The sequence below is a fragment of the Streptomyces sp. R-74717 genome (genome assembly GCF_047305335.1).
GTDB lineage: Bacteria > Actinomycetota > Actinomycetes > Streptomycetales > Streptomycetaceae > Streptomyces > Streptomyces atratus.
In genome coordinates this window covers 4,185,688-4,413,618 of record NZ_CP102361.1, presented here as the reverse complement: position 1 = coordinate 4,413,618, position 227,931 = coordinate 4,185,688, and the positions used below count along the sequence as shown (strand labels likewise).

At 70.0% G+C, this 227,931-nt stretch carries 206 protein-coding genes, 4 tRNA genes and 5 pseudogenes (2 of these 215 cut by a window edge); 126 read left to right on the top strand and 89 right to left on the bottom strand.

Annotation, left to right across the window (positions count from 1 at the left end; all coding sequences use genetic code 11):
• Positions 1–1,816, top strand: partial view of an FAD-binding and (Fe-S)-binding domain-containing protein gene (locus tag NRF20_RS19970; protein ID WP_413752995.1) — the 3' portion only. 1,064 nt of this gene lie to the left of the window's left edge; only the last 1,816 of its 2,880 coding nucleotides appear in the window; its start codon lies off the left edge, out of view; it ends in the stop codon at positions 1,814–1,816.
• Positions 1,817–2,063: 247 nt separating this feature from the next.
• Here NRF20_RS19970 and NRF20_RS19965 read toward each other — a convergent pair whose 3' ends face one another.
• Entirely contained in the window at positions 2,064–2,990 is a 927-nt protein-coding gene (locus tag NRF20_RS19965; RefSeq protein WP_398630213.1) for a LysR family transcriptional regulator, read from the bottom strand.
• Between the two features lie 150 nt (positions 2,991–3,140).
• On the opposite strand from NRF20_RS19965, the gene NRF20_RS19960 reads away from it, so the two are divergent.
• On the top strand, positions 3,141–4,118 hold the full coding sequence (locus NRF20_RS19960; protein ID WP_398630214.1) for an EamA family transporter: 978 nt from the start codon (positions 3,141–3,143) through the stop codon (positions 4,116–4,118).
• Between the two features lie 163 nt (positions 4,119–4,281).
• Here the strand turns inward: NRF20_RS19960 and NRF20_RS19955 are convergent, their stop codons facing one another.
• From NRF20_RS19955 to NRF20_RS19940, 4 genes are all read right to left on the bottom strand, one after another.
• On the bottom strand, positions 4,282–5,073 hold the full coding sequence (locus NRF20_RS19955) for an ABC transporter permease (protein WP_398630215.1): 792 nt from the start codon (positions 5,071–5,073) through the stop codon (positions 4,282–4,284).
• Positions 5,070–6,080 carry an ATP-binding cassette domain-containing protein gene (locus tag NRF20_RS19950; RefSeq protein ID WP_413752994.1) on the bottom strand — a complete coding sequence of 337 codons (1,011 nt, stop codon included), beginning with the start codon at positions 6,078–6,080 and terminating at the stop codon, positions 5,070–5,072. The genes NRF20_RS19955 and NRF20_RS19950 overlap by 4 nt, the downstream gene beginning before the upstream one ends.
• 59 nt (positions 6,081–6,139) lie before the next feature.
• Positions 6,140–6,985: a DUF4097 family beta strand repeat-containing protein gene (locus NRF20_RS19945; protein WP_398630217.1), complete on the bottom strand. Its 846-nt coding sequence runs from the start codon at positions 6,983–6,985 to the stop codon at positions 6,140–6,142.
• 88 nt (positions 6,986–7,073) lie between these two features.
• A complete protein-coding gene (locus tag NRF20_RS19940) occupies positions 7,074–7,592 on the bottom strand; it encodes a hypothetical protein (protein WP_398630218.1) in 519 nt (172 codons plus the stop codon).
• 390 nt (positions 7,593–7,982) lie between these two features.
• Here NRF20_RS19940 and NRF20_RS19935 point away from each other — a divergent pair, with 390 nt between their 5' ends.
• The 7 genes from NRF20_RS19935 to NRF20_RS19905 all read left to right on the top strand — a co-directional run bounded on the left by NRF20_RS19935 (position 7,983) and on the right by NRF20_RS19905 (position 16,737).
• Positions 7,983–8,777, top strand: coding sequence for a TIGR03084 family metal-binding protein (locus NRF20_RS19935; protein ID WP_398630219.1), 795 nt, complete (start codon positions 7,983–7,985; stop codon positions 8,775–8,777).
• Positions 8,774–10,489, top strand: coding sequence for an acyclic terpene utilization AtuA family protein (locus NRF20_RS19930; protein ID WP_413752993.1), 1,716 nt, complete (start codon positions 8,774–8,776; stop codon positions 10,487–10,489). Before NRF20_RS19935 ends, NRF20_RS19930 begins: the two co-directional genes overlap by 4 nt.
• Entirely contained in the window at positions 10,486–12,084 is a 1,599-nt protein-coding gene (locus NRF20_RS19925; RefSeq protein WP_413752992.1) for an acyl-CoA carboxylase subunit beta, read from the top strand. Before NRF20_RS19930 ends, NRF20_RS19925 begins: the two co-directional genes overlap by 4 nt.
• A gap of 7 nt (positions 12,085–12,091) precedes the next feature.
• Positions 12,092–14,035, top strand: a complete 1,944-nt coding sequence (locus tag NRF20_RS19920; RefSeq protein ID WP_413752991.1) for a biotin carboxylase N-terminal domain-containing protein — start codon at positions 12,092–12,094, stop codon at positions 14,033–14,035.
• Positions 14,032–15,228, top strand: a complete 1,197-nt coding sequence (locus NRF20_RS19915; protein ID WP_398630223.1) for an acyl-CoA dehydrogenase family protein — start codon at positions 14,032–14,034, stop codon at positions 15,226–15,228. The genes NRF20_RS19920 and NRF20_RS19915 overlap by 4 nt, the downstream gene beginning before the upstream one ends.
• A 187-nt stretch (positions 15,229–15,415) precedes the next feature.
• Complete coding sequence (locus NRF20_RS19910) at positions 15,416–16,156, top strand: enoyl-CoA hydratase family protein (RefSeq protein ID WP_398630224.1); 741 nt, start codon at positions 15,416–15,418, stop codon at positions 16,154–16,156.
• Positions 16,144–16,737: a TetR/AcrR family transcriptional regulator gene (locus tag NRF20_RS19905; protein ID WP_398630225.1), complete on the top strand. Its 594-nt coding sequence runs from the start codon at positions 16,144–16,146 to the stop codon at positions 16,735–16,737. The genes NRF20_RS19910 and NRF20_RS19905 overlap by 13 nt, the downstream gene beginning before the upstream one ends.
• Positions 16,738–16,783: 46 nt before the next feature.
• On the opposite strand, the gene NRF20_RS19900 is transcribed toward NRF20_RS19905, so the two are convergent.
• Positions 16,784–17,893 carry a citrate synthase 2 gene (locus tag NRF20_RS19900; RefSeq protein ID WP_398630226.1) on the bottom strand — a complete coding sequence of 370 codons (1,110 nt, stop codon included), beginning with the start codon at positions 17,891–17,893 and terminating at the stop codon, positions 16,784–16,786.
• Between the two features lie 221 nt (positions 17,894–18,114).
• Between NRF20_RS19900 and pdxH the strand changes: the two genes are divergently transcribed.
• Both pdxH and NRF20_RS19890 read left to right on the top strand, forming a co-directional pair.
• Positions 18,115–18,741, top strand: a complete 627-nt coding sequence (gene pdxH, locus NRF20_RS19895; RefSeq protein WP_398630240.1) for a pyridoxamine 5'-phosphate oxidase — start codon at positions 18,115–18,117, stop codon at positions 18,739–18,741.
• A gap of 360 nt (positions 18,742–19,101) precedes the next feature.
• Complete coding sequence (locus NRF20_RS19890) at positions 19,102–20,457, top strand: PAS domain-containing protein (protein WP_398630227.1); 1,356 nt, start codon at positions 19,102–19,104, stop codon at positions 20,455–20,457.
• Between the two features lie 73 nt (positions 20,458–20,530).
• On the opposite strand, the gene NRF20_RS19885 is transcribed toward NRF20_RS19890, so the two are convergent.
• From NRF20_RS19885 to NRF20_RS19870, 4 genes are read right to left on the bottom strand one after another with little or no spacing between them, the layout of a single operon-like run.
• A complete protein-coding gene (locus NRF20_RS19885) occupies positions 20,531–21,766 on the bottom strand; it encodes an ABC transporter permease (RefSeq protein ID WP_398630228.1) in 1,236 nt (411 codons plus the stop codon).
• Positions 21,763–22,566 carry an ABC transporter ATP-binding protein gene (locus NRF20_RS19880; protein WP_398630229.1) on the bottom strand — a complete coding sequence of 268 codons (804 nt, stop codon included), beginning with the start codon at positions 22,564–22,566 and terminating at the stop codon, positions 21,763–21,765. Before NRF20_RS19880 ends, NRF20_RS19885 begins: the two co-directional genes overlap by 4 nt.
• The gene (locus tag NRF20_RS19875) at positions 22,563–23,603 is read right to left on the bottom strand and encodes a peptidoglycan-binding protein (RefSeq protein WP_413752990.1); all 1,041 of its coding nucleotides are present in this window, start codon (positions 23,601–23,603) and stop codon (positions 22,563–22,565) included. Before NRF20_RS19875 ends, NRF20_RS19880 begins: the two co-directional genes overlap by 4 nt.
• Before the next feature lie 14 nt (positions 23,604–23,617).
• Complete coding sequence (locus tag NRF20_RS19870) at positions 23,618–24,151, bottom strand: hypothetical protein (protein ID WP_413752989.1); 534 nt, start codon at positions 24,149–24,151, stop codon at positions 23,618–23,620.
• Positions 24,152–24,278: 127 nt separating this feature from the next.
• Between NRF20_RS19870 and NRF20_RS19865 the strand changes: the two genes are divergently transcribed.
• The gene (locus NRF20_RS19865) at positions 24,279–25,067 is read left to right on the top strand and encodes a response regulator transcription factor (RefSeq protein WP_398630231.1); all 789 of its coding nucleotides are present in this window, start codon (positions 24,279–24,281) and stop codon (positions 25,065–25,067) included.
• Complete coding sequence (locus NRF20_RS19860; RefSeq protein ID WP_413752988.1) at positions 25,064–26,248, top strand: sensor histidine kinase; 1,185 nt, start codon at positions 25,064–25,066, stop codon at positions 26,246–26,248. The genes NRF20_RS19865 and NRF20_RS19860 overlap by 4 nt, the downstream gene beginning before the upstream one ends.
• Before the next feature lie 25 nt (positions 26,249–26,273).
• Here NRF20_RS19860 and NRF20_RS19855 read toward each other — a convergent pair whose 3' ends face one another.
• The gene (locus tag NRF20_RS19855) at positions 26,274–27,029 is read right to left on the bottom strand and encodes an SIS domain-containing protein (RefSeq protein ID WP_266358969.1); all 756 of its coding nucleotides are present in this window, start codon (positions 27,027–27,029) and stop codon (positions 26,274–26,276) included.
• 219 nt (positions 27,030–27,248) lie between these two features.
• Between NRF20_RS19855 and NRF20_RS19850 the strand changes: the two genes are divergently transcribed.
• Together NRF20_RS19850 and NRF20_RS19845 are read left to right on the top strand one after the other, a co-directional pair.
• The gene (locus tag NRF20_RS19850) at positions 27,249–27,941 is read left to right on the top strand and encodes a metal-dependent transcriptional regulator (protein WP_093899867.1); all 693 of its coding nucleotides are present in this window, start codon (positions 27,249–27,251) and stop codon (positions 27,939–27,941) included.
• Between the two features lie 727 nt (positions 27,942–28,668).
• Positions 28,669–29,562 (top strand): alpha/beta fold hydrolase, encoded by an 894-nt coding sequence (locus NRF20_RS19845; RefSeq protein ID WP_398633384.1) that lies wholly within the window; start codon positions 28,669–28,671, stop codon positions 29,560–29,562.
• Between the two features lie 237 nt (positions 29,563–29,799).
• Here NRF20_RS19845 and NRF20_RS19840 read toward each other — a convergent pair whose 3' ends face one another.
• Genes NRF20_RS19840 through NRF20_RS19830 form a run of 3 tightly spaced genes read right to left on the bottom strand, consistent with a single transcriptional unit; the run spans position 29,800 to position 32,998 of the window.
• A complete protein-coding gene (locus tag NRF20_RS19840) occupies positions 29,800–31,452 on the bottom strand; it encodes a transporter (protein ID WP_398633327.1) in 1,653 nt (550 codons plus the stop codon).
• Positions 31,449–32,288 carry an ABC transporter ATP-binding protein gene (locus NRF20_RS19835; RefSeq protein WP_398633328.1) on the bottom strand — a complete coding sequence of 280 codons (840 nt, stop codon included), beginning with the start codon at positions 32,286–32,288 and terminating at the stop codon, positions 31,449–31,451. The genes NRF20_RS19840 and NRF20_RS19835 overlap by 4 nt, the downstream gene beginning before the upstream one ends.
• Before the next feature lie 53 nt (positions 32,289–32,341).
• Positions 32,342–32,998 carry a bifunctional DNA primase/polymerase gene (locus NRF20_RS19830; RefSeq protein WP_266358964.1) on the bottom strand — a complete coding sequence of 219 codons (657 nt, stop codon included), beginning with the start codon at positions 32,996–32,998 and terminating at the stop codon, positions 32,342–32,344.
• A 331-nt stretch (positions 32,999–33,329) separates the two neighbouring features.
• On the opposite strand from NRF20_RS19830, the gene NRF20_RS19825 reads away from it, so the two are divergent.
• Complete coding sequence (locus NRF20_RS19825; protein WP_398633329.1) at positions 33,330–34,712, top strand: transcriptional regulator; 1,383 nt, start codon at positions 33,330–33,332, stop codon at positions 34,710–34,712.
• Between the two features lie 171 nt (positions 34,713–34,883).
• Positions 34,884–36,323, top strand: a complete 1,440-nt coding sequence (locus NRF20_RS19820) for a hypothetical protein (protein ID WP_398633330.1) — start codon at positions 34,884–34,886, stop codon at positions 36,321–36,323.
• A gap of 81 nt (positions 36,324–36,404) precedes the next feature.
• Here NRF20_RS19820 and NRF20_RS19815 read toward each other — a convergent pair whose 3' ends face one another.
• Positions 36,405–37,688, bottom strand: a complete 1,284-nt coding sequence (locus NRF20_RS19815) for an ABC transporter substrate-binding protein (protein WP_398633331.1) — start codon at positions 37,686–37,688, stop codon at positions 36,405–36,407.
• A 174-nt stretch (positions 37,689–37,862) separates the two neighbouring features.
• Here NRF20_RS19815 and NRF20_RS19810 point away from each other — a divergent pair, with 174 nt between their 5' ends.
• Positions 37,863–38,309 carry an SCO4402 family protein gene (locus tag NRF20_RS19810; RefSeq protein WP_398633385.1) on the top strand — a complete coding sequence of 149 codons (447 nt, stop codon included), beginning with the start codon at positions 37,863–37,865 and terminating at the stop codon, positions 38,307–38,309.
• Positions 38,310–38,337: 28 nt separating this feature from the next.
• Positions 38,338–39,216 (top strand): formyltetrahydrofolate deformylase, encoded by an 879-nt coding sequence (gene purU / locus NRF20_RS19805; protein WP_266358957.1) that lies wholly within the window; start codon positions 38,338–38,340, stop codon positions 39,214–39,216.
• 84 nt (positions 39,217–39,300) lie between these two features.
• Here the strand turns inward: purU and NRF20_RS19800 are convergent, their stop codons facing one another.
• The gene (locus NRF20_RS19800; protein ID WP_398633386.1) at positions 39,301–40,614 is read right to left on the bottom strand and encodes a zf-HC2 domain-containing protein; all 1,314 of its coding nucleotides are present in this window, start codon (positions 40,612–40,614) and stop codon (positions 39,301–39,303) included.
• A gap of 50 nt (positions 40,615–40,664) precedes the next feature.
• Positions 40,665–41,255, bottom strand: a complete 591-nt coding sequence (locus NRF20_RS19795; RefSeq protein WP_266358955.1) for an RNA polymerase sigma factor — start codon at positions 41,253–41,255, stop codon at positions 40,665–40,667.
• Positions 41,256–41,589: 334 nt separating this feature from the next.
• Here NRF20_RS19795 and NRF20_RS19790 point away from each other — a divergent pair, with 334 nt between their 5' ends.
• On the top strand, positions 41,590–41,958 hold the full coding sequence (locus tag NRF20_RS19790) for an STAS domain-containing protein (RefSeq protein WP_383070702.1): 369 nt from the start codon (positions 41,590–41,592) through the stop codon (positions 41,956–41,958).
• 80 nt (positions 41,959–42,038) lie between these two features.
• The gene (locus tag NRF20_RS19785) at positions 42,039–42,560 is read left to right on the top strand and encodes an EF-hand domain-containing protein (RefSeq protein WP_398633332.1); all 522 of its coding nucleotides are present in this window, start codon (positions 42,039–42,041) and stop codon (positions 42,558–42,560) included.
• 26 nt (positions 42,561–42,586) lie between these two features.
• On the opposite strand, the gene NRF20_RS19780 is transcribed toward NRF20_RS19785, so the two are convergent.
• Complete coding sequence (locus NRF20_RS19780) at positions 42,587–44,152, bottom strand: class I adenylate-forming enzyme family protein (protein ID WP_413752987.1); 1,566 nt, start codon at positions 44,150–44,152, stop codon at positions 42,587–42,589.
• 157 nt (positions 44,153–44,309) lie between these two features.
• Between NRF20_RS19780 and NRF20_RS19775 the strand changes: the two genes are divergently transcribed.
• The 4 genes from NRF20_RS19775 to NRF20_RS19760 all read left to right on the top strand — a co-directional run bounded on the left by NRF20_RS19775 (position 44,310) and on the right by NRF20_RS19760 (position 48,701).
• Positions 44,310–45,503 (top strand): amidohydrolase family protein, encoded by a 1,194-nt coding sequence (locus NRF20_RS19775; RefSeq protein WP_398633334.1) that lies wholly within the window; start codon positions 44,310–44,312, stop codon positions 45,501–45,503.
• Between the two features lie 7 nt (positions 45,504–45,510).
• Positions 45,511–46,665 carry an acyl-CoA dehydrogenase gene (locus NRF20_RS19770; RefSeq protein ID WP_413752986.1) on the top strand — a complete coding sequence of 385 codons (1,155 nt, stop codon included), beginning with the start codon at positions 45,511–45,513 and terminating at the stop codon, positions 46,663–46,665.
• A gap of 7 nt (positions 46,666–46,672) precedes the next feature.
• Positions 46,673–47,656: an acyl-CoA dehydrogenase family protein gene (locus NRF20_RS19765; RefSeq protein WP_398633336.1), complete on the top strand. Its 984-nt coding sequence runs from the start codon at positions 46,673–46,675 to the stop codon at positions 47,654–47,656.
• 517 nt (positions 47,657–48,173) lie between these two features.
• Positions 48,174–48,701, top strand: a complete 528-nt coding sequence (locus NRF20_RS19760; RefSeq protein ID WP_398633337.1) for an ATP-binding protein — start codon at positions 48,174–48,176, stop codon at positions 48,699–48,701.
• Between the two features lie 50 nt (positions 48,702–48,751).
• On the opposite strand, the gene NRF20_RS19755 is transcribed toward NRF20_RS19760, so the two are convergent.
• Positions 48,752–49,678: a cyclase family protein gene (locus NRF20_RS19755; RefSeq protein ID WP_266358942.1), complete on the bottom strand. Its 927-nt coding sequence runs from the start codon at positions 49,676–49,678 to the stop codon at positions 48,752–48,754.
• Between the two features lie 83 nt (positions 49,679–49,761).
• Here NRF20_RS19755 and NRF20_RS19750 point away from each other — a divergent pair, with 83 nt between their 5' ends.
• The 3 genes from NRF20_RS19750 (at position 49,762) to NRF20_RS19740 (ending at position 52,958) form a co-directional block, all read left to right on the top strand.
• Complete coding sequence (locus NRF20_RS19750; protein ID WP_398633338.1) at positions 49,762–50,676, top strand: SDR family oxidoreductase; 915 nt, start codon at positions 49,762–49,764, stop codon at positions 50,674–50,676.
• An 81-nt stretch (positions 50,677–50,757) separates the two neighbouring features.
• Complete coding sequence (locus NRF20_RS19745) at positions 50,758–51,912, top strand: acyl-CoA dehydrogenase family protein (protein ID WP_398633339.1); 1,155 nt, start codon at positions 50,758–50,760, stop codon at positions 51,910–51,912.
• Positions 51,909–52,958, top strand: a complete 1,050-nt coding sequence (locus NRF20_RS19740) for a Zn-dependent alcohol dehydrogenase (RefSeq protein ID WP_266358937.1) — start codon at positions 51,909–51,911, stop codon at positions 52,956–52,958. The genes NRF20_RS19745 and NRF20_RS19740 overlap by 4 nt, the downstream gene beginning before the upstream one ends.
• Positions 52,959–53,072: 114 nt before the next feature.
• Here the strand turns inward: NRF20_RS19740 and NRF20_RS19735 are convergent, their stop codons facing one another.
• The 3 genes from NRF20_RS19735 to NRF20_RS19725 all read right to left on the bottom strand — a co-directional run bounded on the left by NRF20_RS19735 (position 53,073) and on the right by NRF20_RS19725 (position 54,812).
• Complete coding sequence (locus NRF20_RS19735) at positions 53,073–53,318, bottom strand: hypothetical protein (RefSeq protein ID WP_266358935.1); 246 nt, start codon at positions 53,316–53,318, stop codon at positions 53,073–53,075.
• On the bottom strand, positions 53,302–53,553 hold the full coding sequence (locus NRF20_RS19730; protein ID WP_398633340.1) for a DUF6400 family protein: 252 nt from the start codon (positions 53,551–53,553) through the stop codon (positions 53,302–53,304). The genes NRF20_RS19735 and NRF20_RS19730 overlap by 17 nt, the downstream gene beginning before the upstream one ends.
• A 275-nt stretch (positions 53,554–53,828) precedes the next feature.
• Positions 53,829–54,812, bottom strand: coding sequence for a GlxA family transcriptional regulator (locus tag NRF20_RS19725; RefSeq protein ID WP_413752985.1), 984 nt, complete (start codon positions 54,810–54,812; stop codon positions 53,829–53,831).
• A 142-nt stretch (positions 54,813–54,954) separates the two neighbouring features.
• Between NRF20_RS19725 and NRF20_RS19720 the strand changes: the two genes are divergently transcribed.
• Both NRF20_RS19720 and NRF20_RS19715 read left to right on the top strand, forming a co-directional pair.
• The gene (locus tag NRF20_RS19720) at positions 54,955–56,196 is read left to right on the top strand and encodes an MFS transporter (protein WP_413754583.1); all 1,242 of its coding nucleotides are present in this window, start codon (positions 54,955–54,957) and stop codon (positions 56,194–56,196) included.
• Between the two features lie 94 nt (positions 56,197–56,290).
• Positions 56,291–56,701 carry a DUF2809 domain-containing protein gene (locus NRF20_RS19715; RefSeq protein ID WP_398633343.1) on the top strand — a complete coding sequence of 137 codons (411 nt, stop codon included), beginning with the start codon at positions 56,291–56,293 and terminating at the stop codon, positions 56,699–56,701.
• Here the strand turns inward: NRF20_RS19715 and NRF20_RS19710 are convergent.
• Entirely contained in the window at positions 56,649–56,987 is a 339-nt protein-coding gene (locus NRF20_RS19710) for a hypothetical protein (protein WP_398633344.1), read from the bottom strand. The genes NRF20_RS19715 and NRF20_RS19710 overlap by 53 nt on opposite strands.
• A 172-nt stretch (positions 56,988–57,159) precedes the next feature.
• Here NRF20_RS19710 and NRF20_RS19705 point away from each other — a divergent pair, with 172 nt between their 5' ends.
• Positions 57,160–58,503 (top strand): MFS transporter, encoded by a 1,344-nt coding sequence (locus NRF20_RS19705; RefSeq protein ID WP_398633345.1) that lies wholly within the window; start codon positions 57,160–57,162, stop codon positions 58,501–58,503.
• Positions 58,504–58,560: 57 nt separating this feature from the next.
• Here NRF20_RS19705 and NRF20_RS19700 read toward each other — a convergent pair whose 3' ends face one another.
• Both NRF20_RS19700 and NRF20_RS19695 read right to left on the bottom strand, forming a co-directional pair.
• A complete protein-coding gene (locus tag NRF20_RS19700; protein WP_413752984.1) occupies positions 58,561–59,289 on the bottom strand; it encodes a DUF6585 family protein in 729 nt (242 codons plus the stop codon).
• A 44-nt stretch (positions 59,290–59,333) separates the two neighbouring features.
• The gene (locus NRF20_RS19695; protein ID WP_398633387.1) at positions 59,334–60,428 is read right to left on the bottom strand and encodes a M20 family metallopeptidase; all 1,095 of its coding nucleotides are present in this window, start codon (positions 60,426–60,428) and stop codon (positions 59,334–59,336) included.
• Positions 60,429–60,634: 206 nt separating this feature from the next.
• On the opposite strand from NRF20_RS19695, the gene NRF20_RS19690 reads away from it, so the two are divergent.
• Positions 60,635–61,534, top strand: coding sequence for a LysR family transcriptional regulator (locus NRF20_RS19690; RefSeq protein WP_398633347.1), 900 nt, complete (start codon positions 60,635–60,637; stop codon positions 61,532–61,534).
• Between the two features lie 76 nt (positions 61,535–61,610).
• Here the strand turns inward: NRF20_RS19690 and NRF20_RS19685 are convergent, their stop codons facing one another.
• The 3 genes from NRF20_RS19685 to NRF20_RS19675 form a co-directional block, all read right to left on the bottom strand.
• Positions 61,611–62,225, bottom strand: a complete 615-nt coding sequence (locus tag NRF20_RS19685; RefSeq protein ID WP_398633388.1) for a flavin reductase family protein — start codon at positions 62,223–62,225, stop codon at positions 61,611–61,613.
• Between the two features lie 285 nt (positions 62,226–62,510).
• A complete protein-coding gene (locus NRF20_RS19680) occupies positions 62,511–62,720 on the bottom strand; it encodes a DUF397 domain-containing protein (RefSeq protein ID WP_398633348.1) in 210 nt (69 codons plus the stop codon).
• Entirely contained in the window at positions 62,717–63,595 is an 879-nt protein-coding gene (locus NRF20_RS19675) for a helix-turn-helix domain-containing protein (RefSeq protein ID WP_398633349.1), read from the bottom strand. Before NRF20_RS19675 ends, NRF20_RS19680 begins: the two co-directional genes overlap by 4 nt.
• Before the next feature lie 155 nt (positions 63,596–63,750).
• On the opposite strand from NRF20_RS19675, the gene NRF20_RS19670 reads away from it, so the two are divergent.
• The 4 genes from NRF20_RS19670 (at position 63,751) to NRF20_RS19655 (ending at position 66,600) form a co-directional block, all read left to right on the top strand.
• Positions 63,751–64,191 carry an ATP-binding protein gene (locus NRF20_RS19670; protein ID WP_413752983.1) on the top strand — a complete coding sequence of 147 codons (441 nt, stop codon included), beginning with the start codon at positions 63,751–63,753 and terminating at the stop codon, positions 64,189–64,191.
• Between the two features lie 277 nt (positions 64,192–64,468).
• Complete coding sequence (locus tag NRF20_RS19665; protein ID WP_413754582.1) at positions 64,469–65,386, top strand: helix-turn-helix domain-containing protein; 918 nt, start codon at positions 64,469–64,471, stop codon at positions 65,384–65,386.
• A gap of 9 nt (positions 65,387–65,395) precedes the next feature.
• Positions 65,396–66,292, top strand: a complete 897-nt coding sequence (locus NRF20_RS19660; protein WP_413752982.1) for a hypothetical protein — start codon at positions 65,396–65,398, stop codon at positions 66,290–66,292.
• Positions 66,293–66,360: 68 nt separating this feature from the next.
• Positions 66,361–66,600, top strand: coding sequence for a hypothetical protein (locus NRF20_RS19655; RefSeq protein ID WP_413752981.1), 240 nt, complete (start codon positions 66,361–66,363; stop codon positions 66,598–66,600).
• A gap of 283 nt (positions 66,601–66,883) precedes the next feature.
• Here NRF20_RS19655 and NRF20_RS19650 read toward each other — a convergent pair whose 3' ends face one another.
• The 5 genes from NRF20_RS19650 to NRF20_RS19630 form a co-directional block, all read right to left on the bottom strand.
• Positions 66,884–68,020, bottom strand: a complete 1,137-nt coding sequence (locus NRF20_RS19650; protein ID WP_413752980.1) for an FAD-dependent oxidoreductase — start codon at positions 68,018–68,020, stop codon at positions 66,884–66,886.
• A 372-nt stretch (positions 68,021–68,392) separates the two neighbouring features.
• Entirely contained in the window at positions 68,393–69,397 is a 1,005-nt protein-coding gene (locus NRF20_RS19645; protein ID WP_398633354.1) for a HEAT repeat domain-containing protein, read from the bottom strand.
• A 6-nt stretch (positions 69,398–69,403) separates the two neighbouring features.
• The gene (locus NRF20_RS19640; protein ID WP_398633355.1) at positions 69,404–70,072 is read right to left on the bottom strand and encodes a HEAT repeat domain-containing protein; all 669 of its coding nucleotides are present in this window, start codon (positions 70,070–70,072) and stop codon (positions 69,404–69,406) included.
• A gap of 162 nt (positions 70,073–70,234) precedes the next feature.
• Positions 70,235–71,089, bottom strand: coding sequence for an enoyl-CoA hydratase/isomerase family protein (locus tag NRF20_RS19635; RefSeq protein WP_413752979.1), 855 nt, complete (start codon positions 71,087–71,089; stop codon positions 70,235–70,237).
• Positions 71,090–71,144: 55 nt separating this feature from the next.
• Positions 71,145–73,373, bottom strand: coding sequence for an acetate--CoA ligase family protein (locus NRF20_RS19630; RefSeq protein WP_398633357.1), 2,229 nt, complete (start codon positions 73,371–73,373; stop codon positions 71,145–71,147).
• Between the two features lie 194 nt (positions 73,374–73,567).
• Here NRF20_RS19630 and NRF20_RS19625 point away from each other — a divergent pair, with 194 nt between their 5' ends.
• Positions 73,568–74,440, top strand: coding sequence for an NAD(P)H-binding protein (locus tag NRF20_RS19625; RefSeq protein WP_413752978.1), 873 nt, complete (start codon positions 73,568–73,570; stop codon positions 74,438–74,440).
• A gap of 17 nt (positions 74,441–74,457) precedes the next feature.
• Here the strand turns inward: NRF20_RS19625 and NRF20_RS19620 are convergent, their stop codons facing one another.
• Positions 74,458–75,447, bottom strand: a complete 990-nt coding sequence (locus NRF20_RS19620; RefSeq protein WP_413752977.1) for an AraC family transcriptional regulator — start codon at positions 75,445–75,447, stop codon at positions 74,458–74,460.
• 611 nt (positions 75,448–76,058) lie between these two features.
• On the opposite strand from NRF20_RS19620, the gene NRF20_RS19615 reads away from it, so the two are divergent.
• Complete coding sequence (locus NRF20_RS19615) at positions 76,059–77,126, top strand: pentapeptide repeat-containing protein (RefSeq protein WP_413752976.1); 1,068 nt, start codon at positions 76,059–76,061, stop codon at positions 77,124–77,126.
• Between the two features lie 34 nt (positions 77,127–77,160).
• On the opposite strand, the pseudogene NRF20_RS19610 reads toward NRF20_RS19615, so the two are convergent.
• Positions 77,161–77,478, bottom strand: a pseudogene (locus NRF20_RS19610) (transposase); the annotation flags it as partial.
• A gap of 446 nt (positions 77,479–77,924) precedes the next feature.
• On the opposite strand from NRF20_RS19610, the gene NRF20_RS19605 reads away from it, so the two are divergent.
• Both NRF20_RS19605 and NRF20_RS19600 read left to right on the top strand, forming a co-directional pair.
• Positions 77,925–78,848, top strand: a complete 924-nt coding sequence (locus tag NRF20_RS19605) for a helix-turn-helix domain-containing protein (RefSeq protein WP_413752975.1) — start codon at positions 77,925–77,927, stop codon at positions 78,846–78,848.
• A 49-nt stretch (positions 78,849–78,897) separates the two neighbouring features.
• Complete coding sequence (locus NRF20_RS19600) at positions 78,898–79,485, top strand: Uma2 family endonuclease (protein ID WP_398633362.1); 588 nt, start codon at positions 78,898–78,900, stop codon at positions 79,483–79,485.
• A gap of 35 nt (positions 79,486–79,520) precedes the next feature.
• On the opposite strand, the gene NRF20_RS19595 is transcribed toward NRF20_RS19600, so the two are convergent.
• A complete protein-coding gene (locus tag NRF20_RS19595; RefSeq protein WP_413752974.1) occupies positions 79,521–80,708 on the bottom strand; it encodes a flavin-containing monooxygenase in 1,188 nt (395 codons plus the stop codon).
• Positions 80,709–80,888: 180 nt separating this feature from the next.
• Here NRF20_RS19595 and NRF20_RS19590 point away from each other — a divergent pair, with 180 nt between their 5' ends.
• Both NRF20_RS19590 and NRF20_RS19585 read left to right on the top strand, forming a co-directional pair.
• The gene (locus NRF20_RS19590; protein WP_398633364.1) at positions 80,889–81,341 is read left to right on the top strand and encodes a DoxX family protein; all 453 of its coding nucleotides are present in this window, start codon (positions 80,889–80,891) and stop codon (positions 81,339–81,341) included.
• Complete coding sequence (locus tag NRF20_RS19585) at positions 81,338–81,757, top strand: Zn-ribbon domain-containing OB-fold protein (RefSeq protein ID WP_398633365.1); 420 nt, start codon at positions 81,338–81,340, stop codon at positions 81,755–81,757. The genes NRF20_RS19590 and NRF20_RS19585 overlap by 4 nt, the downstream gene beginning before the upstream one ends.
• A gap of 61 nt (positions 81,758–81,818) precedes the next feature.
• On the opposite strand, the gene NRF20_RS19580 is transcribed toward NRF20_RS19585, so the two are convergent.
• The 5 genes from NRF20_RS19580 to NRF20_RS19560 all read right to left on the bottom strand — a co-directional run bounded on the left by NRF20_RS19580 (position 81,819) and on the right by NRF20_RS19560 (position 86,093).
• Positions 81,819–82,406, bottom strand: coding sequence for a DUF1707 domain-containing protein (locus NRF20_RS19580; protein WP_398633366.1), 588 nt, complete (start codon positions 82,404–82,406; stop codon positions 81,819–81,821).
• A gap of 57 nt (positions 82,407–82,463) precedes the next feature.
• A complete protein-coding gene (gene pspAB, locus NRF20_RS19575) occupies positions 82,464–83,048 on the bottom strand; it encodes a PspA-associated protein PspAB (protein ID WP_398633367.1) in 585 nt (194 codons plus the stop codon).
• Between the two features lie 9 nt (positions 83,049–83,057).
• On the bottom strand, positions 83,058–83,969 hold the full coding sequence (gene htpX, locus NRF20_RS19570; protein ID WP_398633368.1) for a zinc metalloprotease HtpX: 912 nt from the start codon (positions 83,967–83,969) through the stop codon (positions 83,058–83,060).
• Between the two features lie 114 nt (positions 83,970–84,083).
• The gene (locus tag NRF20_RS19565) at positions 84,084–84,764 is read right to left on the bottom strand and encodes a pyridoxal 5'-phosphate synthase (protein WP_398633369.1); all 681 of its coding nucleotides are present in this window, start codon (positions 84,762–84,764) and stop codon (positions 84,084–84,086) included.
• 159 nt (positions 84,765–84,923) lie between these two features.
• Entirely contained in the window at positions 84,924–86,093 is a 1,170-nt protein-coding gene (locus NRF20_RS19560) for a thiolase C-terminal domain-containing protein (RefSeq protein ID WP_413752973.1), read from the bottom strand.
• 163 nt (positions 86,094–86,256) lie between these two features.
• On the opposite strand from NRF20_RS19560, the gene NRF20_RS19555 reads away from it, so the two are divergent.
• Positions 86,257–87,495 (top strand): acyl-CoA dehydrogenase family protein, encoded by a 1,239-nt coding sequence (locus NRF20_RS19555; protein WP_398633371.1) that lies wholly within the window; start codon positions 86,257–86,259, stop codon positions 87,493–87,495.
• Complete coding sequence (locus NRF20_RS19550; protein WP_398633372.1) at positions 87,495–87,989, top strand: nitroreductase family deazaflavin-dependent oxidoreductase; 495 nt, start codon at positions 87,495–87,497, stop codon at positions 87,987–87,989. The genes NRF20_RS19555 and NRF20_RS19550 overlap by 1 nt, the downstream gene beginning before the upstream one ends.
• A 208-nt stretch (positions 87,990–88,197) precedes the next feature.
• On the opposite strand, the gene NRF20_RS19545 is transcribed toward NRF20_RS19550, so the two are convergent.
• Positions 88,198–88,845 carry a TetR family transcriptional regulator gene (locus tag NRF20_RS19545; RefSeq protein WP_398633373.1) on the bottom strand — a complete coding sequence of 216 codons (648 nt, stop codon included), beginning with the start codon at positions 88,843–88,845 and terminating at the stop codon, positions 88,198–88,200.
• Positions 88,846–89,215: 370 nt separating this feature from the next.
• Between NRF20_RS19545 and NRF20_RS19540 the strand changes: the two genes are divergently transcribed.
• Both NRF20_RS19540 and NRF20_RS19535 read left to right on the top strand, forming a co-directional pair.
• The gene (locus NRF20_RS19540) at positions 89,216–90,031 is read left to right on the top strand and encodes a VOC family protein (protein ID WP_398633374.1); all 816 of its coding nucleotides are present in this window, start codon (positions 89,216–89,218) and stop codon (positions 90,029–90,031) included.
• 163 nt (positions 90,032–90,194) lie between these two features.
• Positions 90,195–92,585 carry a serine/threonine-protein kinase gene (locus tag NRF20_RS19535; protein ID WP_413754581.1) on the top strand — a complete coding sequence of 797 codons (2,391 nt, stop codon included), beginning with the start codon at positions 90,195–90,197 and terminating at the stop codon, positions 92,583–92,585.
• Between the two features lie 99 nt (positions 92,586–92,684).
• Here the strand turns inward: NRF20_RS19535 and NRF20_RS19530 are convergent, their stop codons facing one another.
• Positions 92,685–93,362 (bottom strand): hypothetical protein, encoded by a 678-nt coding sequence (locus NRF20_RS19530; protein ID WP_398633375.1) that lies wholly within the window; start codon positions 93,360–93,362, stop codon positions 92,685–92,687.
• Between the two features lie 191 nt (positions 93,363–93,553).
• Between NRF20_RS19530 and NRF20_RS19525 the strand changes: the two genes are divergently transcribed.
• A complete protein-coding gene (locus NRF20_RS19525) occupies positions 93,554–94,123 on the top strand; it encodes a hypothetical protein (protein WP_413752972.1) in 570 nt (189 codons plus the stop codon).
• A gap of 2 nt (positions 94,124–94,125) precedes the next feature.
• Here the strand turns inward: NRF20_RS19525 and NRF20_RS19520 are convergent, their stop codons facing one another.
• Genes NRF20_RS19520 through NRF20_RS19510 form a run of 3 tightly spaced genes read right to left on the bottom strand, consistent with a single transcriptional unit; the run spans position 94,126 to position 96,500 of the window.
• Positions 94,126–94,899 carry an enoyl-CoA hydratase/isomerase family protein gene (locus tag NRF20_RS19520; RefSeq protein WP_398633377.1) on the bottom strand — a complete coding sequence of 258 codons (774 nt, stop codon included), beginning with the start codon at positions 94,897–94,899 and terminating at the stop codon, positions 94,126–94,128.
• Positions 94,900–94,905: 6 nt separating this feature from the next.
• Positions 94,906–95,346: a Zn-ribbon domain-containing OB-fold protein gene (locus NRF20_RS19515; RefSeq protein WP_398633378.1), complete on the bottom strand. Its 441-nt coding sequence runs from the start codon at positions 95,344–95,346 to the stop codon at positions 94,906–94,908.
• A gap of 5 nt (positions 95,347–95,351) precedes the next feature.
• A complete protein-coding gene (locus NRF20_RS19510; RefSeq protein ID WP_398633391.1) occupies positions 95,352–96,500 on the bottom strand; it encodes a lipid-transfer protein in 1,149 nt (382 codons plus the stop codon).
• 91 nt (positions 96,501–96,591) lie between these two features.
• Between NRF20_RS19510 and NRF20_RS19505 the strand changes: the two genes are divergently transcribed.
• A complete protein-coding gene (locus NRF20_RS19505; RefSeq protein WP_413752971.1) occupies positions 96,592–98,148 on the top strand; it encodes a FadD3 family acyl-CoA ligase in 1,557 nt (518 codons plus the stop codon).
• 457 nt (positions 98,149–98,605) lie between these two features.
• Here the strand turns inward: NRF20_RS19505 and NRF20_RS19500 are convergent, their stop codons facing one another.
• Positions 98,606–98,818 carry a hypothetical protein gene (locus NRF20_RS19500; protein WP_266358861.1) on the bottom strand — a complete coding sequence of 71 codons (213 nt, stop codon included), beginning with the start codon at positions 98,816–98,818 and terminating at the stop codon, positions 98,606–98,608.
• A gap of 212 nt (positions 98,819–99,030) precedes the next feature.
• The gene (locus tag NRF20_RS19495) at positions 99,031–101,988 is read right to left on the bottom strand and encodes a BTAD domain-containing putative transcriptional regulator (RefSeq protein ID WP_413752970.1); all 2,958 of its coding nucleotides are present in this window, start codon (positions 101,986–101,988) and stop codon (positions 99,031–99,033) included.
• Between the two features lie 263 nt (positions 101,989–102,251).
• On the opposite strand from NRF20_RS19495, the gene NRF20_RS19490 reads away from it, so the two are divergent.
• The gene (locus NRF20_RS19490) at positions 102,252–103,481 is read left to right on the top strand and encodes an amidohydrolase family protein (RefSeq protein WP_398633381.1); all 1,230 of its coding nucleotides are present in this window, start codon (positions 102,252–102,254) and stop codon (positions 103,479–103,481) included.
• Positions 103,482–103,554: 73 nt separating this feature from the next.
• Here NRF20_RS19490 and NRF20_RS19485 read toward each other — a convergent pair whose 3' ends face one another.
• Positions 103,555–104,382, bottom strand: coding sequence for a MerR family transcriptional regulator (locus NRF20_RS19485; RefSeq protein WP_398633382.1), 828 nt, complete (start codon positions 104,380–104,382; stop codon positions 103,555–103,557).
• A 173-nt stretch (positions 104,383–104,555) separates the two neighbouring features.
• Complete coding sequence (locus tag NRF20_RS19480; RefSeq protein WP_003967102.1) at positions 104,556–104,759, bottom strand: cold-shock protein; 204 nt, start codon at positions 104,757–104,759, stop codon at positions 104,556–104,558.
• A 376-nt stretch (positions 104,760–105,135) separates the two neighbouring features.
• Here NRF20_RS19480 and NRF20_RS19475 point away from each other — a divergent pair, with 376 nt between their 5' ends.
• From NRF20_RS19475 to NRF20_RS19460, 4 genes are all read left to right on the top strand, one after another.
• Positions 105,136–106,014 carry a menaquinone biosynthetic enzyme MqnA/MqnD family protein gene (locus tag NRF20_RS19475; RefSeq protein WP_413752969.1) on the top strand — a complete coding sequence of 293 codons (879 nt, stop codon included), beginning with the start codon at positions 105,136–105,138 and terminating at the stop codon, positions 106,012–106,014.
• A 370-nt stretch (positions 106,015–106,384) separates the two neighbouring features.
• The gene (locus tag NRF20_RS19470) at positions 106,385–108,172 is read left to right on the top strand and encodes a protein kinase domain-containing protein (protein ID WP_413752968.1); all 1,788 of its coding nucleotides are present in this window, start codon (positions 106,385–106,387) and stop codon (positions 108,170–108,172) included.
• Between the two features lie 72 nt (positions 108,173–108,244).
• The gene (gene mqnC, locus NRF20_RS19465; protein WP_413752967.1) at positions 108,245–109,444 is read left to right on the top strand and encodes a cyclic dehypoxanthinyl futalosine synthase; all 1,200 of its coding nucleotides are present in this window, start codon (positions 108,245–108,247) and stop codon (positions 109,442–109,444) included.
• Between the two features lie 7 nt (positions 109,445–109,451).
• Positions 109,452–110,105, top strand: a complete 654-nt coding sequence (locus NRF20_RS19460) for an imidazolonepropionase-like domain-containing protein (protein WP_398632730.1) — start codon at positions 109,452–109,454, stop codon at positions 110,103–110,105.
• Positions 110,106–110,234: 129 nt separating this feature from the next.
• Here the strand turns inward: NRF20_RS19460 and NRF20_RS19455 are convergent, their stop codons facing one another.
• Both NRF20_RS19455 and NRF20_RS19450 read right to left on the bottom strand, forming a co-directional pair.
• Positions 110,235–111,902, bottom strand: coding sequence for an IS200/IS605 family accessory protein TnpB-related protein (locus tag NRF20_RS19455; RefSeq protein ID WP_398632743.1), 1,668 nt, complete (start codon positions 111,900–111,902; stop codon positions 110,235–110,237).
• 174 nt (positions 111,903–112,076) lie between these two features.
• Positions 112,077–112,343: pseudogene (locus tag NRF20_RS19450) on the bottom strand (DUF3152 domain-containing protein); the annotation flags it as partial.
• Between the two features lie 414 nt (positions 112,344–112,757).
• Between NRF20_RS19450 and NRF20_RS19445 the strand changes: the two are divergent.
• The 3 genes from NRF20_RS19445 to NRF20_RS19435 all read left to right on the top strand — a co-directional run bounded on the left by NRF20_RS19445 (position 112,758) and on the right by NRF20_RS19435 (position 114,112).
• On the top strand, positions 112,758–113,081 hold the full coding sequence (locus NRF20_RS19445) for a hypothetical protein (protein ID WP_398632729.1): 324 nt from the start codon (positions 112,758–112,760) through the stop codon (positions 113,079–113,081).
• A gap of 75 nt (positions 113,082–113,156) precedes the next feature.
• Entirely contained in the window at positions 113,157–113,771 is a 615-nt protein-coding gene (locus NRF20_RS19440; protein ID WP_398632728.1) for an RNA polymerase sigma factor, read from the top strand.
• A complete protein-coding gene (locus tag NRF20_RS19435; protein ID WP_398632727.1) occupies positions 113,768–114,112 on the top strand; it encodes a hypothetical protein in 345 nt (114 codons plus the stop codon). The genes NRF20_RS19440 and NRF20_RS19435 overlap by 4 nt, the downstream gene beginning before the upstream one ends.
• Before the next feature lie 376 nt (positions 114,113–114,488).
• On the opposite strand, the pseudogene NRF20_RS19430 reads toward NRF20_RS19435, so the two are convergent.
• Positions 114,489–115,228, bottom strand: a pseudogene (locus NRF20_RS19430) (DUF3152 domain-containing protein).
• Between the two features lie 71 nt (positions 115,229–115,299).
• On the opposite strand from NRF20_RS19430, the gene NRF20_RS19425 reads away from it, so the two are divergent.
• Positions 115,300–116,007: a demethylmenaquinone methyltransferase gene (locus NRF20_RS19425; RefSeq protein ID WP_398632726.1), complete on the top strand. Its 708-nt coding sequence runs from the start codon at positions 115,300–115,302 to the stop codon at positions 116,005–116,007.
• Positions 116,008–116,199: 192 nt separating this feature from the next.
• On the opposite strand, the gene NRF20_RS19420 is transcribed toward NRF20_RS19425, so the two are convergent.
• Positions 116,200–116,724: a GNAT family N-acetyltransferase gene (locus tag NRF20_RS19420; protein WP_398632725.1), complete on the bottom strand. Its 525-nt coding sequence runs from the start codon at positions 116,722–116,724 to the stop codon at positions 116,200–116,202.
• A 98-nt stretch (positions 116,725–116,822) separates the two neighbouring features.
• On the opposite strand from NRF20_RS19420, the gene NRF20_RS19415 reads away from it, so the two are divergent.
• On the top strand, positions 116,823–118,106 hold the full coding sequence (locus NRF20_RS19415; protein ID WP_413752966.1) for a geranylgeranyl reductase family protein: 1,284 nt from the start codon (positions 116,823–116,825) through the stop codon (positions 118,104–118,106).
• A 212-nt stretch (positions 118,107–118,318) separates the two neighbouring features.
• On the opposite strand, the gene NRF20_RS19410 is transcribed toward NRF20_RS19415, so the two are convergent.
• Complete coding sequence (locus tag NRF20_RS19410; RefSeq protein WP_398632723.1) at positions 118,319–119,551, bottom strand: MraY family glycosyltransferase; 1,233 nt, start codon at positions 119,549–119,551, stop codon at positions 118,319–118,321.
• 289 nt (positions 119,552–119,840) lie between these two features.
• Between NRF20_RS19410 and NRF20_RS19405 the strand changes: the two genes are divergently transcribed.
• Positions 119,841–120,050: a hypothetical protein gene (locus tag NRF20_RS19405; RefSeq protein WP_413752965.1), complete on the top strand. Its 210-nt coding sequence runs from the start codon at positions 119,841–119,843 to the stop codon at positions 120,048–120,050.
• 33 nt (positions 120,051–120,083) lie between these two features.
• Here the strand turns inward: NRF20_RS19405 and NRF20_RS19400 are convergent, their stop codons facing one another.
• The 3 genes from NRF20_RS19400 to NRF20_RS19390 all read right to left on the bottom strand — a co-directional run bounded on the left by NRF20_RS19400 (position 120,084) and on the right by NRF20_RS19390 (position 124,205).
• A complete protein-coding gene (locus NRF20_RS19400) occupies positions 120,084–121,445 on the bottom strand; it encodes an acyltransferase family protein (protein WP_413752964.1) in 1,362 nt (453 codons plus the stop codon).
• Between the two features lie 432 nt (positions 121,446–121,877).
• A complete protein-coding gene (locus tag NRF20_RS19395) occupies positions 121,878–123,101 on the bottom strand; it encodes an MFS transporter (RefSeq protein ID WP_413752963.1) in 1,224 nt (407 codons plus the stop codon).
• A gap of 279 nt (positions 123,102–123,380) precedes the next feature.
• Positions 123,381–124,205 carry a C40 family peptidase gene (locus tag NRF20_RS19390; RefSeq protein WP_266358839.1) on the bottom strand — a complete coding sequence of 275 codons (825 nt, stop codon included), beginning with the start codon at positions 124,203–124,205 and terminating at the stop codon, positions 123,381–123,383.
• 761 nt (positions 124,206–124,966) lie between these two features.
• Between NRF20_RS19390 and NRF20_RS19385 the strand changes: the two genes are divergently transcribed.
• The 15 genes from NRF20_RS19385 to recQ all read left to right on the top strand — a co-directional run bounded on the left by NRF20_RS19385 (position 124,967) and on the right by recQ (position 143,181).
• On the top strand, positions 124,967–125,326 hold the full coding sequence (locus tag NRF20_RS19385) for an NADH-quinone oxidoreductase subunit A (protein WP_003992243.1): 360 nt from the start codon (positions 124,967–124,969) through the stop codon (positions 125,324–125,326).
• A gap of 18 nt (positions 125,327–125,344) precedes the next feature.
• Positions 125,345–125,899 (top strand): NuoB/complex I 20 kDa subunit family protein, encoded by a 555-nt coding sequence (locus tag NRF20_RS19380; RefSeq protein ID WP_030975705.1) that lies wholly within the window; start codon positions 125,345–125,347, stop codon positions 125,897–125,899.
• The gene (locus NRF20_RS19375) at positions 125,896–126,621 is read left to right on the top strand and encodes an NADH-quinone oxidoreductase subunit C (protein ID WP_266358837.1); all 726 of its coding nucleotides are present in this window, start codon (positions 125,896–125,898) and stop codon (positions 126,619–126,621) included. Before NRF20_RS19380 ends, NRF20_RS19375 begins: the two co-directional genes overlap by 4 nt.
• Positions 126,621–127,943, top strand: coding sequence for an NADH-quinone oxidoreductase subunit D (locus NRF20_RS19370; protein ID WP_114246031.1), 1,323 nt, complete (start codon positions 126,621–126,623; stop codon positions 127,941–127,943). The genes NRF20_RS19375 and NRF20_RS19370 overlap by 1 nt, the downstream gene beginning before the upstream one ends.
• A gap of 29 nt (positions 127,944–127,972) precedes the next feature.
• The gene (gene nuoE, locus NRF20_RS19365; RefSeq protein WP_398632742.1) at positions 127,973–128,734 is read left to right on the top strand and encodes an NADH-quinone oxidoreductase subunit NuoE; all 762 of its coding nucleotides are present in this window, start codon (positions 127,973–127,975) and stop codon (positions 128,732–128,734) included.
• The gene (gene nuoF, locus NRF20_RS19360; protein WP_398632719.1) at positions 128,731–130,104 is read left to right on the top strand and encodes an NADH-quinone oxidoreductase subunit NuoF; all 1,374 of its coding nucleotides are present in this window, start codon (positions 128,731–128,733) and stop codon (positions 130,102–130,104) included. Before nuoE ends, nuoF begins: the two co-directional genes overlap by 4 nt.
• On the top strand, positions 130,101–132,632 hold the full coding sequence (locus NRF20_RS19355) for an NADH-quinone oxidoreductase subunit G (RefSeq protein WP_413752962.1): 2,532 nt from the start codon (positions 130,101–130,103) through the stop codon (positions 132,630–132,632). Before nuoF ends, NRF20_RS19355 begins: the two co-directional genes overlap by 4 nt.
• On the top strand, positions 132,629–134,029 hold the full coding sequence (gene nuoH, locus NRF20_RS19350) for an NADH-quinone oxidoreductase subunit NuoH (RefSeq protein WP_266358831.1): 1,401 nt from the start codon (positions 132,629–132,631) through the stop codon (positions 134,027–134,029). Before NRF20_RS19355 ends, nuoH begins: the two co-directional genes overlap by 4 nt.
• A complete protein-coding gene (gene nuoI, locus NRF20_RS19345; RefSeq protein WP_382943348.1) occupies positions 134,022–134,648 on the top strand; it encodes an NADH-quinone oxidoreductase subunit NuoI in 627 nt (208 codons plus the stop codon). The genes nuoH and nuoI overlap by 8 nt, the downstream gene beginning before the upstream one ends.
• Entirely contained in the window at positions 134,645–135,472 is an 828-nt protein-coding gene (locus tag NRF20_RS19340; protein ID WP_398632717.1) for an NADH-quinone oxidoreductase subunit J, read from the top strand. The genes nuoI and NRF20_RS19340 overlap by 4 nt, the downstream gene beginning before the upstream one ends.
• On the top strand, positions 135,469–135,768 hold the full coding sequence (gene nuoK, locus NRF20_RS19335) for an NADH-quinone oxidoreductase subunit NuoK (protein ID WP_093543641.1): 300 nt from the start codon (positions 135,469–135,471) through the stop codon (positions 135,766–135,768). Before NRF20_RS19340 ends, nuoK (NRF20_RS19335) begins: the two co-directional genes overlap by 4 nt.
• Positions 135,769–135,782: 14 nt before the next feature.
• Positions 135,783–137,678 (top strand): NADH-quinone oxidoreductase subunit L, encoded by a 1,896-nt coding sequence (nuoL, locus tag NRF20_RS19330; RefSeq protein WP_398632716.1) that lies wholly within the window; start codon positions 135,783–135,785, stop codon positions 137,676–137,678.
• Positions 137,679–137,682: 4 nt separating this feature from the next.
• Complete coding sequence (locus tag NRF20_RS19325) at positions 137,683–139,254, top strand: NADH-quinone oxidoreductase subunit M (RefSeq protein ID WP_398632715.1); 1,572 nt, start codon at positions 137,683–137,685, stop codon at positions 139,252–139,254.
• Positions 139,251–140,915 carry an NADH-quinone oxidoreductase subunit NuoN gene (nuoN, locus tag NRF20_RS19320; RefSeq protein ID WP_189274927.1) on the top strand — a complete coding sequence of 555 codons (1,665 nt, stop codon included), beginning with the start codon at positions 139,251–139,253 and terminating at the stop codon, positions 140,913–140,915. The genes NRF20_RS19325 and nuoN overlap by 4 nt, the downstream gene beginning before the upstream one ends.
• Positions 140,916–141,048: 133 nt before the next feature.
• Complete coding sequence (recQ, locus tag NRF20_RS19315; protein WP_413752961.1) at positions 141,049–143,181, top strand: DNA helicase RecQ; 2,133 nt, start codon at positions 141,049–141,051, stop codon at positions 143,179–143,181.
• Between the two features lie 27 nt (positions 143,182–143,208).
• On the opposite strand, the gene NRF20_RS19310 is transcribed toward recQ, so the two are convergent.
• The 4 genes from NRF20_RS19310 to NRF20_RS19295 form a co-directional block, all read right to left on the bottom strand.
• Positions 143,209–143,817: a Uma2 family endonuclease gene (locus NRF20_RS19310; RefSeq protein ID WP_398632741.1), complete on the bottom strand. Its 609-nt coding sequence runs from the start codon at positions 143,815–143,817 to the stop codon at positions 143,209–143,211.
• A 140-nt stretch (positions 143,818–143,957) separates the two neighbouring features.
• A complete protein-coding gene (gene fahA, locus NRF20_RS19305) occupies positions 143,958–145,187 on the bottom strand; it encodes a fumarylacetoacetase (RefSeq protein ID WP_413752960.1) in 1,230 nt (409 codons plus the stop codon).
• Positions 145,188–145,323: 136 nt separating this feature from the next.
• Positions 145,324–147,318, bottom strand: a complete 1,995-nt coding sequence (locus NRF20_RS19300) for a CocE/NonD family hydrolase (RefSeq protein ID WP_413752959.1) — start codon at positions 147,316–147,318, stop codon at positions 145,324–145,326.
• 9 nt (positions 147,319–147,327) lie between these two features.
• Positions 147,328–148,827: a peptide MFS transporter gene (locus tag NRF20_RS19295; RefSeq protein ID WP_398632711.1), complete on the bottom strand. Its 1,500-nt coding sequence runs from the start codon at positions 148,825–148,827 to the stop codon at positions 147,328–147,330.
• A 156-nt stretch (positions 148,828–148,983) separates the two neighbouring features.
• On the opposite strand from NRF20_RS19295, the gene NRF20_RS19290 reads away from it, so the two are divergent.
• The 5 genes from NRF20_RS19290 (at position 148,984) to NRF20_RS19270 (ending at position 154,264) form a co-directional block, all read left to right on the top strand.
• Complete coding sequence (locus NRF20_RS19290; RefSeq protein ID WP_398632710.1) at positions 148,984–149,994, top strand: polyprenyl synthetase family protein; 1,011 nt, start codon at positions 148,984–148,986, stop codon at positions 149,992–149,994.
• Positions 149,995–150,211: 217 nt separating this feature from the next.
• Positions 150,212–151,462 (top strand): LolA family protein, encoded by a 1,251-nt coding sequence (locus NRF20_RS19285; protein WP_413752958.1) that lies wholly within the window; start codon positions 150,212–150,214, stop codon positions 151,460–151,462.
• Positions 151,463–151,596: 134 nt separating this feature from the next.
• The gene (locus tag NRF20_RS19280; RefSeq protein ID WP_398632708.1) at positions 151,597–152,580 is read left to right on the top strand and encodes an ATP-binding cassette domain-containing protein; all 984 of its coding nucleotides are present in this window, start codon (positions 151,597–151,599) and stop codon (positions 152,578–152,580) included.
• Positions 152,567–153,454, top strand: coding sequence for an ABC transporter permease (locus tag NRF20_RS19275; RefSeq protein WP_266358811.1), 888 nt, complete (start codon positions 152,567–152,569; stop codon positions 153,452–153,454). Before NRF20_RS19280 ends, NRF20_RS19275 begins: the two co-directional genes overlap by 14 nt.
• 195 nt (positions 153,455–153,649) lie before the next feature.
• The gene (locus NRF20_RS19270; RefSeq protein WP_398632707.1) at positions 153,650–154,264 is read left to right on the top strand and encodes a TetR/AcrR family transcriptional regulator; all 615 of its coding nucleotides are present in this window, start codon (positions 153,650–153,652) and stop codon (positions 154,262–154,264) included.
• 18 nt (positions 154,265–154,282) lie between these two features.
• Here NRF20_RS19270 and NRF20_RS19265 read toward each other — a convergent pair whose 3' ends face one another.
• On the bottom strand, positions 154,283–155,095 hold the full coding sequence (locus NRF20_RS19265; RefSeq protein WP_398632706.1) for an HAD family hydrolase: 813 nt from the start codon (positions 155,093–155,095) through the stop codon (positions 154,283–154,285).
• 400 nt (positions 155,096–155,495) lie between these two features.
• Here NRF20_RS19265 and NRF20_RS19260 point away from each other — a divergent pair, with 400 nt between their 5' ends.
• Positions 155,496–156,449 (top strand): nitroreductase/quinone reductase family protein, encoded by a 954-nt coding sequence (locus NRF20_RS19260; RefSeq protein ID WP_398632705.1) that lies wholly within the window; start codon positions 155,496–155,498, stop codon positions 156,447–156,449.
• Positions 156,450–156,540: 91 nt separating this feature from the next.
• On the opposite strand, the gene NRF20_RS19255 is transcribed toward NRF20_RS19260, so the two are convergent.
• Complete coding sequence (locus NRF20_RS19255; protein WP_398632704.1) at positions 156,541–156,990, bottom strand: VOC family protein; 450 nt, start codon at positions 156,988–156,990, stop codon at positions 156,541–156,543.
• 22 nt (positions 156,991–157,012) lie between these two features.
• On the opposite strand from NRF20_RS19255, the gene NRF20_RS19250 reads away from it, so the two are divergent.
• Positions 157,013–157,624 (top strand): CGNR zinc finger domain-containing protein, encoded by a 612-nt coding sequence (locus tag NRF20_RS19250; RefSeq protein ID WP_413752957.1) that lies wholly within the window; start codon positions 157,013–157,015, stop codon positions 157,622–157,624.
• Complete coding sequence (locus tag NRF20_RS19245; RefSeq protein ID WP_398632702.1) at positions 157,621–157,746, top strand: hypothetical protein; 126 nt, start codon at positions 157,621–157,623, stop codon at positions 157,744–157,746. The genes NRF20_RS19250 and NRF20_RS19245 overlap by 4 nt, the downstream gene beginning before the upstream one ends.
• A 28-nt stretch (positions 157,747–157,774) precedes the next feature.
• Here NRF20_RS19245 and NRF20_RS19240 read toward each other — a convergent pair whose 3' ends face one another.
• The gene (locus NRF20_RS19240; RefSeq protein ID WP_398632701.1) at positions 157,775–158,023 is read right to left on the bottom strand and encodes a DUF397 domain-containing protein; all 249 of its coding nucleotides are present in this window, start codon (positions 158,021–158,023) and stop codon (positions 157,775–157,777) included.
• Between NRF20_RS19240 and NRF20_RS19235 the strand changes: the two genes are divergently transcribed.
• Positions 158,013–158,231, top strand: coding sequence for a hypothetical protein (locus NRF20_RS19235; RefSeq protein WP_398632700.1), 219 nt, complete (start codon positions 158,013–158,015; stop codon positions 158,229–158,231). The two genes, NRF20_RS19240 and NRF20_RS19235, sit on opposite strands and share 11 nt — an antisense overlap.
• Here the strand turns inward: NRF20_RS19235 and NRF20_RS19230 are convergent.
• Entirely contained in the window at positions 158,226–159,719 is a 1,494-nt protein-coding gene (locus tag NRF20_RS19230; RefSeq protein ID WP_413752956.1) for an MFS transporter, read from the bottom strand. The genes NRF20_RS19235 and NRF20_RS19230 overlap by 6 nt on opposite strands.
• A gap of 256 nt (positions 159,720–159,975) precedes the next feature.
• Here NRF20_RS19230 and NRF20_RS19225 point away from each other — a divergent pair, with 256 nt between their 5' ends.
• Complete coding sequence (locus NRF20_RS19225) at positions 159,976–160,347, top strand: YciI family protein (RefSeq protein ID WP_398632698.1); 372 nt, start codon at positions 159,976–159,978, stop codon at positions 160,345–160,347.
• Positions 160,344–161,555: an RNA polymerase sigma factor gene (locus NRF20_RS19220; protein WP_413752955.1), complete on the top strand. Its 1,212-nt coding sequence runs from the start codon at positions 160,344–160,346 to the stop codon at positions 161,553–161,555. The genes NRF20_RS19225 and NRF20_RS19220 overlap by 4 nt, the downstream gene beginning before the upstream one ends.
• 73 nt (positions 161,556–161,628) lie before the next feature.
• On the opposite strand, the gene NRF20_RS19215 is transcribed toward NRF20_RS19220, so the two are convergent.
• Together NRF20_RS19215 and NRF20_RS19210 are read right to left on the bottom strand one after the other, a co-directional pair.
• Entirely contained in the window at positions 161,629–161,856 is a 228-nt protein-coding gene (locus NRF20_RS19215; protein ID WP_398632696.1) for a hypothetical protein, read from the bottom strand.
• A gap of 93 nt (positions 161,857–161,949) precedes the next feature.
• Positions 161,950–163,515, bottom strand: a complete 1,566-nt coding sequence (locus tag NRF20_RS19210; protein WP_398632695.1) for an FAD-dependent monooxygenase — start codon at positions 163,513–163,515, stop codon at positions 161,950–161,952.
• Positions 163,516–163,637: 122 nt separating this feature from the next.
• Here NRF20_RS19210 and NRF20_RS19205 point away from each other — a divergent pair.
• Positions 163,638–164,174, top strand: a pseudogene (locus NRF20_RS19205) (MFS transporter); the annotation flags it as partial.
• A 187-nt stretch (positions 164,175–164,361) separates the two neighbouring features.
• On the opposite strand, the gene rarD reads toward NRF20_RS19205, so the two are convergent.
• Together rarD and NRF20_RS19195 are read right to left on the bottom strand one after the other, a co-directional pair.
• Positions 164,362–165,348: an EamA family transporter RarD gene (rarD, locus tag NRF20_RS19200; protein WP_398632694.1), complete on the bottom strand. Its 987-nt coding sequence runs from the start codon at positions 165,346–165,348 to the stop codon at positions 164,362–164,364.
• A gap of 129 nt (positions 165,349–165,477) precedes the next feature.
• The gene (locus NRF20_RS19195; RefSeq protein WP_398632693.1) at positions 165,478–166,338 is read right to left on the bottom strand and encodes an SDR family oxidoreductase; all 861 of its coding nucleotides are present in this window, start codon (positions 166,336–166,338) and stop codon (positions 165,478–165,480) included.
• A gap of 108 nt (positions 166,339–166,446) precedes the next feature.
• On the opposite strand from NRF20_RS19195, the gene NRF20_RS19190 reads away from it, so the two are divergent.
• On the top strand, positions 166,447–166,845 hold the full coding sequence (locus NRF20_RS19190) for a winged helix-turn-helix transcriptional regulator (protein WP_266358786.1): 399 nt from the start codon (positions 166,447–166,449) through the stop codon (positions 166,843–166,845).
• Here NRF20_RS19190 and NRF20_RS19185 read toward each other — a convergent pair.
• The 6 genes from NRF20_RS19185 to NRF20_RS19160 all read right to left on the bottom strand — a co-directional run bounded on the left by NRF20_RS19185 (position 166,833) and on the right by NRF20_RS19160 (position 175,890).
• Complete coding sequence (locus NRF20_RS19185; RefSeq protein WP_266358785.1) at positions 166,833–168,788, bottom strand: APC family permease; 1,956 nt, start codon at positions 168,786–168,788, stop codon at positions 166,833–166,835. The genes NRF20_RS19190 and NRF20_RS19185 overlap by 13 nt on opposite strands.
• Before the next feature lie 131 nt (positions 168,789–168,919).
• A complete protein-coding gene (locus tag NRF20_RS19180) occupies positions 168,920–169,978 on the bottom strand; it encodes a 2-oxoacid:ferredoxin oxidoreductase subunit beta (RefSeq protein WP_398632692.1) in 1,059 nt (352 codons plus the stop codon).
• Positions 169,971–171,929, bottom strand: coding sequence for a 2-oxoacid:acceptor oxidoreductase subunit alpha (locus NRF20_RS19175; RefSeq protein WP_398632691.1), 1,959 nt, complete (start codon positions 171,927–171,929; stop codon positions 169,971–169,973). Before NRF20_RS19175 ends, NRF20_RS19180 begins: the two co-directional genes overlap by 8 nt.
• 305 nt (positions 171,930–172,234) lie before the next feature.
• Entirely contained in the window at positions 172,235–172,909 is a 675-nt protein-coding gene (locus NRF20_RS19170; RefSeq protein WP_308427387.1) for a response regulator transcription factor, read from the bottom strand.
• Between the two features lie 185 nt (positions 172,910–173,094).
• On the bottom strand, positions 173,095–174,450 hold the full coding sequence (locus tag NRF20_RS19165; protein WP_398632690.1) for a sensor histidine kinase: 1,356 nt from the start codon (positions 174,448–174,450) through the stop codon (positions 173,095–173,097).
• Positions 174,451–174,684: 234 nt separating this feature from the next.
• On the bottom strand, positions 174,685–175,890 hold the full coding sequence (locus NRF20_RS19160; protein ID WP_413752954.1) for a sensor histidine kinase: 1,206 nt from the start codon (positions 175,888–175,890) through the stop codon (positions 174,685–174,687).
• A 169-nt stretch (positions 175,891–176,059) separates the two neighbouring features.
• Here NRF20_RS19160 and NRF20_RS19155 point away from each other — a divergent pair, with 169 nt between their 5' ends.
• The 12 genes from NRF20_RS19155 (at position 176,060) to htpX (NRF20_RS19100) (ending at position 187,655) form a co-directional block, all read left to right on the top strand.
• Positions 176,060–176,461 (top strand): NADH-quinone oxidoreductase subunit A, encoded by a 402-nt coding sequence (locus NRF20_RS19155; protein ID WP_037689408.1) that lies wholly within the window; start codon positions 176,060–176,062, stop codon positions 176,459–176,461.
• Positions 176,452–177,156: an NADH-quinone oxidoreductase subunit NuoB gene (gene nuoB / locus NRF20_RS19150; protein WP_398632688.1), complete on the top strand. Its 705-nt coding sequence runs from the start codon at positions 176,452–176,454 to the stop codon at positions 177,154–177,156. The genes NRF20_RS19155 and nuoB overlap by 10 nt, the downstream gene beginning before the upstream one ends.
• Positions 177,153–178,286 carry an NADH-quinone oxidoreductase subunit C gene (locus NRF20_RS19145; RefSeq protein ID WP_413752953.1) on the top strand — a complete coding sequence of 378 codons (1,134 nt, stop codon included), beginning with the start codon at positions 177,153–177,155 and terminating at the stop codon, positions 178,284–178,286. The genes nuoB and NRF20_RS19145 overlap by 4 nt, the downstream gene beginning before the upstream one ends.
• On the top strand, positions 178,283–179,251 hold the full coding sequence (locus NRF20_RS19140) for an NADH-quinone oxidoreductase subunit H (protein ID WP_398632686.1): 969 nt from the start codon (positions 178,283–178,285) through the stop codon (positions 179,249–179,251). Before NRF20_RS19145 ends, NRF20_RS19140 begins: the two co-directional genes overlap by 4 nt.
• The gene (locus NRF20_RS19135) at positions 179,251–179,910 is read left to right on the top strand and encodes a NuoI/complex I 23 kDa subunit family protein (RefSeq protein ID WP_413752952.1); all 660 of its coding nucleotides are present in this window, start codon (positions 179,251–179,253) and stop codon (positions 179,908–179,910) included. The genes NRF20_RS19140 and NRF20_RS19135 overlap by 1 nt, the downstream gene beginning before the upstream one ends.
• Complete coding sequence (locus tag NRF20_RS19130; RefSeq protein ID WP_266358770.1) at positions 179,907–180,470, top strand: NADH-quinone oxidoreductase subunit J; 564 nt, start codon at positions 179,907–179,909, stop codon at positions 180,468–180,470. The genes NRF20_RS19135 and NRF20_RS19130 overlap by 4 nt, the downstream gene beginning before the upstream one ends.
• Positions 180,470–180,874 (top strand): NADH-quinone oxidoreductase subunit NuoK, encoded by a 405-nt coding sequence (nuoK, locus tag NRF20_RS19125; protein ID WP_266358769.1) that lies wholly within the window; start codon positions 180,470–180,472, stop codon positions 180,872–180,874. The genes NRF20_RS19130 and nuoK (NRF20_RS19125) overlap by 1 nt, the downstream gene beginning before the upstream one ends.
• The gene (locus NRF20_RS19120; protein ID WP_413752951.1) at positions 180,871–182,871 is read left to right on the top strand and encodes an NADH-quinone oxidoreductase subunit L; all 2,001 of its coding nucleotides are present in this window, start codon (positions 180,871–180,873) and stop codon (positions 182,869–182,871) included. Before nuoK (NRF20_RS19125) ends, NRF20_RS19120 begins: the two co-directional genes overlap by 4 nt.
• Positions 182,872–182,898: 27 nt before the next feature.
• Positions 182,899–184,449, top strand: coding sequence for a NuoM family protein (locus tag NRF20_RS19115; RefSeq protein WP_398632683.1), 1,551 nt, complete (start codon positions 182,899–182,901; stop codon positions 184,447–184,449).
• Positions 184,446–186,020 (top strand): NADH-quinone oxidoreductase subunit N, encoded by a 1,575-nt coding sequence (locus NRF20_RS19110; protein WP_413752950.1) that lies wholly within the window; start codon positions 184,446–184,448, stop codon positions 186,018–186,020. The genes NRF20_RS19115 and NRF20_RS19110 overlap by 4 nt, the downstream gene beginning before the upstream one ends.
• Before the next feature lie 97 nt (positions 186,021–186,117).
• Complete coding sequence (gene mscL, locus NRF20_RS19105) at positions 186,118–186,576, top strand: large conductance mechanosensitive channel protein MscL (protein ID WP_327273543.1); 459 nt, start codon at positions 186,118–186,120, stop codon at positions 186,574–186,576.
• A 215-nt stretch (positions 186,577–186,791) separates the two neighbouring features.
• Positions 186,792–187,655, top strand: a complete 864-nt coding sequence (htpX, locus tag NRF20_RS19100) for a zinc metalloprotease HtpX (RefSeq protein WP_398632681.1) — start codon at positions 186,792–186,794, stop codon at positions 187,653–187,655.
• Positions 187,656–187,856: 201 nt separating this feature from the next.
• Here htpX (NRF20_RS19100) and NRF20_RS19095 read toward each other — a convergent pair whose 3' ends face one another.
• Positions 187,857–188,258, bottom strand: a complete 402-nt coding sequence (locus NRF20_RS19095; protein ID WP_266365332.1) for a YccF domain-containing protein — start codon at positions 188,256–188,258, stop codon at positions 187,857–187,859.
• 111 nt (positions 188,259–188,369) lie between these two features.
• Between NRF20_RS19095 and NRF20_RS19090 the strand changes: the two genes are divergently transcribed.
• Both NRF20_RS19090 and NRF20_RS19085 read left to right on the top strand, forming a co-directional pair.
• Positions 188,370–188,927 (top strand): SMI1/KNR4 family protein, encoded by a 558-nt coding sequence (locus NRF20_RS19090; RefSeq protein WP_398632680.1) that lies wholly within the window; start codon positions 188,370–188,372, stop codon positions 188,925–188,927.
• Between the two features lie 106 nt (positions 188,928–189,033).
• Positions 189,034–189,306, top strand: coding sequence for a GlsB/YeaQ/YmgE family stress response membrane protein (locus NRF20_RS19085; protein ID WP_398632679.1), 273 nt, complete (start codon positions 189,034–189,036; stop codon positions 189,304–189,306).
• On the opposite strand, the gene NRF20_RS19080 is transcribed toward NRF20_RS19085, so the two are convergent.
• The 3 genes from NRF20_RS19080 to NRF20_RS19070 form a co-directional block, all read right to left on the bottom strand.
• Positions 189,267–189,980: an alpha-ketoglutarate-dependent dioxygenase AlkB family protein gene (locus NRF20_RS19080; RefSeq protein ID WP_266358760.1), complete on the bottom strand. Its 714-nt coding sequence runs from the start codon at positions 189,978–189,980 to the stop codon at positions 189,267–189,269. The genes NRF20_RS19085 and NRF20_RS19080 overlap by 40 nt on opposite strands.
• Position 189,981: 1 nt before the next feature.
• Complete coding sequence (locus NRF20_RS19075) at positions 189,982–190,491, bottom strand: methylated-DNA--[protein]-cysteine S-methyltransferase (protein ID WP_398632678.1); 510 nt, start codon at positions 190,489–190,491, stop codon at positions 189,982–189,984.
• Positions 190,492–190,677: 186 nt separating this feature from the next.
• Positions 190,678–191,166, bottom strand: coding sequence for a YajQ family cyclic di-GMP-binding protein (locus NRF20_RS19070; RefSeq protein WP_030926258.1), 489 nt, complete (start codon positions 191,164–191,166; stop codon positions 190,678–190,680).
• A gap of 214 nt (positions 191,167–191,380) precedes the next feature.
• Here NRF20_RS19070 and NRF20_RS19065 point away from each other — a divergent pair.
• Positions 191,381–191,462: transfer RNA gene (locus NRF20_RS19065), tRNA-Tyr, on the top strand.
• A gap of 75 nt (positions 191,463–191,537) precedes the next feature.
• Positions 191,538–191,987 carry a DUF523 domain-containing protein gene (locus NRF20_RS19060; protein ID WP_398632740.1) on the top strand — a complete coding sequence of 150 codons (450 nt, stop codon included), beginning with the start codon at positions 191,538–191,540 and terminating at the stop codon, positions 191,985–191,987.
• Between the two features lie 63 nt (positions 191,988–192,050).
• On the opposite strand, the gene NRF20_RS19055 is transcribed toward NRF20_RS19060, so the two are convergent.
• Entirely contained in the window at positions 192,051–192,707 is a 657-nt protein-coding gene (locus NRF20_RS19055) for an SDR family oxidoreductase (protein ID WP_413752949.1), read from the bottom strand.
• Positions 192,708–192,741: 34 nt separating this feature from the next.
• Positions 192,742–194,037, bottom strand: a complete 1,296-nt coding sequence (locus tag NRF20_RS19050) for an amidohydrolase family protein (RefSeq protein WP_398632676.1) — start codon at positions 194,035–194,037, stop codon at positions 192,742–192,744.
• Between the two features lie 302 nt (positions 194,038–194,339).
• On the opposite strand from NRF20_RS19050, the gene NRF20_RS19045 reads away from it, so the two are divergent.
• The 8 genes from NRF20_RS19045 to NRF20_RS19010 all read left to right on the top strand — a co-directional run bounded on the left by NRF20_RS19045 (position 194,340) and on the right by NRF20_RS19010 (position 199,116).
• Positions 194,340–194,412, top strand: a tRNA-Thr gene (locus NRF20_RS19045).
• Positions 194,413–194,457: 45 nt separating this feature from the next.
• Positions 194,458–194,530 (top strand) — tRNA-Met (locus tag NRF20_RS19040).
• A gap of 89 nt (positions 194,531–194,619) precedes the next feature.
• Positions 194,620–194,784, top strand: a complete 165-nt coding sequence (gene rpmG / locus NRF20_RS19035) for a 50S ribosomal protein L33 (protein WP_003956487.1) — start codon at positions 194,620–194,622, stop codon at positions 194,782–194,784.
• A 103-nt stretch (positions 194,785–194,887) separates the two neighbouring features.
• Entirely contained in the window at positions 194,888–195,340 is a 453-nt protein-coding gene (locus tag NRF20_RS19030; RefSeq protein ID WP_093897220.1) for a MaoC family dehydratase N-terminal domain-containing protein, read from the top strand.
• Positions 195,340–195,768, top strand: coding sequence for a MaoC family dehydratase (locus tag NRF20_RS19025; RefSeq protein WP_266358756.1), 429 nt, complete (start codon positions 195,340–195,342; stop codon positions 195,766–195,768). Before NRF20_RS19030 ends, NRF20_RS19025 begins: the two co-directional genes overlap by 1 nt.
• 167 nt (positions 195,769–195,935) lie before the next feature.
• Entirely contained in the window at positions 195,936–196,484 is a 549-nt protein-coding gene (locus NRF20_RS19020; protein ID WP_398632675.1) for a TetR/AcrR family transcriptional regulator, read from the top strand.
• Positions 196,485–196,559: 75 nt separating this feature from the next.
• The gene (locus tag NRF20_RS19015) at positions 196,560–197,990 is read left to right on the top strand and encodes an MFS transporter (RefSeq protein ID WP_398632674.1); all 1,431 of its coding nucleotides are present in this window, start codon (positions 196,560–196,562) and stop codon (positions 197,988–197,990) included.
• Between the two features lie 70 nt (positions 197,991–198,060).
• Positions 198,061–199,116 (top strand): UDP-N-acetylmuramate dehydrogenase, encoded by a 1,056-nt coding sequence (locus NRF20_RS19010; RefSeq protein ID WP_398632673.1) that lies wholly within the window; start codon positions 198,061–198,063, stop codon positions 199,114–199,116.
• Positions 199,117–199,128: 12 nt separating this feature from the next.
• On the opposite strand, the gene NRF20_RS19005 is transcribed toward NRF20_RS19010, so the two are convergent.
• Positions 199,129–199,764, bottom strand: coding sequence for an NAD(P)-dependent oxidoreductase (locus NRF20_RS19005; protein ID WP_398632672.1), 636 nt, complete (start codon positions 199,762–199,764; stop codon positions 199,129–199,131).
• An 87-nt stretch (positions 199,765–199,851) separates the two neighbouring features.
• Here NRF20_RS19005 and NRF20_RS19000 point away from each other — a divergent pair, with 87 nt between their 5' ends.
• Positions 199,852–200,457 (top strand): TetR/AcrR family transcriptional regulator, encoded by a 606-nt coding sequence (locus NRF20_RS19000; protein ID WP_413752948.1) that lies wholly within the window; start codon positions 199,852–199,854, stop codon positions 200,455–200,457.
• Between the two features lie 62 nt (positions 200,458–200,519).
• Here the strand turns inward: NRF20_RS19000 and NRF20_RS18995 are convergent.
• A pseudogene (locus tag NRF20_RS18995) lies at positions 200,520–201,527 on the bottom strand (adenosine deaminase); the annotation flags it as partial.
• Between the two features lie 120 nt (positions 201,528–201,647).
• Entirely contained in the window at positions 201,648–202,874 is a 1,227-nt protein-coding gene (locus NRF20_RS18990) for a pyridoxal phosphate-dependent aminotransferase (RefSeq protein ID WP_398632670.1), read from the bottom strand.
• A 225-nt stretch (positions 202,875–203,099) separates the two neighbouring features.
• Here NRF20_RS18990 and NRF20_RS18985 point away from each other — a divergent pair.
• From NRF20_RS18985 to tuf, 14 genes are all read left to right on the top strand, one after another.
• Positions 203,100–203,172: transfer RNA gene (locus tag NRF20_RS18985), tRNA-Trp, on the top strand.
• Between the two features lie 106 nt (positions 203,173–203,278).
• On the top strand, positions 203,279–203,566 hold the full coding sequence (gene secE / locus NRF20_RS18980; RefSeq protein WP_073732696.1) for a preprotein translocase subunit SecE: 288 nt from the start codon (positions 203,279–203,281) through the stop codon (positions 203,564–203,566).
• Between the two features lie 73 nt (positions 203,567–203,639).
• Positions 203,640–204,533: a transcription termination/antitermination protein NusG gene (gene nusG, locus NRF20_RS18975; protein WP_413752947.1), complete on the top strand. Its 894-nt coding sequence runs from the start codon at positions 203,640–203,642 to the stop codon at positions 204,531–204,533.
• Between the two features lie 176 nt (positions 204,534–204,709).
• On the top strand, positions 204,710–205,144 hold the full coding sequence (gene rplK, locus NRF20_RS18970; RefSeq protein WP_006126872.1) for a 50S ribosomal protein L11: 435 nt from the start codon (positions 204,710–204,712) through the stop codon (positions 205,142–205,144).
• A gap of 81 nt (positions 205,145–205,225) precedes the next feature.
• Positions 205,226–205,948, top strand: a complete 723-nt coding sequence (rplA, locus tag NRF20_RS18965) for a 50S ribosomal protein L1 (protein WP_266358741.1) — start codon at positions 205,226–205,228, stop codon at positions 205,946–205,948.
• 162 nt (positions 205,949–206,110) lie between these two features.
• Positions 206,111–207,010: a hypothetical protein gene (locus NRF20_RS18960; RefSeq protein WP_398632668.1), complete on the top strand. Its 900-nt coding sequence runs from the start codon at positions 206,111–206,113 to the stop codon at positions 207,008–207,010.
• A 275-nt stretch (positions 207,011–207,285) separates the two neighbouring features.
• Entirely contained in the window at positions 207,286–207,816 is a 531-nt protein-coding gene (gene rplJ, locus NRF20_RS18955; protein WP_266358738.1) for a 50S ribosomal protein L10, read from the top strand.
• A gap of 111 nt (positions 207,817–207,927) precedes the next feature.
• The gene (rplL, locus tag NRF20_RS18950; protein ID WP_093897231.1) at positions 207,928–208,311 is read left to right on the top strand and encodes a 50S ribosomal protein L7/L12; all 384 of its coding nucleotides are present in this window, start codon (positions 207,928–207,930) and stop codon (positions 208,309–208,311) included.
• A 598-nt stretch (positions 208,312–208,909) separates the two neighbouring features.
• On the top strand, positions 208,910–212,395 hold the full coding sequence (gene rpoB / locus NRF20_RS18945) for a DNA-directed RNA polymerase subunit beta (protein WP_266358737.1): 3,486 nt from the start codon (positions 208,910–208,912) through the stop codon (positions 212,393–212,395).
• 129 nt (positions 212,396–212,524) lie between these two features.
• On the top strand, positions 212,525–216,424 hold the full coding sequence (locus NRF20_RS18940) for a DNA-directed RNA polymerase subunit beta' (RefSeq protein WP_398632667.1): 3,900 nt from the start codon (positions 212,525–212,527) through the stop codon (positions 216,422–216,424).
• A 457-nt stretch (positions 216,425–216,881) separates the two neighbouring features.
• Complete coding sequence (gene rpsL / locus NRF20_RS18935; RefSeq protein ID WP_003948652.1) at positions 216,882–217,253, top strand: 30S ribosomal protein S12; 372 nt, start codon at positions 216,882–216,884, stop codon at positions 217,251–217,253.
• Between the two features lie 2 nt (positions 217,254–217,255).
• Positions 217,256–217,726, top strand: coding sequence for a 30S ribosomal protein S7 (gene rpsG / locus NRF20_RS18930; RefSeq protein ID WP_093897234.1), 471 nt, complete (start codon positions 217,256–217,258; stop codon positions 217,724–217,726).
• 38 nt (positions 217,727–217,764) lie between these two features.
• Complete coding sequence (gene fusA, locus NRF20_RS18925; RefSeq protein ID WP_398632666.1) at positions 217,765–219,894, top strand: elongation factor G; 2,130 nt, start codon at positions 217,765–217,767, stop codon at positions 219,892–219,894.
• Positions 219,895–220,054: 160 nt separating this feature from the next.
• Complete coding sequence (gene tuf / locus NRF20_RS18920; protein ID WP_266358734.1) at positions 220,055–221,248, top strand: elongation factor Tu; 1,194 nt, start codon at positions 220,055–220,057, stop codon at positions 221,246–221,248.
• Positions 221,249–221,351: 103 nt separating this feature from the next.
• On the opposite strand, the gene NRF20_RS18915 is transcribed toward tuf, so the two are convergent.
• The 4 genes from NRF20_RS18915 to NRF20_RS18900 form a co-directional block, all read right to left on the bottom strand.
• Complete coding sequence (locus NRF20_RS18915; RefSeq protein WP_398632739.1) at positions 221,352–223,400, bottom strand: PIG-L family deacetylase; 2,049 nt, start codon at positions 223,398–223,400, stop codon at positions 221,352–221,354.
• Between the two features lie 229 nt (positions 223,401–223,629).
• A complete protein-coding gene (locus NRF20_RS18910) occupies positions 223,630–224,088 on the bottom strand; it encodes a GNAT family N-acetyltransferase (RefSeq protein WP_398632665.1) in 459 nt (152 codons plus the stop codon).
• A 37-nt stretch (positions 224,089–224,125) separates the two neighbouring features.
• The gene (locus NRF20_RS18905) at positions 224,126–226,339 is read right to left on the bottom strand and encodes a poly(A) polymerase (RefSeq protein WP_413752946.1); all 2,214 of its coding nucleotides are present in this window, start codon (positions 226,337–226,339) and stop codon (positions 224,126–224,128) included.
• Positions 226,340–227,931, bottom strand: the 3' portion of a protein-coding gene (locus NRF20_RS18900) for an RNA ligase family protein (RefSeq protein WP_398632663.1). 79 nt of this gene lie beyond the right edge of the window; the window shows 1,592 of its 1,671 coding nt (coding positions 80–1,671); the start codon falls outside the window, past its right edge — the gene reads right to left on this strand; it ends in the stop codon at positions 226,340–226,342. It lies immediately after the preceding gene.

Here is a 227,931-nt window from a genome sequence, read left to right as displayed (position 1 = left end):
ACAACGGGCCCTGTGGCGCATCCGCGAGGACGCCGCCGGCACCGCCACACGGATGCCGGACGGCACGGAGGCCTGGCCCGGCTGGGAGGACTGCGCCGTACCGCCCGCCCGCCTCGGCCCGTACCTCCGCGACTTCCGTGCCCTGCTCGTCGCCCACGGGCTGCGCGGCACCCCGTACGGGCACTTCGGCGACGGCTGCATCCACGTGCGGATCGACTTCGACCTGCTGGACCCCGAGGGAGTGGTCCGCTTCCGCCGCTTCTCCGAGGAGCTGGCGGACCTGGTCGTCGCGCACGGCGGATCACTGAGCGGGGAACACGGCGACGGCCAGGCGCGGGCCGAACTGCTCCCACGGATGTACGGAGACGAACTGGTCGCCCTCTTCTCCCGGTTCAAGAACATCTGGGACCCGTACGGCGGCATGAACCCCGGCATCCTCACCCACCCCGCCCGGCTCGACGAGAACCTCCGCTTCGAGGTGCTGCCGAAGCGCCCGGTGGACGTCACGTTCGGCTACCCGCACGACGGCGGCGACTTCTCCGCGGCGGTACGCAGATGCGTGGGCGTCGCCAAATGCCGCACGGCGCAGCCGGCGGGCGCGGGTGTGATGTGCCCGTCGTTCCGGGCGACCGGCGAGGAGGCCCACTCCACCCGCGGCCGGGCCCGCCTGCTGCACGAGATGCTCGCGGGCGAGGTGATCACGGACGGCTGGCGGTCGACGGAGGTGCGCGACGCGCTCGATCTCTGCCTGTCCTGCAAGGGCTGCCGCAGCGACTGTCCGGTGGGTGTCGACATGGCCACGTACAAGGCGGAGTTCCTGCACCACCACTACCGGGGGCGGCTGCGCCCGGCCGCCCACTACTCGATGGGACGGCTGCCGGCCTGGCTGCGTGCGGCGGCCCCGTTCGCACCTGCCCTGAACGCCCTGGCCCGGGTCCGACCGCTGGCGGCCCTGGCCAAACGGCTGGCGGGCATCGCTCCGGAGCGGACGCTCCCGGTACTGGCGCGGGAGACGTTCACCCGGTGGGTCCGCAAGGGCTGGAACGGGAAGACGCGGATCCTGCCGGACGGCCGGTGGAGGGCCCGGACGGTGACCGTCTGGCCGGACACCTTCACGACGTACCTGTCCCCGGAGGTCGGAAAAGCGGCGGTCCGGGTCCTTGAGGCGGCGGGCCGCACAGCCGTGTACCCCGGCCGGGGTGTGTGCTGCGGCCTCACGTACGTGTCCACGGGCCAGCTCGACAAGGCCCGCAAGGTCATGCGCCGGACCCTGGACCGGATGGGCGTCTGCCTCGGCGACCCGCTCGTCGTCCTCGAACCGAGCTGCGCCGCGACTCTCCGCACGGACCTGCCCGAACTCCTCCCCGACGACCCCCGCGCGGCCGAACTCGCGGGTTCGGTCCGGACGTTGGCGCAGTACCTGGAGGAGTACGCCCCCGACTGGCAACCGCCCCGCCTCGACCGCCCGGCCACCGGCCAGACCCACTGCCACCAGCACGCGGTCCTGGGCGACGCGGCGGACCGCCGCCTGCGTGAACGGGCCGGACTGACCGGTGAGCTGAGCGGCGGCTGCTGCGGACTGGCCGGGAACTTCGGCTTCGAGCGGGGCCACTGGGCGGTATCGGCGGCGTGCGCGGAGGAGGCCCTGCTGCCATCGGTACGGGCCGCGGAGCCCGGCACGGAGTTCCTGGCGGACGGCTTCTCCTGCCGTACGCAGCTGGAGCAACTGGGCGGTGTGAGGGCGAGACATTTGGCGGAGGTGCTGGCGCAGGGCCTGAACGACGAGATCCCGTCCGCGGGACCTCCCGGCCCCTAGGCTCCTCACCCCCTTTGCCCCCTCATCTTTCTGCTCCCCCAGCCCCTCCGGCGTTTGAGGACCGGGGTCCGGGGCGGAGCCCCGGTTCCGGGAAGGGGCGGGTAGGGGGACAGGCCCGCCGCAGGCGCACCCCGCACCCGCACCACACGTGCACCCGCCCCACCGTCACTGCGCCCTTGCCCCCGGCCGCGAACTCGGGCCAGTAGGAGGCGACCGTACGGTCCAGGCCGAGCACCCGTCCTGCACCTCATTCCGCAGCGTCTCGCCCCACGATCTCGCGGACGAGCGCGGCGAGCTTCGGCAGCGCGGGATGGCCGGGGGCGTCGCGCCGGGCGAGCAGGACCGGGACGGACGGGGCGTCGACGAGCGGGCGGTAGGCGACCCCTGAGTGCGGGTGCATTTCGGCGGTGGACGCGGCGGAGACCCCGACGCCGCGCCCCGCCGCGATGGCGGTCAGCCAGTCGTCGGTGTTGGCGACGGTGAGGGTCGCGGCGGGCCTGGCCTCCGGCGGCCACAGATCGACGGTGGTGGTGCCGGAGACGGTGTTGAGGACGACGGTGCCGCCCGCCAGATCGGCGAGACGGAGCGTGGCGCGGGCGGCGAGCGGCCCGTCCGCGGCCACCGCCGCCACCCGGTCCTCCTCGAACAGCACCTCGGTGACGAGCCCCGGCGCCTCGACGGGGCCCCGCAGCAACGCCGCATCGACCTCGCCGCGGGTGAGCCCGGCGGTGCGGTCGTCGATCCGCAGCAGTTCGAGCGGGGTCTGCGGATACTGCTCCTGCCAGCGCCGGAGCAGGGGTGTGGTGTACGGGCCGAACGCGGACCAGGCGTGCCCGAGCCGCAGCGGCCAGTGGCGCAGACCGCCGGAGTCGAGCGCCTCGTCGAACGCGGCGACCGCGGCGGCGGCCTTGTCCCGGAAGACGACGCCTTCGGGGGTGAGGACGAGATGGTGGGTGGACCGGTCGACGAGCCGGATGCCGAGGTGCTGCTCCAGGGCGGCGAGGGTGCGGGAGACCGCGGGCTGGGTGAGGCGGAGGCGGGCGGCGGCGCGGGTGACGTTGCCCTCGTCGGCGATCGCGAGGAAGGCGCGCAGATGGCGGACCTCGACACCGCGGCCGGAACTCCGGCCCGCACGGCTCCCGGTACGGCCGTCACCGTTGCGTCCAAAGCTCATGCGTGTGGAGCATAACGGGAGCCCAACAGGCATTTCACGTGCCACGCGGAGGTACCTACCGTAAGAGGAGGTATCGCACAGCGAGAGTGCAGTATCTTCAATCGGGCAGTGCACTGAAATGCACTGTCGGACTCGGGAGGAACACCGCAGGTGAACGACCAGCGCAGTGCAGCAGGGGCAGCGGCCGCGGAGCAGGCCGCAGCCGTCGCCATACCGGAGGCGATATCCGCCCTGGGTGGGGCGGCAGGTCCTGTACGTCCCAAGGGCCGAAGGGCGGCACTCGCCCCGGTCGCGCTGGTGGTCGCGGGCGGCCTCTCCGTCCAGTTCGGCGCCGCCGTCGCGGTCCTGCTGATGCCGCGGGCCGGCGCGCTCGGGGTCGTCACCCTGCGCCTGGCCGTCGCCGCGCTCGTCCTGCTGATCGTCTGCCGCCCGAAGCTGCGCGGCTACTCGCGCGCCGACTGGGGCACGGTCCTCGCGTTCGGGGTGGCCATGTGCGGCATGAACATGCTCTTCTACCAGGCCGCCGACCGCATCCCGCTGGGCGCGGCGGTCACCCTGGAGGTGCTGGGCCCGCTGGCCCTCTCGGTGGTCGCCTCCCGCCGCCTGGTCAACGTGGTGTGGGCGGGCCTCGCGCTGGGCGGCGTCGTGCTGCTGAGCGGGGGTGGCTTCGACCGCCTCGATCCGGTGGGCGCCGCGTACGCACTGGGCGCGGGTGCCATGTGGGCCACGTACATCGTCTTCAGTGCCCGCACCGGCCGCCGCTTCCCCCAGGCGGACGGCCTGGCCCTGGCCCTGGTGGTCGCCGCGCTCCTCTCTCTGCCCCTCGGCATCCTGGAGTCGGGCTCGAAACTGCTGGTCCCGTCCACTCTGGGACTGGGTGCGGCGGTGGCGCTGCTGAGCACGGTCCTTCCGTACACCCTTGAACTCATGGCGCTGCGCCGCCTGCCCGCGCCGACCTTCGCGATCCTGATGAGCCTCGAACCCGCGATCGCGGCCGCGGCCGGCTTCCTCATCCTCGACCAGGCCCTCTCCATGACGGACGCCCTGGCCATAGCCATGGTCATCGGGGCGAGCATGGGCGCGGTACAGAGCCAGGTGCGGGGTGTGCAGAGCCACAACCACACCTGACGCCCCGCCCTGCGGAGGAGGTGCGCGAACACGGGGCACGACCCGGATGCTGCTGCGCCACCTCTCCGGCGCTCCGTCAGGGCGGCGTACGCCGACGCGTTGTCGGAGTGCGCCGCCCTGGGGCGGGAGGAGTTGCGGGAGGCGGCCCGCGCTGTCATGGCGGTTACTTCGGGTCGCGGTTGAACTTCGAGGTCGACCAGAAGTAGCCGAGCACGGTCAGGCCCAGGCACCAGGCGATGGCGAGCCACCCGTTGTTGCCGATCTCGCTGCCGAGGAGAAGGCCGCGCAGGGTTTCGATGGCGGGTGTGAAGGGCTGGTATTCGGCGATCGGCTGGAACCAGCCCGGCATCGTGTCGACCGGGATGAAGGCGCTGGACAGGAGCGGCAGCAGGATCATCGGCAGTGCGTTGTTGCTGGCGGCCTCGGCGTTCGGGCTGATCAGGCCCATGCCGACCGCGATCCAGGTGAGCGCCGTGGCGAAGAGCACGAGCAGCCCGAACGCCGCCAGCCACTCCAGGGCGGTGGCGTCGGCGGACCGGAAGCCGATGGCCACGGCGACGGCGCCCACGAGGACCACGCTCATGATCGACTGCAGCACGCTGCCGACGACGTGCCCGACGAGCACCGAGCCGCGGTGGATCGCCATCGTGCGGAAGCGGGCGATGACGCCCTCGGTCATGTCGTTGGAGACGGACACCGCGGTCCCGACCACGGTGCCGCCGATGGTCATCAGCAGGATGCCCGGGACGATGTAGGCGATGTATGCGGAGCGGTCCGGACCGCCGCCGCCGATGCCCGCGCTCATCGCGTCGCCGAAGATGTAGACGAAGAGCAGCAGCAGCATGACCGGGGTGAGCAGCAGGTTCAGGGTGAGGGACGGGTAGCGCCGGGCGTGCAGGAGGTTGCGGCGCAGCATGGTGGACGAGTCGCGTGCGGCGAGGGCGAGGGAGCTCATCGGACGGTCTCCTTGGGCTGGTTGGGGACGTTGGTATCGCTGCCGGTCAGGGCGAAGAACACGTCGTCGAGGTCGGGCGTGTGGACGGTCAGTTCGTCGGCCTCGATGCCGGCCGAGTCCAGCCAGTCGAGGATGGAGCGCAGTTCGCGCTGGCTGCCGTCGCTGGGGATCTGCAGCGACAGCGCCTCGTCGTCCCGGGTGACCTCGCGCAGGGCGAGGGCGGCGGACTGGTACGCGGCCGGGTCGGTGAAGCGGAGCCGGACGTGTCCGCCGGGGATGAGCCGCTTCAGCTCCTCGGCGGTGCCCTCGGCGGCGATCTTGCCGTCGTTGAGCACTGCGATGCGGTCGGCGAGTTCGTCGGCCTCGTCCAGGTACTGGGTGGTGAGGAAGACGGTGACGCCGTCGGAGACCAGCTCGCGGATGATGCCCCACATGTTGTGGCGGGAGCGCGGATCGAGGCCGGTGGTCGGCTCGTCGAGGAAGATGATCCGCGGATTGCCGACCAGGGTCATCGCGATGTCGAGGCGGCGCTTCATGCCGCCGGAGTAGGTGGAGGCGGGCTTCTTCGCGGCCTCGACCAGGTCGAACCGCTCCAGCAGCTCGGCGGCGACCCGACGCCCCTCGCGCTTGGACAGGTGGTGCAGGTCCGCCATGAGGAGCATGTTCTCCTCGCCGGTGATCAGCCCGTCGACGGCGGAGAACTGCCCGGTGACCCCGATCGCGGCGCGCACGGCCTGTGGGTCGGCGGCGAGGTCGTGGCCGCCGACGCGGATCTCACCGGAGGCGGGGTCGGCGGAGATGAGGGTGGAGAGGATCTTCACGGCGGTGGTCTTGCCGGCGCCGTTGGGCCCGAGCAGCGCGAACACGGACCCGGCCGGGATGCGCAGGTCGATCCCGTCGAGCACGGTCTTGTCGCCGTACGACTTGCGCAGGCCGACGGCGGAGACGGCGGCGGGCGGCTCCTGGCCGTTGCCGCTTCTGGGCGTGGGCATGACAGATGAAGGCATGGGGCCCTCCCGATCGAAGACTGGAGTGGAGTGACTGGAATGGAGTGGAAGGTGGACGCTCAGGCGCGGGCGCGGCGGACGTCGATGTTGCCCCAGCGGGTCCGGGCGCGGACCTCGACGGTGTCCTCGGTCTTCTCCGGGGTCTCGGAGGCGTCGAGCGTGTTGCGCACCTGCCCGCGGCCGGAGCTGACGTCGAGCCAGGCGGCGGTGCCCTCGCGGATGCCGACCTCGATGGCGCCGTAGGAGGTCTCCAACTGAACGGTTCCGCAGGCGACTTCGCCCACGCGCAGGGTGCCGTGGGCGGTGGTGGCGGCGACCGAGCTCTCGGCGCGCTCGATGCTGATGTCGCCGTTGGCGCCGCTCACCCGCAGGTCGCCGGTCGCGGCGCCGACGGTCGTGGTGCCGTGCGAGTTCTTCAGGACGGCGGTGCCGTCGACGGTGCCGACACGCAGGCTGCCGGAGCTGGTGGTGATCTCGGCGGGGCCCTCGATCCGGTCGACGGTGATCGAGCCGTGGGAGGCGGTCAGCTGGAGCGGCCCGGTCGTGTCGAGGCGGACGTCGCCGGACGAGGTCTTCACGTGGACCTCGCCGAGCCGGCCCTCGCCGAGCACCTGGGCCCAGGCGCCGGTCATGTCGACACGCGAGCCCGTGGGCAGTTCGACCGTCACGTCGACGGTTCCGGTGGGCCCGACGAGATAGCGCTGCTTGGGCGTCCTGATGTGCAGTTTGCCGCCCGAGTAGGTGACTTCGGTCTGCTCCGCGGCCCGCACGTCCTGGCCCTTGTTCGGGTTGCGGGGGGCTACGTCCACGACGGTGTCGGCGCGGTCGGCCGCGGCGAACTGGATGGATCCCGCGTCCACGTGGGCGTTGACCGAGATCGGCTGGGGAGTGTCGAAAGAAGGCATGGCTGTCCCGTCCTCTTGGGTCCTCTTGGGTGTTCGTGGCGTCCCCGCTGGTGGGACGTGGTGCGGGCGAAGTCGTTCCGGGGGCTGGTCAATGCACCCAGCCCGTGAAGCTCTGGCCGATGGTCCTGGCCTTCTGGGGGGTACGGGCCGTGGCGGCGCCGCCCGTGTCGACCGCGGCCGACACGGCCCGCACCAGCCACGCGTTGACCGACAGGCCCTCGCGGCTCGCGGCCTCCTCGGCGCGCGCCTTGAGGTGGGCCGGCAGACGCAGATTGACGCGGGCGGTGCCGCCCTCGTCGCCGTCGGCGGGGACCGGGGCCGGTGCGGGCGCCGGTGCGTCGAGCGGTTCGGTCCGGTCCTCGTGCTGCGGCAGCACCACCACGAAGTCGGGGTCGAGGCCACGCAGTCGTACGTCGACCGAGCCGGGGGCGAGTTCACGGGTGATCTCGTCCGTGGCGGCGGACAGCGCATTGAGCAGGGTCAGTCGGGTCGCCGACTCCAGCGGCGCGGTCAGTCGCTCGGCGAGCTCGCGGGCTTCGTCACCCCCGGCTTCGGCGGCCACCGCCAGTTCCCTGCGGAGTGTTTCGATGTACGGCGTGAGATCCATGACGCCATAGTGGCATCACTGTGGCGTCATCGGCAAGCCCAAAGTGGTGATGTGTGGCGCAGGGCGGGGTTCCGGGGTGACGGATTTGCTCGTTGTTGCAGGTCAGAGGCTGGCGACGGGTGGGCGGGCTTGCGGCGCCAAGTTGTCGCAGGGCGGTGTCAAGTGGTGTCGCGCGGGGCCGGGCGCCCTCTCGCCATTCGAGATCAAGTGCTTGGCGTCAGTGGCTGTACCGGTCCAAGGCTGCGGAAGCGGGGCCCGGCACCCATCCCTTTGCCCGAGGGGGATCACTTGAGGGTCGTGCGGTCAGAAAATAATGCAAGCATGCTTGCTTGTTTATGGGTCCGCTGCCATGCTCCTCGGCACACCGCCTTGCCCCGAGGGGAGCGCACCGTGCCCGATGTCGCAGCCGTGATCGACGACATGCGCGATGAGAGCCAGGAACTCGACGTACTCGTACGGGGGTTGAGCGCCGGGCAATGGGCCGCTGCGACACCCGCTCCCGGCTGGAGCATCGCGCACCAGATCGCCCATCTCACCTGGACCGACGAGGTCGCGCTGCTCGCCGCCACCGATGCCGGTGCCTTCGCCGCGGAGGTGGCCGAGGCCATGGAGGCGCCCGAATCCTTTGTCGACCGGGGCGCGGAGGAGCTGGCAGTGCTCGCCCCGGACGCACTGCTTGCGCGGTGGCGGGACGGGCGGGGGCGGCTCGAAGCGGCGCTGCGGGACACGCCCGCCGGTACCCGTATTCCCTGGTACGGGCCGCCGATGAGTGTCGCTTCCATGGCGACCGCCCGGATCATGGAGACCTGGGCCCACGGCCAGGACATCGCCGACGCCCTCGGGGTCACCAGACCCCCCACCGCCCGGCTGCGGCACGTCGCCCGGATCGGTGTGCGGGCCAGGGACTATGCCTACCTGGTACGGGGCATCAAGGCGCCCGAAGAGGAGTTCCGGGTCGAACTCCTGGCCCCGGACGGAGAGCTGATCGCCTTCGGGGCCGAGGACGCACCGCAGCGCGTCACCGGGCCGCTGGTCGACTTCTGCCTCCTCGTCACCCAGCGTGCCCACCGCGACGACCTCGCCGTCCGGGCCGTCGGACCCGACGCCGACCAGTGGCTCGACATCGCCCAGGCGTTCGCCGGGCCCGCCGGACCCGGCCGCGTACCCCGGGGAGGCGGCAAGTGACCGGACCGCTGCGGATCGGCAATGCCTCCGGGTTCTACGGCGACCGCTTCGACGCCGTACGCGAGATGCTCACCGGCGGACCCCTCGACGTACTCACCGGGGACTATCTCGCCGAGCTGACCATGCTCATCCTCGGCCGGAGCCGGCTCAAGGATCCCGCGCACGGGTACGCCACCACCTTCCTGCGCCAGCTCGAAGAGGGCCTCTGGCTCGCCCACGAGCGCGGGGTGAAGATCGTCACCAATGCCGGAGGACTCAATCCGGCAGGACTGGCCGACGCCGTAAGGGAGTTGGCACAGAAGGTGGGAGTGCCCGTACGGGTCGCCCATGTGGAGGGCGACAGCCTCCCCGTCCCCGAGGGCTTCCTCACCGCCAACGCCTACCTCGGCGGCGCGGGGATCGCCGCCTGCCTCACCGCGGGCGCCGATGTCGTCGTCACCGGACGGGTCACCGACGCGGCCCTCGTCACCGGACCCGCCGCCGCCCACTTCGGCTGGGGACCCGACGACCACGACGCCCTCGCCGGGGCCGTCGTCGCCGGACACGTCCTGGAATGCGGAACCCAGGCCACCGGCGGGAACTACTCGTTCTTCCGGGGCCACGACCTGCGCCGGCCCGGCTTCCCCGTCGCCGAGATCCACGCCGACGGCTCGTCCGTCATCACCAAGCACGACGGCACCGGCGGCGTCGTCGACATCGGCACCGTCACCGCCCAGCTGCTGTACGAGACCGGCGGCGCCCGGTACGCCGGACCGGACGTCACCGCCCGGCTCGACACCGTACGGCTGACCCAGGACGGACCCGACCGGGTCAGGATCTCGGGGGTGGGCGGCGAGGCCCCGCCACCCACCCTCAAGGTCGGGCTGAACCGGCTCGGCGGCTGGCGCAACGAGGTCGTCTTCGTGCTCACCGGCCTCGACATCGAGGCCAAGGCGCAGCTGGTACGGGAACAGTTCGCGGACGCGCTCGCCCGCTCCCGTACCGAACCCGACGAGGTGCGGTGGGAGCTGTCCCGGACGGACCGGGCCGACGCCGCCACCGAGGAGAGCGCGAGCGCCCTGCTCCGCCTCGTCGTCCGCGACCGGGACCAGGAGACCGTCGGACGCGCGGTCTCCGGCGCCGCGATCGAGCTGGCGCTCGGCAGCTACCCCGGCTTCCACGTCACCGCCCCACCCGGCAAGGGCGCGCCGTACGGGGTGTTCGAGGCGCGGTACGTACCGGCGGGCGAGGTCCCGCATGTCGCTGTCCTCCCCGACGGACGGCGACTGAGCATGGCGCCTCCCGCGACGACGCAGCCGCTCCGGGACGCCGGGGAACCGCCGCTGCCCGAACCCCTGCCGGACCCCGGCCCCACCCGGCCCGCCCCGCTCGGCCGGATCGCGGGGGCCCGCAGCGGCGACAAGGGCGGGGACGCCAACGTGGGCGTGTGGGCCGTCGGGAACGACGCCTGGCGGTGGCTGGCCCACGAACTGACCGTCGAACGGTTCCGGGAACTGCTGCCGGAGACCGCCGGCCTCACCGTCGTACGCCATGTCCTGCCGAACCTCCGCGCCCTGAACTTCACCGTCCACGGGCTGCTCGGCGAGGGCGTCGCCGCCCAGCACCGGTTCGACCCGCAGGCCAAGGCGGTGGGGGAGTGGCTGCGCTCCCGGCACCTGCCCATTCCCGTATCGCTGCTGGAGACCGTCCACGCACCGGAGGCGCACGCATGACCGTCCTGCCCACCGCGCTCGACACCGCGAGCCCCGAATACGCCGCGAACCGCACGGCCATGCTCGCGAAACTCGACGAGCTCGCCGCCGAGCACACCAAGGCACAGGCGGGCGGCGGCGAGAAGTACGTGGCGCGGCACCGCTCGCGCGGCAAGCTCCTGGCCCGCGAGCGGATCGAGCTGCTGATCGACGAGGACACCCCGTTCCTGGAGCTCTCGCCGCTGGCCGCCTGGGGCAGCGATTACGCGGTCGGCGCCTCGCTCGTCACCGGGATCGGGGTGATCGAGGGCGTGGAGTGCCTGATCACCGCCAACGACCCGACCGTACGCGGCGGCGCCTCCAACCCCTGGACCCTGAAGAAGGCCCTGCGGGCGAACGAGATCGCCTTCGCCAACCGGCTGCCCTGCGTCAGCCTCGTCGAGTCCGGGGGCGCCGATCTCCCGTCGCAGAAGGAGATCTTCATCCCGGGCGGGGCGCTGTTCCGCGACATCACCCGGCTCTCCGCGGCCGGAATCCCGACCGTCGCCGTCGTCTTCGGGAACTCGACCGCGGGCGGGGCGTACGTCCCCGGCATGTCCGACCACACCGTCATGATCAAGGAACGGTCCAAGGTCTTCCTCGGCGGACCGCCCCTGGTGAAGATGGCGACAGGCGAGGAGAGCGACGACGAATCGCTCGGCGGCGCCGAGATGCACGCCCGCACCTCCGGGCTCGCCGACCACTTCGCCGTCGACGAGCAGGACGCGCTGCGACAGGCCCGCCGGATCGTCGCACGCCTCAACTGGCGCAAGGCACACGCCGATCCGGGCCCCGCCGAACCGCCCAAGTACGACCAGGACGAACTGACCGGCATCGTGCCCGGCGATCTGAAGGTGCCCTTCGACCCCTGCGAGGTCATCGCCCGGCTCGTCGACGGCTCGGACTTCGACGCGTTCAAACCGCTCTACGGGACCAGTCTGGTGACCGGCTGGGCGAGGCTCCACGGCTACCCCGTCGGCATCCTCGCCAACGCGCAGGGGGTGCTGTTCAGCGAGGAGTCGCAGAAGGCAGCCCAGTTCATCCAGCTCGCCAACCAACGCGACATCCCACTGGTCTTCCTGCACAACACCACCGGCTACATGGTCGGCAAGGAGTACGAGCAGGGCGGCATCATCAAACACGGCGCGATGATGATCAACGCGGTGTCGAACTCGAAGGTCCCGCACCTGTCCGTGCTGATGGGTGCCTCGTACGGGGCCGGGCACTACGGCATGTGCGGCAGGGCGTACGACCCGCGCTTCCTCTTCGCCTGGCCCAGCAGCAAGTCCGCCGTCATGGGCCCGCAGCAGCTCGCCGGGGTGCTGTCCATCGTCGCCCGCGCCTCCGCCGCCGCGAAGGGGCAGCCCTACGACGACGAGGCCGACGCCGGACTGCGCGCCATGGTCGAGCAGCAGATCGAGTCCGAGTCGCTACCGATGTTCCTGTCCGGGCGGCTGTACGACGACGGGGTCATCGACCCGCGCGACACCAGGACCGTCCTCGGGATGTGCCTGTCAGCGATCCACACCGCCCCGGTCGAAGGCGCCCGCGGCGGCTTCGGAATCTTCCGGATGTGAGGGCCAGATGATCTCCACACTGCTTGTCGCCAACCGGGGCGAGATCGCCTGCCGGATCTTCCGCACCTGCCGTGCGCTCGGCATCGCCACCGTCGCGGTGTACTCCGACGCGGACGCCGACGCGCTCCACGTACGGGAGGCCGACACCGCCGTACGGCTGCCGGGCGCCGCCCCGGCCGACACCTATCTCCGCGGCGACCTCGTCGTACGCGCCGCGCTCGCGACCGGTGCCGACGCCGTCCACCCCGGCTACGGCTTCCTCTCCGAGAACGCCGGATTCGCCCGCGCCGTGCAGGACGCCGGCCTCGTCTGGGTCGGCCCGCCGGTCAAGGCCATCGAGCTGATGGCGTCCAAGACCCGCGCCAAGGAACTGATGGCCGCCGCCGGGGTGCCGCTGCTCGCCCCCGTCGACCCGGAACGGGCCACCGCCGACGACCTGCCGTTGCTGCTCAAGGCGGCGGCGGGCGGCGGCGGGCGCGGGATGCGGATCGTACGCGAACTCGCCGACCTGCCCGCGGAGCTGACGGCGGCAGCCGCCGAGGCCACGGCCGCGTTCGGGGACGGCGAGGTCTTCGCGGAGCCGTACGTGGAACGCGGCCGGCACGTCGAGGTCCAGGTCATGGCCGACGGGCTTGGCGGGGTCTGGGCGCTCGGCACCCGGGACTGCTCCCTCCAGCGACGCCACCAGAAGGTCGTCGAGGAAGCTCCCGCACCCGGCCTCGACGACGGACTGCGGACCCGGCTGCACGATGCCGCCGTGGCCGCCGCCCGCGCCGTCGGCTACCGGGGCGCGGGCACCGTCGAATTCCTCCTCGCCGCCGACGGACGCCCCTACTTCCTGGAGATGAACACCCGCCTCCAGGTCGAACACCCCGTCACCGAAGCCGTCTTCGGGCTCGACCTCGTCGCCCTGCAACTGCGCATCGCGGAAGGCGAACCGCTGCCCACCACCGCACGCCCCGAACCACAGGGGCACGCCGTCGAGGCCCGCCTCTACGCCGAGGACCCCGCCCGCGACTGGCAGCCGCAGACCGGAGCACTGCACACACTGGAAATGCCGGACGAACCCGGACTGCGCCTCGACACCGGATACACCGGCGGCGACACCATCGGCGTGCACTACGACCCCATGCTCGCCAAGGTCATCGCCCACGCCCCCACCCGGGGCGAAGCCGTACGCCTCCTCGCCCGCGCCCTGGAACGCGCCCGCATCCACGGCCCCGTCACCAACCGCGACCTGCTCGTACGGTCCCTGCGCCACCCCGACTTCCGCGCCGCCCGCCTCGACACCGGCTTCTACGACCGCCACCTGGACGCCCTCACCCCCGCCCCGGACGAAGCGGACCACCGCACCGCCGCCCTGGCCGCCGCCCTCGCCGACGCCGCCACCCGGCACCATGGCCCGGGCCCCGTCCGCCTCGGCGCCTGGCGCAACATCTCCTCGCAGCCCCGGACCAAGCGCTACCGCGCCGAACCCGACGGCACCGAACACGAGGCCGCCTACCGCACCACCCGCACCGGCCCCGTACCCGAGACCGGAGAACGCGTCGTCGCCGCCGGGCCCGACCGCGTCACCCTCGAAACCGGCGGCGTCACCCACCACTTCGACATCGCCGTCCACGGCGACAAGGCGTACGTGGACACCGCCACCGGCTCGTACACCTTCACCGCCCTGCCCCGCTTCACCGACCCCACCGACCGGACCGTACCCGGCTCCCTGCTCGCCCCCATGCCCGGCACCGTCGTCCGCATCGCGGACGGGCTCGGGGCCGGGGCGACGGTCGAAGCCGGGCAGCCACTGATCTGGCTGGAGGCGATGAAGATGGAACACCGCATCCTCGCCCCCGCCTCCGGCACCCTCACCGCACTCCACGCCGCCCCCGGCCTCCAGGTGGAGGTCGGCGCCCTGCTCGCCGTCGTGCAAGACGTACAGGAGGAACCGAAGCAATGAGCACCGTCCTCGAAACCGAAGAGCACCAGGCCCTGCGCGCCGCCGTCGCCGCACTCGGAAAGCGCTACGGACGTGACTACATGACCTCCGTCGTCCGCGACGGCGCCCACCCGCACGAGCTGTGGACCGAAGCCGCCAAGCTCGGCTACCTCGGCGTGAACCTCCCCGAGGAGTACGGCGGCGGAGGCAGCGGAATGGCCGAACTCTCCATCGTCCTGGAGGAGTTGGGCGCGGCCGGCAGCCCGCTGCTCATGATGGTGGTCTCCCCGGCGATCTGCGGCACCGTCATCGCCCGCTTCGGCACCGAAACCCAGAAGCGGCAGTGGCTCCCCGGCCTCGCCGACGGCAGCCTCATCATGGCCTTCGGCATCACCGAACCCGACGCCGGATCCAACTCCCACCGCATCACCACCACCGCCCGCAAGGACGGCGAGGACTGGCTGCTCACCGGCCGCAAGGTCTTCGTCTCCGGCGTCGACATCGCCGACGCCACCCTTATCGTCGGCCGCACCGAGGATGCCCGGTCCGGCAGGCTCAAGCCCTGTCTCTTCATCGTCCCGCGCGACGCCCCCGGCTTCGGCCGCTCGCAGATCGACATGGAACTCCAGGCCCCGGAGAAGCAGTTCGAGCTGGTCCTCGACGACGTACGGCTGCCGGCCGACGCGCTCGTCGGAGGGGGTACCTCCCGCTCAAGCGAAGCCGAGAGTGGGGGAGAGGACGCCGGGCTTCTCCAGCTCTTCGCCGGGCTCAACCCCGAACGCATCATGACCGCCGCATTCGGCATCGGCATGGGCCGCTACGCACTCGCCCGCGCCGTCGAGTACGCGAAGACCCGCCAGGTGTGGAAGGAACCCATCGGCTCCCACCAGGCCATCGCCCACCCCCTCGCCCAGGCCCACATCGAACTGGAACTGGCCCGGCTGATGATGCAGAAAGCCGCCCGGCTGTACGACGACGGCGACGACATCGGCGCCGGCGAGGCCGCCAACATGGCGAAGTACGCGGCCGGCGAAGCCTGCGTCAAAGCCGTCGACCAGGCCGTGCACACCCTCGGCGGCAACGGCCTCACCCGCGAATACGGCCTCGCGTCCCTGATCACGGCGGCCCGCGTCGCCCGGATCGCACCCGTCAGCCGGGAAATGATCCTGAACTACGTGTCCCACCAGTCCCTGGGTCTCCCCAAGTCGTACTGACGCGAGCCGGGTGCCGGACGGCCGAGTGCGACCGGGCGCTGTCCGTGCACGCGTATGGGGCGTCGTGCTGCACGGGGCCGGCCCCGTGCAGCAGGCGAGGGCACCGCAGACCATGCAAGCGCGTTTGATCGCTCCCGGCACCGCTGCCACGCTCGGCAGGACGTCCGGGGAGAAGGAGACGAACCACATGAAGCCGCCGCTCGCCGAACCCACCCACGACCGGGGCATCACCACCCTCACCCTCGACTCACCGGCCAACCGCAACGCACTCTCCGCACGGCTGGTCGGCGAGCTCTCCACCGCCCTGGACGCGTGCGCGGCCGACGACACCGTACGAGCCGTCGTCCTCACCCACACCGGCACCACGTTCTGCGCGGGCGCCGACCTCACCGGACCGCCCGACCCGGCAGCCTTCGTCGCCCTGATGCGGCAGATCGTCGCACTGCCCAAGCCCGTCGTCGCCCGGGTCACCGGACATGTCCGGGCGGGCGGCCTCGGGCTACTGAGCGCCTGCGACATCTCCGCGGCCGGCCCCGACGCCTCGTTCGCCCTCACCGAATCCCGGCTCGGCCTCGCCCCCGCCGTCATCTCCATGCCACTGCTGCCCCGCACCGACCCGCGCGCCGCCGCCCGCTACTACCTCACCGGAGAACGGTTCGACGCGACCGAAGCAGCCCGCATCTCCCTCGTCACCATCGCCGCCGAGGACGTCGACGAAGCACTCGTACCCGTACTGGACGGACTGCGCCGGGCCTCACCGCAGGGGCTGGCAGCATCGAAGGAGCTGGTCACAGCTACTGTGCGGGAGAGTTTCGACCAGTACGCCGAAGACCTCATCGCCCGCTCGGCAGCACTCTTCGCCTCCGCCGAGGCGCGGGAGGGGATGACGGCCTTCCTCGAACGACGGGACCCCGCATGGGTGTTGTGACGCCCCCCACCGACAGGACCCCCAAGCAGGACCGCAGCCGCGCCACCCGCCAACGGCTGCTCGAAGCCGCGGTCGCCTGCCTCGCCGAACACGGCTGGGCAGGCTCCACCGTCTCCGTCGTCGCCGAACACGCCGGGGTCTCCCGAGGCGCCGCCCAGCACCACTTCCCGACCCGCGAGGACCTGTTCACCGCAGCCGTCGAATACGTCGCCGAGGAACGCTCCGCCGCCCTGCGCGCCCTGCCCGTCCAGGGCCGCACGGCCGTCGTCGCCGCCCTCGTCGACCTCTATACGGGCCCGCTCTTTCGCGCCGCACTCCAGCTCTGGGTCGCCGCGTCCAACGAGGAACAACTCCGCCCCCGCGTCACCGAACTCGAAGCCCGGGTCGGCCGCGAGACCCACCGCATCGCCGTCGAACTCCTCACCGCCGACGAAACAAGGCCCGGCGTACGCGAAACCGTCCAGGGCCTCCTCGACATGGCCCGCGGCCTGGGCCTGGCCAACGTACTCACCGACGACACCGCCCGGCGTCAGAGGGTCGTGGCACAGTGGGCGGCACTGCTGGACGACGCACTGCACTGAGCCGGGGCCGACAGGCCCTGCCGGCCCCGGACCTCACACCACGGGTTCAGTTCCCCAGATTTGCGATCTGCTCGTACCCCTCGATCTCCCGGGGATCACGCGGCCCCGGCCCCACATACCTCGCCGACGGCCGCACCAGCCGCCCCGTCCGCTTCTGCTCCAGAATGTGCGCCGACCAGCCCGCCGTACGCGCACACGTGAACATCGACGTGAACATGTGCGCCGGAACCTCCGCGAAGTCCAGCATGATCGCCGCCCAGAACTCCACGTTCGTCGCCAGCACCCGGTCCGGGCGACGCGCGTGCAACTCCTCCAACGCGGCCTTCTCCAGCGCCTGCGCCACCTCGAACCGCGGCGCGCCCAGCTCCTTCGCCGTACGCCGCAGCACCCGCGCCCGCGGGTCCTCCGCCCGGTAGACCCGGTGCCCGAAGCCCATCAGCCGCTCACCCTTGTCCAGGGCCTTCTTCACATACGCGGTGGCATCCCCGGTCCGCTCGATCTCCTCGATCATGCCGAGGACCCGGGACGGCGCACCACCGTGCAGCGGCCCCGACATCGCACCCACCGCGCCCGAAAGCGCCGCCGCCACATCGGCGCCGGTCGACGCGATGACCCGGGCGGTGAACGTGGAGGCGTTCATGCCGTGCTCGGCGGCCGACGTCCAGTACGCGTCGACGGCCTTGACGTGCTTGGGGTCCGGCTCACCGCGCCAGCGGATCATGAATCGCTCGACCACGGACTGTGCCTTGTCGATCTCGCTCTGCGGAACCATCGGCAGACCCTGCCCGCGCGCCGACTGGGCGACGTACGACAACGCCATCACCGCGGCCCGCGCCAGATCGTTGCGCGCCGTCTCCTCGTCGATGTCGAGCAGCGGCTTCAGGCCCCACACGGGAGCGAGCATCGCCAGCGCGGATTGCACATCGACCCGGATGTCCCCGGAGTGCACCGGGATCGGGAACGGCTCGGCCGGCGGCAGACCCGGCTTGAACGCCCCGTCGACCAGCAGACCCCAGACATTTCCGAACGACACATGGCCGACGAGATCCTCGATGTCGACACCGCGGTAACGGAGCGAACCGCCTTCCTTGTCCGGTTCGGCGATCTCCGTCTCGAACGCGATGACTCCCTCTAGTCCCGGTACGAAGTCGGACATGGCGGCTCCCTCGGTCGGCGGCTGTACGGAGGCCACAGTGGCCTGCCCCAAGATATTGGCGGGTTCCCACGACGCGGGGAAGCGTGACATCCGGCACAGCTTCCGGATTCACCGATGACGGATTGACGCCCCTCCTTGCCGGGAAGACTCGGCCGCTGCGGCAGGATGACCCCGTGCCCACCGCAGACTCCCCCTCCGATTCCACCACCGATCCGGCCGCGATGCGTGAGCAGTACCGCTCCGTGGCCTTCACCGAGGACACGCTGCCTGCCGACCCGATGCAGCAGTTCGCGCACTGGTTCCGGCAGGTAGCCGTGGGCGGGGTGCTCCACGAGCCCAACGCCATGGTGGTCTCCACCGCCACCCCCGAGGGCCGGCCGTCCTCACGCACGGTGCTGCTGAAGAAGTACGACGAACGCGGCTTCGTCTTCTTCACCAACTACGAATCCCGCAAGGGCCGCGAACTGACCGCCAACCCGTACGTCTCGCTGCTCTTCCCCTGGCACCCGATGGCCCGCCAGGTCGTCGTCACCGGCACGGCGGCCCGTGTCGGCCGCGAAGAGACGGTCGCCTACTTCCGCACCCGCCCCCACGGCTCCCAGCTGGGCGCCTGGGCGAGCGCCCAGTCGACGGTGATCGGCTCCCGCGAAGAGCTGATCGAACGCTACGAGGAACTGGCTGCCCGCTACCCGGAGGGCGAACATGTCCCCGCGCCCCCTCAGTGGGGCGGCTTCCGCGTGGTCCCCGACACGATCGAGTTCTGGCAGGGCCACGAGAACCGGCTGCACGACCGGCTGAGGTATGTACGCGAGGGCGAGAAGTGGCGCGTGGAGCGCCTGTGCCCGTAGAAAACCCGTCCGGACACGCAGAAACCCGCAGGCTCTGGTCCCTCCTTGCGGAGGAGCCGGCCGGACTTACCGGCGAGCCTGCGGGTCGGTGACTGCTTGGGTTTCGGCAGACAGCCTGCCGAGGTGCACTGTGTGCGACGACGGGCTGTCAGCCCGCAGCCACCTCACGAATCCGATAAGACTGCACTTTTCGGATCACCTCCTTTCGACGTGTACGACACACACTAGGAACCTCTCCGGGCCCGCACAACCGAATTAATGGACCGGCCTATTTCGGAGAAGTCGGTGTGCGCCGGGTCACGTTCGAGTTCAATGGTCTGACGTGCGGTAATGCCGGATACGTCCTGCGGGGGGTACGGGATGAGTGCGTCCACGAGCAGTGGGACGACCGACGCGCTCGGGCCCGAAGAGGGTCCGAGGGCAGGGCCCGGGGCCGAGCTGCTTGCGGCGCTGCTCGACGGGATGGATGCGGCGCTGTGCGCGTTCGACGCGGACGGCACGATCACCCACTGGAACCGTGAGGCCGAGCGGATTCTGGGCTGGTCCGCCGAGGAGGCCGTGGGCCGGCCCGGGTTTGCCGGGTGGGCGGTGCGGCGGGCGGATGCGGGGGAGGTGCAGGAGCGGCTGATGGCGGCCATGGACGGTGCCGGCCGCCGGGTGCATGAGTTCGCGCTGCTGCGCAAGGACGGTGGGCGGGTGCTCGTGCGGACGCAGTCGGCGGGGGTCCGGGGTGCGGACGGGAAGCCGGCCGGGGTGTACTGCGCGTTCGGGGAGGTCCATGCGCAGATCGATCTGGAGCGGTCGATCGCGCTGAGCGAGGCGCTGTTCGAGGACGCGTCGTGGGGTGTGGTGCTCGTCGACGCCGATATGCGCCCGACGGTCGTCAACGCGCACGCGGCACGGGCGCTGGGCGGCGGGCGTACGACGCTGCTGGGGCGCCCGCTGGGGGAGTTGATCGTGCAGGGCGTCGAGGATCTGGAGGGCGCCCTGCAGCACGTACTCGCCGAGGGCGCGCCACCGGCGCTCGCCGAGCTGTGGGTGACGTTACGGGCGGCGGAGGGGGATGGGCGGCGTTGCTGGCGCAGTGGCTTTCTGCGGCTGGCGTCGCCACTCGCGGAGGAGCCGGTTCCGTTGGGGGTCGGCTGGCTGTTCCAGGACGTGACCACGGAGAAGCTGGCAGCGCAGGAGGCGGACCGGGTGCGGTTCCGCTCGAACCAGTTGCACCGGGCGTCGCGGTCGGCGTCCGAGTGCGAGGACCCGATGGAGGCGGCGATGTCCTATCTGGACTATGCGCTCGCGGGCTTCGCCGACCATGCGCTGGTCGACCTGGTGGCGGGGGAGCGGCTGGTGCGAGTGGCGGCGACCCCGTCCGGTGAGCCGGGTCCGTGCCTGCCGGTGGCCGGCGGCGGTATTCCGCTGCGGTACGCGGCGGGGCACCCGGCTCTTCAGGCGGTGGACCGTACGGGTTCGGTACGGGCCGGCGCGGGGGCGGGGCCCGGGGCCGGGGTGTGGGCGGCCGAACGGCAGTGGCCGGGGGATGCGGTGCACGCGCTGTGCGCGGTGCTGCGGAGCAGGGGGCGGACGCTGGGCGTGGTGACGTTTCTGCGCTCCGCCCATCGCACGGCCTTCGAGCGCCCCGACGCGGCGTACGCGGAGACGGTGGCGGCCCGGGTCGCGGGGGCGGTCGACCTGGCGCAGGTGACGAAGCGGCCGTAGGCGACGCGGTCCGGCCAGGGGTGTGCCAGGCCCCGTCGTGGAGCCCGGCACCGCCCCCGGCCGGGGCCCGTCCTCACGCCGCGTGCAGCGCCAGCGTCGGTGAGAGACGGGACGCCCGCACCGCCGGGTAGAGGCCCGCGATCGTGCCGATCACCAGCGTCGCGCCGAAGCCGCCGCCGACCGCCCACGGTGGCACCACCCAGGGCAGTCCGCCGGAGTACGCGTACACCCCGGTCGCCGCCGCGCCGAGCGCCACGCCCGCCAGGCCGCCCAGGCCGGAGAGCATCAGCGACTCCGTGACGAACTGGATGCGGATCTGGCCCCGGGTCGCGCCGAGCGAGCGGCGCAGCCCGATCTCGTACCGCCGCTCCAGCACCGAGATGATCATGGTGTTGGCGACCCCGACGCCGCCGACGAGCAGCGCGATGCCGCCCAGGCCCAGCAGCAGGCTGCTGAACGCCCCCTCGGTCGCCGCCTTCGCCCGGAGCGCCGACGACGGGTCGGTGACCTTCACGTTCTGCGGGTTCTGCGGGTCGACCGTCGCTGCCATGACCTTGCGCACGTCCTGCACCGCCGCGTCGGCCGAGCGCTCGTACACCGACGTCGGGTGGCCCTCGAAGCCCAGCAGGCGCTTCGCACCCTCCCAGCCGACCAGTGCGGAGCGTTCGATCTCCGGGGCGAGTGGCAGCGGGGCGAGGATGCCGACCACGGTGAAGTACCGGTCGCCGATCCACACCTGCCGGCCCGGAGCGGTGATGCCGAGACGCTCCGCGGAGACATGGCCGAGCACGACGGAGGGGTAGCGTCCGGTCGCGTTGTTGAGCCAGCTGCCGCTGCGGACCTCGCCGCGCAGCACCCGCAGCAGGTCGCCGGTGGTCGCCTTGACGGTGATCCCGCCCGTATCGTCCTTGTCGATCTTCTCGTTGCGGCGTGCGGTCGCGTCGAGGTCGGCGGTCGCGCCCACATCCTGGACGCCCTTGATCCGGCCCACCATCCCGACCGCGTCCTCGGGCAGCTTGACGTCCTGCCCGGCGAACATCGAATCGCCGGGGGAGGCCACGAGCAGGTTGGTGCCCAGCTTGTCGAGCTCCCGGAGCAGCTGGGCCTGGCTGGAGGCGGAGATGCCCACCACCGAGATCATCGTCGCGATGCCGATGGCGATGCCCAGGGCGGAGAGCACGACCCGCATCGGCCGGCTGCGCAGCCCCGCCGAGCCGACGTGCAGCACGTCCCGGGGGCCGAGCCGGGCCGCTTTCAGCCGCCCCCGGCCCCGGCCGCCGGCGTCGCGGTCCGCGCGCCGCGCCCTCACTGGTCCGCTCCCGTCGCGGCGGGGGAGCGGCCGTTCCCGGAGCCGTCGCGCACATCCGTAGATGGATCGCGCACGCCCGTGGACGGATCGCGTACGTCCGTAGACGGATCGCGTACGTCCGCGGACGGATTGCGTACGTCCGCGACCACCTGGCCGTCCCGGATGCGCACCTCGCGCGGCAGGTCCCGGGCGATCTCGGTGTCGTGCGTGATGACCGCGATGGTGGCGCCCTCCCGGTTGAGGTCGCGCAGCAGCTTCATCACCGCTTTCCCGGACGCCGAGTCGAGCGCCCCGGTCGGTTCGTCGGCCAGCAGCAGCGCGGGTTCCCCCACGACGGCCCGCGCGATGGCGACCCGCTGTTTCTGTCCGCCGGAGAGCTGGTGCGGCTTGTGGTCGAGGCGGTCGGCGAGCCCGACCCGCTCCAGCGCGTCGGCGGCCCTGCGGCGGCGTACGGCACGGGACAGGCCCGAGTACAGCAGGCCCTCCGCGACGTTGTCGCGGGCGCTGACACCCGGCACCAGGTGGAACGCCTGGAAGACGAAGCCGACGTGCTGGGCACGCAGCGCGGAGAGCCTGCGGTCGGAGAGCGCCGCCACGTCGTGCCCCGCGATGTGGACGGACCCGGCGGTGGGGCGGTCCAGGGTGCCGATGATGTGCAGCAGCGTGGACTTGCCGGAGCCGGACGGGCCGACGATGCCGAGGAGTTCGCCCTCTTCGACGGTGAGGTCCACCCCACGCAGGGCGGCGACCGGGCCCGGGTACTCCTTGGTGACGCCCCTGAGGCCGACGACCGTGTTCATATCTTCGGCACCCCGACCTTCATGCCCTCGCGCAGCCCGCCGCCGGACACCTCGACCCGGCCCTCGGCGAACATGCCGAGCTCGACCTTCACGTCGCGGACCGCGCCGTCCTGGACGACCTGGAGGCCGAAGCCGCCGCCGGGCAGCGCGAGCAGCGCGTTCACCGGGACGCTGAGGACGTCCTTGCGCAGCTCGCCGGTCAGGTTCACCGTGACCGGCGACTGGTCGAAGCCGCCGACCTTGTCCGGCTTGTCGAAGGAGACGGTCAGGGTGACCTTGGGGCTGTTGTCCTGCGGGTCCTTGCCGGGCTTCGCCGTCCGGCCGACGGAGGAGACCGACCCGGCCGCGCTGCTGCCGTCCGGCAGCTCGACGGTGACCTTGGTGCCCGCCTTGGCGAGCTGGCTCTCGGCGACGTCGAGCTCGAACGTCACGATGCGCTCGGAGCCGGTCGTGGTGAGGACCGGAGCGCCGGGCTGGGCCAGTTCGCCGACGGCCGCCTCGACGCTCTTGATCCGGACCTTCCCCGGGGCGAAGGCGATGTCCTGCGGCCCCACCGTTCCGGTCCGCTTGCTGTCGTGGGACTTCTGCCAGCGCTTGACGGCGGCCGCGGTCAGCTCGGTGTACTCGTCGTCCGGGGTGAAGCCGGTGTAGCCGAGCTCTACGAGATTGCGCTCCAGCTGCTCCACGTCCCGGCCCCGGTCGCCCGGCTTCAGCGTCCGGTACATCGGCCCCGAGCCGTACATCAGCCACACCGCCCGGCCGTCGACCTCGTACAGCCGCTCGTTCCGCTGGACGGTCGAGCCGGTGCGCGGGGTCCAGGTCATGGTGCCCGCCACGCCCGCGTTGACCTTGCGCTGCTTGTCGTAACCGAGCGTCCCGTCCGCCTGGGCGCTGTCGCGCAGGTCGCCGCGCTCGACCGCGGCGGTGGCCGGGGGCAGCCCGGTGTTCTTCGGGCCGCCCGTCTCCTCGGCGGAGCCGAACTGGGTGAGAGCCAGTGACCCGGCCGCCACGGCGAGCACCGCCGCAGCGGCCACCATGGCCCGTCCGCGCCTCACCGCCCGACGCTTTCGCACGCCGTGTTGGCCTTCTCGAATTTCTTCATGTCCTTCGGCTTCATCGCGGGCGCCGCCTGCATTCCCCCGCCGTCGAACTTCGGGTCGGGCATGTCGAAGCCGTTCTTGCGCATGCACCGGGCGAAGGCGACCGCCTTGTCCTTCTCGGCCTGGGTGAGCTCCTTGGGCCCGCCGCCGACCGCCTTGTCCTGGCAGGCATTGAACGCCTTCTCCATCTCCTTCTGGCTCTTGCCGCCGCCGTCGACGGTTATTCCGTGGCTGTTCTCGCCCGGCTTCGGCTCCGGGACGTCCAGGCCCTGCTCCCGCAGGCACTTGCGGTGCTCCAGGGCCTGGTCCTCGTCCGTCTTCTTGGTGTCCGAAGCAGATCCGGCGCTCTTGGTTCCGCTTCCGCTTCCGCCCCCGTCGCCCGAGCAGGCGGTGGCCGACAGGGCGACGGCGACGGCGATCAGGCAGGCGGCGACGCCGCGACTTTGTGCGCGGGAGGTGGTCCGGCGGGAAATGATCGGGTTCATGAGGGCTCCTCGTCCGTTGCTGACAGGCCGGGTACGAACGGCTTGAGCGTGCGCGAGGACGCGGTTTCGTTTCTCTCAGCCCGGATGTTTACACCGACGAAACGTCGCTTTGGGTTACACAGGACCCATGCGTGTGCTGGTGGTGGAGGACGAGGAATTCCTGGCCGGGATGATCGCCGAGGGGCTGCGCCGCGACGCCGTCGCGGTGGACATCGCCTCCGACGGCCGGGCGGCGCTGGACCGGCTTCGGTTCGGCGCGTACGACGTGATGATCCTCGACCGCGATCTGCCGGGGCTGCACGGCGACGAGGTGTGCCGGCGGGTCGTCGGCATGCGCCTGCTGACCCGGATCCTGATGCTCACCGCGTCCGGGACGGTACGGGACCGGGTGGCCGGCCTCGGGCTCGGCGCCGACGACTACCTGACCAAGCCGTTCGCGTACGACGAACTCCTCGCCCGGGTCCTGGCGCTCGGCCGCCGTGCCCGCCCCGCTCTCCCGCCGGTCCTTCAACGGGCCGGGCTGACGCTGGACACCGCCCGCCGCCAGGTCTGCCGCGACGGCCGCTACCTCTCGCTCTCCCGCAAGGAGTTCGCCGTGCTGGAGACCCTGCTGCGGGCCGAGGGCGCGGTCGTCAGCGGCGACGACCTGATCGAGGAGGTGTGGGAGGAGGACACCAGCTACCGCACCAACGCGGTCCGGGTCACCCTGTCCAAGCTCCGCGCCAAACTGGGCGCGCCTCCGGTGATCGAGACGGTCCCGGGGGCCGGCTACCGCATCGGGGACGGCCTCGCTGACGGGCCGGGGGACCACGGCCCCGCGACCGGACCGGTGGGCGGCGACGCGACCGGATCGGTGAACGGGTCGGCGGACCAGCCGGACGACGGCTCCGCGAACCGGCCGACGGAGGGCCGGTGAGCAGCGAGCGTGCCCGGCTCACCGCGCTGTACGGCGGACTGCTGGTGCTGGCCGGCGCCCTGCTGGTGGGGCTGGTCTACCTGCTGGTCAGCGAGGGCCTCTACGCCAGTGTGCTGACCGCGGTGGCCCCGGCGGTCCCCGCCGGGGCCACCGCCCCCGCCGTCAGGTCGGGCTTGGCCACCGCGCCCGCGCTGCCGTCGTCGGACTGGGCGCAGACCGTGGTCATGCAACCCGGGCAGTACGCGGTGGCGCAGAGGGTCAGCACCGCCGCCGGAGATGCCGCGCTCAGCCAGCTGCTGACGGTCTCCGGGATCTCCCTCGCCGTCTACTCGGCGCTCTCCGTCGCGCTCGCCTGGTGGATGGCGGGCCGGGTGCTGCGGCCGGTCGGCGTCATCACCGCCCGCGCCCGCCGGCTCTCCGGCAGCAACCTGCACGAACGCCTCGCGCTGAAGGCCCCGCCCGGCGAGCTCAAGGAACTGGCCGACACCTTCGACGGGATGCTCGACCGGATCGAGGCGCTGGTCGCCGCCAGGCAGCGGTTCGCCGCCAACGCCGCCCACGAGCTGCGCACCCCGCTCGCCGTGCAGCGGGCCGCAGCCGAGATCGGCCTCGCCGACGACCCGCCGCCCGAAAAGGTCGCCTGGATCCGGGACAAGCTCATCGACACCGCCGCCGACAGCGAGCAGCTCATCGAGGGACTGCTGCTCCTCGCGGTCTGTGACGAGGGCCTGCGACGGCGCGAACGGGTCGGCCTGGACGCGACCGCGGCCACGGTGACCGAGGCGCTGGAGGCGGAGGTGAAGGAACGGTCCATCACCGTCGAGGCGGAGACCCGGCCGGTGTCGGTCGAGGGCGACCCGGTCCTGCTGGACCACCTCGTGCACAACCTGGTCGCCAACGCGCTGCGACACAACCACCCCGGCGGGACGGTACGGGTCCGGGTGGGGCCGGGCGGTCTGGAGGTCGCCAACACCGGGCCGGTGGTGGACCCGGCGACCGTGCCGCTGCTGTTCGAGCCGTTCCGCCGGGCGCAGGCCCGCCGCCACGCTCCCGGTGAGGGGGCCGGTCTGGGGCTCTCCATCGTGGCGTCGATCGCGAGGGCGCACGGCGGCGAGGCGAGTGCGACGGCGAACCCGGGCGGCGGACTGACGGTCCGGGTCGTGCTGCCGACGTGCCCGTAGCGGGACGGCCGGCGGCCCGGCGCGATCAGTGGCGGTAGAAGATCCGGTCCCGGTACTCCGTCATGACGCGCCCGTTCCACTCGTGACCGCCGTCGACGTTCCCCGACCGCAGCATCGGCGGCTCGACCCCCCGCGCCACGAGCTGCTCCACCGCGGCGGCCATCATCGCCTGCATCACCGCACTGGTGACGACCGTCGACGCGGGTGCGAACGGCGCCTCGACCCCCTCGGCGGTCAGCTCCGCGTCGCCGATGGAGATCTTGCTGTCGAGCACGATGTCGCAGTGGTCCCGCAGGAAGCTGTCCGAGCTGTGCCGGGACCGGGTGCCGTCCGCGTACGCCACCGAGGTGACGCCGATGACCTTCAGGCCGAGCGCCCGCGCATTCATCGCCATCTCCACCGGAAGCGCGTTGCGCCCGGAGAGTGAGATGATCACGAGGACGTCGCCCGCCTTTGCGGGGCTGGAGTCGAGCACCGCGCCCGCCAGCCCGTCGACCCTCTCCAGTGCCGAGCCGAGGGGCGCCGGCATGACGTCGACGCCGACGCTCCCGGGCACGGCCAGCAGGTTCATCAGGGCGAGTCCGCCCGCTCGGTAGACGACGTCCTGCGCGGCGAGCGAGGAGTGCCCGGCGCCGAAGGCGAAGAGCCTGCCGCCCGCGGCGACGGTGTCGGCGATCGCCGCACCGGCGGCCGCGATGTTGCCGGACTCCTCGTCGCGTACGCGCTCCAGCAGGCCGATCGCTGCATCGAAGAACTGACCGGCCAGCTTGCTGTCGCTCATCGAGGAGGCCCTTTCCGGCGGGGAGAAATTGTTCGTGGGGTGTCCGTGCCGCGGATCACGTTGCGGTCTGGACCAGTGGCCTGTCAATAGTGCCCACGCTGCTCCGCTGCACAGCGTTCGGTCGGCTCGGCACGGTTGTCGGCGGTATGCGTCAGAATTGGGTCAGGGCCAGCGCACAGCGCTTACGACGTTTTCCTGTCACAGCATCGAGGGGCACGAATGTCCGGACTGATCGACACCACGGAGATGTATCTCCGCACCATCCTCGAACTCGAAGAGGAAGGCGTGGTCCCCATGCGCGCCCGGATTGCGGAACGGCTGGACCAGAGCGGTCCGACGGTCAGCCAGACGGTGGCGCGCATGGAGCGCGACGGCCTGGTGCAGGTCGCGGGCGACCGCCACCTGGAGCTGACCGACGAGGGGCGCCGCCTCGCGACCCGCGTCATGCGCAAGCACCGGCTCGCCGAGTGCCTGCTCGTCGACGTGATCGGCCTGGAGTGGGAGCAGGTCCATGCCGAGGCGTGCCGCTGGGAGCATGTGATGAGCGAGGCCGTGGAGCGGCGGGTGCTGGAGCTGCTGCGCCACCCGACGGAGTCCCCGTACGGGAATCCGATCCCGGGCCTGGAGGAGCTGGGCGAGAAGGCCGAGGCCGACCCGTTCCTCGACGAGGGCATGGTGAGCCTGTCGGAGCTCGACCCGGGTGCCGAGGGCAAGACGGTGGTCGTGCGCCGGATCGGTGAGCCGATCCAGACGGACGCCCAGTTGATGTACACGCTGCGGCGGGCGGGTGTTCAGCCCGGTTCCGTGGTCAGCGTGACCCAGTCGCCCGGCGGGGTGCTGGTCGGCAGCAGTGGCGAGGCGGCGGAGCTGGACGCCGAGATCGCCTCGCATGTGTTCGTGGCCAAGCGCTGACGGGTGCTGCGACGGGCACCGCTGACAGGCGCCGCTGACAGGCGCCGCCCACCGAGTGCCGACAGGGCACTGAAGCGTGACGTCCGCTTTCCGTTTTTCCGCCCGGAATTGCAGCGCCCGGGCGGATCCCGTGTCAGGCTGTGGCTGAGGCATACCTGAGAGTGTCGGCCACCTGGTCGCACGGTCGGGGAGGGAGCAGGCGCATGCGCCCGTCGTACTGGCGCGTCCGGCATGTCTGGCACGCACACCGGAAGGTCGCTGCCGCGGTCCCGGCCGCCCATGATCCGCGTCCGGCCGCCCATGATCCGCGTCCGGCCGTCCACGATCCGCGCCCGGCCGCCTGCGGGCCGCGCCCGGCCGTCCATGAAGCGCCCGCCGCCCGCGTAGGTGTTTTGGCGCCGGCCGCTCCCCGAACGACCGCTCCCCGAACGGCAGAGGGCCCCGGCGCCTCGCGGCGCCGGGGCCTGCCCTCCCCTGTTTCGACCTGGAGCCCCGAGCTCTCGAGGTCGATCCCCACGGGCCCTCATCCCCGAGTGGCCCGCCTCCCGGAGAAGATCTCCCCTCCGAGGCCGCCGTCAATCCTTGGAGCCGGTCACTCGAACGAGGGGTGTTGGGTGCCGGAACCCGGTTTTCGAATATAGGTTCGATAGTCTGGCGTGACACGACCACACGGTGATCGAGCGGTGATCAAGCGGTGATCGAGGACCAGAAGGGGGTGCCAGAACATATGGTGCGGCGCATCGATGTGACCGGGACCGGCGGCGTACGCCTCGCGGCCTGGGAGTTCGCCGACCCGCCCAAAGGGCGCACGGAGGGCGAACGCGCCCCCGGGGTCTTATTGCTCCACGGTTTGATGGGCCGGGCCTCCCACTGGGCCTCGACCACCCGCTGGCTCGCCGAGCGGCACCGCGCCGTCGGCCTCGACCAGCGAGGGCACGGCCGCAGCGAGAAGCCGGCCGAAGGCCCGTACACCCGTGAGGCGTACGTCGCCGACGCCGAGGCGGCGATCGAACAGCTCGGCCTCGCCCCCGTCACCCTCGTCGGGCATTCGATGGGAGCGCTCACCGCCTGGCAGCTCGCCGCGAAGCGCCCCGATCTCGTCCGGGCCCTGGTCATCTGCGACATGCGGGCCTCCGCGCTCGGGGCGGCCTCGCAGCGGGAGTGGGAGGACTGGTTCAAGTCCTGGCCGGTGCCGTTCGCGACGCTCTCCGACGTACGGAAGTGGTTCGGCGAGGATGACCCCTGGGTGGAGCGGCCCAACCCCGCCCGCGGCGAATTCTTCGCCGAGGTGATGGCCGAGCGGGCCGACGGCTGGCGCCCTGTCTTCTCCCGTCGCCAGATGCTCCAGTCCCGTGCGACGTGGGTGTTCGACGCGCACTGGGAGGAGCTGGGACAGGTACGGTGCCCGGCCCTGGTGCTCCGCGGCCTCGACGGCGAGCTGGGCCGGGCAGAGGCCCAGGAGATGGTCCGCGTACTGCCGCGCGGGCAGTACGCGGAGGTGGCCGACGCCGGCCATCTCGTCCACTACGACCAGCCGGAGGGCTGGCGAGCGGCGGTCGAACCCTTCCTGGAGCAGTTCGCCGAGGACCCCCAGGGCGACCGCGAGCCCGTCTCCCCTTGAGACCGATTAAGACCGACCGGCAAATGGGGGGGCGGCGTCGCGGGGCTGGGCACGCACATCTCCGGCGTTGTCGTCAGTCGACAACTTCCCCAAGCTCTCGGCTTCGCTCGAGCAGGGGAGACCCCATCGCGTTGCCTCCCTCCTCCGCCTTGCAGCTGCACGCACCCAGCCCCGCTCCTTCTCCCACCCCCCATTTGCCGGTCGGTCTGAGACCCACCGGCCCTGCGGAGGAAGCTCTCAGCCCTTGCTGACCGCCGCCAGGATCTCCGGGAGCCGGCTCGCCGTTCGGGGAGCGGCGAGCCGTAGCCCCGCCCAGGAGATCAGCGCCCCGTACCCGGCCCCCGCGGGCAGCAGCAGCCACAGCCACTGCTCCATGTCGGCGACATGCAGCCAGATCGTCACCGCGATCACGGGTGCGCAGAGCAGCGTCGCCGAGATCATGCCGCCGAAGATCGAGATCCAGGCGAGCCCGGCCTGCCCCGGTGCCACGTTCTTGAACGCCCCGTCCTGCGGGATCGAGTACGGGAAGTTCGCCGACGCCACCGCACCCGTCGCCAGCATCGCGCCCAGCATGGCGAACGACAGCCCCATGACCCCAGGCAGCGCCTCCCAGTCGCCGAGCACCGCCGCCGTCACCACTGTCACCACAATCGTGTAAGGCAGCGTGATCAGCAGCAACGCCAGCGCCCGCGCCCGCAGTTCGAGGTACGCGTCCCGGGTGGAGGAGATGGTCAGCGCCACCATCCAGAACGCGGAGGTGTCCTGCCCGAACTGGTTGTACATCTGCATGCCGAGCATTCCGGCGGCGAAGCAGGCGAAGTAGAGGGAGCCGGTGCCCTGCAACGCGTTGAGCATCGGCACGATCAGCCCGATCGCCAGCGCCGTGACCCAGGCGGCCTTGGTCTTCGGGTCGCGTGCGATGTATCGCAGGCTGCGCTCCATCACCGGTCCGGTACGCCCCGCAGGCAGCAGTGCGGAGAGCCTGGAGCCACCCTTGCCGGCCTTCTCGCGGGTCGGCCCGGCGGCGGCGAGGGTCGAACCGTCCGGGGCCGTCATCAGCTTCACCAGGCTCCGCTGCCACAGCCACAACAGCGCGAGCAGCGCCGCCACGGACAGCAGCAGCTGTACGGCGGCCTGCGCGTACGAGCCCTGCGACGCCGAGTCCACCGCCCCGATCGCCGAGGCGGGCGGCAGCCAGCGCACCACGTCCGCGGCCGGTTCGAGCGCGGCGAGACCGCCCGCCTGTCCCAGCCGCTGCGCACCGAAGTTGACGACCTGGAAGCCCACCGCGATCACGAGCCCGCTGAGCACCGCGAGATCGCGGCCCTTGCGTGATGTCAGCAGCCGGGTGTTGGCCGTGGCCACGGCCCGGGTCAGCGCCACGCACAGCAGCAGCGTGAGCGGCGCGGCCACCACGGCGAACACCGCACCGGCCGCCCCCTGCGCCACCGCGATCACCGAGCCGGCCGCCAGACAGAGCGTGAACAGCGGACCGATCCCGACCAGTGACGCCATCAGCAGCGCAGCGATCAGCGGGCGCGGCCGCAACGGCAGCATCACCAGACGGTTCGGGTCGAGGGTTTCGTCACCGCTGGGGAAGAACAGCGGCATCACCGTCCAGCCGACCGCCAGCACCCCGGTCATCAGGATGACGAGGGCGCCGACATGGGCGTGCCCGCGCAGCGCGATCAGTCCGATCAGCTGGCTCGCGGCGATCAGCAGGGTGAAGACGACGGAGGTGATGTACGCGGCCCGCCGGCCGGCCGACTGCCGCAGCCCGTTGCGCAGCAGGGTGAGCTTGAGCCGTACGAAGACGGGGACGAGCCCCTCGCCGCCGCTCGTGCCGTTCCGGCCGGGGGCGGCTCCCACAGGGGCGTCGAGCACGCTCATCGGTCGCCGCCCAGCCAGTCCAGGGACTCGCCGGTGGTCCGGGAGCCCGCGCCGACGAGTTCGAGGAAGGCGTTCTGCAGCGAGGACGCCTCGCCGCGCACCTGGGCCAGGGTGCCCTGGGCCCGGATCGTGCCGGCGGCCATGACCGCCACCCATTCGCAGAGGGACTCCACGAGCTCCATCACATGGCTGGAGAAGACGACGGTCGCCCCCGAGCGGGTGTACCGCTCCAGAACCTCGCGGATGGTCTGCGCCGACACCGGGTCGACGCCCTCGAACGGCTCGTCCAGGAAGAGCACTTCCGGGTTGTGCAGCAGCGCGGCGGCGAGCCCGATCTTCTTCCGCATGCCGGTCGAGTAGTCGACGACCAGCTTGTGCTGGGCGCCCGCCAGATCGAGTACATCGAGCAGCTGGGTGGCCCGTTTGTCGACCTCGGCGCCCGGCAGCCCGCGCAATCTTCCGGTGTACGCGAGGAGTTCGCGCCCCGAGAGGCGTTCGAAGAGCCGCAGCCCCTCCGGGAGCACACCGATCCTGGACTTCACCTCGACCGGGTCGCGCCACACGTCATGGCCGCCGACCTCGATCAGTCCCTGGTCGGGGCGGAGCAGTCCGGTGACCATCGACAGAGTGGTGGTCTTGCCCGCTCCGTTGGGCCCCACCAGGCCGATGAACTTGCCTGCGGGCAGCTCCAGATCGATCCCGGCGACCGCGGTCTGTTCGCCGAACCGCTTCCACAGCCCCTGTACGCGAACGGCGGGCGGCGCCGTCGGCGCTCCGCCCGCCTCTCCCGCTTCCCCCGCCCGCACTGCCCTGTCGGTCTCTGTCCGGTCCCGCATGATCCAAGCCTTTCGGTGTCCCCGTGTATGGGGACAGCCTACGAAAGGGCACCTCAGGCAAGGCGTGCTCGTGCGTCGGCTGCTTCCCTTGCGCAGGCATAGGCGAGCGGGCTGATGAGCTCCTCCGCGTTTGGCAGCCACCGGTTGGCGGACGTGGGACGGCGGGCCCACTGCACCGCCCCGCGTCCGCCGACCCGGGTCGGCGGCCCCGTCACGTAGTGGCCGTCGCCGCGGCCGACGAGGTCGATCGCGGCTGTCCGCCAGCCCAACTTCCGTACCAGATCGTCCACGTCGGCCGCCGTGCCCGGCAGGACGAAGAAGAACATCCGCCGGTCGGGGGTGCGGGTGACGGGCCCGAGCGGTACGTCCATCCGCTCCGTGCGGGCCAGGGCGAGGAAGCCGGCGGACTCCGGTACGTCGATCGCGTCGAAGGTGCGACCGGTGGGCAACAGGATCGACGCCCGGGGGTGCTTGGACCACATCCGGCGGGCCGCGGTACCGCTGCCGGTCGCCCGGCCCGCCCAGTCGGGTCCGGCGGGGTGCGCGCCGGGCGAGGCGCAGCCGGCGTCACCGCACGAGCACCGCTCGGCTCCCTCCGCCGCCTCCAGCCAGGTGCCGGGGCACACGTCCCAGTGCCGCTCGTCCGCGTACCGCACCGCGGCGTCGAGCAGTTGCTCGCTCCGCTGCAGGGGGATCTCCGTGGCTTCCATGACTCCGATGGGCTCTTCGACTCCGATGGGCTCTTCCACGAACAGCACAACTACCGCCCCCACATGGGGTTACGGGCGGGGCGGGCGTGGTCGGGGCTCATCGATCCGGCATGCGGGGCGCATGGATGCATGGGTGGGGGCGCGCGCGAGGCGGTGTCCGATCGGGCGGGTAGCCATTCAGGGGCAACTCCGGAACGGTCGGCCTCTGTCATATGCCGACATGAATGACAAGGAACACGTCGTACGTGACGAACACGATGAATGTGCGCATTTTCCGTGTATTAGCCGGGCAGTGATCCGCTCATCGATCACTGCGGCCTCAGGGGGAAACATGGCAGCCAGGCCTCTCGTCGCCCGCCAGCCGAACGAACGGCTCCAGGCGCTCATTCAGGAAGCCGGATGCTCCAACGCCGGCCTCGCCCGCCGCGTCAACATGGTCGGCGCGGAGCGCGGGCTCGATCTGCGTTACGACAAGACTTCCGTGGCCCGTTGGCTGCGTGGACAGCAACCACGCGGCAGGGCGCCGGGAATCATCGCCGAGGCGCTCGGCCGCAAGCTCGGCCGTACGGTCACGATCGACGAGATCGGCATGGCCAACGGCAAGAATCTGGCGTCCGGCGTCGGCCTGCAGTTCGCCCCGACCGTGATCGGGGCGATCGAGCAGGTCTGTGAGCTGTGGCGCAGCGATGTCGGCCGCCGCGACTTCCTGTCCGGTTCGACGATCGCGTCGTCGGCGCTGGTCGAGCCCAGCCGCGACTGGCTGATCAGCGGCGCCGACCCGCAGGTGGCCCGGGCCGCCGGGGCCCGCGTCGGGACGTCGGACGTGGAGGCGGTACGGGCGATGACCGCCGCGCTCGTCGACCTCGACCACCGGTTCGGCAGCGGACATGTGCGGCCGGTCCTGGTGCACTACCTGAACAGCGTGGCCTCCGGGCTGATCTCGGGGGCGTACCGCGAATCGGTCGGGCGGCAGCTGTTCGCGGCGGTCGCGCGGCTCACCGAACTCGCCGGGTACATGGCGGTCGACACGGGCCAGCCGGGGCTCGCCCAGCGCTACTACATCCAGGCGCTGCGCCTGGCGCAGGCGGCGGGCGACCGGGCGTACGGGGGTTACGTACTGGCCGCGTCGATGAGCCACCTCGCCGCGCAGCTCGGCAATCCGCGGGAGATCGCCCAGCTGGCACGGGCCGCACAGGAGGGCGCGCGCGGGCGTGTCACCCCGAGGGCGGAGGCGATGTTCTACGCGGCGGAGGCGCGCGGGCACGCCCTGCTCGGCGACGCCCGCACCTGCCAGGCGGTGACGGGCCGGGCGTTGACGGCCATGGAGAATGCCGAACCGGGCACCGGGGACGACCCCGACTGGATCGCCCACTTCGACCACGCCTATCTCGCCGACGAGCTGGCGCACTGTCACCGTGACCTCGGACAGGCGGAGGCGGCCGCGCGCCGGGCGAAGGAGTCCCTGGACGGCCACCCGGAGTCCCGGACCCGCCGCCGCGGCATCGGCCTGGTGCTCCTCGCCGCGGCCCAGGTGCAGCTGCGTGAGGTGGAGCAGGCCTGTCACACGGGCACGCGGGCGATGGAGCTGCTGGGGTCGGTGCGCTCCAGCCGGGGAGCGGAGTATCTGGACGATCTGCAGCAGCGACTGATGCCCTACGGGGACGAGCCGGCGGTACGGGAGTTCGGGGCGCGGCTGGAACTCCAGGCGGCGTGACCGGGTCCGACCGGCGGAGTGCGACCGAGCGCCCCTTAACTGCGTCTTGAGAGCGCTGGGTGTTACAGCGCTTGTGAAGGGGTGGTGAGTGACATCACGCGCTTGGCGAAGGGTGGCAACCACCCGATAGCGTGAGCCGACGATTCCGTAGGTTTACACGTAGGAGTCCCGGTGACGCAGAGCGGACAGGGTGACGAGCAGCAGCTCCCTGCTGTACGGCCCGCGCACGAAGGTGTCGTGCTGCCCGCGGGTGGCGGCGAGCCCTGGATACCGGGGGGGCCCGCGGATCAGGGAGCCCCGGCGGGCGGCCAGCCGTGGGGGCAGCCCTGGGGGCCGCAGGCGGCGCACCAGGACGCCTCGTCGCAGCCACAGGCACATGCTCAGGGGCACGGGGCGTACGGGCAGGGGGCGTACGGGCAAGGGCAGTACGGTCAGGGGCAGCCGCCGCAGGCGTACGGACAGCCGAAGGCCCAGCCGCTGCCTCCCGCACAGCCTCAGCAGCCCCAGCAGCCGTACGCGCAGCCGTTGCCGCCCGAGGCCGTGCCCGGCATGGGCATGAGCGGGGACACGGATGCGACGCAGTACATCGCGCCGGTGCCCGCCGGGCCCGCGCCGGGCGGGCTGCCGCCGGAGAGCCCCGCGGAGGCCACCCAGTTCCTCGACCACGGAGCGCCGCAGCCGCAGGCGTACCAGCAGCCCCAGGCGCCTGCGCACGGCGGCGACGCCGAAGCGACCCAGTTCATCCCGCCGGTCCCCGGTGGCGCCCCGTACGGCATCAGGCCCGGGCCCCCCGGCGAGCGGCAGCCTCCCGCCGAGTTCGACAACCTGTTCCGCAACGACGGGCCCGCGGGCGCCACCCAGCAGATGCCCCGGTTCGACCCCGCGCAGCAGCACCAGGGCGCCCATCAGCCCCCACAGCCCCCGCAGCCCCAGTACCAGCCCGTGGACGAGGGTCCGCAGGGGCGGGCCGGGCGGCCCAAGAAGCGGGCCCACGTCACGCTCATCGCTGCGGTCGTCGTCGGCTGCGCCGTCGTCGGCCTCGGCGCGGGCGCGTTGATGAGCGGTGGCGACGACAAGGGTGCGGACAACAAGCAGCCGGTGGCCGCTGCCGGTTCATCCGCCGGCCGGCCCTCCACGCAGGCCGAGGCCGATCCGGCGAAGCCGCAGGCCGAGGCGCTGGACAAGTTGCTGGCCGACAGCAACAACAGCCGTGCCGCGGTCGTCGGGGCCGTCGAGAAGACCAAGAGCTGCACCGACCTGGACCAGGCCGTGACCGATCTGAAGGGCGCTGCCCAGCAGCGCCGTGACCTGGTGACCCGGCTCCAGGGGCTGACCGTCGACAAGCTGCCGGGCCACGAGCGGCTGACCGCCTCCCTCACCAAGGCCTGGCAGGCGTCCGCCGCCGCCGACGAGCACTACGCCGCGTGGGCGGGCCAGGCCAAGGACGGCAAGAAGGTCTGCAAGCACGGCAAGGCCCGTACGACCTCCGAGATGCAGCAGGCCTCTGCGAAGAGCGTGGAGGCGAGCAAGGCGAAGCAGGAGGCGTCGGGGCTGTGGAACTCGATCGCGTCGAAGTACGGGCTGACCCGGCGGGCGGCGACCGACCTCTGACCCGGGGCTCGGTATCAGGCCCCTTTGGCGATTGAGGGGCGATTGAGGAGCGGGGGTCCGGGGGCGCGGCCCCCGGGTACCTCACCCCTTCGCGCTGCTCGCATCCGACAGAGTCTTCGTCACGTCCACGAACCCCTTCTTGTCCGAGACGAGCCGCCCGTCACGCACCACCTGAAACGTCACCCTGGTGTTCACGACGCGCGGATACGCGGACGAGCCGAGCATGTCCTTGAAGTGCCAGCGCAGCACCGGCGTGAGGCCGCCGGTGTCGACCGGGGTGCCGTGGTTGAGGGCGGAGGTGAGCTTCCAGGCGGTGATCTTCGGGGCGTCGATCGCCTTCACGAGTTCGTTCAGCGCGGTGTACGCGATCCACGTGGTCTGGACGCCCGTGTCGTCCGGGTCGATCCGGTTGTCGCCGAAGGCGTGCTTACGGATCACCTCCCGCATCCGGTCCCAGCGGGCGTCGCCCGATTCCGGGTACCAGCCGGTGATGTACGCCCCCTCGAACGGGCTGTTCCGGCCGCCGGTGCTGTCGATCAGCGGCTGCCCGACACTGCCGAGGACGGACGAGATCCCTACGCTCCCGTACGACGGTTCGAGCCGGCGGAAGGAGTCGAAGAACGTCTCCGTACCCTCCCCGAGCACGCTCGTCACACAGCCGCCGCTCGTCCCCGCCGCCCGGAGCGCCCGCCCGGCGGCCTCGTCGTACGAAGTGGCCGACTCCGCCGCCCGGATGTCGGCGGGCTCGGGCCGACGGGCCTCGGTGAGTCCGGTCTTGAGGAGCCAGGCCTGGCTGTCGCCGGCCAGGGTGTCGGGCCGTACCACGGACACCCGCTCGCAACTGCGGGCGAGCTGCTGGGCGTTGCCCGCGAGCAGCGCCGGCTGGCCGCCGTTGACGGGGTAGGAGATGTAGCTGCTGAACTCCTCGCCGGAGGCCCCGTAGCCGCCGATGTAGGGGATTCCGGCGGTCTCCAGCGGTGCCATGAACGAGGACCCGTGCCGGCTGTACGAGCCGACGACCGCCACGGCCTGCTCCTTGACGGCCAGCCGGGCGCAGTTTGCCGCGCCGATCGAGGTGTCCTGCTCGTCGCAGGTGACGAGGCGCAGCTTGTGTCCGTCGAGCCCGCCGCTGCTGTTGGCCCAGCGGGCGTACGTGCGCGCCATGGCGGTCATGCCCGCCATGTTCACCGCGTCCGGTCCGGTGGTGCCGTCCGGAGCCCACGTCACCACGGTGAGGGGCTCCCTGGAGTCCCCCGAAACCCCAGGGAGCGCACCGCAGCCGGTGACCAGCAGCGCCCCGACCGCCGCCGTACTCGTGAGGAGCTTGTAGGGGCGGGGGGAGGTGAGGCGTCGCCGTCCGGTCATGGGCATGAACATTTCCGCCCGTGGGGTAACGCCGCTGTGTGCTCCGTGCAACGCTCGGTGACATCCGGGTGAATTACGGGGGCCGGTGCGGGGAGCCGGGAAGGGAACGTACGATCGACAACCGTGCAGCAAGGTTCGGAGAACACTTCCCGTCGCGGCCGTCGCTCCTCCACCATGGGCGGCATGCCGCTGAATGACATGCCTTGGTGGCGCTGGCGCAGCAACGTGCGCTCGGCGCTGCACATGCTCTCCGACCCCGTCTTCCACCGCGAGTGCTGGCTGGCCGGCCAGGAAGGGTACGGCGACGTCACCGACGCCGTGTACCGCCTGGTCGAGGACACCTGGCTGGACAACTGGTCCGCCGAGAAATATGTCGGGACGATCTTCCGTGACTCCGGCGAGTCCGCTCTCGTCGACGTCGCCGTGCTCCGGGTGCTGCGCATCATGCACCAGGTCGGCGCGGACGCCCCCGTGTCGGCGTATCTGGAGCACCACGGCTGGCCGGAGGCCGTACGGGCCGCCCGCGAGGCCCATGTGCTGCTCGCTACCAACGACGGCGACGACCCGGACACCCCGCCGCGCTCCCTGGATGTGCTCCGCATCATGACCAGGACGGCCTGACAGCGGTCCGGTGTGGCACGCTACGGGGATGACCGCGCCGCAGCCTGCTGAGACCGACCCGGACCAGTACGTCCTCACACTCTCCTGCCCGGACAAAAAGGGCATCGTGCACGCCGTGTCGAGCTATCTCTTCATGACCGGCTGCAATATCGAGGACAGTCAGCAGTTCGGCGACCACGACACGGGTCTGTTCTTCATGCGTGTCCACTTCTCGGCGCACAGCCCGGTGACCGTGGAGAAGCTGCGGGCCAGCTTCGCCGCGATCGGCGACTCCTTCCGGATGGACTGGCAGATCCACCGCTCCTCGGAGCGGATGCGGGTCGTGCTGATGGTCAGCAAGTTCGGGCACTGCCTCAACGACCTGCTGTTCCGCTCCCGGATCGGGGCGCTGCCGGTCGAGATCGCCGCCGTCGTCTCCAACCACACGGACTTCGCCGAGCTCGTCGCCTCGTACGACGTTCCCTTCCGGCACATCCCGGTGACCAAGGAGAACAAGGCCGCCGCGGAGGCGGAGCTGCTGGATCTGGTCCGCGAGGAGAACGTCGAACTGGTCGTCCTCGCCCGCTACATGCAGGTCCTCTCGGACGATCTGTGCAAGCAGCTGAGCGGCCGGATCATCAACATCCACCACTCCTTCCTGCCGAGCTTCAAGGGCGCGAAGCCGTACCACCAGGCGCACGCCCGTGGTGTGAAGCTGATCGGTGCGACGGCGCACTATGTGACGGCCGACCTCGACGAGGGGCCGATCATCGAGCAGGAGGTCGAGCGGGTGGGCCACGGCGTCACGCCGGACCAGCTGGTCGCCATCGGCCGTGATGTGGAGTGCCAGGCGCTGGCACGGGCGGTGAAGTGGCACGCGGAGCGCCGCATTCTGCTCAACGGCCGCCGCACGGTGATCTTCTCGTAGGACGCGGGCCGGGCGGGGACTCTGCGGGCCCGGCCCAGGTCCTGTCGCCAAGCTGCCGTCTGCCGTGCGACGCCTGCACGCACGCTAGAGCCGGCTCAGCGACGCGGCCGCGAACAGCACGTCGCGGATCGCCTCGCGGTCGCCCTCCTGACCGGCCGCGGCCTCCACCGGTGGCACATGCCCGGCCACCAGCTGGCAGAACTCGACGCCGTCCAGCGCGACCTGCGCCACCGCGTGCGCGGGCGAGCCGACCGCGGCCGGGGAGTCCAGCGGGATGTACCAGTCGCCGCCGCCCGAGCCCTCGACCTCCAGATGCAGCGAACGGCCCGGTGAACCGGCCGTCACCAGATGGCGGGCCGGCCCGGCCAGCCCCGACCTGCGGCGCTCGGCAAGAGCCGCCGGAAGGAGCCGGGCCGCCAGGTCGATCATCCGGTTGAGATGGGCTGCCGACGGCGCCTCGTACGGATAGTCCACCGCCTCCGCGATGTCGCCGCCGTGCACCCAGCATTCGAAGGCCCGGTCCAGCAGCGAGTCGTGCATCGGAAGGGCGAAGTCCCCGTAAGAGACGGAGAGTTCGGCTACTTTGCGACCGGCGAAGGACACCGTACGGATGAGGGTGTGGCTCTGCTCGCGCCATGGCCCGCGGATCGTACGGGTGAGTGGCCGCCGGGCTCCCGACCAGTACTTCTCCGTGCGTGCGCCGGGCGAGAGAGGCCAGTCGACGCCCCGGCCCGAGGCGCCGTCGCCGAGCGGTACGTCGATGCCGAGGGCGGTGCCGACCAGCCCGTCGACGGTCATGAGGTGGCCGATGACGCCCGCGACCGTCGTCTTGCGATTGACCGCCCGCTCGCCCTCGAACCACTTCAGCCGCACCGGGGTGTGCCACTCCGAGCCGCCGATGTCACGCAGCAGCGCGTCGAGCCGCGCAGTCTCCGCGTCGTACGGCGCGGCCCAGTCCGGCACCGGGATGTCGGCCGGACGACGGCTCAGACAGGTGTCGATCACCCGGGAACGCAGCGCCGGATCGAGATCCAGGCTGCGGTCGGTCTGCAACAGGCCGACCGCGTCGCGCAGCCGCAGGGCCTCGTCCGCACACCCGGCGCACACGGTCAGGTGTGCCTCGACGGCCTCGGTCTCCTGTGCCGAGCAGGCGGCCAGGGCCCAGGCGCCGAGGAGGGTCTTGAGGACGCGATGGGGCAGCACCGGCGCCGGTGCGGCGGGCGGGCCCGAAGAGCCCGGTGGCGCCACGGCGGATTCCGGTTCCGGTGTCGTCGGTTGCGGGGTCGGCCGCGGCTCCTCGGGCTGGGTCGCGGGCACGGGCGGCGGCAGGGGGAAGGCGTCGAGGTCGAAGTCGTCCGCGGCGGCCCGGGGTCCCGGTATGCGCGGCGCGCTCCGCATCTCGTCGTCGCGTCCGTCCCCCTCGTGTCCGGTCGAGTCGTCGTCACCGGTCACAGCGGCCGCCCGTATCCGGGCGGCGACGACCCCTCCAGCGGGCGGGTGTGCGCGGTGGAGAGCAGCTGCAGCCCCAGCCGCAGCCGGCGGCGGGCCTCGTCCTCGGTGACCCCGAGGTCGGCCGCCGTCTGCCGGTAGTCCCGGCGCTGGATGTACGCGAGCTCCAGCGCGGCCCGCAGCGGGGCGGGCATGGACGCCACGATGTAATCGGCGCGGGCCGCGGCCGTGGCCCGGCGCACCCTCTCCTCCAGATCGGCCCGGGCCGCGGCCCCGGTCTCCTCGTCCGTACCGCCCGGGAGGCTGTCCTCCTCGCGCAGCCGCCGCACGGACTGGCGGTGCGTGAGCCGGGCCACCCAGGACCGCATCGAGCCCTGCTTCGGGTCGTACGCGTTCGGGTTCTCCCACACGTAGCCGAAGACCTCGCGGGTCACCAGATCGGCGGCGGTCTCGTCGTCGAGCATCCGGTGGGCCTGGCTGTGCACGAGCGAGGCGAACCGGTCGTAGAGCTCGCCGAGAGCAGCCGCCTCACCGCGCGCCAGCCGCTGCTGCATCTTGCGGTCCCAGCGGGGTGGTGCGTTCTTCGACATACGACCCCCAGCCCTGTTCCCCTCGTCACATCGAATGTAGTCGGCGGCACCGACGATGCATGCCCTTTACGGCAAGTACGCCCCTGATGAGGCCCGGGATGGTAGGGAATGCGCCATCCACCGACGACGGTCACGGTTGTGTCCTGCCGGGCGGCCGGGTGTTTCATGCGGCTGCGGCGGGGGCAGCCGCGAGGAGGAACGGAAACTTCCGGAACGTCGGAATCCCCGCAACGAGAGGCCCAGTCGCGTGAGGAATTCTTGCCCTCGTGGAAACCACCCACCGGCTGCAACCGTCCACGCCCCCCGGCTCACCCAGGAACGTTCCCGGACGCCACTGAAAGTGGCCGAGACCGTGCAGGGCGACTGGACCGTGCTGCGCATACGAGGCGAACTGGATCTGGTGACGTCGCCCGTCGTGCGCCAGTCCGTCCATGACGCGGTCGCCGTCGGCCGCCACGATGTGGTGCTCGACCTCTCCGAGGTCCTGTTCTGCGATTCCAGCGGCGTCGGCGTACTGATCGCGGCCCGTCGTCTGATGCGCTCCTGCGGGGGCCGGCTGCGGCTGATCCTGCCGGCCCGCGGTGCGGAAGAGGGGTCCCATGTCAACCGGGTGCTCGCCGCCCTCGGTGTACGCCGTCTGTTCGACGTCTACCCCGACCGGTACGCGGCCGTCGACGACGAGGCCCGGCCGCTCTCGGCGTGAAGCCGGTCCATGACCAGGTTGTAACACCGGTGGTGCGCGTAAGCGATACGTGACGTCTGTCGGCGCCGTAGGCTCCCCGCATGGACAGCGCAGAGTATGAGCGCAAGATCGCCCTCCGCTTCGCCGCCTTCGACCAGGACGGCAACGGATACATCGATCGCGCGGATTTCAGTGCCGCCGCGGCCCGTCTGCTCACCGAGTTCGGTACGACGGCCCGCTGCGACAAGGGCCAGGCACTCTACACCGGGGCCGAGGCCTTCTGGCAGGGCATGGCGGGCATCGCCGACGTCGACGGGGACCAGCGCGTCACCCGTGAGGAGTTCGTGGGCGGGGCCGTGAAGCGGCTGCGCGACAACCCGGAACGCTTCGCGGAGATCGCCCGCCCCTTCCTGCACGCCGCGCTCGCCGTGGCGGACCAGGACAACGAGGGCGCGGCCTCCGTACTCGCCGTGGAGCGAGCGCTGAGGGTGCTGGGCGCGAGCGTGGAGACGGCGGCTTTCGCGGCGCGGAACCTGGACGCGGACCAGGACGGCAGGGTCGGCGAGAACGAGGCGGTGGCGGCGTTCGCCGCCTATTTCACGGTGATCGCGCCGGACGCGTAGCCGGGCGGTCCGGCAGCCGATCGTCCTCAATCGCCGGACGGGCCGGGGGCGGAGAACCGCTCCCGCAGCCGGTACTTCAGTATCTTCCGCAGCGCCTCGTTGCGCGGCAGCGCCGCCACCACCTCCAGCTGTTCCGGCAGCTTGTGCACGGAGAGCCCCTCCGCCCGCAGGTAGCCGGTGATTTCCGGCAGGGTCAGGGGGGCGGCGCCCGCCGGCTGTTCCACGACCGCGCAGACGCGTTCGCCGCGCTCCGGGTCCGCAAGCCCGATCACCGCCACGTCCCCGACGCCCGGATGCCGGTGCAACAGGTCTTCTATCTCCTTGGCCGAGATGTTCTCGCCCTTGCGGATGATGATGTCCTTCAGCCGCCCGGTGAGCACCAGATGCCCGCTCGCCTCGACATGGCCGACATCGCCGGTGATCAGGAACCCGTCCGCGTCGAAGGCCGCCGCTGACGCCTCGGGGTTCAGATAGCCCTTGCAGACGGCCTCCCCGCGGAGCCGTACCTCGCCGTCCGTGCCGTACGGCAGTGGCTTGCCGTCCTCGTCGGTGATCCGTATCTCCATGCCCTCGGGCGGGCGCCCCTCCGTCTCGGCAAGGTGTTCCGTCGTGTCGTCGGGGGCGCCCATCGTGATCATGGGGACCTCGGTCATGCCGTACCCGTGCGTGAGCTGGATGCCCATCTCCCGTACCACCGCGTGGTAGATCTCCGGCGGTTTCGGCGCCCCGCCGCCCGCCAGCAGCCGCAGGGTGGGGATCAGCTTCCGGTCCGGGACCTTGCGCTGTTCGGTCAGGAACATCGAGTAGAACGCCGTGGACCCGCCCGCGACCGTCACCCCGTGGCGCCGGTAGCCCTCCAGCGCGTCCGGCATCGCGAAGTGCTCGAAGAGGACTGCCGGGAAGCCGTACAGCAGCAGCATCACCGCGTAGTCCGGCCCGCCGACATGGGCGAACGGGAAGGCCACCGAACCGATGTCGTCCGCCGACAGACGCAGCGCGTGGGCCAGGCAGGAGCCGCCCGCGATCAGGCTGCGGTCGGTGTGGAGGACCCCCTTGGGGTCGGAGGTGGTGCCCGAGGTCCAGTAGATCCAGCGCACCGCCGTCCCGTCGGCGGGCGGCGGCGGCAGTACGGACGGGTCGCCGTCCGGCAGCGACTCGTACGCCTCGAAGACCAGCGGCGGGTGCTCGGCCTCCGCGGCCAGCCGGCGCGCCATCGCCGTGTGGTCGAAGCCGCGCCAGGCGCCCGGCACGGCGAAGAACCCGGCCTTCGACTCGCGCAGGGCGAACCCCGCCTCGCGGTCCCGGTAGAACGGGATGACGGGCGACTGCACGGCCCCGATCCGGGTCAGCGCGAACGACAGCAGCACCGTCTCGATCCGGGTCGGCAGCTGCCAGGCGACCACGCTGCCGGGGCGCACGCCCATCCCCCACAGCCCGGCCGCGACCCGCTCGCAGCGGCTGCGCAGCTCGCCGAAGGTGAGGGTGCGGTCGTCCTGGATCAGGACGGGGCGGTCCGGGGTCAGTGCGGCCCGGCGTTCGATGAGTTCCCAGAAGGTGCCCGATGCGCCCAGGGCGTGTGCGGTCTCGTTCACTGCGTTCCCCGCTCCCTCGTAACTGACGGGTAGTCAGATCGTGCCGAGAGCGTAGAGCGCTGCGCCTTGTCGGTCCAGTGGTGCGGAGCTAGCCTGAGTGTCGAAACCGAATCTGACGAACCATCAGATGCGTGCAGTGTGCGCCGAAGGGGACACCATGACGGAACTGCCTCGGATCGTCAGCGTCGACGACCATGTGATCGAGCCGCCGCACCTCTTCTCGACCTGGCTGCCCGCCAAATACCGCGAGCGCGGCCCGCAGCCGCTCACCGCGGGCATCGGCGAGCTGGCGTACACAGGGGGCAAGTACGTCATCACGATGGACCCGGACGGGCCGCCGACCGACTGGTGGATCTACGAGGACCTCAAGTTCCCGTACAAGCGGAACATCGCCGCCGTCGGCTTCGACCGCGACGACATGACGCTGGAGGGGATCACCCGCGCCGAGATGCGGCGCGGCTGCTGGGACCCGGCCGAGCGCCTCAAGGACATGGACCTCAACCATGTCGAGGCGAGCCTCTGCTTCCCCACCTTCCCGCGCTTCTGCGGCCAGACCTTCGCAGAGGCGCACGACAAAGAAGTCGCGCTCGCCTGCGTCCGCGCCTACAACGACTGGATGGTGGAGGAGTGGTGCGGCGACAGCCGCGGCCGGCTCATCCCGCTCTGCATCATCCCGCTCTGGGACATCGACCTGGCGGTGACGGAGATCAAGCGGAACGCGGCGCGCGGGGTGCGGGCGGTGACCTTCTCCGAGATCCCCACCTACCTGGGGCTGCCGTCGATCCACACCGGCTACTGGGACCCGTTCTTCGCGGTCTGCCAGGAGACCGGCACGGTCGTCAACATGCACATCGGGTCCAGCTCGCAGATGCCCGCCGCCTCGCCCGACGCCCCGCCCGCCGTACAGGCCAGCCTCTCCTTCAACAACGCCATGGCCTCGATGATGGACTTCCTGTTCAGCGGGGTGCTGGTGAAGTTCCCACGGCTGAAGCTCGCCTACAGCGAGGGCCAGATGGGCTGGATCCCGTACGCCCTGGAGCGCGCCGACGACGTCTGGGAGGAGCACCGGGCCTGGGGCGGGGTGCGCGATCTGATTCCCGAGCCGCCGTCCACGTACTACTACCGGCAGATGTTCTGCTGCTTCTTCCGCGACAAGCACGGCGTCGCCTCGCTCGATGTGGTCGGACGGGACAACGCCACCTTCGAGACCGACTACCCGCACGTCGACTCGACCTTCCCGCACACCAAGGAGGTCGCCCTCGACCACGTCAAGGGACTGGACGACGAGACCGTCTACAAACTGATGCGCGGAAACGCGATCCGGATGCTCGATCTGGACCTGGACAAGTAGGCGCGCGGTGGATCTCGCGTACACGGAGGCCGAGGAGGAGTTCCGGGCGCGGCTGCGCGAGTGGCTGGCCGCCGTGCTGCCCGCACTGCCCGCGAAGCCCGGCCCCGACGACTGGCCCGGGCGCCGCGCATACGACACCACCTGGCAGCGGATGCTGTACGACGCGGGCTACGCGGGCCTGCACTGGCCCGTCGACGCGGGCGGGCGGGGCGCCACCCCGACCCAGCATCTGATCTTCCTGGAGGAGACCGAGAAGGCCGGGGCCCCGTACGTCGGTGCGAACTTCGTAGGGCTGCTGCACGCCGGGCCCACGATCGCGGCCGAGGGCACGGCCGAACAGCGGGCGCGCTGGCTGCCGCCGGTGCTGCGCGGCGACGAGATCTGGTGCCAGGGGTTCAGCGAGCCCGACGCCGGCTCGGACCTCGCCTCGCTGCGGACCCGCGCGGTGCGCGACGGCGACCACTATGTGGTGAGCGGGCAGAAGATCTGGACCTCGCACGCGGAAGTCGCCGACTGGTGCGAGCTGCTCGTGCGTACGGACCCGACGGCGCCCAGGCACCGCGGGATCAGCTGGCTCGCGATGAGGATGGACGCTCCCGGCGTCACCGTCCGTCCGCTGCGCACGCTCGCCGGGTCCACCGAATTCGCCGAGATGTTCCTCGACGAGGTGCGGGTGCCGGTCTCCCACCGCATCGGCGCGGAGAACGACGGCTGGCGGGTCACCATGGTCACCCTCTCCTTCGAACGCGGTACGGCATTCGTCGGCGAGGTCGTCGCCTGCCGCCGCACCCTGGCCGCCCTGGCAGCCGAGGCGCGGGCGAACGGCCGCTGGGACGACCCGGTCCTGCGCCGCAGGCTGGGCAGGCTGAACGCCGAATTCCGGGCGCTGTGGCGGCTCACCCAGTGGAACGTCAGCGAGGCACAGAGCAGCGGGGGCGTCCCGGGCACCGGCGGCTCGGTCTTCAAGCTGCGCTACTCGCACGCCCGCCAGGAGCTGTACGAGGCGGCCGCCGAGGTGCTCGGCGCGGACGCGGCCGATCTGGACCGGGAGTGGGCTTTGGACCGGCTCTCCTCGCTCTCGTACACCATCGCCGCGGGCACCTCGCAGATCCAGCGGAACATCGTCGCCGAGCGGATCCTCGGCCTGCCGAAGGGGCGGTGAGCGGACTGTGGACTTCCAGCTCTCGGACGACCAGCGGGCCCTGCGGGCGGGGGTACGGGAACTCCTCGCCGGGCGCTTCGGCAGGGACCGGATGCGGGCGGCTCTCGACGGCGGCACGGGCATCGACCGGGCCCTGTGGCGGGAGCTCGGCGAGGCCGGGTTCTTCGCGCTGCGGCTGCCGGAGACGGAGGGCGGTGTCGGGCTCGGGCTGCCCGAATCGGTCCTTCTCTTCGAGGAGGCGGGGCGGTCGCTGTTGCCCGGACCGCTGATCGCCACCCACCTCGCCGCCGGTGCGGTGAAGGGGGCGGCGGAGGGCGAGACGGTGGTCGCGGTGCTGGACGCGGGGCAGCCGGTGGGGCACCTGGGGGATGCGGGCGGCCTGCTCGTACTCGGGCCGGGGGAGGCGCGGACCCCGGGTCCGGGTCCGGAGCCGGGGGAGGCGCGGGTCGTGACCGGCGGACCGCTGCGGGATGTCGTACGGGAGGCCGCCAGGTCTCTGCGGTCGCTCGACCCGTTCACGCCCCTGTGGCGGGTCACGGGCCCCGTCGGGCCCGGCGAGCTCCTGTCCGGCGGGGCGCGGCTGCGCGACGAGGGAGCCCTGCTCGCCGCCGCCGAACAGCTCGGCAGCGCCGCCCGTACGACCGAGATGGCCGTCCAACACGCCGGTGAACGTGAACAGTTCGGATCGCCGATCGGGTCCTTCCAGGCGGTCAAACACCTGTGCGCCGGGATGCTGGTCCGCGCCGAGCTGGCCCGCAGCGCCGTCTACGCGGCGGCCGTGACCGCGGACCGGGCCGAGATCGCGGGCGCCAAACTGCTCGCCGACGACGCGGCTGTCCGCAATGCGCGCGACTGCCTTCAAGTGCATGGCGGAATGGGCTTCACCTGGGAGGCAGACGTCCATCTGCACCTCAAGAGGGCGTGGCTGCGGTCCGGGCAGTGGCTGACGGCGGCGGCGGCCGAGGAGGCGCTTGCAGCCGACCTGTGCTGATTGCGCATGGGTTCCGTGGAGGCTTCGGGCGCGCGACGGCGGGTGGATGTGGCACGCACGCATGTGACAGGCGGGCCGCTGAGCCTCACGCTGCGGAGTTACGCAGTGGAGTCGGCGGGTTCCGATGCCGGCTTGTGTCCTTTGCGTGATTCGTCACGGGGTGGAGTCGGCGCCGGGCTCGGGTACGCTCCGTTGGATGCGAGAGGTTCTGGAATCGGATGATCCGGATGTTGCCCGTGCGGCGACTCCGGTCCGGAAGAGGTGCCCTGCTCGCATTCCACGCAGAAGCGCCGGGCCTGCCCGGGAGACGACTCCCGCAGCCTCGATGTGCCTCTGTTCGACTCCCCGCAGCGCGCGTCGCACAGTATGCACCACGCGTACTCCTTCGCGCTGGAATATGCCCGAAGCGCTTGTTGCGGTGACTGTACGTCAACCATGCTGTCTCGTAAGGGAATCACGTTCCGTGACCCTGAGGAGGCGCGAGGCGATGTGTCCGCCGGTTCGGATGGTGTGAGCGGTGCAGGTGCTTCAGGTTCAGCTGGAGGTCGGGCCGGATCCCGCGGAGGTCGGGAGGGCCCGTAGATGGGCGCGATCGAGACTGGTCGGGTCCGGGATAAGAGACGACGAGCCGCTGGCCGAGACGCTCATCCTGCTGATCTCGGAGCTGGTCACCAACGCGGTCGTCCACACCGGCTGTCCGGCCGTGCTGCGCATGCTGTTCGGCGCGGCGGAAACAGCGGGGGCGGCCGGGACCGTGCGGGTCGAGGTGGCCGACACCAGTTGTCGTCCGCCGCAGCAGCGCCACGCGGCGGGCGAGGACACCGGCGGCCGGGGTCTGGAGCTCGTCGACGGCCTCGCGGACCGCTGGGGCTGGCAGCCGGAGGGCGCCGGGAAGCGCATCTGGTGCGAGGTCGACCGGGGTGCCCCGGTGATCCAGGTGGTGCCGGTGCACCCGGGCGTACAAGGTGTTCATGGCGCACCGGGCGCGGCGGATGCGGACCGCGAGGCGTACGAGCCGTCACGAGTCATCACGCATCACGCATAAAGGCTGAAGCGGTCGGTCAGGGTTGCGGTACGGCGCCGGCCCGAGCCCCTTCAGAGGACGGCGACCGGGGCGACCGGGGTGCCGGTCGCGCCGACGAACGGTTCCGCCATCGCGGAGAGCAGGAAGCTGTACCGCTTCTCTTCTGCACAGGCTGTGGACAACTTTTCCAGGTTCCAGTTCTGGCCCTGCAGCATGCCCATCTCGACCAGGTCCAGCGCATGCACCCCCAGCCACAGATCCTCGATCTCGGGCGGGAAGATCTCGAAGGTCAGGGTGTCATTGGCGACCGCCGCGACATCGCGCGCACGGAACCACTCGGGCGTCCTGATCGAGAGACCGGGCGACGGATAGGCGTACGCATGCTTGTCGCCCGCCAGATGGACCTGCATCTGCCCCGTCCGTACGAGCACGATGTCACCGGCCCCGACCCTGACCCCCGCCAGGTCCTCGGCCGCGTCCAGGTCCTCGGGGGTGACGGCATGGTCGCCGGGCAGTCTGTCCGTGCCGTGTGCGCGTGCCACATCGAGCAGCACCCCGCGCGAGACGATGTGCGGTGCCTTGTCGATCCCGCTGAACTGCGCGCCGCCGTGCGCGGTGATCGTGGCGGCCGGGCGGCCGTTGTAGATCTTTCCCGAGTGCGAGGCGTGGGTGAGGGCGTCCCAGTGGGTGGCCGTCTGCAGGCTCAGGACGGCTGTGTCGTCGCTGGTGGCGACGGTGCCGGGGCCGAAGAGTTCCTGATTGATCTGGACCATGGTGTGCAGCGGATTGATCCGCCCCGGGATCAGCCCGCTCTGGACGCCGTCCTGCTGGAGGGGGAGCGCGAGCGGGATGCGCAGCCCGGTGCGGACGGTGGCGGCGGCCTCGCGTACGACCGCGTCGGTGATCAGGTTGAGCGTGCCGATCTCGTCGTCGGCACCCCAGCGGCCCCAGTTGTTGACCCGCTTGGCGATGTCGTGGAACTCGGCCGGCAGTGACACGGGGCCTCCCGGGGCTTGTGCTCGTGGACCTGATGACCCATAAAATCTAACGGTCCGTCAGAAACCGTGGGAAGGGTCCGGGCATGGGGAACTTCTTGGCAGGCAAAGTGGTCGCCGTGACGGGTGCCGGGCGCGGCATCGGGAGGGCGGTCGCACTCGCGGCGGCGGCCGAGGGGGCGAGAGTCGTCGTCAACGACTACGGCGTCTCCATCGAGGGCGGCGAGCCGAGCAGCGAGATAGCGGAGTCCGTCGTCAAGGAGATCGAGGCGGCGGGCGGCGAGGCGGTGGCCGTCGCCGACGACATCTCCACGATGGCGGGCGGGCAGCGGATCGTGGACACGGCGCTCGCGCGGTACGGGCGGATCGACGGGGTCGTGTGCGTGGCCGGGATCCTGCGGGAACGGATGCTGTTCAACATGTCCGAGGAGGAGTGGGACCCGGTGGTCGCCACCCACCTCAAGGGCACCTTCACCGTCTTCCGGGCCGCGTCGGCGGTGATGCGGAAGCAGGAGGACGGCGGCACGCTGATCGGCTTCACCAGCGGCAACCATCAGGGCAGCGTCGCCCAGGCCAACTACAGCGCCGCCAAGGGCGGGATCATCTCGCTGGTACGGAGCGCGGCGCTCGGGCTGCACAAGTACGGCGTCACGGCGAACGCCGTCGCCCCGGTCGCCCGCACCCGGATGTCCGCCAATGTGCCCATGGAACTCAAGGAGATCGGCGAGCCGGAGGATGTGGCGGCGCTCGTCGTCTACCTGCTCAGCGAACGGGCCCGCAAGGAGAAGATCACCGGCCAGGTGTACACGATCGCAGGACCGAAGATCGCGGTCTGGGCCCAGCCGAGGGAGCTGCGGGCGGGGTACGCGGAGGGGGCCTGGACCCCGGAACGGATCGCGGACTTCCTGCCGGGGACGGTGGGCACGGACCCGATGCCGATGCTGGCGCAGCTGGAGGAGATGGCGGCCGCGGCGGCGGCGAGGGCGCGGCCGAACGCGTGACCTCCGACCGGGGCTCCGCCCCTCCCGCGCTCCTCGATCGCCGGAGGGGCTGGATCTTCCGCCCGACCTCAAGGAGTGGACGTGGACTTCGCATTCGACGCGGCGGACGACGCCTTCCGCCAGGAGGCCCGGTCCTGGCTGGAGGCCCACCTCACGCAGCCCTGTGCCACCGAGGGCGGCCGCGCCTGGGAGCAGGAGCTGGGCCGGGCCGGCTGGATCGGCCTCGGCTGGGACAACCACGGCGCCGGCCACGGCAACCGGCACGCAAGCCTCACCCAGCAGGTCGTCTGGGCCGAGGAGTACGCCCGCGTCGGCGCCCCCGCCCGGGTCGGCCACATCGGCGAGAACCTCCTCGCCCCGACCCTGATCGCCTACGGCACACAGGCGCAGAAACAGCGCTTCCTGCCCGCCGTGGCACGTGGCGACGAGCTGTGGTGCCAGGGATACAGCGAGCCGGGCGCCGGATCGGACCTCGCCGGGGTGCGGACGGCCGCCGTGCCCGACAAGGGACGCGGCGGCCACCGCGTCACCGGGCAGAAGATCTGGACGTCGCTCGCGAGGGACGCCGACTGGTGCTTCGTCCTGGCCCGTACGGAGCCCGGCTCCAGCCGCCACCACGGCCTGTCGTTCCTGCTGGTGCCGATGGACCAGCCGGGCAGGATCGAGGTGCGGCCGATCCGTCAGATGTCGGGTGCCAGCGAGTTCAACGAGGTCTTCTTCGACGGGGCGCACGCGAAGGAGTGTGTCGGTGGCGAGGGCAACGGCTGGGCGGTCGCCATGGGGCTGCTGGCCCTGGAGCGCGGCGTCTCCACACTCGTCCAGCAGATCGGGTTCGCCGCCGAACTCGACCGGGTGGTCCGCGCCGCCGTCGACGGCGGCGCCGTCACCGACCCGGTACTGCGCGAGCGTCTCGTGAGGCAGTGGGCGGAGCTGCAGACCATGCGCTGGAACGCCCTGCGCACCCTGGGCTCCACAGGCGGCCCCGGCGCACCCAGCGTGGCGAAACTGCTCTGGGGCGGCTGGCACAAGCGCCTGGGCGAGCTGGCCGTGGAGATCAGGGGCGCGGCCGGTGCCGTCGGCCCGGACGACTGGTCGGCGCAGACACCGTACGAACTCGACGAGGCACAGCGCCTGTTCCTGTTCACCCGGTCCGACACCATCTACGGCGGCTCGGACGAGATCCAGCGGAACATCATCGCCGAGCGGGTGCTCGGCCTACCGAGGGAGCCGAGATGAGAGGCGTTGTCTTCGACGGCAAGCGGACCGAGGTCGTCGACGATCTGGAGATACGCGACCCGGGCCCCGGTGAGGTGCTGGTGGCGGTGGCCGCGGCCGGGCTGTGCCACAGCGATCTGTCGGTGATCGACGGGACGATTCCGTTCCCGGCGCCGGTGGTGCTCGGGCACGAGGGTGCGGGCGTGGTGGAGGCCGTCGGTGCGGGCGTCGGCCATGTGGCGCCCGGCGACCATGTGTCGCTGTCCACGCTGGCCAACTGCGGGGCGTGCGCCCAGTGCGACCGGGGCCGGCCGACGATGTGCCGCAAGGCGATCGGGATGCCGGGACAGCCGTTCTCGCGGCGCGGGAAACCGCTGTACCAGTTCGCGTCCAACTCGGCCTTTGCCGAACGGACCCTGGTCAAGGCCGTGCAGGCGGTGAAGATCCCCGCCGATCTGCCGCTCACCTCGGCGGCCCTGATCGGCTGCGGGGTGGTGACGGGAGTCGGAGCCGTACTCAATCGGGCGAAGGTCGACCGGGGCGACTCCGTCGTGGTGATCGGCACCGGCGGCATCGGGCTCAACGTCATCCAGGGGGCCCGGATCGCGGGCGCCCTGACGATCGTCGCCGTCGACGCCAACCCGGCGAAGGAGGCGGTGGCACGACAGTTCGGTGCGACGCACTTCCTGACGTCGGCCGACGGCGTACGGGAGATCCTGCCGAGCGGCGCCGACCACGCCTTCGAGTGCGTGGGCCGTACGGAACTGATCCGTACCGCGATCGACCTGCTGGACCGGCACGGCCAGGCGGTCCTGCTGGGCGTCCCCGCGGCGACGGCGGAGGCCTCATTCCTCGTCTCGTCGATGTTCCTGGACAAGTCGATCCTGGGCTGCCGGTACGGCTCCTCGCGCCCACAGCGGGACATCGCGCTCTACGCGGACCTGTACCGGGAGGGCAGGCTGCTCCTGGACGAACTCGTCACCGAGACCTATGCGGTGGAGGACTTCGCCAAGGCGGCGGACGACGCGCACCACGGCCGGGTGGCACGGGGGGTGCTGGTGTTCTAGGCCCTGCGAAGGTCTTCCCGGACCGGCGCATCCCGGGCCCTCCGCCGGGCCCTCTTGTCCGGGTCGTGCCGGGGCTGCGTGCCCCGGCACCGCGCCCGGCCGTGTTGCCGTCGGTCAGTCGCCGAAGGCGCTGCTGTCGCGCGGGGTGACGCCGGGCCGCGTGTTCACGGACCACATGTGGGTGCACTGCGGACACTGGAGGTGAACGACCGGTCCGTTGTTGGATATCAGATAGCGCCAGTGCTCACGGCAGGTACGGAGGTCGGCGCAGTTCTCGCAATGACGGGCGTCGTCGCAGACGGGGCAGGGCATCCAGGCGCGGCGGGCCACGTCCGCCTGCGGATCAATCGGCAGTCGCACGGCCCGGCCCCCTTCCCGGCAGGACGCCGGTCGCCACCAGCAGGTCGTAGGTGCGCTGCTGTTCGGCGTCCAGGCCCGAGTAGAGGAGCGCGTACGCCTCGTCCTCGCCCTGGAGGGCGGCGACCGGGTCCCAGTCGGGCCCGAGTGCGGTCACGACCTCGGCCCGGCGCCGAGCTTCCTCGAACGTCAGATCGATCGTGAAGGGTATGAGGCTGTCTGGATTTCCCTTTTTCATGGCGAAACTTCCGAAGTGCCGGTGGAACTCCATATGCCTATCAGGCGCAAGCGGCGACAGGGAAGGGTGACCTAAGTCGCTCCGAGGTGAAGCGGCCCCCGGCCTCTGAGGGAGGAACCCTCGGATCGGTCGGCAGAAGTGGGTCGTTACCGGCATCGGGGCCCCGACGGCGGACGCGGTCCACGGGCTGCACTGTGACGTACTTCATGGGGTTGTCCAGGGCGTCGGGCGGGGCGATCCAAGTGATGCGGAGGGGCGGCGGCTGGAGCGCCCGGTCAGGCCCTCCCTGCCCGGAACGTGCGCCGGTACACCGTGGGGGACACGCCCAGTGCCGCCTGCAGATGCTGCCGCAGCGATGTGGGCGTCCCGAAGCCCGCGTCCCTCGCCACCTGGTCGATCGACAGGTCCGTCGACTCCAGCAACTGCCGGGCCCGTTCGACCCGCTGCCGGGTCAGCCACTGGACGGGGCTCACCCCGACCTCCTCCCGGAACCGGCGGGTGAACGTCCGTACGCTCATCGACTCCTGCTGCGCCATGTCGCGCAGCAGGATCGGGCGCTCCAGCCGGCCGAGCGCCCAGGTGCGCGCGGAGGTGGTGGTCGCGAACTGCGTCTCGGGCACGGGGCGCTGGATGTACTGCGCCTGCCCGCCGTCCCTGTGCGGGGGCACCACCGCGCGGCGGGCGACGTCATTGGCGACGGCGGTGCCGTGGTCGCGGCGCACGATGTGCAGGCAGAGGTCGATTCCGGCGGCGACCCCGGCGGAGGTCAGGACGTCCCCGTCGTCGATGAACAGGACGTCCGGGTCGACCCGGACCTCGGGGAAGAGCTGCTGGAAGTGGTCGGCGGACGACCAGTGGGTGGTGGCGGGGCGCCCGTCGAGATATCCGGCGGCGGCCAGCACGTAACTGCCCGTGCAGATGGAGACCATCCGGGTGCCGGGCCTGATGTGCGCGAACGCGGCGGCGAGCTCGTCGGTGAGCCTGCCCTCCGTGTAGACAGGGCCGAGTTCGTAACTGGAGGGGATCACGACCGTGTCGGCGGTGGCCAGCGTCTCGGGGCCGCGTTCGACGCTGATCGTGAAGTCCGCGTCGGTGCGGACCGGGCCCGGCGGGCGTACGGAGCAGGTCACGACTTCATAGAGTCTGCGGCCCTTGTCGCGCGGCTCGGAACCGCGCGAAAGGCCGAAAATCCTTTGGGGGATGCCCAGTTCGAAGGGGAGCAGCCCGTCGAGGGCCAGGACGGCGATTCGGTGCGGCATTGGCGGACTCCCTTCACCCCTAGCTGGTATAGACCTTAAGCTGATACATGTCACTGCTGTGAAGGAAAAGTCAGCAGAGCGCGTGCGCATTCCCGCCGCGGACCGCGAAGGCGCGCCGCCCCTTTTGCCTCGTTCGTCGAGCATGGGGCCGATGGGCGACGGACTCGGTGACAGCCTGGGTGTCGGTCGGTCGGCCGAGCTCTGGAACCGTAACTTCCGGCTCTTCTTCGTCGCCCGTACCGCCGCGCTCTTCGGCGACGGAATGATCCCGGTGGCGCTCACCGCGGGCCTGCTGGGGGCGGGCCGGCCGCACTCGTCGGTGGGGTTCGCGCTGGCGGCCTGGATGGGCCCGCTGGCGCTCTTCGTGCTCTTCGGCGGTGTACTGGCGGACCGGTTCACCCCGCGCCGGATGATGATCATCGCGGATGCGTTGCGGCTGGTCGGGGCCTCGGTGCTGGCGGTCTCCTTCGCCATGGGGAACCCGCCGCTGTGGGCGGTGTACGCGCTCAGCGCGGTGGCCGGTGTGGGCGCCGCGCTCTTCCAGCCGGGCGTCGCATCGACCGTGCCCCGGGTGTCCTCGGACGTGCAGCGCGCCAATGCGGTGCTCCGGGTCTCCGAGGCGCTGATGACCATGGCGGGCCCGGCCTTCGCGGGCATGCTCGTCGGACTGGCCAGCGCAGGGGCGGTCTACGTGGCGAACGCGTCGACATTCCTGGTCTCCGGCCTCTGCCTGTTCCTGCTGCGACTCGCCCCGGCCCCGTCGGACGCCGCGCAGCGTGGCACCTTCGTCGCCGAACTGGTCGACGGATGGCGGGAGTTCCGGGCGCGCAGCTGGCTGTGGGGGGTGATCGCGATCTGGACGGTCTACGGCTTCACGGTGCTCGGCCCGACGCTGCCGCTCACCGCGGTCGAGGTGACCGAGGCGCACGGCTCGGGGGCGTACGGCGTGATGATGGCGGTGAACGGCGCGGGCAGCGTCGTCGGCGGGCTGCTCGCCCTGCGCCTGAGGCCGCGCCGCCCGCTCGCGGCGGGGGCCGTCGCGCTGACCGCGGTCTGCGTGAACCTGGTGGTGCTGGGCCTCGGGCTGTCGGTGGCCGCGCTGGGGGCGGGGCAGTTCGTGGCGGGTGCGGCGTTCGCGTTCTGGCTGGTGATGTGGTCGACGACGGTGCAGACCCATGTCCCGCCTCAGGCGCTGAACCGCCTGCACGCGTACGACGTGGCAGGCTCCCTGCTGATGCTGGCGGCGGGCCGGGCGCTGGCGGGACCGGTCGCGGACCGGCTGGGCGCACCGGAGGTGCTGCTGGCCGGAGCGGTGATCAACCTGATGGTGGTGGCGGTACTGCTGGCGGCCCGGCCGATCCGGCGGTTGGAGCGGATCGGGTGACCGGTCACGACGGATGGGAGGGGATCGGGTGAGCGGGGATCGGGGAAGTGGGGACGCGTCGGTGGTGGGCGGGTCCGGGCCGGTTCGGACGGCGGTGCGCGCACGTGCGGTCGCGGCCGGGGCGGTGGCGCTGACCGTTGCCGCCGGACTCGGGGTCAGGGCGTTCATGGGCGGCGACGTCGCCAAGTACGCCGGGGACGCGCTCTACACCGTGCTGATCTGCGCCCTCGTCGCCGTGATCGCACCCCGCGCCCGGCCGGTCGTCAAGGCCGGGGCGGCGCTCGCGTTCAGCTGGTCGGTCGAGCTGCTGCAACTGACCGGGGTGCCCGCGGAGTTCTCCCGGCACAGCGCGGTGGCGCGGCTGGTGCTCGGCTCGACCTTCAACGCGCTCGATCTGTTCTGGTACGTGGTGGGGGCGGGGTTCGCCTGGGCGGCCCTGGCTTCGGCCTCGGCTACTTCGGCCGGTTCGCCCGGTCGCGATCCTCGGACTTCTGCATCTCGATGACCTGGAAGACATGGGCGCTGGTCTGCCTGCGCACGCTGCCGCCGACGAGCAGTGCCGCACCGAGGACGGACAAGGGGGCGGAGATCCCCAGAATGGCCAGCTGCTTCGGCAACTCGGTGACCACCTTGCACTGCGTGGAGATCCGGTAGCAGTACAGGTCCTGCTGGTTCACCAGCAGGAAGCCCAGCCAGATCCACAGGGCGCAGGCGACGAGCAGCAGCACGGCGCCCCAGGTCTGCATCAGTGCGGAGCGGTGGTGGAACTGCTGGCGTGCTGCCCACTGCATGAGATCCCCCCGGTTCGGTACGCAGTCGAAGGGGCGGACGCACCGCCCGCCGACCGACAGGTGATCGTACGCGCCTACGAGCCCGTTCGGGCCGGAAGGCGTAGGTCGCCATGGCCTGATTCCTGCGAAGCGTGTCCCTCCGGCCACTCGTGGGGGCGCACGCCATGACCCGATGCTGAGTGACGTGACCCAGACAACCGAAAGCGCCGCCCGGGACGACGACCGGCAGGCCACCCCCGCAGCCCCCGACGGGCGCTCCCGCCGGCGCGTTCACCGCGCCTGGATCGTCGCCGTCGTCACCTTCGTGACGATCATCGGCGGCGCCGCCTTCAACTCCCTGCCCGGCCTCCTCATCGACCCGCTCCACACGGAATTCGGCTGGTCGCGCGGGGAGATCGGGCTCGCCGTCTCCATCGACATGGCGCTGTACGGGCTCACCGCGCCGTTCGCGGCCGCGCTGATGGACCGCTTCGGCATCCGCCGGGTCGTCGTCGTGGCCCTTTCCACGGTGGCGGCCGGGGCGCTGGCCAGCGTCTGGATGACGGCCTCCTGGCAGCTGATGATCTATTGGGGGCTGCTCGTCGGCCTCGGCACCGGGTCGATGGCGCTGGCCTTCTCGGCAACGGTCACCAACCGCTGGTTCGTCGCCCGGCGCGGCCTGGTCACCGGCATCCTCACCGCGGCGGGCGCCTCCGGCCAGCTGGTCTTCCTGCCGCTGTGCGCCTGGATCGTCGAGGAGCACGGCTGGCGCCCGGCCTCGGTGACCGTGGCCCTCGCCGCCCTGGTCGTCGTTCCGTTCGTCTGGCTTCTGATGCGCGACCACCCGGCGGATGTGGGCCTCGCCCCTTACGGCGGCACCTACGTGGAGAAGCCCGCACCCGCACGCGGGGCGGCGAGGCGCACCGTACGCGTCCTGTTCGACGCCGCCCGCACCGGGCCGTTCTGGCTGCTGGCCGGTACGTTCGCGATCTGCGGGGCCTCGACCAACGGCCTGATCCGTACGCACTTCGTGCCGTCGGCCCACGACCACGGCATGCCCATCACCGCCGCGGCCTCGCTGCTCGCCGTCATCGGGGTCTTCGACATCATCGGCACGGTCTTCTCCGGCTGGCTCACCGACCGCTTCGACGCCCGACGGCTCCTCGCCGCCTACTACGCGTTGCGCGGCATCTCGCTGCTCTTCCTGCCGATGCTGATGGCGCCGACGGTGCATCCGCCGATGGTGTTCTTCATCGTCTTCTACGGTCTGGACTGGGTCGCCACCGTCCCGCCGACGCTGGCCCTCTGCCGCGAGCAGTACGGCGAGGACAGCGCCATCGTCTTCGGCTGGGTCCTCGCCTCCCACCAGGTGGGTGCGGCGCTGGTGGCGTTCCTGGGCGGTGTGGCGCGCGATGTGTTCGGCTCGTACGACATGGTCTGGTACGCGTCGGGGGCGCTGTGCGCGATGGCGGCCCTGATGGCGCTGGTGATCCGGCGGGTCCGGGAGCCGTCGGGCGCCGCCGCGGGACTCGGCTGACGGTGCCGGAGGCGGACGGGCGCCGACGGGCGCCGACGGGCGCACGGTGCCGACTGGTCAGGTGGAGAGGTTCTCGGCGACCGTCAGGAAGACGTGGAGGTTCGCGATGTCGCTGACCGCGACGCTGCACCAGGGGCCGGATTCGCCGGTCCTCATGACGTGCACCCTGCCCGCCCCGACCCGGATCTCCTGGACGTCGGACCAGGGCAGGTGACCGTTCCTGGTGGTGGCCATGCCGGTGCGGGAGAGCGAGAAGTCACCGAAGTTGACCCTCTGTCCTGCCAGGATCGATTCCAGGACCGCCGGGCCCTGGGCGCGGAGGATGGCCTCCTGCATATGAGGTCCCCAGGTTCCGGGGCCTTCGTAGAATTCCGTGATCGTCGCGTGGACGCGGCCCGGGCCGACTGCGGAGTACACGTGGGTGGTGGGGCCGGGAACACCGTTGATGATCTTCTGAGTGATGTCTTGGTAGAGCCGCACGGAGTCCCAGCGGATGGCGACCATGCCTTCGCCGGACTGCGGGTGCGCGATCATTCCGTGCTCGAACAGGTGGAGGCGCTTGGCGGCCTGTTTCCTGCTGAAGTTCGGATACTGGCGCAGCCACCAGAAGAACACAAGGCCGGGGATCACGAAGATCGCCAAGAGGTGGACGATCGTGAAGATGTAGAGGGCGAAGAGCGGTTTGCTCAGATGCTTGGGGGTGAACGTTCCTTCCAGCTCGCCGAGTTGGTGACGAGCAGCCAGTTCGGCGGCCTCGGGCGACAGGGCGGTCGGTGCTGCTGCCATGAATCTCTCCTTCGCGTTCGCGTCGGAACGACTGGGGTGTCGGGTCATCGCCGGGTCCGCGCGATCAGCTGGGCAAGGAGGCGGGTGCGGGGGATCATCCGCCCGACCGCGACGTGCTCGGTGTCCGCGTGGGCTCCGCTGCCGACCGCGCCCAGGCCGTCCAGCGTCGGGCAGCCCGTGCCCGCGATGTAGTTGCCGTCGGAGGCGCCGCCCACGGCGACTCCCCGCAGCGGCTCCTGCCCCAGCTCCGCGGCGATTTCGGAGGCGAGGGCGAACAGCTCGGCGGAGGACTCCGGTTCCATCGGCGGCCGTCTTCTGCCGCCCAGTACCCTCAGCCGCGCTCCGGGCGTCCGGGCGGTCAGCCCGTGCATGAGGGCGTCGATCCGGTCCTGCGCCGCCAGGGTCGGCACGCGCACGTCCACCGACACCTTCGCCAGCGCGGGCACCGTGTTGAGAGTGCTGCCGGCCGACAACAGGGTGGGCGTGACGGTCGGGGCTCCCAGTTCGGAACCGGTGGCGCCCATCGAGGCCGCGAGGCCGGCGACGGCCAGGACCTGGTGGGCGGCCTCGATCGTGGCGTTGACCCCCTTCTCCGGTTCCAGACCGGCATGGGCGGCCCTGCCCTGCACCACGACCTCATAGCGCGAGGTGCCCTTGCGGGCGGTCTTGAGGGCGCCCTCCGCATTGGCGGACGCCTCCAGCACGAAGGCGGCCGCGCAACCGCGCGCGGATTCCTCGATCAGTGCCCGGGAGGTCGGGGAGCCGATTTCCTCGTCCCCGTTGACCAGCACGCACACGCCGTCGGGGGACGGCAGGGAGGCCAGCGCGTGGAACATCTGCACCAGCCCGGCCTTCATGTCCAGGACACCGGGGCCCCGGGCGATCCCGTCGGACACCGACCAGGGATGCGTTTCCAGCGAACCCATGGGCCACACCGTGTCGTGGTGTCCCACCAGCAGCACACGCGGTGTTCCGAAGGTCCACCGCAGATGGGGCACCCCGTCGATCACGATCGTCTCCGGTGCCGGGCCCAACAGCCTCTCGCCCAGGGTGCCGACGGCCTCAGCGCTACGGGCCAGCGCCGCGTGGTCGGCCGAGAAGGACTCGCAGACCACGAGCTCCTCCAGATCGGCCAGCATCGCCGGCAACGCGAGCGCGGCTCGCGCGGTCATCGGCCCCGCCCCGCACAGGCCTTTATCGGTAATGACACGTTTCCTCCTCGGAGTTGATGCCGCAGAAGCCGCGGGGCGGCGGTGCTGTCCGGCCCCGTCCCGCAAGCGCGACCACGCGATTGACGCTAGGGCGGGACAAGGCATTCCACCAGCGACTAGATTGCATGCGAGCCATGCTTGGGGGGAATGTGTTCGAGATCGACGCACTGCGTCTGCTGGTGACGGTGGCCGAGACCGGATCGTTCACGCAGGCCGCGGCCCGGCTCGACTACACGCAGTCCGCGGTGTCCCGGCGCATCGCCTCGTTGGAGAAGCAGGCGGGCGGGCCGCTGTTCGAACGGCTCGCCCGGGGCGTACGGCTGAACCCTGCCGGGCATGCGCTGCACCGTCACGCCGTGGAGGTGCTCGACCGTCTGTCGAGGGCGGAGCACGAGCTGACCGTAATCCATGCGGGGCACGGCGGGACGCTGCGCGTGGGGGCGTTCGCCACCGCCAACATCTCGTTGGTGCCCGCCGCTCTGCGGGCGTTTGTGCGGTCCAGGCCAGATGTCGAGGTCATCGCGGCCGAGGGCCGGAGCGGTACGTCGATGCAGCGTCTCGCGGAGGGAGCGCTCGACCTCGCCGTGGTCAGCGACTACCCGTCCGGCCTGCCCTCGGCCGACGGTGTCACCACGGAGGTTCTGCTGGAGGACGAGCTGCTCGTCGTTCTCCCCCGCAGTCATCGCCTGGCCGGATCCGGGACGATCGATCTACGTGAACTCCGCGACGAGGCCTGGCTCCAGGACGCGCCAGCGGACCGGCCCATGATGCTCGCCGAGATCTGCGCACGGGCCGGCTTCAGACCGAGAAAGACCATCCGGATCGCGGAGTGGACCGGGAAGTTCGGCTATGTGGCCGCCGGGCTGGGGGTCGCGCTGGTCCCCTCGCTGGCCTCCTGGGCGGTCCCGGCCGAACTCTCCCTCTGCCGGCTCGGCGACCTCGCCCCGCGCCGGACCGTACATGTCGCGTTGCCCGCAGCCCCGCTTCCGGCGGCACTGAAACTGCGGGATCTGCTGCGCGACGCCGTCGGCTGAACCGCCGTCCGCCGGGCACGATCGGGGCCGTGGTGCGTCTTCACCCGCCGGTCCGGGCCGGGGTCGCGGTGCACGCTCACCCGCCGAGCGGCCCGAACCGCCCGAACACCCCCCGGTGGAAGAGCAGCGGACCGTCCCCGTCCGCCGCCCCCAGCGCCTCCACCCTGCCCACCACGATCAGATGGTCGCCCCCCGTGTGGACGGCCTGGATGCGGCAGTCGATCCAGGCCGGTACGGAGTCCAGCAGCGGCGACCCGGTCGCGGGAGCCGCCTCGTATGGCACCCCCGCGAACTTGTCGGCCCCGCTCACCGCGAAGCCCCGGCACAGTGCGCCCTGGTCCGCGCCCAGGATGTTGACGCAGAAGGCCCCGGCGCGGGCGATGCGCGGCCAGGTCGTCGACCTACGGGCGACCATGAAGGTGACCAGCGGCGGGTCGAGCGAGAGCGACGCGAACGACTGGCAGGCGAAGCCCGCCGGTCCCTGTGCGTCGTCCGGGTCGTGTGCGGTGACGATGGTGACCCCGCTCGCGAAGTGCCCCAGTACGTGGCGGAATTCGGCCGGGTCGACCGGCAGTCGCTCGTCGTCGGCGACGGCCCGCAGATCCGGGCGCGGCAGCGGATCGACCGGCGCCGGCCCTGCGGTGGTGGCGGCGCCGACGGACCTGAGGTACCGGACGGCGGTGGCGGCCATGCCTGCGTGTCCCATCACGTCTTCCATTGAAACTGACGTAGCGTCAGATCGGAAGGGTTGGGGCGAAGGCGGTTCGTGCACCGAGCCGCTGCCACGCCGTGGAACCGGTGCTGGTCCAGGTCAACCCTGCGACGCCGACGGCCGGCGGATCGGCGGTACGTCGGACCGGCCCGAACTCAACCGGGAGTACGGCGATCTCGACTCGCCGGACTGGTGCATGCTCAGCCGGTGACCGGCCCCCGAGCCCGCCCGAACCGGTGCCGGGATCGGGGCGAGCGTCGGCGGTCAGCTTCCGGCGGCGTACGTCACGAAGTGCGCCCATGCGTCGGGGGTTACGGCGAATCGAGGGCCCTGCGCGTTCTTCGAGTCGCGGACGTGGACCGTGCTGGGGGTGGTGGCGACCTCGACGCAGTCGTTGCCGTTGCTGGTATCGCTGTAGCTGCTCTTGAACCAGCTGAGCTGGTCCGATTCCCCGGCAGAGGTCTTGCGAATCATGTCTCTCCCAGTACTCGCTCGATGAGGGCCAGCGACTCCCCTGGAGTGAGAGCCTGAGCCCGGATGATGCCATAGCGCAGCTCAAGTACCCGGAGTTGCTTCGGATCGGAGACAGGACGACCCCCGTACTCGTCGTCGGTGCGGCCGACGGCGGTGCCGTCGCCGAACTTGAGCACCTGGATCCTCCCGCCCGTTCCGGGGTGGTCCCAGCTGTTGGTTGGCATCACCTGGATCTCAACATTCCGCATCTGCCCAACCTCCAACAGGTGTTCGAGCTGCTGGCGCTGGACCATTGTCCCCCCGAAGGGGCGGCGCAGTGTCACCTCCTCCAGGACAAAGCTGAGGTCCGGTGCAGGTGACCGGTCGAAGATGGACCGTCGAGCCATGCGCGCGGCAAGCATCCGTTCCAACTCGTCAACCGAGTAGGCAGGACGTCGTGTGCGCAGCAACGCCCGGGCGTGTGCCTCTGTTTGCAGAAGACCGTGCGTGGCATGGCTCCCGTACGACAGCAGCTCGACCGCCTTCGCCTCCATCCGCGCCAGATCCCGAATCTTCTTCGGGTACCGGACCTCCGCCACGTCCTTCTTCATCGCGGCGATCAGCCCACCCGCCCCCAGCACCTCGTCCGCTCTGTCCAGATACTCCTGGCGCGGAATCCGTTTCCCGGCCTCGACCTTGTAGACCTGGTCCTCCCCGTACCCGATCGCCACACCGAAATCGGCCGCCCGCATGCCGACCGCCTCACGTCGCAGCCTCAGCTGCCGCCCCACCGTGGCGACGACCGCCGCCCCCGACTCGTCGTCGGGGTCGACGTCCCAACCGGGCTCGTCCGCCTCGCCCCCGGGCCGCTCCGTACCGTTCGCATCCACCCGCATCCGCGCTACCTCCGACGTGCCGTCACACCTCGACGCCCTCTACCCGCACGCCCCCTCCGGACAGCGCGGACAGCTCCGGACAACCGCCGGACAGTCACCGTACGCATCCGGTCGATCACTGGTCAGCGTATGCGTGCCCGGCCACGCTGAGTGACGTGAAACAAGAAATCACCCTCCCTCAACCCCCCGCCCCCAGCTGCACGTTCACCGTGTTGCTCTCGCCCACCCGCCGGGGGGCCAGGCTGGCCCGGCTGCTCACCGCCGCGTATCTGGGCGAGTGGGGGATCCCTTCGGAGTCGGCCGTGCAGATCGTCGCCGAACTGGCCGCCAATGCCATGGTGCACGGCCGCGTACCGGGCAGGGACTTCCGGCTCGACCTCACGATCCACGACGGCGGTGCGCTCCTGCGGATCGAGGTGAGCGACGCCCGTGGCGAGCGCCTTCCGCCCGGTCCGGGCGGCACGGCCGTCCCGGATGACGACTGCGAGTCCGGGCGCGGCCTGCTGATTGTCGAGGCGTTCGCCGACCGTTGGGGCGTCAGCCCCGGTCCCGTCCCCCGCAAGACCGTCTGGGCCGAGCTCGACCTCGTACCGTGACCGCCGCCACCGGGTCGCGGATATCCACGATCCGGTGGTCCGCGACGCGGCGCCGTGGGACATCAAAAGCCTTGAATACCTTGGGCAATGAACCTTCCCGAACCCACCCCACCTGCCGTCACCCACACGGGTGAGATCGTCCAACTGGGCTGGATTTCAGGCAGGTTGGCTGGCATATGCTCGCCGCGACAAACAACCCCCAGACATGCGACGGCCCCCGGCCGGGACTGGCATCCCGATCGAGGGCCTGACCAACGAGGAAGAGAAGACCTTCCCGATGGATACCCAGCAGATTAGCGCGCCCTCGCGCGCCTCGTCCGGTGTTGTGCACGACAACTCCCGGCACACCAGCCGTTTCACGGTCGTGGGCAACCACCTCACCCAGCACCGCGAGCTCTCCCTCACCGCGATCGGACTCGCCGCGCACATCCAGTCCATGCCCGCCGGGGCAGGGATCGGCATCAAGGACCTTGCCGGCCGCTTCCCGGAGAGCGAGGCCCGGATCGCCGCAGCGTTACGCGAACTCGAAGCCCACGGCTATCTGCGACGCACCCGGACGCGCCTGTCCAACGGCCGGATCGTCACCCGTACGGTCTCCTGCAACCAGCCTTCGGACCAGCGGCGCACGGACGCTCTGCCGGGCCGCGGCTGCCCGCAGCGTACGGTCCGTCCGCCCGCGCCCGTCCGGCCCTGCAGCGAGCCCGAGGCCAACGACGCGCATCCGGCCAGGTCCAGGCCCCGGACCCATGCCAAGCCCACGCCCCGCAGTGAGCCCGCGCCCCTGCTCGTACCGAAGCCGACCTTCCCTGCCGAGTCCCTTCTCCGGACTGCCACCGACCTGCTCGCCGGGCTGCACCACCAGGACCCGCGCCTGCTGCTCTCCGCGCAGGACGTGGATGTCCTGGCCCCGGGGGTCGCCGCGTGGCTGGAGCGCGAGGTCGGCCCCGCCGCCGTACAGCACGCACTGTCCAGCGACCTTCCACCCGAAGGGCTGCGCCGCCCCGCCGGTCTCCTCGCTCACCGGCTCACAGCCCGGCTTCCGCCACCGCCCCCGTTCCTGCCCCCGGCCACGCTCCCGGCCAGGCCGGTCCCGCTGCAGAACTGCGAGGGCTGCGACCGGGCATTCCGCGCGGCGGAGCCAGGAGAGTGCCCCGACTGCCGGACCAACTCCCATCCGACCGTTCAAGAGCTCTAGGAAAACCACATGGTCAGCTCGTCCCACGAGGCGATGCACCGCATCTTCCAGGAGTACCCGGGCCTGTTCTCCCGTGTCTCCGAGGTGCTGGGGGTGGCGATCGGCCCACCCGCCTCAGCCACCGTCATGCCCACCGATCTCACCGAGAACCGGCCTCTCGAACGCCGTGTCGACACCCTGCTGCGCATCGACATGGAGGACGACCGGTCCTACCTCCTGGCGGTCGAGGCCCAGAGCAAGAAGGACCCGGACAAGCCGGTGAGCTGGATGTACTACCTGTCGTACCTCCAGGCGAAGTACAAGTTGCCGCCCATGCTGCTGGTCGTCTGCCAGGACCGAGCCACCGCCGAATGGGCCGCGCGCCCGTTCCCCGTCGGCCACCCGCAATCGCCCGTGCTCACCCTGCAAGCCCTCGTCGCGGGCCCGCACAACATGCCGGTGATCACGGATGTGGCCGAGGCCCGCAAGGACCTGGCATTAGCCACGCTGGCCGCGATCACACACGCAGGCGATCCGGACATCGGTGCCATACTCAAAACGCTGTCGACCGCTCTGCGCGACGCACCGGAAACCATCGCCGACCCCATCGTCGAACTCACCGCACAGGGCCTGGGCAACCGCCCGGCCGCACAACAGTGGAGGAACCTGGTGGCCGTGGACCTTTCTTTCTACAAGTCACCCCTCTCGGAAGAAATCCGGGACGAGGGCCGTTCGGAAGGCCGTGCGGAAGGCCGTGCAGAGGGCGTCGCGAAGAGCATTCTGCTCCTCCTCGCCCAGGTCGGCATCGAGGTACCCGATGAGGCCCACGAACGCATCATGGGCTGCACCGACGTCGACACCTTGAGTCGCTGGCTCTTGCGTGTTCCTACTGCGACATCCGTCGAGGACGTCTTCACCGAGAAGTAGGCGGACTGCGGCCGGGGCCCGCCGACCGGTGAGTCCCGGCCGCACAACAGTGGGGGAACCTGGTGGCCGTGGACCTTTCTTTCTACAAGTCACCGCTCTCGGAAGAAATCCGGGACGAGGGCCGTGCGGAAGGCCGTGCAGAGGGCGTCGCGAAGAGCATCCTGCTCCTTCTCGCCCAGGCCGGTATCGACGTACCCGACGAGGCCCGCGAACGCATCACAGGCTGCACGGACCTTGACACCCTGAACCGCCGGCTCCTGCGCGCCCCCACTGCCGCAACCGTCGAGGACGTCTTCGCAGTGGGGTAGCCGCAGCCGACGAGGAGGAACGCACCGGAACCTCTCCGGCGGTAGGGCGTAGCGGGAGGGACGCCAGAGGGCTTCGGGCGCGATCCTGGCGGACTCTCCTATTCAACTGTCGCCAGTTCTCGTGGAGTACAACCTGCTGGTGACCGTGTGTGGTCGACGGCGGCGTATCGGATCCAGGCTCCCCCGGCCTCGGACGCAGAGGCGAACCGAGACCGCGCCTCGTCTTGGCCGGTTCATCGATGCCCCGAGGCCCGCACGACGGCGAACGCCCTGGGCGAATGCCCTACTGGGTCTGCTCGTGTCGGGTGAACGCGGCGATCAGGTTGTGGGCTGTGTTGTCGTCGGAGTCGATCCCGTGGAGCTCGGCACCTTCAAAAGTGGCGACCTCGGTGCTGCGGGGGAACATGGCCTGCTCGTACTCGGTGAGCGCGGCCTCGATGTCGTCGGGGTGCGCGGCGAGGGCGTTGCCGAGTTCGGCGCCGTCGAGCATGGCCAGGTTGGCGCCTTCGCCGTTCGGGGCCGCGAGGTGGGCGGCGTCGCCGAGCAGGGTCACCCCCGGCACCCGATCCCACCGGTGCCCGGTCGGCAGAGCGTAGTGGGGGCGCAGGACCGGCGCGCTGTCGCCGTCGGTGATCAGCGCGGTGAGTTCCGGTGCCCAGCCGTCGAACTCCTGCGCGATCCGCGCGGTGGCCGCAGCGGCATCGGTGAAATCGATGGCGGCGAACCAGTCCTGCGGCTTGGACAGTGCCACGTAGGTGTGCAGGGTGTCACCGCTTTCCCGGTGAGCGAAGATCTCCCTGCCCGGCGCGGGCGCCATCAGCATCCCGCCGCCGACCGCTTTCGCGGCGGCTGGGTGCCGGGTGTCGGCGTCGAACAGGTAGGTCTCGACAAACGACGTGCCGGCGTACTCGGGTGTAGCGGTGGAGAGCAGTGGCCGGACCCGTGACCACGCGCCGTCCGCGCCGACCAGCAGGCTGGTGACGATGGTGCCGCCGTCGACGAGCGTCACCTCGTAGCGACCCTCGCCGAGGGCACGCGTGCTGCTGACCTTGTGCCCCCACCGGACGGTGCCGGCCGGAAGCGAGTCGAGCAGGATCTGTCGCAGCTCGCCACGCTGCACCTCGGGGCGTCCACCCGTGCCGTCGTCAGCTTCCTCGAACAGGACGGTCCCGTCCCGGTCGAGGACCCGCATCGCCTGGCGGCCCTCCAGGACGATGGCGTGGAACTCGTCCATCAGGCCGGCCGCCTTGAGGGCGAGTTGCCCGTTGTAGTCGTGGATGTCGAGCATCCCGCCCTGCGAACGCGCAGCCGGGGTGGGCTCCGCCTCGTAGACCGTGGCCGGTATTCCGTGGACGTGCAGGACGCGGGCGAGCGTGAGGCCGCCGATCCCGGCGCCGATGATCGTGACGTCAGTGGTCATGGGGGCTTCCTTCCTGATTGTGGACCGCTGGGCGGACACCCGGCTAAGTCGGGACGATGCGATGCTGGTGGCCTGTGCCGTTGATGGCCGGCACCAACCAGCTCCAATGTCCCCGCAGCCATCGACAGGTCGCCGACAGGTCGCCGACAGGTCGCCGACAGGTCACCGTCCACCGCCGACAACCAGCCGACACCGGCCCCGATCCCGGTTTACTGGTGAGGTACAGGAAGTAGCGCTGAGATCGATCGTGGTCGCTGAGCCGGCTGTCCCTGTGGCCGGCGCTACAGCCGGGGTCCTCGGCGATGCCGTGGCCCTGTCGGCGGTGGCCGGCAACAACTGGGCCCCGCGCACACAGCACCCCAGGAAGATCCGTTATCGGGCGTTGCGTATCCCGAGAATGTATGCCGCAGTAAGCGCAACGGCACGGTCTTCGTCATGTGACAGATCTGCGAGGGCACGTGACGCTGTGATTCCCGGAATGTCCGCGAGCGCCTGTGCCAGCCGCCGACGTACAGACGATTCAACGGTGCCGTGGGCGAGGCAATCGACGAGCCCGGTGGCGATCTGCTCCGCCAACGCGGGACGACTCGCCAGCGCGCTCAGTGCATCGGCTGCACCGACTTCATGCGTCTCCTCGACGACCATGTCGATGAGCGTCGGGATCGCGTCGGCTACTCCACGTGCCCCGAGCGCCAGAGCTGCATACCTGCGGACCACGATGTCGGGGTTCGTGAGGGCGTCCTGCAGCAGTGCGGTCGCCTCACTGTTCGGAATTTCGGCGATGGACTGGACGGCACGTTTCCGCACCTCGGCCACTGGTGAGCCGAGGCCCTCCGCCAGCAGTGCCAATGCGCCATCGCCCGATCGTGCCAAAGCCCATCGAAGGGCTCCGGCGACGTTCGGGTCCGTCTCGCTCAGCGCTGCCTCGACCAGTGCTTCCACTGGCACCGGAACCTCTTCGATGGAGGACAAGGCCGCGCGCTGGCGCGTCCCAGCGCTCTTCGACCCCAACGCCTGGAGGAGCGCGACGATCTGGAGGACGTCCTCCCAGCCGGCGGGTTCCGCGGCACCGATCCGACGGAGTCGCGTGAGCAACTCCGTCTCACCCGCAATGCGTTCTCGCGTCTGGCGGATGAGGTCGTCGACGAGCTCTGAGGGCGTGAAGCCCTGATCATCGAGCGCGCGCCTGACTTCACGCAGCGACAGCCCCAATGACCGCAGGCTCTCGATATGGAAGATCCGTCGGATGTCCTCGCCGGAGTACTCGCGATAGCCGGCGTCGGTACGACCCGTTGGCCGCACCAGGCCGAGCGAGTCGTAATGCCTGAGCATGCGGGCGCTGACCCCGGACCGTCGTGCCACATCACCGATCAACACGGCCCATCACCCCTCCTGGCTGGTCCTGCCGAGGGCTACGACGCGCTTCGCCTCCTCGATCGCGAACTCGAATCCGGCATCCGGGTCGCGCAACAGCCGTTCCGTGGCGATCGCGTGCGCCCGCACGCGAGGGTCGAGATCCGTCATCGCAGCGCGCAGAGTTGGCAGAATCACCTCACCGAGCGCGATCAGCGCCCGGCTGAGGCTCAGCTGCGTCGCACGTTCGCCGCGTCCGAGCTGTGTCGACAACACTGCGGCCAACTCGGGCTCTTCACCTTCGGGCACGAGCACGACCGCTGCCCGCCAGGCGCTCCGCGCCACCTCATCGTCGGCGTCGGACAGAAGTGCCCGTGTGATCGCCGGCCACGCTTGCCGATCCCCGATTTTGGACAGCGTGTGCAACGCCTGGCTTCGTGCCTGCGCACGCTGCGAGCGGACTTCATCGAGAAGCTCTGGGACTGTCATTGATGCCGAGTGGCGGGTGAGCGCCCACGTAAGCATTTCGCGCACGTAGAACTCGGGTTCGATCGCGCATCGTTCGATGAGCTTGTCGATGAACCGCGGGTCAGGGGTCGTACCGACCGCCAGCGCTGCCCGCAGCCGCACTGACGAGCGGCTGTCCTCCAGCCCCTGGAGAGCTCGGATCGTATCCGTGTCCTGTTTCGGCAGGGTCATCGGGACCACCTCCTTGACACAGTGAAGACCTTGTCACTGTGTCAAGGTCAAGCGGGGCCACCCCGCGAGATCACCAGGCACCCTCTGTCCACCGAGTTAGGTGCGTGTCACGTCAGATGAGATGTGCGTGACGTTATGAGGCACGTTCGCTTCCGGGGCCGCTCACAGCCCCCGGTACTTCGGTGTACGCCGTTCAACGAAGCTCGCCACGCCTTCGTTGGCGTCCTGCGTCGTCATATTGATCTCCTGGGCCATCGCCTCGGTCGCGAACGCCGTCGCGCGGTCGGAGTCCAGGGAGGAGTTCACCAACTGCTTGGTGAGGGCGATCGCGCGGGTCGGGCCGTCGGCCAGGCGCTGGGCCCACGCGCGGGCCGTCGCCGTCAGTTCCTCGTCCGGGACCACCCGGTTGACCAGACCCAGACGCTCCGCCTCCCTCGCCGGGAGCGAGTCGCCGAAGAACATCAGCTCCTTGGCGCGCTGCGGGCCGATCAGGCGCGGCAGTAGATACGCGCCGCCGCCGTCCGGTACGAGGCCGCGGCGTACGAATACCTCGATGAACTTCGCCGACTCGGCGGCCAGCACCAGATCGCAGGCGAAGGCGAGGTGTGCGCCGATGCCGGCCGCCGTGCCGTTGACGGCCGCGATCAACGGCTTCTCGCAATCCAGGACCGCGGCGATCAGGCGCTGCGCGCCGAGCCGGATCGTACGGGCGACATCGCCCGGCACCCGGTCGCCCGTCGACGGGGCGCCCGTCGCCGGAGCGGCCCGCAGGTCGGCGCCCGCGCAGAAACCACGGCCGGTGGCGGTGAGGACGACGGCCCGGACCGCCGGGTCGGCGGAGGCCTCGGCGAGCAGGGCGATGACGCGTTCCCGCTGGTCCCAGGTCACGGCGTTCATCGCCTCGGGGCGGTTGAGCGTGATCCAGGAGACGCCGTTGTCAGTGGTGTGGAGTACCAATGAATCAAGCGGGTCGGTGGACTCGGTGGACTCGGTGGTGTCTTCGGGGGAGGACGGCATGAGGCAGCTCCTGGGTAGGTGGGTCGGCCGGTGGCGCGGCCGACGGGGTGGCCGGTCAGCGGCAGACGGCGAGTGCGTCCAGCGCCACCGCGCCCTGCCCCCGCCCCAGCACCATCAGCGGGTTGATGTCCAGCTCGGCGAGGTCGTCGCCCAGTTCCAGCGCCATCCGCTGCACCCGCAGCACGACCTCGACGAGCGCGTCCACATCCACCGGCGGACCGCCGCGTACGCCCTCCAGCAGCGCTCGGCCGCGCAGTTCGCCCAGCATCGACCGCGCCTGGTCCTCGCCGAACGGCGGCACGCGCACCGCCGCATCGTGCAGCACCTCGACCAGTACACCGCCGAGCCCGACCGTCACCGTCGGCCCGAACAACGCGTCCTGCGTGACACCGACCATCATCTCGACGCCCCGCTCGACCATCTGGCAGACCAGGATGCCGTCCAGCTCGATGCCCTCGTACCGTGCGATGTCGGTCAGTTCGCGGTACGCGTCGCGCACCTGGCTGGCGGAGGTGAGCCCGACCTTGACCAGACCCAGCTCGGTCTTGTGCGCGAGCCGGGCGCCCGACGCCTTCATGACGACCGGGTAGCCGACCAGCCCCGCGGCCCGGACGGACGCCGCGGCGCTGGTCACCAACTGCTCGCGCGGAACGCGGATTCCGTACGCGCGCAGCAGCTGTTTCGCGGCGTGCTCGCTCAGCTGTTGGCCCGGGCGCATCAGTGCCTGCGCCTTGCGGAACGAGGGCGACGGCGTGCGCGGCGCCTCGTCGAAGGGGGAGCGGTAGGAGGCTGCGAACCGGTGGTGGTCCAGATAGGCCTTCACGGCGGTGATGCAGTTGCCGAAGGTACGGAAGGTGGCGACGCGGGACGAGCCGAGCAGCGTCGTGCGGTACGCGTCCTCCGTACCGACGGGCGATCCCCACACCACGCACACCAGCTTGTCCGTGGCCTCCGCCGCGTCCACCAGATCCTGCGCGAGCCGGTCGCTCATCGGGGGGAAGGGTCCGGTGATCGGACAGATCAGCACCCCGACTGCGGGGTCGGCGAGGATCGCGTCGATGATCTTCCGACCGCGCCAGTCGCCGACCGGATGGCCGCCGTTGTCGACCGGGTTCGCCACGTTCAGATAGCCGGGGATCCACTCGTGCAGCTCGCGCTGTTTCTCCTCGGACAGGGTGGGGATCTTCAGCCCCGCGCCGGTCGCCAGGTCCGAGAAGTGCGCGCCCGTGCCGCCCGAGATCGAATACACGACGACCCCGTCGGCCTGCGGCTTCCGCGCCCGGGCCAGCAGGGCCGCGGTGTCCTGGAGCTCGTCGAGCCCGTCCACCCGGATCACGCCGAACTGCCGCATCGCCGCGTCCACCACCTGGTCGGCGCCGGTCAGCTTGCCGGTGTGTGACGCGGCCATCCGGGCCCCCGTCTCCGTACGCCCCACCTTGACCGCCACCACCGGAACGCCTGCCCGTGCAGCCCGGTCCGCGGCCAGCAGAAAGGAGCGCCCGTCCTTGAGCCCCTCCACGTAACAGGCGATGGCCCCGACCTCCGGGCGCTGCGAGAAGTACGAGATGAAGTCGGCGGTCTCCAGATCCGCCTCGTTGCCCGTGGGCGCCCAGTGCGAAAGCCGCACGCCCAGCTCCTGAAGGGTGTAGACGGGGCGCCCCTGGTGGCCGGACTGAGTGATCAGCGCGATGGCCGGCCCGTCCAGATCGTCCCGGAACTCCTCGAAGGCGTTGAGGTTGGTGTTCGGCCCGAGCAGCCGCAGCCCGGACCGCTCCACCGCCGCGGCCAGCCGCGCCTGGGCGGCGGCGCCCTCCTCACCGGTCTCGGCGAATCCGGAGGCGAAGGCCACGGCGAACTTCACCTTGGACTGCGCGAGTTCCTCGATCACCGGGAGCGGATCACCGACCAGCAGCACGGCCAGATCGACCTGCTCCGGCAGGTCCGCGACGGAAGGAGAACAGGCCCGCCCGAACACGGACTCCCGGCTGGGATGTACGGGATACAGTCGCGCCCCGACCCGCTCGGCCCAGCCGATCAGCTGTCGGGTGATCCCGGTATTGGGCCGCCCCTCGGTGTCGGACGCGCCGATGACGGCGACGGACTCGGGCCGGAAGAACCGGTCCAGATCCGGCACGGGCGCGTGCAGCGGGCGGCCGCTGACATCGAGATCGCCCTCCGCGGCGGCGGCCGCCATGCTGTGGACGATGGCATGCGGCTCTTCGCCGCAGGCCACCACCCTGGCGCGGAAGTCGGTGGTGAGGGTGCCGTGAGTCGATCCAAGCATCGTTCCGCCCACTCCTGCTCGAAGTCCGTCGGGTGCTCATGCCCGGCCAGCCCGAAGCTGACACTCTGTCAGGTTACTGAACTGACGGCCCGTCAGGAATGGGTGTGCAGGCAAAGGCTGATCCGGACGCACGGACATCCATTCCGGATTCCGGGACATGGCCGGTGGGCGGGGCGCCGGGACAGGCTTCTCGTATGACACAGGAAGCACAGAACGCTCGTACAGACCGGCCCGTACTCGTCATCGGAGGTACCGGCAAGACCGGGCGCAGGGTGGTGGAACGGCTGCGGGAGCAAGGGGTGGAGACACGGGTGGCGTCGCGGTCCGGGGAGACACCGTTCGACTGGGACGACCGGAAGACCTGGGGCGCGGCGCTGGAGGGGGTCGCGGCGGTGTACATCGTTCCGCTGGACCTCGCTCCCTCCCGGACTCCCGCCCTGGTGGAGCAAGCCGTGGCGGGCGGGGTGGGGAGGCTGGTGCTGCTGTCCGCCCGGGGCGCCGACGTGCCGGGGTACTTCGGGGATTCCTACGACGGGACCGGGCCGCACATGGAGGGGGAGATCGCGGTGCGGGCCTCGGGGGTGCCGTGGACGATCCTGCGGCCCGGCTGGTTCGCGCAGAACTTCAGCGAGGGGGTCTTCCGCGACGGGGTGATCGGCGGTGAGCTGGCTCTGCCCGCCGGGGACGGGGCCGCCGCGTTCGTCGACGCGGAGGACATCGCGGACGTCGCCGTCGCCGCGCTCACCCGGCTCGGCCACGAGGGTCAGGTGTACGAGCTGTCCGGACCGCGGGCGCTCACCGTCGACGACGCGCTGGCCGAGATCGCGAAGGTCACCGGGCGGCGGGCCGGGTACGTCCCGGTCCCCGAGCAGGAGTTCGTGGCGGGACTGGTCGCCCAGGGGATGTCCGCCGAGGAAGCGGCGCTGTGGACGGACGCGATGAAGCCGATCCGTACGAGCCGGGAGGCTCCTGTCGTCGACGGGGTGCAGCGTGCGCTGGGGCGGGCGCCGCGGGACTTCGGTGCGTTCGTGCGCAAGGCGGCCGACGCGGGTGCCTGGCCCTGCTGAGCCCGGGGGAGGGGGCGTCAGCCTGCCGGGGCCTCCCGGTCCGGCTCGCCCCGTACCGCGGGCTCGCGGCGGTACGAGCTCGGGCTGACGCCCCGGACCCGTTTGAACGCCGCGCTGAAGCCGAACGCGTCGGCGTACCCCACCCGGCGGGCCACCGCCGCCACCGTCAGGTCCTGGCGGCTCAGCAGATCGGCGGCGAGCGTCATGCGCCATTCCGTCAGATACGCCACCGGGCCCTCCCCGACCAGTTCGGTGAACCGTTTGGCGAACGTGGTGCGCGAGACCCCGGCCCGTGCGGCCAGCTCCGCCGTCGTCCACGGATGTGCCGGCTTCTCGTGCAGGGCGCGCAGCGCGGGGCCCGCCACCTCGTCGCCGAGTGCGTGGTACCAGGTGGGCGGGGCCGCCTCCGGGCGGTCGAACCAATCGCGGAGCGTGCACACCAGCAGCCAGTCCAGCAGCCGGTCCAGCACGATCTGCCGGCCCGGCCGCACCCTGCCGATCTGAGCCTCCAGATAGTCGCGCAGCGGCGAACAGTCCTCTTCGTCCGGTACGACGAGCACCGGAGGAAGGACCCGGAGCAGCCGTCGCGGGACCTCGGCGTGCACGTCGTAGGCGGCGGCCAACAGTACGGTGGGGCCGCTGAGTTCGTCCGGCGGCTCCGGGTCGGCTCCGGGCTCGGTGTCCCAGCGCACCTCGCGTACGGATGCACCCGCACCCGTGCCCGTGGCCGGGTCGTCGGTGAAGACGAACGGGGCCGGCCCCCGTACGATCGCCGCCTCGCCGACCCGCACCCGGCGCGCGGCGCGATCACCGTTGCCGCTGCCCTCGTCGACGCCTTCTCCGCTCCCGCCCTCCGGGACGATCCAGCCCTCGCCGCGCAGCGGCACGCACAGGGTCAGATACGCGCCGTCCGTGAACCTCAGTGACCACGGCGGCCACAGCACCGAGCGGCCGAAGACCGCCCCCTTCCCCCGCACACCACGCAACAACTCGTCGAACACGTCCATGCGCCAACGGTACGCACACGGGGCGGCGGACCGGCCGGACAGCATCGCCGTACAACCTCGACTCGGCATTGACGCTTCCCCACAGCTCTGGGCTCACGTAATTCTTCAGCCCTGCGGGGAACGTGCTGACGAGCCGGGCCGTCAGGCCCGGCTCATTCCTCCGCGCCGTCTTCATCGTCGTCCAAGCCAACGGTGTCCGGGTTACGCAGGAGCCGCAGGCCTCCGCCAGCGGGGAGAGAAGCGCGGAACCTGCAGCGACTCACGTAGTTGAGGTTCGCGTGACGCAGCAGGGAGAGCCGGGCCGCATCCTCGTCCAAGACGTCGTGCAGCGCGCTTCGGCGGGCAGGGATCGCAACAGGGCATGACGACGGCGTTCAGGTAGCGGGTCGTTCACAGCTTCCTCAAGGCCGTACTTCTCTTCAACACGCTGAACTTGACAGAGAAGGTTCGTAGGGTGCCTGCGGGGCCAGTGCTGTGACCGCATAGGTTCACCGGGTTCGGTCTTGCCCTAAGCTCCCATGGGTATGGGGGGATCTGTTCGTGGCCGCGAACCGCGCCACTCGGGCCGGCGCCCGACTCGCACCGTTGCCGTAGCGGCGGCTGCACTGGTTGTGCTCGCCGTACTGGCCGTTGTGCTCCTGGTTCTTCCAGGGCTGGTAGTCGACCACGACCTTGCGGGGGCCCAGCTTGCCGCGGTGGACCGTCTGAACGCGGTGAATAACGTGCGCACCACGCTCCTGCAAGCGGTCGGCGGCGCGGTCATCCTGTTCGGCGCTTATGCCACGTGGCGCCAGATTCGCGTCAGCCAGGACGGGCTGAACGCAAGCCGAGAGGGAATCATCACCGATCGCTTCAGTCGCGCCGTCGATCAACTCGGCAACGAAAAACTGGATGTGCGGATCGGGGGCCTCTATTCACTGTGGCGGATCGCGGATCACTCTGCCCACGACCGCGAGGCGGTCATCTCGATCATGGCGGCGTATCTTCGGACGCACCTCCCCTGGCCGCCGCAAGAGCCAGGCGCTCCGGCGGCGGATGCGTCCATCAACACGGTACGCCCGCTCGAATCCCGCGCCGCGGACGCTCAGGTGGCGCTCACCAGCCTCGGCGTCCTTGGTCAGGAACGCCGTCCCGAGTGGCTCAACGTCAGCTTCACCGACCTGCGTCGGGCCGACTGTGATGGATTGTGGCTGAACGGCGTCAATCTCGATGGCGCGTGCCTGGAAGCGGCGAGCGTCTACCAGGTCAATCTGAGCAGGACCTCACTGATCGGGGCCAACCTGCGGCATGCCGAGCTCGGAACCTCGATCCTTCAACAGGTCCGCTGTATCGAAGCCGACCTGCGCGGCGCACGTCTGGTCAAGGCCGACTTGCGCGAGGCGGACTTCTCCGGTGCGGACCTGCGCGAGGCGAATCTACGCAAGGCCCGTGCCCAGGGTGCTGTTTTCATCCGGGCGGATCTGCGGTTGGCCGATCTCCGAGGATGCGACCTGAGCGCCGCCGACTTGCGGGACACGAATCTGGAAGGCGCGCTGGCGAGCGATCGCACGATCTGGCCAACCGGCTTCGGTGTCGAGACGGCTGGCGTCGTCGTCTCTGACGACCCTGGCGCTGAACCGGACAATCTGCTGCCGGCTGCGGCGATCACGAGGAACGCCCCGCCTCTGCAGTCGGCCTGATGCCCTGACCGGGCAGACTCGCGGAGTCGAGCAGTCAGGCCGCCGCAGCGAGGGGACGTCCTCTCCGGCAGATGCCTTTCTCGCTGCCGGTGCGGGCGCGTTCCTTTCGTTCGGCGGTCAGGACGTTTCGGTGACGGGAGTTGGTGTTGCGCCAGCGCAGGTAGGCGTGCAGGGCGTGGGTCTGGACGGTGTGGTTGTGGTGGTCGGAGTTGGCGATGGTGAACTGCCGCAGGGGTCAGAAGTGGGCCTCGATCGGGTTGGCCCAGGAGGCGTAGGTCGGGGTGAAGCACAGCTCAACGCGGTGCTTCTTGGCCCAGCGGCGGATCTGCTCGCCCTTGTGAGCGGACAGATTGACCAGGGCACGCAGATCGACAGGAGGTGCTGCATCGGTAGTTGGCGCTTGTCAGCTACCCGGTGCTGAAGTCCCAGGCCTGTTGCTCGGGTCATCACTGGCGGTGATGGGTCTCTGGGCCGAGCTCGACCTCGTACCGTGACCGCCTCCACCGGGTCGCGCCAGTCACGACCCGGTGATTCACGACTCGGTGGGCCAGGACGCGGCGGGCCGCGACGCGGTCGCACACGACATCAAAGGATTCAAGAACCGGGGAAATCACCCTTCCCAACCCCACCCGGCCTCCCCGTCACTCACACGGGTGAGGTTCGCCAACTCGACTGGATTCCGGACCGGTTGGCTGGCATATGCTCGCCGCGACAAACAACCCCAGACATGCGACGGCCCCCGGCCGGGACTGGCATCCCGATCGAGGGCCTGACCACCGAGGAAGTAGGAGCTTCCCGATGGATACCCCGCAGATTAGCGCGCCCTCGCGCGCACCGTCATCCGGTGTCGTACACATCAACACCCGGCACACCAACCGATTCACGGTCGTCGGCAACCACCTCACCCAGCACAGCGAACTGTCCCTCACCGCGATCGGCCTCGCCGCCCACATCCAGTCGCTGCCCGACGGGGTCAGGATCGGCATCAGGTTCCTCGCCGACCGTTTCCCGGAGAGCGAGGCCCGGATCGCCGCCGCCCTGCGCGAACTGGAAGCCCACGGCTACCTGAAACGTACCCGGGAACGCCTCCCCAGCGGCCGGGTCGTCACCCGCACGGTCTGCTACAACCAGCCCATCACCGATGCGGGCCCCGCCGCAGTGCCCGAGCCTCGGCCCAGGCCCGTCCGTCCGGTCCCCGAGCCTTCTGCCCCGGGCCCCGAGTCTTCTGTCTCGACGCCCGCACCGGCCCCGGAGACGGCCCCCGCGCCCCCGCCCCAGCCGGATACGGCGAAACCCGCCCCCACCCACGTACCACCGCGTCCGCCGCTTCCCCAGCCGCAGGTCTCCGACCTCGACCGTCACCGCGCGGCCACCGATCTCCTCGCGGGCCTGCGCCGCCAGGAACCCCGGCTACTGCTGGCCGAGGACGACGTCCGCCGACTGGCCCCCGCCGTCGCCGCCTGGCTCGAACGCGATGCCCACCCCGACGCCGTACGCCGCACCCTCGTCGCCGACCTGCCCGAGCCGCTGAAACACCCGGCGGGCCTCCTCGCCCACCGCCTCACTGCTCTCCTGCCACCCCCGCTTCCCACTGCTCCGGCCCGGGAAGCCGTGCCACGCCCGGAGCCGCTCCAGAACTGCGACGGCTGCGACCGCGCCTTCCGGGCCCCGGAGCCAGGCCACTGCCGCGAGTGCCGATCCGACCTGATGGAGGCCGCCTAGCATGAACGTGACGACCCTTGCCCCCGGGCACAGACGAGGAGCGCACGCCATGGCCATCGCCCCGGACGACGCACAGCGGGACTCGTTCCGCTACCAGGCCATGCGCGACATCGTCGAACAGATGCGGGACAGCGTTCCCGGCAAGCTGGAGATCACCAAAGAAGGGATCGTGCACGACATGATGGCCCCGGGGCGTCCTCACGAGCTGACCGCAGCCCAGGTGAGCCGCCGCCTGGAGAAGCTGATGCCGGACGAGATCCTGGCCCATACGGGGACCCCGGATGTCGAGGCGGAGGCCGAGGGCATCATGCGACACCCCGACGTAATGGTGATCGCCGTGGACGACATGGAGGGGGAGGGCTCCTTCGACCCGCGTACGCTCATCGCCGCCATCGAAGTCGTCTCCCGGTCCAACCCGGACAACGACTGGGTGAGCAAGATGCGGGACTACCCACTGCTCGGCATCCCCGTCTACGCGATCTTCGATCCCCGCACGGGCACCGGCGCCGTCCTCTCCGAAATCCACCCGACGCCGGAAGGTCCGCGATACGCGATCCGCAAGGATTTCGTGTACGGCGAGGACGTCACCATCGGCGAATGGACGATCTCGACCGACGCGCTCCCGCGTTACGTCTGACGCCCGCGCGGAGGCCCCCGCCCGGCCCCGAACAGTCAGCCGGTGCGTGCCAGCCTCTTGGCGATCTTCCGTGCGTCCAGGGCCATTTCGCGGAACATGCCGCTGATCGGGTTGGTGAACCCGGTGAAGTACAGGCCGGGTGCCTGCTTGGGTGTGCGGCCGCCGTGCACCACCGGGCGGCCCCGTGCGTCCAGTACGCCGAGGTGGCCGACCAGCCCCTCCAGAGCTCGCCGGTAGCCGGTTGCCGCGATCACCGCGTCCGGGGTGATCCGGTCCCCGTCGGCCAGCACCACCACGTCCTTGTCGAACGACTCGACGGCCGCCACCGGCACCACCCGACCGCTCTTCACCGCGTCGATCAGCCCCACGTCCTGCACCGGAATGGCCCCGTCCTTGACCCGTGAGTACAGGCCGGTGTCCGGGCGTGGGAGGCCCTGTGCGGCGAGGTCCGGCACGGCGATCCTGGCCATCAGGCGCCCGGCCCGGTCGACCAGCCGGACCGGCAGCCTGCGGACCAGGATGCCGGTCGCCTGCGCGGGCCAGCCCGCCGTCGAGCGGCGCACGATGTGCGGCACGGTGCGCACGGCGATCCGAACCCGGGACGCCCCGCCCTCCACCAGGTCGGCGGCGATCTCGGCGCCCGTGTTGCCTATGCCGACGACCAGGACGTCCCTGCCCGCGTACGGGGCGGGATTGCGGTAGCCGGAGGCGTGCACCAGGTCGCCGGTGAAGGTGTCGCGGCCGGACCAGTCGGGGATGCGCGGGGTGTGGTTGTAGCCGGTGGCGACGACGACGGCCCGGCCGGTCAGTATCCGGCCGCCGGTCGCGTTCAGCTGCCAGCCGGCTCCGTCGGGGGCCCGGTCGATCCGGGACACCTCGACGCCTGTCACCACTTCCAGCCCGTGGTGCTCGACGTACTTCTCCAGATAGCGCACCACATCGTCCCTGGCCACCCAGCGTCCGAACCGGCGCGGCATCGCGAGCCCCGGCAGCGCGGACCAGCGCCGGGTCGTGTGGAGGTGCAGCCGGTCGTAGTGGCGGCGCCAGGACGCGCCCACGTTCCCGGACTTCTCCAACACCACCGCCCGTACACCCTGCTCGCGCAGGGCCGCCGCGGCGGCGAGACCGCCCGGGCCGCCGCCGATGACGTACACGGGCCGGTCCTCGGTGAGGTCGATGCGGGCCGGGGTGGGGCTACCGGCGGTAGGTGCTCTGTCGGGCATGGTTCGGAGCGTAATCGCGCACTTACTTGATGGGTCTCGGTCAAGACCGGAATCGGTTGCGAATTGATCACGGGTGTCTGGCTCTTGCGTTCCTCTCGCATGCCTCCTGCGCGCCCCTTGCGCAAGCCGTCGCCATCAGGTGAACTGACGTACCGTCAGATTCAGTGAGCGGGAGGCCCGATGCAGACGATGTGGCTCGGCGGCGCCGAGTGGCTCGCCGTCCTCCGGATAGGCCTCGGCCTGTGGTGGCTGGAGAGCTGGCGGCACAAGGACAGGAAGGGCTGGTTCGAGCGCGGTACAGGCATCGCCTGGGCCGCGGACGTGGCGGGCAAACACCGGTGGACGGCCGTGCGCACCGGATTCCAGCGGATCGTCGCCCCGCGCCCCAAGGTCATGGCCTACCTCGTCGTGTACGCCGAACTCGCCCTGGGCCTCGGCCTGATCGCCGGATTCCTCACCCCTGTGGCGCTCGTCGCCGGACTCCTCCTCAACCTCCTCTACCTCGTGCTGATGATCCACGACTGGGCCGAGCAGGGACAGAACGCGATGATGGCGCTCATCTCGCTCGTCGCGCTGTTTGCGATGTCCTGGCAGGTCTGGTCCCTCGACGATGCGATCGGACTCTTCCTTTGACCGCGGCCGCCGTACGTTTCGACCTTCCCGAGCCCGACGCCTTCACCCGCCCCTACTGGGACGCCGCCGCCCAGGGGCAGTTGCTGCTGCGCCGCTGCCGCGCATGCGGGCGCGCGCACCACTACCCGCGCGAGTTCTGCCCGCACTGCTGGAGCGAGGACGTCACCTGGGAGCGGGCGAGCGGAGACGCCACGCTCTACACCTGGTCCGTCGTCCACCGCAACGACCTGCCGCCGTTCGGCGCCCGGGTCCCGTACACCGCCGCCGTGGTCGACCTGGCCGAGGGGCCGCGGATGATGACGGAGATCGTGGGGTGCGAGGAATCCGGCCTTGCCATCGGCATGGCGCTGCGGGTGGCCTTCCGGCGGGAGGAGGGGGAGGAGGCCGTTCCGGTCTTCCACCCCGGAGACTGTTGAGGTCCACGCATGGAGTGCATGTGCATGTGCCTGAGCGCGGCTCAGTGCAGCTCAGCGCGGATCAGGGCTCGATGCTGCGCAGCTTGCGGCGTTCGCGGAAGTTCGGGTGGCGGACGACCACACCGCCCATGCCGCAGGAGCCCGTCAGCCGGAGGAGCGGGGCGCCGGGCGTCCTCTCGTCCGTGGTCCTGTCCTTCAGGCCGCCGAGGCCGTGATCCAGGTTGTCGGTGTGCACGGTCCAGCCCTCCGGGATCACGATCTTCACCCCGCCCATCTCTCCGCGCACTTCCAGCGCGATCTCGCGCAGTCGGCACTCGGCGCGGGTGAAGTCGATCCGGACGCCGCCGACGCCGCCCTGGGCGCGTATCACCGGGGGGACCTTCCAGACGCCCGAGCGCGTCACGCCGTGCATGCCGCCCTTGAGGACCAGCGGCTCACCCGTCGCCACCTCGATGGGGACCAGGTCCTCGGTGAGGGGCGCGAGTTCGGCGTAGGTCTTGGCGGACAGCGCCTGCCCGAGCCGGGTGTCCAGCTCGTCCATGTCGATGCGGCCCTCGGCCGCCGCCTCCCGCAACTGCTCGACCACCGCCTCGCGATCGGCATCCGAAGCGCGCAGACGGTCGGCGGAACGGGAGGGCTCAGCAGTCATGGAAGCGATGATACGGGCGGGTGCGGCGCCGGGTCCCCTGTCATCGACCTCCCCGCGTCACAGCCCCGGCGCCCCCCACACCGGGAACCACCGGGCCAGGTCCTTCTCCATCCGGAGGTCGTCCCCGACTACCGCCCGGACCTGCAACTCCAGCTGGTTGTCACGCTTCTCGGCGCCGCCCGGCACCGGCGCGAACGGATAGAACGTGCCGCGCTTGTAGAGATAGACCAGGGCCAGCGGACGGTCCCGCGCGTCACGGAAGCCGATCAGGGAGCAGAGCAGCTGCGGCCCGAAGCCGCCGTCCTGGAGCAGGGTGTTCACCGCGTGCAGATCGTTGACCAGGGCGGCCGTGTCCTCGGCCGGCTGCCGGGCGAGCAGCCAGGTGTAGCCGTACGTGTCCTGGCTGAACTCCACCGGAATGCCGCCCCGTTCGGTGTCGGCGTCGAGCAGTTCGCGTACGTCCTGCTGGATGCGGGCGAAGGTGCCGCCCTCGACGCCCGCGAAGCAGACCGAGCCGAGGCCGGTGGGGGCGAACCCCGCGCCGGCCTGGAGGGTGAGGGCGGCGGAGGGCACGGCGAAGAGCTGATCGAGGTCGGGGCGGACCGGTTTGGTGCGGCCCAGGATGGTGTCGAGAAGACCCATGAACGTTCCTTACGGGCGGGCGAGGTCGGCGGAGATTCGGGCCAGCTGGTCCAGGCGCTGTTCGAGGGTCGGGTGGGAGGAGAGCAGCCGGCTCAGGCTCTCCTTGGAGGAGAACGCGGGAACGAAGTAGAAGGCGTTGTACGGCTCCGCCTTCCGCAGGTCCTCGGTCGGGATGCGGGCCATCTGGCCGCTCACCTTCGTGAGGGCGGAGGCGAGCGCCGAGGGGCGGCCGGTGAGCAGGGCGGCGGTGCGGTCGGCGGAGAGCTCGCGGTAGCGCGAGAGCAGCCGGGTGAGCAGGAAGCTGAGGCAGTACACGACGGCGCTGACCAGCGGGATCAGCATGACCGCGATACCGACGGGGTCATTGGCCCTGCTGTTGCGGGAGAGACCGCCCCACAGGGCGACGCGGGTGACGATGCCGGCGAGCACACCCAGGAACGAGGCGATCGTCATGACGGCGACATCGCGGTGCGCGACGTGCGACATCTCGTGCGCGAGTACGCCCTCCAGCTCCTCCGGCTCCAGTCTGCGCAGTAGTCCGGTGGTGGCGCATACGAGGGCGGTCTTCTCGTTCCGGCCGGTGGCGAAGGCGTTCGGCACATCGCTCTGGGCGATCGCCACCCGGGGCTTGGGCATGTCGGCCAGGGCGCAGATCCGGTCGACGGTGCCGTGCAGCTCCGGCGCCTGCTCGGGGGTGACCTCCCGGGCGCCCATGCTGAAGGCCGCGATGCGGTCGCTGAACCAGAACTGGGCGATGAAGAGGCCGCCGGTGAAGATCAGAATGATCGGCCAGGCGCCGCGCAGCACGGCGAGCAGCACGCCGACCAGCACCACGTACAGCAGACCGATCAGGAACATGGTGGTGACCATGCGCGTGGTCAGCCCGCGGTCGGGGGCGTAACGGGAACGGGTTCGGCTCATCGGTGCCTCCAGTCCTCATCTGTCTCCCATAGTGCCCCTTTACGGTTGAATCCGAATAAATCTGCGGCCCGTGAGTGCCCCGCCTCCAGGCCGGGCGGCCCGCGGGCGCTGTCCCTACGGCCAGAGCAGTTCCCGCGTCCAGTGCGCACCGTCCCGGCGGTAGCGCAGCCGTACGTGTCGGCGTCCCGCGTCGCCCTGGAAGAACTCGACCTCCCGGGGCTCGACCACGTACCGCGTCCAGCCGGCGACCTCCGCGTCCGGCTCGGCCGACGCCCGTTCCCAGGCGGCGTCGGCGGTCCGGGCCAGTTCCTCCTGCGAGTCCAGCACCTCGCTCTGCGACCCGGTCAGCGCCGCTGCGAGCGCCCCGGTCGAGCGGGCGTGCAGATCGGCCAGGCTCTCCGCCCGGCTCGTCTCGGTGACCGGTCCCCGCACCCGTACCTGCCGCCCCTGCACCGGCCAGTAGAAGCCGAGCGCGGCGTGCGGGTGGGCGGCGAGCTGGCGGCCCTTCGCGCTGGTGCGGTGCGTGGCGAAGTGCCAGCCGCGCTCGTCCGCGTCGTGCAGCATCAGCGTCCGCACATCGGGCCGGCCCTCGGCGTCGACGGTGGCCAGCGACATCGTGTGCGGCTCGGCCTGCCCGGCGGCCACGGCCTCGGCGAACCAGGCGTGGAAGAGGGGGAGCGGGACGGAGGGCGCGGCGTTCGGGTCGAAGGCGGGAAGGTCCACGTCCCACACGCGCTGGGCGTGGAGCAGGTCCAGGAAGCTCTGCTGTGCGTCGGTCTTCTGTGCGTCGCTCATGGCCCCATTGCAGCGCATGGCGCCATCGCACAGGGCATCGGGAAGGCCGCCATCGTCCCGGTCGGGGGGACTGCCGCTCTTCACCGCAACGCGGAAGTCTTCAAGGGGCTCGCGAGGGCGCTCACGGTCGTCACGCTGTGAGTGCCCCCGCCCCGGCCCTCACCCCCGCCCCAGCACCACCGTCCCCGACGAGCAGAACCAGCCGCCCGTCCCCGAGGCCACCGCCAGCTCCGGCAGCCGGCCGCCCGCCCTGCGCACCTGGCGCTCACCCGCCTCGCCGCGCAGCTGCCGTACCGCCTCCACCAGCAGGAACAGCCCGCGCATCCCGGGGTGGCAGGCGGACAGGCCACCCCCGTCCGTGTTGACCGGCAGCTCGCCCGTCAGGCCGGTCCGGCCCTTCTCCACGAACGCGCCGCCCTCCCCCTTCGCGCAGAAACCCAGGTCCTCCAGCGTCACCAGCGTCATATAGGTGAACGCGTCATAGATCTCGGCGAGATCGATGTCCGCGGGCCGCACCCCCGCCCGTTCGAACGCCAGGCGGCCCGAGACCGCCGCGGGGGAGACCGTGAAGTCGTCCCACTCGGACATGGTGGAGTGCGAGACGTGCTCACCCGTACCGAGGATCCACACCGGTTCCTTCGCCGTGTCCGGTACGTACTCCTCGGCGGCCAGCAGCACCGCGCAGCCGCCGTCGCTGCGGATGCAGCAGTGCAGCTTGGTGAACGGGTCCGCGATCACCGGCCCCGACATCACGTCGTCCACCGTTATCGGCTCACGGAACATCGCGTCCGGGTTGGCCGCCGCGTTCGCCCGTGCCTGGACCGCCACCTCGGCGAGCTGCTCCAGGGTCGTGCCGTACTCGTGCATATGGCGGCGGGCGGCCATCGCGTACTTGGCGATCAGCGAGTGCCCGTACGGCGCCTCGAACTGGAGCGGGCCGCGCGCCCCGAAGGAGAGATTGGACGTCCGGCGGCCCGCCTTGATGTCCGCGCGTGCGGTCGATCCGTACACCAGCAGAACGGCATTGGCGTGACCCGCCGCGATGGCGTCCGCCGCATGGGCCGCCATCACCTCCCAGGTCGAGCCGCCGACCGCGGTGGAGTCCACCCAGGTGGGTTTCAGCCCCAGGTACTCGGCGACCTCGACCGGGGCGAGCGTGCCGAGTCCGGCGGAGGCGAAACCGTCTACGACGGACCGGTCCAGACCCGAATCGGCCAGCGCCCGGCGGGCGGCCTGGGCGTGCAGTGTGTACGGCGTGGCCTCGTCGATGCGTCCGCAGTCGGCGAGGGATATGCCGACGGCAGCGACCTTGCGGTGGGAAGAAGGCATGAATCTGACGGTACATCAGATAGTGGGTGTGTGGATCGCTCGGCGGGACGGGATCCTCCCGCCCCCTCGCGGTGCGCGACTCTGGGAATCTCGTGGATTCACCCCTAGCATGACGGGCCGTCAGATCAGAGGCAGAAGTCCTCTGAGGGGAAGGAGCCCGACGATGGATGCCGCCTTCACCGCGGAACAGGACGAGATCCGCCGTACCCTGCGCGAACTGCTGGCCAAACGCAGCGGACCCGACGACGTCAGGAGTGCCGTACGGACCGCCGACGGGTACGACGAGACCCTGTGGCGACAGCTCGCCCAGGACCTCGGGCTGCCCGGGCTCGCCCTCCCCCAGGAGTACGGAGGCGTCGGCTGCGGCCTCGCCGAGCTCGCCGTCGCCTGCGAGGAGACCGGTCGCGCCCTGCTGCCGTCGCCCCTGATCGCCACCGCCGCACTCGCCGCGCCCCTGATCGCCGCCCTCGGCACCGAGGCCCAGCGCACCGCCCTGCTGCCGCGCATCGCCGCCGGCGGACTGACCGCGACCCTGGCCGTCCCCGGCGGCTCGCTCGTCACCGCACTCGGCCTCACCGGTGACCCCACCGGCGGCGCCTGGGCGGGTGGCGGCCGGGCGGGCGGAATACAGGCCAGGCCGGTCGGCGGTGCGGAGGGCTGGCGGCTGTACGGGGAGGCCGCCCAGGTCCTCGACGGGCACAGCGCGGGACTCCTTCTGGTCGCCGCCCACACCGGCGGCTTCCCGCGCAGCCGTACGCTCCTCTTCCTGGTCCGCCCGGACGCAGCGGCCGGAATCGTCCGCACCCGCCGGACCTCGCTGGACGAGACCCGCCCGCTGGCCCGCATCGAACTCCGTGACACCGAGGCCGAACTCCTCGGCGCGGACGACACCGTGGACGTCACCGACGTGCTCGCCCCGGCAGGACGCGGGGTCGCCGCACTGCTCGCCGCTCAGGCGGTGGGGGCGGCGGCGAGCGCGCTGGAGCGGACCGTCGAATACGTGAAGACGCGCGAACAGTTCGGCCGGGCGATCGGCTCCTTCCAGGCCGTGAAGCACCGTCTCGCGGATCTGTACGTACGGGTGCAGGCGGCACGTTCCGCCGCGTACTACGCGGCCTGGGACCCGGCGGCCGGGGGCCTCGCACTCGCCCAGGCCCTGGAGGCGCTGCGGATCACCACCGCCGAGGCCGTCCAGCTGCACGGCGGGATCGGCTTCACCTGGGAACACGAGGCGCATCTGTACTTCAAGCGGGCCGCTGCCGACGAACTGCTTTTCGGCCCCGTCCACCGGCTCCGCGACCAGGCGGCGCAGCAGGCCGGACTGTTCGCACCGCCGCACGGGCGGCCGTTCGCGTCCTCGGAATTCGCCACCCCGGGCTCGGCCGGGCAGGTGGCGGTCTGATGGCGCCGGGCGTCCGGCTGATCCAGAAGGTGTCCTCGACCCGCACGTTCGCGAGGATCGCCCCGCATGTCATACCCGCCATGGACCGTACGGTGCACCGGCTCACGCGCGGCAAGGTGCTGCTCAGTGCCCGGATGCTGCCGGGGCTGATCCTGACGGTGCCGGGTGCGAGGAGCGGGCAGCTCAGGACCACTCCGCTGGCCTGCATGCCGGAGAACGGGACGGAGCGGAGCTGGATCCTGGTCGGCAGCAATTTCGGCCGTACGGGGCATCCGGCCTGGACCGCGAACCTGCTGGCCGGTCCCGGCAAGGCCGTCGTCAACTGGAGGGGCCGGGACATTCCGGTGCGCGCCACACTGCTGCAGGGCGCGGAACGGGATGCGGTGTGGCAGACGGCGCTGAAGTTCTGGCCGCCCTATGCGACGTATCAGGCGCGGGTCGAGCGGGAGATCCGGCTCTTCAGGCTGGAACGGCGGAGTGACGCCGCGACCTGACGAGGCCGGACGCGGAAGCGGTGCGTACAGACCGTGGATGTCGGTGATGCGCGAAAACCGTGCGCGGGAACGGCCGTTGGAGCGATCCGTGGAACGGTCCGGGTGCACCGACGGCGGACCACATGCGTGGTCCGCCGTCGGTGAGACAGGACCTGGGGCGCCCGGAATTGCCGCGCGGTACCCAGTGGGGGAGGGGCCCGGTGCGGCGCTACTTGGTCGGCTTCTTGCCGGTGATGCCCAGATGTACCAACAGTGAGAGATTCGGCTTGAGTTCGGCCTGCTTTACGCCCCAGGTCGTAAAGCCCTTCTGGTGCGAGGCGACCGCGGCCAGCATCGCGACGAGCGAGCCCGCCATCGCGGCGGCGCTGACGTCCTTGTCGACCTTGCCCTTGGCCTGGAGCTCCTTCACCGAATCCGTAAGGGAGTTGGTGACCGAGTTCAGGATCTTCATACGGATCTTGTAGAACCGCTTGTCGCCCTCGGCCGCTCCGAGGTCGACCACACGCAGGATCGCGTCATGATGTCGCCAGAAGTCGAGGAATCCCTCGACGAGTTCTTCGGCGGTCTGCCAGCCGGCCTTGCCGACCCAGGAGCGGCCTGCGACCAGTTCGGTCAAACCGGCGCCCTCCTTGGCCATTTCTTCGGCGATTTCGAGGACGGCGCCCTCGACGTCGGGGAAGTATTGGTAGAAGGTCGCGGGTGAAGTCCCCGCCTTCCGGGCGACGTCGATGACTTTGACGTCCCGGTACGGCGAGGAGCTGAGCATCTCGCTGAGGCAGTCGAGCAGCTTCTGCCGCGTCGCCTGTCCGCGTCGACCGGCCACGCGGCCGTCGACGGTGCGCACTTGTCCTGTCATGCCGTCAGCTTACCGAGGGGGGATCGGAGCGCGATTCGGCCGACTGCAAATGGGGAGCACCGCAGGCGGGGTGGGGGGAGTGGCCGGATATCGACGGATGCGCCCCACGGGGCGATAAGTCTTATCAACAGCCTGTGGATAACTTCCGTGGATAACTTTCCGTGATGCTGCGGGCAAGGAACTCCTCTATCGAAAATGAGTTCGATGTGGACGGGTCGGTGCGCGGCGCATGCCACCCGCGGTTACGTTGGGTGTGACGAGCGTCACTGCCGTGAACGGTGAACGGCCGCGAACGACCGCGAAGGACCGCGGACAACTGCGAACAAACCGCGAACGGCCGCGACCGACCGCGACGGAAGGACCCGGGCCCATGGCCGCATTCGCGCAATCCGCGCCGTGCTGGGCGGATGTGCAGCTTCCCGACCTCGAAGCGGGCAAGCGCTTCTACGGTGAGCTGTTCGGCTGGACCTTCCGGGCCGGCGACGGCCCGTACGCGGACGCACTCAGCGACGGGAAGCTCGTCGCCGCACTCGCCGCCAAGCAGGACGGCCGGATGCCGACCGCCTGGGGCATCTACTTCGCCACCGACGACATCGTCGCGACCGTCGCCCGCATCAGGGAGGCGGGCGGTCAGGTGATCACCGACCCCGTACGGGCGGGCCGGGCCGGGGCGCTCGCCCAGGCGGCCGACCCCGGCGGAGCGGTCTTCGGGCTCTGGCAGGCCGGTGACCGCGAAGGCTTCGAGAAGCAGAACGAACCGGGCTCCTTCTGCTGGACCGAGGTCCACACCCGGCAGAAGGACCGTGTCGACGCCTTCTACGAGGAGGTCTTCGGCTTCCAGGGCACCGATCTCGACACCTCCGGTGCGGGCGAATCCGGTGCGGCCGAGTCCGGCGTCGACTTCCGCATGTGGTCCCCGGCCGGCACGGAACCCGGACCGGACACCGCGGTCGGCGGGCGCAGCGTCATCACCGATGCCTTCCCGGCCGAGATGCCCAGCTACTTCCTCAACTGCTTCGCCGTCGAGGACTGCAATGCCGCCGCCGGACACGCCGTACGCCTCGGCGGCCGTATCTCCGCGCCGCCCTTCGACATCCCGTACGGGAGGATGGCGGTCGTCCAGGACGATCAGGGTGCCGTGTTCGCCGTACTTCAGCCCCCTGTGTCCGGAAAGAGGGCAGAGTGAGCTGTGACACCCCGGTCCGCCCCCGGGTTCGCAACCAGAGCCTCAGCCAGGAACAATCGGGGTGCGCACCGCCGGGTGGTGCCCAGTGGTGAGACGCCGTACAGGGCGGGTTTTCGCGGGCTTCTGTTCCTGAGGCCCGTACGGGGAGGTGGCAGGGCAAGTGGTGGAGCAGCTGACGCAGCACGACCCGAGACGGATCGGCCCGTTCGAGGTGCTGGGACGGCTCGGGGCCGGTGGCATGGGGCTGGTCTATCTCGCCCGCTCGGCTTCGGGCCGGCGGGTGGCGATCAAGACGGTACGTACGGAGCTCGCCGAGGACCAGCTGTTCCGGGTCCGCTTCACGCGCGAGGTGGAGGCAGCCCGGGCGGTCAGCGGCTTCTACACGGCCGCAGTGGTGGACGCCGACCCGCGGGCCGCCGTGCCGTGGCTGGCCACCGCTTATGTGCCCGCCCCGTCGCTCGAGGAGATAGTGAATGAGTGCGGGCCCATGCCGGTCCAGGCGGTGCGCTGGCTGGCCGCCGGCATCGCCGAGGCGCTCCAGTCGATCCACGGCGCGGGGCTCGTCCACCGCGACATGAAGCCGTCGAACGTGCTCGTCGTCGAGGACGGCCCGCGGGTGATCGACTTCGGGATCGCGTCCGGGGTCTCCAACACCCGGCTGACCATGACGAATGTCGCCGTCGGCACGCCCGCTTACATGTCGCCCGAGCAGGCACGGGACTCGCGCAGTGTCACGGGCGCCAGCGATGTCTTCTCACTCGGCTCGACGCTGGTCTTCGCCGCCACCGGCCATGCGCCGTTCCACGGCGCCAACCCCGTCGAGACGGTCTTCATGCTGCTGCGCGAGGGCCCCGATCTGGAGGGCCTGCCCGACGAACTGCGGCCGCTGATCGAGTCCTGCATGCAGATGGACGCCGGGCTGCGGCCCACCCCCGCCGATCTGCAGGCCCAGCTCGCTCCGCATCTCTTCGCCTCCGGCGGCGACGACGACAGCGGTACGGCTTCGGCATGGCTGCCGACCTCCGCCACCGCGATGATCGAGCAACGCCGCGGCGGTGGCCGCAAGGCCGCGGCTCCCGCGCCCGCTCCTGCCCCCGTACCGCCGCCGCCCCAGCAGCCGCCCGGCGCCGACCGGGACACCGCCTGGCGCAGCGGCGCCGACCTGCGCCCCCCGGCCGCCGCGTCCGCGCAGCTGCCCGACGGGGGCGGTCCGGTGCGGCTGCCCGGAGCGAAGGTGTCGATCGGCCCCGGCCCGCGCGCCCAGGACGTACGGGCCACCGCCACGGCCACCGCGGACACCGGCCCCGCGACCGGCTGGGTGCGCCCGCCCGCCGGGGTGAACGGCACGGCCCCCGCCGCCGCACCGGCCCCCCTGCCCGCGCCCGCGCACGCGCCCGAGACCGCACCCCCGGGCCCGGACCGCTGGCGGCCCTGGCGGTTCCGGATGTCCAACGACGTCTGGGGGACGCCCGTCGTAGCCGGGGACCTCCTCTACGTCACGTCGTTCGAGGTGCACGCCCTGGACATCGGCAACGGGCGGCGCCAGTTCAAGACCCGGGACGTGGCCTGGGTGATGGCCGTCGAGGGCGGCCGTATCCACGCCTCCGACGGGCCGTCGCTGTACGCCCTGGACGCGACGACCGGCGCCGAGCGGTGGCGGCTGCAGACAGATGCCTGGGTGTACTCCCTCAAGGCCGAGCGCGGCACCGTCGTCACCGGCACCCGGGGCGGCGGCGTCCAGGCGTGGGAGGCGTCCACGGGCGAGAAGCTGTGGGAGAGCAGCGGCGTACAGACCGACTTCGAGACGGCGGAGGCCGGGCCCGCGATCCACGACGGCACGGTCTACCTGTGGCAGGACGCCCGGCTGCGCGCCGTCGACGCCCGTACCGGCATCGAACGCTGGGCGTACCCCATCGGCGACGCGGCCTCCTGCGGCGGTGTGCCGGTCCGGGTGACCGCGGCGCCGGACGGTTTCGTGTACGTCAGCGCGGGGGCCCGGGTCCTGGCCGTCGACACCGTGTCCGGGCATGTCCGCTGGCACTTCGAGTCGCCCGCGGTCTTCCTCTCCCCGCCCGCGTTCGCACCCGGGCCCGCCGTCACCGGCGGCGGCGTGTACCTCGCCGACTACCTCGGCACGGTGTACGCGATCGACGCCTCGACCGGCAAGGACCGCTGGCGCATCGCCACGGAGGCCCGCCAGTCGATCGAACCGGTCCTGGTCACGGCCGGGAACGTCCATGTCGGCAGCGGCAGCGCCCTGTACACGCTCGACGCGGTCACCGGCACCCCGAAGTGGCGGTTCGCGGCAGGCGGCGAGGTGGTGGGGGCCCCGGTGGTCGCCGACGGCCGGGTCCACTTCGGCTCCGCCGACCACGTCCTGTACACCCTGGACGCGGCGGGCGGCCAACTCCGCTGGAAGCTGGCGACGGGCGGCGAGATCACGGGTTCGCCCGTGGCGCGGGGCGGTGTCGTGTACGCGTGCAGCAAGGACCGCTGCGTGTACGCGCTGGACGCGCTGAAGGGAACGGGCACGGGCAACCGGCCCCGGACGTAGAGCATCGGCCACGCCAAGTCTGCCCCGCGCTTGACGAACCGCGTCGGCCACATCAAGCCCGTCCGGCGATTGAGGACGGAACCCCAGGCGTCGAGGACCTCAGGAGGGCGGAGGCCGGCGCGGATCGGACCCTTCGTCCGGTACGACGGGGTACGGGGCCGTGTCCTGGTCCTCCGGGCCCGGAGGCGGGCCCTCGCGGCGGGCCGCCGGAGAGGGCCCCGTGTACGGGTCCGGCTCGGGCTCCGGCAACGTACTCGTCTGCACGGAGGGCCCCGGCTCCTGCGTGGGCGGCCACGTATCCGGATTCTCCGATCCGGGCGCCTCATACGGCTGGTCACGGCCCCCGCGGACAGGCCGGCGCCCACCGCGCCGCCCCGGCATCACCACCGCGCCCAGCAGCAACAGCACCGCGCCACCCACCGCGTACGCCACCCCCCACTGCAGCCCAAAACCGTCGCCCGCGACGGTCAGACTGCCCACTGATTCCCCCTGGCGCACCATCCACAGCACGGTGAACCCGAGCACCACCACACCCGCGGACGCCACCAGCAGACGCGACCGCAGCACCACACCGACCACCGTCAGCAGGGCGGCGAAGAGAAAGGCCAGGAAGATCGAGCCCAGCGGCCCTGGCCGGCTGCCGGTGACACCCGTGAACAGCTCGTCGATCCGGTAATGACGCCCCAGACGGCCGTCGTACCAGTCACGGAAGGGGCTCAGCACGGCGGCCGCCGCTCCGGCGAGAGCCAGGAACGAGCCGAGGACGTTGCGGACCATCATCGGCCTCCTGCGTGTGCGTGGACCGGCGTCACGGATCAGCACCGCTCTCGGCCTCGACGCTACGCCCGGCCCCTGACCCCCGCACCTTGCGCTAGCGTGTCGCGCGGTCGTTCGACAGCAGTAACAGCACATTCGGCAGCAACAGCACGGACAACAGCACAGACAACAACACAAGGGGGGCTGCATCGATGATGCGGCAGCACATAAAATTTTCCGCGGTACTGGTCGTGGTGGTACTCGCACTCACCGGCTTCTCGACCTCCAGCCACGGCGGCCGAAGCGGCAAGAGCAAGGGGTCGAGCAGCAGCAGCAGCAGCAGCGGCGGCGGATGCTCCAACTCCAAGAAGAGCAACGGCAGCTACCACGACAACAACAACTACGACAACAACAACTACGACGACAACGACTACGACTCGTCGAGCAGTTCCTCCGGCAATACCGGCTACGAGGCGCCGACCCCGAGCGCCACCGCTTCGGACGCGCCCCAGGCGCACGTCTTCCGCTGCGCCCAGCCCCGCAAGGGCAAGCGCAAGGCCGTCACCACCTCCACCGTCCGGCTCACGGCGAACGCCGTAGGCTCGCACACCTACGAAGTCGATGTGACCTTCCTCGACGCACAGGGCAACACCGTCGACACCGGTGAGGCGAAGGTGGACGTCGAGGGTGGCGAGACCAAGACCGTCTCCGTGCGGATGGACAGCCCGCGCAAGGTCTCCCGGGTGAAGAAGTGCCGGGTCGCGGCCGAGCTGAGTTACTGACCTCACCGCGTCCGGAACTCATTGCCGCCCCGCCCCCGGAACAACTCGGCCTGCCGCTCCGGCGGCAGGTTCCCGAGTGCGATCAGGTGCGGGGCGTGGGCCATGGCCTGCGCCCTGGCCGCCTCCTTCGCGGACCACACCGCCCGTACCGTCCCCTGCACCGCCCGGGTCGGGTACGAGGCGATCACTCCCGCCGCCCGCAGCGCCGCCGCCACCGCGCCGCCGGGTGCCGTCACCTCACTGACCAGCCCGGTCTCGTACGCCCGGCGGGCCGTGACCCGTTCGGCCGTACCCATCAGGGACATCCGGGCCACCTCGCCGAACGGCATCCGCTGCGCCATGGAGATCGCCTCGTACGCGCTGACCATGCCGTACGTCGTGTGCGGGTCGAAGAACGTCGCCTCCTCGGACGCGATGACGAACTCCGCCTCGCCCAGCAGATAGAACGCCCCGCCGCAGGCCATCCCCTCCACGGCCGCGATCACCGGCTTCCACAGGTCGTTCGCCTTCGGCCCGATCGCGATCAGCGGATCGTCGATCGTGTACGGGGACGAGGGCTGCGGCACCTCCACGCCCCGGTCGATCCCCGTACAGAAGGCCCGGCCGCCCGCACCGGTGACGACAACGGCTCGCACCCCGTCGTCGAATCGGAACGCCCGCCAGGCGGCGGCCAGTTCAGCGGCCGTCGCCAGGTCGATCGCATTGAGCTTCTCGGGCCGGTCGAGGGTGACGAGCGCGACCCCGGTCTCCTTGTCCGTCTCCGTCCGCAGCGCCATCACCGATCACCTCTCCAGCAGCCAACGCACCAGGGTCACCCCGGAACCGGCCGGGCAGAACACCACCCGCACCGGCGCCCCGATCCGCAGCCGCCCCGGATCGACCGAGTCCAGCGGGGCGTCCGGACCGCTCACCACATTCCCGACCAGCCGGATGTCCGGGGCGTCGGCCAGCTCGACCACGACGGCGTTGTACGGGGCCTGCGCGGCGTACGCGGGCAGCAGCGGCGGATGCGGCAGCACGTACGACCAGATGCGGCCGCGTCCGCTCATCGGCCGCCACTCGCTCTCGAAGGACTGGCAGTGCGGGCAGCACGGCCGGGGCGGGAAGCGGAGCCTTCCGCACTCCGGGGCGGCGCAGGCCTGGACGCGGAGTTCGCCGCGGGCCGCGTACTCCCAGAAGGGTGCACCGTCCTCGTCCACGACGGGCAGCAGCAGAGCATCCATCCCGGTCAACTCCTCAGCAGTACGGCAGATGTGGGAACGCCCTCACCGGCGGTGACCAGACACGTCCCGGCGTTCGGGACCTGTGCGGTGGAGACGCCGCGCAACTGCTTCACGCCCTCGTTGATGAGGTTGAAGCCATGCACATACGCCTCGCTGAGCCCGCCGCCCCCGGTGTTGATGGGCAGCCGCCCGCCGCTCTCCAGCGCCCCGCCCTCGGTGAACGCCGCGCCCTCGCCGCGCCCGCAGAAGCCGTAGCCCTCCAGGGAGAGCGGAATGAGCGGGGTGAACGCGTCGTAGATCTGCGCGACATCCACATCGTCCGGGCCGAAGTCGGCCTGCTTCCACAGCTGCCGGGCGGCCGTCCAGGCGGGTCCGGTGAGCGGGTCGTCGTTCCAGTAATTGACCATGCCGTGGTGCTGGGCGGGCAGCCCCTGGGCGACGGAGTGGATGTAGACGGGTTTCTGCCGGCAGTCGCGGGCCCGCTCCGCCGAGACGATGACGCAGGCCAGCGCCCCGTCGGTCTCCAGACAGTTGTCGAAGAGGCAGAGCGGCTCGCTGATCCAGCGCGAGGTCATATACATGTCGCGGGTCAGCGGCCGTTCGTACATCACCGCGTCCGGGTTCTGGTTGGCGCGGTTGCGGCAGGCGAGTGCGACGTTGAAGAGATGGTCGCGGGTCGCCCCGTACTCGTGCATGTACCTCCGCGCCAGCATCCCGATCTCGTCGGCCGGCCGCAGCAGCCCGTACGGCCGGGTCCACTGGGCGGGGGTGGGCAGTTGCACGGCGGTGTTCCTCCAGGGCCGGGGCCCCGACCCCCGCTTCCGCGACCTCCAGGCGACACCGACACTCGCCTGCCCGGTCGCCACGGCGGCGGCGAGATGCGCGATCGTCGCGCACGAGCCCCCGCCCCCGTACCCCACCTTGCTGAAGAAGGTGACATCGCCCGCCCCGATGGCCTTGGCGATCTCGACCTCGTCGGTCTCCTCCATCGTGTACGAGGCGAAGGCGTCCACCTCCGAGGCGGCGATGCCCGCGTCGTCGAGCGCCGCGACGATGGCCCGGCAGGCCAATGTCTTCTCGGATTCGGGCAGTTGCTTCGCGAAGGCCGTCTGCCCTATGCCGGCTATCGCTGTCACGTCCTTGAGTGCCGCCACCGCCACCTCCGAGACCGTCATGACTGCTGACAGCGGCTGAGGCTACAGCTAATCTGACGGATAGTCAGCTACTGCGTCAGGAGGGCGAGCGATGCGCGGCGACGAGGAATGGGGCAGCATCCCGAAGCTGATACGGGCGGCGGCGCGGCGGTACGGGGACCGGGAGGCGGTCGTCGAGGGACGGACCCGGATCTCGTACGCCGAACTCGGCGACCGCGTCGAACGGGCCGCCGCCGCGTGCATGGCCTCGGGCGTGGAGCCGGGGGACCGGGTCGCGATCTGGGCCCCGAACACCCTGGACTGGATCGTCTCCGCGCTCGGCGCGGTCACGGCGGGGGCGGTCCTGGTCCCCCTCAACACCCGCTTCAAGGGCACCGAGGCGGCGTACATCCTGGAACGCAGCCGGGCGAAACTGCTCTTCGTCACCGGCACCTTCCTCGGTACGTCGTACGTGGCGTCCCTGCGCCGGGCCGACGTGCAACTCCCCCACCTGGAGCGGGTGGTGGTGCTGGCGGACAGCGCCCCCGACGACTACGTCACCTGGAAGGACTTCCTGGCGGCGGGGGAGGGGGTGTCCGGAGCGGCGGTAGGCTCCCGCGCCGACGCGATCGCCCCCTCGGCCCCCTCCGACATCATCTACACCTCGGGTACCACGGGCCGGCCCAAGGGCGCCGTCATCACCCACGCCCAGACCCTGCGCTGCTACGCGATCTGGAGCGAGCTGGCGGATCTGCGCGAGGGCGACCGCTATCTGATCGTGAACCCCTTCTTCCACACGTTCGGCTACAAGGCGGGCATCATCGCGTGCCTGATGCGGGGCGCGACGATGGTGCCGCAACCGGTGTTCAACGTGGACACGGCCCTGGCCAACATCGCCGCCGAACGCATCTCGGTCCTGCCGGGCCCGCCCACCCTCCACCAGTCCCTCCTGGACCACCCGGCCCGGGGCGCCCACGACCTCTCCGCCCTCCGCCTGGTGGTGACGGGCGCGGCGGTGGTCCCCCTGCGGCTGGTGGAACGCCTGCGCACGGAGCTCGGCATAGCGACGGTCCTCACCGCGTACGGCCTCTCCGAGGCGAGCGGCATCGTCACCATGTGCCGCCGCGGCGACCCGATGGAGACGATCGCCTCGACGTCGGGCCGGGCGATCGACGACACGGAGATCCGCGTCCTGGCCGCCCCCGGCATGCCCGGCGAGGTCCTGGTCCGCGGGTTCAACGTGATGCAGGGCTACTTCGAGGACCCGGAGACCACAGCCGCCACGATCACCGCCGACGGCTGGCTCCGCACGGGCGACGTGGGTGTCCTCGACGAGGACGGCAACCTCCGGATCACCGACCGGATCAAGGACATGTTCATCGTCGGCGGCTTCAACGCGTACCCCGCCGAGATCGAACAGCTCCTCGGCCTGCACCCGGATGTGGCCGACGTGGCGGTGATCGGCATCCCGGACCCCCGACTGGGCGAGGTGGGCAAGGCGTACGCGGTCCGCAGGCCGGGCGCGACGGTGACGGCCGACGACCTGATCGCCTGGTCCCGCCGCGAGATGGCGAACTACAAGGTCCCGAGGGCGGTGGAGTTCGTGACCGAGCTGCCGCGCAATGCGAGCGGCAAGGTGGTGAAGGGGGAGCTGCGGGGCCGGAGGTAGAGGGGAGGGCTCAGAGCGACGGCCAGCCTGTCAACCTGGATGATGTACACGCATCGGTGGCGGATGACGGTCAGGTACAGAAACATCCCGCCGGGCACGTATGCCGTCTGCACTCCGTCGCCCGCACCCTGGAACGTCGTGCCGTCGAGGTGCAGGGCGGAGGCGGCCAGGACGAGGCGATCGGGCTGCTGGCGGACACCGGCCTGCACGGCCACGAGTACGCCATCGACGCGGCGCTCGCTGTGATCGCGGGGCGGCAGCGGGGCGGGTTGCGGTGTTCACCTCGGGCGAGGACGACATGCGGAAGCTGTGTCGGCCGGAGGTGCAGGTCAGGGGGGCCGTAGGCGGTATGACAGAGGGGCCCGAGCCATGTGGCTGGACCCCTCTTTGCAGACATGCAGCGGCCGCGACGGCTCCCCCTCCGCGCCGCCGCGGCCGCTCCCCGTGCGGGTTAGGTCTAGACGGGCTTCGGCGCCGAGGCGTGGCTGTCGAGAGTGGTGATCTGCTCGCCGGAGGCGTGGCTGTCCTGGACGGTGAGCTCCTCGCCGGAGGCGTGGCTGTCCAGCGGCTTGATGACGCCGCCCGAGGCGTGGCTGTCCTGAACCGTGAGCTCCTCGCCGGAGGCGTGGCTGTCCAGCGGCTTGACGGCAGGCTTCTTGGCGTCGCTCATTGTGGTCAACTCCCGTGAGTCATTTGGTGCTACAGGTAGGTGATGCCCGCCCGGAGGTTCCCCCGTGGATCGCCGGGCGGGCATCACTGGGCCGTTCACCATAATGGGGCGGCCTCTTCGTCGATCCGTCTGCCCCCCGACGCGACGGCTCGATGTACGTAAGAGTGCCGCCCGCCGATAAACGAACGATGAACGCCGTCGAGGGGGTTCCCTCACGCCGCCGCGACGGGTGAGAGGAGTCCGCGGACCTCGTCGACCTCGGCCGAGCCCAGCTGCTCATAGATGGCCAACGCCTCTGTCCAGCAAGCCCTGGCCCGGTCCGGCTGTTCCAACTGCATCAGCGCTTTCCCCAGCACGGTGAGTACAGTGCCGCGGCGCCACTCGCCGCCGATACCTCGCAGGGCGATCGCCTGCTCCGCATGAGCTGCGGACAGTGTGTGACGCCCTGCTGTGAGATGCACTTCCGCCAGTCGGAAGTGGGTGACGCCCTCCCATAGAGGCTGACGATTCTCGTGGAAGATGCCCAGCGCCTGCGTCAGCTGTTCCAGCGCTTCGGGCAGTCGTTTGGCTTCGGCGAGTGCGAGGCCGAGAGCGTAACGGCCGTTTGCCAGGCGCAGGGCAAGGCCCAGGCGGTCGTAGATCTCGATGCCCTGTTCTGCGAGGTCTATAGCACTGTCGGTCCGGAAAAGAGCCAGATGGATCCTGGAGAGGTTGCACAGTGCGCTCGCCTCTCCAGGCTTGTTGCCATCGGCACGGAACGCTTCGATTGCTTTCTGGAGATAGGCCTCTCCCTCCGCATGATGGTTGCGGTAGATGGCGAGGATGCCTCGCTCGTTGGGGGCGTTGCCGCTCGTCCACGGATCATCTGCGGCAATTCCGAGCGACATGGCCTGGTGCGCCTCGATATCAGCCTGCTCGAACCGGCCGGCTGTGCTGTACACCTGCGTGAGGGTGGTGCGGGCGCGACCCTCTGCACGGGCGTCGCCCGCGGCTGCGGCCGCATCGCGCAGAGCGAGAGCAGCGGTTTCGTATCGGCGGGCATTCGCCCCCGATTCCGCGAGGTCCTTGACTGCCATGAGCAGATCGACCGCTCGTCGCAGAGTCCCCTGCCCGAGGGACTGCAGTACGCACGCGAGCAGGCAGTCCGCCTCGGAATAGAGCCAGTCGAGCGCCTGGGGCCGATCCGCGAACGCGAGCCCCGGATACTGGCTGGGTTCCAAGTGGTCGACTGTCCGATCCCCCGGCCGCTCCAGCGCGTACACCCCCGCCGCCGTGGCCAGATAGAAGTCCAGCAGCCGCGACAGCGCCAACGCCCGCTCCTGTGGCGGCTGTTCGTCCCGTTCCGCGCAAGAACGCGCGTAGAGGCGTACCAGGTCGTGGTAGCGGTAGCGGCCCGGGGCCGCCGACTCCAGGAGGCTGGTGTCGACCAGGGCCTCCAGCAGGTCTTCCGCCGCGTGGGCCTCCAGGTTGAGCAGGGCCGCCGCCGCAGCCAGGGAGACGTCGGGGCCGTCGGCCAGGCCGAGGAGGCGGAAGGCGCGGGCCTGGGCGGGTTCCAGTTGGCCGTAGCCGAGTTCGAAGGTGGCCTTCACCGCGAGGTCCCCGGCCTGGAGTTCGTCCAGGCGGCGGCGTTCGTCGGCGAGTTTGGCGGCCAGGACGGAGACCGTCCAGATGCGGCGTGAGGCCAGGCGGGAGGCGGCGATGCGGATGGCCAGGGGGAGGAAGCCGCAGGCGGCGACCACGTCGAGGGCGGCCTCGCGCTCGGTGTTGATGCGCTCCTCGCCCACGATGCGGGTGAAGAGCTGGAGCGCCTCCGCCGGGGACATCACGTCCAGGTCGACCAGGTGCGCGCCGGCCAGGTCGACCATGCGGACGCGGCTGGTGACCAGGGCCGCGCAGCCCGCGGTGCCCGGGAGGAGGGGGCGGATCTGGGCCGCGTCGTGGGCGTTGTCGAGGAGGACCAGGATGCGGCGGCCGTCGAGCGTGGACCGGTAGAGGGCGGCGCGTTCGTCCAGGGAGTCCGGGATCGCCGAGTCCGCCGTGCCCAGCGCGCGCAGGAAGGCGCCGAGGACCGTCTCCGGTTCGGCGGCGCGGGCGCCGGCGCCCTGGAGGTCCACGTACAGCTGACCGTCCGGGAAGTGCTGGCGCGCCTGGTGGGCGACGTGCACGGCGAGGGTCGTCTTGCCGACGCCGCCGATGCCGGCCAGTGCCGAGACGGCCATGACCGAACCCTCGGCGGTCGCCAGCCGGTCGCCCAGCTCCCGTACGAAGGAGGCGCGGCCCGTGAAGTCGGGAACGGTGGCCGGTAGCTGGGCCGGGCGCACCGGTGCGGGGACCGGGGCCGGTTCGTCGGCCGGGCGGGCCAGTTCCTCGTCGGCCTGCAGGATGCGCTGCTGGAGCTGGGAGAGCTCGGGGCGCGGGTCGACGCCCAGTTCGTCGGCGAGCAGCCGACGGGTGTCGGCGTACACCGCGAGCGCCTCGGCCTGGCGGCCGCTGCGGTACAGGGCGACCATGAGGAGTTCGCGCAGCCGTTCGCGCAGCGGATGCGCGGCGGTGAGCGCGGTCAGTTCGGAGACCGCCTCCGCGTGGCAGCCGACCTCCAGGTCCAGGTCGAGGCGGGTTTCGGTGAGCTGGAGCCGCCACTCCTCCAGACGGGTGCGCTGATTCTCGGCGTACGGGCCGGGCACGGAGGCCAGGGCCTCGCCGTCCCACAGGCCGAGCGCCTTGTTGAAGAGGGCGCGGGCCTGGGCGCGGTCGCCACCGGCCCGGGCCTTCTCCGCCTCGGCTGCCAGCTCCTGGGCCACCGTCAGGTCGAGGGCGTCGTGCCTGGCCTGGATCGCGTATCCGCCGGCGTCGCTGACCAGCGTCTGCGGGTCGAGGATCTTGCGGAGCCGGCTGGCGTACGTGCGTACGGCGGCGAGCGCCTGCGAGGGCGGTTCCTCGCCCCAGATGGCGTCGATGAGTTCGGAGGCCGTGGCCGTGCGGCCACCGCGCAGAAGCAGTGCGGTCAGCAGGGCGCGCTGCTGAGGCGAACCGGACGGCAGCGCCTCTCCGCCCCGCCATGCCCGCACCGGGCCGAGCACGGCAAAGCGCAGATCGGCGCCGTCGGCCGATCGTTGCCCAGGAGCACGCTGCTCCGGAACATGCATGCGCGGCCCGTTGTCACGGTCCATTGCTGCCCCCTGCCCTGCTCGCCCCGCCGGTCCTGCCGATCGTGCTGGTGCTGTCTGTTTCGGATGGCCCGCCCACGTGCCGGTCCGGTGCGGGTGGATCCGGATTGTTCGGTACCGCTGGTATCGCGCTCAACAGTCTGCCTTGTTTTGGGCGGACACGTCAGCAGCGGGTGACTCTCTGCACAAGCCCTCGACAACGATTGTGGAACGTGGGCCGGTAAGGGTAGCTGACGGTTCGTCAGATCGGCGCTACCGTGGGAGGCATGGAGACCTTCCCGAAGATCATCTCGGTGGACGACCACACGGTGGAGCCCGCTCATGTCTGGCGGGACCGGCTCCCGTCCAAGTACCTCGACCGCGGCCCGCGTATCGTCCGCGCACCGCTCAAGGAAATGACCTTCATGGGCGGCAAGTTCGCGCCCGTGATGGGTGCGAAGGGCGACGACGGGCCGGTCGGCGACTGGTGGGTGTACGAGGATCTGCACCGCCCGCTCACCCGGCTCGACACCGCGGTCGGCTACGACCGCGACGAGATCAGGCTTGAGGTCATCACGTACGAGCAGATGCGCCCGGGGTCGTTCTCGGTCCCCGACCGGCTCGCCGACATGGACGTCAACCACGTCCAGTCCGCACTCTGCTTCCCCACCTTCCCCCGCTTCTGCGGCCAGACCTTCACCGAAGCGAAGGACCGCGAGCTGGGGCTGCTCGGGGTGCGGGCGTACAACGACTGGATGGTGGACGAGTGGTGCGGCCCCGAGGCGCGGGGTCGGCTCATCCCGCTCACCCTGATCCCGCTCTGGGACGCGCAGTTGGCAGCGGACGAGGTCCGGCGGAACGCGGCGCGCGGTGTGCGCGCGGTGGCGTTCTCCGAAATACCTCCGCATCTCGGGCTGCCGTCCATTCATACGGACGAGTGGGATCCGTTCCTGCGGGCCTGTGACGAGACGGGGACGGTGATCGCGATGCACATCGGCTCGTCCTCGAGGATGCCGTCCACCTCGGCCGACGCCCCGCCCGCCGTCGGTTCCACCATCACCTTCGCCAACTGCTGCTTCTCGATGGTCGACTGGCTGATGAGCGGCAAGTTCGAACGGTTCCCGAACCTGCGGATCATGTACGCGGAGGGCCAGATCGGCTGGATCCCGTACATCCTGGAACGCGCCGACGTGGTCTGGGAGGAGAACCGGGCCTGGGGCGGCGTTGCCGACAAGGTCCACCGCCCGCCGTCGGAGCTGTTCGCCGAACATGTCTACGGCTGCTTCTTCGACGATGCCTTCGGGCTGAAGAACCTCGACTCGATCGGCGTCGGGAACGTTCTGTACGAGACGGACTACCCGCACTCCGACTCCACCTGGCCCAAGTCGCGCGAGGTCGGCGAGGCGCAGATGGGGCATCTGGACGCCGATGTCGTGGACCGAATCGTGCGCCGCAACGCGATCGACCTGCTGGGGCTGACGGACGACGGGCTGTGGGCGGGGCCCGGAGGACGGTAGGGGGTGCGAAGGAACGTGACACCCGAGGGGTGGGGTGTCACGTTCCTTTCGGCCTATGGACGTCCGAGGGGGATCAGGCCCTGGTGACCGGCTCCTGGAGTTCCGTCACCCACTTGTCCTGGTCCTCAGGGCACTCCAGGCTGATCTCGCGGGCGTATCCCGCGGACCGGTAGCCATTGGCGTCGATCCAGCGGGCCAGGGCCTGGGCCGTCGGCAGTACGCCGTCCATCGAACCCCGGTGGACCATGGTCGCCGCCTCGATCGGGGGCAGCTCGACCACCGTGATCCCGGTGTCGCCGAGCGGGCCCACCGGGGCGGAGACCGTCACCCCGGCGTGGACGACAACCGCGCCGCCACCCTCCGGAGCATCCTCGTAGTGTGCGATACCGGGGCCGCTCGGGGTGACGCCCACCGTGCCCAGCAGCGGGAAGAGCCGGTCGTACAGCGGACCGATCACCGGAGTGATGCCCTCCGGTTCGTAGCTCGCCGCCGTGCCGGTCAGCTCGGCCACCCGTACCGCGGCAACACTCTTGACCACTACATCGTCCGCAGACATGCGTCCCTCGCTCTCGATCGACCGGAGCCTCGCCTCGACCTGGGCCAGCCGTGCGGCCGCAGCCGCCATGGCCTCCTCCAGCTCCGCCCGCCGCAGCCGCAGCATCCCGCGCAGTTCCTCCGATCCCACCTGCTCGTCGAGGATGGCCTGCACCTGCTGGAGCGTGAAGCCGAGATCCTTGAGGGCGATGATGCGGTTGAGACGTGCGAGCTGGGCGGCCCCGTAGAAGCGGTAGCCGGTGGCGGGGTCGGTGCGGTCGGGGTGCAGGAGCCCGATGGCGTCGTAGTGGCGCAGCATCCGGGCCGACACCCGTCCGTACCGGGCGAAGTCTCCGATGGTGAACATGATGTCTCCCACTGCACTGCTTCACACGGTGTCAAGGTCAAGCATCGCAGCGCCCCGATGCCGCCGAGCGGGAAAAGGCGGGAGAAGAGGCAGGAGCCCCGCTCCTCCGCCGAGGCGGAGGAGCGGGGCTCCTTGGGTACTACTAGCCGGCCGCGATCGGCCGACCCGGGCAACTAGGCCGGGGTGACGTTCTCAGCCTGCGGACCCTTGGGTCCCTGAGTGACGTCGAAGTTCACGACCTGGTTCTCCTCGAGGGAGCGGAACCCGGACGCGTTGATCGCGGAGTAGTGGACGAAGACATCCGGGCCGCCGCCGTCCTGGGCGATGAAGCCGAAGCCCTTTTCAGCGTTGAACCACTTGACGGTTCCGGTAGCCATAAGCCCTCCTTGGGCCAAAGGGTTGCCCTGCTCCAGAACCTGCAAAGAAGTCTGAAAACTACAAAAGCCTGCGGGTTACATGCTCCGCAGGCTCTGTACTGCAAGGGAAACCAAACTGCAACTTGCGTCGAGCCTAGCACGCAGTGTGTACGGAAGGGTAGAGGGAAAGATCACTTCACTCGGATGTTTGATAGCCGTGCCGATGAGCTGACGAAGCGGGTGTCCCGGAGGGTGTTGTGGAGGCGTCTTCAGGCGGTACGGGGGAAGGCTTTGGCGTGCTCCCCGGGGCGGTATCGGTGCGCCCCGGGAGTGGGACCGGGTGACGCCCCGCGCACCCGGTGCCATCCGGGCGGTACCACGGGTCTAGCCTCGCGATGTGGACAATTCAACCGTCTCAACTGTCGCAGGCGACGACCGTCGCAGCCGGCCGCGCGTCGGCCACATCCAGTTCCTGAACTGCCTCCCCCTGTACTGGGGACTGGCGAGAACCGGAACCCTGCTCGACCTGGAGCTCTCGAAGGACACCCCGGAGAAGCTCAGCGAGCAACTGATCAGGGGCGATCTGGACATCGGTCCCGTCACGCTGGTGGAGTTCCTCCGCAACGCCGACGACCTGGTCGCCTTCCCGGACATCGCGGTGGGCTGCGACGGGCCCGTCATGTCGTGCGTGATCGTGTCGCAGGTGCCGCTGGACCGGCTGGACCGGGCCCGGGTGGCGCTCGGTTCTACCTCGCGCACCTCCGTGCGTCTGGCCCAGCTCCTGCTCGCCGAGCGGTACGGGGTCAGCCCGGACTACTACACCTGCCCGCCGGACCTCGGCGTGATGATGCAGGAGGCGGACGCCGCCGTGCTGATCGGCGACGCCGCGCTGCGCGCCAACCTGCACGACGCGCCCCGGCTCGGTCTCCAGGTCCACGACCTGGGCCGGATGTGGAAGGACTGGACCGGGTTGCCGTTCGTCTTCGCGGTCTGGGCGGCCCGCAAGGACTATCTGGCGGCCGAGCCCCACCACGTGAGCAAGGTGCACGAGGCCTTCCTGGCCTCGCGGGACGTCTCCCTGGAGGAAGTCACCAAGGTCGCGGAGCAGGCGGCGCGCTGGGAGGCCTTCGACGCGGAGGTGCTGGAGCGGTACTTCACGACCCTGGACTTCCGCTTCGGCCCGGACCAGCTGGCGGGCGTACAGGAGTTCGCGCGCCGGGTCGGTCCGACGACCGGCTTCCCGGCGGACGTGAAGGTCGAGCTGCTCGGCGGCTGACCGGGCGGCGGGGCGGGACGCCGGACGCGCACCGAGTACGCCGTGCGCCGGAATGGCCGGGGCTATAGGGGAATCTTGTACCTCTGCGTTCGATATCTCTTCCCGCCTCCGCTCTCACCCCTTCTCCCGGCCCGGCTATCGATTCGGGTTAATACGCGTCGAATAGCCGATTCCCGGATGGTGTGCGGGGAGAGTGCCGGTCGTGTTCCGGAATCGCTCGGGTGAACGACGCATTCACGCCTTTTGTTGTGTCGAAAGCCGTTGTTCGTTCCCTTAGGGGTGAAATCGGCGGATGGTTTCCTCTGTGACCCGATGACCTTCGCACCTAGGCTTCGGTCGGAGGTCCGGCCGGTACACAGGGGGAGTCCAAATGCAGCCGCTGGAAGCCGGCGAACCGCTGACCATCGGTGCCTACCGACTGCTCGGCAGGCTCGGTGCGGGCGGCATGGGCCGGGTCTATCTGGGGCGCAGCGCGGGCGGACGTACCGTCGCGGTCAAGGTCGTGCACCCCCACTTCGCTCTCGACGAGCAGTTCCGGGCCCGCTTCCGGCGGGAGGTGGACGCGGCACGGCGGATCGGTGCGCAGTGGACGGCGCCCGTCCTGGACGCCGACCCGGACGCCCCCATTCCATGGGTCGCCACCGGCTATGTGGCAGGGCCCCCGCTGTCCACCGCGGTCGCCGAGCACGGGCCGCTGCCCGAGCACGCGGTGCGGACGCTGGGTGCCGGACTCGGGGAGGCGCTGGCCGCGGTGCACGAGCAGGGCCTCATCCACCGCGATGTGAAGCCCTCCAACGTGCTGCTCGCCCTCGACGGCCCCCGGCTGATCGACTTCGGGATCGCCCACGCCATCGGTGCCACCGCCTCGCTCACCTCCACCGGGGTCTCCGTCGGCTCGCCGGGCTACATGGCACCGGAGCAGATCCGGGGCGTGGACATCTCGGGCGCGGCCGATGTCTTCTCGCTCGGCGCGGTGCTCGCGTACGCGGCGACCGGTACCGCCCCCTTCCTCGGCGACTCCTCCGCCGTACTGCTCTACAAGGTGGTGCACGAGGAGCCCGAGCTGGGGGAGCTGGAGGGGGAGCTGCGGGACGTCGTCGCCGGGTGTCTGGAGAAGGACCCGGAGGACCGGCCGACCCCCACGGAGCTGGCCCGGCAGCTGGCGCCGGGCGGGGCGGCGGCGCTCGTGGCGGCGGGCTGGCTGCCGGGTCCTCTGGTGCGCGAGGTCAGCCGGGCGGCGGTCGCACTGCTGGACCTGGAACCGCAGGACGCGCCGGTGCAGTCGGGGCCGGTGCCGTTCAGCAGTGCGGCGTGGGGCGCGGGCGGCGCAGGTGGTGCGGGCGGTGGGTTCGGTCCGCCGATCGAGCCGTTCCCGTCGCATGAACCGACCCGGCCGCCCCGGCCGAACGGGCCGCCCTCGTGGCCGGCGACCGCCGGTATGGCCGAGTCCGCCGGGGCGTCGCGGCCGACCGGGTCGTCCGGGCTGCCCGGGCAACGTACGCCCGACCCCCGTTTCTCCGTCACCGTCAGCGCGGACTCCGCCCCGGCCCGCCCCGATGCGAACCGCGGCCGGAGGCTGAGCTGCACCGTCGCCCTCGCTGTGGCGGGCGCCCTCGCCGCCGTGACCGTGGGCAGTGCGTACATCTTCGATCTGATGCCGGGCGGCGGCGGCCGGGACACCGCCGAACACGGCGGTGTCGGCCACACCCCGCCGGCCGCCACGCCCTCAGGGCGGCCGTCGCAGCCCTCGGACTCGGGCACGGGTGACCCGGAGCAGATCAGCGAGCTCCCGAAGGCGTTCATCGGCACGTGGAAGGGCCCGATCACCGAGAAGACCTCCGGGCAGTCGCACGGCACGCTCACCGCCGTGTTCACCGAGGGGAAGAAGGGCGCGGACGTGGTCCGTATGACCACGGAGGTCAGCGCTCTCGGACTGACCGTCCGCTGCAACAGCGTCGCCAGCCTCTCGTCCGGCACCGACAAGGAACTGACGCTCCGGGAGCGCGCCGATCCGCAGCGCCCCGGCGACCCGACCCTCTGCACCTCCCCCACCACCGACGTCCACTTCACACGCGCCGCCGACGGCACCCTCCGCTTCCGGTCCGAGGAGAGCGGCGCGGGACGTCCGTACGGCACGCTCACCCGGTCCGGCAGCTGACCCCGACAGGGGCTGGCGTAGGCTGAACCGGTCCGTAGATCCGTTGAAAAACCGCCGAAAGGTGACAGCCCGGTGACCGAGAAGGCCGACCTTCAGCCCATCCTCGACCGAGCCGCCGAGGGCGGTCGGATCACTCCGGAGGAGGCCCTCGACCTCTACCGGTCGGCGCCGCTGCACGCACTGGGCGCGGCCGCCGATGCCGTACGCCGACGCCGCTACGCCGGTACGGAGCACATCGCGACGTACATCATCGAGCGCAACATCAACTACACGAACGTGTGCGTCACGGCCTGCAAGTTCTGCGCCTTCTACGCCGCGCCCAAGGACACCGCCAAGGGCTGGTCCCGCGACCTCGACGACATCCTGCGCCGCTGCGCGGAGACCGTCGAACTCGGCGGTACGCAGATCATGTTCCAGGGCGGGCACCACCCGGACTACGGCGTCGAGTACTACGAGGAGCACTTCTCCGCCATCAAGAAGGCGTTCCCGCAGCTCGTCATCCACTCGCTCGGCGCCTCCGAGGTCGAGCACATGGCCCGGATCTCCAAGGTCTCCGTCGAGGAGGCCATCCAGCGCATCCACGCCGCCGGTCTCGACTCCTTCGCGGGAGCGGGCGCCGAGCTGTTGCCGGCCAGGCCGCGCAAGGCGATCGCCCCGCTCAAGGAGTCCGGCGAGCGCTGGCTGGAGATCATGGAGATCGCCCACCGCCTCGGTGTCGAGTCCACTTCCACCATGCTGATGGGCACCGGCGAGACCAACGCCGAGCGCATCGAGCACCTGCGGATGATCCGCGAGGTACAGGACCGGACGGGCGGCTTCCGCGCGTTCATCCCGTACACGTACCAGCCGGAGAACAACAAGCTGAAGGGCCAGACGCAGGCCACGCTCTTCGAGTACCTGCGGATGATCGCCATCGCCCGGATCTTCCTCGACAACGTCGCCCACATCCAGGGCTCCTGGCTGACCACCGGCAAGGAGGTCGGCCAGCTGTCGCTGCACTACGGCGCCGACGACCTCGGCTCGATCATGCTGGAGGAGAACGTCGTCTCCTCGGCGGGTGCCAAGCACCGCTCCAACCGCCTGGAGATCATCGACCTGATCCGCAAGGCGGACCGGGTGCCGGCCCAGCGCGCCACCACGTACGAGCACCTCGTCGTCCACGACGACCCGGCGAACGACCCGGTCGACGAGCGCGTCGTCTCGCACATCTCGTCCACTGCGATCGAGGGCGGCACGGCCCATCCGGAGCTGAAGCTCCTGAACGCCAACTGAGGCAGTTTTGCTGACCGTTCACGCCGCGCCGCTGGTTCTTCCGGTCGGCGCGGCTGCCGTTGCGCAGGGTGCGGTGGCCGTGGAGGGCGACCGGATCGTCGCCCTCGGACCGTACGACGAGGTCGTGGCCGCCCGCCCCACGGCCCGGGTCCGTACATGGCCGGGCGTCATCACGCCGGGACTGCGGCAGTGGCACGGGCTGTGGTTGCTCACCCGCTGCTACCACCCCGACCCGCGCGAGGCGGACGCGCTCGGCGACCGGCCGCTGTGGGGCGAGGCGTTCGAGCGGCTGGTCGGTGAGATGGACGCGACGCGGCGGGCGGGCAGCGTACGGCGCGGGCTGCAGCAGATGCTGCGGTACGGCACGACGCACCTCGCGGGCCGCTTCCACGACCCGGCCGTCCGCACCGCCGTTGCCCGCTCGGGTCTGACGGAGGTCTCGGTCGTCGGCGCCCCCGGCATCCTGGTCGGGGAACCGAGTCTGGACCCGTTCGTGGAGGGGTACGACCTGCCCGGTTCCGTGCACGGCCCGCTCACCGTAGGCGGCCGCGCCGACCTCGCCGTCTTCGACGTACCCGACGAGGCGGCGCTGTGCGCGGCGGGGGCGGGGCGGTGCGTGGCCACGGTGCTGGGCGGGCGGCTGATGTACCGGCGGCGCTAGGGCCTGCCCAGTGCCCCTCCGGAGCCGGACGGTCCCGGAATCCGGGCACCCGTGTTGTCACGGCACGGACGGGCCGCGTATGTATGTGCCTGCGGCTGTGTACGGCCACGCATTGGCGACGCACCGTTCCTAGCCAGTGTGCATGAGTGAGTCCTGGACCCACTGTTGTGTACTGGGCGCATCCCGAACGGTTTTGGATGCACTGGTCCCCCGCGTTCGCTTCCCGCTCGGTGACGGCCCTCCAGGGGGCCGGTCCGTTGTGGGCGGGCGGGTTCCCTCACGCCCCCGGTCACCTGGTCCGGCCTGGGCGGTCCGATGCCCCGCACGATCACTCCGGTCGTGTGGGGGCGGTGCCGTCCTTCTCCAAGCTCTCAACTTCGTTCGAGCAGGGGATACCCCATCCCGGACCGGGTGTCCGAGGGCGCGTCGTCCGATCGCGATGCCGGCGGCATCATGACGGGACATCTTTCGCTTGGGGGTGGCCAGTGGTTTCTGCCAGTGCTGGGCACCCCAGAGGGAGGTGTAGGCGGGGTCGACCGCGACAATGCTCAGGCCCTGTTCGGCGGCCATGGAAACGAGCCGGGCCTTGAGCTTGCCGGTCGGGATGCCGGAGATCAGCTGCCGGAACCGCTTCTTGCGGCCGTGTTTCTCGCGGGTCTTCTCGGTGGTGAAGTCGAGGTCTTCGATGGCGATCGCGGTGACACCGGCCTGTTTGGCCCAGTTGATCAGGCGGGTCAGGGCGTGGCGGATCTGTGCGTCACGGCGACCGGCGGTGCCGGACAGGTCGTAGGGGAAGCGGTGCGGGTCGCCGATGGGGTTGCCGTGTGGGTCGAGCCGGTAGGCGGCGAAGTGGTCGGCGTTGGTGTCGACGCCGATCACGCCCCGGGCGCGGGCGGCCTCCAGCGAGATGGTCTGCACGGCGGGGCGTTGCCAGGACGCGGTGAGGTACCAGCGGCGACGGTCGGTGTCGAGGTGGATTCGGTAGGCGACGGCCCGGTTCGCGGTGATGCGGTCGGCCCACTCCACGCCCCGGTGCGCAAACGCCACGGTCGAGGTGAGGGTGTACCGGCCGTGCTTGGCGTTGGCCAGGTGTGCGAGCGGGGCAGGCAGCTTGATGCTGACCTCGCCGTCCGGGGTGACGCGGATGGTCTCGTTCCCGAACCGTTTCCCGGACTCGCCGTCGGCGGCGATGAACCACCGCTCCGCTTCCCAGCGTTCCCGCCACTGGTCTTCGGTCAGCTGGGCCTGGGTGAGGTGGTGGCGGGTGTTGAGGAGGCGTTTGCCGCCGCGTACCACCCGGACGCGTCCGGCCTGCCGGTCACGGACCGCAGCAGCGTGCCGCGCTTCCAGCGTCGCGAGGCGGCGGGACTTGTGGAACCACTCACCCTGGGAGCGGTAGCCACCGGCTGCCCGCTTGGTGCCTCTCGCGCCGATGGGGAGGGATAGGCGGTGCCGCAGTGTCCTGATCCCGGCTTCCAGATTCTGGATGTGCGCCGCCTGACAGCGCCGGGCGAGCGCCCACTGATCGTGTGTGGCTTTGGTGATCGCACCGGCGATCCGCGACGACGACTGCGCGGTCAGGTCCCGCTTGCGTGAAGCCCAGGTCTCCGCGCCGTGCTCCAGACCATCCGCGCAACGGGCCCTGAGGTCACGGGAAGCCAGACGGCCCTGATGCTCACCGACCGCACGCAGAACCTTCTCGTCCTGGGGTGTGAGGTGCTTGAGACGGTCCCGGATCGCCACCCCGCAAGGCCCGGGCACCACGAACGGTGCCGTCAACTCCCGCACACCACCCACCACGTCACCCCCTCCCCAAAACTGGAAACCTGCCACTCAGCCCAACGAACAGCAGCCGCCAAGGTCACCCATTCGGCCCCAGAACTCCCGTTCCCGCCCCGCGAAGCCGCCGACAGGACTCACTCCTGCTCACTAAAACTCACTTCGACGCAGCAAACCGACAGCAGCTCACAACCCCTTCAGCCCGTCGATCTGCTGCATCATCGCGGGCGCGTGGCGTCCGGGGCCCGGGCAGGTTTCATGGCCGTGGCCCAGCCAGTGGCCGACCTCGTGATTGATGATCAGCGCCCGGTACTCGGCCAGCGGGCCGTCGAACTGCGGCGACTCCCGCATCCACCGCTTCAGGTTCACCACGACCGCGGTGCCGACGCGGCAGTTGACCTCGCCGTGTGTGTTCAGCCCGTACGCCCCGCAGAGCCGGTCGACGGTGTCCGGTGTCGCGCTCTCACCTCTGTACTGAGTAATGCCGTGGCCAAAAGGTTGAAGCCGAGTTCCGGAACGTTTCGGCGCCGACGCACGAGCGGCGCGAGGCGGCGCCGACCGGGCAGCGGTGTTCGGCGTACGGGACCTGGCGGCGCTGCGCACCGCGGGCCGCCGTGAGCTGCACGGCGACGGTGCTCGGCGGACGGCTGGTCCTCCGCCGCAGCTGGGTCCGTGTGCGCCGGTTGCTGTACTGCGCGGCAGATCAGGGCCGGCCTGCGGGGACTGGGCACGCTCTCTCCCCGAGGAGCAGGCCGTGGTGAGGTTTCTCGGATCTGGTCGCAACCTCGGGGGGTGTCGCACGTCTGGTGGGTTGAAGGCGCACTTCAGCTGTTGTTCCAGACCGTTTTTCCGTCACTTCCTCGGGAGAATCCCATGTCTTCGCAGGCCAAGTGGAACCACCGTCTCCGCCCCCAGGTCCTGGGTGCCGTCACCGGTGTCGCGCTGCTGCTGGGCGGCGGCTTTGCCGTGCAGGCCGTTGCCGACTCCGGCGTGAAGCAGGCCCCCGCCGCGCCGAAGGTCACCACGACCGGGGGCGCAGCCTCGCAGACCGTGTCGAAGCCCGTCGACTCGAAGCCCGCCGGTACCGCGGAGGTCGTCGAGGCGGGCAAGCCGGCCGACGCGGGCGAGCCCGGCACCGTGCCCGTCCCGGCCGATGCGCCCCGGGTGATCCAGCCGGGCAGCGGGGCCCAGAAGTAGCAGCAGCGGCAGCACCACGGGGCGGGCCGGCCTTTCCGCAGGCCCGCCCGCCCCTACCGCAACGGATCGAGGTCCATGCAGTACGCCATTCCCGCAGCGCCGCCCTGGTGGACCCGTCTGTTCTCCCGCATGCCCCGGACCGAGAATGTGCCGGAACGGGGACATCGTCCGCGGGCACTCGGTACGCCGTACGACGACGAGCCGCCGCCCACGCTGACCGAGCTGTACCAGGCACGGCGACTCGACATGGTGCGGCTCGCGCTCTTCCTGGTGGACGATCTGCACACCGCCGAGGACGTCGTCCAGGATGCCTTCGCCGCCATCTGTCGCATGCACGGCACCTCGCTGGACGGGCTCCAGGACCCCGGGGCCTACCTGTACACCGCTGTGGTCAACGCTGCCCGCTCCGTGCTGCGCAGACGTCGCACCGCCCGTGCCTACACCCCACCCCACCAGGGTTACGGGCCGCCCGTCGACGAGGGGCTGCTGCTCGCCGAGGAGCACCGTCAAGTGCTCGACGCAATGGCGCAATTGACGCAGCGTCAGCGCGAGGTATTGGTGCTGCGCTACTGGTCGGAGCTGACCGAGGCGCAGATCGCGCAGACGCTCGGACTGTCCTGCGGCACGGTGAAGTCCACCGCGAGCCGCGCGCTGGATGTCATGGAGAAGAAGCTGGGGGCGGGCCGATGAAGCCGAATGCCGAAGACCGCCGACTTGCGACCGAGGACCGGCTGCGCGCCGCGCTGGCCGCCCGCGCCGCGCTCGTCGCGCACCGCGACCTGTGCCGCTACGCACCCCCGCAGGGACGTAGTTGGGGAGTGCACCGGGTGCGCAGGGTTGCCTTCGCCGCGCTCGGTGTGGCTGCTGCCGTGGTGGCCGTGTGCCTGCTGGTGCTGCTGCCCGGCAGCCCGCTGGACCCGGCTCCGGCGCCGCCCGCCCGCGCCCCCGGCATCGATGAACCACTGCCGGCCACACCTGCGCGCCCGGTCGGCCCGTCCGGTGCGGACCCCCGTGTGTCCAGCCGGCCATAGAGCATGTCCCGATCGCGGCCGGTACGGCATACTCGCCCGCCCGTCGGCGCCTTTGGTGCTGCACTCCGGAACAGCTCCCACGGACCGCCCGCGACCTGCTGCTTTACGTTCCATGTGACGAGGGCGACGAACCTGAATATCGCTCTTCGTCTTCCGGAACACGGCCACCCGCTGCGACAAGCGCGGCCACGTACGGACGGGCCCGTCCCGGACCGGGCAACCGGGGGCGTGAGGGAATCCGCCCACCCGCAACGGATCACGCCCCTGGAGGCGTCCCGCCGAACGGGACCAGAAAGCGGGAACCCAGCGCATCCAAAACCGTTCGGGATGCGCCCAGAACGCAGCGGTGGGTCCAGGACTCACTCATGCGCACTGGTTAGGAACGGTTGGAGACGCACCCCTTCAGTCCGAGATCTGCTGCATCATCGCGGGGGCGGGGCGGCCCTTGCCCGGGCAGGTCTCGTGGCCGTGGCCCAGCCAGTGTCCGACCTCGTGGTTGATGATGAGGGCCCGGTAGTCGGCGAGCGGGCTGCGGAATTCGGGTGATCCCTGCTGCCAGCGCTTGAGGTTGACCACGACGTCGGCGCCGACCCGGCAGTTGACCTCGCCGTGGGTGTCCAGGCCGCTCCGCCCGCAGATGGCGTCGGTGGTCCCGGGGGTGGCGATACGGATGACCAGTCCCGCCGGACCGTCGGTCACCTGGCGGAAGGTGTGCTCGCCGTGGTGCGACCAGCCCCGTGGCGCGGCCAGGATGCGGGCGATCTCGGCGGCGGCACGGTCGGGGTCGACGCCCGAACCGTCCTCCACCTCGACCTGGTAGGCGTTGCCCTTGCCGGTGTCCGAGGCGCCCGCGCGGGCGATGGTGAACGTGCCGATGTCCGACGAGGTCCCGGACGCTGACGGCGCGGCCGTCTTCCCCTCGGCGCCGGTGCTCCACCGGGGCCCCACCACAGCGGCGGCACAGATCAGCGCCGCCGGGACGACAGCAGCGACGAACAGCCGCGTTCCGGCCGCAGCCGCCGACGCGCCCCCTGTGCGGACATCTGGGCTCCTCGCTGGTTCCCGGTGGCTCTGAGGTCTGTGTTCCCTTCTGTGCTGACTGCCGGTGGACCCAATTGGTTCAGTCCACCCGGGGCCGACTCGCGACCGGCGCGAAGCACCGCAGACCGGGCTGCTTGAATGGGTGGGTGACCCGAGCTTCCCTGGACAAGCAGCCGCACGAAGTCGCCACGATGTTCGACGACGTGGCGGCGAACTACGACCTCACCAACGACGTGCTGTCGCTCGGCCAGGCCCGGCTGTGGCGCAAGGAGGTCGCGAAGGCGGTGCACGCCCGACCCGCGGAGAAGGTCCTCGACCTGGCCGCGGGCACGGCGACGTCCTCGCTGCCCTTCGCCGCGACGGGCGCGTACGTCGTGCCCTGCGACTTCTCCCTCGGCATGCTGCAGGAGGGCAAGAAGCGCAACTCCTGGCTCCCCTTCACCGCGGGCGACGCCACCAGGCTGCCGTTCCGCGACGAGACCTTCGACGCGGTGACGATCTCCTTCGGGCTGCGCAACGTCCAGGACACGGATGCGGCGCTGCGCGAGCTGTACCGGGTGACGAAGCCGGGCGGCCGGGTGGTGATCTGCGAGTTCTCGCAGCCGACCTGGACGCCGTTCCGCACGGTGTACACCGAGTACCTGATGCGGGCGCTGCCGCCGGTCGCGCGCGCGGTGTCGTCCAACCCCGACGCATATGTCTATCTCGCCGAGTCCATCCGCGCCTGGCCCGACCAGGCCGGACTTGCGGCGAAGCTCCAGCGGGCCGGCTGGTCGAAGGTCGCCTGGCGCAATCTCACCGGTGGCGTGGTGGCGCTGCACCGGGGCGTACGTCCGTCAACTTCTCGGCCCTAGAGGACCGAGCTCGTCGGCTCGGTTCCGCCAGGCCTCGTCGCGCTCCCGACTGCCCCTACGACAGGGCGGTCACGGGTCGCGTCTCCCGGGCTCGGCTGTGCCGGGTCCGGGACGGGGATGTCGACAAGCACCCACGCCGAACGTGCGTGGTTGCGCACGTTGACCCCGGTGACGCGAACGACCGACTGACGCTCACGGCGTCAGCGTCATCCGGAAGCACTCCACCTGCCGCCCCGTCACCGGAGCGGTGAAGCTCTCCGCCCGCTCCATCCCCAGCCGCCGGGCCACGGCGATCGACCGATCGTTGCGCGCGTCGATCGTCGCCACCACCCGCTCCACCCCGGCCGCACGCAGCCGTTCCAGGGTGAGGCGCGCGGCGGCGGTGGCGTAACCCCGGCCCCAGGCCGAGCGGGCCAGCCGCCAGCCGATCTCGATCTCGCCCACCGGGCCGTACTCGGTCTGCGGCCAGGGCTGGGCGCCGGTGAAACCGGCCACCTCGCCGTCCTCGCCGAGCACCGTCCACAGGCAGTAGCCCAGCTCGGCGTCGAGCCGGCGCTGGCGGGCGGTCCACTCCTCGTACATCGAAATCTCCTCCGACGTACCGCCGAAGAACTCCATCACCTCGGGGTCGTCGAACGCGCGGTGCCAGGACAGCGCGTCCTCGTCGGTGGGGACGCGCAACTGGACGGACGGGGCGGCGGAAGGCAGGGTCGACATCGGGGAGCCCTTCGGAAGATCGATCAGCAGGCCCCCCATAGACTGCACGGGACAGGTGCCGCGCGGCACGCGATTTCGAGTCTTCGGGAGATCCGACCGTGACCGAGCCCCTCTCCGAACACAGCGCGGATGTGATCGTCGTCGGGGCAGGCCCGGCCGGCTCCACCACCGCGTACTACCTCGCCAAGGCCGGACTGAACGTCCTGCTCCTGGAGAAGACGGCCTTCCCCCGGGAGAAGGTCTGCGGCGACGGCCTCACCCCGCGCGCCACCAAGCAGCTCGTCTCCATGGGCATCGACATCTCCGAAGAGGCCGGCTGGCTGCGCAACAAGGGTCTGCGCATCATCGGTGGCGGCGTCCGCCTCCAGCTGGACTGGCCGGATCTCGCCTCGTACCCGGACTACGGACTGGTCCGCAAGCGCGACGACTTCGACGAGCAACTGGCCCGCCAGGCGCAGAAGGCGGGCGCGCGGCTTCACGAGCGCTGCAATGTCGGCGCCCCGATCATCGACGACCGCACCGGCCGCATCACCGGCGTCAACGCGAAGCTCGGCGAGGAGAAGACCCCGGTCACCTTCCACGCCCCGCTCGTCGTCGCCGCCGACGGCAACTCCACCCGGCTGTCGCTCGCCATGGGCCTGCACCGCCGCGAGGACCGCCCGATGGGCGTGGCCGTGCGTACGTACTTCACCTCGCCCCGCCACGACGACGACTACCTGGAGTCCTGGCTGGAGCTGTGGGACCGCCGAGGCCCCCAGGACCGGCTCCTGCCCGGCTACGGCTGGATCTTCGGCATGGGCGACGGCACGTCCAACGTCGGCCTCGGCATCCTCAACTCCTCCTCCGCCTTCAAGGAGCTGGACTGGCGCGAGGTCCTCAAGGCGTGGTGCGCGTCCATGCCGGAGGACTGGGGCTACACCCCGGAGAACATGACGATGCCGATCCGCGGCGCCGCCCTCCCGATGGCCTTCAACCGCCAGCCGCACTACACCAAGGGCCTGCTGCTCGTCGGTGACGCGGGCGGCATGGTCAACCCGTTCAACGGCGAAGGCATCGCGTACGCCATGGAGTCGGGCCAGATCGCCGCGGACGTCATCGTCCAGGCCCACGCCCGTGCGACCCCGGCCCAGCGCGAACTGGCGCTGAACAACTACCCGAAGGTGCTCAAGGAGACCTACGGCGGCTACTACACGATGGGCCGCGCCTTCGTGAAGCTGATCGGCAACCCGAAGGTCATGAAGATCGCCACCCAGCGCGGTCTGACGCACCCGCTGCTGATGAAGTTCACGCTGAAGATGCTCGCCAACCTGACCGACCCGACCGGCGGCGACGCGATGGACCGGATCATCAACGGGCTGTCGAAGGTGGCCCCGAAGGCCTGAGCGGCCACCCGGACCGGCCACGGCTGTGCTCAGTCGGTGAGCGCGGCCGTGGCCGGTCCTCTTGATGTACGTATGCCCATGGAGGAGCAGCGACCGGCTGCCGGTCGGCTGCGGCACGGGAAGGCATCGCGGGTAGTGCACCGCGGTGGTACTGGAGAGGCCATGGTGCCCCTGAAGGCCTGACCGGCGGTCGGGCCCCCGGCCGGGCCCCGTCAGCTGTCCCGGTGGCCCGCTTCCACGCGATCGCCGCGGTTGCCGTCCTCGGTGCGCCTTCCGCCGGTGGCGACCACGTGGCCCCTGGGTCTGCGCGGGAGCAGGCGGCGGGTGAGGCCGGATTCGTAGCGGGGTTGGAGCAGCAGGAACAGGCCCACCGCGCAGACGAACGTGACCCCGAAGAGCATCCAGGACTTGGCGCCCCGCGCCGAGTAGGCCACGATCCCGAACGAGAACAGCGTCGACCAGAAGTACATGAGCAGCACGGCCCGGCGGTGCGAGTGGCCGAGCTGGAGCAGGCGGTGGTGGAGGTGGCCCTTGTCGGCGGCGAAGGGGGACATTCCGTTCCACGTACGCCGGACGACGGCCAGCACCAGGTCCGCGACCGGCAGCGCGATGACGGACAGCGGCATCAGCAGCGGGATGTAGACCGGCACCATCGCGGCCGACCCGGACCTGCCGTCCACCGACTGGCTGAGGAGGCTCGGGTCGACCTCGCCCGTCACCGAGACCGCGCACCCGGCGATGAGCAGGCCGAGCAGCATCGAGCCCGAGTCACCCATGAAGATCCGGGCCGGGTGGGAGTTGTGGACCAGGAAACCGAGGCACATGCCCGCCAGGATCGCGGAGATCAGCGTGGTGGACGCGGCGGCCTCGATCCCGTAGCCGTACCAGAGCCGGTACGCGTACAGGAAGAACGCCGTCGCCGCGATGCCCACCGTGCCCGCGGCCAGCCCGTCGAGCCCGTCGACGAAGTTGACCGCGTTGATGGAGACCACGATCAGCCCCACGGTCAGCAGCGTTCCCTGCCAGTCGGAGAGGTAGATCCCGTCGGTGCCCGGCACCGGGAGCCAGAGGATCGTCAGCCCCTGGAACACCATCACTCCGGCGGCGAGCACCTGACCTCCGAGCTTGACCAGCGAGTCGACGCCCCATTTGTCGTCCAGGACGCCCAGGAGCCAGATGAGCGCGGCGCCGGACAGCAGTGCCCGCGGTGTCGAGCTCTGGGTGAAGATGCCTTCCAGATGCGGCAGGTGGGAAGCGACCAGCAGCCCGGCCACCAGCCCGCCGAACATGGCCACGCCGCCGAGGCGCGGGGTGGGTTCGCGATGGACATCTCGCGCCCGGATCTCGGGCATCGCGCCGACGGAGATCGCGAACTTCCGTACGGGGCCGGTCAGGAGGTGGGTCACGGCCGCCGTGATGAACAGCATGAGCAAGTAGTCCCGCACGGGCGGCCTCACATTCCGGCCCAGCGGGCCGATACCTGAGCCCGATCGATGCCCTCGCTGCGCCCCGGCGAGCCTAACTCATACGGATTTCTGTGCGACGGGGCGTGGGGCGGGACGGTGGTGGGTGCGGGCGTCGAGCGATACGTACGTCAGCGGGCGGACGTGCCATTCGATGTGCCGGCCGCCGCGCAGCATAAGCGTGAACGCTCACGGGGCTCGGCCAATGCCACGGAGGGCGCCCACCGCATGACGCCCCCGGAGACCTCCTCGCGCAGGGAGACCGCGCCAGGTGACGGTGTACGTGACGGACGACGAACCCGGTCGCCTGCCCGCACCGCCGCCCCCGCGCACTCCCGGGCCGGAGGCCGGTGCGGACGAGGGCGGCCGGGGGCCCGTCCTCGTGGACGGGCTCGCCGCCCGGTGGGGGACCACCGCGTACGGGGCGCGGTTGCCGCACTCGAAGACGGTGTGGTTCACCCTCGCCGCCCCCGGACGATGAGGCCCCCCGACCCGCACACAGGGCGCGAGGCCCTCATTCGCTGCCCTGCCGGGAGAGAACCCGGGCACCTTCATGGCGCACAGCCAACTGAACGGGCACGATGCGAGCGCCTTGTGCGACAACGGCCTTCGGGGCGTTCTTCTCCCGTACGACGAGCAGCCCTGCCAGCACCAGCAGTACCCAGAGCACCGGACCGAGCGGGTTGCCGGGGGAAATGAACCCCTGCGCGGCAAGTCCGAGGAGGCCGCCGGCGGAAAGCGCCGCCGCGAGAACGACCTTGCCGAGGCTTATGTCCGATGCCGCACCGGAACGGCGACGGAATTCGAACCGGCCGAAAATTCTGGTGAAGCACACCAGGAAGACTCCCGAAACACCGACCCACAGCGGTGCGACCGCGAACCACATCGGGCTGCCGGGCTTCGGTGTCGCGAAGCCGAGTCCGACAATTGCGATTCCCGCCGTCATCACGAGCGCGGGCATGTGCCAGAGGTACAGGGTCATGAAGCGGGTTCCGCACCATTGCAGGAAGGCGGTGGCCAGTGGACGTTCGGCGAACCGAGTTATGGCCGGCTTGAGCGTCAGCCAGAGCCCGAGCTGGCCGATCGTCAGCGACATCATCACCGCGGTGGGAGGGCTCATGTTGGAGACCGGGGCCCCGGGCATTCCGATCATGGATGCCGGGTAGGGCCCGAAGAACACAGAGGCTGCGGTGAGTCCGAAGCCGACAGCGGCCAGACCAGCCGATGTCCACTTGCTCCGCATGCGCAGGCCGCCATCGGCGTAGTGGAAGCCGAACTGGTGGGCTGCCGGCCAGACGAACAGGGCGTTCAGGAAACCGATCGCGGGGCTGACCTCGAAGCGCAGCACATCGACGACCAGGGCACACACGGCGAGTACGCCGATCACGCGCCATCCGTATCGGCGGTACCACCTGAACATCACCGGCGTGAGCGCGACCACGAGCACGTAGACGGCGAGGAACCAGAGCAGCTGCCCGGCTGTCCTCCCCGCCAACAGCACCGGTTGCTGAGGCACCCCCGCGCCGATCAACGCGTGGGGCAGCAGCAGCCACACGGCTGCCAGGGGTATGACCGGCACCAGGAGACGCGCAATTCTGCTCCGGAGCCAGGTGTGCACCGATTTCGCCGTTCGGAACGAGAAGAAATTGGCGGCTCCGCCAGCGAAGAACACCATGGGCATGACCTGCGTCAGCCATGTGACAATCCACCAGCCGGGACTTGCGAGAGCATTGCCGGTGCTCAAATGCCCATTTTCATAGGCCAGTACGGGCATGAGCCAGTGCTGGGAAATCACGGCCAGCACGCATAGTGCTCTGATGACGTCTATGAAAGGATCGCGGCCGCGACCGGGAGAATGAGCGTGCGTCTGCTGCATGCAATCATCGTGCAGTCAGCAGGCGATACGGACAGTAAAGCGGACCCCCGAATTCATTGGGGTGCCAGCACTGCGTGCCATGGTGGGGTTCTCCCCACCGGGCCCCGTCCACCCGAGCGGGCCATGCCGCCCGGCGCACGGCGAAGAGCCGTTCGCGGCGCGCTTCACGCGCGGCTCTTGGTCCAGGAAGCCGGTGTTGCGACGACCGATTGAGTCCGGGAAGTTCACCCCGTTCACTGTGCCGGCAGACGTTCCTGGCGGAGCCGCAGCCGTGCGGATCTGCCTCGACGACGGCGCGCTCCCGGCGACCTGCTTCAGCTGCAAGCGTTACGGGCGCCCGTCGAGTTGACCCGGGTCCTGAAGGACCAGGCTTGGGGGGGACCGCCCGACCAACTGTTGGGCGGGTTCCTCCGTCCAGGCGCCCCTTGGAGGTCATCTCAATCGGTGAGCCCCCGCGCCGCCGAGGCGCCCGGAGCATGGCCCCGCCACGACCACCATGAGAGCTGCGACCGCGCCGCCGAGCAGCATGACCGCCGACACGGACAGGTGGTCGAGGACGGCCCCGCCTGCCAGGGCGCCGATGGCGAAGGTCGCCTGGAAGGACGCGGTGAAGAGGACGGACGCCGCTTCGGGCGCGTCGGGGGCGGCCTTGGCGAACCACGCCTGCGAGCAGACCGGTACCGCTCCGTAGGCGACCCCCCAGACGACCAGCAGCGCGACGGCTCCGGCCTCCCACCTGCCCAGGGCCGGGAGCAGCGCGGTCGCGGCGGCGATCATTCCCGCGGCGAGGCAGATCGCGGTGCGCGGACGGCGCGACACAAGTGAGCCGCCGACGAAGTTGCCGACGATGCCGGCGGTGCCGTAGACGAGCAGGAACACCGTGATCAGCGCAGGGTCGGCGCGGGTGACCTGTTCCAGAAAGGGAGTTACGTAGGTATACGTGGAGAAGTGGGACAGGACGATGAGGAAGGTGAGGAGCAGTGCGAACCGGGTGCCTGTCCGGCCGAGCACGGTACGGAGCACGCTCACGCGGGTGACCTGCGTCGGGGGCAGGGCCGGAATCACCAGGAGCATCAGGGCCAGTACGCCCACGGTCAGCACCCCCATGACCACGAATGCCGTCCGCCAGCCGGCCAGGCCGCCGATGAACGTACCGGCGGGGACGCCGAGCACGGAGCCCAGCGGGACTGCCGAGAAGATCACCGCTGTTGCCCGGCCGGCCGTTGCCGGGGGGACCAGCCGCCCGGCCAGTCCGGCCCCGATGGACCAGAAGCCGCCGATGGTGATCCCGACCATCACCCAGGAGACCAGGACGAGGCGGTAGTCCGTCGCGGCGGCGGTGAGGAAGTCGGCCAGGGCCAGCAGGAGCATGAAGGCACAGAGCATCACACGCCGGTCGACGCGGGCCGTCACCACGGTGACCAAGGGGGCCGAGACCGCTGCGAGGAGTCCGGGCATGGTCATCATCAGGCCCGCCGTGCCGTCCGAGACGGCGAAGTCGGACCCGATCGACGTCAGCAGACCGATGGGCAGGATCTCGGTGGTGACGATCGAGAAGATGCCCAGCGTCACGGAGACGACGGCGAGCCGGCCGCGCAAGGGGGTGCGGGGCGGGGCGGCGGCTCGTTCGGGGGGAGTGGTGGTTGCGGTGGTCATGGCGGGTGCCGTCCTGTGCTCGGTGACGAAAGGGCTGTTCACCCCAGTTCACAAGCGGCGGTGGACGGTGTCCGGCAGGTTCGCGACGTCAACGACGCCCGCCGGGGGCGATGTCGCATTTCAGCGGGTCCGTGGCGGTCCGGGGGCGGGCCGGGGCCGGAAACGGCGAAGGGCCGTCACTCCCGAGCGGGGGAGTGACAGCCCTTCGCCGCGCGCCGAGAAGGCGCTTGTGAATCCGAGAACTCGCCGGACCCGGTGGACTTGGCGGATTCCGCGGAATCAGAGAACGCGGACCGCGCCCGACGGCGGGTCGTAGGAGAGCGGACGCTGCACCACACCGGTGCCGGAGTTCTGCGCGCCGACGAACTGGCCGCCGCCCACGTAGATCCCGACGTGGTACGCGCTGCCCGCGCCGCCCCAGTACAGGATGTCGCCCGGCTGGAGGTTGCTCAGGGAGACCTGGGTGCCCGCGGTGGACTGGGACTGCGAGACGCGCGGCAGGTCGACGTTGATCGAACGGAACGCGGCCTGGACGAGGCCGGAGCAGTCCCACGAGTTGGGGCCGGTACCGCCGGGTACGTACGCGTCGCCGACCTGGGCCTTCGCGAAGGCGATGACGGCGGCGGCGGAGCCGGTGGCGCTCGACGAGGAGTAAGAGGAGGCCGAGGCCACGGCGGAGGAGCCGGAGGACGCGCCGAGGGTCGTACGGGCGGCGGTGCGGGAAGCGCGCTCGGCGGCCTCCGCCTTGGCCTTGGCGGCCGCCTCCGCCTTCTTCTTGGCCTCTGCCTTGCGGACTGCCTCGGCCTTGGCCTTCTTGGCGGTCTTGGCCGCGGTGGCGGCTGCGGCGTCCTCCTGGGCCTGCGTCTGCAGGTCCTGGGCGACCTGCTGCGTGGCCTGAGCGGACGCGGCGACGGCGGTGGAGAGCCCGGCGGTGATGGTGGGCATCTCGATGGTCTGGGTCACCGGCTCGGCCTGGGCCGGACCGGCAGCGCCTGCGACCGCGATGGTGCTGAGGACGCCACCGGCAACTCCGGCCCGCAGCGCCGTCTTCGGCGCGTTTCGGCGGGGCTTCCGGTGGCTGGGTATGTGAGCGGTGTGGGACATGAGTACTAGCGCTATCAGGGCTCCGGGGCTCCCATCAAGAAACGTGTGTTGCGACACAGTTACGTCCGGAATCTGTGAATCCGCTTTCTGGTGGCCCTTATTGACGCCGTAACGGGCAAACCGGGCACGCTCGATTACCGCTGTGATCACGGACTTTCGGTAATACGCCCGAATTGCCCGTCGCTTACCATCCGCTCACACCGATGGCCAAGCCCGCTTTTATTGAAGCCCGGATGGAGTGGCGTAGGTCACAGCATGGCCGCGGCGTGGGGGGTGTGGGTGCGCCCGGCGTCCCGGGCGGCATCGGATCCCGGGTGGCCGTCCATTTATCCGGAAGATCGTGAATGTGTGCACGCGTCCACTTCGCTCCCCGGGGGCCCCTCGCGCGGGTGAGTCCAGAGTGGGGCAGAACCCCTTATCACTCCCAGGCCGTCCATTGCCAATTTGCCTGAGCGGGTATCTGATTGTTAGTGCAACACCTTCTTGACCAGCACAGACAACACCGGATGTCACGTCTCGTGATCGCTCGGCCGCTTTGCGTACGAAGATCACCACCGAGGCGGCTTCGTGACCCTTCGCCGGGTGGTGGAGATCACAAACTCGTTGTTGTATCCCGTGTCGCAGATCACAGGATGGCGGGCATAGGATGCGGGGCAGTCGGGCTTGTGAACTGCCTCACATGTGCACGATCTTGGTGAGGTGGCGAGCCGAATCGCCCGATGCGGTCCAACGGTCAAGGACGACTGGAAGGAGCGAGGAGCGTGAATGCCTACGCGCCCATCCTCGTGCTCGGCGCCCTCGGGGCAGGGTTTGCGATCTTCTCCGTGGTCATGGCCACGCTTATCGGCCCGAAGCGGTACAACCGAGCAAAGCTCGAAGCGTACGAGTGCGGTATCGAACCCACCCCCACTCCAGCCGGAGGCGGCCGCTTCCCCATCAAGTACTACCTGACGGCGATGCTCTTCATCGTCTTCGACATCGAGATCGTCTTCCTCTATCCCTGGGCGGTCACCTTCGACGCCCTGGGGATCTTCGGGCTCGTGGAGATGCTGCTCTTCGTGCTCACCGTCTTCGTCGCCTACGCGTATGTATGGCGTCGCGGCGGCCTGGAATGGGACTGAGGGGCTGAGGGGCACACCATGGGACTCGAAGAGAAGCTGCCCAGCGGCTTCGTGCTGACCACTGTCGAGCAGGCCGCCGGCTGGGTACGGAAGTCCTCCGTCTTCCCCGCCACCTTCGGCCTCGCCTGCTGCGCCATCGAGATGATGACGACCGGAGCCGGGCGTTACGACCTGGCCCGTTTCGGGATGGAGGTCTTCCGCGGATCGCCGCGACAGGCGGATCTGATGATCGTGGCAGGGCGGGTCAGCCAGAAGATGGCGCCCGTCCTGCGGCAGGTCTACGACCAGATGCCGAACCCCAAGTGGGTCATCTCCATGGGGGTGTGTGCATCATCGGGCGGGATGTTCAACAATTACGCCATTGTTCAGGGTGTTGATCATATTGTCCCGGTTGATATCTACTTGCCGGGCTGCCCGCCGCGGCCCGAGATGCTGATGGACGCGATCCTCAAGCTCCACCAGAAGATCCAGAGCTCCAAGCTCGGGGTCAACGCGGAGGAGGCCGCCCGCGAGGCGGAGGACGCGGCGCTCAAGGCACTGCCCCTGATCGAGATGAAGGGGCTCCTGCGGTGAGTGAGAACCAGAACCACGACGAGCAGAACAACAACGGCGTACCCGCGCCGCGCGACGAGACCGGCGAGGTCATCGGCGTACGCAAGGGCATGTTCGGCGCCAACAACGGCGGCGACACCTCCGGCTACGGCGGCCTCGTCCGCACGGTGGCGCTGCCGGGCGCCACGTCCCGCCCGTACGGCGGCTGGTTCGACGAGCTGGCCGACGAGCTCGAAGGGGCCCTGGAGGAACAGGACCTGCTTCCCGAGAACGCCATCGAGAAGACCGTCGTCGACCGCGGCGAACTCACCTTCCACATCGCCCGGGAGCACCTCGTCCGGGTCGCCCGGACCCTGCGCGACGACCCGGCGCTGCGCTTCGAGCTCTGTACGGGGGTGAGCGGCGTCCACTTCCTCGGCGACAAGGGCCGGGAACTGCACGCCGTCTACCACCTGCGCTCGATCACGCACGGCCGGCTGATCCGCCTGGAGGTGTCGGCCCCGGACAACGATCCGCACATCCCGTCCCTCGTCGAGGTCTACCCGACCAACGACTGGCACGAGCGTGAGGCATACGACTTCTTCGGGCTCATCTTCGACGGGCACCCCGCCCTCACCCGGATCATGATGCCGGACGACTGGCAGGGCTTCCCGCAGCGCAAGGACTACCCGCTCGGCGGCATCGCCGTCGAGTACAAGGGCGCCCAGATCCCGGCTCCGGACCAGCGGAGGTCGTACTCCTGATGTCTACTCCCCATGCAACACCGCGGGCGACGACCGAGGGGACTGTATATACAGTCACCGGCGGCGACTGGGACGAGGTCGTCGAGTCGGCGGTCAAGTCCGACGACGAGCGCATCATCGTCAACATGGGCCCCCAGCACCCGTCCACGCACGGGGTGCTGCGGCTGATCCTGGAGATCGACGGCGAGACCGTCACCGAGGCCCGCTGCGGGATCGGCTACCTCCACACCGGCATCGAGAAGAACCTCGAATTCCGGAACTGGACCCAGGGCACCACCTTCGTGACGCGCATGGACTACCTGACGCCGTTCTTCAACGAGGCGGCGTACTGCCTGGGCGTCGAGAAGCTCCTCGGCATCGAGGACCAGATCCCCGACCGGGCCAGCATCCTGCGCGTGCTCCTGATGGAGCTCAACCGGATCTCCTCGCACCTGGTGTGCATCGCCACCGGCGGCATGGAGCTCGGCGCCACCACGATCATGATCTACGGCTTCCGTGATCGTGAACTCGTTCTCGACCTCTTCGAGCTGATCACCGGCCTGCGGATGAACCATGCGTTCATCCGGCCCGGCGGACTCGCCCAGGACCTCCCGCCCGGCGCGATCGACCAGCTCCGCGAGTTCGTGAAGACCATGAAGAAGAACCTGCCGGAGTACGACAAGCTCGCCACCGGCAACCCGATCTTCAAGGCCCGTATGCAGGACGTCGGCTATCTCGACCTGACCGGCTGCATGGCACTCGGCGCCACCGGCCCGATCCTGCGCTCCGCCGGACTCCCGCACGACCTGCGCAAGACGGACCCCTACTGCGGATACGAGAACTACGAGTTCGACGTCCCCACCGCCGACAGCTGCGACGCCTACGGCCGCTTCCTCATCCGGCTCGAGGAGATGCGTCAGTCGCTGCGGATCGTCGAACAGTGCATCGACCGGCTCGCCCCCGGACCGGTGATGGTCGCCGACAAGAAGATCGCCTGGCCGGCACAGCTCGCGCTCGGTCCGGACGGGCTCGGCAACTCGCTCGACCACATCAAGAAGATCATGGGCACCTCCATGGAGGCCCTGATCCACCACTTCAAGCTGGTGACCGAGGGCTTCCGGGTCCCGGCCGGGCAGACGTACACCGCCGTCGAGTCGCCCAAGGGCGAGCTCGGCGTCCATGTCGTCTCGGACGGCGGCACCCGCCCCTACCGGGTCCATTTCCGCGACCCGTCCTTCACCAATCTGCAGGCCATGGCGGCGATGTGCGAGGGCGGCCAGGTCGCCGACGTCATCGTCGCCGTCGCGTCCATCGACCCCGTGATGGGAGGCGTCGACCGGTGACCGAAACACGTCAGGAAGTCAGTCTGGGGATGCCGCAGCTCCCCGCCCCCGCCTACCCGGCCGAGGTGCGCGCCAGGCTCGAAGCGGACGCGAAGGAGGTGATCGCCCGCTACCCCGGCAGCCGCTCCGCGCTGCTTCCGCTGCTGCACCTGGTGCAGTCCGAGGAGGGCTACGTCTCCCGTACGGGCATGGCGTTCTGCGCCGAACTGCTCGGCCTCACCACCGCCGAGGTCACCGCGGTCGCCACCTTCTACACGATGTACCGGCGCAAGCCGAGCGGTGACTACCAGGTCGGTGTCTGCACCAACACGCTGTGCGCGGTGATGGGCGGCGACGCCATCTTCGACCGGCTCAAGGAGCACCTCGGCGTCGGCAACGACGAGACCACCAAGGACGGCAAGGTCACCCTCGAACACATCGAGTGCAACGCGGCCTGCGACTTCGCTCCCGTGGTGATGGTCAACTGGGAGTTCTTCGACAACCAGACGCCCGAGAGCGCGACGCGCCTGGTCGACGACCTGCTCGCCGGGCGCACCGTCGAACCCACCCGTGGCGCGCCCCTTTGCTCGTACAAGGAGACGTCCCGGATTCTGGCCGGCTTCCCCGACGAGCGCCCCGGCGCCGTCGAGGCGTCCGGCGGCGCGGGCCCCGCCTCGCTGATCGGCCTCCGGCTCGCCAGGGGCGAGGAGCCGCACCCGAGGGTCGTCGCCCCGCGGGGCGAGTCGGGGCACACCGATGCCCCGCAGGACCCGGAGCACCCGTCCGGCCCGACAGGCGAGGAGGGAGAGTGATGACGTTGGCAACCGAAATCAACGACAACGGCAGCGGGGGCAGCCCCGAGAAGCTGCTCGCCCCCGTCCTCTCCGCCTTCTGGGACCAGCCGGAATCCTGGACCCTGGAGACCTACCGGCGTCACGAGGGGTACGAGGGTCTGCGCAAGGCCCTCGCCATGCCGCCGGACGACCTCATCGCGTACGTCAAGGACTCCGGTCTGCGCGGCCGCGGCGGCGCGGGCTTCCCCACCGGCATGAAGTGGCAGTTCATCCCGCAGGGCGACGGCAAACCGCACTATCTGGTGGTCAACGCCGACGAGTCGGAGCCGGGGACCTGCAAGGACATCCCGCTCCTCTTCGCCAACCCGCACAGCCTCATCGAGGGCATCGTGATCGCCTGCTACGCGATCCGTTCCTCGCATGCGTTCATCTATCTGCGCGGTGAAGTCGTCCCCGTACTGCGGCGGTTGCACGAGGCCGTGCGCGAGGCGTACGAGGCGGGCTTCCTCGGGACGAACATCCTGGGCTCGGGGCTCGACCTGGAACTCACCGTGCACGCGGGCGCGGGCGCGTACATCTGCGGTGAGGAGACCGCACTGCTCGACTCGCTCGAAGGGCGACGCGGCCAGCCCCGGCTGCGACCTCCGTTCCCCGCGGTCGCCGGTCTGTACGCCTGCCCCACTGTGGTGAACAACGTCGAGTCCATCGCCTCGGTTCCCGCGATCCTGAACCGGGGCAAGGACTGGTTCAAGTCGATGGGCAGCGAGAAGTCCCCGGGCTTCACGCTGTATTCGCTCAGCGGGCATGTCGCGAGCCCCGGCCAGTACGAGGCCCCGCTCGGCATCACGCTGCGCCAGCTGCTCGACATGAGCGGCGGCATGCGCACCGGCCACCGGCTGAAGTTCTGGACCCCGGGCGGCTCCTCGACCCCGATGTTCACCGACGAGCACCTCGATGTACCGCTCGACTACGAGGGTGTCGGCGCCGCCGGTTCCATGCTGGGCACCAAGGCGCTCCAGTGCTTCGACGAGACGACCTGCGTGGTGCGGGCCGTCACCCGCTGGACCGAGTTCTACGCCCATGAGTCCTGCGGCAAGTGCACACCGTGCCGCGAAGGCACCTACTGGCTGGTCCAGTTGCTCCGCGACATCGAGGCGGGCAAGGGACAGATGGCCGACCTCGACAAGCTGAACGACATCGCCGACAACATCAACGGCAAGTCCTTCTGCGCCCTCGGTGACGGCGCCGCCTCGCCGATCTTCTCCTCGCTGAAGTACTTCCGCGAGGAGTACGAGCAGCACATCACGGGCAGGGGCTGCCCCTTCGATCCCGCCAGGTCGACCGCCTGGGCCGACGACAAGAACGCTCACCAGGGGGTGAACGCATGACAGTCACCACGAGTGCGCCCTCCGGGGGCGGCGAGGCGGCCCTTCCGCCCGAGGACCTCGTCACGCTGACGATCGACGGCATCGAGATCAGCGTGCCCAAGGGCACCCTGGTCATCCGGGCCGCCGAACTCCTCGGCATCGAGATCCCGCGTTTTTGCGACCACCCGCTCCTCGACCCGGCCGGCGCCTGCCGCCAGTGCATCGTCGAGGTCGAGGGTCAGCGCAAGCCGATGGCGTCCTGCACCATCACCTGCACCGACGGCATGGTGGTGAGGTCGCAGCTCACCTCGCCCGTCGCCGAGAAGGCGCAGAAGGGTGTGATGGAGCTGCTGCTCATCAACCACCCGCTGGACTGCCCGGTCTGCGACAAGGGCGGTGAGTGCCCGCTGCAGAACCAGGCGATGTCGCACGGCGGCGCCGACTCCCGCTTCGACGGCAAGAAGCGCACGTTCGAGAAGCCCGTCCCGATCTCCACCCAGGTGCTGCTGGACCGTGAGCGGTGTGTGCTCTGCGCACGCTGCACCCGGTTCTCCAACCAGGTGGCGGGCGACCCGATGATCGAGCTCCTGGAGCGCGGTGCGCTCCAGCAGGTCGGCACGGGCGAGGGCGACCCCTTCGAGTCGTACTTCTCCGGGAACACCATCCAGATCTGCCCGGTCGGAGCGCTGACCTCGGCGGCGTACCGGTTCCGCTCCCGGCCCTTCGACCTGGTGTCGTCACCGTCGGTGTGCGAGCACTGCGCGGGCGGCTGCGCGACCCGTACCGACCACCGGCGCGGCAAGGTCATGCGGCGGCTCGCCGCCAACGACCCCGAGGTCAACGAGGAGTGGGTCTGCGACAAGGGCCGCTTCGGCTTCCGCTACGCGCAACAGCGGGACCGGCTGACCACTCCGCTGGTACGCAACGCGGACGGCGTCCTGGAACCGGCGAGCTGGCCCGAGGCGCTGGACGCCGCGGCCGCCGGACTCGCCGCCGCACGCGGCAGGACGGGTGTTCTCACGGGCGGCCGGCTGACCGTCGAGGACGCGTACGCGTACAGCAAGTTCGCCCGGATCGCGCTGGACACGAACGACGTCGACTTCCGGGCCCGGGTGCACAGCGGCGAGGAGGCCGACTTCCTGGCCGCCCGCGTGGCCGGGCGCGGCCGGGACCTGGACGGCACGGGTGTCACGTACACCTCGCTGGAGAAGGCCCCGACGGTGCTGCTGGTCGGGTTCGAGTCGGAGGAGGAGGCGCCCGGCGTCTTCCTGCGGCTGCGCAAGGCGAACCGTAAGCACGGACAGCGCACGTTCGCCGTCGCCTCGCACGCCACACGCGGCCTCACGAAGGCGGGCGGCACGCTGCTTCCCGCCGCCCCCGGCACCGAGACCGAGTGGCTGGACGCGATGGCGGGCGGCGTCGGACTCGACGGCGACGGAGCCGAGGCGGCCGAGGCGCTGCGTGGCGGGGGCGCCGTGATCGTGGTCGGTGAGCGGCTGGCGGCCGTGCCGGGCGGGCTCACCGCCGCGGTACGGACAGCCACGGCGACCGGGGCCACGATGGTGTGGATTCCGCGCCGGGCCGGCGAGCGCGGTGCGGTGGAGGCGGGCGCGCTTCCGTCGCTGCTGCCCGGCGGCCGTCCGGCGACCGACCCGAGGGCCAGGGACGAGGTGGCGGCCGTCTGGGGCGTGGCCGAGCTCCCGTCCCGCTTCGGCCGCGACACCGGCCAGATCGTGGAGGCCGCGGCCACCGGTGAACTGGGCGCGCTGGTCGTCGCCGGGGTCGAGACCGTGGACCTGCCGGACCCGGCACGAGCCCTGGAGGCTCTGGACCAGGTCGGCTTCCTGGTCTCGCTGGAGTTGCGGCCCAGTGAGGTGACCGAGCGGGCCGATGTGGTCTTCCCGGTCGCCGCGGTGGCCGAGAAGTCCGGCACCTTCCTCAACTGGGAGGGCAGGGCGCGGATGTTCGAGGCGGCGCTGAAGCCCGAGCAGATGACGCGGACGCTCGCGCCGACCGATGCGCGGGTGCTGCACATGCTGGCCGACGCGCTGGCCCGCGCCTCAGGCGCTGATGAAGTCAGTCGCTTCGCGCTGCCGGATCTGAAGTCCGTACGCCGTGAGCTGGACCGGCTCGGCGGCTGGACCGGTACGCACGCCACCGACCCGAACGAGCCGGCGCAGCCGCTGCCCAGGCCCGGCGACGGCGAGGCGGTCCTCGCGGGCCACCGGATGCTGCTCGACCTGGGCCGGCTCCAGGAGGGCGACGACGCACTGGCCGGCACCCGGCACGCCTCGGTGGCCCGACTCTCCGCCGTCACCGCGGCCGAGACGGGCGTGAAGGACGGCGATCTGCTGGCCGTCACCGGCCCGGCGGGCAGCGTCGAACTCCCGTTGAAGGTCACCGACATGCCGGACCGGGTGGTCTGGGTGCCGCTGAACTCCGTCGGGCAGGGCGTCCCGGCCGACACCGGCGCCCAGCCCGGCGGTCTGGTCCGGATCGGCCCCGCCGCACCGGGCACTCCCGACGTCACACCGGAGGTGGGGGCGTGACTGCCTTCGCTCAACTGGCCGCGGCACCGCACACTGCCGTACTCGCCGCCGAGGATCTGTCGATGTTCGGCACCGACCCGTGGTGGCTCGTCGTCATCAAGGCGGTGTTCTGCTTCGCGTTCCTGATGGTGACCGTGCTCTTCTCCATCGTGTGGGAGCGCAAGGTCGTCGCCTGGATGCAGCTGCGCATCGGCCCCAACCGGCACGGCCCCTGGGGCATGCTCCAGTCGCTCGCCGACGGCATCAAGCTGATGCTGAAGGAAGACGTCGTCGTCAAGCGCGCCGACAAGGTCGTGTACGTGCTCGCGCCGATCGTCGCCGCCATCCCCGCGTTCATGGCGATCGCGGTGATCCCGTTCGGTCCGTCCGACGAGGTCTCGATCTTCGGGCACCGTACGGCGATGCAGCTCACCGACCTGCCGATCGCGATGCTCTACATCCTCGCGGTCGCCTCGGTCGGGATCTACGGCATCGTGCTGGCGGGCTGGTCGTCCGGATCGACGTACCCGCTCCTCGGCGGTCTGCGCTCGTGCGCGCAGATGATCAGTTACGAGATCGCGATGGGCGCCGCGTTCGCCTCGGTCTTTCTCTACTCCGGGTCGATGTCGACCTCGAAGATCGTGGAGGCGCAGCAGGACCGCTGGTTCATCATCCTGCTGCCGGTCTCCTTCATCATCTACATCGTCACGATGGTCGGTGAGACCAACCGGGCCCCCTTCGACATGCCGGAGTCCGAGGGCGACCTGGTCGGCGGCTTCAACACCGAGTACTCATCGATCAAGTTCGCAATGTTCATGCTCGCCGAGTACGTCAACATGGTCACCGTCTCCGCGGTTTCCACGACTCTGTTCCTGGGCGGCTGGCGGGCCCCGTGGCCGATCAGCACCTTCTGGGAGGGCGCGAACCACGGCTGGTGGCCGATGCTCTGGTTCGTCATCAAGGTCCAGCTGCTGCTGTTCTTCTTCATCTGGCTGCGCGGCACGCTGCCCCGGGTCCGCTACGACCAGCTGATGAAGCTCGGCTGGAAGGTCCTGATCCCGGTCTCCGTGGTCTGGCTGATGCTGGTCGCGACGGTGCGGGCGCTGCGCAACGAGGGGTACGACTTCTCGAAGATCGTGCTGTACGTGGCCGGGGCCGTGATCGCGATCCTGCTGATCTCCTTCGTCGCCGACATCTTCCGCGACAAGAAGGGCCGCGCTGCCGAGGCGGACGCGGGACCGGAGCCGGCGTTCGACCCGATGGCGGGCGGATTCCCGGTGCCGCCGCTGCCCGGACAGACCCTGCCACCGGTGCCGCGCCGCAGGCCGCGCGGCGAGCGGGAGCTCGTTGTCAGTGGCGGGTCGGACACTGAGAGTGACGGAAATTCGAGTGACGGAAAGGAGGCTGACGGTGTCTGAGTCATCGGAGCCCTCGGGGGAGAAGTTCCAGAACCCTGTCGCCGGCTTCGGCGTGACCTTCAAGGCCATGTTCAAGAAGCGGCTGACCGAGCAGTATCCGGAAACGCAGAAGGTGACGGCGCCGCGCTTCCACGGCCGGCATCAGCTCAACCGTCACCCGGACGGTCTGGAGAAGTGCGTCGGCTGCGAGCTGTGCGCCTGGGCATGTCCGGCGGACGCGATCTATGTGGAGGGCGCGGACAACACCGACGAGGAGCGCTACTCCCCGGGTGAGCGCTACGGCCGCGTCTACCAGATCAACTACGCGCGCTGCATTCTCTGCGGACTGTGCATCGAGGCGTGCCCGACCCGGGCGCTGACGATGACCAATGAGTTCGAGCTCGCCAACACCACCCGCGAGAGCCTCATCTACACCAAGGACGAGCTGCTCGCGGGCCTGGAGGAGGGCATGGTCGACACTCCGCACGCGATCTACCCCGGGATGGACGAGCAGGACTACTACCGGGGTCTTGTCACCGAGGCCGCGCCCGGTACGGAGCGCCAGGCCGCGGTCTCCAAGGGCGAGTCCAAGCAGGACAACGGGCACGGATGCGGCTCTGCGCAGGAGGTGGACGCATGACCGGCCTGGCCGCAGCGGCCTCCCAGACCTCGACCGGTGAGGCCTTCCAGTTCTGGGTGCTCGGCACTGTCGCCGTGATCGGCGCGCTGTCCACCGTGCTGATGAAAAAGGCCGTGCACAGTGCTCTGAGCCTCGCCGGGACCATGATCGTCCTGGCGGTGTTCTACCTCGCCAACGGTGCCTACTTCCTGGGCGTCGTCCAGATCGTCGTCTACACCGGCGCGATCATGATGCTGTTCCTCTTCGTGGTCATGCTCGTCGGAGTCACGGCGGCCGACTCGCTGAAAGAGACCCTCAAGGGGCAGCGCTGGCTGGCCGCGGGCTGCGGGATCGGCTTCGGCATCCTGCTGATCGCGGGCATCGGCAACGCCTCGCTGAACAGCTTCAACGGGCTCGGCACCGCCAACGCCGAGCACGGCGGAAACGTCGAGGGGCTGGCCAGCCTCATCTTCACCAAGTACGTCTTCGCCTTCGAGATCACCGGCGCCCTGCTGATCACGGCGACGGTCGGCGCGATGGTGCTCACCCACCGGGAGCGCACCGAACGGGCCAAGACCCAGCGGGAGATGTCCGAGGAGCGCGTACGCGGCAAGCAGCTGCCGCCGCTGCCCGCCCCCGGTGTCTACGCCCGGCACAACGCCGTGGACATCCCGGGTCTGCTCCCGGACGGCACACCGTCCGAGCTCAGCGTCATGCAGACGCTGCGCAATCGCGGGCAGATCCGCGATGTGTCGAACGAGTCGCTGGACCAGCTCAAGGCGCTGGAGCAGCGCTCCGAGGAGCGGCTCGGCCGTGACAACGAAGATGAGGAGGTCGCCAAGTGAATCCGGTCAACTACCTCTATCTCGCCGCCCTGTTGTTCACCATCGGTGCGGCCGGGGTGCTGATCAGGCGGAACGCGATCGTGGTGTTCATGTGCGTGGAGCTGATGCTCAACGCCTGCAACCTCGCGTTCGTGACCTTCTCCCGGATGCACGGCAATCTCGACGGGCAGATCATCGCCTTCTTCACGATGGTCGTCGCCGCCGCCGAGGTCGTGGTCGGGCTCGCGATCATCGTGTCGGTGTTCCGTTCCCGCCACTCGGCCTCGGTCGACGACGCCAGCCTGATGAAGCTGTAAGGGGACGTTGAATCGTGGAGAACCTGATTGCGCTGCTCGTCGCGGCGCCTCTGCTCGGAGCCGCGGTCCTGCTCTGCGGCGGCCGACGGCTGGACCGCGCCGGACACTGGGTCGGCACCCTGCTCGCCGCCGTGTCGTTCGTCATCGGTGTCGTGCTCTTCCTCGACATGCTGGGGAAGGGCGCGGAGGACCGGGCGCTGCACCAGAAGCTGTTCAGCTGGATTCCGGTCGAGGGCTTCCGGGCCGATGTGGCCTTCCAGCTCGACCAGTTGTCGATGACGTTCGTGCTGCTGATCACCGGTGTGGGCACGCTGATCCACATCTACTCGATCGGCTACATGGCGCACGACGAGCGCCGGCGCCGCTTCTTCGGCTATCTGAACCTGTTCCTCGCGGCGATGCTGATCCTGGTCATCGCCGACAACTACCTGCTGCTGTACGTCGGGTGGGAGGGCGTCGGTCTGGCGTCGTACCTGCTGATCGGCTTCTGGCAGCACAAGCCCAGCGCGGCGACGGCCGCCAAGAAGGCATTCCTGGTCAACCGGGTCGGCGACATGGGCCTGTCGATCGCGATCATGCTGATGTTCACCACGTTCGGCACCTTCGCCTTCGGTCCCGTCCTGGGGGCGACCGGTCAGACCAGCGAGGGCAAGCTGACGGCGATCGGCCTGCTGCTGCTGCTCGCGGCCTGCGGCAAGTCGGCCCAGGTGCCGCTGCAGTCCTGGCTCGGTGACGCGATGGAGGGCCCGACCCCGGTCTCGGCCCTCATCCACGCCGCGACCATGGTGACCGCGGGTGTCTACCTCATCGTCCGGTCCGGCGCGATCTTCAACGCCGCGCCGGACGCACAGCTGGCCGTCGTGGTCGTCGGCGCCGTCACGCTGCTCTTCGGTGCGATCGTCGGTTGTGCGAAGGACGACATCAAGAAGGCCCTCGCCGGGTCGACGATGTCCCAGATCGGCTACATGATCCTGGCCGCCGGACTCGGCCCGATCGGCTACGTCTTCGCGATCATGCACCTGGTGACGCACGGCTTCTTCAAGGCCGGGCTCTTCCTCGGCGCCGGTTCGGTCATGCATGGCATGAACGACGAGGTCGACATGCGGAAGTTCGGCGGCCTCAGGAAGTACATGCCGGTCACCTTCATCACCTTCGGCCTCGGCTATCTGGCGATCATCGGTTTCCCCGGTCTGTCCGGCTTCTTCTCCAAGGACAAGATCATCGAGGCGGCCTTCGCCAAGGGCGGCACCGAGGGCTGGATCCTCGGCTCGGTGGCCCTGCTGGGCGCCGGGATCACCGCGTTCTACATGACGCGCGTGATGCTGCTGACGTTCTTCGGCGAGAAGCGCTGGCAGCCCGACGCGGAGGGTCATGAGCCGCATCCGCACGAGTCCCCGAAGTCGATGACCATCCCCATGATCATCCTGGCCTTCGGGTCGGTCTTCGCCGGAGGCCTCTTCTCCATCGGCGACCGCTTCCTGAACTGGCTGGAGCCGGTCACCGGACACAGCCACGGCCACGCGCCGGTCAGCGCCACGACCGTCACGGCAGCCACGATGGTGGTGCTCGCCATCGGCGTCGCCATCGCCTGGGCGATGTACGGACGGGGGCCGGTGCCGGTCGTCGCGCCGCGCGGCTCGCTGCTCACCCGGGCCGCCCGCCGCGATCTCCTCCAGGACGACTTCAACCATGTGGTCCTGGTCCGCGGCGGCGAGCACCTCACCCGCTCCCTGGTGTACGTCGACCACACCCTGGTCGACGGCGTCGTCAACGGCACGGCCGCCTCGATGGGCGGGCTCTCCGGCCGGCTGCGCAAGCTGCAGAACGGCTACGCCCGCTCCTACGCGGTCTCGATGTTCGGCGGTACGGCGCTCGTCATCGCCGCGACCCTGCTGATGAGGGCGGTCTGATCACATGTCCTTTCCCCTCCTGACAGCGACGGCGGCGCTCCCGGCGATCGGTGCGATCGCCACCGCCGCCGTCCCGGCCGCCCGGCGTACCACCGCCAAATGGCTGGCGCTGCTCTTCTCGCTGGCCACGCTCGTACTGGCGGGCATCGCGCTTGCCCGCTTCGAGCCCGGCGGAGCCCGCTACCAGCTCACCGAATCGCACGCCTGGATCAAGGACTTCGGTGTCCGGTACGAACTGGGCGTGGACGGCATCGGGCTGGCGCTCATGGCGCTCACCGCCCTGCTGATCCCCTTCGTCATCCTGGCCGGCTGGCACGACGCCGACCCCATGGAAACCAAGTCCTCGCGCTGGCGGCCGACTCAGGGCTTCTTCGCCCTGATCCTGATGGTCGAAGCGATGGTGATCCTCTCCTTCGAGGCCACCGACGTCTTCCTCTTCTACATCCTCTTCGAAGCCATGCTCATCCCGATGTACTTCCTCATCGGCGGCTTCGGGGACCGGGCGCACACCGGCAGCGACGAGAACGCGGCGGCGCAACGCTCGTACGCCGCGGTCAAGTTCCTCCTCTACAACCTGGTCGGCGGCCTCATCATGCTGGCCGCCGTGATCGGCCTGTACGTGGTCGCGGGGACGTTCTCGCTCTCCGAGATCGCCGAGGCCCGGGCGAGCGGCTCGCTCTCCATGGAGACCAGCACGGAGCGCTGGCTCTTCCTCGGGTTCTTCTTCGCCTTCGCGGTGAAGGCCCCGCTGTGGCCGCTGCACACCTGGCTGCCCAACGCCATGGGTGAGGCGACCTCCCCGGTCGCCGTCCTGATCACCGCGGTCGTGGACAAGGTCGGCACATTCGCGATGCTCCGCTTCTGCCTCCAGCTCTTCCCGGAGGCCAGCAAGTGGGCGACACCCGTGATCATCGTCCTGGCGCTGATCAGCATCGTGTACGGGGCGCTGCTCGCCGTCGGCCAGCGCGACATCAAGCGGCTGATCGCCTATGCGTCGATCTCGCACTTCGGCTTCATCATCCTGGGCATCTTCGCGATGACCAGCCAGGGCCAGTCGGGCGCCACGCTCTACATGGTCAACCACGGGATCTCGACCGCCGCGCTGATGCTGGTGGCGGGCTTCCTGATCACCCGGCGCGGTTCGCGGCTCATCGCCGACTACGGCGGGGTGCAGAAGGTGGCGCCGGTCCTGGCCGGCACCTTCCTGATCGGCGGTCTGGCCACCCTGTCGCTGCCCGGGCTCGCCCCGTTCGTCAGCGAGTTCCTGGTCCTCGTCGGCACGTTCAGCGCGTATCCGGCGGCGGGCATCATCGCCACGACCGGCATCGTGCTCGCCGCGCTGTACGTCCTGGTCCTCTATCAGCGGACGATGACCGGCCCGGTGAAGGCCGAAGTCCAGGGCATGGCGGACCTCAAGGTCCGAGAGCTGGCAGTGGTCCTCCCGCTGATCGCGCTGCTGCTCTTCCTGGGTGTCTATCCGAAGCCGCTGACGGAGATCGTCAACCCGGCGGTGCAGCACACCATGTCGGACGTCCAGAAGAAGGACCCCCAGCCTGAGGTGGAGGCCGCCAAGTGAGCGCAACAGCTGTCCACAGCCTGTGGACAATGGCGGGCGGGGTGACATCGGCCGCCCCGGCCGAGAAGTTCAAGGCACCGGTCATCGAGTACGCCCAGCTGACCCCGGTCCTCATTGTGATCGGTGTTGCCGTCGTGGGCGTACTCGTCGAGGCCTTCGTGCCGCGCCGGGCCCGCTACTACACGCAGGTCTTCCTGACGGTCGTCGCCCTCGCCGCCGCGTTCGCCGCGGTCATCGGCCTGGCGGCCGGGGGGTACGGCACGACGAAGGCGCACATCGCCGCGATGGGTGCCATCGCGATCGACGGGCCGACACTCTTCCTGCAGGGCACCATCCTGCTGACCTCACTGGTCGCCGTCTTCACCTTCGCCGAGCGGCGGCTCGACCCCGCCGCGCACGGCAACCACGTCGACTCGTTCGCCGCACAGGCAGCGTCGGTCCCCGGCAGCGACAGCGAGAAGGCAGCGGTCAGGGCCGGATTCACCACCACCGAGGTCTTCCCGCTGGTCCTCTTCTCAGTGGCCGGCATGCTGGTCTTCCCGGCGGCCAACGATCTGCTGACGCTCTTCGTGGCCCTGGAGGTCTTCTCCCTCCCGCTCTACCTCCTGTGCGCCGTCGCCCGTCGCAAGCGGCTGATGTCGCAGGAGGCCGCGGTGAAGTACTTCCTGCTCGGCGCCTTCTCGTCGGCATTCCTGCTCTTCGGGATCGCCCTGCTGTACGGGTACGCGGGCTCCGTCTCGTACGCCACCATCGCGAACGTGGTCGACGGCTCCGTCACCCGGATCGACCCGGCGCTCGCCGACACCATGGGCAACGACGCACTGCTCCTGATCGGCGGGGCGATGATCCTGACCGGTCTGCTCTTCAAGGTCGGCGCCGTCCCGTTCCACATGTGGACCCCGGACGTCTACCAGGGCGCCCCGACCCCGGTCACCGGCTTCATGGCCGCTGCCACCAAGGTCGCCGCGTTCGGTGCGCTGCTGCGTCTGCTGTACGTGGTGCTGCCTGGCCTCGCCTGGGACTGGCGCCCGGTCATGTGGGCCGTCGCGATCGTCACGATGCTGGGCGGTGCGATCGTCGCCATCACCCAGACCGACATCAAGCGGCTGCTCGCCTACTCCTCGATCGCACACGCCGGCTTCATCCTCGCCGGTGTCATCGCGACCACCCCGGACGGCATCTCGTCGGTCCTCTTCTACCTGGGCGCGTACTCCTTCGTGACGGTCGGCGCGTTCGCCGTCGTCACCCTGGTGCGCGACGCGGGCGGAGAGGCGACGCATCTGTCGAAGTGGGCCGGGCTCGGCCGGCGCTCGCCGCTGGTCGCCGCGGTCTTCGCGGTGTTCCTGCTGGCCTTCGCCGGTATCCCGCTCACCTCGGGGTTCTCCGGAAAGTTCGCCGTCTTCAAGGCCGCGGCGGACGGCGGTGCGGGCGGCCTGGTCGTGGTCGGTGTGATCTCGTCGGCGATCGCCGCGTTCTTCTACATCCGGGTCATCGTGCTGATGTTCTTCAGCGAGCCGAAGGCGGACGGCCCGACGGTCGCCGTCCCGTCCCCGCTGACGATGACGACGATCGGGGTCGGGGTCGCGGTCACGCTGGTGCTGGGCCTGGCCCCGCAGTACTTCCTGGACCTGGCGAGCCAGGCGGGAGTGTTCGTGAGGTAGCACACACACGCACAGCTGGGACAGCGCCGGACGGGCCCGAGAAGTCAAGCCCGTCCGGCGTTGTCGTAGGCGGCGCCTATCGTGGCAGGGGACGGCGGCAGGACAGAACGGCACGACTTCGGGGGACAGGGCAATGGGCGCGACGGGCGGGACCATGGATGTGACCGAGAGCGACGCGCGGCAGACGCTGCACCGGGTGTTCGGGTACGAGGCGTTCCGCGGCGAACAGGAATCGATCGTCGACCATGTGGTGGCGGGCGGGGACGCCGTCGTGCTCATGCCGACCGGTGGCGGAAAGTCCCTCTGTTACCAGATCCCGGCCCTGGTCAGAGCCGGTACAGGCATCGTCATCTCACCCCTGATCGCCCTGATGCAGGACCAGGTGGACGCGCTGCGGGCGCTTGGTGTGCGGGCCGGCTTCATCAACTCCACGCAGGATTTCGACGAGCGCCGCTCGATGGAGGCCCAGTTCGTCGCCGGTGAGCTCGACCTGCTCTATCTGGCCCCGGAGCGGCTCCGCCTGGACACCACGCTCGGCCTGCTCTCCCGTGGCGAGATCTCCGTCTTCGCGATCGACGAGGCGCACTGCGTCGCCCAGTGGGGCCACGACTTCCGCCCGGACTATCTGACCCTCTCCGTCCTCGGCGAGCGCTGGCCCGACGTACCGCGCATCGCCCTGACGGCCACCGCGACCAACGCCACGCACCAGGAGATCACGCAGCGCCTGGGCATGCCCGACGCGAAGCACTTCGTCGCCAGCTTCGACCGGCCCAACATCCAGTACCGGATCGTGCCGAAGGCCGACCCGAAGAAGCAGCTGCTCTCCTTCCTCAAGGAGGAGCACGCAGGGGACGCGGGCATCATCTACTGCCTGTCGCGCAACTCGACCGAGAAGACCGCCGAGTATCTCTGCCGCAACGGCATCGAGGCCGTCCCGTACCACGCCGGTCTGGACGCGGGCATGCGCGCCGTCCACCAGTCCCGCTTCCTGCGCGAGGAGGGCCTGGTCGTCGTTGCGACCATCGCCTTCGGCATGGGCATCGACAAGCCGGACGTACGCTTCGTCGCCCACCTGGACCTGCCGAAATCGGTCGAGGGCTACTACCAGGAGACCGGCCGCGCCGGGCGTGACGGGCTGCCGTCCACGGCCTGGATGGCGTACGGACTCCAGGACGTGGTCCAGCAGCGCAAGCTCATCCAGGGCGGTGAGGGCGACGAGGCGTTCCGCCGCCGCGCGGCCTCCCACCTCGACTCGATGCTGGCCCTGTGCGAGACGGTCCAGTGCCGCCGCGCCCAGCTCCTGACGTACTTCGGCCAGGAGCCCGGTGCGGCGACCTGCGGCAACTGCGACACCTGCCTCACCCCGCCCGAGACCTGGGACGGCACGGTGGTCGCGCAGAAGCTGCTGTCGACCGTCGTGCGGCTGAAGCGGGAGCGAGGGCAGAAGTTCGGTGCGGGCCAGATCATCGACATCCTGCTCGGCCGCAAGACGGCGAAGGTCATCCAGTTCGACCACGACCAGCTCTCGGTCTTCGGGATCGGCGAGGAGCTGGCCGAGGCCGAATGGCGCGGAGTCGTACGGCAGCTGCTGGCCCAGGGGCTGATCGCGGTCGAGGGCGAGTACGGCACGCTGGTGCTGACGCAGGAGAGCGGTTCGGTGCTCGGCCGGGAGCGCGAGGTGATGCTGCGCAAGGAGGCGCCGAAGCCCGCGTCGCGCTCCACGAAGGGCGAACGCAAGACGAAGTCCCAGGCGGCCGCCGCCGAGCTGGCGCCCGAGGCCGTCCCGGTCTTCGAAGCGCTACGGGCCTGGCGCGGCGACCGGGCGAAGGAACAGGGCGTCCCGGCGTACGTCATCTTCCACGACGCGACGCTGCGTGAGATCGCCACGGTGCGGCCGGACTCGGTGTCCGCGCTGGGCGGCATCAGCGGCCTGGGCGAGAAGAAGCTGGCGACGTACGGGGAGGGGGTGCTGGAAGTGCTCGCGTCGTTCGGGGAGGCGGGGGCGGAAGCGGCGGCGGCACCGGAAGCCGACCCGGCGCCGACCCCGTCAGCGGCCTCCGCGCCGGTCCCGTCAGCGGCCTCCGTACCGGGCCCTGCTGCGGCCTCCGCGCCGGTCCCGTCAGCGGCCTCCGTACCGGGCCCTGCTGCGGCCTCCGCGCCGGTCCCGTCAGCGGCCTCCGCGCCGGGCCCTGCTGCTGCCCCCGCTCCGGTGGCGTTCGACGACTCGGAGTTCGGCTGGGACGAGGAGCCGCCGGAGTACGAGTGAGTGCCGGGCCCGGTGGCGGTCGCCGGTCTACTCCGGGGCTGCCGTCCGGTGCCGCGAGACGATCGCGGTGAGATCGAGATCGACGGGGAAGGGGACGGAGACCTTCATCCGGTCGTGGAAGATGCCGGTGGAGGTGTAGGCGCCGGTGGCCGGTTCCAGCTCGAAGGCGTAGACGACCGCCCGGCCGTCCTGGTTCTCCACCCGCCAGTAGTGAGGGATCCTCGCCCGCGCGTACTTCACGGACTTGGTCTCCCGGTCCCGGGTCAGGGATTCATCGGACACGACCTCGACCGCCAGCAGCACCGTCTCGGCGCGGAATCGTGTCTGCCGCAGACTCTCGACTGCGTCCGCCCGCACGACGACCACATCGAGTTCGGGCCGGTTCTGCCAGTCGACGTCGATGGTGAATTCGCGAAAGACTTCCAGGTCGAGCGGTGCGAGCGACTGCAGCTGCCACTTGAGATGGTCGGTCGCGCGCTCGTGGAAAACGGTCTGCGGACTCACGAAAACAAGGCTCCCGTCGATCAGCTCCGTGTGCGGAGGCAGATTCGGGAGTGTGTCCAGGTCATCGGCGGTCCAGCCGCCCACGGGTGGAACCGCCCACCTCGGCTCGTTCGCCTCGGGGTCGACGCTCATCGGTGCTCCCATGCACGGAGTCTCGCGCATCTGTCCGGCGTATCCGCCGAAACCGGTTCAAAACCGCGCGAACAGGTGAACCAATCGAGCGCCATTGACGGCCACGCTCCGTCAGGAGCGCGACCGTCGACGGGCAGGCGTCATGCGGACGGCACGATCCGCCCCGTGACCTCGCCGAGCCCCACCCGCGTGCCGTCCGGGCCCGGCGCCCAGGCCGTCATCGTCACCGTGTCGCCGTCCTCCAGAAACGTCCGTTTGCCGTCCGGGAGATCCAGCGGGTCGCGGCCGTTCCAGGTCAGTTCCAGGAGCGAGCCGCGCTGTCCGGGCTCGGCGCCGCTGACCGTGCCGGAGCCGTACAGATCACCGGTGCGCAGCGACGCGCCGTTCACCGTCATCTGGGCCAGCATCTGGGCCGCCGTCCAGTACATGGTGGCGAACGGCGGCTCGGCGACCAGCTGTCCGTTGATCGCGACGGAGATCCGCAGGTCGAGGCCGCCGGCCTCCTCCTCGCCCGCGTCCTCCAGGTAGGGGAGCAGGGGGAAGTCGCGGGCCGGGGGTGCGATCCGGGCCGCCTCCAGGGCTTCGAGCGGCGTCACCCATGCAGATACGGACGTGGCGAAGGACTTGCCGAGGAACGGGCCGAGCGGGACGTACTCCCAGGCCTGGATGTCCCGTGCCGACCAGTCGTTGAGCAGCGAGAGCCCGAAGACATGGTCGCGGAAGTCGCCGAGCCGGACCGGACGGCCCTGCTCGGAGCCGACTCCGACGACGAAGCCGACCTCGGCCTCGATGTCGAGCTTGACGGAAGGACCGAAGACGGGGGCCGCGTCGGCGGGCGCCTTGCGCTGGCCGGACGGGCGCACCACATCCGTGCCGGAGACGACGACGGTGCCGGACCGGCCGTGGTAGCCGATCGGGAGGTGCTTCCAGTTGGGCGTCAGCGCGTCACCGTTCGGCCGGAAGATCTTCCCGACGTTGGTGGCGTGGTTCTCGCTCGCGTAGAAGTCGACGTAGTCCGCGACCTCGTACGCCAGATGGAGCGTCACGGACTCGACCGGGTGCAGCAGCGGTTCGATGTCCGCGCGGTGTGCCGGGACCGCCACCCATGCGGTCAGCGCCCGTCGGACGTCCCGCCAGGCGGTGCGGCCGGCGGCCAGCAGCGCGGTCAGGTCCGGCTGGGCGAGAAGCTGTGCGTAGGGCGATCCGAGTGCGTGTGCCGCCGCTCCGGCGTCCAGTACATGGCTGCCGATGCGGACGCCGACCCGGCGGTCCTCGGGGTGGTCGGGGGTGGAGAACACACCGTACGGAAGGTTGTGCGGACCGAAGGGGTCGCCCTCGGCCAGATCGAGCGGGCTGCTCTGCTCGGGCATGTGTTGCTGCCTCGCTTTCCAGGTCGCTTGGGGACACGTTACGTCGGTGTTGCTACCCGCGGGAGTGTCCCAACTGCTCCTGATGCCCGGAAAGTTCCGCCGTGCCCCCTGCTGTGCGGGGGGCACGGCGGTGGGTTCACCCGGCCGTGCGCGGGATCCGCTTCTCCCAGGTCCGGTGGAAGACGACCTCGCCGCCGTCCTTGCACAGCACCTCGTCGGACGTGATGAAGTCGGTTTCGTCCGCACTGATTTCGGACCGGGTCTCGATCCGTACGTCCCACGCCATCTCCGGCCGGTGCAGCCGGATCGACCAGTCGGAGCGGGTGCGTGCGGAGAGCGGTTCGTTCTCCTGGATCGTGTACGTCTCCACGGCGTCCTCGGTGAATTCCAGGCCGTCCGGGTAGACGCGGGTGCCGCCGTAGCGCGGGTCGACCTCCAGCCGCCATTCGCCCTTGGCGACATCGCGGACCACCAGGCGCTCGGGGCGCTGTTCGTCGAGCGTCACCGGGTGGACGACGCCGAGCGGCTCCGACTGCTCCGGCTCCTCGAACCGGATCGCGGGGTCCTCGGTGTGCCGGCGCACCGGCAGTTCGACGAAGCTGCCGTCGGCGTCCAGGGTGAAGCCGACCGACCCGGCCTGCGGCCAGATCCACGGCCAGTACGAGGAGGAGACCGCGAGCCTGATCCGGTGGCCGGGCGGGAAGGTGTGCCCGATGCCGTTCAGGTCGAAGGTCACGTCCTCGGTCCCGCCCACCGGCCAGCCGTCCGCACGGTCGCGGCCGTGCCGTGCGGAGAGGTTGAGCGCGCCGCGGGTCACCAGGGTGGAGGAGCCGTCCGGTGCGACGTCGCAGAGCCGGGCGATCGCCTGGCCGCGCGGCACGTCCATCCGGATGCGCAGCTTCACCCGGGGGCGGCCCAGGATCTCGATCGGGGCGTCCTCGACCGGGAACTCGAAGCAGACCGACTTGGCGTCCTCGTCGCGCTGGTCGGGCGGCAGGTCGGCGTCGTTGCCGAACGGGAAGAAGCGCCCGGCGTCCAGGCCGGTCTGCTGGGGCGAGTCGACGATCTGCGGACCGCCCTGGAGGGCGTACGCGACCGGCGCGATGTTCTCCGAGGGCCAGCCGGTCTCACCGACCCAGCGGCCGGGCAGCGTCTCGTACACCGTGGCGGGCCGGTGGGACTCGCTGATCCAGGTCCGCAACAGGGGCTCGGCCATGATGCCGGTGTCCTTGTCCTTCAGGTGCTGGTCCCACCAGCGCAGCGTCTCCTGGAGGAAGCCGATCGCCGGACCGGGCGGCAGACCCCGGTCGGGGTACTGGTGCGACCAGGGCCCGATCAGCCCACGGACCTTGTCCGGGTGGAGGTGTTCGACGAGCCGCAGGACGGTGTCGCGGTACGGGTCGTGCCAGCCGCCCACCGCGAGGACGTTCGCTGTGATCGCGGAGTAGTCCTCGCAGACGCTGCCGTGCTTCCAGTAGTCGTCGCGGGTCTGGTGCGCCAGCCAGGTGTGGATGAATGGTTCGATCGTTTCCAGTCGATTCAGCCACATGTCCTTCCAGCCCTCGCCGAGCTGTGCCGGATCCGGCGGGCGGGCGACGAAGGCCAGCATGGTGGCCGCCCAGGCGTGCATGTCGACGGCGAGGACCGAGCCGCCCATGTAGTGGACGTCGTTGTCGTAGCGGTCGTCGGTCGAGCAGACGGTGACGACGGCCTTCAGTGGCTCGGGGGCCAGCGCCGCGATCTGGAGCGAGTTGAAGCCGCCCCAGGAGATGCCGAACATGCCGACCCGGCCGGAGCACCATTCCTGCTCGGCCAGCCAGTGGATGACGGCGACCCCGTCGGCCAGCTCCGCCGCGTCGTACTCGTCGCCCGGCATCCCCTCGCTGTTGCCGTGTCCGCGTACGTCCACCCGGACGGAGGCGTAGCCATGGCCCGCGTACCACGGGTGGCGCTGCCAGTCGCGTGGCGCCGTCCAGTCGCTCAGCCGGTACGGCAGATATTCGAGGAGCGCGGGGACGGGTTCGTCGGTGATGGGCCGCCAGATCCGGGCGTAGAGCCGGGTGCCGTCCGGCAGCGGAATGTAGACGTCCTCATGGGTGGTGTCATACGGATACGTGGTGCGGATGTGCATGGCGGTACCTCAGTGGACGGGGTGCATGGTGCGCTTGAGCCAGGGTGCGGCGGCGATGACGGCCACACCGGCCACCACCGCGATTGCGCCATTGACACCGAAGTAGGCGGGGTTGGAGACCTCGCCGTACAGCTTCACGACCTGGGCCTGGATGCCGTTGGCGAGGGCCAGCGAGAGGAACCAGAGCGCCATGGTCTGGCTGGCGAACGCCTTGGGTGCGAGCTTCGTGGTCGCGGACATGCCGGAGGTCTCCAGCAGGATGTCGCCGAGGCCGAGCAGCAGATACGAGCCGACGATCCACCAGGCGGCCATCTTGTAGGTGTCGCCGGAGTGCCCGGAGGTCGGCAGCACCATCAGCAGGAACGACAGTCCGCCGAGGATCACCCCGATCGCGATCTTGTTGGAGGCGTGCGGCTGACGCGGGCCCATCCGGGCCCAGACGGCGGCGACCACCGGGGCGAGCGCGACCTCGAAGGCACCGAGCGCGGAGGCGTACCAGCTCGCCGGGAAGTGGAAGCCGAGGATCTCGGTACGGGCGTTGGTCGACGCGAGCAGAATCATCGTCGAGTACGCCTGGAAGAGGATGAAGTTGAAGACGACGGAGGCCAGGAACAGCACCACGTACGGGCGCAGCCTGCCGCGTTCCTCGCTGGTGACCCGCGGGCTGCGGAACATCACCATGAAGTACACGACCGGTGCGATCACCGAGATGAGGGTGAGCAGGTCGACGAAACGGTTCATGGTCAGCCAACCCGCAAGGGCCAGCGCGGTGGCGACGGCGGCGACCACGACGGCACCGGCCGCGATCAGCCGGACGGCGCGGCGCATCGGCTCCGGAGCCAGCGCGAATTCGGCGCTGTGCTTTCGCCCAACCAGGTGACGCCGGCCCAGTACGTACTGGATCAGACCGAGCGTCATACCGAAGGCTGCGGCCGAGAAGCCCCAGTGCCAGCTCGCATGGTCCCCGAGCCAGCCGGTGACCAGCGGGCCGAGGAACGCCCCGATGTTGATGCCCATGTAGTAGAGCGCGAAGCCGGCGTCGCGGCGCTCGTCCTCGGTGCGGTAGAGCTTGCCGACCATGGTCGCCACATTGGGCTTGAGCAGGCCCGTTCCGGCGCTGATCAGACCGAGGCCGGTCCATGTCATGGCGTCGGTGGGCACCGCCATGGCGTAATGCCCGCACGCGATGAGAATTCCGCCGTACAGGACGGCGCGGTATGAGCCGAGGATCCGGTCGGCCAGCCAGCCGCCGGCCACGGAGACCAGGTAGACCAGAGTGCCGTAGGCGGCCGAGACGGACGCCGCGGTGCCCGCCTCCATGCCCATGCCGCCGCGGGCGACGGTGTCGGCGAAGTAGAGGACCAGGATCGCCTGCATGCCGAGGAACGAGAACCGTTCCCAGACCTCCAGGCCGGACAGGGTCATCAGACCCCGTGGCTGGCCGAAAAAGGCATGGTCGTCGCTGGGTGGCGGCTGAGTCGGTTCAGTGTCGGTTGCCGTGAAGGACAAAGGGAGAACTCCTGATCGTATGAGCTGATCCCGAACATACCGGCGGTGGCGGGAAGGCGCCCATGGTGATCGAAAGGGGACCGGATACGCTGACTTGAGTGATGACAGCGACAGATCGACATTCCGTGTGATCGTCAGCAGACAGGAGATCCCCTCGTGACCGTCGTCGGGCCGTTCGGACTGAGCGTGCGGGACCACGCTCTTGAAGCCGATGTCCAGGCCGGTTTGGCTGCTGTCGAGTCGGGGCTGCTCGATGCCACCAAGAGCGGCGTGCCCTTCATCACGGAGGCCGCGCAGCATCTCGTACGCGCCGGGGGCAAGCGATTCCGGCCGCTGCTGGCCATGCTGGCCGCCCAGTTCGGCGACCCCGACGCGCCGGGCGTCGTGCCCGCCGCCGTCGTCGTCGAGCTGACCCATCTCGCGACGCTCTACCACGACGACGTGATGGACGAGGCGGACGTACGCCGTGGCGTCGACAGTGCCAACACCCGCTGGGGCAACTCGGTGGCCGTCCTGACCGGCGACTTCCTCTTCGCCCGCGCCTCGCACATACTGGCCGACCTCGGTCCGGAGGCCGTACGCATCCAGGCGGAGGCGTTCGAGCGGCTGGTCACCGGCCAGATCCTGGAGACCGCGGGTCCGGGCGACGGGCGCGACCCGGTCGAGCACTACCTCGAAGTGATGCGCGGCAAGACCGGCTCGCTGATCGCCGTGGCCTGCCGGTTCGGCGCGATGATGGCCGGCGCGGACGAGACGGCCGTCGACATCCTCACCCAGTACGGGGAGCGGCTCGGCGTCGCCTTCCAGCTCGCCGACGATGTGCTCGACATCGCCTCCGACTCCCACGAGTCCGGCAAGACCCCCGGCACCGACCTGCGCGAAGGCATCCCGACGCTCCCCGTGCTCCATCTGCGGGCCCAGGCCGCGGCCGACGGAAAGCCGGACGACCTGGAACTCGTCGAGCTGCTCGACGGCGACCTGAGCGACGACGCCCGGCACGCCGAGGCGCTGCGCAGGCTGCGCGCCCACCCGGCGCTGGAGCAGGCCCGACGGGACACCATCCGGTACGCGCAGGAGGCGCGTGCGACGCTGGCGCCGCTGCCCGCGGGCTACGCGAAGGCCGCGCTGGAGGAGCTGTGCGACGCGGTGGTGCACCGGGCGGGCTGAGCCCGTTCGGGTGGCCACCCCCTACGGGACGGTGGGCGCCCAGGCATGTGGCGTCATACCGAAGAGGTAGGCGGAGTTGCTCCCCGGGAGTGACGATTCCGCGCCGCCGTTTTGGTCAGATGGAGAACAACCACTCCTGAACGATCGGTGAGAATGGCGGCACGGAGTGGACGAGTGCATCCGGACGGAAGCCGCCGACCACGGAGGTAGGGCACACATGGCACCGAACGACAGCGTAGAGACCAACGGCGGGATCAGGGGCAACACCGTCGACCGTCGAAAGGCGGCACGCTACATCGTCCCGGTCGCGGTGGCGGGAGTGGCGGCCGCGACGATCGGGCTCGTCCCGGCGCTCGCGAGCACCGGTGACCCCGATCTGCCGAAGATCACCGCACAGCAGCTCATCGAGAAGATCGCCGCTTCGGACGCCCAGCAGCTCTCCGGCACGGTGAAGATCAGCACGGACCTCGGCATCCCGTCACTCGGCGGTCTGGCCGGCTCCTTCGCCCCCGGCGACACCGGCAGTGCCGAGGGCGATTCGACCGCCGACCCGCAGACGAAGATGACGGAGCTGGCGTCCGGTACGCACACCCTGCGGGTGGCCGCCGACGGCCCCGAAAAGCAGCGGGTGTCGATCCTGGAAGACGCGGCGGAGTACAGCCTGATCCACAACGGTGATCAGGTCTGGGCGTACGACAGCAAGACCAACCAGGCCTACCACGCCACCGAGGACCGGAGCGGGAAGAAGTCCGGGCACTCGACCCCGGTTCCCGAGGACGTGCCGACCACGCCGAAGGCGCTCGCCGAACAGGTTCTGAAGGCTGCGGGCCCCACCACATCGGTGACGGTCGACGGCACGGCGCAGGTCGCCGGACGTGACGCGTACAAGCTGCTCATCAAGCCCAGGCAGAGCGGCTCCACGATCGGCTCGGTCACGGTCGCGGTCGACGCGAAGAACGGTGTGCCGCTGAAGTTCACCCTGCTTCCGAGCAGCGGCGGCAAGGCCGCCGTCGACGCCGGTTTCACCAAGGTCGACTTCGCGAAGCCGGCCGCCTCCTCGTTCACGTTCACCCCGCCCAAGGGCGCCGAGGTGACCGAGGCCGACGACGCGAAGGCACAGCAGGAGACCGACGGGGCAGGGGGCCTGGGCATGTTCCCGGGCGCCGAGGGACTGGGCGCCGGGGACCAGGGGTCCAAGGACACGAAGGTCATCGGCGAGGGCTGGAACGCGATCGCCGAGATCAGGACCCCGGGCGGCACCGGACTCCCCACGAAGGCGTCGGGTGACGTACCGGCCGAGGCGCAGCAGTTCCTGGACTCGCTGGGCGACAAGGTCTCCGGAAAGTTCGGCTCGGGCACGGTCTTCAAGACCCGCCTGGTCAACGCGCTGATGACGGACGACGGCAAGGTGTACGTCGGCGCGGTCACGCCGGACGCGCTGGTCAAGGCGGCTGACAACGCCGCCTGACGCCGGGGTGCGTCGCGCTTCGGGCCGCTGACCGACCGCCCCGCCGTACCCTCCGTACGGCGGGGCGGTCCGCTGAGGTGCTGTCCGGCCCTGATCCGCCGGGCAGGCCCTACCCGACCCATGGGGGAGTACGCATGACAGAGCCTGGGACCGTGACCGAGCCGAGGGCGGTGACCGCCCCCGGGGCCGTGATCGAGACACGGGGCCTCACCAAGCGGTACCGCGGCGGCCAACTCGCCGTCGACGGCCTCGACCTCAGTGTCCCCGGCGGCAGTGTCTTCGGATTCCTCGGCCCCAACGGCTCGGGGAAGACCACGACCATCCGGATGCTGATGGGTCTGATCGACCCGACGTCCGGCACCGCGCAGGTCCTCGGCCACCCCATGCCGGGCGCGGCCCGTGCCGTACTCCCGCAGGTCGGAGCCCTGATCGAGGGGCCCGCGCTGTACGGCTTCCTGAGCGGCCGGGACAATCTGCTGCGCTACGATGCCGCCGACCCGACCGCCGATCCGCGCACCCGTCGGGACCGGGTCGGGCAGGCCCTGGACCGGGTCGGTCTCGCCGCGGCGGCCGGCAAGAAGGCCAAGGCGTACTCGCTCGGCATGAAGCAACGCCTCGGTCTCGCCGCCGCCCTGCTCCAGCCGCGCCGCCTGCTCGTCCTGGACGAGCCGACAAACGGCCTGGACCCGCAGGGCATGCGTGAGATCCGTGCCCTGGTCAGAGAACTGGCGGCGGAGGGCACCACCGTCTTCCTCTCCTCCCACCTCCTCGACGAGATCGAGCAGGTCTGTACACATGTCGCGGTGATGGCCAGGGGCCGGCTGATCACCCAGGGCCCGGTCGCGGATCTGGCGGCCGGGGCGCGCGGCCGGCTGGGCGTCACCACCCCCGACCCGGGTGAAGCCGCCCGCGTCCTCAAGGAGCTGGGTGTCACCGGTATCACGGTCGACGGCGACCGGGTGAGCGCCGAGGCCCCGCCGGGCGACGTCGAGCTCGCGGACCTCAGCGCGGCGCTGGTGCACGCCGGCGTACGCCTGCGGTCCTTCGGCGTCGAACGGGCCTCGTTGGAGGACGCCTTTGTCGCACTCACCGGAGAGGGTTTCGATGTCGCAGGCTGAAGCCGGAATCGTAGGGGCGGGCAGGGCGCGCAATCCGCTGTGGACCTTCGGGATCCTCCGCTCCGAACTCACCACCACACTCCGCCGCTGGCGCACCCTCGCACTGCTCGGGGTGCTGGCCGCCGTTCCCGTGCTGATCGGGATCGCGGTGAAGATCGAGACGAATCACGGCTCCTCGCCCGGACCGGGCGGTGGCGGGGGCGGCCCGGCTTTCCTCTCCCAGGTCACCAACAACGGCCTGTTCCTGGTCTTCGCGGCCCTGGCCGTGACGCTCCCGGTCTTCCTCCCGATGGCCGTCGGGGTCGTCGCGGGCGACTCGATCGCGGGCGAGGCCAACGCCGGCACCCTGCGCTATCTGCTGGTCGCCCCGGCGGGCCGGACCCGGCTGCTGCTGACGAAGTACGCCTCCGTCCTCACGTTCTGCCTGGTCGCGACCCTGGTCGTGGCCCTCTCGGCGCTCGCCGTGGGCGCGCTGCTGTTCCCGGTGGGTGAGGTCACCACCATCTCGGGGACCCGGATCGGGTTCGGCGAAGGGCTGCTGCGGGCCGGACTGATCGCGGTGGTGGTCGCGGCGTCACTGATCGGCTTCGCGGCGATCGGCCTGTTCATCTCGACCCTCACCAGCAGCGGGATCGCGGCCATGGCCGCCACTGTCGGGATGCTGATCACCGTGCAGATCGTGGACACGATCCCGCAGCTGAGCGGCATCCACCCGTATCTCTTCCCGCACTACTGGATGTCGTACGCGGATCTGCTGCGAGACCCCGTGTACTGGGACGAGGCGGTCAAGAACCTGGGACTGCAGGGCTTGTACGCGGCGGTGTTCGGCTCGGCGGCCTGGGCCCGTTTCACGGCGAAGGACATCACCGCCTGACGCGCGGCCCTTCGCACTCGTGCCGTCGGCCGGGCGAGCCGTCCCCCGATCGGCTCGTCGCGGCACGAACGGCACGAACGGTGCGAACAGCAGGAACGACACGACACGGCACGTTCCGTTTCCGCCTCAGTATTGTTCGACTTCTGGCGACGGACTGTCAACAAGGATTGGCTCAAATACACCTATGCTCACCGAATGATCACATCGCCGAGTTCACTGCGTCGCAGCGAGAGATCACGACGGGCGATCCTGGAAGCCGCCCTCGAACTGTGTACGGAGAAGGGATACGGCCGGGTCACGGTCGAGGCCATCGCGGCCAGAGCGGGTGTCAGCAAGAAGACGATCTACCGCTGGTGGCCGTCGAAGAGTGCGGTGATGCTGGAGGCGTTCACCGACGCACTGGTCGGCACGACGCCGTTCGTCGACACCGGTGACGTCGCCGCCGACCTGCGGGCCAATGTGATGGGCGCGGTGAAGCTGCTCTCCACGCCGCCCTACGGCCCCGCGTACGCCGGGATTCTCTCCGAGGTCCACCACGACGACGCACTCGCGGAAACAGTCAGAACGAAGCTGATCGACCCCCGCTTCAACGAGGCGGTCGCCCGCCTGCGCCGGGCCCAGGAGCAGGGCCAGATCCCACCGGGCGCCGATCTTCCGCTGGCGGTGGAGATGCTGTACGGGCCGGTGTACTACCGCCATGTGCTGCGCAAGCCGGTGCAGGACGAGGAGACGATCGCGGCACTGGTCGCGCATGTGCTGCGGGCGCTGGGGGCACCGGAGGTGCTCCCGCCGGAGGGCGGGAACGGCTGAGAATCGCGTGTGGAGCGATCACCGCGATCCGTACACCCGCTCCAGCACCTCCGCCACCCCGTCGCCCTCGTTCGACGACGTCACCTCGTCGGCCGCGGCCCGCAGGTCCGGATGGGCATTGGCCATGGCGACGCCGTAACCGGCCGTGCGGAACATCGGCAGGTCGTTGGGCATGTCCCCGAAGGCGATCGCGGTACCCGCGTCCATGCCCAGGAAATCGGCCGCCAGCGCGAGCCCGCTGCCCTTGTCGACGCCGTACGGCTGCAGTTCGACGGTGCCGGGGCCGGAGAGCGTGACGGAGGCGAGATCGCCGACTGCTGTACGGGCCGCCTCGGCCAGCGCGTCGTCCGTGAGCTCCGGGTGCCGGATGAGGACCTTGATGACGGGTGCGGACCACAACTCGTGGCGATGACGCGTCCGTTGGGCGGGGAGCGTGGGGTGGGGCATCAGATACCCCGGCTCGATCAGTGTCCGGCCATCGGCCCCGTCCTGGTCCACGGCCGCGTGGACCGGTCCCACCTGAGCCTCGATCTTGCCGAGGGCGGTGTCGGCCGCCTCCCGGTCCAGGGGGAGCGTGCGCACCATCCGCCCGGCCCCGGCGTCGTACAGCTGAGTCCCCTGCCCGCAGACCACCGGCCCCCGGTAGCCCAGCTCGTCGAGCAGCCCCCGTATGCCGGGCACGGGTCGCCCGGTGACCACGAGATGCCGCGCTCCGGCCCGTGCGGCCAGGGTGAGCGCGGCGCGGGTGCGGGGACTCACGGTGTCGTCGCGGCGCAGCAGGGTGCCGTCCAGGTCCGTGGCGACGAGGGCATATGCGGGTGGGATGGGCATGGACCAAGCCTAAGACCGACCGGGTGCGCGCACTTCGGCGTTGACAGGCGATGGCCGGCTGCGTGTAATGAGACCGGTGTCGCGTGACGCCGGTCAAAGAGCAGTGGGCCGGCCGGCGATCGGGCGAACACCCTGCATTCAAGGGGTCCGTGATGAGTTCCTGCTCCGCACCCTGCACCTGACGTAGCGCAGCAGCCGCACGTCATCATCTGCCGTTCGCGCCTCCCGGCACTGTCATGCGCGCCGTCCCGACGCCAAGTCCTGTGATTGCGCACCGTAGTTGCCGGCAGGCCGTGTCCGGCGGTCGGCCGTGCGGTGGCTCCGTCCCGTGCGCTGCACGATCAGCCGTTCCCGCAGTCACTGCGGGCTTCATCCGCATCTTCTGGAGACACAGAACCGTATGCCCACATCCTTCGATCAATCCGTCATCGAGGAGTTCCGTGCCAATGGAGGGAAGGTCGGTGGCCCCTTCGAGGGCGGCGATCTGCTCCTTCTGACGACCACCGGCGCGAGGTCGGGGAAGGGGACCACCACTCCTCTCGGCTATGTCCGCCACGGCGATTCGCTGCTGATCGTCGGCTCCAACCTCGGCGCCCCGAACCACCCCGACTGGTACCACAACCTGCTCGCCCACCCCGTGGTACGGGTGGAGGTCGGCACCCGTACCTTCCAGGCCCTCGCGGTTCCCGCCGAGGGAGTGCGGCGCGAGGAACTGTTCACGCGCGCCCTGAAAGTGGCGCCCGGATACGGCGACTACCAGGCCAGGACCACCCGGTCCCTGCCGGTCGTGGTGCTGGAGCGTGCCGAGCCCGACGGCTGGGAGAGCCCCCGCGAGATCAACAGCCTCGCCGACAAGGTCATGGAGGTCCACACCTGGCTGCGGGGTCAGTTGCGCCAGGTGAAGACGGAGGCCGATGCCCACTTCGCCACACGGGCGGCCCACCGGGGCCCCGGTGAACCGCCGGCCCCGAGCCTGGGGCTCCAGATCAGGCAGCGCTGCCTGGCGTTCTGCCAGGCCCTGGAGTTCCACCACACCAGCGAGGACGCGCATCTGTTCCCCGGAATCGCCCGCCACCACCCGCACTTGACCGACACCTTCGCCCGGCTCGCCGACGAACACCGCACGGTCGCGCGCATCCAGGGCGAGTTGGTGTCCCTGCTGGCGGGCATCGGCGTCGCCGATCCTGAACGTTTCCGCTCGGAGCTGGACCGGATGTCGGCCGAACTGAACGCGCACCTGGATTATGAGGAGGAACAGATCGTTCCGTTGCTGGCGGAGGTCCCCTGGCCTCCGGCTCCTCCGGCGCCACCGGCTCGCTCCACGAAGACGGCCGAGGGGAGCGGCGGCGTCTGACCGCGGTGCGCGGAGCCCGTGACGGCCCGTGATTCCCGAGCGGTCACGGCCCTCGCGGTGCCTCACGCGCCGGCGGTCCCGTCGTCCGAGGCTATTGGACGCAGAACTCGTTGCCCTCGGGGTCGGCGAGGACGGCCCATGTGCCGCCCGGTTCCTCGACCCTGCGGAGCACCGTGGCGCCCAGCCCCTCCAGCCGCTTCGTCTCCGCCTCGCGTCGCTCTGGGCCCGCGTGCACGTCCAGGTGGATGCGGTTCTTCGCGGTCTTGGCCTCCGGTACGCGCTGGAACAGGAGCCGTCGCCCGAGGCCCGTCCCGCTCTCCGCCTCGTACGGATCGTCCGGGTGCCGGACCGCCACGAGATCGAGAAAGGCCCGGCGGCCGTGGACCAGGACCGTCGCCTCTTCCGGCACCGCCCCGAAGTCGAGCAGCCGCTCGATCAGTGTGCTGTTGTCCTCGACCAGGTAGCCGAGGGTCTCGGCCCAGAAGGCGGCCTGGGCGTGCGGGTCGGACGCGTCGATGACGATCTTCCAGTCCAGAGTCATGGAAACCGTTTATAGTGGTTACATGAACGAGTTGGCAACGGGCACGCCGGGCCTGATTCTCCGTACGCCGGAGGGTCGTCCCTACCGCTTCGATCCCGGCGCCCTGTGCCTGGAGTTGCTGCCCACCGGCGGGTACGCGCGGTACGCCGCGTACGAGGTGCTGCACACCCCCGCCGACCTTGTGCGATGGGCGGGCGAGAGCCGACTGCCGGACGGGCTGTCGCTTTCGGTGAGTGCGGCGGAGCTGCGGCGGGCGCACGAGCTGCGCGCCGCGCTCTGGAATCTGACCGCCGCCCGCGCGCACGGCCGCCCCCTCGCCCCGGCCGACCTCGCCACGGTGAACGCCATGGCGGCCGAGCCCCCGCTCGTCCCTCGTATCGACGCCGACTCCGGCGGCCTCGCATGGGCCCCGGACTCCACCGGCAGTGCCCTTCTGTCGACCGTCGCCCGCGACGCGGTGGAGCTGTTCACCGGCCCGTACGCCGACCGAATCCGCGAATGCGGCTCCGACAGCTGCAAGTTGCTCTTCGTCGACACCTCACGGCCGGGCCGGCGGCGCTGGTGCGCGATGGAACGCTGCGGAAACCTTCACAAGGTACGGGCCCACCGCGCCCGGCACACCACGAACGATTGAGGAGTCAGCACGCCGACAGGGCGACCGGCCCCGAGGGCGCACACCTCTGGCTCGGCCCGGACGCCGAACTGCCCGCGGAGAAGGGCACCCCGTACCGCGCGAACGTGACGGTCGGCCCGTGATGTGTCACGTTTTTCGCGGCGGTGGGTGTCAGTGCGGGGAGGGTGGGTTTCCCTCGTCGTCACTCTCGATGAAGTGGTCGAACTCGCCGGCCTGGACGCCCTTGGTGAAGGCGTCCCATTTGGTCTGGGTGGTCGTGACGATGTTGGTGGGGTCGCCGGTCTCGCGGAGGTGAACGAGTTCGTCCGGGCCGAAGGTGATCTCGATCCAGGGGCCGGGCCCCTCCTCGCCCTCGGGCGCGGCGCGGACCCAGGTGAGGTCGGCGGGGATGTCAGTCATGGAGGGCGCCTTTCTTCAGGGCGCGGAGAAGGGCGGCCAGGGCGATGGGGGCGGTGCGGATCGTCATCTCGTCACCCTCTACGCGGAGAGCTGGGGCGCCTGTCCCATGCGCGGCGGGCTGCCGGGGCAGGGCGGGAAGCTGCTCTGGGTGGAGTGCGCGGCCAAGGGCGAGGATGAGGTGGGGAGCGAGCGGCCGACTCCTCTATGAGCGAGTCGCCTCGTGGTCGGGGAGTGCGGCCGGGGTGGTCCGGGTTGCCGGGCGCATGGTCAGGATCAGTACGGCCAGTCCGGCGAAGACGACCGCGGCGATGACGCCCGTGACGTGCAGGCCGGCGGTGAACGCCTCCCGCGCGGTGTGCAGCAGTTCCGCGCTTTGGCCGGCGGGAAGGTGCCGGCCGGCGGCGACCGCGTCGGCCAGCGAGTCGGACGTGCCGTCCATCCGGCTGCGGTAGACCACCGCGGCCACCACACCGAGCAGCGCGAGGCCGAGCGAGCCGCCGAAGTAGTTGCCGGTCTCCGACATCGACGCCGCCGAACCGGCGCGCTCCGGCGGTACGGACCCGACGATCAGCCCGGTTCCCAGCGCGAACAGCGGGCCGGTGCCCAGGGCCAGTACGGTGATGCCGGTCATGACCATCGGCAGGGCGTTCGCACCGTCGGCGCCGACCAGCAGCAGGCTGCCCAGCGCCGACCCCACCAGCCCGCCGGCGATCGCGGTCGTCTGCTTCATTCGCCGGGCCAGCGCCGGCGCGGCCATGGTGCCGACCGCCACCCCCAGGCCCATGGGAGCGAACAGCACCGCCGACGCGGCCGGCGAGAAGCCCAGCACGCTCTGGAGGAACTGGGTCACCAGCAGGCCCGTACCGGCCATGGCGGCGCCGGCCAGGCCCAGCCCGACGAATACGGCCGTGAACGGGCGATTGCGGAACAGCCGCAGGTCCAGCAGCGGCGTCTCCAGTCGCAGTTGCCGACGTACGAACAGCAATCCGATGGCCGTGCCGACGACGAGGGCCACCGCCGGCACGACCGGCACGCTCTCCACGGTCAGTTGCTTGATGCCGTAGACCATCAGAAGGACCGCCGCGAGCGACAGCCCGACACCGGCCAGGTCCAGCCGGCCGGCCCGGTCGCTGCGGAACTCCGGCAGCAGGACCGGCCCGGCGAGCAGCAGCAGCGCCATCGCCGGCACGGCGACCAGGAACACCGATCCCCACCAGAAGTACTGGAGCAGGAATCCGGCGAGTACGGGTCCGAGCGCGCCGCCGGTGAACTGGCAGGTCGCCCAGATCGCGATGGCCTTCCCGCGCTGTCGTTCGTCGCGGAACATGTTGGTGATCAAGGCGAGTGTGGAGGGCGCCAGGGTCGCGCCCGCGACGCCCAGCAGCGCACGCGCGACGATCAGCGTCAGCGGGCTGACCGCGAAGGCGGCCACGACCGACAGCACCGCGAACGCCGCTCCGCCGATCATCAGCAGCCGTCGGCGGCCGATCCGGTCGCCGAGCGTGCCCATCGTGATGACCAGGCCGGCCACCATGAGTCCGTAGCTGTCACTGATCCACAGCTGCTGGATGTTGGTGGCACCCAGGTCGGCGCTGAGCCGTGGGAGGGCGAGAAGCAATGCTGTCATGTCCATCGCGACGAGCAAGGTCGGCAGCATGAGGACGACCAGTCCCAGCCATGCGCGGTTGACTCGCATATCCGAAACTCCCTGTTCTCTCGACGTTTCGCCGGTTGGTCGGAGTGGTCGAGAGCTTCTTGACATCGGTACGGACGGAAATCTCTCGCGTCCGCCACGGCGGGGCGTCACCAGAAATGACGTCCTCGCGGTCCGGGCCATGCGACGGCGAAAAACTCATGCGAATGTTCGGGCGGGGATGTCAAGACGGCGGCGGCGGCTCCGACCAACCGGTCGAAGGGCCCCGCCGGGGCGCGTGAACCACGAGGAGTACGAGATGAAGTTCCTGATCAGCATGCATATCAACCCGGCCGTGATGGACGCGCTGAGCGATGAGGAGAAGGCGGCCATCGGCGCCGGCCACGGCACGTTCATCGAGGCGCTGAAGGAGTCCGGCGAGCTGATCACCACGCAGGCGCTGGTCGACCCGTCACAGGCAGCTGTGGTGTCCGTACGCAACGGCCAGCCGGTGGTGACCGACGGACCTTTCCTGGAGTCCAAGGAGTACCTGGGCGGCTTCTACCTCATCGACTGCGAGAACAAGGAGCGGGCGATCGAACTGGCATTGCAGATCCCGGACGCAGCGGTCGACGGTCTGGGTATCGAGGTGCGACAGGTGATGTTCGCTGACGGACAATTGGAGGCATGACAGCACCACCCATCGAGGACCTGCTGCGTGAGCTCACGCCGCAGGTCCTCGGCACGTTGGTACGTCGGCACGGCCAGTTCGAAGGGTGTGAGGACGCCGTACAGGAGGCCGTCCTCGCCGCCACCGTGCAGTGGCCGGCCGAGGGAGTGCCGACCAACCCGCGCGGCTGGCTGGTGACCGTCGCATCCCGGCGGCTCATCGACCAGATGCGCAGTGACCACGCGCGCCGCGAGCGGGAGGCGGCAACCCTCGGTGAGGTGATGCCCGAGGATGTACCGGACACCGACGACACGCTCGTCCTGCTGTTCCTGTGCTGCCATCCGACGCTGACCGCGGCCTCCCAGACCGCCCTGACGCTGCGGGCGGTCGGCGGCCTGACCACTGCGGAGATCGCCCGCGCATTCCTGGTGCCGGAGGCCACGATGGCGGCCAGGATCAGCCGGGCCAAGCAGTGCATCAAGGCCGCCGGCAGTTCGTTCAGCCTGCCGGACGGCGCGGAGCGCGAGGAGCGGCTACGAGTCGTCCTGCACGTGCTCTACCTGATCTTCAACGAGGGCTACACCGCCTCCTCGGGCAGCGAGTTGCACCGCGCCGACCTCGCGCACGAGGCGATCCGGCTGGCCAGGATGGTGCACGCGCAACTGCCCGAGGACGGCGAGGTGACCGGGCTGCTCGCGCTGATGCTGCTGACCCACGCCCGCCGGGAGGAACGTACGACGGCGGCCGGCGATCTGGTGCCGCTGGACGAGCAGGACCGTACGAAGTGGGACCGCGGGCTGATCGACGAAGGCATCGAGCTGGTCAAGGCGTCGCTGGCCCCTCCGGCGCTGGGGCCTTACCAGCTGCAGGCCGCCATCGCCGCCACGCACGCCGACGCGGCCACGGCCGGGGAGACCAACTGGCCGCAGGTGTACGCCCTTTACCTGATCCTGGAACGGATCGCACCCAACCCGATGGTCACCCTCAACCGGGCGATCGCGCTCGCCGAGACAGAGGGCCCGGCGGCCGGGCTGTCCCTGCTGGCCACATTGGACAGTGACGAGCGGATGGCCGGGCATCACCGGCTGCTGTCCGTACGGGCGCATCTGCTGGAGAAGACCGGCAACACGGCCGGGGCGTACGAGCACTACCGGCGCGCCGCGAAGTCCACCGCCAGCATCGCCGAGCGGCGCTACCTGGAGTCCCGGGCCGGCCGGGTGGGGACCTAGATCCGGCCGGGTGGGGACATGGATTCTGCCCCAATCCCCGGGGCACCCGCCGCATCCGCCCGACCGCGCCGTCTCAGGAGGCCGGCGCCGTTGTCCGTGGCGCTCGATCCCTCGGCTGCCGTACCACCGGGGTCCGGCCGCTGTTCGAGGGGTCGTCCTGGAGGCGGAACCACGGTCCGACGGGGCCTAGGCCGGACTGGTGGACCTGCTCCACGCTGTCGTCCGCGTGCGTGGTGGGCGAGGTTCCGCAGACGAGGAAGGACAGCGTGGACAGGGCCGCGGTGGCGGTGCGCAGGAGCACGCGGGAGTTTCCGGACGTGCGCGTAAATCGTCTCATAACATGTCATGAGAATATAAGCATGTGGTAGTTGTGGGATTGCCCGCCGTGACGCGCTCAAAGCCGCCTGAATGCCGTACCGCTCAGGTGGTTCAGGTAGTCCATGACAGCCCGGCCGTCGTCGGCCGGCGCGATCAGCCCCACGTGGTTGTCCGGGCGGACCAGGACGAGGGTGTCGGCGCCCGTTTCGATGCCGTACGCCGAGCGGGCGTGGCCTGCGTCGTCGGCCAGGCCATGGCGTGCTTCGGCGTCCACCCCGTACGCCCGCACCGCGTCGCCGTACGTCGTCTCCGTCGCCCGCAGCGCGTCCGCGGTGGCCGGGCCGAAGCCCAGCAGGGTGAAGTGCGGTCCGGCGAACGCCTCGAACAGCCGGGTCGGTGCGCCCGTCTCGGCGTTGCGGCAGGGGGCGTCCGGTGCGCGGTCGCCCGCTCGCAGGCGGGCGGTGGAGCCTGCGGGGGAGAGTGAGCTCCAGTGGTAGCCCAGGCCGAGGCCGGTGGTCTCCCCGGTGAACACCGAGTCCAGGCCGCCGCCCGGCTGCCTGATCGCATCGAGGGTGACCCGCAGTCGCTCGGAGCTGATGTCCAGCGCCCAGGAGGCCACGGGCAGCCGCTCCTCCTCGTACGTGTCCAGCAGGCCGGGATCAGCCTGGCCGGTGACGACCCGGGCGAGCTTCCAGCCCAGGTTGAACGCGTCCTGGATCCCGGTGTTCATGCCCAGTCCGCCCGCGATGGAGTGCACATGCGCGGCGTCCCCGGCCAGCAGTACGCGACCCACCCGGTAGCGATCGGCCATGCGCTCGTTGACCCGGTACGTGGACAGCAGCGTGGCCTGCGTCAGGCGGGTGCCCGGCAGTCCGGTGTGCTTGGCGAAGAGCCGCCGGAAGCTCTCCAGTGAGGGCGGTACGGGGGCTCCCGCCCGGTCCCGCTCCGGCCCCGCCTGGAACCACCAGCCCGAGCGCGTACCCGGGATCGGGCACAGCATCACGGCGCCGTCCTCGTCGAACCACTGGTGCCAGTAGCCGCGGTCGGGGCCGTCCGCCTCCACGTCCCCGCAGACCATCATCTGCTCCTCGGTCGTCTTCCCCTCGAAGCGGACGCCGAGCAGCCCCCGCACCGGGCTGTGGCCGCCGTCGCAGCCCACCACGTACCGCGCCCCGATGCTCCGGCCGTCTGTGAGCCCGACGGTTACGGAGTCGGAGCCCACTGTCAACCGATTGGCTTCCGAGCCGAGTTCGACGTGTACGCCGTACTCCGCCAGGCGGTCCCGCAGGATCTCCTCCAGCCGCCACTGGGCGATCAGCCACCCCCGGTCGTACGGGGTGTCCGGAGTCGGGTGCGATGCCCCGAACGGGTCGGCGTCGGCGATCGGCAGCCCGTTCCGGTACTTGCGCATGGGCAGCGGCGCCGAGCCCGCGGCCAGGACCCTGTCCACGACGCCGAGGTCCTCCAGGACCTCCAGGGAGCGGGGGTTGGGGCCCTTGGCCCGTGAACTGCGCGGGAATTCCGGGGACTTGTCGATGATCCGTACGTCGATGGAGCGCCGGGCCAGATCGCAGGCCAGAGTCAGGCCGGTCGGGCCCGAGCCGACGATCAGTACGTGGGTGGTGGGCGCGGATGTGGGCATGGAGGCTCCTCGGTTACGGTCCGTGGACCCCCAGAGAAGCGTAACCAAGTTAAAAAAGCAACTCGGTAACTAAAGTTGTGCGTCCGCGGCCTCGCGGGCGTCGTAGGCGGCGCGCGCCGGCGATGCTGCTGCTCGCGTACGGGATCGTGCTCCTGGAGCACGGGGCGGCGGACTGGGAACAGTCGGCGGGGGCGTTCGCCGCAGGGCTGCTCCTGATCGCGGCCTCTGTCCTGATCGAGCGGCGCTCCTCGGCCCCGTTGGTCGGACTCACCCTGCTGCGCCGGGCATCGGTGATCCGTGCCGACCTCGGTGCCCTGCTCTTCGTGGGCTCCTTCTTCGGCTTCCAGTTCGTGGTGACGCTCTGCCTCCAGGAGCTGCGCGGCTGGTCCTCGCTCCGGACCGCGCTCGCCCTGGTGGCGATGGGCGCCGACGCGGTGATCGCACCGACCCTCACCCCGCGCCTGGTGAACCGGTTCGGCAATGTCCGGGTCGTCCTCGGCGGCTTCGTCGTCGCCATCGTCTCGTACGGACTGTTCCTGCCGGTCGGGATGGACTGGTCGTACGGGGCGATGTTCCCGACCCTGATCCTCACCGGGGCCGCCTTCGCCCTGGCCTGCGGTCCGCTGACGATCGCGGCGACCGACGGCGTACCGGACCGGGAACAGGGCCTGGCGGGCGGGCTGCTGCACACCTCGACCCAGTTCGGCTCGGCGGTCGGGATCTCGGCGGTGACGGCGGTGTACGGGATCGCGTCGGCGGGTACGGACGGCTCGCCCGGAGCCACCCTGGCGGCCTATCGGGCGGCGCTCGTCGTCCCGGTGGTGATGGTGGCGGCGGGGGCGCTGGTCACTTCGCTGGGGTTGCGGCGGAGGAGGGCGAAGCGGAATCTCCGGCCGTCGGTGTCTGCTGCGCCGCCAGCCGCACCGCACGAGTCTGCGCCTGCGCCCTCGTCCGCCGCGCCGTTCGGAACGCGTCCCACGTCAGCAGGGTGAGCGCCAGCCACACCAGGGCGAACCCGGCCCACCGCTGCGGCGGCATCTCCTCGTGGAAGTACAGGATGCCGAGGATGAACTGGAAGACCGGCGCCAGATACTGCAGCAGGCCCAGCGTGGAGAGCGGTACGCGGATGGCCGCCGCCCCGAAAAGGACGAGCGGCGTGGCCGTGACGACACCCGTCGCGGCCAGCAGCGCCGAATGACCGAGGCCCTCGGAGGCGAACGTCGCATCGCCCTGCGCGCCCAGCCACAGCAGATAGCCGAGCGCGGGCACGAACAGCACGGCGGTCTCGGCGGTGAGCGACTCCAGGCCGCCCATGTTGACCTTCTTCTTCACCAGGCCGTAAGTCGCGAAGGAGAACGCCAGCGTCAACGAGATCCACGGCGGCCGTCCGTAACCGATCGCCAGCACGAGCACCGCCGCGACACCGGTGCCGACCGCCACCCACTGCGCGGGGCGCAGCCGTTCACCGAGAAGCAGAACGCCCATGGCGATGGTGACCAGCGGATTGATGAAGTAGCCGAGCGAGGCCTCGACGACATGGCCGTTGTTCACGGACCAGATGTACAGACCCCAGTTGACCGTGATCACGGCCGCGGCGACCGATATCAGGCCGAGCTTCTTCGGCTGCCGTATCAGCTCACCGATCCAGGACCAGCGGCGCAGCACGAGCAGTGCGATGCCGACGACCCCGAGGGACCAGACCATGCGGTGGGCGAGGATCTCGATCGCGCCGGCGGGCTTCAGCAGCGGCCAGAACAGCGGGACGATGCCCCACAGGCCGTAGGCGCCGATACCGGACAGCAGTCCGGCCCGTTGTTCATTTGTTCCCTTCACGGGCCCTCCCGGCACGTCTGTGTCAACTGCTCCGCCGACTGGACGACGGTAGCGCCGGGAGGGCCCCATGTCATAGCCGTATCGCCATACGGTCATGACATGGGGTCCGTGGGGTGCGGGGGAGCGGAGTTACGCCGCGGCCACCGCCGCGGCCACCGTCTCGGCGAGCGGCGTCGTCGGCCGGCCGATCAGCCGGGCCAGGTCGCCGCTCGTACCGGCGAGCAGTCCGCGCTCGATCGCGGCGTCGACGTCGACGAGGATCGCCGCGAAACCCTCGGGCAGACCGGCGCCGACCAGGATCTCCCGGTGCACGGCGGCCGGGACGTTCTTGTGCACGATCTCCTTGCCGGTGGCCTTGGCGACCTCCGCCGCGTAGTCCGCGAACGACCAGGCGACATCGCCGCTCAGCTCGTAGACCGCGCCGATGTGACCCTCGCCGGTCAGTACGGCGGCTGCCGCGGCGGCGTAGTCGGCGCGGGTGGCGGAGGCGACCCGTCCGTCGCCCGCGTTGGCGACGACGGCACCGTGCTCCAGGACGGGGGCGAGGTTGGCGGTGTAGTTCTCGGTGTACCAGCCGTTGCGCAGGAAGGTGTGCGGCAGCCCGGAGTCGAGGATCAGCTGCTCGGTGACCTTGTGCTCGTCGGCCAGCTCGAAGTCGGCGTCGGGGCCGCCCAGTACACCGGTGTACGCGAGCTGCGCGACGCCCGCCGCCTTGGCCGCGTCGATGACGGCGCTGTGCTGCGGTACGCGCTTGCCGACCTCGCTGCCGGAGATGAGCAGGACCCGGTCACCGGCCCGGAAGACGTCCTTGAGGGACTCCGGACGGTCGTAGTCGGCGACGCGGAGCTCGACGCCGCGGGCGGCGAGCGGGGCGGCCTTCTCCTCGTTGCGGACGACGGCGGCGATCTCGTTCGCGGGCACGGCGGTGAGCAACTGGTCGATGACGAGACGGCCGAGCTCTCCGGTGGCTCCGGTGACAACGATGCTCATGGGGGTTTTCTCCTCTTTGGGGGCACTGGTCCTCGTTTGGGCTCGCAGACTCACTGTACGGGGTGCACTAACCAATCGAAAGTACCCACTTTGAAGTAAGGTACTGATATGAGCGTGAGTGACCTGAGCAGGAAGCCCGATGTGAACCGGCAGATGTGCCCCTCCCGGCTGGTGCTCGAACATGTCACCAGCCGCTGGGGCGTCCTGGTCCTCGCCGCCCTGCTGGAGCGCTCGTACCGCTTCAGCGAGCTGCGCCGCGAGGTCGGCGGCGTCAGCGAGAAGATGCTGGCCCAGACCCTCCAGACGCTGGAGCGCGACGGCTTCGTGCACCGGGACGCGAAGCCCGTGATCCCGCCGCGGGTGGACTACTCGCTCACCGGGCTGGGCCGGGAGGCCGCCGAGCAGGTGTGGGCGCTGGCCCGCTGGACCGAGCGGCGCCTGGACGCCGTGCAAGCGGCGCGCGAGACGTATGACGCCGAGAAGAAGGAGCAGGCTCAGTCCGGCTGAGGCGCGCGCCCCTCCTCCAGCGTCCGCAGCGCCCGAGAGACGTCGAACGGCAGGATCGTCACCGCCACGTGCGGCAGCTGCGCCAGCGTCTTCGCCATCTGCTCACCCGTGCCCCGGTGCAGCAGCTTCCCGAGCGCGTTGCTGTACAGCCGCCGGGGCACCAGCACCGTCAGCCAGGTCTCCCCGTCCTCCGTGGTGCGGGACACGAGCTCCTTCATGGCATGGCGCAGCCGCCGGTCCGGGCACTCCACCAGCTCCAGGGACACGGACGTGGCGGCCGTCGCCTCCCACCGGGCGGCCAGCCGTCTGGCGTACGCCTCGTCGATCGCGAAGTGCACCGCCCGGATCTCGTCCGGGCGCAGCTCATGGGCGTACCGCAGGGCCTTCAGCGTCGCCAGGTCGAGCGTCTCGACGAGGACGAAGACCAGATGGCGGCGGAACCGCGACCGGTCGGCGCCCGGAGCCTGGATGCTCTGCAGCACGGCGGCCTCGCGCCGGTACTCGCGGTTGATCCGCATCAGCGCCCACACCCCGAGCGGAAAGACCACCACGACCAGCCAGGCGCCTTCGGTGAACTTGGTGACGGCGAAGATCAGCACCACGGCGGCGGAGATGACCGCGGCGGTCCCATTGACCGCGATCTTGAGCCTGCGGTACGGCTCGCGACGCCGCAGGTGGTACGCGGTGAGGCCGGCCCCGGCCATGGTGAAGGCGGTGAACACGCCGATCGCGTACAGCGCCACCAGCTTGTCCACGCTGGCACCGGTCACCAGCAGCAGCGCCAGGGAGACGACGGCCAGCGAGATGATGCCGTTGGAGAACGCCAGCCGGTGCCCGCGCCGGGTCAGTACCCGCGGCAGGAACCGGTCCTTGGCGACGAAACTCGCGAGGTACGGAAAGCCGGTGAACGGGGTGTTGGCGCCGGTGTAGAGGACCAGCGCGGTCGCCAGCTGCACGAAGACCAGCCCGGCCGTACCGAGCGGCCCGCCGCCGAACGCGAGATGGGCCTCCTGCGCGATGACGGTGGGTGTGCCGTCGGTGTACGGGACGGCATGGGTGAAGTGCGCCAGCGTGGAGACGCCGAGGACCAGGACACCGAGCACACAGCTCATCGTGATGAGAGTGCGGCGGGCGTTGCGGCCCTGGGGTTCACGGAACGCGGAGATGCCGTTGGAGATCGCTTCGAGCCCGGTGAGGGACGACCCGCCGTTGGCGAACGAGCGCAGCACGATGAAGAGCGAGGCGCCGTAGAGCCAGCCGTTGCCCGGAGTGCCGAGCGGCACGACACCGGCGGCGTGCAGATCGGCGCGCGGCAGCTCGCCCGTGAGCCCGCGCAGCGCGGCGACGAGAAGGACGAGGCCGACGGCGGCCATGAAGAGATAGGCGGGCAGCGCGAAGGCCCGGCCCGCCTCGCGGACCCCGCGCAGATTCCCGTACGCGAGCAGCACGATGACGGCGACGGAGACCGGGAGCTGGAGATGGTCCAGGCCGGTGAAGTTGTTGCCGGCCAGATGGGCGAGCGAGATCAGGGCGTTGGTACCGGCCGAGACCTGGACGGCGACGGTGACGATGTAGTCGACGAGCAGCGCCACGGCGGCGATCTGCGCGATGTTGGGCCCGAAGTTCTCCCGGGCGACGACGTACGACCCGCCCGCCCGGGTGTAGATCATCACGACATCGCTGTAGCAGAGCGTGAGGAGCAGCAGTACGAGCAGGATCGCGCCGGTCACCGGCATGAGCAGGGTGAACGCGGCGGCGCCGACGACGGGTACGAGGACCCGGAGCATCTCCTCGGAGCCGTACGCGGACGAACTGATGCAGTCGGAGGCGAGTACCCCGAGCGCCGTCCGGTTGTTCAGCTTCTCCTCGCTGATGCGCTCGGTGGTGAGCGCTCTGCCGAGCAGACGCCGCTTGATGCGGTACACGGGGCGGTCCGGGGTCATGGCCACATGGTGCGCGGTGGCCGGTCGCACCCCTGACCGCAATCGCCGGACGGACCGAAATTCAGCCCGTCCGGCGATGGGAAGTACCCCTGAGGGTGCCTTCGGCCGATGTACCCCCCAGGGGGTGTCCGCTAGCCGACGACCGTCCAGTTGTCGTTGCCCGCGAGGAGTGCGGCCAGGTCGCCCTTGCCGTCTGACTCGACGGCGGTCTCGAGCTGTTCGGCCATCTGTGTGTCGTAGACCGGCCGGTCGACGCTGCGCAGTACCCCGATGGGGGTCTGGTGCAGGGTGTCGGGGTCGGCGAGCCGGGACAGCGCGAAGGCCGTGGTGGGGCTGGCGGCGTGGGCGTCGTGGACGAGGATCTGCGACCGGTTCTCCTCGGTGACCGCGACGACCTTGAGGTCACCCGTGGCCGGGTCGCGCACGACACCCTTGTCGCTGTCCGAGCCGAAGAGGATCGGCTGCCCGTGCTCCAGCCGGATGACCGCGTTCTGCGCCTGGTCCTTGTCCTTGAGGACCTCGAAGGCGCCGTCGTTGAAGATGTTGCAGTTCTGGTAGATCTCCACCAGCGCCGTGCCCGGGTGGTCGGCCGCCGCGCGCAGCACGCTCGTGAGGTGCTTGCGGTCGGAGTCGATCGTGCGGGCGACGAAGGACGCCTCCGCGCCGATGGCCAGGGACACCGGGTTGAAGGGGGCGTCGAGTGATCCCATGGGTGTCGACTTGGTGATCTTGCCGACTTCGGAGGTGGGGGAGTACTGCCCCTTGGTGAGTCCGTAGATCCGGTTGTTGAAGAGCAGGATCTTCAGGTTCACGTTGCGGCGCAGTGCGTGGATGAGGTGGTTGCCGCCGATGGACAGCGCGTCGCCGTCGCCGGTGACGACCCAGACGGACAGGTCGCGGCGGGAGGAGGCGAGACCGGTGGCGATGGCCGGGGCGCGGCCGTGGATCGAGTGCATCCCGTAGGTGTTCATGTAGTACGGGAAGCGGGAGCTGCAGCCGATGCCGGAGACGAAGACGACGTTCTCCTTCGCCAGCCCGAGCTCGGGCATGAAGCCCTGTACGGCGGCGAGGACCGCGTAGTCACCGCAGCCGGGGCACCAGCGCACTTCCTGGTCGGACTTGAAGTCCTTCATGGACTGCTTGGCCTCGGCCTTGGGCACCAGTTGCAGGAGTTCGTTGGTGTCAGGCATCGATGGCCTCCTTGAGAGCCGTCGCGAGCTGCTCGGCCTTGAACGGCATACCGTTGACCTGGTTGTAACTGCGTGCGTCCACGAGGTACTTGGCCCGGATGAGCGTGGCCAGCTGGCCGAGGTTCATCTCCGGCACCACTACCTTCTCGTAACGCTTCAGCACCTCGCCGAGATTCCTCGGGAAGGGGTTGAGGTTGCGCAGATGGGCCTGGGCGATGGGCTGTCCGGCAGCGCGCAGCCGGCGGACGGCAGCGGTGATGGGGCCGTAGGTGGAACCCCAGCCGAGGACGAGTGTCCGCGCCTTCTCGTCCGGATCGTCGATGTCGAGGTCGGGGACTTCGATGCCGTCGACCTTGGCCTGGCGGGTGCGGACCATGAGGTCGTGGTTCGCGGGGTCGTAGGAGATGTTGCCGCTGCCGTCCTGCTTCTCGATGCCGCCGATGCGGTGTTCGAGACCGGGGGTGCCGGGGACGGCCCACGGGCGGGCCAGGGTCTGCGGGTCGCGTTTGTACGGCCAGAAGACCTCGGTGCCGTCGGCCAGTTCATGGTTCGTGCCGGTGGCGAACTGGACGCGCAGGTCGGGGAGTTCGTCGATCTCGGGGATCTTCCACGGCTCGGAGCCGTTGGCGAGATAGCCGTCCGAGAGCAGGAACACCGGGGTGCGGTACGTCAGCGCGATCCGGGCGGCGTCGAGCGCGGCGTCGAAGCAGTCCGCCGGGGTCTTCGGGGCCACGACCGGGACCGGGGCCTCGCCGTTGCGCCCATACATCGCCTGGAGCAGGTCGGCCTGCTCGGTCTTGGTGGGCAGGCCGGTGGACGGGCCGCCGCGCTGGATGTCGATGACGATCAGTGGCAGTTCGAGGGAGACGGCGAGTCCGATGGTCTCCGACTTCAGGGCCACCCCGGGCCCGGACGTCGTCGTCACCGCGAGTGATCCGCCGAACGCGGCGCCCAGTGCGGCACCGATGCCCGCGATCTCGTCCTCGGCCTGGAAGGTGCGTACACCGAAGTTCTTGTGCTTGCTGAGCTCGTGCAGGATGTCGGAGGCCGGGGTGATCGGGTACGAGCCCAGGTAGAGCGGCAGATCGGCCTGCCGGCCCGCGGCGATCAGCCCGTAGGACAGTGCCAGGTTCCCGGAGATGTTGCGGTACGTGCCCGGTGGGAAGGCCTGCGAGGCGGGTGCCACCTCGTAGCTGACCGCGAAGTCCTCCGTCGTCTCCCCGAAGTTCCACCCGGCGCGGAACGCGGTCACGTTCGCCTCGGCGATCTGCGGCTTCTTGGCGAACTTGGCGCGAAGGAACGCCTCGGTTCCCTCGGTCGGCCGGTGGTACATCCAGGAGAGCAGCCCGAGCGCGAACATGTTCTTCGAGCGCTCGGCCTCCTTGCGGGAGAGCCCGAACTCCTTCAGCGCCTCGATCGTGAGGGTGGTCAGCGGCACCGGGTGGACGTTGTACGCGTCCAGCGAGCCGTCCTCCAGGGGGCTGGTCTCGTAGCCGACCTTCGCCATCGGGCGCTTGGTGAACTCATCGGTGTTGACGATGATTTCGGCGCCGCGCGGCACATCGCCGATGTTGGCCCTGAGAGCGGCCGGGTTCATCGCGACCAGGACGTTCGGCGCGTCGCCCGGCGTCAGGATGTCGTGGTCGGCGAAATGCAGCTGGAACGACGAAACCCCCGGCAGGGTACCTGCGGGGGCGCGGATCTCGGCGGGGAAGTTCGGCAGCGTGGAGAGATCGTTCCCGAAGGACGCGGTCTCCGAGGTGAACCGGTCACCGGTGAGCTGCATACCGTCTCCGGAGTCACCCGCGAAGCGGATGATCACCCGGTCCAGGCGACGGATCTCCTTCTCGCCCGCGCCCGTGTGATCGGGATGGGGGGCACGCTGTCCCCCGACGAGCGCCTCGCTGGCCTCATCGGCCTGTTCGGCTGGGCTACTGACCTGGCTGGTCACTGAACTGGACCTCCCTCGGGGCGGCGGCTCGGGACCGGCCGGCCCGCCGACGGTCCCAAGGCCCACCCTACGTCGGTAAGGGTCGCCTTCCCTGGACCGATCATATGGTGGACGTCGTTTTGAGACGCGATTTGATGCTGGTTTGTCATGTTTCGCGAGCCCCTCAGCCGTTCGGTGAAGACGCTGTGCACTCATTCTTTGGTTCTAGGACCCCGATCGGCCCTTGTCCGGGCGCGGGTCACCGCGACGGCCGTGTCCGGCCCCCGCGGTGACCTTCACCAGGCATCTGACAGGGTGTCAGCTCGTCAGGAGTTCAGGTAGGTCAGCACCGCCAGCACCCGGCGGTGATCCCCGTCACTGGGGGACAGGCCCAGCTTCAGGAAGATATTGCTGACGTGCTTCTCCACGGCCCCGTCGCTCACCACCAGCTGCCTGGCCACCGCGGAGTTTGTCCGGCCCTCCGCCATCAGACTGAGCACCTCGCGCTCGCGCGGCGTCAGCCCGGCCAGGACGTCCTGCTTACGGCTTCGCCCCAGCAGCTGCGCCACGACTTCCGGGTCCAGTGCCGTCCCGCCCTGTGCCACCCGGACCACCGCGTCCACGAACTCCCGGACCTCGGCGACCCGGTCCTTCAGCAGATACCCCACACCTCGGCTGGATCCGGCCAGCAGCTCGGTCGCGTACTGCTCCTCGACGTACTGCGAAAGGACCAGTACCCCGATCCCGGGATAGTCCTTGCGCAGCCGCACCGCCGCCCGCACGCCCTCGTCGGTGTGGGTGGGAGGCATCCGCACATCGGCGACCACCACATCGGGCAGCGCATCCTGTCCGGCGAGGTCGCGCACCGTCTTGATCAGCGCCTCGGCGTCCCCCACCCCGGCGACGACGTCATGCCCGAGATCGGTCAGCAACCGGGTGAGCCCCTCCCGAAGCAGTACCGAATCCTCGGCGATGACTACTCGCACCCTGTCCTCCACCATGACGCTGTATCCCCCACTGCTCGCTGGTCCCGCCTGTATGACGTCCAGCATCCCAGTATCGGCAGTGCCGTGTCCCCGGCCGCCGGGCCGGCTTGAAATCAAGCCGGTCCGGCGGCCGGGGACGAGGGGGGAGCAGTGGGGGTGGGGGGTTCCTGTCACGGCTCCGTGCGTGTGTGCGGGTGTGTTCAGCCGCGCCACGGCAGCTCGGCCGTGATCCGCGTCGGGCCGCCCTGCGGGGAATCCACGACGAGTACGCCGTCCACCGCGTCCAGCCGCTCGGTCAGCCCGGCCAGCCCGCTGCCCGAGGACACATCGGCGCCGCCGCGCCCGTTGTCCGTGACCTGGAGCATCAGCCGGTCCGCCGTCCGCCATACATCGACCGATGCGCGGGTCGCGCGTGCATGCTTGCTCACGTTCTGCAACAGCTCGGAGGCCGTGAAGTAGGCGATTCCCTCGATGGCCTGGGCGGGCCTGGACGCCAGGTCCACCTCGACCGTCACGGGCACGGTGCAGCGGGAGGCGATGGCGGAGAGTGCGGCGTCGAGGCCTCGGTCGGTGAGGACGGCGGGGTGGATGCCGCGGGCGAGGTCGCGGAGTTCCTGGAGGGCGACCTTCACCTCCCCGTGGGCCTCGTCGACCATGCGGGCGGCGGCCTCGGGGTCGTCCGTCAGCTTCTCCTTCGCCAGGCCCAGATCCATGGCGAGGGCGACGAGCCGGGCCTGTGCGCCGTCGTGCAGGTCCCGTTCGATGCGGCGCAGGTCGGCGGCGGCGGTGTCGACGACCACCCCGCGGTCCGACTCCAGCTCGGAGACGCGTGTCGCCAGCCGGGACGGCCCGAGCAGCCCGGCCACCATCACCCGGTCCACGCCCGCCAGACCACGGATGATCCACGGCGTGACGAGGACGAGTACCAGGCCGCACACGCTGGTCGCAGCCAGGTCGAAGGGGGAGTTGAGGTAGACGTCATGGGTGCCGTCGCCGTACAGCTGAAGGCCGGCGACCCCCACGTACGTCGGGTAGATCCAGTGCCACAGGGGGTAGGTGAGGGCGGCCCACCCGCACGACCAGAGCGTCAGCGAAACAGTGAAGGCGAAGATCGCCCACGGGAGGTGCAGCAACGCGTAGAGCAGATGCCGCCAGGACACCCCGCTCTTGAGGACCGCGCCCACCCAGGACAGCAGGCCGCCGGTCCTGCCGTGCACCGGCGCCGGGGCCGCCACGTCCAGCTTCAGCAGCCCGCGTGCCCGTGCCCGCTCCATCGCGCCGAAGCCGCGGCACATGGCCAGCGCGCCGGCCAGGATCGGGACCCCGAGGAAGGTGATCAGCATGCCGATGCCCAGCGTCGTCAGGGTGATCGAGAGGCTGAACAGGATCACGCTGATCGGCAGGCTCAGCAGCAGATAGCCGAACTCGCGCCAGGTCCTGCCCTCGAAAGGCGCGCGCAGCGCGGCCGGGAAGAAGTGCTTCGCCGGGGGAGGGTCCCCGAAACCGGCTCCGGACCGCTGGTGGTCCCGAGTGTCCGGTCCGTATGCCGTGGCCATGGGTGCAGTCCGTTTCTTCTCATGGAGCCGGTTTCTCCGGTGGTTTCGGGGTTCCGGCCGGTACATCAAGGGTGCTGGGTCGCGGGTCGGCGCACCATGAGGGCGGTATCCCTCTTCGACCGGGGGTTTTCCCCACCCTGCCAGGGGGGCTCAGGGGGGGGGCTGGACCCAGGCGTGCCGGCCTTCTGGCGGCGCTGGGGCCCGGGCGTGCCGGCCTTCCGGGGCGCTGGGCCTCTAGGGGCGCCTGGCCGCCCCCGTACGGTTCGGCTCCCTCTCCCGGTCCCGCCAGGGCAGCTCCGCGGTGACCGTAGTAGGTCCGCCGACCGGCGAGTCGAGGACGAACAGCCCATCGACGGCGCCCAGCCGTTCGGCCAGCCCGGCCATGCCCGTACCGCCGTCCATCCGGGCCCCGCCCTGCCCGTCGTCGGTGACCTGGATCAGCAGCCGGTCCGCCGACCGCCACACCTCGACGGACGCCGAACGTGCCGCGCTGTGCTTGCTCACGTTCTGCAACAGCTCCGAGACCGTGAAGTAGGCGATTCCCTCGATCGCCTCCGCGGGACGCGCCGGCAGATCCACCCCCACCGTCACAGGGACGGTGCAGCGGGAGGCGATGGCGGAGAGTGCGGCGTCGAGGCCTCGGTCGGTGAGGACGGCGGGGTGGATGCCGCGGGCGAGGTCGCGGAGTTCCTGGAGGGCGACCTTCACCTCTCCGTGGGCCTCGTCGACCATGCGGGCGGCGGCCTCGGGGTCGTCCGTCAGCTTCTCCTTCGCCAGACCGAGGCCCATGGCGAGGGCGACGAGCCGGGCCTGTGCCCCGTCGTGCAGGTCCCGTTCGATGCGGCGCAGGTCGGCGGCGGCCGTGTCGACCACCACCCCGCGGTCCGACTCCAGCTCGGCGATCCTGCGCTCCAGCTCGTCGGAGGGCGAGAGCAGCCCGCGCGCCATCGCCCGGTCGGCATTGGCGAGGAACCGCGCGATATAGGGGAGCACCGGCCACAGCACGAAGAGGCTCACGAGCGTCACGGTGAAGGTGAGTACGCCCCAGGGCAGCCGTATGAAGGAATACAGCACCGCCCGCCAGCCCACCGGGTCCGTGAGGCTCGACCACAACCAGGGGAAGAACCCCTGTTCCCGGCGGGACAGAACCATGGGGCTCGGTTCGTCGATCCGCACCCCGAGCATCGCCCGCGCCCGGCCCCGCTCGGCTTTCCCGATCAGCCGCGCCCCGTGCAGTCCGGCGGCGAGCAGAGGCAGACCGATCACCGTGACCGCAAGCCCCACGCCGATGCCGATCATGAACACTGCGTAAACAAACCCGGCGATGGTCATGGGGAGATTGGCCAGGAGATAGGCGATTTCCTTCCACGTCCACCGATCGAGGGCGAAGCGGGCGGGCGGTGGCCGGTCGTTGTCGGGCACCAGTGGGCTCATGGTCATACGCCCAGCCTGCCGGGCGGGGCCTGCGCACGCCATGGGGCTCGTGGGTGGGGTGAAGTAGGGATAACCCCACCCGTTGTCCGATGCGACTGCTTACCCTCTCTTTAACAGGGCCTAGACTCCCGTGCGTACAGATCGTCGAACAGGTTTGAGGGAGCGAGGGACGGACGTGGCGGACCTGCCGGAATCGACCGTTCTCGCGTCGGACTACTTCCACAGCTATTCAGTGGTCGGACTGCTCGCCGTGATCGGCGTGCTGTTCGTCGCCGTCGCCTTCGGCGCCGGCCGACTGCTGCGCCCCGTGGTTCCCACCCCGGAGAAGCTCCTGACGTACGAGTGCGGTGTGGACCCGGTGGGTGAAGGATGGGCACATACACAGGTCCGTTATTACGTGTATGCCTTCCTGTACGTGATCTTCGCCGTCGACTCGATCTTCCTGTTTCCGTGGGCGACCGTATTCGCCGCACCCGGATACGGGGCGACGACTCTGGTGGAAATGTTCATCTTCCTCGGTTTCCTGGCCGTAGGACTGCTCTACGCATGGAAGAAGGGCGTCCTCGAATGGACGTGACGAGCCCGCCGCCCCCCGAGCACCGGCCCGCAGTGCAATCGGGACCGGAGCCGACGCCCGAGGCGGGGTCCGAACCGCAGCCCGTTGTTGGGTCCGAACCGCAGCCCGTTCCGACGTTCCTGCCGGAGCCCAAGCGGCTCGGTGTCCTGTCGCGCCTGGCTCCCGAGCCGATGAAGGTGGTCCTGAACTGGGGCCGCCGCTACAGCCTCTGGGTCTTCAACTTCGGGCTCGCCTGCTGCGCGATCGAATTCATCGCCGCCTCCATGGCCCGGCACGACTTCATCCGGCTCGGCGTGATCCCGTTCGCTCCCGGCCCGCGCCAGGCCGACCTCATGATCGTTTCCGGCACGGTGACGGACAAGATGGCTCCGGCCGTGAAGCGGCTGTACGAGCAGATGCCCGAGCCCAAGTACGTCATCTCCTTCGGCGCTTGCTCCAACTGCGGCGGCCCGTACTGGGACTCGTACTCCGTGACGAAGGGCGTCGACCAGATCATTCCGGTCGATGTCTATGTACCCGGCTGCCCGCCCCGGCCCGAGGCGCTCCTCCAGGGCATCCTCAAGCTGCAGGAGAAGATCGCCCGCGAGTCGCTGGGTGAGCGGTACGCGACGGGCGGCGGCAGCCGTCCTTCCACCGCCGCACTGCGCAGCGGCCTGGTCGCCGCCCCGCCGACACCGGGGGAGGGTCAGAAGTGACCGGTACCGAAAACCATGACCGGGAAAGCTATGACCGGCTTCCGGACGCCGCCGCCGAGCTCTTCGGCGAGGACGCGACGGCCGAGTACGCCTACGACCTGCTGACCGTCGACGTACCGGCCTCCTCCTGGACCGCTGCTCTCGAAACGGCCCGCGACCGGCTGGGGTGCACCTATTTCGACTGGCTGAGCGCTGTCGACGAACCGGGCACCGGCTTCCGGGTCTGCGTCCATGTCGCCTCCCTGGCCGAGGGCAAGGTCCGTCGGCTCTTGATCCGTACGACCGTTCCGCACGAGGCGGCGGTCCTTCCCACCGCCATCGACATCTACGCAGGCGCCGCCTGGCATGAGCGCGAGACGCACGAGATGTTCGGCATCGGCTTCGAGGGCCACCCGCACCTGGTGCCGTTGCTGCTGCCCGAGGGCTTCGAGGGCCACCCGCTGCGCAAGGACTTCGTGCTGGCGGCACGCGTCGCGAAGGCCTGGCCGGGCGCGAAGGAGCCGGGCGAGTCGGAGCACGGCGGCCCGAAGCGGCGCACGATGCTGCCGCCCGGCGTCCCCGACCCGAACGAATGGGGCCCCCTCAAGGGCCAGCTCCCGCCCGCCCCGTCCCGCCCGGCCCGCACCCCGCGCGCGGCGGGCGACCGCCCGGTACGCCGTGCCCGCAGCGCGAGCGAGGGCTCGGCCGGCCAGCAGCCGGAGACGGCAGCACCGGCCACCGAGCCCACACCTCCCGCAACCCCGCGCCGTACCCGCAGCGCGTCCCAGGGCTCGGCCAGCCAGCAGCGCGAGGCGGCGGAGCCGGGGACGGCCGGGGCCGGGGCACGGGAACAGGCAGGACCGAACGCGTCGGGGACGGGGACGGCAGAGCCGAACCCCGGAAGCAGCGACGCTCCCTGGCACCACGCCCGCCCGGCATTCGACACGACCGGAGACCCGAAGGCGGAGCCCCCGGTTCGGGAAGGGGCGGGCAGGGGAGAGGCCCCGCGCAGCGACACCCCCGTCCCCGAGGCCACGCCCGCCCCCGACACCACCGCCCCTACGGACACCCCCGACCAGCCCGAGCCCCCGGCCCAGGACCCCACACCCGAGCCGGCCCCCGACCGCCCCGCCGGAGGCGATACCGCGTGAACGACGCACTGGACGTCGCCCTCCGGCTCGTCATCGTCTTCGCCGTGTTCATGGTCCTCCCCCTCGTCGTGGGGCAGACAGAGCACAAGGTGATGGCCCATATGCAGGGCCGCCTCGGACCCATGTACGCGGGTGGCTTCCACGGCTGGGCACAGCTCATCGCGGACGGCGTGAAGTTCGCACAGAAGGAAGACATCGTCCCGGCCGAGGCCGACCGCCGTATCTTCCAGCTCGCGCCGGCCGTCGCGCTGCTCCCGTACCTCCTCGTGCTCGTCGCCATCCCGATCGGCCCCAGCGAGGGCGCGGTCGGACAGATCGTCGACGCGGGCATCTTCTTCGTGCTCGCCGTGATGGGCGTCGGAGTGCTCGGTTCGCTGATGGCGGGCTGGGCCTCGGCCAATAAGTTCTCCCTCCTCGGGGGCCTGCGCACCGCCGCCCAGCTGCTCGCGTACGAACTGCCGATGCTGCTCGCCGCCGCGTCCGTCGCGATGGCGGCAGGCACCGTCTCCCTCCCGGGCATCCTCAACGCCTTCGAGTGGTGGTGGCTGCCCTGGCAGATCGTCGGTGCCCTGGTCTTCTTCGTGGCCGGACTCGCCGAACTGCAGCGCCCGCCGTTCGACATGCCGGTCGCCGACTCGGAGATCATCTTCGGCGCGTACACCGAGTACACCGGCCTCCGTTTCGCACTGTTCCTGCTCGCCGAGTACGCGGGCATCGTCGTCCTGTGCGGACTGACCACCGTCCTCTTCCTCGGCGGCTGGCACGGCCCGTTCGGTGCCGACGGACTCGGCTGGGTCTGGACGCTCCTCAAGACCGCGGTCCTCGCCTTCGTCGTCATCTGGCTGCGCGTGAGCTACCCCCGGCTCCGGGAGGACCAGCTGCAGAAGCTCGCCTGGACCACCCTCATCCCGCTCGCTCTCGCGCAGATCGCGCTCACCGGCATCGTGAAGGTGGCGATCAACTGATGGCTGCATCGCTCCCGCCCTCGCGGCCCCGCATCCCCGGCTCGGGCCTGGCCAAGGGCCTGGCCGTCACTCTGCGGACGATGACGAAGAAGACGGTCACCGCGCAGTACCCGGACGTCCAGCCCGAGCTTCCGCCCCGCTCCCGCGGTGTCATCGCACTGTTCGAGGAGAACTGCACGGTCTGCATGCTCTGCGCCCGTGAGTGCCCGGACTGGTGCATCTACATCGACTCCCACAAGGAGACGGTGCCCGCCGCCGCCCCCGGCGGGCGTGAGCGCAGCCGCAACGTCCTCGACCGCTTCGCGATCGACTTCTCGCTCTGCATGTACTGCGGTATCTGTATCGAGGTGTGTCCCTTCGACGCACTGTTCTGGTCGCCGGAGTTCGAGTACGCGGAGACGGACATCCTCGAACTCACTCATGAGCGCGACAAACTCCGCGAATGGATGTGGACGGTGCCGGAACCGCCCGCGCTCGACCCCGGCGCCGAGGAGCCGAAGGAGATCGCCGCCGCTCGCAAGACGGCGGAGAAACTCGAGGCCCAGCGCGCCAAGGAGGCGCAGGAAGCCCAGCAGGCCGAAGAAGCCCAGCAGGCCGAAGAAGCCCAGCAGGCCCGAGAGACCCAGCAGGTCCAGAAGGAAGAAGAGGGGGAGGAGTGACACTCGCAGCCGCCGCGGCCCACTCCGCCCACTCCGGCTTCCTCTCCCCGACCGGCATCGAGATCGCTTTCGTCCTCGTCGGCATCGCCACCCTCGGCGCAGCCCTCGTCACCGTCACGACCAAGCAACTGGTGCATGCCGCCCTCTGGCTGGTCGTGGCGCTCGGCGGTCTCGCCGTCGAGTACCTCCTGCTCACCGCGGAGTTCATCGCCTGGGTGCAGGTACTGATCTACGTCGGTTCCGTGGTCGTCCTCCTTCTCTTCGGGCTGATGCTCACCAAGGCCCCCATCGGCCGTTCCCCGGACGCCGACTCGGGCAACCGCTGGGCGGCCCTCGGCGTGGCGGTCGCCGCCGCCGGCGCGCTCGTCTGGGTCGTCGTCGACGCCTTCCGCACCACCTGGATCGACCTGGACGGACCGGCCCAGGGCTCCACCGAGGTGACCGGCGCCTTCCTCTTCCGGCACTGGGTGCTGCCGTTCGAAGCACTCTCCGTCCTGCTGCTCGCCGCCCTCGTCGGCGCGATCGTCCTGTCCCGCAAGCGCAGTAAGGAGCGGAGCTGATGCACCTCGCCTATCCCGCCGTGCTCGCCGCCCTCCTCTTCTGCACCGGGCTGTACGGAGTGCTCGCCCGCCGCAACGCGATCCTGGTCCTGATGTCCGTCGAGCTGATGCTCAACGCCGTCAACCTCAACCTGGTCGCCTTCGACGTCTGGCTCCGCGACGCCCTGCACTCCGGACAGGCCCTCACCCTCTTCACCATCGCCATCGCGGCGGCGGAGATCGGTATCGGCCTGGCGATCGTCCTCGCCGTCTACCGCAACCGCGGCAGCTCGGACGTCGACCGCCTCCGTGACACCGCCGAGACCGACGCCGCCGAGGCCCTCCCCGGGGACGAGGCCCTCGGCACCGAAGACCAGGCCACTGCTCCGGCAGGGAAGGCAAAGAAGGCAGAGGCCACCGCGTGACCACCACGACCCTCGCCGTCCTCGTACCCCTCCTTCCGTTCCTGGGCGCCGCGGCCGGTCTCCTTCTCGGACGCACCGCCCCCGGATACGTACGCCCCCTCGCCGTACTGCCCACCCTTGCCGCCTTCGTGCTCGCCGTCGTCGTCGCCTCGGACCAGGGCGGCGGCCGGGCCATCGACGCCGCGACCCGGCTCACCCCCACCGGCTCGGTCCCGATCGACCTCGCCCTGCACCTCGACGGCTTCGCGGTCCTCGTCGCCGTCCTGGTCGGGCTCGTCGCGACCTGTGTGCAGATCTACTCGACCGCCTATCTGCGCGACGACCCCCGATACCCCTCGTACGCGGCCCTCGTCTCCCTCTTCACCGCCGCGATGCTGCTCGTCGTCTACTCCGGCGACCTGATGGTGCTCCTGGTCGGCTGGGAGATCATGGGCATCTGCTCGTACTTCCTCGTCGGCCACTACTGGGAGACGCCCGAAGCCCGCGCCGCCTCCCTCAAGGCCTTCCTGGTCACCAAGCTCGGCGACGTCCCCTTCCTGATCGGTCTGTTCGCGCTCGCCGCCGACACCGGGACGTTCCGCATCACCGGCATCCTGGGCGCCGTCGCGAACGGCGGCCTGGACCACCCCACCCTCATCGCCCTGCTGCTGCTCGCGGGCGTCGCGGGCAAGTCCGCGCAGTTCCCCCTGCACACCTGGCTGCCCGACGCGATGGCCGGCCCCACCCCTGTCTCCGCACTGATCCACGCCGCGACGATGGTCGCCGCCGGTATCTACTTCGTGGCCCGGCTCCTCCCCGTCTTCGCCCAGTCCGGCGCGGCCCTCGTCGTCCTCGCCGTGATGGCGGCGATCACGATGATCGGCTCGGGACTCGCCGCCCTCGCCCAGGACGACATCAAACGCGTCCTCGCCTACTCGACGATCGGCCAGCTCGGCTACATGGCCGGCGCCCTGGCCGTCGGCGACCGAGGTGCCGCCGTCTTCCACCTCCTCTCCCACGGTGCGTTCAAGGCCGTTCTCTTCCTCGCGGCGGGCGTCGTCATCCACGCCGCCGGGACCAACTCGCTGGCCGCCATGTCCCGTATGGGAGGTCTGAGCAAGCGCATCCCGGACGCCTACTGGACGATGACCGTCGCCCTCCTCGCGCTCGCCGCCATCCCGCCGTTCGCCGGCTTCTTCTCCAAGGAAGCCATCCTCGTCGCCGCCGAGCACACGGCACTCGGGGACCGGCACGTCGCCCCGGCAGCCGCCGGCTGGACCGTCCTCGTCGCCGGACTGCTCGCCGCCGTACTCACCGCCGCGTACGCCACCCGCCTGTGGCTCCTCGTCTTCCGGGGCCGCGGCGCCGAGGCCCCCGACCACGGCAGGCAGCCCGTCGCGATGACCGCCGTCCTCTGGGTGCTCGCCGTCCCCACCATCGCCTTCGGACTGACCGTCGGCGCGATCACCGACTGGTTCGACGGCCACAGCCTCACCCCGTCCGTGACCACCGCCGTCCTCTCCACGGGCGTCGGCCTCGTCGGCGGCCTCGTCACCTACGGCGCCTGGCGCCACACATCGGCACTCGCCGCCCGCACCGCCGTCGGCACCGTCGTCGCCCACCCCGAGGCCGAACCCGCCCTCGTCGAGGCCGAGGCCATGACCCACCACACCGCCGGCTACGGCGACACTCCGGGCACCCCCGACCCGGCCGACCCGGGCCGCCTCCTGCTCGGCCCGCTCCACCGCCACGCCGCCACCGGCTTCCACCTGGACGCCCTGTACACGACCCTGTTCGTCCGCCCCGTCCAGGCCGCGGCGAGCCTCGTCCGCTTCCTGGACCGCGAGGTCGTCGACACCTACGTACGCGGCTCCGGCACCGGCGCACGCTGGCTCGGCACCGCCGTCCGCCGCGCCCAGACCGGCAATGTGCAGACCTATCTCAGCGCACTGCTCGCCGGTTCCCTGGTCCTGGCGATCGCCGCCGTCGTCTTTGCCAACGTCAACGCCGGGTCGTGAGCCGTGATCGATATCAGCGAATCCGTAATGCAGTTCCTTCTCGCGTTCATCGTCGTAGGCCCGCTCATCGGCGCCGTCGCCGCCCTCCTGCCGGCCCCGCCCGGGCTGAAGGGAAAGAGCCCCGACCAGGCCGTGCTCCGCCACGGCGTGACCGTCACCGGCGCGATCCTCATCGCCGTGATCGTGCTGGCCGTCGGCTTCGACCACGACCACCCGTCGAAGATGCAGGCCACCACCGACATCAGCTGGATCCCGGCGCTCGACGTCCGCATCCATCTCGGCATCGACGGCATTTCGCTCCCCCTTCTCGTACTGACCGCGCTGCTGACCTTCCTCTGCGCGCTGTACAGCTACTTCAAAATGCCTGAAGGCCCCTCCCCGAAGGCCTTCGTCGCACTCGTTCTCGTCCTGGAGTCCGGCACCCTCGCGACCTTCGCCGTCCTCGATCTGCTGCTGTTCTTCCTGGCGTTCGAGATGGTGCTCATCCCGATGTACTTCCTCATCGCCCGCTGGGGCGGTGCACAGAAGCAGGCCGCTGCCTGGAAGTTCATCCTCTACACGCTGCTCGGCTCGGTGATCATGCTGCTGGGCCTGCTCCTCATCGGACTGAAGAGCGGCACCTTCGACATGGTGGCACTCGCCACTGACAACGGCCGTGGGCTCACCTCGTCCGTGCAGGTCATCGCCGTTCTGGCGATCGGCATCGGACTCGCCGTGAAGACCCCGATGTGGCCGCTGCACAGCTGGCTCCCGGACGCACACACCGCCGCCCCGACCGTCGGCTCGGTCCTGCTCGCGGGCGTCCTGCTGAAGATGGGTACGTATGGATTCGTCCGCATCCTGCTTCCCATCGCCCCCGACGGGATGCACACCTTCGCGCCTTACCTCGCCGCCTTCGCGGTCGTCGGCATCGTCTACGGATCGCTCGCCTGCCTGGCGCTGGCCCGCCCGGGCTCCAAGGGCGACCTCAAGCGCCTGATCGCGTACTCCTCCGTCGGGCACATGGGCTTCGTACTCCTCGGCATCGCGAGCATGACCCCCACCGGAGTCAACGGCGCGCTCTTCGCCAACATCGCCCACGGTCTCATCACCGGCCTGCTGTTCTTCCTGGTCGGCGCGGTCAAGGACCGGTACGGCACCGCCGACCTCGACACCCTCTCCGGCGCCACCGGGGCCGCGCTCTACGGCCGCGCCCCCCGCCTCGGCGGCCTCCTCGCCTTCGCCGCCGTCGCCTCCCTGGGCCTGCCCGGGCTCGCCGGGTTCTGGGGCGAGATGCTCGCCCTGTTCGGCTCCTTCGACCCCGCCGACGGTCTCAGCCGCCCCGCCTTCCTCACCTTCATGTCGATCGCCGCGTTCGGCACCCTGCTCACCGCCGCGTACATGCTGATCGTCGTACGCCGGGTCTGCATGGGTGAGAAGCGGGAAGAGCCGCAGCAGCTGGCCGATGTCCAGACGTACGAATTCGCTGCCTGGACCCCGCTCGTCGCCCTCACCGTCCTCGCCGGTCTGTGGCCCGCCGTCCTCCTCGGCCTCACCGACCCGGCCGTGCAGAAGCTCCTCGCAGGAGGCAAGTCGTGACCACAGCCGTCGTCACCCCGGGCGTCGTCACCACAGCGGCCGAGAGCACCACCAGCCTCATCCAGTCCGTCGACTGGCTCGCTGTCGCGCCCCCGGTCGTCGTCGCGGCCGTCGCCCTGATCGTCCTGGTCGCCGACCTCTTCCTGCCCGAGGAACGCAAGCCGCTCCTCGGCCGGGTCACCATCGCCGGACTCGTGGCCGCACTCGCCTTCCTCGTCCCGCTGCGCGGCGGCGACCGCTCCACGTTCTGCCTCACCGCGGCAACCACCGGTACCGGTGGCCCCGGGGCCTGCAGCTACACCGCCGACCACTTCGCCCTCGTCATCCAGGCCCTCGTACTCGGCGGTGCCCTGCTGACCGCCCTGCTCTCCCTCGGCGACACACGCAAGCTCCCCGCGGGCGAGTTCTGGTTCCTCCTGCTGTCCTCCGCGTCGGGCGCCGCACTCCTGCCCGCCGCCCGCGACCTCGCCACCCTCGTCGTCGCCCTCGAAGTCGCCTCGCTGCCCGCCTTCGCCCTCGTCGGCATCAAGCGCGGCGACCGGCGCTCCTCCGAAGCCGCGCTGAAGTTCTTCCTCTCCTCCGTCGTCGCGACCGCCGTCATGCTGCTTGGCGTCAGCTTCGTGTACGCCACCACCGGCACCCTGCACCTCACGGAGATCGCCGCCCGGCTCGACGACGTACCCGGTCAGCTCGACACCCTCGCAAAGGCGGGTGTCGTCCTCACCCTGGTCGGCTTCGCCTTCAAGACGGCCGCCGCGCCCTTCCACTTCTGGGTTCCCGACACCTACGTCGGCGCACCCCTGCCGGTCGCCGCCTACCTTTCGGTCGTCGGCAAGGCGGTCGGCTTCTCCGGCCTCATCCTCGTCACCGTGATCGCGTTCCCGGCGTACGCGGACGTCTGGGGACCGGCCCTCGCCGTCCTCGCCGCGCTCACCATGACGACCGGCAACGTCGCCGCCCTGCGCCAGAACGCCACCCACGTCCGCAGCGCCGTACGCCTGCTCGCCTGGTCGTCCGTCGCCCAGGCCGGCTACCTCCTGGTGCCGATCGCCGCCGCCGCGTACTCCAGCGACGAGCACATCGGCTCCACCGTCGCGTACGCCCTCATGTACGCCGTCGTGAACCTCGGCGCATTCGCGGTCGCGGCCCTCGTTGCGCGTACGAACCCCGGAAACCGGATCTCCGACTACCGCGGCCTGTACGCCACCCGCCCCCTGACCGCCCTCGCGATGGCCTTCTTCCTGCTCTGCCTGGCCGGCCTGCCGCCCGGCATCGTCGGCCTCTTCGCCAAGGTCACGGTCTTCTCCGCGGCCGTCGACGCGGGACTCGGCTGGCTCGCCGTCGTCATGGCCGTCAACGTCGTGATCGCGCTCTACTACTACCTGCAGTGGACCGCGGCGCTCTTCCGTGCTCCTGAAGAGGCCGCGGCGGACGAGGCCGCACCCGCCCCCACCAGGCACCGCGCCCCGGCCTCCCTCACTGCCGCGATCGCCCTCACCGCCGTTGCCGGCGTCGTACTCTCCGGTGCCCCGCAGACCGTACTCAGGTTCGCCGCCGTCAATCTCTTCTGATGTACGCAAGATCGGTTTGCCCGGGACGGTCCGTACAGGGCAAGGTCATGCCCGCACATCCCCACACACGTACGCATGTCCCAGAGGAGCAAGAGCAGTGCTGAACGGGTTCAAGGACTTCATCCTGCGCGGGAACGTCATCTCCATGGCCATCGGGCTGGCTGTCGGAGCCGCGTTCACCGCAGTCGTCACCGGATTCAGCACCGCCTTCATCACCCCGCTGATCGGCCTTGCAACCGGTTCCGTCGGAGACTTCAGCGCGGCGGAGTTCTCGATCGAGGGCGCCATCTTCCCGTACGGGAAGTTCCTCGCCGCCGCCATCGCCTTCCTGATCACCGCGGCGGTGCTCTACTTCTGCGTCGTCGTCCCCATGACGAAGGTCCAGAACCGCTTCTCCAAGGCGGACGAGAAGGTCGACATCAAGGCCGCCGTGCGCGACTGCCCCCGCTGCTACACCGAGATCCCGGCCATCGCCTCCCGCTGCGCCCACTGCACCAGCGAGATCAAGCCGGACCCCGAGGCCCTCGCACTCGCCGGCCTCCCCGCTCAGCGCTGAGCCGCCCGGCGCCGACCGGCACACGCCGATCCCTCCACCCGTACGGCCCAGGGCCTGATCCGGCCGCAAGTGCCGGACAGGCCCTGTCCCCACGGCCGCGCACACAAGGGAACTAGCTCTCCTCGCCTGGCGTTGACCAGTACGGGAGGCTCCACTGGGGGAGTGGAGACCACCAAGCAAAGGGTTCCCCTGCCGCACCACTTGGAGGGCGTACCGTGCACCGCCGGCACAACGGGCTGAGAACCGCCGTACTCCTCGGGGGCCTGTCCGCACTCATCATCGTCATCGGAAGCTTCTTCGGACGTACAGGCCTGATCGTCGCGCTCCTCGTAGCCGTCGGCACCAACGCCTACGCGTACTGGAACAGCGACAAGCTGGCGCTCAGGGCCATGCGCGCCCGCCCCGTCAGCGAATTCGAGGCGCCACAGCTCTACCGCATGGTCCGGGAGCTCTCAACAGCAGCCCGCCAGCCCATGCCCCGGCTCTACATCTCCCCGACACAGGCCCCCAACGCCTTCGCCACCGGCCGCAATCCGCGCAACGCGGCGGTCTGTTGCACCGAGGGCATCCTGCAGATTCTGGACGAGCGAGAGCTGCGCGGAGTCCTCGGCCATGAGCTGAGCCATGTCTACAACCGTGACATCCTGATCTCGTCCGTCGCCGGAGCGCTCGCTTCCGTCGTCATGTTTCTGGTCAACTTCGCCTGGCTGATCCCGGTGGGCCGGTCCGACGACGACGAGGGCCCCGGCATCCTCGGCATGCTGCTGATCATGATCCTCGGCCCGCTGGCCGCCTCCGTCATCCAACTGGCCGTAAGCCGCTCCCGCGAATACGAGGCGGATGCCTCGGGCGCCCAGCTGACCGGCGACCCACTGGCCCTCGCCAGCGCCCTGCGGAAGCTCGAAGCCGGTACGAAACAGCTCCCTCTGCCCCCCGAGCCGAGGATCGAGACCGCGAGCCACATGATGATCGCGAATCCCTTCCGCCCCGGCCAGGGCGTCTCCAAGATGTTCTCGACACACCCGCCGATGGCGGAGCGCATCGCACGCCTGGAGCAGATGGCAGGTCGTCGTCCGTGAGGACGATCGGTGCGGACGCTCCTGGTGGAAGTCGGAGAAGAGCAGACCGAGGAAAATCCACAGAGGGATGCCGAGCACAGCGATCGCCGGCCCGGCCAGGCAGCCGCACCCCGTCAGTCGGTTGCTGGTTCTCGCGTACTCATCGTCGTTCCCCCACGCCGCCATTGAACCGCATCCCCTGTCAGGGGCCGACGACAGCTCCTAGCGGGCTCCGAACGCTTCGTCGGTCGTGACCACCTCTCGGCCCAGCGGCATGAGAGAGATGGGGATCATCTTCAGGTTTGCCCAGCCGAAGGGGATTCCGATGATCGACACGAACAGCGGGATGCTCGTGATCAGGTGCCCCAACGCGAGCCACCACCCGGCGAAGACGAGCCAGATCACGTTACCGACGCACGAGGGCGCACCCGCGTCGGGCCGCTCCACGGTGGTCCGCCCGAATGGCCACAGCACGTAGCCGGCGATTCTCAGCGAGGCGATGCCGAACGGGATCGTCACGATCAGGACGAAGCAGATGATCGCAGCGAGCAGGTAGCCGAGGGCCATCCAGAACCCACAGAACACCACCCACAAGACGTTCAGGATCAGCTGTACGAGCTTCATGATCACTAGCCTTCCGCAAGTTTCGCCTGTCAGGGCTGTTCAAAGCCAGTATCGGTCCCGGAACCGAAGAGGGCTCGCCTGACTGTCAGTGCCGTCGTCCACCATGAACCCATGAACGACACCGAGCAGTTGCTGGCAGCCGCGGAGAAGACTGCACGCACCACCCCGCGCCGGGAGGAGTACCCCCTCCCGGCGCCCCTGCCCGCCGAGGGCGTCGCGCGTGCCGAAGCCGCCCTGGGCTTTGCCCTGCCGCCGCTGCTCACCGCCCTGTACACCCGGATCGCCAACGGCGGCTTCGGGCCGGAGTACGGTCTGATGCCGCTGATCGGCGACCGGGCTCCGGACGGGGAGGAGTCCGCCGTCGCGCAGTATCTCGCCCACCGCCGGAGCGCGACCGAGGAGGGCGAGTGGCCGTGGCCGGAGGGCGTGCTGCCGATATGCAGCCTGGGCTGCGGGATGTACTCCTGCGTGGACTGCCGCAGCGAACACACCACGGTGCTGCTCTTCGAGCCGAACGCCGACGAGCCGGAGCACGCCTGGTACGTGGACCAGCCCGACCTCGCACAGTGGCTGCGCAACTGGCTGGACGGCACCGCGTGGTACTCCGAGGAGTCCGAGGACGAAGGGGCCGACATGGCGCCCTGGCCGGATTTCAGCGCCCGCGTATGACCCATGGACGGGCAGGTGTGGCCCGTTCGTGGATCGCGCACTGCAACCGCCCGACCGGCAGGAACGTCTTGGATTCCAAGACCGAGTGACGGGTAGGTTCGCACGCATGAGCATCATTGGCTGGATCATTCTCGGACTGCTTGCCGGCGCCATCGCCAAGGTCCTGCTCCCGGGCCGTGACCCGGGCGGCCTGGTCGGCACCACCCTCATAGGGATCATCGGTGCCTGTCTCGGCGGCTGGATATCGTCGCGCTTCCTCGACCGACCGATCTCCAACGACTTCTACGACACGGCCACTTGGGTCGCGGCCATCGGCGGTTCGCTGGTCCTGCTGATCGTCTACCGGCTGCTCTTCGGGAACTCCCGCGAACGTCGCTGACGCCCGTCGGCGCCTGGGGTGCCCAACCCGGTCTCGCGCAGGGTCAGATTGAGCCGGCCACGGCTCATCCCCGTCGCAGGATCGGCCGTCCCCGGACGGACCTTCGGTACGCCGTGGAACGCGAAGCGTGAAGGCCCGCCGAAGACGAACAGGTCACCGGAGGCCAATTCCACATCCGTGTAGGGCCTTCCGCGGTTCTCCGTGTTCCCGAAGCGGAAGACACAGGTATCGCCGATGCTGAGTGACACCACCGGAGCACCGGACCGCTCCTCCTTGTCCTGGTGCATGCCCATCCGCGCCGCGCCGTCGTAGAAGTTGATGAGGGCGGCGTCCGGCGCGTACGTCCGGGCCGGGCTCTCGTCCCCGTACGCCTCTGCCAGCGCCTCCCGCCCCAACTCCGCCAGCCAGTCGGGAAATTCGGCTACCCGTGCACCATTCACATCGTCGGCCGTGCGTGAATACCGGTACGGCTGCCAGTGCCACCCCAGACAGACCGTCTGCACGGACATCACCCCGCCACCCGGCACCACCGTGTGCCGCAACGGCACAGGCCCGCGCGCCCATTCCCGGCAGGCCGCCACCAACTCCCGTTGGCGCTCCGACGGCAGCCAGTCGGGCACATGCACGGCCCCCGGCGCGACGACGGCCCGCGGCCTCGGAAAGAGCCCGGACATGTCAGCGCACCGCCAGGGCGCCTTCCAGCCCCAGAAGCTGTTCCTTGCGCTCCAGGCCACCCGCGTACCCCCGCAAGGCCCCGTCCGCGCCGATCACCCGATGGCACGGTCGCACGACCAGCAGGGGATTGCGCCCGATCGCCGTGCCCACGGCCCGCACGCCCGCCCCGGGCGTACCGATCCGTTCGGTGATCTGCCCGTACGACACGGTCTCCCCGTACGGGACAGTGTCCAGCGCCGCCCAGACCCTGCGCTGGAAGTCGGTGCCCAGGCCGTCCGCGTACACGATGTCGAAGCGGGTCAGCCGCCCCTCGAAGTACTCCCGCAGCTGTGCGGCGATCCCCGCGAAGGCTTCCGGCGCGTCGACCCACCCGTCCTGGACGACTGCGGCGCCCTTCTGGCCGGGCAGCGAGAGCGAGGCGAGCGCGACTTCGCCGTCCGTGCCGGTGGCCTTCTCGCCGACCAGCAGCAGCTCACCCAGCGGGCTGTCGACCGTTGCGTAGATGGTCATGACTCGTCCCTCTCCTTGCCCGTCATGCCGGAAATCGACAGGATCGTCGTCCGGCATGGACAAGTCTGCGTCCCCCGCTCCACCGCGACCGGCGGTATTCGGACATCACATCCCGGGCGCGGGGCGGAGCGGCGCATCCCGCTCCGCGCCACCCCGTGCCCGGAAGGTGCACGGCCTGCCGGAGACCTACCGGTAGTTCACGAACTGCACGGCGAAGTCGAAGTCCTGACCCTTCAGCAGCGCCTGCACGGCCTGCAGATCGTCCCGGCTCTTCGAGCTGACCCGCAGCTCATCGCCCTGGACCTGCGCCTTGACGCCCTTCGGGCCCTCATCGCGAATGATCTTCGCCACCTTCTTGGCGTTCTCCTGGGAGATGCCTTCCTCGATCGTGGCGAAGATCTTGTACTCCTTGCCGGACAGCTGCGGCTCTCCCGCGTCCAGAGACTTCAGCGAGATGCCGCGCTTGATCAGCTTGGACTGGAAGATGTCGAGGATCGCCTTGACCCGCTCCTCGCCGTTCGCCTCCATCAGGATCTTCTCGCCGGACCAGGAGATCGAGGCGCCGGTGCCCTTGAAGTCGTAACGCTGCGAGATTTCCTTGGCGGCCTGGTTGAGGGCGTTGTCGACCTCCTGCCGCTCGACCTTCGAGACGATGTCGAAACTGGAGTCGGCCATGACGTGTGGCTCCTTGTATCGGGGTGCTGGGAAACGGGGTGCATACGGGCGGCTGCGGGCCTGCCGGCCCCGCGCCCACCGATCAAAGCCTAGCCACCCACGCCGGATCGGGCCGCTGATCAATCCAGTGGCGTAGCACCCCCGGGCATCGGGTATCGTTTACGTCGTTGCCACGGAGCACCGCCGAAAAGCGGTTCTCACGGCAGCAATCCCCGGCGGTGTGCCCGAGTGGCCAAAGGGAGCAGACTGTAAATCTGCCGGCTCAGCCTACCCAGGTTCGAACCCTGGCGCCGCCACATAGCAAGGCCCCTGTCCCAGGACAGGGGCCTTCTTTGTTTCTGCAGCGAGGGATCGTGAAGAGGCTCGTGAACGTGGAACCTGTGCTGGTCAGCGCCTGCCTGCATGGCGTGCCCTGCCGCTTCGACGGCCGCGGCAAGGCCTCCGCCGCAGTGACCGAGGCCATCGGGGACCGCCGCCCCGTCGCCTTCTGCCCCGAGGTCGCGGCCGGACTGCCCACCCCGCGCCGCCCCGCCGAGATCGTCGGCGGCGACGGCCACGACGTGCTGGACGGTCGTGCCCGCGTCGTCGACGACACCGGGCACGATGTGACGGAGGAGTTCGTGGACGGCGCCCGGCGGGCACTGGAGGCCGCGCGCAGGGCCGGGTGCACCGAGGCGCTGCTGATGGCGCGCAGCCCTTCCTGCGGGCGCGGCGCGGTCTATGACGGTACGTTCACGGGCGAGCTCCGCGAGGGCGACGGCGTCACCGCCGCCCTGCTGGAGCGCCACGGCATCACGGTCCGCCCGGCGCCGGGCGGCTGAACCGGGGCGGCGGGCCGCCGCCCCGGACCGGGCGTGCAGTCGTCGGAAAGCCGAACCAACGGCTCAGTTCCCCGCCACGTCCTTCACGGCGACCGACACCGGCATGTTCCCCGAGATGAGTTCCAGGGTCAGCCCCGCCGTCGCAGGGGTCTCCAGCAGCTCCAGCAGCGCCGCCGCCACATCGTCGCGCGGCACCGGTCCGCGGCCGGTCGAGGCGGTCAGCAGGACCATCCCGGTGCCCGCGTCGTTCGTCAGCATTCCGGGGCGCAGGATCGTCCAGTCGAGTGCGGTCCTGGAGCGCACATACGCGTCCGCGGCGCCCTTCGCCCGCAGGTAGGCGTCGAAGACCTCGTCGCCCGGGTGTTCGGGGTCGGCGCCCATCGACGAGACCACTACGTAGCGCCGTACGCCTGCCCGTTCCGCCGCGTCCGCGAACAGCACCGCCGCGCCGCGATCCACCGTCTCCTTGCGTTCCGAGCCGCTGTTCGGGCCCGCGCCGGCCGCGAAGACCGCCGCGTCGGCGCCGCGCAGCACCTCCGCCACCTCTTCCACGGAGGCCGATTCGAGATCCAGGACGACCGGCTCGGCGCCTGCCGCCCGGAGGTCCTCACTCTGTTCCGGATTCCGGATGACGCCTACGGCCTCGTCCCCGCGCGCGGCGAGCAGCCGCTCCAGCCGCAGCGCGATCTGACCATGTCCACCTGCGATGACAATGCGCATGCTCACGACCGTACGCCGCGGCGGGCCCACGCGCTCAGGGCCCGCCGCAGGGGCCGGAATCCGGCCGGGCCTGGCGGGGCAGACCGAGGGCGACGACGGTCTCCGAGTCGCAGTACTCGCGCACCGCACTCGTCCGCGTCACGACCCGGCCGCGATGCACCACGACCCGGCTGTAGGCGAGCGACAGCACGCCGGAGAGCTGCTCCCCGCGTACGGCGAGCAGCTCGGCCGGGAAGCCGGCCTCGACCCTGAGCTCGGGCAGCCCCATCGCCTTCCTCGCGACCGAGGAGACCGCCTCGTACGCCTCATCGGCCCGCATCCCGCTCTGCGAGGCCAGCAGGTAGGCGGCCTCCAGCGGATCCCCGCGGCCCACAGGGTTTGCGACGTCCCGCAGCGCTCCGCTGCCCGCCGCGACCCGCACTCCGGCCGCACGCAGCAGCCGAACGGGGGCGGTGCCCCGGCCTTCCACCCCGCTGCAGCCACCCTGGGGGAGGCAGATCACCGTCACCCCGGCCGCGGCGAGCTGGTCGGCGGCGCGGGCCGCGGCCTGAGGGGGAAGCCGGGAGAGGCCGGCGCACGGGCCGATGGAGACACCGGGCCGCAGTCCGCCCGCCATGGCGGCGAGACGGCCGAGCCGGGCCGGATCGTCACCGTGCGTGTGCAGATCGACGGGGCAGCCCTGTTCGGCGGCGATCTCCAGGACGGCTTCCGCGTACCCCGCCGGATCCGGGTCGAGGTCGGGGCAGCCGCCGACCGCGCCGGCCCCCATCTTCACGGCGTCACGCAGCATGGCCAGGTTGTCGGCGCCCGCGACGCCGGTGAGCAGCCGGGGTACGGCGACAGGGGTCAGCTCGGCGAGTCCGCGCAGCGAGCGGCGCGCCTGCAGTACGGCTTCGAGGGAGGTGAGGCCCTGGACGTCCCCGATCCGCACGTGTGCGCGCAGCGCGGTGGCGCCGTGGCCGAGCTGCAGCAGGGAAGCCTCGGTGGCGCGGCGCTGGATGTCCTCACGGCGGTGCGACACGGGTCCCGGACTGTCGGGGCCCGCACCGTGGGCGGTGAGTGCGGTGTCGCTGTGGGCGTGGGGCTCGGCGGGGGCGGGGAGCAGCAGATAGCCGCGCAGGTCCACCCGCGGACCCGGTGCGGTCAGGCTGCCCGCGGTGCCGACGGCCTCGATGCGGCTGCCGCCGAGCCGTACGTCCACGATGCGGCCGTCGGTGAGACGGGCGCCGCAGAGCACCAGGGTGCCGGTCTCGGCGGTGGCGGGGCTGCTGGTCGCATCGGCCGCGTCGGCGGCGTCGTCGTCCGGCCGCCGCGGCTGGCTGTCGGGCATCGCGCTCCTGGGAAGGGGTACAAGATCACGCAGAGTGAGTCGAGCCTAGGGGCGTGTTCGGTCCGGTTCGAGGAGGAGCGAAATAGTCGTACCGGTGTGGCCCTGAGGGGTATCCGGGGCACGGGTGTACGGCTGGGGCCGCGGCGGCTCATTCGGTGCCCGAGGCGCTGTTCAAGCGGCTGGTGGGCGGGCCGGAAGGCCGCCGGTCGAGTGATCGGCGGGGTCTCGATCAAGGGCGCAGGTCGGGCCTTCGAAACGGATTTGGGCGATCGGCGACCAACCGTGTAATGTCTTCCTCGCTCGCCCCAATAGCTCAGTCGGTAGAGCGTCTCCATGGTAAGGAGAAGGTCTGCGGTTCGATTCCGCATTGGGGCTCTGGTGATCGGGAAACCCCGCTTCGGCGGGGGGACTCGTCATCAAAGCGGTGTAGCTCAGTCGGTAGAGCAAGCGGCTCATAATCGCTGTGTCACCGGTTCAAGTCCGGTCACCGCTACTTACGGTAGCCGATTGTGGGGTCGGTCCTTCGATCGGCTACTCTTTTTTGCGTTCATCCGTCCATCCGTCCGTCCAAGGAGCACTCACGTGGCTGCCACCGACGTCCGCCCGAAGATCACGCTGGCCTGCGTGGAGTGCAAGGAGCGGAACTACATCACCAAGAAGAACCGGCGTAACAACCCGGACCGTCTTGAGATGAAGAAGCACTGCCCGCGCTGCAACTCTCACACTGCGCACCGCGAAACGCGCTGAAACAGGCTCGTACACGAGGCCGTCCCCACTGGGGGCGGCCTCGTGTCGTTGTATGGGGGCTGTCCTTCGGCCTTTTCAACTTTCATCAGGAGGTAGCGAGCTCATGGCGCTCGACCAGTCCTTCGTGGGGCGGATCTATCCGCCCACTCCGCCGTACGAGGTCGGCCGGGAGAAGATTCGCGAGTTCGCCGAGGCGGTGGGCGACACGAATCCGGTGTACGTCGACCCCGAGGCCGCCAAGGCGCTCGGCCACAGCGACGTGATCGCACCGCCGACGTTCGTCTTCTCGATCACCTTCAAGGCCGCGGGGCAGGTGGTGCAGGACCCGCAGCTGGGCCTGGACTACAGCCGCGTGGTGCACGGTGACCAGAAGTTCGCCTATGTGCGCCCCGTGCGGGCGGGGGACCGGCTGACGGTCACCTCGACGATCGAGGGCATCAAGTCCCTGGCGGGCAACGACGTCCTGGACATCCGTGGCGAGGTCCACGACGAATCCGGTGAGCACGTCGTGACCGCGTGGACGAAGCTGGTGGCGCGCGCCGCCGAGGAGGCGTGATGACGGCGAAGGTTGCTTACGAGTCGGTCGAGGTCGGTACGGAGCTGCCGGCGCAGTCCTTCCCGGTGAGCCGGGCGACGCTGGTGCAGTACGCGGGCGCTTCCGGTGACTTCAACCCGATCCACTGGAACGAGAAGTTCGCCCGCGAGGTCGGACTGCCGGATGTGATCGCACACGGCATGTTCACCATGGCCGAGGCGATCCGGGTGGTCACGGACTGGGTCGGCGACCCCGGTGCGGTCGTCGAGTACGGGGTGCGGTTCACCAAGCCGGTTGTCGTGCCGAATGACGACAAGGGCGCCCTGATCGAGGTCAGCGCCAAGGTGGCCGCCCTCCTGGACGACAAGCAGGTGCGGGTGGACCTGACGGCCATGAGCGAGGGCAAGAAGGTGCTGGGCATGTCCCGCGCGGTGGTGCAGCTCGGCTGAGGCCATTGGGCGCGGATGAGGGGCGCTGTCCTTGGGCGGTGCCCCTCACGCATGCGGGCTTGGGCGGTGCCCTCACTCCTGCGGCCGCCCGACGCATCGTTCGACGGGCCTCCGTGGACCGCTTGACTAAGTTAGTGATTGAGCACTAACTTCGTTGCATGGTGAGGATGAGTGCAGAAGAGCGGCGCGAGAGCGTCATCCGCGCGGCGATCACCGAGTTCGCCCGCGGCGGTTACGACGCCACATCCACCGAGGCGATCGCCAAGCGTGTGGGTGTCTCGCAGCCGTACCTCTTCCGCCTCTTCCCCAACAAGCAGGCCATGTTTCTCGCCGCCGCCGAGCGCTGCCTCGCTGACACCCGGAAGGTCTTCTCCGACGCGGCCGAAGGCCTTGAGGGTGACGAGGCGCTGCATGCCATGGCCGCGGCGTATCAGCGCCTGATCGTCGGCGACCCGGACAAGCTGCTCATGCAGATGCAGGTGTACGCGGCCGTCGCGGCGGCCGAAGCCTCGGGGGATCACGAGTTCGGCGAGTCGGTTCGTGCCGGCTGGCTGCAGATGCGGGACGAGGTCCATCTCGCGCTCGGTGCCGATCTCGGTGAGACGACGACGTTCCTCGCGTACGGCATGCTCGTCAACACCCTGGCCTCGCTCGGTTTCCCGGCCGGTCACCGGATCTGGTCGGGGTTCTACGACTCGGCCAGGCCGATCGCCTGAACAGTGCGGCCCGGGTTCTGCCCGGTTTTCTGCCCAGAGAAGTTAGTCATTGATAACTAACCCCCAGGGGGAGCAGTGAACCAGCACGCAGCAGATCGCTCGGGAGCGGTCTGGGCCCTTGTCATCACCAGCGTCGCCGGATTCATGGCGGCCCTCGACAACCTCGTCGTCACCACCGCCCTGCCCTCCATCCGCAAGAGCCTCGGCGGCGAACTGGCGGAGCTCGAATGGACGGTGAACGCGTATACCCTCACCTTCGCCGTTCTGCTGATGCTCGGGGCTGCCCTCGGCGACCGGTTCGGCCGGCGCCGGCTCTTCCTCGCCGGGCTCACCGTCTTCACCGGCGCCTCCGCCGCGGCAGCACTCTCGCCCGGGATCAACGAACTGATCGCCTTCCGGGCCGTCCAGGGTGTGGGTGCGGCGATCATGATGCCGCTGACGCTCACGCTGCTCACGGCCGCCGTGCCGCCCGCACGCCGCGGTGCCGCGCTCGGCATCTTCAGCGCCGTCACCGGACTGGCCGTGGCCAGCGGACCGCTGATCGGCGGCAGCCTCACCGAGCACCTGTCCTGGCAGTGGATCTTCTGGCTGAACGTCCCGATCGGTCTGGTCCTGCTGCCGCTGGCGCGGCTGCGCCTGACGGAGTCGCACGCGCCGGACTCACGGCTCGACATACCCGGCACGCTCCTGGTCAGCACCGGACTCTTCGGCATCGTCTACGGCCTGGTCAACGCCAACTCCGACGGCTGGACCAGCCCCACCGTCCTCACGGCCCTGCTCGCCGGCGCCGCACTCATCGGCGGATTCATCCACCACGGCTTCCACGCGAAGAACCCGATGCTGCCCATGCGGCTCTTCCGCAGCCGTGCGTTCTTCGGGATCAACATGGCCGGCCTGCTGATGTTCTTCGGGATGTTCGGGTCGATCTTCCTGCTCAGCCAGTACTTCCAGGGCGTGCTGGGTTACTCGCCCACCGAGGCCGGCCTGCGGATGCTGCCCTGGACGGGAATGCCGATGCTGGTCGCACCCATTGCGGGCGCGCTCTCCGACCGGCTCGGCGGCCGACCCGTGGTCGTGGCCGGGCTCGCTCTCCAGGCGGTCGGTCTCGCACTCTTCGCGATGGTCATCGGGCCCGACGCCTCGTACTCCTCGCAGCTGCCCGGCCTGATCGTCGGCGGCGTCGGCATGGCCCTGTACTTCGCACCCGCCGCCAGCCTTGTGATGTCCAGCGTCCGCCCCGCCGAACAGGGCATCGCCTCCGGTGCCAACAATGCCCTGCGCGAGGTCGGCGGAGCCCTCGGGGTCGCCGTGCTCGCCACGGTCTTCTCCTCGCAGGGCGGTTACGACTCCGCGCAGTCCTTCACGGACGGGATCGTTCCGGCGGTGTGGACAGGTGCCGGTGTGGTGGCGCTGGCCGCCCTCGTCGCCCTGCTCATTCCGCGCCGCCGCAACGTCTCGGCCCCGGAGCCCGAGGCGGTCGAGGGACGCATCCCCGTCGCCGCCTGAGCCACGGCTGCGCGCGTACGGTCCGTGGCCCCGCCCGAGCGGCGGGGTCACGGACCGTACTCTTGTCCCCGTGCAGGAACTCCACGACGCCCCCCTCGCCCCCCTGACCACCTTCCGGCTCGGCGGCCCCGCCGCCCGCCTTCTCACGGCGACGACCGACGCCGAGGTGATCGAAGCCGTGCGCGAGGCCGACGAGAGCGGCACCCCGCTCCTGGTCATCGGCGGCGGCAGCAACCTGGTCATCGGCGACAAGGGCTTCGACGGCACCGCCCTGCGTATCGCGACCGAGGGCTTCGCCCTGGACGGTACGACGCTGGAACTGGCCGCCGGGGAGGTCTGGACGGACGCCGTCGCCCGCACCGTCGAAGCAGGTCTCGCAGGCATCGAGTGCCTGGCCGGAATTCCGGGCTCCGCGGGGGCGACGCCGATCCAGAACGTGGGCGCCTACGGCCAGGAAGTGTCCTCCACCATCACGGAGGTCGTCGCCTACGACCGGTACACCCGCGAAACGGTCACCATCCCGAACGCCGAGTGCGCATTCTCGTACCGGCACAGTCGCTTCAAGGCCGAACCCGACCGCTTCGTGGTGCTGCGTGTCCGCTTCGAGCTGGAAGAGGCGGGCGGTCTGTCGGCGCCCCTGAGGTATCCCGAAACGGCTCGCGCCATGGGCGTCGAACAGGGCGAGCGCGTGCCCGCCGCGGCCGCCCGCGAAACGGTGCTCAGGCTCCGCGCCGGCAAGGGCATGGTGCTGGACCAGGAGGACCACGACTCCTGGTCGGCCGGTTCCTTCTTCACCAACCCGATCCTGGAGGAGGCGGAGTACGAGGCGTTCCTCGCCCGCGCCAGGGACCGGCTCGGCCCCGATACGGCGCCCCCCGCCTTCCCCGCGGGCGAGGGACGCACCAAGACCTCCGCGGCCTGGCTCATCGACAAGGCCGGTTTCACCAAGGGATACGGCACGGGACCGGCCCGTATCTCCACCAAGCACACCCTCGCGCTCACCAACCGCGGCGGCGCGACCACCGAGGACCTCCTCGCGCTCGCCCGTGAGGTCGTCGCCGGGGTCCACGAGGCGTTCGGCGTCACGCTCGTCAACGAACCCGTGACGGTCGGTGTGAGCCTGTAGCAGGCGCGGCGCTCAGTACGCCACGCCCACGCCCTGTTTCACCGCCGCCGGATCGTCGATCAGCGCCAGCATCGCGTGCGCCACATCGGCCCGCGAGATGGACCGGCCGCTGCGCGGGTTGCTGCCGTAGACCGTGCGGTACGTTCCCGTCAGCGGCCCGTTGGTGAGCTTCGGCGGTCGTACGGACGTCCAGTCCGTCGCACTGCGGGCCAGCGCGGCCTCCATCAGCGTCAGGTCCGCGTAGACCTCCTTGAGGATCGCCCCGATCACCTTCAGCATCATCCGGTCCAGCAGCGGGTCGTCCGCGGGCTTCGGTGCGACCGGGGCCGCGCTGACCACCAGCAGCCGCCGCGTCCCCTCGGCCTCCATCGCCCGCAGCACCGACCGGGTGAGCCGCTCGGTGATCCCGTCGGCCTTCCGGCCGCGCGAGCCGAGGCCGGAAAGCACCGCGTCCCGGCCCGCGACCGCCTCGCGCAGCGCCTCCGGGTCGTCGATGCGCGCCGCCGTGTGGACCTGTACGTCGGAGAGCGGGACGGGCAGTCGCGCCGGATCGCGGACCACCGCCGTCACTTCATGGCCCGCCGCCACCGCCTGGCGGACGATTTCCCGACCGATGCCTCCCGTCGCACCGAACACCGTGATCCTCATTGCGCACCCTCCCAGGGTGGGTAAGTATTCACTCACCCCTAGAGTGAGTGGATACTCACCACCTCGTCAAGCTTCATTGGAGTGCACATGGAGCAGAAGCCGGCCCGCGTCCGCATCATCGACGCCGCCCATCAGCTGATGCTCACCATCGGCCTGGCCCGCGCCACCACCAAGGAGATCGCCAGAGCCGCAGGCTGCTCGGAGGCCGCGCTCTACAAGCACTTCCCCAGCAAGGAAGAGCTGTTCGTGGCCGTGCTCAAAGAGCGGCTGCCCAGGCTCAACCCGCTGCTGAAGCGGCTCATCGCGCCCCCTGGAGTGGGGGAGCGCACCGTCGAGCAGAACCTCACCGAGATCGCCCGCCAGGCCGCCCTCTTCTACGAACAGAGCTTCCCGATCGCTGCCTCGCTGTACGCCGAGCCCAGGCTCAAGGAACGCCACAACGCGGCGATGAGGGAGCTGGGCACCGGCCCGCACATGCCTATCCGTGGCCTGGACGCGTATCTGCGCTCCGAGCAGGCCGCCGGGCGGGTGCGGGCCGACGCGGACACCTATGCGGCCGCGTCGCTGCTCCTGGGGGCCTGCGCGCAGCGGGCGTTCGCCTACGAGGCCACGGAGGGCGGGGGGCCGCCGCAGTCCCTCGACGTGTTCGCCGCGTCCGTGGCCAGGACGCTGATGCGGGGCCTCGGGGCGTAGACCGGGCCCGTCCGGCGGCCGGGGGAAACCGATTCCGGACCAGGTTCCTGGCCTGCCGGCTTCGACAGCCAGTCATCGATGCCCGCCAGGAGCTCCGTCCGTACCGTGACCGGCGCTGCGGAGCCGCGCACCGACTGCCTGGCCAGCTCCGCCAGCTCCTCGTCCGTGAACGCGTGGTGGCGCCGTACGAGGTCGTACTGCGCGGCCAGCCGGGAGCCGAAGAGCAGCGGATCGTCCGCACCCAGCGCCATCGGTACCCCGGCTTCGAACAATTTGCGCAGGGGTACATCGGCGGGCTTCTCGTAGACGCCCAGCGCCACGTTCGACGACGGGCACACCTCGCAGGTCACCCCGCGCTCCGCCAGCCTGCGCAGCAGCCGCGGGTCCTCGGCAGCCCGTACGCCGTGCCCGATCCGGGCCGCGTCCAGATCGTCCAGACAGTCCCGCACGCTCGCAGGGCCGGCCAGCTCGCCGCCGTGCGGGGCCGCCAGCAGACCGCCGTCGCGGGCGATGGCGAAGGCCCGGTCGAAGTCCCGGGCCATTCCGCGGCGCTCGTCGTTGGAGAGCCCGAATCCGACGACGCCCCGGTCCACGTACCGCACCGCGAGCCGGGCCAGTGTCCGGGCGTCCAGCGGATGCTTCATCCGGTTTGCCGCGATCACCACCCGTATCGGCAGACCGGTCTCGCGTGACGCGCTGTCCACCGCGTCCAGGATGATCTCGATCGCCGGGATCAGCCCGCCGAGCAGTGGGGCGTACGACGTGGGATCGACCTGGATCTCCAGCCAGCCGGAGCCGTCCGCGACGTCCTCCTGGGCCGTTTCGCGCACGAGCCGCTGGATGTCCTCGGGGGCCCTCAGGCAGGACCGGGCGATGTCGTAGAGCCGCTGGAAGCGGAACCATCCGCGCTCGTCCGTGGCCCGCAGCCTGGGCGGCTCGCCGCCCGTCAGGGCCTCCGGCAGACGCACGCCGTACTTGTCGGCGAGTTCGAGCAGGGTCGTGGGCCGCATCGACCCGGTGAAATGCAAGTGCAGGTGGGCCTTGGGCAACAGCCGTACGTCACGCTCCATCCCAAGATCCTGCCGCACACGTGGGGTCCAGCGGTAGCCGCTTTCCCCATCGAGTTGACCACCGAACAGACGAGCGACCCCCGGCCGGAGCCGGGGGTCGCCCACTGAACTCAGTACGTGCTAGGCCTTGGCCTCGCCCAGCAGCTTCTGGAGCCGCGAGATGCCCTCGACGAGGTCGTCGTCGCCCAGGGCGTACGAGAGCCGCAGGTAGCCCGGCGTACCGAAGGCCTCGCCCGGTACGACCGCGACCTCGGCCTCGTCCAGGATGAGCGCCGCCAGCTCCACCGCGGTGGCCGGGCGCCTGCCGCGGATCTCCTTGCCGAGCAGCTCCTTCACCGAGGGGTACGCGTAGAACGCGCCCTCGGGCTCAGGGCACAGCACGCCGTCGATCTCGTTGAGCATCCGGACGATGGTCTGCCGGCGCCGGTCGAAGGCGGTACGCATCTCGGCGACCGCGTCCAGGTTCCCGGAGACGGCGGCCAGCGCTGCGACCTGGGCGACGTTGGAGACGTTGGACGTGGCGTGCGACTGCAGGTTGGTCGCGGCCTTGACGACATCCTTCGGGCCGACGATCCAGCCCACCCGCCAGCCCGTCATCGCGTACGTCTTGGCGACACCGTTGACCACGATGCACTTGTCACGCAGCTCGGGCACGATCGCGGGCAGTGAGGTGAACTTCGCGTCGCCGTAGACCAGGTGCTCGTAGATCTCGTCGGTGAGCACCCACAGGCCGTGCTCGACGGCCCAGCGGCCGATCGCCTCGGCTTCGGCCTCGCTGTACACGGCGCCGGTCGGGTTCGACGGGGAGACGAACAGGACGACCTTCGTACGCTCGGTGCGCGCCGCCTCCAGCTGCTCGACGGAGACCCGGTATCCGGTGGTCTCGTCGGCCACGACCTCCACCGGGACACCGCCGGCCAGCCGGATCGACTCGGGGTAGGTGGTCCAGTACGGAGCCGGGACGATGACCTCGTCGCCCGGGTCGAGGATCGCGGCGAACGCCTCGTAGATGGCCTGCTTGCCGCCGTTGGTCACCAGGATCTGGGAGGCGTCGACCTCGTAGCCGGAGTCGCGCAGCGTCTTCTCCGCAATGGCGGCCTTGAGCTCCGGGAGCCCCCCCGCCGGGGTGTAACGGTGGTACTTCGGGTTGCGGCAGGCCTCGACCGCGGCCTCGACGATGTATCCGGGGGTCGGGAAGTCGGGCTCACCGGCACCGAAGCCGATCACCGGACGGCCGGCGGCCTTGAGGGCCTTGGCCTTGGCGTCGACGGCGAGGGTGGCGGACTCGGAGATTGCACCGATGCGGGCGGAGACCCGGCGCTCGGAGGGAGAAGTTGCAGCGCTCATGGCCCCCATGGTCCCAGACCGCGATCCCTGTCGGCACAGGGGTTTCAGGGACCGGACAGGACTCGGACAGCATGCGGACAACATGCGACCAGGAGTTGTCGGGAGCTATCTGTTCGACGCCGGGCCGCTGAACACGTACACTCACCTGTCGTTGGCCTTCACCAGCCGCACCGTTCCTGCACCCGGAGCATCGGGGAAGATGCGGTAGGTTGGTGGAAACCACAAAGGGTCGTAGCTCAATTGGTAGAGCACTGGTCTCCAAAACCAGCGGTTGGGGGTTCAAGTCCCTCCGGCCCTGCTACACACTCCTTCGCCAGGATGTGTGCGCATGTACGTACTTCAATGCACCGCCGTGCGGCTCCACCGGGCGCGGCACGGCCATGACCCGGAATCAGGTGAGAAGCGTGACGGACGCCGTGGGCTCCATCGACATGCCTGATGCCGAGGATGAAGTACCCGAGTCGAAGAAGAAGACCCGGAAGGGCGGCAAGCGCGGTAAGAAGGGTCCTCTGGGCCGTCTCGCGCTGTTCTACCGCCAGATCGTCGCCGAGTTGCGCAAGGTCGTCTGGCCGACTCGTAATCAGCTGACGACATACACCTCAGTGGTGATTGTCTTCGTCGTCGTCATGATTGGTCTGGTGACCGTGATTGACTTCGGATTCCAGCGGGTCATCAAGTACGTCTTCGGCTGATCCCGCGGAGGGCGCCTCATGGGCGCCCCTTTCGCATGTTCCACCCATTTGTATCCAGGAAGAAGCAGCCACCGTGTCTGACCCGAACCTGAACGACGCCGTCGAGCCGACGGCGGGCGCCTTCGAGTCCGCCGAGGACGAGCTCGACACCGTCGAGGCGGCGGACGCCGAGGAGCCGGACCAGGCCGAAGCTGCCGACGCCGCCGCAGGTGAGCCCGCCGAGCGGGCCGCCCTGCACGCCGAGGACGACGACGACGAGGCCGCGGAGGCCGACGCCGGTTCCGAGAGCGACGACGAGCCCGCCGAGGACGACGAGGAAGCCGGGGAAGAGGCCGAGCCGGCCGCCCCCGTCGACGCCGTCACCGCCCTGCGCGAGGAGCTGCGCGGCCTTCCCGGCGAGTGGTACGTCATCCACACGTACGCCGGTTACGAGAAGCGCGTGAAGGCCAACCTGGAGCAGCGCGCCGTCTCGCTCAACGTCGAGGAGTTCATCTACCAGGCCGAAGTGCCCGAGGAAGAGATCGTCCAGATCAAGAACGGCGAGCGCAAGAACGTCCGCCAGAACAAGCTCCCGGGCTACGTCCTGGTGCGCATGGACCTGACGAACGAGTCCTGGGGCGTCGTCCGCAATACTCCCGGCGTCACCGGCTTCGTGGGCAACGCCTACGACCCGTACCCGCTGACCCTGGACGAGATCGTCAAGATGCTCGCCCCGGAGGCCGAGGAGAAGGCCGCCCGCGAGGCCGCCGAGGCCGAGGGCAAGCCGGTTCCGTCCCGCAAGGTCGAGGTGCAGGTGCTCGACTTCGAGGTCGGCGACTCGGTCACCGTCACCGACGGCCCGTTCGCGACGCTGCAGGCGACGATCAACGAGATCAACGCCGACTCGAAGAAGGTCAAGGGTCTCGTCGAGATCTTCGGCCGCGAGACGCCGGTCGAGCTCAGCTTCGACCAGATCCAGAAGAACTAGCGGCTTCCCGCCAGTATCTGGACACATGCCTACCCAGCAGGTCAGACCGGCTTCACAGCCTGTCTGACCTGCTCGGTTTTTGGTCGCGCAGCTATACCCGTTATCGTTGTGCGGTATGCCTCCATCCGGATGACCGGACGGCGGCGAAAAACTCTCACTAGGACCCGGAGAGAGCAATGCCTCCCAAGAAGAAGAAGGTCACGGGGCTTATCAAGCTCCAGATCAACGCAGGTGCGGCCAACCCGGCCCCGCCGGTCGGCCCCGCGCTCGGCCAGCACGGCGTCAACATCATGGAATTCTGCAAGGCCTACAACGCCGCGACCGAGTCGCAGCGTGGCATGGTCGTGCCGGTGGAGATCACGGTCTACGAAGACCGTTCCTTCACCTTCGTCACCAAGACTCCGCCGGCCGCGAAGCTGATCCTCAAGGCCGCGGGCGTGGAGAAGGGCTCCGGCGAGCCGCACAAGACCAAGGTCGCCAAGCTGACGGCTGCCCAGGTCCGTGAGATCGCCACGACGAAGCTCCCCGACCTGAACGCCAACGACCTCGACGCCGCGTCGAAGATCATCGCTGGCACCGCCCGTTCCATGGGCATCACGGTCGAAGGCTGATTCAGCCCCTCACGTCCTCAGTGGTAGGGCCAAGCGCTGGCCCGCACCACGACTCCACACCCTGAAACCACAGGAGTAGAAGTGAAGCGCAGCAAGAACCTCCGCGCTGCGGACGCCAAGATCGACCGGGCGCGCAACTACGCCCCGCTCGAGGCCGTCCGTCTCGCCAAGGAGACCGCCTCCACCAAGTTCGACGGCACCGTCGAGGTCGCGTTCTGCCTGGGTGTTGACCCTCGCAAGGCCGACCAGATGGTCCGTGGCACCGTGAACCTCCCGCACGGCACCGGCAAGACCGCCCGGGTCCTGGTCTTCGCGACCGGTGACCGTGCTGCGGCCGCGGAAGCCGCGGGCGCCGACATCGTCGGCGCCGACGAGCTCATCGACGAGGTGGCGAAGGGCCGTCTGGACTTCGACGCCGTCGTCGCCACCCCGGACCTCATGGGCAAGGTCGGCCGTCTCGGCCGGGTGCTCGGTCCGCGTGGTCTGATGCCGAACCCGAAGACCGGCACCGTCACCCCCGATGTCGCGAAGGCTGTCAACGACATCAAGGGCGGCAAGATCGAGTTCCGCGTCGACAAGCACTCGAACCTGCACTTCATCATCGGCAAGGTCTCGTTCGACGACACCAAGCTGGTGGAGAACTACGCAGCGGCGCTGGAGGAGATCCTCCGTCTGAAGCCGTCCGCCGCCAAGGGCCGCTACATCAAGAAGGCCACCCTGGCCACCACGATGGGCCCCGGCATCCCGCTGGACGCCAACCGCACCCGTAACCTCCTCGTCGAGGAGGACCCGGCCGCCGTCTGAGCCTCAGCGCTCGGCAGCAAGCCGCGTCACGTGTGACATTGACGGGCCCCGCAACCTTTCGAGGTGCGGGGCCCGTCCTCGTATCCGTATGTAACCGGTGGTTGTGTCGGAGCTGTGCGTTAGCGTGAGGCTTCGAGAGCCGAACGAGGGGTGGAAGCGGACATGAGGACCAGTACCGTGCGACGTTTGAGTCTGTCGATAGCGGTGGCGGCGGCGCTGACGTCGGTCGCGGCCTGCGGGGGATCGGACGGCAGCGGCGACAACCGCGGCAGCGCCGTGGTGAAGGCCGACCCCATCGCCGCGTTGCGCGACGTGCAGAAGAAGACCGGTGGGGAGAACTCGGCGAAGGTCGAGGGCACTACCCAGATGGGCTCCACCATGTCCATGAAGCAGAGCGGCACCATCGACTGGACCGACGGTCTCACCGGCACCATGGAGATCACGTACACCGGCGGCAGCGTGGCGGACGCCATGAAGCAGAACGGTGGCAGCGGCACGATGCAGGCCCGCTATTTCAAGGGCGGCTACGTCGTCAACATGGGCGACGCCTTCGCCAGGCAGGCCGGCGGCAAGCACTGGATCAGCTACGACTACGCCGACCTCGCCAAGCGTGCGGGCGCCTCCGGCGAGGCGATGAAGCAGCAGATGCAGAACACCACCCCCGACCAGGGTGTGAAGTCCCTGCTGGCCTCCGGTGACGTGAAGAAGGTCGGCCAGGAGGACGTACGCGGGGTCTCCGCCACGCACTACTCCGGCACCGTCGACGTCGCCGAACTGACCGCGAAGAACTCCGCGCTCGATGCCGACCAGCTCGACCAGCTGAAGAAGCAGCTGAGCGCCGCCGGAATCACCACGGAGAAGGTCGACATCTGGGTCGACGAGAACAACCTGCTGGTCAAGAAGACCGAGCGCGGCCAGATGAAGACCGGCGAGCTCAATTCGACGGTGTACTACAGCGACTACGGCACCAAGGTCTCGGTCGAGAAGCCCCCGGCCGGCGACACGGTCGACTTCACCGATCTCGTGAAGCAGCAGCAGGGGACCGGTTCGGGCACGAACTGACCCCCCCGCACCGCCCGAAGAGGGACGGATTTGCTCGGCGCGACACCGGTCGCGTACTCTCCTACAGAAGCCAAAGACCGCTGGTCGTTGCTGTGCTCTCGCAAGAGGGAACAGTGACCGAAGGATCCGTTGAGTACGGGCGACCTGCGCAGGTGACTGTGGAAAGCTCCCGGACTTCGTTCGGTCGAGCTACGCCCTGGCGCCTGCGCCGGGGCGTTTCGTCTTTCCCGGCCCCTTCTGAGCGGTCCTCATCACCCGGAAGGAGGCCGACGCTCATGGCAAGGCCCGACAAGGCTGCCGCGGTAGCCGAGCTGACGGACCAGTTCCGCAGCTCGAACGCCGCCGTGCTGACCGAGTACCGGGGTCTCACCGTGGCGCAGCTCAAGACGCTGCGTCGTTCGCTCGGTGAGAACGCCCAGTACGCCGTGGTGAAGAACACGCTGACCAAGATTGCGGCCAACGAGGCCGGGATCACTTCGCTGGACGACCAGTTCACTGGTCCGACGGCGGTTGCCTTCATCACCGGTGACCCGGTGGAGTCGGCGAAGGGTCTTCGTGACTTCGCCAAGGACAACCCCAACCTCATCATCAAGGGCGGTGTCCTTGATGGTAAGGCGCTGACCGCGGATGAGATCAAGAAGCTCGCGGACCTCGAGTCCCGCGAGGTTCTGCTCGCCAAGCTGGCGGGCGCCATGAAGGGCAAGCAGACTCAGGCTGCTCAGGTCTTCCAGGCGCTCCCGTCGAAGTTCGTCCGCACCGCGGAGGCGCTTCGTGCCAAGCAGGCCGAGCAGGGCGGTGCCGAGTAATTCGGCTCGCGCAATGATCGCCGCTCACTAGAGCGACGGTCGCAGCGGGCCGAACGTACGCCCGCCTACATGTAACTCCGGCACCTGCCGAATTAGTGGAAGGACGCCATCATGGCGAAGCTGTCCCAGGACGACCTGCTCGCGCAGTTCGAAGAGATGACCCTCATCGAGCTCTCCGAGTTCGTGAAGGCCTTCGAGGAGAAGTTCGACGTCACCGCCGCCGCCGCGGTCGCCGTTGCCGCCCCGGGTGCCCCCGGTGCCGCCGCTGAGGCCGTCGAGGAGCAGGACGAGTTCGACGTCATCCTCACCGGCGCCGGCGAGAAGAAGATCCAGGTCATCAAGGTCGTGCGTGAGCTGACCTCCCTGGGTCTGAAGGAGGCCAAGGACCTCGTCGACGGCACCCCGAAGCCGGTCCTCGAGAAGGTCGCCAAGGAGGCCGCCGAGAAGGCTGCCGAGTCCCTCAAGGCCGCCGGCGCTTCCGTCGAGGTCAAGTGACTCAGGGAGTCTGCTGACTCCTTCTGACTGCCTGTGCCGCACGGCACGGACGTCAAAACGCGAAGGGCGATCACCCATCCGGGTGGTCGCCCTTCGGCGTACCCGCGGCGGCTGCCTTGCTCTTCCGGCGGCGACGAGTATGGTGATCTTCGCTGTTGCCTCTCGGGGGCGGCCGGCCGGCGCCGGGAGGCGGTCGGGTGAGGACCGCGCGGCGCTGTCCCGGCAGGGGGGCCTTGACGAACCGCACGCGGCGCGCAATTCTCAGGACGCGTCGTCACATCGATCCGAATCCGAGGCATGGATCGTGGGCGAAGAGGGCAGTAAAGAAGAGCGCACCACGCGCAAGGGCTAGCCATAGGTGTTGAGAACAGCTGTTGAGAGCAACGTGGGTCTCTGAGAACCCCGACTGGACATCAGTGTGCCGTTTGGCTACACTGACCCTTTGCGCTGCCTGTTAGCTGCCTCCTGCCCGTCACCAGGGGCATGCCCACGCTTGAGCACCGATGGCCGATCCTCCCTGACCTGGGATTTCTGTCTCCGTGTCCAACTTGGGACCGGTACGCGCGTAGTGAGTCCGAGCCCTCGGAAGGACCCCCTCTTGGCCGCCTCGCGCAACGCCTCGACCGCGAATACGAACAACGGTGCCAGCACCGCCCCGCTGCGCATCTCCTTTGCAAAGATCAAGGAGCCCCTCGAGGTTCCGAACCTCCTCGCGCTGCAGACCGAGAGCTTTGACTGGCTCCTCGGCAATGCCGCCTGGAAGGCTCGCGTCGAGGCTGCTCTGGACAGTGGACAAGACGTCCCCACCAAGTCCGGCCTGGAGGAAATCTTCGAGGAGATTTCACCGATCGAGGACTTCTCCGGGTCGATGTCGCTTACGTTCCGCGACCACCGCTTCGAGCCCCCGAAGAACTCGATCGACGAGTGCAAGGAGCGCGACTTCACGTTCGCCGCCCCGCTCTTCGTCACGGCCGAGTTCACCAACAACGAGACCGGCGAGATCAAGTCCCAGACGGTCTTCATGGGCGACTTCCCGCTCATGACCAACAAGGGCACCTTCGTCATCAACGGCACCGAGCGTGTCGTCGTGTCGCAGCTGGTCCGCTCGCCGGGTGTCTACTTCGACTCCTCCATCGACAAGACGTCCGACAAGGACATCTTCTCCGCCAAGATCATCCCGTCCCGGGGTGCCTGGCTGGAGATGGAGATCGACAAGCGCGACATGGTCGGTGTCCGCATCGACCGCAAGCGCAAGCAGTCCGTGACCGTTCTCCTGAAGGCTCTCGGTTGGACCACCGAGCAGATCCTCGAGGAGTTCGGCGAGTACGAGTCCATGCGCGCCACCCTGGAGAAGGACCACACCCAGGGCCAGGACGACGCGCTGCTCGACATCTACCGCAAGCTCCGCCCGGGCGAGCCGCCCACGCGCGAGGCTGCTCAGACGCTGCTCGAGAACCTCTACTTCAACCCGAAGCGCTACGACCTCGCGAAGGTCGGCCGCTACAAGGTGAACAAGAAGCTCGGCGCCGACGAGCCGCTGGACGCCGGCGTTCTCACCACCGACGACGTCATCGCGACCATCAAGTACCTGGTCAAGCTGCACGCCGGTGAGACCGAGACGGTCGGCGAGTCCGGTCGTTCGATCGTCGTCGAGACCGACGACATCGACCACTTCGGCAACCGTCGTCTGCGCAACGTCGGCGAGCTCATCCAGAACCAGGTCCGTACGGGTCTGGCCCGTATGGAGCGCGTCGTGCGTGAGCGCATGACGACCCAGGACGTCGAGGCGATCACGCCGCAGACCCTGATCAACATCCGGCCGGTCGTCGCCTCCATCAAGGAGTTCTTCGGCACCAGCCAGCTGTCCCAGTTCATGGACCAGAACAACCCGCTGTCGGGTCTGACGCACAAGCGTCGTCTCTCGGCTCTGGGTCCCGGTGGTCTGTCCCGTGAGCGGGCCGGCTTCGAGGTCCGCGACGTGCACCCGTCCCACTACGGACGCATGTGCCCGATCGAGACCCCTGAAGGCCCGAACATCGGTCTGATCGGTTCGCTCGCCTCGTACGGCCGCGTCAACGCGTTCGGCTTCATCGAGACGCCGTACCGCAAGGTCGTCGACGGCCAGGTCACCGACGAGGTCGACTACATCACGGCCGACGAGGAAGACCGCTACGTCATCGCTCAGGCGAACGCGACCCTCTCCGAGGAACTGCGTTTCGTCGAGCCCCGCGTCCTGGTCCGCCGCCGTGGCGGAGAGGTCGACTACGTGCCCGGCACGGACGTCGACTACATGGACGTCTCGCCGCGCCAGATGGTGTCCGTCGCCACCGCGATGATCCCCTTCCTGGAGCACGACGACGCCAACCGTGCCCTCATGGGCGCGAACATGATGCGTCAGGCGGTGCCGCTGATTAAGTCGGAGGCCCCGCTCGTCGGCACCGGCATGGAGTACCGCTGCGCCACCGACGCCGGTGACGTGCTGAAGGCCGAGAAGGACGGTGTGGTCCAGGAGGTCTCCGCGGACTACATCACCGTGACCAACGACGACGGCACGTACACCACGTACCGCATCGCCAAGTTCATGCGCTCCAACCAGGGCACCTCGGTCAACCAGAAGGTTGTCGTCTCCGAGGGCGACCGGGTCGTCGCCGACCAGGTCCTCGCCGACGGTCCGGCCACCGAGAACGGTGAGATGGCCCTCGGCAAGAACCTGCTCGTGGCGTTCATGCCGTGGGAGGGTCACAACTACGAGGACGCGATCATCCTGTCGCAGCGCCTCGTGCAGGACGACGTCCTCTCCTCGATCCACATCGAGGAGCACGAGGTCGACGCCCGTGACACCAAGCTCGGCCCGGAGGAGATCACCCGGGACATCCCGAACGTCTCCGAAGAGGTCCTCGCCGACCTCGACGAGCGCGGCATCATCCGTATCGGTGCCGAGGTCGTCGCCGGTGACATCCTCGTCGGCAAGGTCACGCCCAAGGGTGAGACCGAGCTGACCCCCGAGGAGCGCCTGCTCCGCGCGATCTTCGGTGAGAAGGCGCGCGAGGTGCGCGACACCTCGCTGAAGGTGCCGCACGGTGAGATCGGCAAGGTCATCGGCGTCCGCGTCTTCGACCGCGAAGAGGGCGACGAGCTGCCGCCGGGCGTGAACCAGCTGGTCCGCGTCTACGTGGCGCAGAAGCGCAAGATCACCGACGGTGACAAGCTCGCCGGCCGTCACGGCAACAAGGGCGTCATCTCGAAGATCCTCCCGATCGAGGACATGCCGTTCCTGGAGGACGGCACCCCGGTCGACATCATCCTCAACCCGCTGGGTGTCCCGTCCCGAATGAACCCGGGACAGGTCCTGGAGATCCACCTCGGCTGGCTCGCCAGCCGCGGCTGGGACGTCTCCGGCCTCGGTGACGAGTGGGCCAAGCGCCTGCAGGCCATCGGCGCCGACCAGGTCGCCCCCGGCACCAACGTCGCCACCCCCGTCTTCGACGGTGCGCGCGAGGACGAGATCTCCGGTCTCTTCGAGGCCACGATCCCGAACCGCGACGGCGACCGCCTGGTGCAGCCCTCCGGCAAGGCCCAGCTGTTCGACGGCCGCTCCGGCGAGCCGTTCCCGGACCCGGTTTCGGTCGGGTACATGTACATCCTCAAGCTCCACCACCTCGTCGACGACAAGCTGCACGCTCGTTCGACGGGTCCGTACTCCATGATCACCCAGCAGCCGCTGGGTGGTAAGGCACAGTTCGGTGGACAGCGCTTCGGTGAGATGGAGGTGTGGGCCCTTGAGGCTTACGGCGCCGCTTACGCCCTCCAGGAACTGCTGACGATCAAGTCCGACGACGTGACCGGCCGCGTGAAGGTCTACGAGGCCATCGTCAAGGGCGAGAACATCCCCGAGCCCGGCATTCCCGAGTCCTTCAAGGTGCTCATCAAGGAAATGCAGTCGCTCTGCCTCAACGTGGAGGTGCTGTCCTCGGACGGCATGTCCATCGAGATGCGCGACACGGACGAGGACGTCTTCCGCGCGGCGGAGGAGCTCGGTATCGACCTGTCCCGGCGCGAGCCGAGCAGCGTCGAAGAGGTCTGACGGGTTGGCCGGCCGGATCCCCGTGATCCGGCCGGCTCTCCCCGGACCCGTTCAGACCATTGCTGAAGTGCCCCGATTTCTCGCGTGACGCGAGGGGGCTCGAACCCCCGAAAGAGGGATTGACGACAAGTGCTCGACGTCAACTTCTTCGACGAGCTGCGGATCGGCCTTGCCACCGCGGACGACATCCGGACCTGGTCCCACGGCGAAGTGAAGAAGCCGGAGACCATCAACTACCGCACGCTCAAGCCCGAAAAGGACGGACTCTTCTGCGAGAAGATCTTCGGTCCGACCCGGGACTGGGAGTGCTACTGCGGCAAGTACAAGCGTGTCCGCTTCAAGGGCATCATCTGTGAGCGTTGTGGCGTCGAGGTCACGCGCGCCAAGGTGCGTCGTGAGCGCATGGGTCACATCGAGCTTGCCGCTCCCGTCACCCACATCTGGTACTTCAAGGGCGTCCCGTCGCGCCTCGGCTACCTGCTCGATCTCGCGCCGAAGGACCTCGAGAAGGTCATCTACTTCGCCGCGTACATGATCACGTTCGTGGACGAGGAGCGCCGTACGCGCGACCTGCCCTCGCTGGAGGCACACGTCTCCGTCGAGCGTCAGCAGATCGAGAACCGTCGCGACGCCGACCTCGAGGCCCGCGCCAAGAAGCTCGAGACCGACCTGGCCGAGCTCGAGGCCGAGGGTGCCAAGGCCGACGTGCGCCGCAAGGTGCGCGAAGGCGCCGAGCGTGAGATGAAGCAGCTGCGCGACCGTGCGCAGCGCGAGATCGACCGTCTCGACGAGGTGTGGAGCCGCTTCAAGAACCTCAAGGTCCAGGACCTGGAGGGCGACGAGCTGCTCTACCGCGAGCTGCGTGACCGCTTCGGCACGTACTTCGACGGCTGCATGGGTGCCGCTGCTCTGCAGAAGCGCCTGGAGTCGTTCGACCTCGACGAGGAGGCCGAGCGCCTCCGCGAGATCATCCGTACCGGCAAGGGCCAGAAGAAGACCCGTGCGCTCAAGCGCCTCAAGGTCGTCTCCGCGTTCCTGCAGACCAGCAACAAGCCCAAGGGCATGGTGCTCGACTGCGTGCCGGTCATCCCGCCGGACCTGCGTCCGATGGTGCAGCTGGACGGTGGCCGCTTCGCGACCTCCGACCTGAACGACCTGTACCGCCGTGTGATCAACCGCAACAACCGCCTCAAGCGTCTCCTTGACCTCGGTGCCCCCGAGATCATCGTGAACAACGAGAAGCGGATGCTGCAGGAGGCCGTCGACGCGCTGTTCGACAACGGCCGCCGCGGTCGCCCGGTCACCGGTCCCGGTAACCGCCCGCTCAAGTCCCTCAGCGACATGCTGAAGGGCAAGCAGGGTCGTTTCCGTCAGAACCTTCTCGGTAAGCGTGTGGACTACTCCGCGCGTTCCGTGATCGTCGTCGGTCCGCAGCTGAAGCTGCACCAGTGCGGTCTGCCCAAGGCCATGGCGCTGGAGCTCTTCAAGCCGTTCGTGATGAAGCGCCTGGTCGACCTGAACCACGCGCAGAACATCAAGTCGGCCAAGCGCATGGTCGAGCGTGGCCGCACTGTGGTGTACGACGTCCTCGAAGAGGTCATCGCCGAGCACCCGGTGCTGCTTAACCGTGCACCGACCCTGCACCGCCTCGGCATCCAGGCCTTCGAGCCGCAGCTCGTCGAGGGCAAGGCCATCCAGATCCACCCGCTCGTCTGCACCGCGTTCAACGCGGACTTCGACGGTGACCAGATGGCCGTGCACCTGCCGCTCTCCGCGGAGGCGCAGGCCGAGGCCCGCATCCTGATGCTGTCCTCGAACAACATCCTGAAGCCGGCCGACGGTCGTCCCGTCACCATGCCGACCCAGGACATGGTGCTGGGCCTGTTCTTCCTCACCACGGACGAGGAGGAGCGCAAGGTCGTCGGCCAGGGCCGTTCCTTCGGTTCCACGGCCGAGGCGATCATGGCCTTCGACGCCCGCGAGCTGTCGCTCCAGGCGAAGGTCGACATCCGCTTCCCGGTGGGCACCATCCCGCCGCGTGGCTGGGTGCCGCCGGTCGCCGAGGAGGGCGAGCAGGAGTACCAGCAGGGCGACACGTTCCGGCTGCGTACGTCCCTGGGCCGCGCGCTCTTCAATGAGCTGCTGCCCGAGGACTACCCGTTCGTCGACTACTCCGTCGGCAAGAAGCAGCTCTCCGAGATCGTCAACGACCTCGCCGAGCGCTACCCCAAGGTCATCGTGGCGGCGACGCTCGACAACCTGAAGGCGGCGGGCTTCTACTGGGCGACCCGTTCCGGTGTCACCGTGGCCATCTCCGACATCGTGGTCCCCGAGGCCAAGAAGGCGATCGTCGCCGGCTACGAGGCGCAGGACGAGAAGGTCCAGAAGCAGTACGAGCGCGGTCTGATCACCAAGGACGAGCGCACGCAGGAGCTCATCGCGATCTGGACCAAGGCGACCAACGAGGTTGCCGAGGCGATGAACGCGAACTTCCCCAAAACGAACCCCATCTTCATGATGGTTGACTCGGGTGCCCGAGGAAACATGATGCAGATGCGTCAGATCGCCGGTATGCGTGGTCTGGTGTCCAACGCCAAGAACGAGACGATCCCGCGTCCCATCAAGGCGTCCTTCCGTGAGGGCCTCACCGTTCTGGAGTACTTCATCTCCACGCACGGTGCCCGTAAGGGTCTGGCGGACACCGCCCTGCGTACCGCCGACTCGGGTTACCTGACCCGTCGTCTGGTGGACGTCTCGCAGGACGTGATCATTCGCGAGGAGGACTGCGGCACCGACCGCGGCCTCAAGCTGAAGATCGCCGTCAAGGGTGCGGACGGTGTGCTCCGCAAGACGGAGGACGTCGAGACCTCGGTCTACGCCCGCATGCTCGCCGAGGACGTCGTCGTCGACGGCAAGGTCATCGCGCCTGCCAACGTCGACCTCGGTGACGTCCTGATCGACGCCCTGGTGGGCGCCGGCGTCGAGGAGGTCAAGACCCGTTCGGTCCTGACCTGTGAGTCCGCGGTCGGCACCTGTGCCTTCTGCTACGGACGCTCGCTCGCCACCGGCAAGCTGGTCGACATCGGTGAGGCGGTCGGCATCATCGCCGCCCAGTCCATCGGTGAGCCCGGTACCCAGCTGACGATGCGTACCTTCCACACCGGTGGTGTGGCCGGTGACGACATCACCCAGGGTCTGCCCCGAGTCGTCGAGCTCTTCGAAGCCCGTACGCCCAAGGGTGTCGCCCCGATCTCGGAGGCGGCAGGCCGCATCCGGATCGAGGAGACCGAGAAGACCAAGAAGATCGTCGTCACCCCGGACGACGGCAGCGACGAGACGCCGTTCCCGATCTCGAAGCGTGCCCGTCTGCTGGTGGGCGAGGGCGACCACGTCGAGGTGGGCCAGAAGCTCACCGTGGGTGCCACCAACCCGCACGACGTGCTGCGGATCCTCGGTCAGCGCGCGGTCCAGGTCCACCTGGTCGGCGAGGTCCAGAAGGTCTACAACTCGCAGGGTGTGTCGATCCACGACAAGCACATCGAGATCATCATCCGGCAGATGCTGCGCCGTGTGACGATCATCGAGTCCGGCGACGCGGAACTGCTGCCGGGCGAGCTCGTCGAGCGCTCGAAGTTCGAGACCGAGAACCGTCGTGTGGTCACCGAGGGCGGTCACCCCGCCTCCGGCCGTCCGCAGCTGATGGGTATCACCAAGGCCTCGCTCGCCACCGAGTCGTGGCTGTCGGCGGCGTCCTTCCAGGAGACGACCAGGGTTCTGACCGACGCGGCGATCAACGCCAAGTCGGACTCCCTGATCGGCCTCAAGGAGAACGTCATCATCGGTAAGCTCATCCCGGCCGGTACGGGTCTGTCCCGTTACCGCAACATCCGGGTCGAGCCGACCGAGGAAGCCAAGGCCGCGATGTACTCGGCCGTCGGCTACGACGACATCGACTACTCGCCGTTCGGCACGGGCTCCGGCCAGGCCGTTCCGCTGGAGGACTACGACTACGGTCCGTACAACCAGTAAGCGAGTCGCTTGATCGATCGGAGGGCGGTCACCCCGTTGTGTACGGGGTGGCCGCCCTCTGGCGTGCGATACGTCACGGCCGTGGCCAGGTCCGCATGCCGGACGGGGCCCGAGGTGGCCCTGAGCGGCCCCTGGGAGCTCTGTGCGGGGTCGTGCGGGGTGCCGGAGCCTACGCGTACGGGTCGGGACAAGCCGGGCACCCGTGACGGCGTGTCGCCGCGGACAGCATTTGTTTTGACCGGAGTGGATGAGGTAGGTACGCTCAGACCTTGTGCCTGGGGTGTGCCTGGGCTCGTGTGCGTGTCCTCAACCGCATGGCGAGTCCGTCAGTGGCCACCGCGATCTGCGCTCCCTTCTGCCTTGCGGCAGGAGCTTGCAGCATTCGACACACCCGACCGCGTGGGTCGGTGACGTTCCAGGTTAGTTTCACGAACGGCACACAGAAACCGGAGAAGTAGTGCCTACGATCCAGCAGCTGGTCCGGAAGGGCCGGCAGGACAAGGTCGAGAAGAACAAGACGCCCGCACTCGAGGGTTCGCCCCAGCGCCGCGGCGTCTGCACGCGTGTGTTCACGACCACCCCGAAGAAGCCGAACTCGGCACTCCGTAAGGTCGCGCGTGTGCGTCTGACCTCCGGTATCGAGGTCACGGCCTACATCCCGGGTGAGGGACACAACCTGCAGGAGCACTCCATCGTGCTCGTGCGTGGTGGCCGTGTGAAGGACCTGCCGGGTGTTCGTTACAAGATCATCCGCGGCTCCCTTGACACCCAGGGTGTCAAGAACCGCAAGCAGGCCCGCAGCCGCTACGGCGCCAAGAAGGAGAAGTAAGAATGCCTCGTAAGGGCCCCGCCCCGAAGCGCCCGGTCATCATCGACCCGGTCTACGGTTCTCCTCTTGTCACCTCGCTGATCAACAAGATCCTGCTCAACGGCAAGCGTTCCACTGCCGAGCGGATCGTGTACGGCGCCATGGAAGGCCTCCGCGAGAAGACCGGCAACGACCCGGTCATCACGCTGAAGCGCGCGCTTGAGAACGTCAAGCCCTCGCTCGAGGTCAAGTCCCGCCGTGTCGGTGGCGCCACCTACCAGGTGCCGATCGAGGTCAAGCCCGGTCGCGCCTCCACCCTCGCGCTGCGCTGGCTCGTGGGTTACTCCCGCGCCCGCCGCGAGAAGACCATGACCGAGCGCCTCATGAACGAGCTGCTCGACGCCTCCAACGGTCTTGGCGCTGCTGTCAAGAAGCGCGAGGACACCCACAAGATGGCCGAGTCCAACAAGGCCTTCGCGCACTACCGCTGGTAGTCGCTACCCACATCGAGACCGAGAGAAGATTGAGCCTTATGGCCACCACTTCGCTTGACCTGGCCAAGGTCCGCAACATCGGGATCATGGCCCACATCGACGCGGGCAAGACGACCACCACTGAGCGGATCCTGTTCTACACCGGCGTCTCGTACAAGATCGGTGAAGTCCACGACGGCGCTGCCACGATGGACTGGATGGAGCAGGAGCAGGAGCGCGGCATCACGATCACGTCCGCCGCGACGACCTGCCACTGGCCGCTCAATGATGTTGACCACACCATCAACATCATCGACACCCCGGGTCACGTCGACTTCACCGTCGAGGTGGAGCGTTCGCTCCGCGTCCTCGACGGTGCCGTCACCGTGTTCGACGGCGTCGCCGGCGTCGAGCCGCAGTCCGAGACCGTCTGGCGTCAGGCGGACCGCTACGGCGTGCCGCGTATCTGCTTCGTCAACAAGCTCGACCGCACGGGTGCCGACTTCCTCCGTTGTGTCGACATGATCGTCCAGCGCCTTGGCGCGGTCCCGATCGTCATGCAGCTCCCTATCGGTGCGGAGGCGGACTTCCGAGGCGTCGTCGACCTCGTGTCGATGAAGGCCTTCGTGTACCCCGAAGAGGCCGTCAAGGGCGAGATGTACGACACCGTCGAGATCCCGGACAACCTCAAGGAGGCGGCCGAGGAATGGCGCGGCAAGCTCCTTGAGGCCGTCTCCGAGAACGACGACGCGATGATGGAGCTGTACCTGGAGGGCGTCGAGCCCACCCAGGACCAGCTGCACGAGGCGATCCGTCGGATCACCCTCGCATCGAAGGGCGGCGCCGGCTCCGTCACCGTCACCCCGGTGTTCTGTGGCACGGCGTTCAAGAACAAGGGCGTCCAGCCCCTGCTCGACGCGGTTGTCCGCTACCTGCCGTCCCCCCTGGACGTCGAGGCCATCGAGGGCCACGACGTCAAGGACCCCGAGGTCGTCATCAAGCGCAAGCCCTCGGACGACGAGCCGTTCTCCGGCCTGGCGTTCAAGATCGCGAGCGACCCGCACCTCGGCAAGCTCACCTTCGTCCGGATCTACTCCGGCCGCCTCGAGGCCGGCACCGCGGTGCTGAACTCGGTCAAGGGCAAGAAGGAGCGCATCGGCAAGATCTACCGCATGCACGCGAACAAGCGTGAGGAGATCTCGTCGGTGGGCGCGGGCGACATCATCGCCGTCATGGGCCTGAAGCAGACCACCACCGGTGAGACGCTGTGTGACGACAAGAACCCGGTCATCCTGGAGTCCATGGACTTCCCGGCGCCGGTCATTCAGGTCGCCATCGAGCCCAAGTCCAAGGGTGACCAGGAGAAGCTGGGTGTCGCCATCCAGCGCCTCTCCGAGGAGGACCCGTCCTTCCAGGTGCACTCCGACGAGGAGACCGGCCAGACCATCATCGGTGGTATGGGCGAGCTTCACCTCGAGGTGCTCGTCGACCGCATGAAGCGCGAGTTCCGCGTCGAGGCGAACGTCGGCAAGCCGCAGGTCGCGTACCGCGAGACGATCCGCAAGGCCGTCGAGCGCATCGACTACACGCACAAGAAGCAGACTGGTGGTACCGGCCAGTTCGCGAAGGTGCAGATCGCCCTTGAGCCCATCGAGGGTGGCGACGCGTCCTACGAGTTCGTCAACAAGGTCACCGGTGGCCGCATCCCCCGTGAGTACATCCCCTCGGTGGACGCGGGTGCTCAGGAGGCCATGCAGTTCGGCATCCTGGCCGGCTACGAGATGGTGGGCGTCCGCGTCACCCTTCTCGACGGTGGTTACCACGAGGTCGACTCCTCCGAGCTCGCCTTCAAGATCGCCGGTTCGCAGGCGTTCAAGGAGGGTGCCCGCAAGGCGTCCCCCGTGCTCCTCGAGCCGATGATGGCCGTCGAGGTCACCACGCCCGAGGACTACATGGGCGATGTGATCGGCGACCTCAACTCCCGCCGTGGCCAGATCCAGGCCATGGAGGAGCGCAGCGGCGCTCGCGTCGTGAAGGGCCTCGTGCCCCTCTCGGAGATGTTCGGCTACGTCGGAGACCTCCGCAGCAAGACCTCGGGTCGCGCAAGCTACTCGATGCAGTTCGACTCCTACGCCGAGGTTCCGCGGAACGTCGCCGAGGAGATCATCGCGAAGGCCAAGGGCGAGTAACTCTCCCGAGCTCACGCTTTAGGCTTGTCACCGGAGCCTGGTGGGGCATTCGTCGCAGAGCGCAAGCAATGCGGTGAATGCCCCCGGCCCCGGCATCCCAGCAAAGATCACCTGGCGCCGATGAAGCAAGGCGTACAGAACCACTCCACAGGAGGACCCAGTGGCGAAGGCGAAGTTCGAGCGGACTAAGCCGCACGTCAACATCGGCACCATCGGTCACATTGACCACGGTAAGACGACCCTCACGGCCGCCATTACCAAGGTGCTGCACGACGCGTACCCGGACCTGAACGAGGCCTCGGCCTTCGACCAGATCGACAAGGCTCCCGAGGAGCGCCAGCGCGGTATCACGATCTCGATCGCGCACGTCGAGTACCAGACGGAGTCGCGTCACTACGCGCACGTCGACTGCCCGGGTCACGCCGACTACATCAAGAACATGATCACGGGTGCGGCGCAGATGGACGGCGCCATCCTCGTGGTCGCCGCCACCGACGGCCCGATGCCGCAGACCAAGGAGCACGTGCTCCTGGCCCGCCAGGTCGGCGTTCCGTACATCGTTGTCGCCCTGAACAAGGCCGACATGGTGGACGACGAGGAGATCCTGGAGCTCGTCGAGCTCGAGGTTCGTGAGCTCCTCTCCGAGTACGAGTTCCCGGGCGACGACCTTCCGGTCGTCAAGGTCTCGGCGCTCAAGGCTCTTGAGGGCGACAAGGAGTGGGGCCAGACCGTCCTCGACCTGATGAAGGCCGTCGACGAGTCGATCCCGCAGCCCGAGCGCGACGTCGACAAGCCGTTCCTGATGCCGATCGAGGACGTCTTCACGATCACTGGTCGTGGCACCGTCGTCACCGGTCGTATCGAGCGTGGTGTCCTGAAGGTCAACGAGACCGTCGACATCGTCGGTATCAAGCAGGAGAAGACCACCACCACGGTCACCGGCATCGAGATGTTCCGCAAGCTGCTCGACGAGGGCCAGGCCGGTGAGAACGTCGGTCTGCTCCTCCGTGGCATCAAGCGCGAGGACGTCGAGCGCGGCCAGGTCATCATCAAGCCCGGTTCGGTCACGCCGCACACCGAGTTCGAGGCCCAGGCCTACATCCTGTCGAAGGACGAGGGTGGCCGTCACACCCCGTTCTTCAACAACTACCGCCCGCAGTTCTACTTCCGTACCACGGACGTGACGGGCGTTGTGACCCTTCCCGAGGGCACCGAGATGGTCATGCCGGGCGACAACACCGTCATGAACGTCGTGCTGATCCAGCCGGTCGCCATGGAAGAGGGCCTGAAGTTCGCCATCCGTGAGGGTGGCCGGACCGTGGGCGCCGGCCAGGTCACCAAGATCGTCAAGTAATTACCTGACTGTCTGACCTGGTTGCTCCGCACAGAGCACCAAGGAGGGCCCCGGCCCGCCGCGCAAGCGGTGGACCGGGGCCCTTCGGAGTGTTCGAGACTTCTCAGGGGCGCCAGAGCCACGGCAGGGCGTCGACCCCCAGCGCCACCACCGTCGGCCGCCCCTCCCTGCCGACATGCAGCGCGGGCCCGTCCAGCGCCACCGGCCCGTGCTTGCGTACGGAGATCCCTTGGGGCGTACGGAGCTGGATCAGGCCCTTCTCGGTGCGGCCGAGCAGCACCGGGCCGCTTGGCGGCCCCGCGGCGGACACCGGCCCGTACCCGTCGAAGCCCACCCGGTCCTTGATCAGCCGCCCGTACCCGTCGATGCCGGTCTCGTCAGCCGTCTCCCCGGTCATTACGGTCGTCAGGCGGGCCTTCGCCGCCGCGCGGTAGAACAGCTCGACCGTCCCGTCCGCACCGGGCAGCGCGGCCGGGCCGTCCCCCGGCACCGGTACGCCGCTGATCTGGGTGCGTGCGGTGACCTCATCCCCGGGCACGTCCTGCGTCCAGTGATGCACCGCGTAACGGCCTGCCGCGAAGACATGGACACACCCCGCGTCGTCCACCACGGCGGTCAGCCCGTCCTGGACCTCGCCCCCGCCCGTGTCCCGCCACCCGCTCCACCGGCCGTCCGTGTCCCGTACCCGCGTACTGAGGCCCTTCTCCGCGTTCCGTACGAAGAGATGGACGCGCCCGTCGGGGGCGGCGACCGCGACCGGGACGCCGATCCGGCGTCCGGTCTCCCCATTCGGCTCGGGGTTGCCCAGCCCCCGCCAGGCACGGAAGTCGCCGCCGGGGGAGCGCTGTTCCAGCACGACGATCTCGCGTTCGTTGTCCCCGCCGTGTCCGCCGAGCGCGGCGAACCGCAGCCCGAAGAGCAGCTGCCGCCCGTCCGGCAGGAGTGCGCCGCCCAGGATCGGTGCGAGCGGGCCGCCGCCGAGGTCGTCCGGTGTGTTCCAGATCCCGCTGCCCGGCGCGCTCTCGCGCCAGCGCACCGCCCGCAGCCCCAGCACCCCGTACGCGACGAGCCGGCCGTCCCGGGCGGTGGCGACGACGGGCCGTGGGCCCGGGTAGCGGTAGTGGGTGGCCCGTACCCAGCCTTTCCGGTTGGTCAGCGGTCGGTTGCCGCCCACGCCGTAGTCCCCGCAGCCCGCCGGGTTGCCGCACCGCCATTCGGCCGAGCCCCCGTACGGCACCAGGTGCGACGCCTTCTCGGCCAGCACGGCGGGCGGCAGGTTCTTGGGCCAGTGCCGGTTGTAGTAGCCGCGGAACGCCGTGGTGGCGAAGCTCGGTACACCGCCGCCCACGGCGGTGGTCCGGGCCACCCACCGGATCAGCGCCGTCCAGGTGAACAACGCCGTCGCGGTGTGGTCGGGGTGGTCGGAGTAACCCTTCTGCTCGCTGTCCCGTCGCCGGACGAGCTCGCTGCTGTGCTGGATGTCGGGGTCCGGGTCCATGGTGTGCACGATGCTCGGCCGATATCGGTCGAACAGCCCGTCCAGGACGTCGACGAGCCCGTCGTAGGTGTACGAACCCGCCTTCTGGAGCGGAGAGTTGTCGGCTACGACGGTGGGTAGGACGAGCCGCCGGTCCTGCCAGAGGCTGGGCAGCCCGAGGCGCCCGTACGAGGTGTGCATGGCGGTGTTGATGAAGATCAGCTCGACCCTGTGGGCGCCGTTTCCGAGGCGGTTGATCTCGGCGCGATGGTTGCCATGGAGATCGATGACGGACTTCTGCCACTCCGTGAACCTGCCGAGGCCGAGCAGTGTCGCGTACGCCTGGCGGAGCCCCTGGTGACGAGAGGAGGAGTACGCCGCCTTGTCGGGGGCGGGCAACGGCCGGCCGGGGACGCGGTTGACGCCGGTGGCCTCGCCCGCGGTCAGATAGACGCAGACCAGCGGTGTCCCGGCGTCGAGGGCCTGCTGGGTGTCCGGGTTCATGAAGTACAGGTCGTCGTCCGGATGGGCGAGGATCTGCATCATCAGGGCCGGGTGCGAGGCGCTGATCGGCAGGCCGGGCATCGGATTCGCGGTGGGGTTGCGGCGGCGGGGCGAGGCGGGCAGGGTGCAGGCACCGAGGACCGCCAGGCTCATCGCACCGGCCGCCGTCATCAGAGTGCGCCGCGACACTCCCGTGCGAGATGCGCGCAGCGCAGGTTCGTCCGTCACACCGTGCTCCGTCCACTTCCCCCGCAGCGGGCGGCTGTGCGGCCCTGTGCTGCGTGCCGAATCCGTGCAGGCGGCGGTGGGGGGCCGGCCGCTGCTGCGGGGGGATAGACGGAGATTCCCAGGGGTGGGTTGCCTGGGTTTTTACGGGTGCGGGCCGAAGGGCACGGACGGCCTAGCGTGTGGGTGTGCGCACCATGAACACGTCGATCGGGTCTTGTCGTTCCTCGGTGAACCCGTGCCGTTCATAGAGCGCGCGGGCGGCGCTGCCCTGCAGTACGTCCAGGCGCACGGTCACGCCCTCCTCATCGGCCCGCTCGAGCAGCGAGCGCAGCACGGCGGTGCCGATGCCGCGGCCCTGGAGCGTGGGGGAGAGGTAGAAGTTCTCCAGCCACAGCCCGTTCTCGACCGGCCGCAGGGTGACGCAGCCCGCGAACTCGCCGTCCGCGACGACGACCGAGGTGTGCTCCGGTGCGTAGACGTCCCGCAGCCGCTGCCGTACGCGGTGCTCGTCGTAGCGCCCGAGTCGCTCCAGGTCGGGGCGCATCACGGTGGCCCTCAGCTCGGCCACGACCTCGACGTCCTCCGGCTGGGCGGGGCGCAGGGCCCAGGCCGCAACGGTGCTGTTGTCCACGGATGGATTCTCGCAGGCGGGTTGCCGCCGCTTTCCGTCACCGCAGCTCCGGTGCCGCGCCCCGGCCCGCCCGGCGCAGGCCCGCTTCCGGGATGCCACGCAGCAGCCGGGCGCCGATCTCCGCGAGCCGGGCCTCGTCCGGCGGGGTCCGTCCCAGGCCGATGGCGTACTGGATGTGGGACGCGTCCGCGCCGAACGGACGGGGCCAGGCGTGGGCGTCCGGGGAGCCCGCTTCGGCGAGAGCGGCGAGCAGGGCCAGGAGCCGGCCTCGGAAGCGGCCCTCGTCGGGGCCCGGGCGTACGGAGACGATCGCCCAGGCGGCGTGACGGAGGTGCAGGGGAGGCGGGGCGCAGAGCAGGGCGTGCGGTACGGGGTCGCAGACGGCGGCGGACTCCAGGATCTCCCAGGCGCGGAAGAGCTCCTCGGCGATGAGGTCGCGGCCTGCGGGGGAGACCTGCGAGGTGCAGGAGCGGACGGGGACGGTCGGGGTCAGCACGGTGAGGGGGAGTTCGCCCGCCTCCCCGGACCCGACCGGCCGGTTCCAGTCCCACGCGGCCCAGGTCGCGAAGAAGTGCCGGAGCAGGGGGAGCGTCGGCAGACCACCGGACTCGTGGGCGGTGCGGGCCGCCAGTACGGACCAGGCGAGGCCGGGCAGCCCGCCGCACGGTGCGGAGTCCAGGCCGCGTGCCCGGGCCCAGGCCTTCACCTCGCGCGCGAGGCGGGTGAACGCGGCCCGGTGCGGGTCCGCCGCGGTGAGCACCGCGTCCGCGTCGCTCACCGCGCTGAGCGCAGTGGCCGCCGCCTCGCCCAGTTCGGTACGTCGGGCGACCGCCACGTCCGGGGAGAGGTCACCGGTCGCGACGGTCACCAGGTCCACCCGGAGCCCGTCGAGGCAGAAACGCAGACCGGATACGCGCGCACCGGTCACCTCGTGCAGACCGACGGCCTCCGGCAGGGCGGCGGTCAGCCGCTCCCGTGCCCCCGGGAGATCCCCGTCACCGGGCAGCGCCGCGACCAGGTCCACATCGGCGCCGGGCAGCGCACAGCCCATCCGCCGTGAGCCGACCGGATGGACGCGGCCCTCGGGCAGGGCGGCGGCCACCCGGCGGACGATCTCCGCCGCGTCGGCTTCCGATCCGTCCTCCGCCGCCCCGGTCAGCTCCACGCGTATCCCGAAGTGGTCCGACACGTACAGCCCGTCCGGCGTCGGTACGTCGCCCAGCAGCGCTGCCGACACGGGCCGCAGCCGCTCCGAGCGGACCAGTACCCGGTCCAGCCGGGACGCACGCCCCGTCAGGGAGGAGACGGCGGCCAGCGGATTGACGGACGGATCGAAGGTCGGCGTCCGGTCGCCCGCGCCGTGCACCCGGCTCCAGGCGTCCGCCATCCCCAGCCGGTCCTGCGGAGTGTCGCCGCCGTCGTTGAAGTCGCCGAGCAGCATCACCTCGCCCTCGATCGCGGCCAACCCCGCTGCCAGATCGGCCAGTTCGGCATCGCGCCGGGCGGCGCCGTTCGCCGAGTGGTCGCTGCTGAGATGGGTGACGGCGACCGTGACCGGTCCTTCCGCGGTCTCCACGACCACGGCGGCGACCGCCTTGTGCGGGCCGAGGACATGCAGGCCCGCCTCCCGCACGGGGACTCTGCTGAGCAGCAGCAGACCGCAGTCGGCGACATCCCGGCCGGCCGGCTCGGCCCAGAGGGTGTAGCTCTCGCGGACCCAGGGCGCGGCCAACAACAGGCCGAGCAGGGCGGGTTCGGCCTCCTGGAGGGCGATGACATCCGCGTCCGCCGCGCGCAGGGCGTCGAGGAGCAGTGGCCGGCGCCGGGCGGTGTCGATGCGGTCGCCGTCGTAGCGGTCCCAGAGGGTGTTCCAGGTCAGCAGCGTCAGCGGGGCGACCGGCGCGGGCGCCGGCGCGTCCTCGGGCACCGGCGTCCAGGCGGCCTCCGGCGCGGAGAACGCGTGCGGCGTACGGGAGATGAAGTATGGGGACGGCAGCCGGCGCGGGGTGCGTACCCGTCCGGCGTCCGTCGCGTCGATCCGGTCCACGCCCGAGGACCGGTCCCACATCACCTCACCGTCGGCCTCGAAGAACAGCACCCGGTGCCAGGGAATGTCCCCGCCGGGCGTGAACCGGGGCAGCGGCACCCGCTTGGGCACGGTCCCGCGCTGCGCCACGCCCATCACGAAGCGCGCCGGGTCGAACCGGGCGTCCCAGCGGACCCGGTGGTAGATCTCCTCGCTGGTACGCATCTACGCCCTGTCCTCCACGGTTCCGCTCGCGCCGATGTACCAGGTGCGGTGCGCCTGGCCGGGGTACGGGGGCACGAACCGGTGCAGCTGCGAGGTCAGCACGTCCGGGGGCACCGGGTGGGTGCGGCGTTCGTTGCGCCGGATCAGTTCCGCCTCGTCGACCAGGGCCACGGCGTGGGTGAGCAGCGCGTCCCTGCGCCGGGCGACCGCATGCACCAGGGAGCGCTGGTGCGCGTTGAGCGAGGTGGCGTCCCAGACGACCGTGCCACCCGCGGCGAGCGCGGTGTCCAGCCGGTCGAGCCCCTCGCGCAGCACCTCCCCGTTGGCCTTCTGATCGGCGCGCGATCCCCGGGCCAGCCGCAGATCGTCGAGCGAGAGATACGTGTCGACACCGGGCAGAGCGCGCGCGAAGGTGCTTTTGCCACTGCCGGAGGGGCCGACCAGATGGACCAGGCGCGGGAAGTCCCCGGTCCGCCACCGCCAAGTCGCGGCGACGGCCTCCTCGGCGGTGGTGACCCGGCCCAGGGCGTAAGCCTCACGCGCCTGCGCCCGGCAACGGTCGGCGGCCGCCGGCTCCAGATCCGCGAATGCCTCGCGCAGCCCGTCCGGTTCCCGTACGTCCTGTGCGTGCAGCGCCGACCACTCCACCTGTTCACGCGTCCCGTCGGTGTCCGCCACGGCGGCGGCCAGCGCGTGCAGCAGTGGCAGATCGGCGGCGAACGACATCCGGACCAGGCCGGTCCTGCGCTCCTCGTCCGGGTACGGGCGGTGCAGTGCGGGGTGCAGTCCGACGAGATCCGCGATGCGCCGGGCCGATGGCATCCCCAGCGCACCCGCCAGCGCGGGCGCCAGCTCCGTACGCCGTCCGCGGTGCAGCAGCGCGGCCAGTACGCCGGTCAGCCGGTCGTCGCCCGTCCGGCCCAACGCGTCGAGGGAATCGCCCATCGCGACGGCAGCCCCGGCGTCCCCCGGTGCCGTGCCTGCCGCATCGGCCAGTGCCGCCGCGTCGACCGGTGCCCCCGATCGTACGGCCCACAGGGCGGCGGCCGGGCCGAGCCCGTTCTCCACGACGGAGGCGTGCATCCAGTGCGTATCGGTCTGTACGTGGCCGGGCCGCACCCACTTCGCCACCCGGCGCCCGAAGTCCGGTGCGTCGAAGCCGTCCGCGGGCCGTACGACATACCCCTCCTGCCGTCCGGTGTCCGGCCTCAACGCCCGCAGCGCCTTCTCGGCCCGCGCGTCGAACACCCCCCGCCACAGCACCGGCGGCACGGGAATCCCCAGCTCGCGCAGGAAGACGACGGTCCGGTCCCAGCCCAGGCAGTGCTCCCCGTCCCAGACGGAGAAGCCGTAGAAGAAGCTCTCCAGGCCGTCGTACGGGATCGAATGGCGCGCGAACATGTTCTCCCCGCACACCCGCCACCCCTCGGGTATACGGGCCCCGATCCGGCCCTGCAGCGCCTTCACCCACCCCCGCGAGGGGTGATGGGCGGAATCGAGAGAGCGGGCGTGGAGTCCGTCGGCGTAGAGCGTGGTGTTCTCGCCGTCCAGCTTCTCGGTGACGACGACCTCGCGACCGGTCAGCCCGGAGA

Coding starts and splice junctions, on each gene's coding strand:
- NRF20_RS19115 (WP_398632683.1), top strand. CDS start 182,899: ATGCAGTTCCTTCTCGCGTTCATCGTCGTAGGCCCGCTCATCGGCGCC.
- NRF20_RS19875 (WP_413752990.1), bottom strand. CDS start 23,603: ATGGTGGCCGCTGCGGCGGTGCTCGCCGTGGCGGCCGGGTCACTGGCT.
- htpX (WP_398633368.1), bottom strand. CDS start 83,969: ATGAGCCGAACCCGTTCCCGTTACGCCCCCGACCGCGGGCTGACCACG.
- NRF20_RS19620 (WP_413752977.1), bottom strand. CDS start 75,447: ATGGACGTGTTCGACGAGTTGTTGCGTGGTGTGCGGGGGAAGGGGGCG.
- NRF20_RS19230 (WP_413752956.1), bottom strand. CDS start 159,719: ATGCGAGTCAACCGCGCATGGCTGGGACTGGTCGTCCTCATGCTGCCG.
- NRF20_RS19355 (WP_413752962.1), top strand. CDS start 130,101: ATGACAGTCACCACGAGTGCGCCCTCCGGGGGCGGCGAGGCGGCCCTT.
- NRF20_RS19690 (WP_398633347.1), top strand. CDS start 60,635: ATGCTTGGGGGGAATGTGTTCGAGATCGACGCACTGCGTCTGCTGGTG.
- NRF20_RS19625 (WP_413752978.1), top strand. CDS start 73,568: ATGACACAGGAAGCACAGAACGCTCGTACAGACCGGCCCGTACTCGTC.
- NRF20_RS19050 (WP_398632676.1), bottom strand. CDS start 194,037: ATGCCCGACAGCCAGCCGCGGCGGCCGGACGACGACGCCGCCGACGCG.
- fahA (WP_413752960.1), bottom strand. CDS start 145,187: ATGCCCGAGCAGAGCAGCCCGCTCGATCTGGCCGAGGGCGACCCCTTC.
- NRF20_RS19785 (WP_398633332.1), top strand. CDS start 42,039: ATGGACAGCGCAGAGTATGAGCGCAAGATCGCCCTCCGCTTCGCCGCC.
- NRF20_RS19400 (WP_413752964.1), bottom strand. CDS start 121,445: ATGCAGCAGACGCACGCTCATTCTCCCGGTCGCGGCCGCGATCCTTTC.
- NRF20_RS19070 (WP_030926258.1), bottom strand. CDS start 191,166: ATGGCCGACTCCAGTTTCGACATCGTCTCGAAGGTCGAGCGGCAGGAG.
- NRF20_RS19740 (WP_266358937.1), top strand. CDS start 51,909: ATGAGAGGCGTTGTCTTCGACGGCAAGCGGACCGAGGTCGTCGACGAT.
- NRF20_RS19000 (WP_413752948.1), top strand. CDS start 199,852: ATGGAGCAGAAGCCGGCCCGCGTCCGCATCATCGACGCCGCCCATCAG.
- NRF20_RS19270 (WP_398632707.1), top strand. CDS start 153,650: ATGATCACATCGCCGAGTTCACTGCGTCGCAGCGAGAGATCACGACGG.
- NRF20_RS19850 (WP_093899867.1), top strand. CDS start 27,249: ATGTCCGGACTGATCGACACCACGGAGATGTATCTCCGCACCATCCTC.
- NRF20_RS19880 (WP_398630229.1), bottom strand. CDS start 22,566: ATGAACACGGTCGTCGGCCTCAGGGGCGTCACCAAGGAGTACCCGGGC.
- NRF20_RS19920 (WP_413752991.1), top strand. CDS start 12,092: ATGATCTCCACACTGCTTGTCGCCAACCGGGGCGAGATCGCCTGCCGG.
- NRF20_RS19910 (WP_398630224.1), top strand. CDS start 15,416: ATGAAGCCGCCGCTCGCCGAACCCACCCACGACCGGGGCATCACCACC.
- NRF20_RS19955 (WP_398630215.1), bottom strand. CDS start 5,073: ATGAGCTCCCTCGCCCTCGCCGCACGCGACTCGTCCACCATGCTGCGC.
- NRF20_RS19555 (WP_398633371.1), top strand. CDS start 86,257: ATGGATGCCGCCTTCACCGCGGAACAGGACGAGATCCGCCGTACCCTG.
- nuoK (WP_266358769.1), top strand. CDS start 180,470: ATGCACCTCGCCTATCCCGCCGTGCTCGCCGCCCTCCTCTTCTGCACC.
- NRF20_RS19095 (WP_266365332.1), bottom strand. CDS start 188,258: ATGAAGCTCGTACAGCTGATCCTGAACGTCTTGTGGGTGGTGTTCTGT.
- NRF20_RS19165 (WP_398632690.1), bottom strand. CDS start 174,450: ATGGCCACGGCATACGGACCGGACACTCGGGACCACCAGCGGTCCGGA.
- NRF20_RS19660 (WP_413752982.1), top strand. CDS start 65,396: ATGGTCAGCTCGTCCCACGAGGCGATGCACCGCATCTTCCAGGAGTAC.
- NRF20_RS19190 (WP_266358786.1), top strand. CDS start 166,447: ATGAGCGTGAGTGACCTGAGCAGGAAGCCCGATGTGAACCGGCAGATG.
- rplL (WP_093897231.1), top strand. CDS start 207,928: ATGGCGAAGCTGTCCCAGGACGACCTGCTCGCGCAGTTCGAAGAGATG.
- NRF20_RS19470 (WP_413752968.1), top strand. CDS start 106,385: ATGCAGCCGCTGGAAGCCGGCGAACCGCTGACCATCGGTGCCTACCGA.
- NRF20_RS19635 (WP_413752979.1), bottom strand. CDS start 71,089: ATGCCGTCCTCCCCCGAAGACACCACCGAGTCCACCGAGTCCACCGAC.
- NRF20_RS19515 (WP_398633378.1), bottom strand. CDS start 95,346: ATGGATGCTCTGCTGCTGCCCGTCGTGGACGAGGACGGTGCACCCTTC.
- NRF20_RS19005 (WP_398632672.1), bottom strand. CDS start 199,764: ATGAGGATCACGGTGTTCGGTGCGACGGGAGGCATCGGTCGGGAAATC.
- rplJ (WP_266358738.1), top strand. CDS start 207,286: ATGGCAAGGCCCGACAAGGCTGCCGCGGTAGCCGAGCTGACGGACCAG.
- NRF20_RS19055 (WP_413752949.1), bottom strand. CDS start 192,707: ATGCGCATTGTCATCGCAGGTGGACATGGTCAGATCGCGCTGCGGCTG.
- NRF20_RS19700 (WP_413752984.1), bottom strand. CDS start 59,289: ATGGCAGCAGCACCGACCGCCCTGTCGCCCGAGGCCGCCGAACTGGCT.
- NRF20_RS19725 (WP_413752985.1), bottom strand. CDS start 54,812: ATGCCGCACCGAATCGCCGTCCTGGCCCTCGACGGGCTGCTCCCCTTC.
- NRF20_RS18990 (WP_398632670.1), bottom strand. CDS start 202,874: ATGAGCGCTGCAACTTCTCCCTCCGAGCGCCGGGTCTCCGCCCGCATC.
- NRF20_RS19160 (WP_413752954.1), bottom strand. CDS start 175,890: ATGACCATGAGCCCACTGGTGCCCGACAACGACCGGCCACCGCCCGCC.
- NRF20_RS19905 (WP_398630225.1), top strand. CDS start 16,144: ATGGGTGTTGTGACGCCCCCCACCGACAGGACCCCCAAGCAGGACCGC.
- NRF20_RS19665 (WP_413754582.1), top strand. CDS start 64,469: ATGGATACCCAGCAGATTAGCGCGCCCTCGCGCGCCTCGTCCGGTGTT.
- NRF20_RS19695 (WP_398633387.1), bottom strand. CDS start 60,428: ATGCTGGCCGATCTGGAGGAGCTCGTGGTCTGCGAGTCCTTCTCGGCC.
- NRF20_RS19020 (WP_398632675.1), top strand. CDS start 195,936: ATGAGTGCAGAAGAGCGGCGCGAGAGCGTCATCCGCGCGGCGATCACC.
- NRF20_RS19080 (WP_266358760.1), bottom strand. CDS start 189,980: ATGTCCGGGCTCTTTCCGAGGCCGCGGGCCGTCGTCGCGCCGGGGGCC.
- NRF20_RS19630 (WP_398633357.1), bottom strand. CDS start 73,373: ATGCTTGGATCGACTCACGGCACCCTCACCACCGACTTCCGCGCCAGG.
- NRF20_RS19260 (WP_398632705.1), top strand. CDS start 155,496: ATGCCCACATCCTTCGATCAATCCGTCATCGAGGAGTTCCGTGCCAAT.
- NRF20_RS19720 (WP_413754583.1), top strand. CDS start 54,955: ATGGGGCCGATGGGCGACGGACTCGGTGACAGCCTGGGTGTCGGTCGG.
- NRF20_RS19840 (WP_398633327.1), bottom strand. CDS start 31,452: ATGAGCGTGCTCGACGCCCCTGTGGGAGCCGCCCCCGGCCGGAACGGC.
- nuoB (WP_398632688.1), top strand. CDS start 176,452: ATGGACGTGACGAGCCCGCCGCCCCCCGAGCACCGGCCCGCAGTGCAA.
- NRF20_RS19550 (WP_398633372.1), top strand. CDS start 87,495: ATGGCGCCGGGCGTCCGGCTGATCCAGAAGGTGTCCTCGACCCGCACG.
- NRF20_RS19925 (WP_413752992.1), top strand. CDS start 10,486: ATGACCGTCCTGCCCACCGCGCTCGACACCGCGAGCCCCGAATACGCC.
- NRF20_RS19185 (WP_266358785.1), bottom strand. CDS start 168,788: ATGACCCCGGACCGCCCCGTGTACCGCATCAAGCGGCGTCTGCTCGGC.
- NRF20_RS19180 (WP_398632692.1), bottom strand. CDS start 169,978: ATGCCTGACACCAACGAACTCCTGCAACTGGTGCCCAAGGCCGAGGCC.
- NRF20_RS19800 (WP_398633386.1), bottom strand. CDS start 40,614: ATGCGGAGCGCGCCGCGCATACCGGGACCCCGGGCCGCCGCGGACGAC.
- NRF20_RS19685 (WP_398633388.1), bottom strand. CDS start 62,225: ATGGCCGCCACCGCCGTCCGGTACCTCAGGTCCGTCGGCGCCGCCACC.
- NRF20_RS19210 (WP_398632695.1), bottom strand. CDS start 163,515: ATGCCCACATCCGCGCCCACCACCCACGTACTGATCGTCGGCTCGGGC.
- NRF20_RS19915 (WP_398630223.1), top strand. CDS start 14,032: ATGAGCACCGTCCTCGAAACCGAAGAGCACCAGGCCCTGCGCGCCGCC.
- NRF20_RS19480 (WP_003967102.1), bottom strand. CDS start 104,759: ATGGCTACCGGAACCGTCAAGTGGTTCAACGCTGAAAAGGGCTTCGGC.
- NRF20_RS19870 (WP_413752989.1), bottom strand. CDS start 24,151: ATGAACCCGATCATTTCCCGCCGGACCACCTCCCGCGCACAAAGTCGC.
- NRF20_RS19490 (WP_398633381.1), top strand. CDS start 102,252: ATGGAGACCTTCCCGAAGATCATCTCGGTGGACGACCACACGGTGGAG.
- NRF20_RS18915 (WP_398632739.1), bottom strand. CDS start 223,400: ATGACGGCGGCCGGTGCGATGAGCCTGGCGGTCCTCGGTGCCTGCACC.
- NRF20_RS19640 (WP_398633355.1), bottom strand. CDS start 70,072: ATGACCCTGCCGAAACAGGACACGGATACGATCCGAGCTCTCCAGGGG.
- purU (WP_266358957.1), top strand. CDS start 38,338: ATGACCGCGCCGCAGCCTGCTGAGACCGACCCGGACCAGTACGTCCTC.
- NRF20_RS19890 (WP_398630227.1), top strand. CDS start 19,102: ATGAGTGCGTCCACGAGCAGTGGGACGACCGACGCGCTCGGGCCCGAA.
- NRF20_RS19565 (WP_398633369.1), bottom strand. CDS start 84,764: ATGAGCGACGCACAGAAGACCGACGCACAGCAGAGCTTCCTGGACCTG.
- NRF20_RS19075 (WP_398632678.1), bottom strand. CDS start 190,491: ATGACCATCTACGCAACGGTCGACAGCCCGCTGGGTGAGCTGCTGCTG.
- NRF20_RS19220 (WP_413752955.1), top strand. CDS start 160,344: ATGACAGCACCACCCATCGAGGACCTGCTGCGTGAGCTCACGCCGCAG.
- NRF20_RS19750 (WP_398633338.1), top strand. CDS start 49,762: ATGGGGAACTTCTTGGCAGGCAAAGTGGTCGCCGTGACGGGTGCCGGG.
- NRF20_RS19370 (WP_114246031.1), top strand. CDS start 126,621: ATGTCTACTCCCCATGCAACACCGCGGGCGACGACCGAGGGGACTGTA.
- NRF20_RS19540 (WP_398633374.1), top strand. CDS start 89,216: ATGGCCGCATTCGCGCAATCCGCGCCGTGCTGGGCGGATGTGCAGCTT.
- NRF20_RS19845 (WP_398633384.1), top strand. CDS start 28,669: ATGGTGCGGCGCATCGATGTGACCGGGACCGGCGGCGTACGCCTCGCG.
- NRF20_RS18960 (WP_398632668.1), top strand. CDS start 206,111: ATGAGGACCAGTACCGTGCGACGTTTGAGTCTGTCGATAGCGGTGGCG.
- NRF20_RS19485 (WP_398633382.1), bottom strand. CDS start 104,382: ATGTTCACCATCGGAGACTTCGCCCGGTACGGACGGGTGTCGGCCCGG.
- NRF20_RS19775 (WP_398633334.1), top strand. CDS start 44,310: ATGACGGAACTGCCTCGGATCGTCAGCGTCGACGACCATGTGATCGAG.
- NRF20_RS19855 (WP_266358969.1), bottom strand. CDS start 27,029: ATGAGCGACAGCAAGCTGGCCGGTCAGTTCTTCGATGCAGCGATCGGC.
- NRF20_RS19605 (WP_413752975.1), top strand. CDS start 77,925: ATGGATACCCCGCAGATTAGCGCGCCCTCGCGCGCACCGTCATCCGGT.
- NRF20_RS19675 (WP_398633349.1), bottom strand. CDS start 63,595: ATGCGGGTGGATGCGAACGGTACGGAGCGGCCCGGGGGCGAGGCGGAC.
- NRF20_RS18905 (WP_413752946.1), bottom strand. CDS start 226,339: ATGCGTACCAGCGAGGAGATCTACCACCGGGTCCGCTGGGACGCCCGG.
- NRF20_RS19830 (WP_266358964.1), bottom strand. CDS start 32,998: ATGGAAGCCACGGAGATCCCCCTGCAGCGGAGCGAGCAACTGCTCGAC.
- rplK (WP_006126872.1), top strand. CDS start 204,710: ATGCCTCCCAAGAAGAAGAAGGTCACGGGGCTTATCAAGCTCCAGATC.
- NRF20_RS19225 (WP_398632698.1), top strand. CDS start 159,976: ATGAAGTTCCTGATCAGCATGCATATCAACCCGGCCGTGATGGACGCG.
- nuoE (WP_398632742.1), top strand. CDS start 127,973: ATGCCGCAGCTCCCCGCCCCCGCCTACCCGGCCGAGGTGCGCGCCAGG.
- NRF20_RS19825 (WP_398633329.1), top strand. CDS start 33,330: ATGGCAGCCAGGCCTCTCGTCGCCCGCCAGCCGAACGAACGGCTCCAG.
- rpsG (WP_093897234.1), top strand. CDS start 217,256: ATGCCTCGTAAGGGCCCCGCCCCGAAGCGCCCGGTCATCATCGACCCG.
- NRF20_RS19940 (WP_398630218.1), bottom strand. CDS start 7,592: ATGGATCTCACGCCGTACATCGAAACACTCCGCAGGGAACTGGCGGTG.
- NRF20_RS19595 (WP_413752974.1), bottom strand. CDS start 80,708: ATGCCCGACAGAGCACCTACCGCCGGTAGCCCCACCCCGGCCCGCATC.
- NRF20_RS19235 (WP_398632700.1), top strand. CDS start 158,013: ATGTCAGTCATGGAGGGCGCCTTTCTTCAGGGCGCGGAGAAGGGCGGC.
- NRF20_RS19440 (WP_398632728.1), top strand. CDS start 113,157: ATGCAGTACGCCATTCCCGCAGCGCCGCCCTGGTGGACCCGTCTGTTC.
- recQ (WP_413752961.1), top strand. CDS start 141,049: ATGGGCGCGACGGGCGGGACCATGGATGTGACCGAGAGCGACGCGCGG.
- NRF20_RS19170 (WP_308427387.1), bottom strand. CDS start 172,909: ATGGTGGAGGACAGGGTGCGAGTAGTCATCGCCGAGGATTCGGTACTG.
- NRF20_RS19600 (WP_398633362.1), top strand. CDS start 78,898: ATGGCCATCGCCCCGGACGACGCACAGCGGGACTCGTTCCGCTACCAG.
- NRF20_RS19380 (WP_030975705.1), top strand. CDS start 125,345: ATGGGACTCGAAGAGAAGCTGCCCAGCGGCTTCGTGCTGACCACTGTC.
- NRF20_RS19265 (WP_398632706.1), bottom strand. CDS start 155,095: ATGCCCATCCCACCCGCATATGCCCTCGTCGCCACGGACCTGGACGGC.
- NRF20_RS19030 (WP_093897220.1), top strand. CDS start 194,888: ATGGCGCTCGACCAGTCCTTCGTGGGGCGGATCTATCCGCCCACTCCG.
- NRF20_RS19395 (WP_413752963.1), bottom strand. CDS start 123,101: ATGACCACCGCAACCACCACTCCCCCCGAACGAGCCGCCGCCCCGCCC.
- NRF20_RS19965 (WP_398630213.1), bottom strand. CDS start 2,990: ATGAGCTTTGGACGCAACGGTGACGGCCGTACCGGGAGCCGTGCGGGC.
- NRF20_RS19795 (WP_266358955.1), bottom strand. CDS start 41,255: ATGTCGAAGAACGCACCACCCCGCTGGGACCGCAAGATGCAGCAGCGG.
- NRF20_RS19025 (WP_266358756.1), top strand. CDS start 195,340: ATGACGGCGAAGGTTGCTTACGAGTCGGTCGAGGTCGGTACGGAGCTG.
- NRF20_RS19195 (WP_398632693.1), bottom strand. CDS start 166,338: ATGAGCATCGTTGTCACCGGAGCCACCGGAGAGCTCGGCCGTCTCGTC.
- NRF20_RS19435 (WP_398632727.1), top strand. CDS start 113,768: ATGAAGCCGAATGCCGAAGACCGCCGACTTGCGACCGAGGACCGGCTG.
- NRF20_RS19280 (WP_398632708.1), top strand. CDS start 151,597: ATGACAGAGCCTGGGACCGTGACCGAGCCGAGGGCGGTGACCGCCCCC.
- NRF20_RS19495 (WP_413752970.1), bottom strand. CDS start 101,988: ATGGACCGTGACAACGGGCCGCGCATGCATGTTCCGGAGCAGCGTGCT.
- NRF20_RS19340 (WP_398632717.1), top strand. CDS start 134,645: ATGACCGGCCTGGCCGCAGCGGCCTCCCAGACCTCGACCGGTGAGGCC.
- NRF20_RS19390 (WP_266358839.1), bottom strand. CDS start 124,205: ATGTCCCACACCGCTCACATACCCAGCCACCGGAAGCCCCGCCGAAAC.
- NRF20_RS19275 (WP_266358811.1), top strand. CDS start 152,567: ATGTCGCAGGCTGAAGCCGGAATCGTAGGGGCGGGCAGGGCGCGCAAT.
- NRF20_RS19810 (WP_398633385.1), top strand. CDS start 37,863: ATGGGCGGCATGCCGCTGAATGACATGCCTTGGTGGCGCTGGCGCAGC.
- NRF20_RS19530 (WP_398633375.1), bottom strand. CDS start 93,362: ATGGTCCGCAACGTCCTCGGCTCGTTCCTGGCTCTCGCCGGAGCGGCG.
- NRF20_RS19255 (WP_398632704.1), bottom strand. CDS start 156,990: ATGACTCTGGACTGGAAGATCGTCATCGACGCGTCCGACCCGCACGCC.
- NRF20_RS19285 (WP_413752958.1), top strand. CDS start 150,212: ATGGCACCGAACGACAGCGTAGAGACCAACGGCGGGATCAGGGGCAAC.
- NRF20_RS19590 (WP_398633364.1), top strand. CDS start 80,889: ATGCAGACGATGTGGCTCGGCGGCGCCGAGTGGCTCGCCGTCCTCCGG.
- NRF20_RS19325 (WP_398632715.1), top strand. CDS start 137,683: ATGTCCTTTCCCCTCCTGACAGCGACGGCGGCGCTCCCGGCGATCGGT.
- fusA (WP_398632666.1), top strand. CDS start 217,765: ATGGCCACCACTTCGCTTGACCTGGCCAAGGTCCGCAACATCGGGATC.
- NRF20_RS19090 (WP_398632680.1), top strand. CDS start 188,370: ATGAACGACACCGAGCAGTTGCTGGCAGCCGCGGAGAAGACTGCACGC.
- NRF20_RS19900 (WP_398630226.1), bottom strand. CDS start 17,893: ATGTCCGACTTCGTACCGGGACTAGAGGGAGTCATCGCGTTCGAGACG.
- pdxH (WP_398630240.1), top strand. CDS start 18,115: ATGCGTGAGCAGTACCGCTCCGTGGCCTTCACCGAGGACACGCTGCCT.
- NRF20_RS19945 (WP_398630217.1), bottom strand. CDS start 6,985: ATGCCTTCTTTCGACACTCCCCAGCCGATCTCGGTCAACGCCCACGTG.
- NRF20_RS19865 (WP_398630231.1), top strand. CDS start 24,279: ATGCGTGTGCTGGTGGTGGAGGACGAGGAATTCCTGGCCGGGATGATC.
- NRF20_RS19445 (WP_398632729.1), top strand. CDS start 112,758: ATGTCTTCGCAGGCCAAGTGGAACCACCGTCTCCGCCCCCAGGTCCTG.
- NRF20_RS19815 (WP_398633331.1), bottom strand. CDS start 37,688: ATGACCGGACGGCGACGCCTCACCTCCCCCCGCCCCTACAAGCTCCTC.
- NRF20_RS19730 (WP_398633340.1), bottom strand. CDS start 53,553: ATGAAAAAGGGAAATCCAGACAGCCTCATACCCTTCACGATCGATCTG.
- NRF20_RS19085 (WP_398632679.1), top strand. CDS start 189,034: ATGAGCATCATTGGCTGGATCATTCTCGGACTGCTTGCCGGCGCCATC.
- NRF20_RS19300 (WP_413752959.1), bottom strand. CDS start 147,318: ATGCACATCCGCACCACGTATCCGTATGACACCACCCATGAGGACGTC.
- NRF20_RS19420 (WP_398632725.1), bottom strand. CDS start 116,724: ATGTCGACCCTGCCTTCCGCCGCCCCGTCCGTCCAGTTGCGCGTCCCC.
- NRF20_RS19950 (WP_413752994.1), bottom strand. CDS start 6,080: ATGCCTTCATCTGTCATGCCCACGCCCAGAAGCGGCAACGGCCAGGAG.
- NRF20_RS19680 (WP_398633348.1), bottom strand. CDS start 62,720: ATGATTCGCAAGACCTCTGCCGGGGAATCGGACCAGCTCAGCTGGTTC.
- NRF20_RS19250 (WP_413752957.1), top strand. CDS start 157,013: ATGAACGAGTTGGCAACGGGCACGCCGGGCCTGATTCTCCGTACGCCG.
- NRF20_RS19705 (WP_398633345.1), top strand. CDS start 57,160: ATGCTGAGTGACGTGACCCAGACAACCGAAAGCGCCGCCCGGGACGAC.
- NRF20_RS19500 (WP_266358861.1), bottom strand. CDS start 98,818: ATGAGCGACGCCAAGAAGCCTGCCGTCAAGCCGCTGGACAGCCACGCC.
- NRF20_RS19240 (WP_398632701.1), bottom strand. CDS start 158,023: ATGACTGACATCCCCGCCGACCTCACCTGGGTCCGCGCCGCGCCCGAG.
- NRF20_RS19135 (WP_413752952.1), top strand. CDS start 179,251: ATGGCTGCATCGCTCCCGCCCTCGCGGCCCCGCATCCCCGGCTCGGGC.
- NRF20_RS19580 (WP_398633366.1), bottom strand. CDS start 82,406: ATGACTGCTGAGCCCTCCCGTTCCGCCGACCGTCTGCGCGCTTCGGAT.
- NRF20_RS19525 (WP_413752972.1), top strand. CDS start 93,554: ATGATGCGGCAGCACATAAAATTTTCCGCGGTACTGGTCGTGGTGGTA.
- NRF20_RS19505 (WP_413752971.1), top strand. CDS start 96,592: ATGCGCGGCGACGAGGAATGGGGCAGCATCCCGAAGCTGATACGGGCG.
- NRF20_RS19835 (WP_398633328.1), bottom strand. CDS start 32,288: ATGCGGGACCGGACAGAGACCGACAGGGCAGTGCGGGCGGGGGAAGCG.
- NRF20_RS19560 (WP_413752973.1), bottom strand. CDS start 86,093: ATGCCTTCTTCCCACCGCAAGGTCGCTGCCGTCGGCATATCCCTCGCC.
- NRF20_RS19710 (WP_398633344.1), bottom strand. CDS start 56,987: ATGCAGTGGGCAGCACGCCAGCAGTTCCACCACCGCTCCGCACTGATG.
- NRF20_RS19545 (WP_398633373.1), bottom strand. CDS start 88,845: ATGACAGGACAAGTGCGCACCGTCGACGGCCGCGTGGCCGGTCGACGC.
- NRF20_RS19310 (WP_398632741.1), bottom strand. CDS start 143,817: ATGAGCGTCGACCCCGAGGCGAACGAGCCGAGGTGGGCGGTTCCACCC.
- NRF20_RS19520 (WP_398633377.1), bottom strand. CDS start 94,899: ATGGCGCTGCGGACGGAGACGGACAAGGAGACCGGGGTCGCGCTCGTC.
- pspAB (WP_398633367.1), bottom strand. CDS start 83,048: ATGGGTCTTCTCGACACCATCCTGGGCCGCACCAAACCGGTCCGCCCC.
- NRF20_RS19650 (WP_413752980.1), bottom strand. CDS start 68,020: ATGACCACTGACGTCACGATCATCGGCGCCGGGATCGGCGGCCTCACG.